General features: G+C 35.6%; 198 protein-coding genes, 3 tRNA genes and 1 pseudogene (2 of these 202 running past the window's edge). 110 read left to right on the top strand and 92 right to left on the bottom strand.

From position 1 onward, the window contains the following. The 3 genes in view from HCN53_RS01805 to HCN53_RS01795 are tightly spaced (at most 55 nt apart) and all read left to right on the top strand, a layout consistent with a single transcriptional unit that may run on beyond the window. Positions 1-537, top strand: the 3' portion of a protein-coding gene (locus HCN53_RS01805) for a nucleoside phosphorylase (RefSeq protein ID WP_167341812.1). Its footprint begins 324 nt before the window's first position; the window shows 537 of its 861 coding nt (coding positions 325-861); the start codon falls outside the window, past its left edge; it ends in the stop codon at positions 535-537. A gap of 55 nt (positions 538-592) precedes the next feature. Continuing rightward, positions 593-2,629, top strand: coding sequence for a polyphosphate kinase 1 (gene ppk1, locus HCN53_RS01800; RefSeq protein WP_167341811.1), 2,037 nt, complete (start codon positions 593-595; stop codon positions 2,627-2,629). A 27-nt stretch (positions 2,630-2,656) separates the two neighbouring features. Continuing rightward, positions 2,657-3,541, top strand: a complete 885-nt coding sequence (locus tag HCN53_RS01795; RefSeq protein ID WP_167341810.1) for a substrate-binding domain-containing protein — start codon at positions 2,657-2,659, stop codon at positions 3,539-3,541. Between the two features lie 5 nt (positions 3,542-3,546). On the opposite strand, the gene HCN53_RS01790 is transcribed toward HCN53_RS01795, so the two are convergent. Further along, on the bottom strand, positions 3,547-4,581 hold the full coding sequence (locus HCN53_RS01790) for a WD40/YVTN/BNR-like repeat-containing protein (protein ID WP_206063930.1): 1,035 nt from the start codon (positions 4,579-4,581) through the stop codon (positions 3,547-3,549). 146 nt (positions 4,582-4,727) lie between these two features. Here HCN53_RS01790 and HCN53_RS01785 point away from each other — a divergent pair, with 146 nt between their 5' ends. Continuing rightward, complete coding sequence (locus HCN53_RS01785; RefSeq protein WP_060522754.1) at positions 4,728-5,939, top strand: RsmB/NOP family class I SAM-dependent RNA methyltransferase; 1,212 nt, start codon at positions 4,728-4,730, stop codon at positions 5,937-5,939. A gap of 1 nt (position 5,940) precedes the next feature. Continuing rightward, on the top strand, positions 5,941-7,962 hold the full coding sequence (locus HCN53_RS13135) for an endonuclease (protein ID WP_167341808.1): 2,022 nt from the start codon (positions 5,941-5,943) through the stop codon (positions 7,960-7,962). A 68-nt stretch (positions 7,963-8,030) separates the two neighbouring features. Here the strand turns inward: HCN53_RS13135 and HCN53_RS01775 are convergent, their stop codons facing one another. Next, the gene (locus HCN53_RS01775; protein ID WP_105018779.1) at positions 8,031-8,546 is read right to left on the bottom strand and encodes a hypothetical protein; all 516 of its coding nucleotides are present in this window, start codon (positions 8,544-8,546) and stop codon (positions 8,031-8,033) included. Between the two features lie 64 nt (positions 8,547-8,610). Continuing rightward, on the bottom strand, positions 8,611-9,150 hold the full coding sequence (locus HCN53_RS01770) for a hypothetical protein (RefSeq protein ID WP_167341807.1): 540 nt from the start codon (positions 9,148-9,150) through the stop codon (positions 8,611-8,613). A 228-nt stretch (positions 9,151-9,378) separates the two neighbouring features. Here HCN53_RS01770 and rpsA point away from each other — a divergent pair, with 228 nt between their 5' ends. The 4 genes from rpsA (at position 9,379) to HCN53_RS01750 (ending at position 13,228) form a co-directional block, all read left to right on the top strand. Further along, a complete protein-coding gene (gene rpsA / locus HCN53_RS01765; protein ID WP_042278534.1) occupies positions 9,379-11,226 on the top strand; it encodes a 30S ribosomal protein S1 in 1,848 nt (615 codons plus the stop codon). Positions 11,227-11,414: 188 nt separating this feature from the next. After that, positions 11,415-11,963, top strand: coding sequence for a bifunctional pyr operon transcriptional regulator/uracil phosphoribosyltransferase PyrR (gene pyrR / locus HCN53_RS01760; protein WP_105018778.1), 549 nt, complete (start codon positions 11,415-11,417; stop codon positions 11,961-11,963). Next, a complete protein-coding gene (locus HCN53_RS01755) occupies positions 11,963-12,895 on the top strand; it encodes an aspartate carbamoyltransferase catalytic subunit (protein ID WP_167341806.1) in 933 nt (310 codons plus the stop codon). Before pyrR ends, HCN53_RS01755 begins: the two co-directional genes overlap by 1 nt. Beyond that, positions 12,896-13,228 (top strand): ribonuclease Z, encoded by a 333-nt coding sequence (locus HCN53_RS01750; RefSeq protein WP_105018776.1) that lies wholly within the window; start codon positions 12,896-12,898, stop codon positions 13,226-13,228. A gap of 12 nt (positions 13,229-13,240) precedes the next feature. On the opposite strand, the gene HCN53_RS01745 is transcribed toward HCN53_RS01750, so the two are convergent. From HCN53_RS01745 to HCN53_RS01725, 5 genes are all read right to left on the bottom strand, one after another. Then, positions 13,241-13,603, bottom strand: coding sequence for a nuclear transport factor 2 family protein (locus HCN53_RS01745; RefSeq protein WP_042278530.1), 363 nt, complete (start codon positions 13,601-13,603; stop codon positions 13,241-13,243). A 299-nt stretch (positions 13,604-13,902) separates the two neighbouring features. Beyond that, positions 13,903-14,793 carry a T9SS type A sorting domain-containing protein gene (locus HCN53_RS01740; RefSeq protein WP_167341805.1) on the bottom strand — a complete coding sequence of 297 codons (891 nt, stop codon included), beginning with the start codon at positions 14,791-14,793 and terminating at the stop codon, positions 13,903-13,905. A gap of 262 nt (positions 14,794-15,055) precedes the next feature. Continuing rightward, positions 15,056-15,907, bottom strand: a complete 852-nt coding sequence (locus tag HCN53_RS01735; protein WP_167341804.1) for a hypothetical protein — start codon at positions 15,905-15,907, stop codon at positions 15,056-15,058. 92 nt (positions 15,908-15,999) lie between these two features. Then, entirely contained in the window at positions 16,000-16,737 is a 738-nt protein-coding gene (locus tag HCN53_RS01730) for a LytR/AlgR family response regulator transcription factor (protein ID WP_167341803.1), read from the bottom strand. A 1-nt stretch (position 16,738) separates the two neighbouring features. Beyond that, positions 16,739-18,562, bottom strand: coding sequence for a histidine kinase (locus tag HCN53_RS01725; RefSeq protein ID WP_167341802.1), 1,824 nt, complete (start codon positions 18,560-18,562; stop codon positions 16,739-16,741). Positions 18,563-18,751: 189 nt separating this feature from the next. Between HCN53_RS01725 and HCN53_RS01720 the strand changes: the two genes are divergently transcribed. Then, complete coding sequence (locus tag HCN53_RS01720; RefSeq protein ID WP_042278529.1) at positions 18,752-19,357, top strand: tRNA-(ms[2]io[6]A)-hydroxylase; 606 nt, start codon at positions 18,752-18,754, stop codon at positions 19,355-19,357. Here HCN53_RS01720 and HCN53_RS01715 read toward each other — a convergent pair. After that, on the bottom strand, positions 19,354-20,193 hold the full coding sequence (locus tag HCN53_RS01715; protein ID WP_167341801.1) for a DUF4157 domain-containing protein: 840 nt from the start codon (positions 20,191-20,193) through the stop codon (positions 19,354-19,356). The genes HCN53_RS01720 and HCN53_RS01715 overlap by 4 nt on opposite strands. Before the next feature lie 129 nt (positions 20,194-20,322). On the opposite strand from HCN53_RS01715, the pseudogene HCN53_RS01710 reads away from it, so the two are divergent. Together HCN53_RS01710 and HCN53_RS01705 are read left to right on the top strand one after the other, a co-directional pair. Continuing rightward, positions 20,323-21,860, top strand: a pseudogene (locus HCN53_RS01710) (YifB family Mg chelatase-like AAA ATPase). 62 nt (positions 21,861-21,922) lie between these two features. Beyond that, complete coding sequence (locus HCN53_RS01705) at positions 21,923-22,285, top strand: Hpt domain-containing protein (RefSeq protein WP_042278527.1); 363 nt, start codon at positions 21,923-21,925, stop codon at positions 22,283-22,285. Here the strand turns inward: HCN53_RS01705 and HCN53_RS01700 are convergent. Continuing rightward, positions 22,275-22,703, bottom strand: coding sequence for a DUF4268 domain-containing protein (locus HCN53_RS01700; RefSeq protein WP_167341800.1), 429 nt, complete (start codon positions 22,701-22,703; stop codon positions 22,275-22,277). The two genes, HCN53_RS01705 and HCN53_RS01700, sit on opposite strands and share 11 nt — an antisense overlap. Positions 22,704-22,808: 105 nt before the next feature. Beyond that, positions 22,809-25,238, bottom strand: a complete 2,430-nt coding sequence (locus tag HCN53_RS01695; protein WP_167341799.1) for an alpha/beta hydrolase family protein — start codon at positions 25,236-25,238, stop codon at positions 22,809-22,811. Between the two features lie 123 nt (positions 25,239-25,361). Here HCN53_RS01695 and mnmE point away from each other — a divergent pair, with 123 nt between their 5' ends. Next, entirely contained in the window at positions 25,362-26,798 is a 1,437-nt protein-coding gene (mnmE, locus tag HCN53_RS01690) for a tRNA uridine-5-carboxymethylaminomethyl(34) synthesis GTPase MnmE (protein WP_167341798.1), read from the top strand. 96 nt (positions 26,799-26,894) lie between these two features. Here the strand turns inward: mnmE and HCN53_RS01685 are convergent, their stop codons facing one another. Next, the gene (locus HCN53_RS01685) at positions 26,895-27,395 is read right to left on the bottom strand and encodes a DUF2306 domain-containing protein (protein ID WP_167341797.1); all 501 of its coding nucleotides are present in this window, start codon (positions 27,393-27,395) and stop codon (positions 26,895-26,897) included. A gap of 287 nt (positions 27,396-27,682) precedes the next feature. Further along, on the bottom strand, positions 27,683-28,897 hold the full coding sequence (locus HCN53_RS01680; protein WP_167341796.1) for a hypothetical protein: 1,215 nt from the start codon (positions 28,895-28,897) through the stop codon (positions 27,683-27,685). Between the two features lie 291 nt (positions 28,898-29,188). Here HCN53_RS01680 and HCN53_RS01675 point away from each other — a divergent pair, with 291 nt between their 5' ends. Next, positions 29,189-30,424 (top strand): hypothetical protein, encoded by a 1,236-nt coding sequence (locus HCN53_RS01675; RefSeq protein WP_167341795.1) that lies wholly within the window; start codon positions 29,189-29,191, stop codon positions 30,422-30,424. Between the two features lie 326 nt (positions 30,425-30,750). Here the strand turns inward: HCN53_RS01675 and HCN53_RS01670 are convergent, their stop codons facing one another. Further along, on the bottom strand, positions 30,751-32,556 hold the full coding sequence (locus tag HCN53_RS01670) for a GDSL-type esterase/lipase family protein (protein ID WP_167341794.1): 1,806 nt from the start codon (positions 32,554-32,556) through the stop codon (positions 30,751-30,753). A 109-nt stretch (positions 32,557-32,665) separates the two neighbouring features. On the opposite strand from HCN53_RS01670, the gene HCN53_RS01665 reads away from it, so the two are divergent. After that, positions 32,666-33,160 (top strand): hypothetical protein, encoded by a 495-nt coding sequence (locus HCN53_RS01665; RefSeq protein WP_167341793.1) that lies wholly within the window; start codon positions 32,666-32,668, stop codon positions 33,158-33,160. Positions 33,161-33,266: 106 nt separating this feature from the next. Here HCN53_RS01665 and HCN53_RS01660 read toward each other — a convergent pair whose 3' ends face one another. Continuing rightward, entirely contained in the window at positions 33,267-33,605 is a 339-nt protein-coding gene (locus HCN53_RS01660) for a DUF779 domain-containing protein (RefSeq protein ID WP_167341792.1), read from the bottom strand. Next, a complete protein-coding gene (locus HCN53_RS01655) occupies positions 33,586-35,109 on the bottom strand; it encodes an aldehyde dehydrogenase family protein (RefSeq protein WP_042278514.1) in 1,524 nt (507 codons plus the stop codon). Before HCN53_RS01655 ends, HCN53_RS01660 begins: the two co-directional genes overlap by 20 nt. Positions 35,110-35,329: 220 nt before the next feature. Here HCN53_RS01655 and HCN53_RS01650 point away from each other — a divergent pair, with 220 nt between their 5' ends. Further along, positions 35,330-36,235 carry an AraC family transcriptional regulator gene (locus tag HCN53_RS01650; RefSeq protein WP_167341791.1) on the top strand — a complete coding sequence of 302 codons (906 nt, stop codon included), beginning with the start codon at positions 35,330-35,332 and terminating at the stop codon, positions 36,233-36,235. A gap of 60 nt (positions 36,236-36,295) precedes the next feature. Here the strand turns inward: HCN53_RS01650 and HCN53_RS01645 are convergent, their stop codons facing one another. The 10 genes from HCN53_RS01645 to HCN53_RS01600 form a co-directional block, all read right to left on the bottom strand. Next, positions 36,296-36,883, bottom strand: a complete 588-nt coding sequence (locus HCN53_RS01645) for a DUF6642 family protein (RefSeq protein WP_167341790.1) — start codon at positions 36,881-36,883, stop codon at positions 36,296-36,298. A gap of 42 nt (positions 36,884-36,925) precedes the next feature. Continuing rightward, on the bottom strand, positions 36,926-37,591 hold the full coding sequence (locus HCN53_RS01640) for a HupE/UreJ family protein (protein ID WP_167341789.1): 666 nt from the start codon (positions 37,589-37,591) through the stop codon (positions 36,926-36,928). A 4-nt stretch (positions 37,592-37,595) separates the two neighbouring features. After that, positions 37,596-38,822: a DUF4198 domain-containing protein gene (locus HCN53_RS01635; protein WP_167341788.1), complete on the bottom strand. Its 1,227-nt coding sequence runs from the start codon at positions 38,820-38,822 to the stop codon at positions 37,596-37,598. Positions 38,823-38,919: 97 nt separating this feature from the next. Next, positions 38,920-39,930 (bottom strand): phospholipase D family protein, encoded by a 1,011-nt coding sequence (locus HCN53_RS01630; protein WP_167341787.1) that lies wholly within the window; start codon positions 39,928-39,930, stop codon positions 38,920-38,922. Between the two features lie 161 nt (positions 39,931-40,091). After that, entirely contained in the window at positions 40,092-42,965 is a 2,874-nt protein-coding gene (locus tag HCN53_RS01625) for a type I restriction endonuclease subunit R (protein WP_167341786.1), read from the bottom strand. Beyond that, positions 42,962-43,249, bottom strand: coding sequence for a GIY-YIG nuclease family protein (locus tag HCN53_RS01620; protein WP_167341785.1), 288 nt, complete (start codon positions 43,247-43,249; stop codon positions 42,962-42,964). Before HCN53_RS01620 ends, HCN53_RS01625 begins: the two co-directional genes overlap by 4 nt. Before the next feature lie 201 nt (positions 43,250-43,450). Then, entirely contained in the window at positions 43,451-44,638 is a 1,188-nt protein-coding gene (locus tag HCN53_RS01615; protein ID WP_167341784.1) for a restriction endonuclease subunit S, read from the bottom strand. Positions 44,639-44,854: 216 nt separating this feature from the next. Next, a complete protein-coding gene (locus HCN53_RS01610; protein WP_167341783.1) occupies positions 44,855-46,468 on the bottom strand; it encodes a type I restriction-modification system subunit M in 1,614 nt (537 codons plus the stop codon). A 116-nt stretch (positions 46,469-46,584) separates the two neighbouring features. Further along, positions 46,585-46,962, bottom strand: coding sequence for a PH domain-containing protein (locus HCN53_RS01605; protein ID WP_105018749.1), 378 nt, complete (start codon positions 46,960-46,962; stop codon positions 46,585-46,587). Positions 46,963-47,374: 412 nt separating this feature from the next. After that, a complete protein-coding gene (locus tag HCN53_RS01600; RefSeq protein ID WP_167341782.1) occupies positions 47,375-48,763 on the bottom strand; it encodes an RtcB family protein in 1,389 nt (462 codons plus the stop codon). Between the two features lie 229 nt (positions 48,764-48,992). On the opposite strand from HCN53_RS01600, the gene HCN53_RS01595 reads away from it, so the two are divergent. Then, on the top strand, positions 48,993-50,018 hold the full coding sequence (locus HCN53_RS01595; protein WP_167341781.1) for a helix-turn-helix transcriptional regulator: 1,026 nt from the start codon (positions 48,993-48,995) through the stop codon (positions 50,016-50,018). 61 nt (positions 50,019-50,079) lie between these two features. Then, positions 50,080-51,360, top strand: a complete 1,281-nt coding sequence (locus HCN53_RS01590; RefSeq protein WP_167341780.1) for a M20 family metallopeptidase — start codon at positions 50,080-50,082, stop codon at positions 51,358-51,360. Positions 51,361-51,370: 10 nt separating this feature from the next. On the opposite strand, the gene HCN53_RS01585 is transcribed toward HCN53_RS01590, so the two are convergent. Together HCN53_RS01585 and HCN53_RS01580 are read right to left on the bottom strand one after the other, a co-directional pair. Then, the gene (locus HCN53_RS01585; protein ID WP_167341779.1) at positions 51,371-52,066 is read right to left on the bottom strand and encodes a hypothetical protein; all 696 of its coding nucleotides are present in this window, start codon (positions 52,064-52,066) and stop codon (positions 51,371-51,373) included. 167 nt (positions 52,067-52,233) lie between these two features. Continuing rightward, positions 52,234-53,589, bottom strand: coding sequence for a TrkH family potassium uptake protein (locus HCN53_RS01580; protein ID WP_167341778.1), 1,356 nt, complete (start codon positions 53,587-53,589; stop codon positions 52,234-52,236). Between the two features lie 105 nt (positions 53,590-53,694). Here HCN53_RS01580 and HCN53_RS01575 point away from each other — a divergent pair, with 105 nt between their 5' ends. Further along, entirely contained in the window at positions 53,695-54,798 is a 1,104-nt protein-coding gene (locus HCN53_RS01575; protein WP_167341777.1) for an outer membrane beta-barrel protein, read from the top strand. On the opposite strand, the gene HCN53_RS01570 is transcribed toward HCN53_RS01575, so the two are convergent. The 11 genes from HCN53_RS01570 to htpG all read right to left on the bottom strand — a co-directional run bounded on the left by HCN53_RS01570 (position 54,795) and on the right by htpG (position 69,093). Beyond that, entirely contained in the window at positions 54,795-56,093 is a 1,299-nt protein-coding gene (locus HCN53_RS01570) for an NAD(P)/FAD-dependent oxidoreductase (RefSeq protein WP_167341776.1), read from the bottom strand. The genes HCN53_RS01575 and HCN53_RS01570 overlap by 4 nt on opposite strands. A 461-nt stretch (positions 56,094-56,554) precedes the next feature. Continuing rightward, a complete protein-coding gene (locus tag HCN53_RS01565) occupies positions 56,555-58,021 on the bottom strand; it encodes a hypothetical protein (protein WP_146104995.1) in 1,467 nt (488 codons plus the stop codon). Between the two features lie 6 nt (positions 58,022-58,027). Beyond that, positions 58,028-59,554 carry a CsgG/HfaB family protein gene (locus HCN53_RS01560; protein ID WP_167341775.1) on the bottom strand — a complete coding sequence of 509 codons (1,527 nt, stop codon included), beginning with the start codon at positions 59,552-59,554 and terminating at the stop codon, positions 58,028-58,030. Positions 59,555-59,567: 13 nt separating this feature from the next. Continuing rightward, positions 59,568-59,996, bottom strand: a complete 429-nt coding sequence (locus tag HCN53_RS01555) for a curli assembly protein CsgF (RefSeq protein ID WP_235783964.1) — start codon at positions 59,994-59,996, stop codon at positions 59,568-59,570. Positions 59,997-60,014: 18 nt separating this feature from the next. Then, positions 60,015-60,749, bottom strand: a complete 735-nt coding sequence (locus HCN53_RS01550; protein WP_167341774.1) for a CsgE family curli-type amyloid fiber assembly protein — start codon at positions 60,747-60,749, stop codon at positions 60,015-60,017. A gap of 3 nt (positions 60,750-60,752) precedes the next feature. Beyond that, positions 60,753-61,256, bottom strand: a complete 504-nt coding sequence (locus tag HCN53_RS01545) for a hypothetical protein (RefSeq protein ID WP_105018738.1) — start codon at positions 61,254-61,256, stop codon at positions 60,753-60,755. A 56-nt stretch (positions 61,257-61,312) separates the two neighbouring features. Further along, a complete protein-coding gene (locus HCN53_RS01540) occupies positions 61,313-62,581 on the bottom strand; it encodes a hypothetical protein (RefSeq protein ID WP_167341773.1) in 1,269 nt (422 codons plus the stop codon). Positions 62,582-62,645: 64 nt separating this feature from the next. After that, a complete protein-coding gene (locus HCN53_RS01535; RefSeq protein WP_167341772.1) occupies positions 62,646-63,923 on the bottom strand; it encodes a hypothetical protein in 1,278 nt (425 codons plus the stop codon). Positions 63,924-63,996: 73 nt separating this feature from the next. Next, positions 63,997-65,301, bottom strand: a complete 1,305-nt coding sequence (locus HCN53_RS01530; RefSeq protein WP_167341771.1) for a hypothetical protein — start codon at positions 65,299-65,301, stop codon at positions 63,997-63,999. Between the two features lie 96 nt (positions 65,302-65,397). Beyond that, complete coding sequence (locus HCN53_RS01525; protein WP_085774472.1) at positions 65,398-66,702, bottom strand: hypothetical protein; 1,305 nt, start codon at positions 66,700-66,702, stop codon at positions 65,398-65,400. Between the two features lie 507 nt (positions 66,703-67,209). After that, complete coding sequence (htpG, locus tag HCN53_RS01520) at positions 67,210-69,093, bottom strand: molecular chaperone HtpG (protein ID WP_167341770.1); 1,884 nt, start codon at positions 69,091-69,093, stop codon at positions 67,210-67,212. A 160-nt stretch (positions 69,094-69,253) separates the two neighbouring features. Between htpG and HCN53_RS01515 the strand changes: the two genes are divergently transcribed. Together HCN53_RS01515 and HCN53_RS01510 are read left to right on the top strand one after the other, a co-directional pair. Beyond that, positions 69,254-69,970, top strand: a complete 717-nt coding sequence (locus tag HCN53_RS01515) for a class I SAM-dependent methyltransferase (RefSeq protein ID WP_167341769.1) — start codon at positions 69,254-69,256, stop codon at positions 69,968-69,970. A gap of 74 nt (positions 69,971-70,044) precedes the next feature. Then, positions 70,045-70,848 carry a lysophospholipid acyltransferase family protein gene (locus HCN53_RS01510; RefSeq protein WP_042278430.1) on the top strand — a complete coding sequence of 268 codons (804 nt, stop codon included), beginning with the start codon at positions 70,045-70,047 and terminating at the stop codon, positions 70,846-70,848. Here HCN53_RS01510 and HCN53_RS01505 read toward each other — a convergent pair. From HCN53_RS01505 to HCN53_RS01495, 3 genes are read right to left on the bottom strand one after another with little or no spacing between them, the layout of a single operon-like run. Next, on the bottom strand, positions 70,845-72,017 hold the full coding sequence (locus HCN53_RS01505) for a THUMP-like domain-containing protein (protein ID WP_167341768.1): 1,173 nt from the start codon (positions 72,015-72,017) through the stop codon (positions 70,845-70,847). The two genes, HCN53_RS01510 and HCN53_RS01505, sit on opposite strands and share 4 nt — an antisense overlap. Then, entirely contained in the window at positions 72,017-73,117 is a 1,101-nt protein-coding gene (locus tag HCN53_RS01500; RefSeq protein ID WP_060522800.1) for an AI-2E family transporter, read from the bottom strand. Before HCN53_RS01500 ends, HCN53_RS01505 begins: the two co-directional genes overlap by 1 nt. Continuing rightward, entirely contained in the window at positions 73,117-73,758 is a 642-nt protein-coding gene (locus tag HCN53_RS01495) for a DUF4159 domain-containing protein (RefSeq protein WP_105018730.1), read from the bottom strand. The genes HCN53_RS01500 and HCN53_RS01495 overlap by 1 nt, the downstream gene beginning before the upstream one ends. A 109-nt stretch (positions 73,759-73,867) precedes the next feature. On the opposite strand from HCN53_RS01495, the gene HCN53_RS01490 reads away from it, so the two are divergent. Then, the gene (locus HCN53_RS01490) at positions 73,868-74,626 is read left to right on the top strand and encodes a DUF1223 domain-containing protein (RefSeq protein ID WP_167341767.1); all 759 of its coding nucleotides are present in this window, start codon (positions 73,868-73,870) and stop codon (positions 74,624-74,626) included. Here the strand turns inward: HCN53_RS01490 and HCN53_RS01485 are convergent. Then, positions 74,613-75,314 (bottom strand): 16S rRNA (uracil(1498)-N(3))-methyltransferase, encoded by a 702-nt coding sequence (locus tag HCN53_RS01485; protein ID WP_105018728.1) that lies wholly within the window; start codon positions 75,312-75,314, stop codon positions 74,613-74,615. The two genes, HCN53_RS01490 and HCN53_RS01485, sit on opposite strands and share 14 nt — an antisense overlap. Then, entirely contained in the window at positions 75,314-76,330 is a 1,017-nt protein-coding gene (gene tsaD / locus HCN53_RS01480) for a tRNA (adenosine(37)-N6)-threonylcarbamoyltransferase complex transferase subunit TsaD (protein ID WP_105018727.1), read from the bottom strand. Before tsaD ends, HCN53_RS01485 begins: the two co-directional genes overlap by 1 nt. 110 nt (positions 76,331-76,440) lie before the next feature. Between tsaD and HCN53_RS01475 the strand changes: the two genes are divergently transcribed. Continuing rightward, positions 76,441-80,832 (top strand): translocation/assembly module TamB domain-containing protein, encoded by a 4,392-nt coding sequence (locus tag HCN53_RS01475; protein ID WP_240919376.1) that lies wholly within the window; start codon positions 76,441-76,443, stop codon positions 80,830-80,832. On the opposite strand, the gene HCN53_RS01470 is transcribed toward HCN53_RS01475, so the two are convergent. From HCN53_RS01470 to recF, 3 genes are read right to left on the bottom strand one after another with little or no spacing between them, the layout of a single operon-like run. Continuing rightward, a complete protein-coding gene (locus tag HCN53_RS01470) occupies positions 80,833-81,132 on the bottom strand; it encodes a DUF721 domain-containing protein (protein ID WP_042278422.1) in 300 nt (99 codons plus the stop codon). Beyond that, positions 81,122-81,535: a lipocalin family protein gene (locus tag HCN53_RS01465; RefSeq protein WP_085774462.1), complete on the bottom strand. Its 414-nt coding sequence runs from the start codon at positions 81,533-81,535 to the stop codon at positions 81,122-81,124. The genes HCN53_RS01470 and HCN53_RS01465 overlap by 11 nt, the downstream gene beginning before the upstream one ends. Continuing rightward, on the bottom strand, positions 81,532-82,611 hold the full coding sequence (gene recF, locus HCN53_RS01460) for a DNA replication/repair protein RecF (RefSeq protein WP_105018948.1): 1,080 nt from the start codon (positions 82,609-82,611) through the stop codon (positions 81,532-81,534). The genes HCN53_RS01465 and recF overlap by 4 nt, the downstream gene beginning before the upstream one ends. A 255-nt stretch (positions 82,612-82,866) precedes the next feature. Here recF and HCN53_RS01455 point away from each other — a divergent pair, with 255 nt between their 5' ends. From HCN53_RS01455 to HCN53_RS01445, 3 genes are all read left to right on the top strand, one after another. Beyond that, positions 82,867-83,667 (top strand): tetratricopeptide repeat protein, encoded by an 801-nt coding sequence (locus HCN53_RS01455; RefSeq protein WP_042278420.1) that lies wholly within the window; start codon positions 82,867-82,869, stop codon positions 83,665-83,667. A 117-nt stretch (positions 83,668-83,784) separates the two neighbouring features. Further along, positions 83,785-84,306 carry a 6,7-dimethyl-8-ribityllumazine synthase gene (gene ribH / locus HCN53_RS01450; RefSeq protein ID WP_105018725.1) on the top strand — a complete coding sequence of 174 codons (522 nt, stop codon included), beginning with the start codon at positions 83,785-83,787 and terminating at the stop codon, positions 84,304-84,306. Positions 84,307-84,312: 6 nt separating this feature from the next. Next, a complete protein-coding gene (locus tag HCN53_RS01445) occupies positions 84,313-84,864 on the top strand; it encodes a GRAM domain-containing protein (RefSeq protein ID WP_105018724.1) in 552 nt (183 codons plus the stop codon). 19 nt (positions 84,865-84,883) lie between these two features. Here the strand turns inward: HCN53_RS01445 and HCN53_RS01440 are convergent, their stop codons facing one another. Continuing rightward, positions 84,884-85,072, bottom strand: coding sequence for a hypothetical protein (locus HCN53_RS01440; protein WP_105018723.1), 189 nt, complete (start codon positions 85,070-85,072; stop codon positions 84,884-84,886). Continuing rightward, a complete protein-coding gene (locus HCN53_RS01435; RefSeq protein WP_042278414.1) occupies positions 85,065-85,256 on the bottom strand; it encodes a hypothetical protein in 192 nt (63 codons plus the stop codon). The genes HCN53_RS01440 and HCN53_RS01435 overlap by 8 nt, the downstream gene beginning before the upstream one ends. A 70-nt stretch (positions 85,257-85,326) precedes the next feature. Here HCN53_RS01435 and HCN53_RS01430 point away from each other — a divergent pair, with 70 nt between their 5' ends. The 8 genes from HCN53_RS01430 (at position 85,327) to HCN53_RS01395 (ending at position 95,377) form a co-directional block, all read left to right on the top strand. Further along, a complete protein-coding gene (locus tag HCN53_RS01430) occupies positions 85,327-86,430 on the top strand; it encodes a DUF3810 domain-containing protein (protein WP_206063929.1) in 1,104 nt (367 codons plus the stop codon). 82 nt (positions 86,431-86,512) lie between these two features. Beyond that, positions 86,513-89,470 carry an amidohydrolase family protein gene (locus tag HCN53_RS01425; RefSeq protein ID WP_167341765.1) on the top strand — a complete coding sequence of 986 codons (2,958 nt, stop codon included), beginning with the start codon at positions 86,513-86,515 and terminating at the stop codon, positions 89,468-89,470. Positions 89,471-89,480: 10 nt separating this feature from the next. Further along, a complete protein-coding gene (locus HCN53_RS01420) occupies positions 89,481-90,788 on the top strand; it encodes an amidohydrolase family protein (protein ID WP_240919375.1) in 1,308 nt (435 codons plus the stop codon). Between the two features lie 71 nt (positions 90,789-90,859). Next, complete coding sequence (locus HCN53_RS01415; protein WP_167341763.1) at positions 90,860-92,194, top strand: M28 family metallopeptidase; 1,335 nt, start codon at positions 90,860-90,862, stop codon at positions 92,192-92,194. A gap of 297 nt (positions 92,195-92,491) precedes the next feature. Next, positions 92,492-93,538, top strand: coding sequence for a COX15/CtaA family protein (locus HCN53_RS01410; RefSeq protein ID WP_167341762.1), 1,047 nt, complete (start codon positions 92,492-92,494; stop codon positions 93,536-93,538). 68 nt (positions 93,539-93,606) lie between these two features. After that, positions 93,607-94,125, top strand: coding sequence for a plasmid pRiA4b ORF-3 family protein (locus tag HCN53_RS01405; protein ID WP_167341761.1), 519 nt, complete (start codon positions 93,607-93,609; stop codon positions 94,123-94,125). A gap of 3 nt (positions 94,126-94,128) precedes the next feature. Further along, positions 94,129-95,187 (top strand): nucleoid-associated protein, encoded by a 1,059-nt coding sequence (locus HCN53_RS01400; RefSeq protein ID WP_042278402.1) that lies wholly within the window; start codon positions 94,129-94,131, stop codon positions 95,185-95,187. Between the two features lie 4 nt (positions 95,188-95,191). Beyond that, positions 95,192-95,377: a hypothetical protein gene (locus tag HCN53_RS01395; RefSeq protein WP_060522813.1), complete on the top strand. Its 186-nt coding sequence runs from the start codon at positions 95,192-95,194 to the stop codon at positions 95,375-95,377. Here the strand turns inward: HCN53_RS01395 and HCN53_RS01390 are convergent. Next, positions 95,374-96,429, bottom strand: coding sequence for a hypothetical protein (locus HCN53_RS01390; RefSeq protein WP_042278399.1), 1,056 nt, complete (start codon positions 96,427-96,429; stop codon positions 95,374-95,376). The genes HCN53_RS01395 and HCN53_RS01390 overlap by 4 nt on opposite strands. Before the next feature lie 57 nt (positions 96,430-96,486). Here HCN53_RS01390 and HCN53_RS01385 point away from each other — a divergent pair, with 57 nt between their 5' ends. From HCN53_RS01385 to HCN53_RS01340, 10 genes are all read left to right on the top strand, one after another. Continuing rightward, entirely contained in the window at positions 96,487-97,380 is an 894-nt protein-coding gene (locus HCN53_RS01385) for an ABC transporter ATP-binding protein (protein ID WP_167341760.1), read from the top strand. Between the two features lie 10 nt (positions 97,381-97,390). Continuing rightward, positions 97,391-98,236, top strand: coding sequence for an ABC transporter permease (locus HCN53_RS01380; protein ID WP_042278397.1), 846 nt, complete (start codon positions 97,391-97,393; stop codon positions 98,234-98,236). Between the two features lie 32 nt (positions 98,237-98,268). Next, entirely contained in the window at positions 98,269-101,538 is a 3,270-nt protein-coding gene (locus HCN53_RS01375; RefSeq protein WP_167341759.1) for a T9SS type B sorting domain-containing protein, read from the top strand. A 21-nt stretch (positions 101,539-101,559) separates the two neighbouring features. After that, complete coding sequence (locus HCN53_RS01370; protein ID WP_167341758.1) at positions 101,560-103,611, top strand: gliding motility-associated C-terminal domain-containing protein; 2,052 nt, start codon at positions 101,560-101,562, stop codon at positions 103,609-103,611. Between the two features lie 13 nt (positions 103,612-103,624). Further along, a complete protein-coding gene (locus HCN53_RS01365) occupies positions 103,625-106,534 on the top strand; it encodes a gliding motility-associated C-terminal domain-containing protein (protein ID WP_167341757.1) in 2,910 nt (969 codons plus the stop codon). Between the two features lie 242 nt (positions 106,535-106,776). Next, positions 106,777-107,244, top strand: a complete 468-nt coding sequence (locus HCN53_RS01360) for a MarR family winged helix-turn-helix transcriptional regulator (RefSeq protein ID WP_082586886.1) — start codon at positions 106,777-106,779, stop codon at positions 107,242-107,244. Position 107,245: 1 nt separating this feature from the next. Next, positions 107,246-109,654 carry a 3-hydroxyacyl-CoA dehydrogenase/enoyl-CoA hydratase family protein gene (locus HCN53_RS01355; RefSeq protein ID WP_167341756.1) on the top strand — a complete coding sequence of 803 codons (2,409 nt, stop codon included), beginning with the start codon at positions 107,246-107,248 and terminating at the stop codon, positions 109,652-109,654. Positions 109,655-109,762: 108 nt separating this feature from the next. Next, positions 109,763-110,956, top strand: a complete 1,194-nt coding sequence (locus HCN53_RS01350; protein WP_085774448.1) for an acetyl-CoA C-acyltransferase — start codon at positions 109,763-109,765, stop codon at positions 110,954-110,956. 129 nt (positions 110,957-111,085) lie between these two features. Next, positions 111,086-112,897, top strand: coding sequence for an acyl-CoA dehydrogenase family protein (locus HCN53_RS01345; RefSeq protein WP_167341755.1), 1,812 nt, complete (start codon positions 111,086-111,088; stop codon positions 112,895-112,897). A 378-nt stretch (positions 112,898-113,275) separates the two neighbouring features. Next, complete coding sequence (locus HCN53_RS01340) at positions 113,276-114,130, top strand: UDP-2,3-diacylglucosamine diphosphatase (RefSeq protein WP_167341754.1); 855 nt, start codon at positions 113,276-113,278, stop codon at positions 114,128-114,130. A gap of 88 nt (positions 114,131-114,218) precedes the next feature. Here the strand turns inward: HCN53_RS01340 and HCN53_RS13105 are convergent, their stop codons facing one another. After that, positions 114,219-114,344: a hypothetical protein gene (locus HCN53_RS13105; protein WP_258150502.1), complete on the bottom strand. Its 126-nt coding sequence runs from the start codon at positions 114,342-114,344 to the stop codon at positions 114,219-114,221. 36 nt (positions 114,345-114,380) lie between these two features. Between HCN53_RS13105 and HCN53_RS01335 the strand changes: the two genes are divergently transcribed. From HCN53_RS01335 to crcB, 5 genes are all read left to right on the top strand, one after another. Beyond that, positions 114,381-114,911 carry a hypothetical protein gene (locus tag HCN53_RS01335; protein ID WP_167341753.1) on the top strand — a complete coding sequence of 177 codons (531 nt, stop codon included), beginning with the start codon at positions 114,381-114,383 and terminating at the stop codon, positions 114,909-114,911. A 7-nt stretch (positions 114,912-114,918) separates the two neighbouring features. Continuing rightward, positions 114,919-116,676 carry a sensor histidine kinase gene (locus HCN53_RS01330; protein WP_167341752.1) on the top strand — a complete coding sequence of 586 codons (1,758 nt, stop codon included), beginning with the start codon at positions 114,919-114,921 and terminating at the stop codon, positions 116,674-116,676. Then, the gene (locus HCN53_RS01325; RefSeq protein WP_042278380.1) at positions 116,673-117,293 is read left to right on the top strand and encodes a response regulator transcription factor; all 621 of its coding nucleotides are present in this window, start codon (positions 116,673-116,675) and stop codon (positions 117,291-117,293) included. The genes HCN53_RS01330 and HCN53_RS01325 overlap by 4 nt, the downstream gene beginning before the upstream one ends. Positions 117,294-117,553: 260 nt before the next feature. Continuing rightward, positions 117,554-118,579, top strand: coding sequence for an SRPBCC family protein (locus HCN53_RS01320; protein WP_167341751.1), 1,026 nt, complete (start codon positions 117,554-117,556; stop codon positions 118,577-118,579). Further along, positions 118,576-118,947 carry a fluoride efflux transporter CrcB gene (crcB, locus tag HCN53_RS01315; protein WP_167341750.1) on the top strand — a complete coding sequence of 124 codons (372 nt, stop codon included), beginning with the start codon at positions 118,576-118,578 and terminating at the stop codon, positions 118,945-118,947. The genes HCN53_RS01320 and crcB overlap by 4 nt, the downstream gene beginning before the upstream one ends. Before the next feature lie 83 nt (positions 118,948-119,030). Here the strand turns inward: crcB and HCN53_RS01310 are convergent. Then, a tRNA-Arg gene (locus HCN53_RS01310) sits at positions 119,031-119,104 on the bottom strand. Positions 119,105-119,283: 179 nt separating this feature from the next. Here HCN53_RS01310 and HCN53_RS01305 point away from each other — a divergent pair. After that, positions 119,284-120,159, top strand: a complete 876-nt coding sequence (locus HCN53_RS01305) for a phosphatase PAP2 family protein (protein ID WP_167341749.1) — start codon at positions 119,284-119,286, stop codon at positions 120,157-120,159. 104 nt (positions 120,160-120,263) lie between these two features. Next, positions 120,264-120,563 (top strand): hypothetical protein, encoded by a 300-nt coding sequence (locus HCN53_RS01300; RefSeq protein ID WP_042278290.1) that lies wholly within the window; start codon positions 120,264-120,266, stop codon positions 120,561-120,563. Between the two features lie 36 nt (positions 120,564-120,599). Here the strand turns inward: HCN53_RS01300 and HCN53_RS01295 are convergent, their stop codons facing one another. The 4 genes from HCN53_RS01295 to HCN53_RS01280 are packed head-to-tail and all read right to left on the bottom strand — an operon-like array spanning position 120,600 to position 126,312. Continuing rightward, complete coding sequence (locus tag HCN53_RS01295; RefSeq protein ID WP_167341748.1) at positions 120,600-123,284, bottom strand: DNA gyrase/topoisomerase IV subunit A; 2,685 nt, start codon at positions 123,282-123,284, stop codon at positions 120,600-120,602. 25 nt (positions 123,285-123,309) lie between these two features. Further along, a complete protein-coding gene (locus HCN53_RS01290; RefSeq protein WP_167341747.1) occupies positions 123,310-124,236 on the bottom strand; it encodes a DUF1963 domain-containing protein in 927 nt (308 codons plus the stop codon). Further along, positions 124,233-124,457, bottom strand: a complete 225-nt coding sequence (locus HCN53_RS01285) for a hypothetical protein (protein WP_167341746.1) — start codon at positions 124,455-124,457, stop codon at positions 124,233-124,235. Before HCN53_RS01285 ends, HCN53_RS01290 begins: the two co-directional genes overlap by 4 nt. Before the next feature lies 1 nt (position 124,458). Continuing rightward, positions 124,459-126,312, bottom strand: a complete 1,854-nt coding sequence (locus HCN53_RS01280) for a DNA topoisomerase IV subunit B (protein ID WP_105018707.1) — start codon at positions 126,310-126,312, stop codon at positions 124,459-124,461. A gap of 383 nt (positions 126,313-126,695) precedes the next feature. Between HCN53_RS01280 and HCN53_RS01275 the strand changes: the two genes are divergently transcribed. Further along, positions 126,696-129,101, top strand: a complete 2,406-nt coding sequence (locus HCN53_RS01275; RefSeq protein WP_105018706.1) for a M43 family zinc metalloprotease — start codon at positions 126,696-126,698, stop codon at positions 129,099-129,101. A 136-nt stretch (positions 129,102-129,237) separates the two neighbouring features. Here HCN53_RS01275 and HCN53_RS01270 read toward each other — a convergent pair whose 3' ends face one another. From HCN53_RS01270 to HCN53_RS01255, 4 genes are all read right to left on the bottom strand, one after another. Then, entirely contained in the window at positions 129,238-129,471 is a 234-nt protein-coding gene (locus HCN53_RS01270) for a hypothetical protein (RefSeq protein ID WP_105018705.1), read from the bottom strand. Next, on the bottom strand, positions 129,464-132,595 hold the full coding sequence (locus tag HCN53_RS01265) for a VPS10 domain-containing protein (RefSeq protein ID WP_167341745.1): 3,132 nt from the start codon (positions 132,593-132,595) through the stop codon (positions 129,464-129,466). The genes HCN53_RS01270 and HCN53_RS01265 overlap by 8 nt, the downstream gene beginning before the upstream one ends. Positions 132,596-132,665: 70 nt before the next feature. After that, the gene (locus HCN53_RS01260; protein ID WP_167341744.1) at positions 132,666-133,964 is read right to left on the bottom strand and encodes a hypothetical protein; all 1,299 of its coding nucleotides are present in this window, start codon (positions 133,962-133,964) and stop codon (positions 132,666-132,668) included. Between the two features lie 13 nt (positions 133,965-133,977). Further along, positions 133,978-135,387, bottom strand: coding sequence for a S41 family peptidase (locus HCN53_RS01255; protein WP_240919374.1), 1,410 nt, complete (start codon positions 135,385-135,387; stop codon positions 133,978-133,980). 207 nt (positions 135,388-135,594) lie between these two features. Between HCN53_RS01255 and HCN53_RS01250 the strand changes: the two genes are divergently transcribed. The 5 genes from HCN53_RS01250 (at position 135,595) to ychF (ending at position 139,102) form a co-directional block, all read left to right on the top strand. Continuing rightward, positions 135,595-136,104 carry an RNA polymerase sigma factor gene (locus HCN53_RS01250; protein WP_167341742.1) on the top strand — a complete coding sequence of 170 codons (510 nt, stop codon included), beginning with the start codon at positions 135,595-135,597 and terminating at the stop codon, positions 136,102-136,104. Beyond that, positions 136,101-136,562, top strand: a complete 462-nt coding sequence (locus tag HCN53_RS01245) for a hypothetical protein (protein WP_167341741.1) — start codon at positions 136,101-136,103, stop codon at positions 136,560-136,562. The genes HCN53_RS01250 and HCN53_RS01245 overlap by 4 nt, the downstream gene beginning before the upstream one ends. A 32-nt stretch (positions 136,563-136,594) precedes the next feature. Further along, positions 136,595-137,119, top strand: a complete 525-nt coding sequence (locus tag HCN53_RS01240) for a DUF4252 domain-containing protein (protein WP_167341740.1) — start codon at positions 136,595-136,597, stop codon at positions 137,117-137,119. A 68-nt stretch (positions 137,120-137,187) separates the two neighbouring features. Next, positions 137,188-137,805: a DUF4252 domain-containing protein gene (locus tag HCN53_RS01235; RefSeq protein ID WP_167341739.1), complete on the top strand. Its 618-nt coding sequence runs from the start codon at positions 137,188-137,190 to the stop codon at positions 137,803-137,805. 202 nt (positions 137,806-138,007) lie between these two features. Further along, a complete protein-coding gene (gene ychF / locus HCN53_RS01230; protein WP_167341738.1) occupies positions 138,008-139,102 on the top strand; it encodes a redox-regulated ATPase YchF in 1,095 nt (364 codons plus the stop codon). 57 nt (positions 139,103-139,159) lie between these two features. Here ychF and gldG read toward each other — a convergent pair whose 3' ends face one another. The 4 genes from gldG to HCN53_RS01210 are packed head-to-tail and all read right to left on the bottom strand — an operon-like array spanning position 139,160 to position 142,713. Continuing rightward, positions 139,160-140,860: a gliding motility-associated ABC transporter substrate-binding protein GldG gene (gene gldG / locus HCN53_RS01225; RefSeq protein WP_167341737.1), complete on the bottom strand. Its 1,701-nt coding sequence runs from the start codon at positions 140,858-140,860 to the stop codon at positions 139,160-139,162. A gap of 1 nt (position 140,861) precedes the next feature. Next, positions 140,862-141,590 (bottom strand): gliding motility-associated ABC transporter permease subunit GldF, encoded by a 729-nt coding sequence (gldF, locus tag HCN53_RS01220; RefSeq protein WP_085774422.1) that lies wholly within the window; start codon positions 141,588-141,590, stop codon positions 140,862-140,864. After that, complete coding sequence (locus tag HCN53_RS01215) at positions 141,587-141,883, bottom strand: putative quinol monooxygenase (protein WP_105018697.1); 297 nt, start codon at positions 141,881-141,883, stop codon at positions 141,587-141,589. Before HCN53_RS01215 ends, gldF begins: the two co-directional genes overlap by 4 nt. Then, positions 141,880-142,713 (bottom strand): S-adenosyl-l-methionine hydroxide adenosyltransferase family protein, encoded by an 834-nt coding sequence (locus tag HCN53_RS01210; protein ID WP_167341736.1) that lies wholly within the window; start codon positions 142,711-142,713, stop codon positions 141,880-141,882. Before HCN53_RS01210 ends, HCN53_RS01215 begins: the two co-directional genes overlap by 4 nt. Positions 142,714-142,862: 149 nt before the next feature. On the opposite strand from HCN53_RS01210, the gene HCN53_RS01205 reads away from it, so the two are divergent. Beyond that, the gene (locus tag HCN53_RS01205; protein WP_042278270.1) at positions 142,863-143,813 is read left to right on the top strand and encodes a PhoH family protein; all 951 of its coding nucleotides are present in this window, start codon (positions 142,863-142,865) and stop codon (positions 143,811-143,813) included. Here the strand turns inward: HCN53_RS01205 and HCN53_RS01200 are convergent. Continuing rightward, positions 143,810-144,457 carry a peptidoglycan-binding protein LysM gene (locus tag HCN53_RS01200; protein WP_167341735.1) on the bottom strand — a complete coding sequence of 216 codons (648 nt, stop codon included), beginning with the start codon at positions 144,455-144,457 and terminating at the stop codon, positions 143,810-143,812. The two genes, HCN53_RS01205 and HCN53_RS01200, sit on opposite strands and share 4 nt — an antisense overlap. Positions 144,458-144,782: 325 nt before the next feature. Between HCN53_RS01200 and HCN53_RS01195 the strand changes: the two genes are divergently transcribed. After that, complete coding sequence (locus tag HCN53_RS01195; protein ID WP_167341734.1) at positions 144,783-146,231, top strand: glyceraldehyde-3-phosphate dehydrogenase; 1,449 nt, start codon at positions 144,783-144,785, stop codon at positions 146,229-146,231. A 35-nt stretch (positions 146,232-146,266) separates the two neighbouring features. Here HCN53_RS01195 and HCN53_RS01190 read toward each other — a convergent pair whose 3' ends face one another. Beyond that, positions 146,267-147,412 carry a DUF3095 family protein gene (locus tag HCN53_RS01190; RefSeq protein ID WP_167341733.1) on the bottom strand — a complete coding sequence of 382 codons (1,146 nt, stop codon included), beginning with the start codon at positions 147,410-147,412 and terminating at the stop codon, positions 146,267-146,269. 155 nt (positions 147,413-147,567) lie between these two features. Here HCN53_RS01190 and HCN53_RS01185 point away from each other — a divergent pair, with 155 nt between their 5' ends. Further along, positions 147,568-149,535: an endonuclease gene (locus tag HCN53_RS01185; protein WP_167341732.1), complete on the top strand. Its 1,968-nt coding sequence runs from the start codon at positions 147,568-147,570 to the stop codon at positions 149,533-149,535. 75 nt (positions 149,536-149,610) lie between these two features. Here the strand turns inward: HCN53_RS01185 and HCN53_RS01180 are convergent, their stop codons facing one another. Beyond that, positions 149,611-151,482 carry a DEAD/DEAH box helicase gene (locus HCN53_RS01180; protein ID WP_167341731.1) on the bottom strand — a complete coding sequence of 624 codons (1,872 nt, stop codon included), beginning with the start codon at positions 151,480-151,482 and terminating at the stop codon, positions 149,611-149,613. Between the two features lie 134 nt (positions 151,483-151,616). Between HCN53_RS01180 and HCN53_RS01175 the strand changes: the two genes are divergently transcribed. Continuing rightward, positions 151,617-152,522 carry a ribonuclease Z gene (locus HCN53_RS01175; RefSeq protein WP_105018691.1) on the top strand — a complete coding sequence of 302 codons (906 nt, stop codon included), beginning with the start codon at positions 151,617-151,619 and terminating at the stop codon, positions 152,520-152,522. On the opposite strand, the gene HCN53_RS01170 is transcribed toward HCN53_RS01175, so the two are convergent. From HCN53_RS01170 to aceB, 4 genes are all read right to left on the bottom strand, one after another. Then, the gene (locus tag HCN53_RS01170) at positions 152,519-153,118 is read right to left on the bottom strand and encodes a hypothetical protein (RefSeq protein WP_167341730.1); all 600 of its coding nucleotides are present in this window, start codon (positions 153,116-153,118) and stop codon (positions 152,519-152,521) included. The genes HCN53_RS01175 and HCN53_RS01170 overlap by 4 nt on opposite strands. A gap of 45 nt (positions 153,119-153,163) precedes the next feature. Next, a complete protein-coding gene (locus HCN53_RS01165) occupies positions 153,164-155,494 on the bottom strand; it encodes an ATP-dependent helicase (protein WP_167341729.1) in 2,331 nt (776 codons plus the stop codon). 238 nt (positions 155,495-155,732) lie between these two features. Next, the gene (locus tag HCN53_RS01160; RefSeq protein WP_167341728.1) at positions 155,733-157,358 is read right to left on the bottom strand and encodes an isocitrate lyase; all 1,626 of its coding nucleotides are present in this window, start codon (positions 157,356-157,358) and stop codon (positions 155,733-155,735) included. A gap of 67 nt (positions 157,359-157,425) precedes the next feature. Further along, entirely contained in the window at positions 157,426-159,018 is a 1,593-nt protein-coding gene (gene aceB, locus HCN53_RS01155; protein WP_167341727.1) for a malate synthase A, read from the bottom strand. A gap of 116 nt (positions 159,019-159,134) precedes the next feature. Between aceB and HCN53_RS01150 the strand changes: the two genes are divergently transcribed. Beyond that, positions 159,135-160,610: a helix-turn-helix domain-containing protein gene (locus HCN53_RS01150; RefSeq protein WP_167341726.1), complete on the top strand. Its 1,476-nt coding sequence runs from the start codon at positions 159,135-159,137 to the stop codon at positions 160,608-160,610. A gap of 72 nt (positions 160,611-160,682) precedes the next feature. After that, positions 160,683-161,282 carry an MCP four helix bundle domain-containing protein gene (locus HCN53_RS01145; RefSeq protein ID WP_167341725.1) on the top strand — a complete coding sequence of 200 codons (600 nt, stop codon included), beginning with the start codon at positions 160,683-160,685 and terminating at the stop codon, positions 161,280-161,282. 52 nt (positions 161,283-161,334) lie between these two features. Here the strand turns inward: HCN53_RS01145 and HCN53_RS01140 are convergent, their stop codons facing one another. From HCN53_RS01140 to HCN53_RS01130, 3 genes are all read right to left on the bottom strand, one after another. Then, positions 161,335-162,093, bottom strand: coding sequence for a haloacid dehalogenase type II (locus tag HCN53_RS01140; RefSeq protein WP_240919373.1), 759 nt, complete (start codon positions 162,091-162,093; stop codon positions 161,335-161,337). 91 nt (positions 162,094-162,184) lie between these two features. After that, positions 162,185-162,757 (bottom strand): carboxymuconolactone decarboxylase family protein, encoded by a 573-nt coding sequence (locus HCN53_RS01135; RefSeq protein WP_167341723.1) that lies wholly within the window; start codon positions 162,755-162,757, stop codon positions 162,185-162,187. Between the two features lie 51 nt (positions 162,758-162,808). Further along, positions 162,809-163,372 carry a TetR/AcrR family transcriptional regulator gene (locus HCN53_RS01130; protein ID WP_042278250.1) on the bottom strand — a complete coding sequence of 188 codons (564 nt, stop codon included), beginning with the start codon at positions 163,370-163,372 and terminating at the stop codon, positions 162,809-162,811. A gap of 166 nt (positions 163,373-163,538) precedes the next feature. Between HCN53_RS01130 and HCN53_RS01125 the strand changes: the two genes are divergently transcribed. From HCN53_RS01125 to HCN53_RS01095, 7 genes are all read left to right on the top strand, one after another. Further along, positions 163,539-165,089 (top strand): FMN-binding glutamate synthase family protein, encoded by a 1,551-nt coding sequence (locus HCN53_RS01125; RefSeq protein WP_167341722.1) that lies wholly within the window; start codon positions 163,539-163,541, stop codon positions 165,087-165,089. A gap of 132 nt (positions 165,090-165,221) precedes the next feature. Then, the gene (locus HCN53_RS01120; RefSeq protein ID WP_042278246.1) at positions 165,222-165,740 is read left to right on the top strand and encodes a hypothetical protein; all 519 of its coding nucleotides are present in this window, start codon (positions 165,222-165,224) and stop codon (positions 165,738-165,740) included. An 81-nt stretch (positions 165,741-165,821) separates the two neighbouring features. Then, on the top strand, positions 165,822-166,334 hold the full coding sequence (locus tag HCN53_RS01115; RefSeq protein ID WP_085774408.1) for an SRPBCC family protein: 513 nt from the start codon (positions 165,822-165,824) through the stop codon (positions 166,332-166,334). A 1-nt stretch (position 166,335) separates the two neighbouring features. Next, a complete protein-coding gene (locus HCN53_RS01110) occupies positions 166,336-167,034 on the top strand; it encodes an SDR family NAD(P)-dependent oxidoreductase (RefSeq protein WP_167341721.1) in 699 nt (232 codons plus the stop codon). After that, complete coding sequence (locus HCN53_RS01105) at positions 167,034-168,356, top strand: cryptochrome/photolyase family protein (protein WP_167341720.1); 1,323 nt, start codon at positions 167,034-167,036, stop codon at positions 168,354-168,356. The genes HCN53_RS01110 and HCN53_RS01105 overlap by 1 nt, the downstream gene beginning before the upstream one ends. A 27-nt stretch (positions 168,357-168,383) precedes the next feature. Then, the gene (locus HCN53_RS01100; protein ID WP_240919372.1) at positions 168,384-169,865 is read left to right on the top strand and encodes a cryptochrome/deoxyribodipyrimidine photo-lyase family protein; all 1,482 of its coding nucleotides are present in this window, start codon (positions 168,384-168,386) and stop codon (positions 169,863-169,865) included. Positions 169,866-169,985: 120 nt separating this feature from the next. After that, a complete protein-coding gene (locus HCN53_RS01095; protein ID WP_167341719.1) occupies positions 169,986-171,212 on the top strand; it encodes a hypothetical protein in 1,227 nt (408 codons plus the stop codon). 34 nt (positions 171,213-171,246) lie between these two features. Here the strand turns inward: HCN53_RS01095 and HCN53_RS01090 are convergent, their stop codons facing one another. From HCN53_RS01090 to HCN53_RS01075, 4 genes are read right to left on the bottom strand one after another with little or no spacing between them, the layout of a single operon-like run. Beyond that, on the bottom strand, positions 171,247-172,710 hold the full coding sequence (locus HCN53_RS01090) for a lipopolysaccharide biosynthesis protein (RefSeq protein ID WP_167341718.1): 1,464 nt from the start codon (positions 172,708-172,710) through the stop codon (positions 171,247-171,249). After that, entirely contained in the window at positions 172,701-173,990 is a 1,290-nt protein-coding gene (locus HCN53_RS01085; protein WP_167341717.1) for a glycosyltransferase family 4 protein, read from the bottom strand. Before HCN53_RS01085 ends, HCN53_RS01090 begins: the two co-directional genes overlap by 10 nt. Continuing rightward, positions 173,990-176,449, bottom strand: a complete 2,460-nt coding sequence (locus tag HCN53_RS01080; protein WP_167341716.1) for a YfhO family protein — start codon at positions 176,447-176,449, stop codon at positions 173,990-173,992. Before HCN53_RS01080 ends, HCN53_RS01085 begins: the two co-directional genes overlap by 1 nt. A 30-nt stretch (positions 176,450-176,479) precedes the next feature. Continuing rightward, positions 176,480-176,749 carry a DUF4834 family protein gene (locus HCN53_RS01075; protein WP_105018677.1) on the bottom strand — a complete coding sequence of 90 codons (270 nt, stop codon included), beginning with the start codon at positions 176,747-176,749 and terminating at the stop codon, positions 176,480-176,482. 93 nt (positions 176,750-176,842) lie between these two features. On the opposite strand from HCN53_RS01075, the gene HCN53_RS01070 reads away from it, so the two are divergent. From HCN53_RS01070 to HCN53_RS01035, 8 genes are all read left to right on the top strand, one after another. Then, on the top strand, positions 176,843-177,826 hold the full coding sequence (locus HCN53_RS01070) for a transporter (RefSeq protein WP_167341715.1): 984 nt from the start codon (positions 176,843-176,845) through the stop codon (positions 177,824-177,826). Between the two features lie 4 nt (positions 177,827-177,830). Further along, on the top strand, positions 177,831-178,955 hold the full coding sequence (locus HCN53_RS01065; RefSeq protein ID WP_167341714.1) for a GNAT family N-acetyltransferase: 1,125 nt from the start codon (positions 177,831-177,833) through the stop codon (positions 178,953-178,955). Between the two features lie 50 nt (positions 178,956-179,005). Next, a complete protein-coding gene (locus HCN53_RS01060) occupies positions 179,006-179,389 on the top strand; it encodes an alkyl hydroperoxide reductase (RefSeq protein ID WP_167341713.1) in 384 nt (127 codons plus the stop codon). Next, positions 179,389-179,766 carry a hypothetical protein gene (locus HCN53_RS01055; RefSeq protein WP_240919371.1) on the top strand — a complete coding sequence of 126 codons (378 nt, stop codon included), beginning with the start codon at positions 179,389-179,391 and terminating at the stop codon, positions 179,764-179,766. Before HCN53_RS01060 ends, HCN53_RS01055 begins: the two co-directional genes overlap by 1 nt. Beyond that, on the top strand, positions 179,763-180,167 hold the full coding sequence (locus HCN53_RS01050) for a hypothetical protein (protein ID WP_167341711.1): 405 nt from the start codon (positions 179,763-179,765) through the stop codon (positions 180,165-180,167). Before HCN53_RS01055 ends, HCN53_RS01050 begins: the two co-directional genes overlap by 4 nt. 244 nt (positions 180,168-180,411) lie before the next feature. Beyond that, positions 180,412-181,275: an RNA polymerase sigma factor RpoD/SigA gene (locus HCN53_RS01045; protein WP_042278208.1), complete on the top strand. Its 864-nt coding sequence runs from the start codon at positions 180,412-180,414 to the stop codon at positions 181,273-181,275. Between the two features lie 117 nt (positions 181,276-181,392). Further along, entirely contained in the window at positions 181,393-181,608 is a 216-nt protein-coding gene (locus HCN53_RS01040; RefSeq protein WP_167341589.1) for a hypothetical protein, read from the top strand. A gap of 72 nt (positions 181,609-181,680) precedes the next feature. Next, positions 181,681-182,205 (top strand): DUF421 domain-containing protein, encoded by a 525-nt coding sequence (locus HCN53_RS01035; RefSeq protein WP_167341710.1) that lies wholly within the window; start codon positions 181,681-181,683, stop codon positions 182,203-182,205. A gap of 98 nt (positions 182,206-182,303) precedes the next feature. Here the strand turns inward: HCN53_RS01035 and HCN53_RS01030 are convergent, their stop codons facing one another. Next, complete coding sequence (locus HCN53_RS01030) at positions 182,304-182,558, bottom strand: type B 50S ribosomal protein L31 (protein ID WP_042278201.1); 255 nt, start codon at positions 182,556-182,558, stop codon at positions 182,304-182,306. A gap of 218 nt (positions 182,559-182,776) precedes the next feature. On the opposite strand from HCN53_RS01030, the gene HCN53_RS01025 reads away from it, so the two are divergent. The 10 genes from HCN53_RS01025 (at position 182,777) to HCN53_RS00980 (ending at position 193,463) form a co-directional block, all read left to right on the top strand. Further along, positions 182,777-183,280 carry a DUF4199 domain-containing protein gene (locus tag HCN53_RS01025; RefSeq protein ID WP_042278198.1) on the top strand — a complete coding sequence of 168 codons (504 nt, stop codon included), beginning with the start codon at positions 182,777-182,779 and terminating at the stop codon, positions 183,278-183,280. Between the two features lie 3 nt (positions 183,281-183,283). Beyond that, a complete protein-coding gene (locus HCN53_RS01020; RefSeq protein ID WP_167341709.1) occupies positions 183,284-184,246 on the top strand; it encodes a glycosyltransferase family 2 protein in 963 nt (320 codons plus the stop codon). Between the two features lie 95 nt (positions 184,247-184,341). After that, positions 184,342-186,057: a phospho-sugar mutase gene (locus tag HCN53_RS01015; RefSeq protein ID WP_167341708.1), complete on the top strand. Its 1,716-nt coding sequence runs from the start codon at positions 184,342-184,344 to the stop codon at positions 186,055-186,057. Beyond that, complete coding sequence (locus HCN53_RS01010) at positions 186,058-187,878, top strand: ABC transporter ATP-binding protein (RefSeq protein WP_167341707.1); 1,821 nt, start codon at positions 186,058-186,060, stop codon at positions 187,876-187,878. Continuing rightward, positions 187,879-189,546 carry an RluA family pseudouridine synthase gene (locus HCN53_RS01005; protein ID WP_167341706.1) on the top strand — a complete coding sequence of 556 codons (1,668 nt, stop codon included), beginning with the start codon at positions 187,879-187,881 and terminating at the stop codon, positions 189,544-189,546. Positions 189,547-189,621: 75 nt separating this feature from the next. Then, complete coding sequence (gene rmuC / locus HCN53_RS01000; RefSeq protein WP_167341705.1) at positions 189,622-191,067, top strand: DNA recombination protein RmuC; 1,446 nt, start codon at positions 189,622-189,624, stop codon at positions 191,065-191,067. 103 nt (positions 191,068-191,170) lie between these two features. Further along, on the top strand, positions 191,171-191,794 hold the full coding sequence (locus HCN53_RS00995) for a SatD family protein (RefSeq protein WP_167341704.1): 624 nt from the start codon (positions 191,171-191,173) through the stop codon (positions 191,792-191,794). Then, the gene (locus HCN53_RS00990; protein WP_167341703.1) at positions 191,778-192,485 is read left to right on the top strand and encodes a DUF3307 domain-containing protein; all 708 of its coding nucleotides are present in this window, start codon (positions 191,778-191,780) and stop codon (positions 192,483-192,485) included. The genes HCN53_RS00995 and HCN53_RS00990 overlap by 17 nt, the downstream gene beginning before the upstream one ends. After that, entirely contained in the window at positions 192,482-192,850 is a 369-nt protein-coding gene (locus tag HCN53_RS00985; protein WP_105018662.1) for a 6-phosphogluconate dehydrogenase, read from the top strand. Before HCN53_RS00990 ends, HCN53_RS00985 begins: the two co-directional genes overlap by 4 nt. A 64-nt stretch (positions 192,851-192,914) precedes the next feature. Beyond that, positions 192,915-193,463, top strand: a complete 549-nt coding sequence (locus HCN53_RS00980) for an acyl-CoA thioesterase (RefSeq protein WP_060522872.1) — start codon at positions 192,915-192,917, stop codon at positions 193,461-193,463. 4 nt (positions 193,464-193,467) lie between these two features. Here HCN53_RS00980 and HCN53_RS00975 read toward each other — a convergent pair whose 3' ends face one another. Next, positions 193,468-194,802, bottom strand: a complete 1,335-nt coding sequence (locus HCN53_RS00975) for an aspartate kinase (protein ID WP_167341702.1) — start codon at positions 194,800-194,802, stop codon at positions 193,468-193,470. A 99-nt stretch (positions 194,803-194,901) separates the two neighbouring features. Here HCN53_RS00975 and HCN53_RS00970 point away from each other — a divergent pair, with 99 nt between their 5' ends. After that, entirely contained in the window at positions 194,902-195,558 is a 657-nt protein-coding gene (locus HCN53_RS00970) for a hypothetical protein (protein WP_167341701.1), read from the top strand. 115 nt (positions 195,559-195,673) lie between these two features. On the opposite strand, the gene HCN53_RS00965 is transcribed toward HCN53_RS00970, so the two are convergent. Genes HCN53_RS00965 through HCN53_RS00955 form a run of 3 tightly spaced genes read right to left on the bottom strand, consistent with a single transcriptional unit; the run spans position 195,674 to position 197,724 of the window. Next, the gene (locus HCN53_RS00965) at positions 195,674-196,513 is read right to left on the bottom strand and encodes a DUF5777 family beta-barrel protein (RefSeq protein WP_167341700.1); all 840 of its coding nucleotides are present in this window, start codon (positions 196,511-196,513) and stop codon (positions 195,674-195,676) included. A 46-nt stretch (positions 196,514-196,559) separates the two neighbouring features. Next, a complete protein-coding gene (locus tag HCN53_RS00960; RefSeq protein WP_167341699.1) occupies positions 196,560-197,327 on the bottom strand; it encodes a choice-of-anchor V domain-containing protein in 768 nt (255 codons plus the stop codon). Continuing rightward, positions 197,317-197,724: an OB-fold protein gene (locus tag HCN53_RS00955; protein WP_105018660.1), complete on the bottom strand. Its 408-nt coding sequence runs from the start codon at positions 197,722-197,724 to the stop codon at positions 197,317-197,319. The genes HCN53_RS00960 and HCN53_RS00955 overlap by 11 nt, the downstream gene beginning before the upstream one ends. Positions 197,725-197,829: 105 nt before the next feature. On the opposite strand from HCN53_RS00955, the gene HCN53_RS00950 reads away from it, so the two are divergent. After that, a complete protein-coding gene (locus tag HCN53_RS00950) occupies positions 197,830-198,195 on the top strand; it encodes a c-type cytochrome domain-containing protein (protein ID WP_167341698.1) in 366 nt (121 codons plus the stop codon). A gap of 6 nt (positions 198,196-198,201) precedes the next feature. Continuing rightward, entirely contained in the window at positions 198,202-198,753 is a 552-nt protein-coding gene (locus HCN53_RS00945) for a YceI family protein (RefSeq protein WP_167341697.1), read from the top strand. Between the two features lie 3 nt (positions 198,754-198,756). On the opposite strand, the gene HCN53_RS00940 is transcribed toward HCN53_RS00945, so the two are convergent. Further along, a complete protein-coding gene (locus HCN53_RS00940; RefSeq protein WP_167341696.1) occupies positions 198,757-200,271 on the bottom strand; it encodes a serine hydrolase in 1,515 nt (504 codons plus the stop codon). Positions 200,272-200,465: 194 nt separating this feature from the next. On the opposite strand from HCN53_RS00940, the gene HCN53_RS00935 reads away from it, so the two are divergent. Together HCN53_RS00935 and HCN53_RS00930 are read left to right on the top strand one after the other, a co-directional pair. Beyond that, positions 200,466-202,814 carry a DUF2339 domain-containing protein gene (locus HCN53_RS00935; RefSeq protein ID WP_167341695.1) on the top strand — a complete coding sequence of 783 codons (2,349 nt, stop codon included), beginning with the start codon at positions 200,466-200,468 and terminating at the stop codon, positions 202,812-202,814. Continuing rightward, positions 202,798-204,027 carry a hypothetical protein gene (locus HCN53_RS00930; RefSeq protein WP_167341694.1) on the top strand — a complete coding sequence of 410 codons (1,230 nt, stop codon included), beginning with the start codon at positions 202,798-202,800 and terminating at the stop codon, positions 204,025-204,027. Before HCN53_RS00935 ends, HCN53_RS00930 begins: the two co-directional genes overlap by 17 nt. Before the next feature lies 1 nt (position 204,028). Here HCN53_RS00930 and HCN53_RS00925 read toward each other — a convergent pair whose 3' ends face one another. The 5 genes from HCN53_RS00925 to HCN53_RS00905 form a co-directional block, all read right to left on the bottom strand. Beyond that, complete coding sequence (locus HCN53_RS00925) at positions 204,029-204,391, bottom strand: hypothetical protein (RefSeq protein WP_060522885.1); 363 nt, start codon at positions 204,389-204,391, stop codon at positions 204,029-204,031. Then, positions 204,388-204,693 carry a hypothetical protein gene (locus tag HCN53_RS00920; RefSeq protein ID WP_167341693.1) on the bottom strand — a complete coding sequence of 102 codons (306 nt, stop codon included), beginning with the start codon at positions 204,691-204,693 and terminating at the stop codon, positions 204,388-204,390. The genes HCN53_RS00925 and HCN53_RS00920 overlap by 4 nt, the downstream gene beginning before the upstream one ends. Positions 204,694-204,757: 64 nt before the next feature. Further along, positions 204,758-207,610, bottom strand: a complete 2,853-nt coding sequence (gene carB / locus HCN53_RS00915; RefSeq protein ID WP_060522887.1) for a carbamoyl-phosphate synthase large subunit — start codon at positions 207,608-207,610, stop codon at positions 204,758-204,760. A gap of 99 nt (positions 207,611-207,709) precedes the next feature. Continuing rightward, entirely contained in the window at positions 207,710-207,874 is a 165-nt protein-coding gene (gene rpmH / locus HCN53_RS00910; RefSeq protein WP_042278158.1) for a 50S ribosomal protein L34, read from the bottom strand. A 176-nt stretch (positions 207,875-208,050) separates the two neighbouring features. Further along, complete coding sequence (locus HCN53_RS00905) at positions 208,051-208,833, bottom strand: MBL fold metallo-hydrolase (RefSeq protein ID WP_167341692.1); 783 nt, start codon at positions 208,831-208,833, stop codon at positions 208,051-208,053. A 162-nt stretch (positions 208,834-208,995) separates the two neighbouring features. On the opposite strand from HCN53_RS00905, the gene HCN53_RS00900 reads away from it, so the two are divergent. Next, the gene (locus HCN53_RS00900) at positions 208,996-210,462 is read left to right on the top strand and encodes an alkaline phosphatase PhoX (protein WP_167341691.1); all 1,467 of its coding nucleotides are present in this window, start codon (positions 208,996-208,998) and stop codon (positions 210,460-210,462) included. A gap of 41 nt (positions 210,463-210,503) precedes the next feature. Beyond that, positions 210,504-212,297, top strand: a complete 1,794-nt coding sequence (locus HCN53_RS00895; protein ID WP_206063928.1) for a cytochrome-c peroxidase — start codon at positions 210,504-210,506, stop codon at positions 212,295-212,297. Here HCN53_RS00895 and HCN53_RS00890 read toward each other — a convergent pair. Both HCN53_RS00890 and hutI read right to left on the bottom strand, forming a co-directional pair. Then, positions 212,271-213,278 (bottom strand): formimidoylglutamase, encoded by a 1,008-nt coding sequence (locus tag HCN53_RS00890; RefSeq protein ID WP_167341689.1) that lies wholly within the window; start codon positions 213,276-213,278, stop codon positions 212,271-212,273. The genes HCN53_RS00895 and HCN53_RS00890 overlap by 27 nt on opposite strands. A 2-nt stretch (positions 213,279-213,280) precedes the next feature. Next, positions 213,281-214,534: an imidazolonepropionase gene (hutI, locus tag HCN53_RS00885; RefSeq protein WP_167341688.1), complete on the bottom strand. Its 1,254-nt coding sequence runs from the start codon at positions 214,532-214,534 to the stop codon at positions 213,281-213,283. 86 nt (positions 214,535-214,620) lie between these two features. Here hutI and HCN53_RS00880 point away from each other — a divergent pair, with 86 nt between their 5' ends. From HCN53_RS00880 to HCN53_RS00865, 4 genes are all read left to right on the top strand, one after another. After that, positions 214,621-215,766: a trans-sulfuration enzyme family protein gene (locus HCN53_RS00880; RefSeq protein WP_167341687.1), complete on the top strand. Its 1,146-nt coding sequence runs from the start codon at positions 214,621-214,623 to the stop codon at positions 215,764-215,766. An 8-nt stretch (positions 215,767-215,774) separates the two neighbouring features. Then, positions 215,775-216,491, top strand: coding sequence for a bacillithiol biosynthesis deacetylase BshB1 (bshB1, locus tag HCN53_RS00875; protein ID WP_167343227.1), 717 nt, complete (start codon positions 215,775-215,777; stop codon positions 216,489-216,491). 106 nt (positions 216,492-216,597) lie between these two features. Then, positions 216,598-216,673, top strand: a tRNA-His gene (locus HCN53_RS00870). A 363-nt stretch (positions 216,674-217,036) separates the two neighbouring features. Further along, positions 217,037-217,876: a M57 family metalloprotease gene (locus HCN53_RS00865; RefSeq protein WP_167341686.1), complete on the top strand. Its 840-nt coding sequence runs from the start codon at positions 217,037-217,039 to the stop codon at positions 217,874-217,876. A gap of 53 nt (positions 217,877-217,929) precedes the next feature. On the opposite strand, the gene HCN53_RS00860 is transcribed toward HCN53_RS00865, so the two are convergent. Continuing rightward, positions 217,930-218,448, bottom strand: coding sequence for an adenine phosphoribosyltransferase (locus HCN53_RS00860; protein WP_167341685.1), 519 nt, complete (start codon positions 218,446-218,448; stop codon positions 217,930-217,932). A 117-nt stretch (positions 218,449-218,565) separates the two neighbouring features. Here HCN53_RS00860 and HCN53_RS00855 point away from each other — a divergent pair. The 11 genes from HCN53_RS00855 to HCN53_RS00805 form a co-directional block, all read left to right on the top strand. Next, positions 218,566-218,639: transfer RNA gene (locus tag HCN53_RS00855), tRNA-Arg, on the top strand. Between the two features lie 232 nt (positions 218,640-218,871). Further along, entirely contained in the window at positions 218,872-220,125 is a 1,254-nt protein-coding gene (locus tag HCN53_RS00850) for a site-specific integrase (protein WP_105018638.1), read from the top strand. A gap of 81 nt (positions 220,126-220,206) precedes the next feature. Continuing rightward, positions 220,207-220,626, top strand: a complete 420-nt coding sequence (locus tag HCN53_RS00845) for an HYC_CC_PP family protein (RefSeq protein WP_105018637.1) — start codon at positions 220,207-220,209, stop codon at positions 220,624-220,626. A 109-nt stretch (positions 220,627-220,735) separates the two neighbouring features. After that, positions 220,736-224,533: an efflux RND transporter permease subunit gene (locus HCN53_RS00840; RefSeq protein ID WP_167341684.1), complete on the top strand. Its 3,798-nt coding sequence runs from the start codon at positions 220,736-220,738 to the stop codon at positions 224,531-224,533. Then, the gene (locus HCN53_RS00835; protein WP_167341683.1) at positions 224,530-225,747 is read left to right on the top strand and encodes a TolC family protein; all 1,218 of its coding nucleotides are present in this window, start codon (positions 224,530-224,532) and stop codon (positions 225,745-225,747) included. The genes HCN53_RS00840 and HCN53_RS00835 overlap by 4 nt, the downstream gene beginning before the upstream one ends. A gap of 2 nt (positions 225,748-225,749) precedes the next feature. Then, on the top strand, positions 225,750-226,316 hold the full coding sequence (locus HCN53_RS00830) for a helix-turn-helix domain-containing protein (protein WP_105018634.1): 567 nt from the start codon (positions 225,750-225,752) through the stop codon (positions 226,314-226,316). Positions 226,317-226,385: 69 nt separating this feature from the next. Continuing rightward, positions 226,386-228,770 carry a multicopper oxidase domain-containing protein gene (locus HCN53_RS00825; protein WP_167341682.1) on the top strand — a complete coding sequence of 795 codons (2,385 nt, stop codon included), beginning with the start codon at positions 226,386-226,388 and terminating at the stop codon, positions 228,768-228,770. Positions 228,771-228,800: 30 nt separating this feature from the next. Then, positions 228,801-229,397 carry a DUF3347 domain-containing protein gene (locus HCN53_RS00820; RefSeq protein ID WP_105018633.1) on the top strand — a complete coding sequence of 199 codons (597 nt, stop codon included), beginning with the start codon at positions 228,801-228,803 and terminating at the stop codon, positions 229,395-229,397. Further along, positions 229,398-229,853 (top strand): heme-binding domain-containing protein, encoded by a 456-nt coding sequence (locus HCN53_RS00815; RefSeq protein WP_105018632.1) that lies wholly within the window; start codon positions 229,398-229,400, stop codon positions 229,851-229,853. Between the two features lie 239 nt (positions 229,854-230,092). After that, positions 230,093-230,464 carry a nuclear transport factor 2 family protein gene (locus HCN53_RS00810; RefSeq protein ID WP_240919370.1) on the top strand — a complete coding sequence of 124 codons (372 nt, stop codon included), beginning with the start codon at positions 230,093-230,095 and terminating at the stop codon, positions 230,462-230,464. An 18-nt stretch (positions 230,465-230,482) separates the two neighbouring features. Then, positions 230,483-230,686, top strand: the 5' end (the start) of a protein-coding gene (locus HCN53_RS00805) for a heavy metal translocating P-type ATPase (RefSeq protein WP_105018630.1). The gene runs 2,298 nt beyond the window's last position; the window shows 204 of its 2,502 coding nt (coding positions 1-204); its start codon is at positions 230,483-230,485; its stop codon lies off the right edge, out of view.

The following is a 230,686-nucleotide window of genomic DNA, read 5'->3' as shown; positions in this document are numbered from 1 at the left end:
GACATTATTCGTGTGGGAACTTCGGGTGCCATACAACCTGATATTCCTGTTGACTCATTTGTACTATCTCAACGAGGAATCGGTTTTGACAGTCTGTATCACTGGTATCAAAATGATGGTGGTGATTCCGCTTTCGCGAAAGCGATTTCTCAAAAAATACCGCGCAACGACAATCACAGTAATCCTTATGTAATACATTGTAATCCAGATCTAGCGAGAAAATTTCAAACTGTAGAAATGATCAATGGTAATACGGTAACCAATGTAGGGTTTTATGGTCCACAAAGTAGAACTATAAGATTGAAACCAGCTTTTGACGAACTCAACGATCAATTAGCAGGATTTAACCATGACAACCAGCGCATTACAAATCTAGAAATGGAGACCGCTGGAATATATGCCATGGCAAATCTGCTAGGTCATAGAGCAGTTTCATTAAATGCTATACTTGCTAATCGAGCTACAGGTTCTTTTTCTGAACAACCAGCTGCGACCGTTGAAAAACTTATCAGCTTTACACTTAATTGTTTAAGTTAAGTTAACCTAACAATAACAGAATTAAACACAGCTCGTTTTTAAATTTACGAGCTGTATGAAATACGATTTTCCTTACCGACATAGAGATCTTAATTGGTTAAGTTTTAATCACAGAGTGCTCCAAGAAGCAGCCAATGATCACTTACCTGTCTATGAGCGTATTAAATTCATGGCCATTTTCTCATCAAATCTGGATGAGTTCTTTAGAGTACGTATTTCACAATTACGACAACTTAAAAAGGTAAGAAAAAAGTACCGAAAAAAATTAGAGACCAAACCAACCAAACTGGTAAAAGAAATATTGGCCAAAGTCCAAGAGCAACAGCATTTTTTAGGTACTATATTCCACGAAAGTATTAAGCCAGAATTAGAGGATTATGGTATTTATCTACACGATGAAATTAGTTTAAAAAACGATCACAAGTTACTGGCAGACAAGTGGTTTAAAGAACATTACGAGGATAATCTAGATATCAGTTACATCAACGCAGGAACACAAAGTAACATTTTTCTAGAAAATCAAAGATTATACTTATTAGTTACATTTAATGATAAAGATAAGTATGGCCTTGTGAAAATACCTAAGGATTCTGGTCGATTTATAACCCTAGTTAAAGATAATCATCACGCACACATTGCGTTTATAGACGATATTATTAAACTTCAATTAGATCGTTTTTTTTCAAACGAAATAACTGGTTATTACAGTATTAAACTAAGTCGTGATGCCGAGCTTTATGTGGAAGATTTTGCCGAAGGAACTCTAGCAGAAAAAATCTACAAGAGTCTAGAACAACGTAATATTGGAGAACCTACTCGCCTACTTTATGATGATAGCATTCCTGACAAAGTAATTAAGAATGTGCGCAAAAGTCTTGATTTGAGTAAAATTGATCTAGTTAAAGGTGGTATTTATCATAACTTTGATGACTTCTTTAGTTTCCCAAAACCATTCGATAATCCAGATCTTTATCTCGAACCTAAAAAGGAAATAGAACACAAAGAATTTGAAAGCAACGAGGACTATTTTGCTTTAATAGATAAACAGGACCAACTCATTCACACTCCATTCATGAGTTTTGATTATGTCTCTAACCTAGTCAATCAAGCTGCAAATGATAATACAACAGAGTTTATTAAAATATCTCTATATCGAGTTGCCGACGATTCAAAATTAGTGCAAGCTCTTTTAGAAGCTGTTGAGAACGAAATAGAGGTCGTAGTTTTTGTTGAAGCAAAGGCTAGGTTTGATGAAAAAAACAATATTAAATGGGGCCAAATATTAGAAGAAAAAGGAGCTCGTGTCATATGGAGTTTTCCTAATATTAAAGTTCATAGTAAAGCTTTACTTATTCAAAAACGCATTGATGGTGAAAAGAAGAGATATGCTTACATAGGAACCGGTAATTTTAATTCTAAAACAGCTAAGGTTTACTGCGATCACGGACTTTTTACTTCTCATAAACCTATAACAAAAGATTTATATCAAGTATTTAAAGTATTGGAAGGTGATTTAATTATTCCCAAACCTAAACACCTATTAGTAAGTCCTTACAATACTCGGCAAACATTTGAAGATCTTATAAGAGCTGAAATTGATGAAGCGCAATTAGGTAAACCAGCTGCTATTTGGGCAAAGATGAATCAATTAGAAGATCCTAGAATCATAGAATTACTGTATAAAGCAAGTCAAGCAGGAGTTACTATTACTTTGTTAGTTAGAGGTTTTAGTTGTTTAATCCCAGGTCTCAAAAACTTAAGTGAAAATATTTCTTGTTATTCCATTGTAGACACCTATTTGGAACACGGTCGTATTTATAAATTTAATAATGCTGGAAATCCTAAAATATTTATTGGTAGCGCCGATTGGATGACGCGTAATTTAGATCGTAGAATAGAAGTTCTTGTTCCTATTTATGACGAGAGAATTTATGAAGAATTAAACACAATTTTAACCCTTCAATTAAATGACACAGATAAGGCTAGAATTCACGACCAAAGTGAATCTAACAATTTCAGAAAGTCTGAAAAACAAGATGTTGTAAATTCTCAAACAGAAATAAGAGAATACTTAAAAAAACTTCATTCCTAATTTTTCTAAAGTATATTTGTTTCTTCTATGAAGAAGACTACTATACGAATAGGCGGAGTACCAGAACATTTTAATTTACCTTGGCACTTAGCAATAGAGGACAAAGCCTTTGAAAAAGTAGGCTTGGATTTACAATGGCAAGATATTCCTGAAGGAACGGGAAGAATGAGTAAAATGTTGCGAGACGATGAACTAGACGTGGCATGTATACTCACCGATGGTATTGTAAAGGACATAATCGCTGGAAACCCTTCAAAAATTCTTCAAGTTTATGTCCAAACTCCATTACTATGGGGTGTTCATGCTCCTGGTACCATAGAAGCGAATAACACTAGACAGTTGGAGGATGGTAAAATAGCGATAAGTCGTTACGGCAGTGGCTCACACCTTATGAGCTATCTCATGGCCAAAAAACACGGATGGGATACTACCGAGTTAGACTTTGAACTTGTTCATACCTTGGACGGCGCTGTTGAAGCTCTATCTAACAATAAAGCTCAATTATTTTTATGGGAGCGATATATGACTCAACCATTAGTAGATAAAGGCGTTTTTAAAAGATTGGAAACCATAGCAACTCCATGGCCTAGTTTTGTTATTGCAGCAAGAGAAGAAAGTATCAAAGAAAAAGAGGAAGCGTTAAGCAAAATGCTTTATGTGATAAACACATACACTGCCGACTTTAAATTGATTCCAAGTATAGATAGAACTATTGCTGCTCATTACGATTTACAAGTAGGAGATGTTCAACAATGGATGCTACGTACCAAATATAGTGACGATCAACTATGGGATACTACTGTAGATACTATATTAGAAGAATTTACAGCTGTAGGAATTATTGATAAAGAAGTAAAATTGGAAGAGCTTATCAAAGACCTTCCAAAGTATGAACAAGAGATGGAAGATTAATCCAACTATTCTCTTTTAAGCTTAAAACTAGATATTTTCCCATTACCAGCTATCATTCCTTCATTTTGATTAATCATGCTTGCCGTGTAATAACCATCATCAGTAAGTTTTCTCCAAGTAGTGCCTTGATCTCCACTCCACCAAATACCTTGTGAGCCCGTGGCTAGTAATTCATTTCCTTGCGTATTTGGAACAAACTGTATGTCACTACAATATCCTGGTCCATCACCAGAGGAAAGAAGTTTCCAGCTGCGACCACCGTTTTTAGTTATAGCCTTATTGTATTTGTTATCTTCAGGGTTTTCCCAATCTCCACCTATAATCACACCGGTTTTTTCATCATAAAAATCCATTGCAAATATTCCGGTCATCTGACTTCCGGCAATAATTGGTGTTTGATATTCTTCCCAATTAACTCCTCTGTCATAACTGTACAACACTCTTGCTGCTTTGCCACCAGTAGCAATCCAAACATGGTCATTTAAAATTTTCATATTTGAATTACTCGCTGCAAAACCTGCCTCACCATCTATATAATCTGGTAATTTAAAGCAATCCAACTGTCCAAACTCTTTACCACCATTTTCCGTTTTAAGAATGGCTATACAACGATCAAACTCATCCTCACCTTGAGGATCACCCATTATTATACCTTCTTCATCATCCCAAAACTTCATACTATCATAAAAAACATCGTCACCAGATTGTGATAGAAGAAGTTCAATATTATCATTTGCATGTGTTATTCTATATAACAACGCTGGACTACCAGCACTTAAAATGTAGGTATATTGATTAGTAACAGCTATAGATCTGAATTGAACATCTAACGAATCATTGACCTTGATAATACCTTTATCGATGCTTAAGTCTTTAGGGTCGATGGAACCGTAGTTACCTTTACTTCCACCATACCAGTACTTACCATCACCGTATTCTAGTGCCCTTATGCTAATAGAATCTGTTACCAAGTTATTAATTTCGATTGTTGTGACAGCTCCAATCGAATTCTCGCTTGTCATAGAGTTCTCATCTTTCATATTCTGTTTGCAGCCTAACAGCGACACAATAAATATTAAGGCGAAGATGGTTGAAAAATATTTCATTTTATAGATATAATAGGTTGTGTGAGTAAAAATAAGTTAAGACAAGCTAATTTGAATAAGGATAATAGTAATTTTGCAAAATGAGATTTCACCACAACCTAGTAGTTGCAACTACTCAAGCGTTACATAATATTTTTAATGATGGCAAGTATGCAGATCAAGCCATACAAAAGATTTTAAAGAAAGATACTCGATGGGGTTCCAGGGATCGTGCATTCATCGCAGAAACTACTTATGACATTGTACGATACAAACGATTATATAGTGCTATAGCAGACGTTCAAGAACCTTTTAAGCCTCAAGATTTGTGGAGACTTACAAGTGTTTGGATTATTTTAAAGGGACATGATTTACCTGCTTGGGAAGAATACTATAATACACCCGTAAGAAGAATTAAAGGTCGTTTTGACGAATTAAGAAAAAAAAGAGTGATGCGTGAATCTATTCCCAACTGGATGGATGAGCTTGCTCTTAATCAATTAGAAGAGTCCTTTTGGGAAAAAGAACTGCACGCGCTTAATGAACAAGCAAACGTAGTATTAAGAGTCAATGAATTAAAAACTGATATCAACACCTTAAAAGAAAAATTGGTTGCTCACGACATCGCTACTGATATTTCACCAGAATTCCCTAATGCTTTAGTTTTAAGGGAAAGAGCTAATGTTTTTAGTCTTCCAGAATTTCAAGATGGCCTATTTGAAGTCCAAGATGCAGGTAGTCAAAAAATAGCACCATTTTTACAGGTAGAACCAGGCATGAGAATTCTAGATGCTTGCGCTGGTGCTGGTGGAAAAACATTACATCTTGCTGCGCTCACACAAAATAAAGGTCAAATAATTGCGACGGATATTTATTCTAGTAAGTTAAAAGAATTGAAACGCAGAGCACGTAGAGCTGGAGCACATAACATAGAGACCCGATTAATCGATACGACTAAAGTGATCAAAAAACTTCATGGAAAAATGGATCGTATACTTATTGATGCTCCATGTAGTGGATTAGGTGTTTTACGTCGTAATCCGGATGCAAAATGGAAACTTGAACCTCAATTTTTAGAAACGATTCAAAATACTCAACAAGAAATTTTACAATCTTACTCTAAAGTACTTAAATCAGGTGGAAAGCTAGTTTACGCAACTTGCTCCATTTTACCTTCAGAAAATCAGGATCAAGTAAAAACATTTCTAGAATCAGAAATTGGTAAAGAATTTGAACTTGAAGAAGAAAAAAGCCTATTCGCACACCTGGATGGTTTTGACGGATTTTACATGGCAAGACTTAGTAAAAAATAATATGAGAACAATTTTATTCTATATAGTTATTGGATGTTTCGCTTTCGCGAAAGCGCAACCACCAGCAAACTACTACAACAGTGCCAATGGGCTCACAGGATATGCGTTAAAAACCGAATTGAGCAACATTATTTCTAATGGTTATAATAACCAAGGATATGGCGCATTACATACTTTATATCTTACATCTGACAATGATGAATACTACGATAATGGGACGCAAACTGGTACCATATTAGATATGTATTCTGAAAACCCTACCGGTGCAGATCCATATAATTTTAATGGAAATACAAATGAGCAATGTGGTAATTATAGTCAGGAAGGAGACTGTTACAATCGCGAGCACCTGTTTCCTCAAGGATTTTTCAATCAAAGAGAGCCCATGCGCAGTGATGCTCACCATGTAATACCGACTGACGGTTTTGTAAATGGAGGTCGTGGTAGCTTACCCTTTGGAGAAGTTGACAGCTCTGGTGGCGGCGTTACTACCTACAGAAATGGTTCTCGTAGAGGCCCTAGTGCGACATCAGGATTCACTGGGACTGTGTTTGAACCGATTGATGAATTCAAAGGCGATATCGCTCGCTCTTTATTCTATTTTGCCACTCGTTATGAAGCTCAATACAACGATACGAGTTGGGATAGTCCAAATGCCACAAATGACCCTAGAGATGGTTCTCAAAATCAATATTTTGAACAGTGGTTTGTAGATTTACTTTTAGACTGGCATAATGCCGATCCAGTAAGTCAAAAGGAAATAGATCGTAATAACGATGTTTATTTACATCAAAATAATCGAAATCCCTATATCGACAATCCATCGTGGATAACTGATATTTGGACATCAAGCAATGCTCCATCGGGAAGGTTATTTGTTACTCTTGAAGATACTTATGTAGACACGAATAACAACGCTACAATCGATGCTGGTGATCGCATAGAATATGACTACACCTATAACAATATAGGCCAATCGATTTTATATAACCTAAGCTCTACCCCTATTGTTGGGACTTTTGAAAACACAGTTACGCCAGTATCTAGTTTGAATCCTGGGCAATCGATTACTAACCCGTTTGGAAAACTCGTGGTAGTTTTAACGAACAATCTAATCAATTCTTCTCCCAATTGCGAACTTGAAAATTATCTTACAACCACTGCAGATTTCAATTCGACTGGGACAAATGGAGGATTATCCAAATTAAGTGATGACCCAGATAATTTTGCTAATATTGATACTGATGGAGATAATTTACCCGATGATCGTAATAGAACGACAGTATGTACTTCAACAGGAGTGGTATTTAATACATTATTTATCAGTGAATACATTGAAGGATCTGGGAACAATAAGGCAATTGAATTATCTAATTGGACTGGTGCTCCTGTTGATTTAAACGGGTATACACTTGCTCGTGATGCGAATGGCGGTGGTAACTGGTCTGGTACGGTAACACTATCAGGAACTGTTGCTGATCAAGATGTTTGGGTAATTGCTCGTGGAAATGCGTCCAGTACGATTGTCAATGCTGCAGATCAACTGGTTAGTAGCGGTAGTGCTCTAGACTTTAATGGTAACGATCCTGTAGGACTGTTTTTAAATGGCAATCTTATTGATATTGTAGGAACATTTGGATCTGGAAGTAATGATTTTGCCAAAGATGAAACTCTGGTTCGTAAATCTAATGTTCAAGCACCTTTGATTCCTTTTAATAAAAATCGTGATTGGGATGTCTTTCCTACAGATGATACTAATGATTTAGGAATGCATGATGCAGTAACATTGTCAATAATTACTTCAGAAATAGGCGATGTAATACTATATCCTAATCCTTCAACAAATGGTACATTTACTATTGATAACTTTAAGTCGGATATGAACTATGTTGTTTTTGACATGACTGGTCGCATCGTTTTGAATGGAACAGAAAACAATTTCACAATTGAAAATCAAGGACTGTATTTAATACAGATTAAACAAAACGATAAATCTGTGACTAAGAAAATTATCGTTCGATAATAACGCATAAAAGTATTTCATAAAAAAGCCTGCTATTTATAGCAGGCTTTTTTAATTTAAGTATCAAGTTAGATACGTTTCATTTGTTGCTTCATCATTCTTATTTGATCAGTCAACATATTATGTTTGTCTAATTTTTTAGCTTCAGTCAATAGCATTTGAGCTTCTCTTTTGCGTCTCTTACTCATTGCTATACCAGCAAGGTTAAGTTTTGCCATGGCAAGATCTTGATCCATGCTCAACCCAAGTTTAATGGCTTTTTTGAAATACTTCTCTGCCTTAGTCATATTGGTTTGAGAAATCATTAATCCATTCAAATAGTTATAATAACCTTGTTGTTTAGTGACTAGTGCTGCTTCTGGGTTTTTAATTTTATCCAACCATTTTTTTGCCCCTTCAAAGTCTTGTTTTCTTAATCTAAGAAAAGCAAGTACAATTATTTCATTTTTGAAATAAAGTAAAACAAACATTCCGGCAAGTAATAGAAGACTAATACCAGAAAGAATTTCATTTCTTGTAAAGAGATAAACCGCCCATGCTACAACAGCAGCAGCTAGAACAAGCTTTATATTTTTATTGAACATACTTCTTTTTTTACACGGGCAAAGATACTGGTAATTTGAAGTAACTTACAACTTGTAGAAGGACTTAAAACTTCTCTGGCTCAATTGCGGTTATATTAATAAGGTAGCGTACAACTTTCCCTTTATCATACACTTTACCAAATTTAAGAACGGCGGTCCCTAAATCACATTTGTAAGTATAATAATATGGTAAGGCGACAATTTTTTCTTTGGTATTAGGAAAACTTACTGTACTATCAACCACCTTTTTTAATCTATCACCTCCAAAAAGATTAAATTTTTCAACGTATTTAGAAAAATTATTATCATCAGTAGTTATGTAGTTTAAATAACGTTGTGGTTGTATAATAAAAACATCAGTTTTATAAAAATTATCTGAATTTGCTTCTAGATGATAATTATTAAAATTAAAAGTGGTTTCAGTTTGAGTCAAACAAAACATGTGCGCCTGAATTTCTGACACATGGTAATTCTTAATATCTAAGAAATCAAGAAATTGTTTACTAGTAAACAATTCGACGGGACGATCAATTTTGCATTCTTCTTGTGATACTACCGAATTCATCCCTAGTAGTAGTGCCACAAGGCATACAATAAATTTCATTTTCAATTGGTTTAGCAGTCAAATATAGCATTAGTTAAATATAACTACTAATTTTATTTTTGTATTTCCTTGAATAGTAGGTATATTAATAAAAAAGAAGTATTTTTGCACTCCCAAAGCGAGAATATGGAAACCGCTTGGAAATCAATAATTTAAAAACAACCCTTCTAGAAATTGTTTCTATAAAGTTTCCAGCAAGTCTAGAATACAAATTTTTAATCAGCAAATATGGCTGAAGAAACAACAAAACAAGAGCTTGAAGCTGCAAAAGACGGTGTAACGGATACACAGGTTCAAGAACGTGTGGAAAAAGTAACTACTTCTCCACAACAAGAAAACCCACAAGATTTCCTAGATAACTTTGACTGGGAACGTTACAGTGAAGGAATTGAAAAAGTTGATGAAGAGCAACTTAAAAAATTCGAAAAGCTTGTAGCTGAAAACTTTGTGGATACTATTGATAATGATGTTATCGAAGGAACTGTAATCAAAATTACTGATCGTGACGCTATCATCGATATCAATGCAAAGTCTGAAGGTGCTATCTCTCTAAACGAATTTCGTTATAATCCACACCTAAAAGAAGGTGATAAAGTAGAAGTACTTGTAGACGTAAGAGAAGATGCTACTGGACAGTTAGTATTATCTCACCGTAAAGCAAGATTAATCAAGGCATGGGAACGTGTAAATGCAGCTCATGATACTGGTGAAATCGTAAATGGTTATGTTAAGTGTCGTACTAAAGGTGGTATGATTGTAGACGTATTCGGTATTGAGGCTTTCCTTCCTGGATCTCAAATCGATGTTAAACCTATCCGTGATTATGATCAGTATGTAGATAAAACTATGGAATTCAAAGTGGTTAAAATCAACCATGAATTCAAAAACGTAGTTGTTTCTCACAAAGCTCTTATCGAAGCTGATATCGAAGAGCAGAAGAAAGAAATCATTTCTCGCCTAGAAAAAGGTCAAGTATTAGAAGGTGTTGTGAAAAACATTACTTCTTACGGTGTATTTGTTGACCTAGGTGGTGTTGATGGATTAATTCACATTACTGACCTTTCTTGGTCAAGAATTAATCACCCACAAGAGGTTGTTGAATTAGATCAAACTTTAAATGTTGTAATCTTAGACTTTGATGAAGATAAGTCAAGAATCCAATTAGGTCTTAAGCAACTTGAAGCTCATCCATGGGATGCTCTTTCTGAGAAAATCAAGCCAGGTGATAAAGTAAAAGGTAAAGTTGTAGTAATCGCTGATTACGGTGCTTTTGTAGAGATTGAAGAAGGTGTTGAAGGTCTTGTACACGTATCAGAAATGTCATGGTCTACTCACTTAAGAAGTGCTAACGACTTTGTTAAAGTAGGTGATGAAATCGAAGCTGAAGTTCTTACAATTGATAGAGAAGATCGTAAGATGTCTCTAGGAATGAAGCAACTTTCTCAAGATCCATGGACTGATATTACTTCTAAATACCCAGTAGGTTCACGTCACACTGGAACTGTAAGAAACTTTACAAACTTTGGTGTATTTGTAGAACTTGAAGAAGGTGTTGATGGATTAATTTACATCTCTGACCTTTCTTGGACTAAGAAAATCAAACACCCAAGTGAATTCTGTTCAGTTGGTGATAAACTAGATGTTGTAGTATTAGAACTTGATGTTGATGGTCGTAAACTTTCACTAGGACACAAGCAAACTAAAGATAATCCATGGGATAAATATGCTACTGAATTTGCAGTAGGAACTACTCATGAATTAACTATTGACGAAGTATTAGATAAAGGAGCTGTTGTAAATGTAAATGATGACATCAGCGTATTTATTCCTTCTCGTCACCTAGAAAAAGAAGATGGAAGTCGTCTTAAGAAAGGGGAAACTGCTGATATCCAAATCATAGAATTCAACAAAGAATTCAAGCGTGTAGTTGGATCTCACATGGTAATCCATAAAGAAGAAGAAGCTAAAATAGTTAAGCAAGCTGCTGCTAAATCTCAAGAGGAAAACAAACCTACTTTAGGTGATGCAAATGCTAAACTACAAGCTCTTAAAGACAGAATGGAAGGTAAATCTTAAGCCTACTCTATTCTAAATAGTTTAGAAAACCCTTACTTAAATTAAGTAAGGGTTTTTTATTTATTTAAAAATCACATTATACTAGTGATCACATCATACGTTCTACTACTAAACAAGCGCTTTTAAGTTTCATTCTTACGTTTCTACATTATTAAAATACTTATCTTTGTCACTAGCAAGTAACCTCAATGAGTCAAAAATTACTTCTAGACGCGACGGCATTAAACATCACCTTACATAGGTTAGCCTGTCAATTAATTGAAAATCACGGAGATTTTAAACAAACTGTTCTTATTGGCATTCAACCTCGAGGAACATTTTTATTAAATCGATTGACACAATTACTTCAAGATCATTATGAAATATCCGATTTATTATCGGGTAAATTAGACATCACATTCTATAGAGATGATTTTAGAAGAAGTAATGAACCACTTAAAGCAAACTCCACCGAAATAAATTTTCTAATAGAAGATAAAAAGGTGGTGCTTATTGATGACGTACTTTATACAGGACGCAGTATACGATCAGCACTTACCGCTCTTCAATCCTTTGGAAGACCCGAACATATTGAATTATTAACATTGATAGATCGTAGGTTCTCTAGACATCTACCTATACAACCTGACTATAAAGGCAGACAAGTTGATGCTATTGACAATCAAAAAGTAAAAGTACATTGGAAGGAAAATGCTGGTGAAGACGCCGTTTACTTACTTAAAAACAAAGAAAATTAATGAGTGAATTAAGTGTAGATCACGTTTTGGGTATCAAATATCTTACACCACAAGATATTCAATTAATTCATCAAACTGCCGATCAGTTTAAAGAAGTAATAAATAGACCTATTAAGAAGGTTCCATCACTTAGAGATATTACAGTTGCCAATCTTTTCTTTGAAAATTCAACCAGAACAAAACTTTCTTTTGAACTTGCCGAAAAACGATTAAGCGCCGATGTAATTAACTTCAGTGCTGCCCAAAGTTCTGTAAAAAAAGGGGAAACTTTAATAGACACCGTCAACAACATTCTCGCTATGAAGGTGGACGTTGTAGTAATGCGTCATCCGAATCCAGGCGCCGGTGTGTTCCTATCAAATCATATAAATGCCAGAATAGTAAATGCTGGAGATGGTGCGCATGAGCATCCTACGCAAGCATTGTTAGATAGTTATTCTATTAGAGAAAAATTAGGTGATATATCAGGAAAAAAAGTAGTCATTGTTGGTGATATTTTACACAGTCGTGTAGCCTTATCTAACATCTTTTGCCTACAAAAATTAGGTGCCGAAGTCATGGTTTGTGGCCCTGCAACGCTTATACCCAAGCATATAGAAAAACTAGGAGTTCAGGTAGAGCTAGATTTACGTAAAGCACTTCAATGGTGCGATGTAGCAAACATGTTGAGAGTTCAAAATGAGCGCATGGATATTTCCTACTTCCCTAGCGTGAGAGAATACACGCAACAATACGGTGTAAATATGGAATTGCTTCAATCGTTAGACAAAGAAATAACAATCATGCATCCTGGACCGATTAATCGAGGTGTTGAAATTACTAGTGAAGTAGCAGATAGTGATCAAGCTATTATTCTAAATCAAGTAGAAAATGGTGTTGCAGTAAGAATGGCCGTTTTATATTTAGTAGCAAGCAAAATAAAGAGAAATTAAATGAAAAGCTCATCGCACGACAACTTTATCCTTCTAAAGGATGAACATAATGATATTGTTGAATTTGCAGAATTTTTACCTACAATCTGGCAACAATTTTCAAATAAAAATGTCATAGTTGATTTATCCGAATATGATCAAGCTACATTAAACCAGCTTCTACATTTTCTAGAATTAAGTAATAAACACCGTGCTACAAAACAGTCTTTTGTTATCATCAACAAAGCACTTTCTACAGATCAAATTCCTGAAGAACTTATGGTTGTCCCTACCCTTCAAGAAGCGCAGGACATCATAGAAATGGAAGAAATAGAAAGAGACCTAGGATTCTAGATCTCTTTTTTATTACTCTTCTGTGTTGTAAAAAAACTGCTCTCGCCATATTTTTCCATCCTTCACTTGATAAACTCCAATCTCGGTCATTTGAGATCTTTGTCCGCTAGGCTTGTGTGTAGTATCCATCCAAAAGGTAACCGCAAAATGATTGTCGGCAACAATAGGATCACTTACCTTATTCCCATGGACTTCAAAATTTTCACGCCACCACTCTCCTTTCTTAGATAATCCTTCAAAACCATGAACTTCTTTCATAGGTTCTGCCATTTCGACGCTTGTAATTTCAGGACTATACAAATTTTCATAGCATTTTGTTTCCTCACCATTTCGGCACCATTCGACTAATTGATCAGCCACTTGTTTAGTTGTCATAATGTTATTGGTTTTTGTTTAGGTTTAAAGATAATTAAAACCAATAGGTAAAACAATGATCCTTAGTTATCAAATAGTTATGATTTAATTATGATTTTTTAGTAAGTTATTATGTTTTGATGATTTAATACAAAGAGCTCCGTAAACGGAGCTCTTTGTATAATTTAACAAAATAAAGAGAGCTAATACTTTTATATCTCTTTAGTAAAATTCACTTGTATTATATAACGTTTTTATTTTAATTAACTTTAGTTTTTAGTAATACAGCGATGGCATTAGATTTTGTACTAGAAGAGAAACTATTTATTAATAATAAACTTTTTAGATAAAGTTTTGTCTTTAGTTTGTACCTGTAAAATATAAAGGCCTGATTTCATCGACCCTAATTGCAAGCTGTTCAAGTCCTTGAATTTCTCTACAATAGTACCAGAAAGATCAAATACAACAACCGCAACAATGTCTTGTTTTTCAAGGTTTGTACTTATTATCGGTTGTTTATTTTCATAATATATATCCAAGTCATTTTCTTTCTTTAAAATATCTTTTTGCAATGTAAAGAAGTTACCAGCATAAACGCTATTTGGACAATTAGAGTCTGTTGCAATAATTCTATAGTTGGGACATCCTAATTTATAACTTGTCACTCTGACAGATTTTATCGGATTAGATTGAATAGCATAGAATTGAGCACTGAAATAATTTATATTTACATTAGTCCCAGGTGGTGGATTAGCACTATCATACGTTGCTGTAGTATTATCCAGATAGGTTGCTTGCCATACATATCTTACTGGTTGACTTTCGTATTGAGAAAGTTGTAGAATTAATTCTCCATTTTGATTAACGGATGTAATTTGATTACAAATATTTAGCGTCGGAGGTCTACAGCCTCCAGGTATAACAATATTACATTCTATACAATCACCATTGATAAACTTCGTGAGAGTAATTGTAAATGAACCTGTACCTGATCTCAAAACTTGAATACTACTAGTTGTATTATCTCCAATAATAGTCGCAGAGCCATTTGATATCTCCCAATAATAACAATTATCACACTGAGCACTTAAGATTGAACCATAAGTTTGAATTGTATCTACAGGATGGTCTAATGAAGTGGAAATACAATTTTCTTGAGCACTAACAATAGTGGAGCTTAATAGTAATAATAATAAATAAAAATTTTTCATGTTAATAGGATATAATTAGCTTACTCTTGACGATTTTCAGCTTACTCGTTGAAGGTTTGAAGATAGTTTCAACATTAAAGCGGTTTGTTGATATTTCATATTTACCATGAATACTTTCACATTCACACTTAAGAAAGACTATAATTGAAATATAAAAGGAGTGCAAGTTGCGATTAATCAAAAGTGCTTTTATGAAAGAAGCCTTATTCGCTTGAATAAGGCTTAAACAGAGATAAAAAATACTAGTAGGGAGTAATATTATTTAATCTGTTGTATTATCATTTAAACCAGGTCCATTACCATTTTCTCCTCCAGGCGGAATATATAGTGAATGGTCAAGAAAATTTGTAAAATCAGATACGTTGATATGGGAGTATGAGCAGTTAGAAATTGTAGTACTTCTCAGAGGTCTAACAATTAACAAATAAGCTCCATTTGTTAAACTCGTATAATCAGCATATGAGTCATAATAATCCAAATTTTCAAAAGTTGAAAGGTATGTATTATACGTAATGACATGTTGAGTGGCTTCATTACTTTGATTATTATTTAATGGATGTGTTGTAGAGTAAATAGCGTCAGCATTCGTGAAATCGATCAGATTGGGTAAATATATCTCAGTACAATGCTCTGTATTTAAAAAGTAATTTATATCAGAATATTGAACGTACCTATCCCCAATGGGTATAATATAACTGTCAGATTCAGGAGTAGAATTATTTTTACAGGTTATACAATTTATTGGAAACTTATCCCAATTATCTGGTTTAGCTATCTGTCTGTCATATAAAAGTTGAGAAAATTTAGCTCTTAATGGCCCACTTTGTTCTCCATTCAACAAATCATCTAAATTCACTGTCCTTTTTGTATGATCTACTTTATTCAAAACATATTGTCTTAAAGCGAGGTCGTTAATTATACAATCTGTCACTAGCCATGAGACCCACTTTAAAGCACCTTCATAATCAAATACATACAAGTTAGGATCTCCAACTCGCCACTTCATTTGAATGTCTTTTTCAGTATTTGAATTTGTAAATACCTCTTCATTTACAGTATCTTCACTACAACCTATTATAGTAAAAAATAGAAATAAAATAATGAATTTATTCATGATGAAATTTTCTTTGAATTTAGAGTTTTTAAGAAATTTTCAATACTAAATTCATTTTTGATTTACTATGATTCATATGTTGTAGATGTGAGTTAATATCCTTTCATTAATCGATCTTGAGTTTCTTTTTTATACCGGGATGAAACGGGAAGCTCTTTTCCTGATTTTAAAATTACTCCGCCAATTTTTAAATATTTACTTATAGCTTGTAACTGAACTACGTAAGATTGATGAATTTTCACAAAATAAGATGGAAGTAATTTAATAACGTACTTGAGTGGTTTAGACATGACTAATCTATCTTCATTTTTCATGTAAAACGTTGTATAATTACCATCGGATTTACAATAAAGTACATCTTCTAATTCTACAATATGAATAGCTGAGTTAGTGGGTATAGCGATAAATTTATTCGGTTTTTTGTCTAATATGTCTTTAGCGACTTTAAATTGAGATGCAAAATCCCCTACCTTATTGTGATTAAGTATTTTGAATATTGCCTCTTTGAATTCATTCAAATCTATTGGCTTTAATATATAATCTAAAGCCCCAATTTTCAATGCTCTAATTGCAAGGTGATCATATGCTGTAATAAATATAAACGGACAATCTTTTAGGTTAACCTCATGTAAAACATCAAAGGTTGTTCCTCCATTAATTTGAATATCTAATAAAAGAAAATCAAATTTTGTTTTGAACAGATGATTCTTAGCATTTTCTACAGAATTTGAAAAAGTTATATGAAAATTTATTTCATGAAAATTATTAATTAATAACTCAGAAATAAACTTTGCTGTGTTTTTATCGTCCTCTACAATTAAAACCTTCATACTAAACGATTGGTAGTTTAAATTCGACTCTAGTTCCAGAATTAAAATTCTTACTACAATTTAAAATTAATTGGGATTTATATTTGTTTTTAAGCAACTGCTCTATCATTGAGATAGACAATGATGTTTTATTTTCCTTACTTAGATTAATATTATTTCTAATACCTATACCATTGTCTTCAATAATGCATTTTAATTCATTATCATCATTACACTTAAGCAAACTAATCAGAATTTTAGCTTCAAAGTTTTCTGTAGGAAATGCATGTTGAATTGAATTTTCAACAAAAGGCTGTAATAGCATTGGTGGTATTTTAAATTCAGTATCTCCCAGTGATTTATCAATGTTAACGGTAAAACTAACGTTCTGCTCTGATCGTAAATTAAAAACATCAATATAATTCTGCAGTAACCTTAATTCTTCTTCTATGGGTATATATTCATGAGTAGAATGCTCTAGAACCTGTCTTAGCAACCGTGAAAACTTTACTAATAAATTACTTGCTAACTCAGGTTCATTATAAATATAACCTTGAATAGAGGTAAGGACATTATATAGAAAATGTGGTTTGATTTGAGCAGCAAAAACCTTTTGTTCTAAGTTACTTACTCTTTTTATATATTTGGCTTTATGCCTATTATACACCAAAGCAAACACAAGAGCAATAATAATAAGTAGTAATAAAACACATACAAATGCGAACCATGCAGATTTTCTTTGTTGCTCCAAATGCACTCTTTGTTTATTCATTTTCAAAGCATAATCATTAGCTAATTGCATTGCAACTAACTCATCACGTGTTTTTTCCTCATACTTTGAATATTGCCAATCGGCTATTTTATCCAATGACTTTAGCACATCTCGGCTATCCCCATTAGTTTCTTCGATTAATAGATAATTATATTTCAATACACTTTTTTGAAGATTGTATTTGACTTGAGTCATATCAAGCTGATAAAAACTATCAATATATTTCTTCGTTTTATCTAAATTTTTAAGATAAATATGAACTTCCGCCAGATTTGCATAAGCTGTGGCTATATCATTGATATTATTAGATGTTTCTTTTTTACTCAATTTCAAAGCTTCTTTATAATAAAAAGATGCTTTTTCATAATCCTCTTCATAAAATTGAAAAACACCATAACTTCCGTAGAGCTGTATCAAGTCACTATCTTTGACTATTGAGTTATTTTGAATCAAACTATCCATTAAACTTAAGCTTTTTTCTCTTTCGCCCAACATAAATAAATAATCTGCTTTATGAATGAAACTAGTTATTAGACTATCGTCAACAAAGCTTTTTTTTATAAGTTTAATTCGATCTTCATTTTTTCTCAAAGCATTTACATATTCTTGTTTTTGATAATAGAAATACTCTTCTAAATGAGTTTTAAGTATCGAGTCTCTTAGAGTCATTTTATCAGTGATAAATTCAGTTTTTATAAGGTTCTCTGCTTCCACATATCTTCTTAACCAACTATATTGACGTATTAGATAGAGTAAATCACTTCTCGTCAAGTCTTTTTCAACAATTTTTGATAAGTAACGAGCTTTTTCAAAATGATAAATTGCCTCATCTGCTCTATTCTCTTTTGATAAAAGCCTTGCATACAAAGTATGGAACCTAAATTGCGACTCCTTATTAATGTTATTGGAATTTATTTCTAACAGTCTAAGGTTTTCCAGTAAGAAGTATTTGTCAGATTTTTTTTGGTAATAATTGAGATTACTTAAAAACTGTTTGTTTAATTGTTTATCATTTTCATTACTGCACGAAGACATTAATAAAACTAACATTACTAGCAAACTTATTGTACGCATAGGTAGGATATAAAAACCAAAAAGTACGAATGAATCTTAAATAAATCTATATTTTATTTATTATGATTTTTTAGTAGGTTATTATGCTTTCGCGAAAGCGTACTATCAACAATCAATAGGTGCAAAACTTATATTCTAAATATGTAAGATCTTCTTGAATAAATCGAGTAAAACTAGCAACTTTGTATTATGCATGTTTCTAAAGATAAAACAACCTTAGGTTTACAGTTACCTACTGATCCTAGATGGGCCAATTTGGCTAAATTTAGTTTACAAGATATTCTTACTGATCACGCTTTTTGTGAGCAAAAGGCTGCCAGCACCATTATTTCTATCATACAAATGCACAGTGATAAAGAGGAAATTGTTGAAGCCTTATCACCTGTGGTAAGTGAGGAATGGGGACATTTTAGGATGGTTCTTAGTAAATTAAAAGAACGTGGTTTAAAATTAGGAATCCAGCGACCTGACGAGTATGTAAAAAAACTAATGAAAGGCAAGCCCAAAGGACAAGGTCGTGATCAACTGTTTTTAGATCAATTATTAATATGCGCATTGATAGAAGCTCGCAGCTGTGAACGTTTTAAACAATTGTGGCAAAATTTAAACGATGCCGATTTACAAGATTTCTATTATACCTTTATGGTTGCCGAAGCGCAACACTACAAGCTGTTCCTTAAACTTGCGCGAACTTATTTTAAAGAAGAAATAGTGAAAGAAAGATGGCAGTACTGGTTAGATTATGAAGCTAGTTTTATTCCTCATCTAGAAGTAAGAGGTGATAGAATGCATTAATTGTTTCTTGAAATTTCTCCTGAAAAGTAGTAAGCCTCTCTTTCTAAAAAATTAAATGATCTTCCTTGAATCAATTCGTCTGTGAAATAAAACAAATAGAACATAATTGCATGAGCGTCTAAATAAAATATAGAAGAATCAATTTTATTTAACCATCTTTTTTCTTGTTTAAATTTAGTAATGATTGAGTTAAATCCCACATATTCATCATACTGAAATACATGCACCATTTCGTGGTTAGCTAATCTAAAGTTATCGATTAAGCTCTCTCTAAAAACTATCGAGTTTCCATGAGTGATTGCACTAGCGTTTGGTAGATTTTGGTCTTGCGTAGTATATATTGGTGTCCCGTAAACTAATGATTTATTTAAATCAAAACGATTACCTATCATAGAATAGGCATTTAATGTGAATGAAATTGGTTTTATTCTAGAATTAAATTTAAATCCATTTTTAAAAATAAATTCAGCACGATAGAAACCAATATTAAAAACATATTGTTCAAAAATTGGACGGTTATTACTACCATTTTCTATAAATGAAGTTCCCAAGTTGTGAATGATTTTCGAGGCCCAAGAAATTTGCCAATCATTATCATCATCAACTTCCATAAGTAATGTTTTACCGCTGTAAGTGAGAGAACCTCCTAAAGCTCCTTTCCACGCACCGTCAAAAAAGGCTTCATTCCATTTCTGTTCAGGGGTTTTATTGATTGTAGAACCTACTCCCGAAGTAAAAGAACCTAACAACACGTTATAAGCCAACATTTCAAAATCTGATTGCGCTTTTAGATAAGTGAATGAGAAAATTAAGAAAACAGCAAAAAGGTACTTCATCTAAATATATCAATAAGTATTTGCCTTAAACTTAAAAGATTATAATGATTTATAAGTAACTTATTCTGTAAACCTTATCATTGAGTTCGTATATATATTCTTACTATATTTAAAGCCTAATCAAACCACATGCTCACAAAAGTTTATGGAAGTGCCGTCTTTGGAGTCGAGGCACAAACTATAACTGTTGAAGTAAATGCTGCAACAGGAATAGGATATCACCTAGTAGGTTTGCCTGACAAGGCTATAAGTGAAAGTAGTTTTAGAATCACAGCTGCTTTATCAAACGTAGGTTATAAAATGCCTGGTAAGAAGATGATAATCAATCTTTCACCAGCCGATTTGCGTAAAGAAGGTAGTGCTTATGACCTACCCATTGCTCTAGGTATTCTCAATTCTAGTAAGCAAATAGATAGCGATCAATTGGGAGATTATATCATTATGGGTGAAGTATCACTCGATGGTCAACTACAACCCATTAAAGGAGCCTTACCAATAGCCATAAAAGCAAGACAAGAAGGATTTAAAGGTTTTATTCTACCCAAACAAAATGCCGCCGAAGCTGCTATAGTAGATAATCTAGATGTATACGGAGTTGATAACATATTGGATGTTATTCAATTTTTCAAAGGAGAAAAAGAATTAGAGCCTACGATTATAGATACTCGTGAAACCTTTTATCAAGCTCTTGAACATCCAGAATTTGATTTTGCCGATGTAAAAGGTCAAGAAAGTATTAAACGCTGTATGGAAATTGCGGCAGCAGGTGGCCATAATATTATTCTCATCGGTCCACCAGGAGCAGGAAAAACGATGCTCGCCAAAAGACTACCATCTATATTGCCACCTATGACTTTACATGAAGCTCTTGAAACGACTAAAATTCACAGTGTAGCTGGAAGAACGAGTAATCAAAATGGACTCATGGCACAACGACCGTTTAGGAGTCCACACCACACTATTTCAAATGTAGCGCTGGTAGGTGGTGGTAGCTATCCACAACCTGGTGAAATATCATTAAGTCATAATGGGATACTATTTCTAGATGAGTTACCAGAATTTAAACGAGAAGTTCTAGAGGTGATGAGACAACCTCTTGAAGATCGTGAAGTTACCATTTCAAGAGCAAAGTTTACCGTTACCTATCCATCAAGTTTTATGCTTGTAGCAAGTATGAATCCTAGTCCAGGTGGCTACTTTAACGATCCAAATGCTCCAGTACAATCAAGCCCGGCAGAGATGCAGCGCTACTTAAGTAAGATTTCTGGTCCGCTACTAGATCGTATTGACATTCATATTGAAGTGACTCCTGTTCCTTTTGAAAAACTTACTGAAGAAAGGCAAGCAGAAAAGTCAGCTGAGATAAGAAAACGAGTTACAGCCGCAAGAGATATTCAAACTGAACGCTTTCGCGAAAGCGAAAAAACCCACTATAACGCTCAATGAATACCAAAGATATACGACAACATTGTGTTCTTGATGAGGCAAGTAAGGAACTACTTAAAAATGCTATGGAACGTTTAAACTTGAGTGCTCGAGCTTATGACCGTATTCTTAAAGTTTCTCGAACTATTGCCGATCTTGAAGGAAGTAAATCTATCAACGGTACGCATATTGCTGAAGCTATACAGTATAGAAGCCTAGATCGTGATGGGTGGCTAGGTTAAAACCTTTGAATTTTACTGTAAGAGTATTTTGAATAAATGAATAATTGTTTAGTTTTGAAAGCATGGGGCAAAGCACAATTCTAGAATTACAAGGATTAAAAGAAAATTTTGGCGATGATAATGAAATTATCGTATCCATATTAGATATGTTTTTACAAGAGGTACCTACCGATTATGATAATTTAAAGCAAGCCGTAGAAAATAAAAATTATGAAGCTGCTGGACTACTAGCTCATAAAGTTAAAAGTAGCTATCGTACATTGGATATGGAAACGGAAACATTCTTGCTACAAGAAATTGAGAATAAGGCTAAAAACAACGAAGACCTAGAAGATGTGCACCAACTATTTGATCAATTTAATCAGAATTATCAAGAAGGATTAAATCAGGTCAAACTTACTCTAGATCATCACGCTAGTCTTTAATAAAATCTTTATAGTCTAAAAAGAAACGCTCTAACTTATCCATATTCTCATAGAAGAATTCATAGACTGCAGGCCAATCTGTTTGTTTCTGTATTTTTACTTTATCCAATTGAACATAAACTCTTGATATCTCCTTTCCAGAATCTAGGTAGTAATTTTCCTCAAATATGAGGTTTTGACTTACCTCATCTTTAAGTATGCTTTTAAGACTGAGGAGCTTGTCGTAATAATACGCTCTTAACAATTCATCGTCATGGGTTATATCTATACTGACTAATGCTTTTTTATGCTCAAATGAAAATTTTAAAGCAAAGTCCTTAATCTTTGTATTGTACAACAACCATTTACGATCGTATCGTTTACCAAACATGGTCCAAAATTGTTGTCGTATTTGTTTAGCCTCTTCTCGCGAATACATATGGCAAAGGTACGTTTAAAGGTATTGAGTTAATTAAAAAAGCTGCTTAATAAACATCTAGTTTTATTAAACAGCTTTATGTTTTATGAGTAGTTCAAATACCTACTACTCCGCCGTATTTTTATTTTTTACATGCTTTTCTAACCATTGATCTTGTTCCCATAATACATGTAGAATAGATTCCTTGGCAACATAACCGTGACTTTCTTTAGGTAACATTACTAGCCTAGCTTGAGCTCCTAATCCTTTAAGAGCATTGAAATAACGCTCGCTTTGTAATGGATAAGTTCCACTATTATTATCAGCTTGTCCATGTATTAAAAGAATTGGTTCATCAACTTTTTCAGCATTCATAAAAGGTGACATCGTGTTGTAAATTTCGGGTGCTTCCCAGTAACTGCGTTCTTCACTTTGAAAACCAAATGGTGTCAAGGTTCTGTTATAGGCACCAGATCGTGCTATTCCTGCAGCAAATAAATCAGAATGCGCCAGTAAGTTTGCAGTCATAAAGGCTCCATAACTATGACCACCGACTCCTACTCTATTACGATCGACATATCCTAATTTATCAACAGCATCTATTGCAGCTTTACCATTTGCTACTAATTGTTTGATAAAGGTATCATTAGGTTCCTCATCACCTTCTCCTACAATAGGAAATGCTGCATCGTCCAAAACGATATATCCTTTCATTACCCAATAAACAAAACTTCCATAATAAGGATAGGTAAATTCATTTGGGTTTTGAGTGTTACGGCTTGCACTTGCTTTATCCTTGTATTCTCTAGGATAAGCCCAAACTAGCATAGGCAGTTTTTCTTTCTTTGATTTATCATAGCCTGGTGGTAAGTACATGGTTGCACTAAGCTCCAGACCATCATCGCGTTTATAGGTAATCACTTCTTTTTCCACGTTTTGAAGACCTTCAAACGGGTTTTCAAAGTAAGTAAGCTGTGTTACATCATTTCCTTTTGTAATATCTCGCATATAGTAATTAGGGAAATCTGTCGCAGATTCAATACGCACTAGCACCTTACCTGCTTTCATATCGACCACATCAAGAAGACTTTCTTTTTTATCAGTATACTTTGACTGGTAAAGACGTTGTTTTTTGCTACTGTTCAAATTAATCTTATCGATAAAAGGAAACTGCCCTTCTGGAGTGTATCCAGCTCCCATAAGGTAAGCTTGATTCTTATCTAAAAGTAGCACACTGCGATTGTATTGATTGCGAGTAGTTACAAACCTTCCAGGATCGGCATAAACGTCTTGATAATTTAAGTCAAATAATACCTGAGCATCTTGATTTTTATCACTCGGATTAAATTTATACACCTTACGATTACGCGTGTTCCACCATCGGTCATAGGCTATAGCAGTGTTCTTATCACCGTATTGAACACCTGCAAATCTATTAATGGTTCTCATCATCTCACTAGCCGTTCCTTCTTTAAATGGCGCTTCCCAAGAGTAAAGGACATCCCTATGACTAACCTCAACAGCTGGATCACCACCATCAAGTGCCGTCACGTAATGAAGAGTATGTGGGCGATCTGCACGCCAGCCCAAACTACGTTTACCTGTTCTTGTAGCCATAAAACCTTTAGGCATTTCTTCTATTAGAGGAACGTCATTCACCTTGGCAACCATTTTTCCATTATTGGTGTAAACGTGACTTACTTGTGGAAACCTTCCATAAGTAACAATGTAGCTAAATGGTTTTTGAAGTTTTGTTACCATAACGTGTGATCCATCTGGTGAGAATGAAATACCACGATACATAGCATCTGGTAAAAAATCTTTTTGAGTTCCATCAAGATTCACTTGTACAATTTTACTCAAAGCCAATTGTTCAAAATTGTGTTCGTCGTTTGGGTTTTTAAGAAGATCTTGATAAGTACGGTTTTGAGCTTTGGAACCATCACTAGTAGATATGGTAGGACCAGTAGGAACTTTTTCACTGGTATCAATTAAGGGTTTACGGTTGTTACCTAACATCTTTACGAGTAAGGATTTTCCATCTTTAAACCAGCTTATAGGATTACCCATATTCGCGTTTACTGTAGCATCAGTTATTTTACGAGCAGCAGCTTTTTTAATATCCAGTACCCATACTTCGGTCCCATTTTCAACAGTATTTGTCATTGCGATCATCGATTGATCAGGCGACCAGGCGATGTTTGCAAGTTTCGGTTTTGCTGGCAACCCAGTAACAGTCTTTGGTTCATTACCACCTACTTTTTGAACCATAACTTTATTATAAAAGGTAGTTCTACTTCCTATATTGGTTTTAGGGTTGATACGTAAACCTGCAAGGCGCATTTCCTTTTCAGATAAATCTTCAATGGATTTGTAGGTATCACGATTAATAAGCACCATGTATTTTGCTTCATCGTCCATAAGTACAGTAGGTGGACGATCATAATCCACCAATTTCATAATTTCCTCAGGTGGTTGCTGGTAAGTTAATTTTTCTTGTGAATACCCTTTAATTAAGGTTAATAGGGCAATCACACCTATCCAGATGTGTTTCATCGTAAGTATTTTTTAAAGTTAGTGGCTTAAAGATAGTACGTGACTTTTAAGGATTGTATCTTTTTAACGCATCGTTCACGTATTTGAAAAGGGCAGCTACTATTTGTTATATATCTTTGCAACATGCATGTAAATGATACTATAGTTGCTTTAGCCACACCATCTGGAACTGGTGCCATAGCAGTGGTACGTCTTTCTGGACCAGATTCACATTCAATAATACGCTCTATTTTTAAGCCCGCTTTCGCGAAAGCGGAATCCAAAATAAATCCTGATAATTACGATCAAATAAAGGCTAACACCATCACTCTAGGTCATATTTACGATGGTGATAGAATGATTGATGAAGTACTACTATCGAAATTTGTAGCACCAAGATCTTATACCGGTGAACACGTAGTAGAAATTTCATGTCACGGATCTATATATATCCAACAAGAAATAATCAATGTGTGTCTAAAAAATGGTGCACGCATTGCCGAGGCTGGAGAGTTCACTCTACAAGCTTTTCTTAATGGAAAAATGGATCTTTCACAAGCAGAAGCTGTCGCAGACTTAATCTCTAGTGAAAGTGCTACTGCTCATCAAATTGCTATACAGCAAATGAGAGGTGGTTTTTCCAATGAACTACAAGTCTTGCGTAAAAAACTACTGAACTTTGCTAGCCTAATTGAACTAGAATTAGATTTTAGTGAAGAAGACGTAGCTTTTGCAAATAGAGACGAGTTAAAATCACTTTTACAAGAAAGCCAACTGAAATTACGTAAACTCATAGATTCTTTTGCTTTAGGAAATGTAATTAAAACCGGAATTCCTATTGCAATTGTAGGTGAACCTAATGTAGGTAAGTCAACCCTATTAAATGCTTTACTTAATGAGGAAAAAGCCATTGTAAGCGATATTGCAGGTACTACCAGAGATGCTATTGAAGATGAAATCAATATTGACGGAATCAGATTTAGACTAATCGACACTGCAGGAATTAGAGAAACTAAGGACAAAGTTGAAAGTATAGGAATTGAACGTTCTTATTCAAAAGCAGAACAATCAAAACTTGTATTGTATTTGCTAGATGCTACTCAATTAAATACCCAACCGCGCATATTACATTGTTTAATGCGTATTCACATCATGCGAGAAAAGTTTCCTGACAAACCCTTGATCGTAATCTTGAATAAACTAGATCAAATTACTGGTCTAGAGCACGCTGAAATAAGCAAGCAAATAAAATCAAAACAACCCGATGTTCATTTAATTAGTTTGAGTGCTCAATCAGGTTCTGGTGTTGACGATCTTAAGAAAGCACTGGTGGACAGTTTTAATAGTGGTGCGTTGTCCCAAGACAGTACCGTGGTAAGTAATGCACGCCATTATGATGCTTTACAACGAGCCTATGCCTCATTACTTGAAGTGCAACAAGGTATGGTACAAGAAGTAAGCAGTGAGTTTCTAGCAATAGATATACGAGCGACTGCCGAGGCTTTAGGCAGCATTACCGGTGAGATTACCAATGATGAACTATTAGGTAATATTTTTAGTCAGTTTTGTATCGGGAAATAACAGTTTTCTTAGAGGTTCTTTAGACCCATAATTGACAGCCATACATAAATACTTTGTTTGAAATCAAAGCTTACTAGACAGGAAGTTGCCTAGACTTTATTTTGATTGAGAAAAAGCATCGATCCAGTTATTCAGTTTCTTTTTGAAAACTTTACTACCTGCATAGCCTACAGCTCCTGCCGATATACCTACTAAAGCATAAAATATTCCATAAGTATTTTTGATACTTAACAGCATTGGTAGTCTAGTAAAAACCTCGGCAGTAAAGGCACAGTACAATCCTATAACCGACCAATACATCCATGATAGATGCATGATAATGGGCTGATTAAATCTAGACTTAAAATAAAGAGGTAACATTCCTAGCAATAATGTTACAGTGCTTACTACTGCAAAAAAGTGTAGCACCCCAAAGCTTCCATGAACTCGATAAATCATAAAAGAAGTAATACATACCAAAATCATAGCAACTCCATAAATGCGACCAATTTGTTTATGTAAAACAGTTCCCTTTGTTTTAATTAAAATAATTGTTCCAGTAACAAGGGCTAGAATAGCAGCGATTGTGTGAAACCAACCTATAAAATCATGTGGCATGGCAGTAGTTTTATGGTAAATGTAAAAGTCAAGCAAAACAGGATCAAGGAAATAGTACCGAATTGTAATAATGAACGACTCAATTGTAAACACCTTTTTTTCTAGTGACTAAATTTTGTTCTGATCTGGTAATGACAGAATCAAATCACCCTAGTAGAATTGGTAATCAACAGCTTCATAAACTTGATTATTATATGTTTTACTTCGCTTTCGCGAAAGCGAAGTAACTTACCTTAAACAAAAAAAGCCTGCTATGCAGGCTTTTAATTTAAGTTTTAAATGACTATTTATTGAGCATTATCACAGTTCATAATTTGTCCATAAGGCATTTGTCCATGAATAACACCACCAAATTGAGAACTACCATATCCAGAACCTGTATAAGGTTGCTTGATTAGAAAACCTTGTAAGTAGCAGTCGTTATTTTTATTTTTTTCAGTAAAAGCTCCCTTAATCCAACGATACATAATGTGCCCTGTATATTTATTCCTTACGATATTCCAGTCGTTGGATTCAATATGGATTTTTAATAATTGTGCACCGTCTTTTTGAATGGTTTCTTTAACCTTTTTAGTAGCAAAACTTAGTAGATCGGCATTTGAATTCATACTTCCAGAACTAGGCATTTTAATACTACCCTGTTTTGCCATTTGAGCTTTTTTATAGTTTTCTTGTAAAGAGGCTTCAAATTCTTTGACGATATCTTTTGATTTCACCAGCCATTCTTGATGTAATTGTGGGTCACCAGCTCCTACGATATTTAATACAGTAATATCTTCTTGATTCATATAAGAAGGTACGTTAAAAGCATGACCACCAACATGAGATCCAGCATAGACTACAAATAAATCCTTATCAATCAGCATACCTCTTACTAGAACAGGTCTACCCGTACCGAACTCCATAACCTGAGAGCGGTCTGGTCCTACTTTAGTAGTGAACATACCACTTACCATCTCATAACCTACTGTACCTTCCGGTGACATAGTTTCTAAATCGGGAGTTGTTAAAAATCGTAACCAGGCGTACTCTGGATCTTGATAGGGTAAAATATCTACGTTATCACCTTTATCAGTCATTTGACGTCGTAACATAACTCTATCTACTCCGTAAGCACTTGTCCCTGAAGAATAAGCAAACGGATAGGATAAATACAGGAACTCATCACCTATTGCAGAAGAGCCTGTTTCTTGAACTGCGCTAGCTTGTTCTTTTTTCTTTTCTTGATATTTTTTGTAATATAAATCTTGTTTGGCTTTATCGTTAGGATATTTTTTAGCTAATTCCTGCCTCACCTCTTCATCAGAGTATTCTTGTTGATTCGAGTTGCTTTTTACCAGTCCAGTAGCTTCTTGATCTTGTTTGTTCTCTTTGGTGCTAGATTTAGAATCTATTTCTTTTTCAATCGCTGCTTTGGCTTTTTTCTTGAGAATTTTTCCAAATTGAGCTTGAGCAGTAAAGGAACTTATAACTGCTAAAGAAATAAACAGTATGTTTTTCATGAGAATTGGATTTAAGATTGTTAGGATTCAAAAGTCCCAATCTATGGTTGATTAATTGATTGCTTTTTTCTGTGCGCAGTTAGTTTTTTTCTAAATAGCTTTAAAATCAGTTTTTAGGTAGTAAAACACTTAAACATTCTGACTGTAAACTGGTTATTAATAATCGATTAACTTAAAAATAACCTGGTACAGTCTCGATTAAAAAACAAAAAATTACGGTAAACAAACAACTGAAAAATTTTAAGGAAGATTTTTAAGGTAAATTATTCTATACGAATACATTTGCCCGTTATGAAGCAAAAAATTACAGTCATTTTATTAATGTTGTCAACTTATCTAGTTACAGCACAGGTAGGGATAAATACCAATTTGCCTCAAACGACTTTGGACGTACGAGCAACGAATCATATGGGTGCAAATACTGCAACCGACGGCGTTTTAGTTCCTCGTGTGACAACTCTTTCTACAGACGGTGTTGAAAATGGACAATTAATCTTTCTGGATAGTGACTGGACTGACGATCTGGGAACTACTTCTACCAGCGATGATATCGACTATACCGCCGGATTTTATTTTTGGAGTACAGCAACTAGTTTATGGACACCTATTAATACTAATATTGAACCATGGAACGAAGCTAACACTACTAATCCTGCCACTCAAAACACTCAAAACATCTACACGATGGGACAAGTAGGTATAGGAACCACTAATCCACAAGGAGCATTACAAATAACCACAGAAAACTCAAGAGATGTAATATTAGTTAGGTTCATTGAAGAATTAAATGATGATTTAGATATCGATTTATTTAGATCTCGTGGTACTGTTGCTGCACCAAACGTGGTAATAGACGAAACACGATTGGGTGGAGTGAGAGCTCAATCCTTGATTAACGCCACTACGTATAAATTTAGACCTGCTGCTGAAATCTATTTTGAAAGCGATGGAAATACATCGAATACAAGTAGTCCTGGTAAGATTCAATTTGCCACAACACCTACTGGTGCAACAAGCACACTAGAACGTATGACCATTAAGGAAAATGGTAATATTGGGATTAATAAAACTGATCCTGAGACTACTCTAGATGTTAATGGTTCAGTAAAAATCACGGATGGTACACAAGGTCCTGAAAGTGTGCTTACTGGTGATAATCAAGGAAATGCAAGTTGGGATAGACGTGCCATCACAAAACACACTCATACGTATATGCCTGGAACCACAACAGACAAGTTAGTTGACATTGAATGGATAGAAATAGAAAATAACGGTACTAATGGTGAACTTACCATTAGAAACACCAGTACCTTTACTTTACGTTATGCTTGGCATAGCAATTTTATGAGCAACACTGGATCGGGAAACCTCAGTGCCGGAAGTACTACAACCATTGCAATCGGAACATCAAATGATGTAGAAATAAGAGCTACTAGATACTCTAGTAATGAAGAGAATAGCTTAATTTTTCAGGGAACGATAATCAGTGGAAACGTCAAAGGATTTGCAACTTTTGATCAGTATTAAATCATAAAAAAAGCCACCATGCGGTGGCTACTTATTGTTACTAATTTGTTGTAAGAACATCCAGTTCTTGTAACAAGGCTCAAGATTACTTCTTGCCTGCCTTGCGAGAAGTTTTAGCTTGTGGTTTGCTAGCTGCAGGAGCTTGTTTACCAAAGTTTTTAGCTTCTTTCTTAGGTTTGTTTGCCATGGTATTATGACTTTAATTATGATGTAAAAGTGCATCTGTTTTCATCGTCACACATTATTTTTTAGTTAAATTTTTACCCGTTTTAGTTAAATTTTCATGACTGTTCAGAACGTAAATAATACATTTAAAAAACTCATTATCAACCTCTTATTACCCGGTATTGTTTCCCTGAAATAACTAGTATGTAGCAACCTGTATTTAGCCACTGTACATCAATGAATCCAGAGGTCGTTCCTGTTGACACTACTCTACCTTGTAAATCTATAATTTCAAACGTTTCTAGTCCTGATAATCCATTTATTTGTAGCGTGTGGTATACTGGATTAGGATGAATACTCAATTCAGTAATTTCTGAATGGTCGGTAATAAGAAGATTGTCAACTCGATTTTTAATATCCGTATGTATTCCAGACTGTACCATTCTCTCAAAAAATAGTTGATGTGCGGCGTTATTTACATGAACTCCATCACCACTATCAAACTCGTCGAGCAAACCATTATCTCCAGGTACAGGTAGTCCTGACCAAAAGTCGACAGTAGTGCTAGGATACTGTTGCCAGGTAGCTGCAAGCATACCTTGTTGTATGGATAGTTTTGAGGCATTATTACCGAAATCTCTAGGTTGAGGTGTGGTTTGCCACAATGGGATCCAATAAGAACTAGCCTCTGCCATGATAATGGCATAATTGGCAAGTTGATCGTTTACCGAATAAGATCTTGCCGCATCGTTGCTGGGTAAATTAATGATAACACCATCAGCGGTGGAATTGATCGCAGCAGAAATATTACCATTATTATTGATAGTCTCATTCACACCTGTAGGAATGGTACTTCCAGATGGTAATAAGTTATAGGTAACCTGACCACCTACAGCTAGATTTTCTACTCGATACCTTGTATCTAATTCATACAAATACCTCTCGTATTTATTCACCCAAGTGTTGATTTCATGTGATGGACCTGTTCCTGCCGCCGTGCTACTACCCAAAATGAATATATCGTAGAATACGCCATCATCAGGAATTATTCTTATGTCATTGCTTTGCTCACTTAATCCATTACCAGAAATTCTAAATTGATAAATCCCTGTGCTTGGCGGCACGGTATAAGTAAACCTACCTGTTACTGCTGGAACTGTAGATACAGTGAACCAACTGGCACCATTATCCTGAGTAGCTTCAATATCTACAGTAGCAATACCTGAACTACGCCATTTAAATTCTATTGTTTTGCCAGATTCCCATGTTGCTAATTGTTTAGGATAAAGTAACTCCAATCGATTAGTGATAAATACTGACGATAAAGTAGTATCGTGTTCAATGAGTTCCATCGCATTGATATAAAAGAATCCACTTGAACTTGTATTATTAGGTCCGGCAGTTAATTGAATGTTTATTTCGCCCTGTGCGTCTGGTTGAACGTTTAATAATTCTATGGTTTGATCAGTGTTATTGGATGGATTTAAGTAAACGGTTTGGGAAGATTGTCCAGATATAAGGTAACTCGTTTCACGATTATCTGTAACACCCATTCTAGAAGCAAAAATCTCAAAGGAATAATGCTTGGACGGTGATAATCCCTTAAGTACAAAAGCTGCTGTAGGATTAGTACTGTTTAAAAAGGGTTGTGTATTTCCAAAAAAGCTATCGCTAGATTGACTACTTTGATAACTCAACGAACTATCGGGATTTGAAGTTCCTGAGGTATTAACACTCCTAAAATCGTCTGTCACCTTAAGAATGATATCAGTTTGTACACCATCAGAGTTTAATAACCTGACTTCATCAATAGTACCGGCATTAAATGATCTAGCAACGTTGTTAACGGCGCCATAAGTTCCGCGAGACAAACTAGAACTACCAAAATCAAAAGAAAAACGTTGTTGCGCACACAAAAATGTGCTACAGAACAAGGATAAGGTTAGAATAATTGGTAGTCTTAACATGCTATAAGATAGGATTGATTGAAATATACAAAATTCTAAAATTCACCTTACTACAAAAACCTAACTAACAAAATCGTATCTTAGATAAATTTATATAAATAACTGAACCATGAAATTAATTCAATCCCTAGCTGTTCTATTTGTAGTTATGATAAGTTTATCATCTTGCAAACAAAATCCAGCTGAAAGCGCCGAACACCTTGCTCTAGTAGAGGCCCATGAAGAAATGGAAAAATCTCACATGATGATGAAAGAAGCACATAATGCCATGTCTGACGATCATTCTGAAATGATGCTTGAACACGAGCAAATTGAAAATGATAGTTTGCACATGATAACAGAACAAAAACACAGCATGCTTCTTTCTAAACACAATGAACTACTAGCCAAACACAGTAATTTGTTAGAACGTCATGCTACTCTAGAAAAAGATCATAAATCAGGAAATGTAAGCATGGAAGACATGAAAAAAGACCATGAGAACATGATGGAAGAGCATCAAATGATGAAGAAAGAACATGAAATGTTAGAAAAAGAACACGAACAAATAAAAGCCGAGGATTCCAAAATGATGGAAGAACATCAAAAAGAGGACGAGGCATAATCGCACCATCATAGATAAAAATGTCCTGAAACTTCAAAAAGTTTCAGGACATTTTTTGATTCTAAACTATTCATTATAAATCCGGTTTTAAAACAAAGGCACTACCCTATTCGCTCCTTATATAAAATCGTTTGTCTAGAGCCACTTCAAGAGAAAAGCCAGCAACATTTTTATCATGCACATCGATTACAAGATTATTCTTGAATCTATCAATCGTAGCTTTAGGAATAAGCACCTTTACAGGTGGCTCATTGTATACAACCACATCATTACTGTCGCTATAAAACTCATCCTGTAAGTAGCAATTAGGAACAGTGCCATCACAACATCCATCACTTATGTGGACTACTAAAGACCCCTGAACCTTCAAACGATTCAGGAGTTCTATAGCATCAGGAGTAAAGGTTACTTGAAGAGATTGTTTACTAGAAAAATCCGAGTGCATTTTTATCATGGCTTATAAGCATGTTTTTTGTCTGTCTGTAATGATCTAGCATCATTTTGTGGTTCTCGCGTCCTATACCTGACTTTTTATAGCCACCAAAGGGCGCATGAGCTGGATATAAATGATAACAATTTACCCAAACACGACCTGCTTGAACAGCTCTAGAAATTTGATAGGCTTGGTGTGTGTCTCTAGTCCATACTCCAGCTCCTAAACCGTACAAGGTATCATTTGCAATTTCTATAGCTTCGGCCTCGTCTTTAAATTTGGTAATACAAGCTACAGGACCAAAAATTTCTTCCTGAAAAACACGCATTTTGTTATTCCCTTCTAATAAAGTAGGCTGTATGTAATAACCACCTTCTAATCCTTCATTATAGGCAGCTTTACCACCTGTGAGAACCTTACAACCTTCTTCCCTACCTATATCTATGTAATTTAAAATTTTGTTGTATTGTTCCTCGCTTGCTTGTGCGCCCATCATGGTATTAGGATCTAAAGGATGACCTAGTTTTATGGCGTTTACACGTTCAACCAGTCGTTCTACAAATTCGTCATAAATACTTTCCTGTACCAAAATTCGAGATGGACAAGTACACACTTCGCCTTGATTAAGAGCAAACATAGCTGCTCCTTCTAAGCATTTATCAAAAAAAGCATCGTCCTCATTCATAACATTAGCAAAGAATATGTTAGGCGATTTTCCTCCCAATTCAAGAGTAACAGGTATTATATTTTTAGAGGCATACTGCATGATTAACTGACCTGTAGATGTTTCTCCCGTAAATGCTACTTTGTTAATACGTGGACTAGAAGCTAGAGGTTTTCCTGTCTCTACCCCAAAACCGTTAACCACGTTTAAAACACCATTAGGTAATATACCATCGATTAATTCCATTAGAATCATGATCCCAACAGGTGTTTGTTCGGCTGGTTTTAACACCACACAATTTCCTGCTGCTAGCGCTGGTGCAAGTTTCCATGTTGCCATAAGTAAAGGGAAATTCCATGGAATAATTTGTCCTACTACACCTAGAGGTTCCTTTACATTCATGGAAATTGTAGTTGCATCTAGCTCACTTACTGAGCCTTCCTCTGCGCGTATTACTCCTGCAAAGTATCTAAAGTGATCTACCGCAAGCGGTAAATCTGCTGCACGAGTTTCTCTTAAGGCTTTACCATTGTCCCAAGTTTCTGCTCTTGCTAGCGCTTCTAGATTTTCCTCTATCACATCGGCGATTTTAAGAAGCATGTTACTACGCTCGGTAGCCGATGATTTGTTCCAGGATGGAGCAGCTTCCCAGGCTGCATCCAGCGCAAGATCCACATCTTCTTGCGTAGATCGTGCTACTTTGGTAAAACTAGAACCATCAACAGGAGAAATGCTGTCAAAATATTTTCCTTGAACAGGTGCTACCCATTTTCCTCCTATATAATTATCATATTGACTTTTAAAGGTTGGTTTTTGCAGTTGCGTTGCCGCTGTAGTTTGTACGGTACTCATAATAGTTGTTTTTTAGTTAATAGAAAGATTACTAGCGGACTAGAAAATCATTGACTAAAACTATTAAGTAAGATTGATGAAGTATTGAACAATACTATCATGCTTGTGAACTATTCCATCAACCTGTGTTAAATCGGTAATTTTAATCCTTATTTTTTCGTTACTTGACAATAAATAACAACTACTATTAGTAAATTAGTAGACTATTAGCCAAAACAGTATGCATTTATCGTCTTCCTATTTTAAGAATCGCAAGGTGGAAACCTTAATTGAAAATCAAACCTCATTTACCACGGCTAGATCTAGCATGCATATTTTTGAAACACAAAAAGTAACCGAGCAAGTACATCTTACCTTTGATAATACAGTACTAGCAACTATGATTGCCGGTAAAAAACATATGTATTTAAAAGGTATGCCTTCGTTTGATTTTTTACCTGGCGAGAGTGTGGTATTGCCACCGCAAGAATTGATGTGTATTGATTTTCCTATCGCTTCTCGAGAACGTCCTACACGTTGCCTAGCGCTTGAGCTAGAAACGGCTCAAATTCACAAAGTGGTTCAATATCTAAATGAATACCAACCTAAAGTAGATCACGGCGACTGGAGCTCACTCACAGCCAATCTTCATTTTGCCCATGATGAGGAAGTTACTAATATCATACAACGACTCATGTTCTTGTTTACCGAGGATCACAGTTCCAAAGATTTCTTTATCAACAACATGTTACAGGAGCTTATAATAAGACTGTTGCAACACGCCTCATTCAAACAATACGAGTCACCACATACTGCGTTACAAAACAGCTCACAGCGTTTTGCCTATGTCATGGAATACATCAAATCTCATTTGGATGGCGATCTAAGTATTGAAAACCTTAGCAAAAAGGCTTGTATGAGCACATCACACTTTTACAAAGCCTTTAAAAATGAATTAGGACTTACTCCTACTCAGTATATAAATAAAGTACGTATTCAAGCAGCGCGTCGCATGATTGACCAAACCAATTTATCACTCAAGGAAATTTTTATGGCTTGCGGTTTCAACAACCGTTCTTACTTCAACCGTCAGTTTAAAAAATTCTACAACATCAGTCCTGGAGACTTACAAACAGGCCTCGTTTAACTCAGGTTTACTACTGGATTTGTTCTAGCTTGTAAACTTTATTTATGACCACAAATGATCCTAGTAATATAATCTAAAATCTAGGAGTTTACACAGTGCATATTGTTTTCTAAACATGTGTTCTACTACCTCTTTAATATCATCGTCCTCATAAAACAAATTAAAAAACAACCTATCTATAGTATAGGCACTTGTGGTGTTAGGTGAAGAAACCCCATAGCCCGATACAGCTCGTGCACCCGTTACATCTAGAAAATACTGTGATTCTTCATCGGTGAGATCCAGTAATTTCTTATTGGCAAAATGAATCACTTTTCCATCCATTTTTCCTTCAAAAAGTTCGGCTATTTCTTCAATACTGTAGTAATAACCATTGATTAAAATAGAATTGGCCTCGCCAGGTAATACGAGGTATATAATTTCATAATTTTTAAAATTATGATCGTCGTATAACAAATGATTCAGGCTTTCCTCTAGACCTTCAATCGTATCGCATGCCTTGTAAATACTCGTGATATGCTGTTGTTTAGCCAGGTGCTCTAGGATTAAAACCACCTCCGTACTTTGCTCCAAATCGGCATCGGGTACTACCTCTAGGCAGTAAATAAAATTCTCTACATCTGTATAGGCGATTTCCAGGTTGTTCATAATGGTAGGCTCTATTTCTATGGATTAATGACCCGATGTGGATTAATGACCCGATATATACCCGTAAATTTGATACACAAACAAACCTATCCCAGCAAGTACTAGATACCAATTTGTTGCTTTATAAAAGGCTTGAAAATGGGTACGCTTTCGCGAAAGCGTAATCACAAAAACTATTGGAATCAATGCGAGAACCTGTCCTATTTCAACACCTAGATTGAAGCACAGAATTTTGGCAAGGAAATCACCAGGTCCCATTTCAAAGGATTGTAATCTGGTAGATAGACCAAAACCGTGTATTAGGCCAAAAAGTCCTACCATGAGCAGCAAATTAGGCGATTTGACTCCGATTTTTTTGAATCCACCTAAGTTTTCAAATCCTTTATAAAGTACGCTGAGTGCGATTACGGCATCAACAAGATGCTCATTGGCCGTGATACCGGCATACGTAGCACCGATTAAGGTAATACAATGGCCGATGGTAAATACCGTGATGAATTTAAAAATGTCCTTAAAACTGTTGAGGTAAAACACCACACCTGCCAAAAACAGCAAGTGATCGTACCCAGTTAACATGTGTGTAGCACCTACTTGAATGTAGGCCCATAATCCACCACCGCGCAGCAATTCCTGATCGGCGCTAGTGACGTCGTGGGCAAAACCTAAAAACGGTACCAAACACAACCCTACCACAAGTAGGTACTTCATAAATTTAGGCATTGTTATTCTTGTTTTTGAACAGAAAGAATAAAAGACCTATAACTAGAATACTACCCAAAATAAAAATCCAGGTAGGAATGCCGTCCTCATCATTATGCACGTGATCGTGATCGTGTGTGTGTGTGGCTGCACCGTGTTCATGCGTAACTTCAAAGGTAAGTGTTGCCCATTTAGACTGATGAGTAAGTGAATCGTTATCCTGTACTTCGTTCATGTGAATGGTACGCAGGTAGTAGATACCGTCTTTTGGTAAGTCTACTGTTACCATTCCCATATCATCGGTTCTTATTTGTTGACCGCTGGTATGTGTGTGTGATTCCTGTTTGGCTTTTTGATCGTGGCTATGCTCTTTTTCATGTTTATGACTGTGCGTACTACCATCGTGCGTGTGCTCGTGCTCTTGTTCAGCTTTATCATGATCGTGGCTGTGTTCTTTTTCATGATTGTGGCTGTGCGTGCTACCATCGTGCGTGTGCTCGTGCTCGTGATTTTGCGCAGCTTTGTCATGATCGTGGTTGTGCTCTTTTTCATGATTGTGGCTGTGCGTGCTACCATCGTGCGTGTGCTCTTGTTCAGCTTCGTCGTGAGAATGACCTGATGCAACATAATTAGCATACACTAATTGATTGGTAAGCGGTCTACCATCTAATAATAATTGTACTTCCAAAGTACCACCAGAATAGATGTCGTAAGGATTTTGCATAGGAACAAATTCGATAGGATAACCTAAAACGGTTTGCCAGTCGTTGGTACGCGTATCACCTACTTGATAAATCGCTTTTACGTGTTTTTGATAGCTTTCAACAGCATCTTGATCTAGTTTTTGTTCTGTTTTGCGTTTTTCTAGCATGTCTAGCACACCATCGTGCTCTAGGTAGCTGTTAAACTTTTCAGCGCTTAATTCTATATTGCGAGCCTTAGTCGATACACCAGCTACATAAGTTCCAGGTTGTGTTGCTTCAAATGAAACCTGAGTTATGGTGGTATCTATATCGGTCCATTGATCTTCTGTAATGCTGGTTCTCGTACCGTTAACGGTATAGGACGCATCGAGCATGCGGTCGCGAGTTATGGTGTTTTCGCTTTTATCAAAAGTCCCGTTGTACAGCTGTAAGGTAGCTGTATCACCAGTAGATAAAAAGTAAGTTTCCATTTTAAGATACAAGTCGTGACTGCATAGTAACAGCACCGCAAGAATCAAGTAGTAAGGTTTGCGCATGGTAATTTTTAATTTGGTTTCAAATATATACGAGCCACCTACCAAAATGGTTTTAATTTTTGTTAAGGTTGGTGGTGGTGATTCGGTAAAAACTTATTTACCAAGCTGGTTTTTGTGGAGCATTCCAAACATCTTTATTCTCATAATTGGAATTAAGAATTGGGTGTCGCATTGAAACTTTGTATTTTACTAGTTGACCCGTTTTATGGCAATAGTTTTCCTTATAGTCCATGTTCTTCCACTCTAACCATTCGTAGTAGGCATCTCTTGATAATGGCTGCTCTGGATTAAAGGGAATACGTTCACCAGTTCTTATGCAATAACCTGTGTTGGAATCATCGTCCTGATAGGACTTAGATCTGCGTTCTTCTCTTTGTCTTTGTTTTTCTAATCGTTCTTGCTCTTTAAGTGCTTTTATTCTTTCTTCCTCTTTTAGTTTTTCTTCTTGTTCAATCCTTTTGGCACTTCTAGATTTCAATTCTGGGATTCTATCTTTATCGGTTAGGCTTTCTATATCAATATCAAAGAAAGCAACGCGTTCATATTTTCTACTGTTGGGTCTAAACCTCTCACTTTTATCTAACAGAATTTCCGAACGCAGGTAATTCTTAGTAAATCCTAAGTTTCGCATTTTAAAAACGGGTCGTTTTATAAATACACAATGTGCGCTATCTTCCAGCAAGTCATCATGTTGTATGGCGTGGTCCTTATAGATAGTTTCAGTAAGTGCGGATTTATTGAAGCTTATACCATATTCCACATTATTTTCTGCAGAGTAATCGTACAAGTTCATTGAGGTAATAATACCTTGATTTTCGTTGACGTAACTTTTTGCATGCAGTTTGGGTTCAAAAAGAATAGAAACATTAGGAAACTCCTTAAAATATTCTAAATCCTTACTTTTTACACTACGATTGAAATCCTTTTCATTTTTCCCGAACAAAATCATTAAATGGATGTTTGGGTCGTTTTTAATCAGATCAAAACGTTCTTTAAAATGATCATCCAGTTTGATGTATGGTGATGTAATGTGTAAAAATCTCTTAGCGTTCTGAATGATGTCATCAATAGCATCATTAAGGGCATCTCCTGTTAAAAAGGTACTCATTTAATATTTTAAATTTTGGTTGTTTTTTATAAGTGTATATCGATTAATCAATAAGAAACTGATTTTCTAATTTGGTTTTATATTCTTAAATTTCATTTTCAAGAATCCTATAAGTCAATTGTAAATTAATTATGTTAAGTATAATATTTCATTCGCATTCATTATCCTACCATTCCATTTACAAAAATATTTACAAAATCCTTCATACGTGTAATAATCCGTTCACCTATTTCTCTTGCTTTTAAGATGCTTGGTCTGTTATCTAAACATTTAAAAACCTCATCTCGTATAGGTTCTTGTCCGCTATACACATAACTTTCTATCAAAGCATTAAACTGTTGTTGATCTAATCCTTCGTCTTCGCATAATTTTGATAATGCTATAACTTTTTCTTGTTGCCAGAACTTTTCAAACTCATCGGGTATATCATCAGGATCTTCAATATGTGGTAAGTTTTCTTCAATAAACTTCTCTATAAGTTCTCGCTTACTTCGTAACTCTACTTCACCTCCTAACAAGTCAATAATAGCTTTTTTCTGTGCTTTTGCTTCTGATGGTTTTGACTCTTTTAATTTAGCTAATAGCTGTAAAATATAAGCAACATTAATTTCATCACGATGTATTAACTCCAACTCAAAGTCAATATCATCAAGAATAGACGTTTTTTGCTTTTGCTTGTCGGTTTTTACTTTATCGTATAAGTCCAGATATTTACTTTTATAATCCTCAAAAGTTTGTTCGTCAATACCCAAATCATCCCAATCAAAATCTACATACGACTCTAACACGTTTTTAGCTCGTAACAAACGCCTAAAGGCTGTAACAAATTCTAGTTCTTGGTTTTCATCACGTAAATCGTCAACACTTTGGTAGGTTGGTGTAATTTGAAGCAGGTTTTTTAAGGCTTCATCAAATTTTGAAGCGATAGATTCATAAGGTGGTAAAATGATTTCTTCTTTGGCTTCTTTATTAGAAAACAACGTGATGGCTTCATCTGTTGCGCCTTTTAAATTCCTGAAGCAAATAATATTTCCTTGCGATTTTTGTTCACCTAAAATTCTGTTGGTTCTAGAAAAAGCTTGTATCAACCCATGATATTTTAAGTTTTTATCGACATAAAGTGTATTGACTTTTTTGGCATCAAAACCAGTCAACATCATGTTTACCACAATCACAATATCTAATCGATCCTTGTCTTTAAAAGTGATTTTCTCTCGTTCTTTTAAGCGCTTACTAATGTCTTTAAAATAGTTCTCAAACTGTTTACTGTCTTTAGTTGAAAAACTAGTATTATACATACTGTTATAAGCAGCAATGTATTCGTCTAACTTTTCTCTAGTATGCTTACCATAAACTGCACTTGGTTCTGCAGCTGCATCATAGTCATCTTCTGTATCTGGTAAATAATCTTGTGCTGTTTTACTATCTTCATTAGCACCATAAGAAAATATGGTTGCTATGCGCAAATTGTGATCTCCTGCTTCTTTTTTGCGTTTAAAAATATCATAGTATTTTATCAAAACATCAATACTACTTACTGCAAATAATGCTGAATACGCTTTATTAAAGGTTTTAGAACTATGATAGTTAATGATGTAATCGGCTATCTTTTCTAAGCGTTTCTCATCTTGAAACACTTCCGCTTTATCAATATCTTCTACTTCAATATCTACAAACGTGTTTCCTTTCTGTTTGTATTTACCAATGTATTCTATACCAAACTTCAGTACGTTACCATCTTTAATAGCATCTGTTATCACGTATTTATGCAAACATTTGCCAAACAAATCTTTTGTGGTGCGTTTACCCAGATCGTTTTTTGATGCATTATCTGCAAAAATTGGTGTTCCTGTAAACCCAAATAACTGGCTGTTTGTAAAATAGTTGGTGATTAGCTCGTGAGTTTTACCAAATTGACTACGATGACACTCATCAAAAATGATAACAATACGCTGGTTTTTTAATATAGATAATTGGTTTTCGTAATGTGTTTTTGATATGGCGTTGTTTAACTTTTGTATGGTGGTTAATACCAATTTAGAATCGTCTGTAAGTTGTTTTACTAGACTACTGGTATTATTAGTAACATCTACACTATCCTTTTTAAAGCTGTTAAACTCTTTCATAGTCTGGTAGTCTAGATCTTTACGATCTACCACAAACAACACTTTATCTACCTGTGGCAAATCCATTAAAATCTGACTCGCTTTAAACGAGGTTAATGTTTTACCACTACCTGTTGTATGCCATACATAACCGTTATCATTACTTGTTTTTACTTGCTCTACCAATCGTTCTACTGCAAAGAATTGATACGGACGCAACACCATAAGTATTTTATGGGTTTCGTTACGTACTATGTACTTGGCAATCATTTTACCCAAATGATCGGGATTTAAAAACGCTTTCGCGAAAACGGTCAACTCACTTACCCTATTGTTGTTTACATCGCTCCAAAAGAAGGTTTGTTTTACCGATTGCAACTCGTTATTGGCTAAATATTTAGTATTTACACCATTACTAATTACAAATAATTGCACGTATTGAAACAATCCATTATTACTCCAAAACGTATATTTTTGATATCGGTTTATTTGATTAAATGCTTCTTTAATTTCTAAACCACGACGTTTTAACTCTATTTGTACCAGCGGTAGACCGTTTACTAAAAGCGTAACATCGTAACGGTTTTTATATACACCGTCTTGGGTGATTTGGTGAGTGACTTGAAATCGATTTTTAGACCAATCTTCGCTATTAAAAAACTGAATATAAGTAGGCTCACCAGCATCGTTAGTGAACTGAAAACGACCACGTAAAGTTTTGGCTTTGTCAAACACATTACCTTTTGCTAAGTGGTTTAATACGGTTTCAAACTCTTTATCGCTAATTACTAGATTATTAAAACGTTGTAACTGTTGTTTTAAGTTAGCTAGCAACGCATTACTATCTGTTATTTTTACAGATGTGTAACCTAAACCTACCAATTGGGTTATTAAGTTTTGTTCTAATATAGCTTCTGATTGTGTACTCATAATTCATTACATAAATCTAACCATTCAGGATTTATACTTTCTATTAATGCTATCTTTTTTGCTCTACTTCCTGCTTTCAATTGCTTTTCTCTGCCTATGGCGTCACCTATCATTTGGTGTGCTTCATAATACACTAATTTACCTAAATTATATCGTGCCGTGAACGACTTAGGGTGTTTTTTACACTTATGTTCCTTAACACGTTGCTCTAGGTTTGATGTTACACCTACATAAAGCGTTGTGTTATTTCTATTGGTCATTATGTAAACGTATCCTGGTTTCATAGAGTCATTACGAGGCTTTGCAAAAGCCGAAGCAATCTGTTTTTTATTAATTCTATTTTTTATTATGTCATTGCAAGTCGCTCCTTACCGTCATTGCGAGGAGCGCTGCGACGTTGCAATCTGCTATAAACTACCTCTATGCGATACACAACAGATTGCCACGCTGCGCTCGCAATGACAATTGAAAAACGCTCACTATGACTACACAAACATCTGTTGCAACAAGCCTTTTTTAAACTGTTGTGAGGCTTCTATTTGTTGGGTAACGGTTTCTATTTTGGTATCTATAGCGCTTAAATAATTGGCTATTTTTTGTTGTTCTTCTATTGATGGAAAATTAATCTTCATCTTCTTGAACATTGGAAGCCTTAAAGACTTGACGGTTGAACCAACTGATTGAGACAATAAGTAATTAGGATGTTGAGCCAAATGGTAATAAATGAATTTTCCTAGACAATTTTCAAATTTCATAATTGCATATGTTCTCTGATGTAAGTCAAACTTTCCAATAAAATATTTTGGAATGAAATTCTGTCCTTCTCCTGGAACAATTACAGCCTCATCATCAAATAAATAAATATTGCTTGTTCTAATATCTTCTGACCTGTCAAAAAATGTGTATTCACCATCCAATGATGAATCAACTCTATTCGAACTTCCAGTAGTAATATAACTTACCTCTCCCAACGGCTTCTCTTCCCAATCTGGGTAATCACTACCGTCATCTGGTTTAAAGCGTAGTTGTTGGCTAAACAGTTGTTGCATGACGCCTTTTTTGTACTGCGCCAGCAGCTCCTTTTTATGGTTGAGTTGCTGTAGTTTGCTATCAACTGCGGTTAAAAATTGGGCTATTTTTTGTTGTTCTTTATCTTGAGGCAAATTCAAGTTTAAAGTTTTTAATTGACTACTATAAAGATGAACAACAGATATACCTTGTGATAATCTTGCTATGTCAATTTTCTTTTTGCTGTTTAAATAATAAGAAAGAAAAACTCCATTAGTTTCCGATTTAATAATATTTAAATCTCCTCCAAGAGCTATTCCATCTTTCATAACGCAAGAAGCTGTAGCTATATCCAATTGACTTTCACCTGATGCAGGTATAATTACGTCATTTTTCTCACTGATTACCAAGCTATTCAAATCCAAATTTGTTTTAGATATGACATCGCTAATTACCTCATTGTAATACGTATACAATTCGCCATATCGGATACATTTCGAAGCTCCATTTTCGACTATGTCAGATTTTGAAATACCTTTCCCTTTAGCAAAAGTAGAAATACTACCCAATTTCTTCTTTTCCCATTCCCCTTCAAATTCCTTAAAGCGTAGTTGTGGTACGCGTCTTTTTGTTGTAGTTATATGATTGTTATTTACTGCTGCCATTTATAGGTTTGTTTGGTTTGCGTGAGGGATAGCAATGGAAATCCTTTTTGTGAGGTACGAGCAAAAAGATTGTAATGTATAGCCCGACCCTTGGGGCACGCCCAAAAAGGTTAGCATCTCGATACAATTTGCTCGTACCTCACAAATCACTCGATGTGACGGTTTATAATGACTTCTTGTTTTATTCATAAGATTGCTTCACTTGGTTCGCAATGACTAAAACGGTGTGTTTATTCCTAATTCTTTACAAAAGCCTGCTATTACCTCATCTGTGCTTTCCATATCTTGTTCTAGCTGTTGTAATTGCTGCGATACGGCTTGTAGGTCTACAGGTTCTTCTTCTTCAAAAGTATCTACATAGCGTGGTATGTTTAGGTTGTAATCGTTCTCTTTTATCTCGTCTAGACCGGCTACATAGCTATATTTGTCTATGGTTGCCGGATGAGTATCATGAGATCCTGAAACAAGTTCAGGATGACAATAAGTTCTGTATGTGTTTACGATTTTGTCTATATGTTCTGGCAGTAGTACATTCTGGGTTTTTACTTTTTCAAAATGGTTACTGGCATCTATAAACAAAATGTTGTTACTACGTGCGCTGGTGTTGCGGTCTTTTTTTAGTACTAAAATACAAGTTGGTATACTGGTACCGTAAAAAATGTTTGCTGGCAGACCTATTACGGCATCTAGCTGGTTGGTGTCTGCAATAAGGTACTTGCGTATGTGACCTTCGGCAGCACCACGAAACAAAACACCATGTGGTAATACGCATGCCATAGTCCCATTGGTATCTAACTGGTATATCATGTGCTGTACAAAAGCAAAGTCGGCTTTACTTTTGGGTGCCATTTTTCCGTATGGTGAAAAACGCTCGTCGCTTATAATAGCATCTGGATTCCATTTTGCAGAAAATGGTGGATTTGCCACTATGGCTTCAAATTTAAGCTCGCTGTGTACTGGCGATGGGTTGACTAGCGTATCTTCGTTATAAATATCGAAACGTTTGTAATGCACATCGTGCATGATCATGTTCATACGTGCCAAGTTGTACGTGGTTGGGTTGCTTTCTTGCCCGTAAAAGGCGCCAACTTCGTTCACTTCTTTTGCCACACGTAGTAGTAAGGAACCAGATCCACAGGTTGGGTCGTACACGCTTTTAAGTCGGTCTTTGTCTGTAGTGACTAACTGCGCTAGTATTTTAGACACTTGTTGCGGTGTATAAAACTCGCCTGCCTTTTTACCTGCGCCACTTGCAAATTGCCCAATAAGATACTCGTAAGCATCGCCTAGAATGTCGCTTTCGGCATTGTCTACATCAAAGTTAATGGCTTCTAAACGGTTTAGTATTTTTACTATGAGTTCGTTTTTGGCTTCTTCGGTCTTCCCTAGTTTGCTACTGGTAAGGTCTAAATCTTCAAAGAGGTTACCAAAATCGTCTTCGCTCTCGCTACCCATAGTGCTTTGCTCTATGCTTGTGAGTACTTTTTGTAAATCTTCTAGTATAAATTTATTGACACCACCAGAGTTACCTCGTTTTGCCAACTCGCTAAACAGTTCGGTTGGTTTTAAAAAATAGCCTAAAGCGTCTAAGGCATCGGTACGCAAGGCATCTATAAGTGCTTCTTCTTGCTCATGACCCATTACTTGGTCATAAGTTAAGCCATCTGGTGCTAGTGCTTTGTTAGCGTGCAGCGTCATTTTACGGCTTAGGTATTTATAAAAAATGAAGCCTAGTATGTAGTCTCTAAAATCGTCGGCATCCATATTACCACGTAGGTCGTTGGCGATATTCCAGAGTGTTTGATGTAATTGTTGTTGGTTTTCTGACATAGAAAGATATTAGTTTAAACTAATAAAGCGGCTCGTGGTTGAGTCGCTATATTTTAATAGCTTTAAAGGTATAAAATTTGCTATAGATTCACAGTTTGCATACTCACAAGAAAACTTTACATAACCTTGCTGGCGAGGTATTTTTGAACCTCGTATACATTGATACTTTTATTGAATTTTTTGCTTACTGATGGTATGTTTTCACTAGAAATCCAAATTTTTAGCTCGGCATCCAGATCAAAAGTACCTGCGGTTTCTAGTGAGAATCTTGAAATACTTTTATAGGGCAATGATTTGTATTCTACCTTACTTCCTGTAAGTCCTTGCACATCAATAAGTACTAGTCGTTTATTAGTAAACATAAACACGTCTCTAAATAATTTAAAGCCCAATTCAATTTGCTCATTATCAGTAAGTAGTCTACCGTATTTTTCACTTAGCTGTTCTGAGGAAACTTGACTAGCGTTACCCAAAATCTTATTAAACAATCCCATAAATTTTTATTTGTTGGTTTAATTATTATTCTTTTTTAATTCTATTTTTTCCCATAAACCCGTGTTCTACCGCTTGTTTTTACTTCTGTAAAGCAACCAATTGCTGTATTCAAAAATGAGTTTATCAACACGATTATAGGATTTTATTTAGGTCACAACGAGTGATTACTCTTTGTAATCTCGTTATGATCAAACATAAAAACACCCTAAACCACTCATTTTCTTTTGAGTAAGAAAATGCAGCGATTTAGGGGACTGTGAAGATAGAAAAAAACTAGTTTTTTAACTAATGTGTAATGTTTGGTTTTTAATGAATTTAATGTGGATGTTGTTTGACATGTTATGTGAGGATACACAAAAAAAAGAGCAAAAAACTTTTAACGTTCTTTACTCTTTAATGACATATTAGGAATTATTTCCTGCGCTTTTTACGTTTTCTCTTGCGCCAAGGTGCATTTTTTTGCCAGTCACCTGCCATGATACAACCGTATGGCATGACCTCATCTATGACCGTTCCCAAATTATACTCTTGCATTTGATCGCGCACCGTAGCCGCGTTTTTATAAGCACTAGGTAATTCTGAAATATCAATCTCTTTACTGAAAAAACGAACATCTAGTCCTGCTGTTTCTTCTTTAAAAATATCCAAATCACTACGTTCTGCCAGGTTACGCTTGTGCTGCGATCGACTCATATTACGACCTGCGCCATGCGGTGCAAATCCTAAATTACCACTGGTAGTCGCTCCTTCAACAATCAAAACAGGTTCTGACATGTTTAAAGGTATTAACCTAGGACCAGTAATATCGGGCATGAATTTTTGATCCAGCGGTGTAGCACCTTTGGCGTGGTAAAAAATGTCTTCATCCTTAAAAACAAAATTGTGTTCGTTCCAAAACCTGTTTTCTACTTGATAATTGGCTTCTAGAGCGGTTTGCTCGTGAATAATCTCATGGTTAAGCTTAGTCCAGGCGCGTATAGCTTGTAGCGCTTTCCAGTATTCTTGTCCTTCATCGGTATCAAAAGGAATCCAGGCATTTTGCTTTAGGGTTTGTGGCGACAATAATTGTCTAAAACGTTCGGCTACATTCATCCCTTTCTTATACAAGCGCGCACCTGGACCACGTGAACCGTGGTGCGTGATCATCATCGTATTACCAGTCGCTGCCGATTTTCCTACAAATAGAAAGTGATTACCGTCACCTTGAGTTCCTAAATGTTCTTGAGCAATGGACATGGTGACATCATCGTTTAAGAACCAATTGTTTTTAAACAACTCTTCCACTTCTTGTGTAAGAGAAAATTGTTTTCCTCTAGGTCTTCCGCCTGGACCAAAATGCGTGATCTGGTGTGCTGCATCTAGAACCGTTTTAGGATTGGCATTTCCAAAATCAGTTAGCATGACCGAGCAACATATATCGGCACTATGCATACCAGGATGTATGGCATTTCTAGTAGCTACCACGCCACCTACAGGAATAGTACCTACTGGTCCTGCTGGACAAGCATCGGGCATTACCGCACCATTTACAACGGTAGGTGTGCGCATGACTTGTTCCATAGTAGCCTTTACTTGATCCACATTTTCCTGCTCTAGCTCGTTTTGCGCTGCAATATTTAGTTTAAATGAAACTGGAGTCTCATGTAAATCCTGAGCCTCGGGCAATCTAAACTGCTCTAGGTATTCTAACATTTGTTCCTGTGATAGTTGGTGTTTATTAATATGTTCCATCGCTTCTTTATACCATCTTCCCGGTGGGAATCCTAGATCGCGTATGTCTTTTCCAGTAATTGTTTTCATTTTCTTTATTTTTGATATTAAACTGCGCCACGTCCCATGGTGGCGCAGTTACCACAAGAAAGGATCTAACCACAATACCCTTTCCCTTTTGACAATACAAATATTTAATTCCTACTGCGCAATGTTTTTGCGTAGTTAGAATTTTATTGTATTTATGTATGAATTTATGGTGATTACGCTTTCGCGAAAGCGTAATTAAAACCTACTATTTCAAAATAAACTAGGGAAAATGGCTGTTAATAAAAATGCGTTAATTCGCTACAAAACAATAGATAAGTGCTTGCAGAATAGCATGCGCAACTGGACTTTACAAGATTTGATAGCTGCCTGTAGCGATGCGTTGTATGAATTTGAAGGTAGGGATATTAATGTGAGCAAACGTACCATACAATTGGATATACAAATGATGCGTAGCGAAAAACTGGGATACCAAGCTCCCATCGAGGTGTATGATCGCAAGTATTACCGGTATACCGATCCTAATTATTCTATTACAAAAATACCGCTGTCACAAAATGATATGGGTATTTTATCTGAAACCATGGATATGCTGCGACAGTTTAAAGATTTTAGTTTATTTCAAGAACTTAGTGGTTTGTTCAATAAGCTTGAAGATCGTATCCATACTGAGCGGCATCATAAAAATGCCATTATTCATCTAGAACAGAATACCAAATTAAAAGGTCTGGAATTACTGGACGAACTGTACCATGCTATTCAAAAACAAGTGGTGATCGAGGTGTTTTATCAAAGTTTTACAGCAATCGCACCATCCATAATAACTTGTCATCCTTATTTTTTAAAAGAATATAACAACCGCTGGTTTCTTATTGTGAAGTCTAATAAAAGCAATAAATTGATCACGCTAGCGCTGGATAGAATACTGGGAATTGATTATGATTTTAGTATTGAATACTCACCTAGTGATATAAATATTGAGGAGTATTACAAAGACACAATAGGAGTTACTGTACTGGATAATCGCAATTTAAAAACCATTATTTTTAAAGTAGATTCAAAAAATGCTCCTTATGTAGAAACGAAACCCTTTCACAGTTCGCAACGTTTTATAGAAAAGGATAAGAATGGTTGGTCTACCTATAGCATCAAGGTTCATACAAATTTTGAGCTGGATAGATTGTTATTAGGTTTTGGTGATAGTCTCGAGGTTCTTTCTCCTAAAAGATTAAGACGTAGAATTGCATTCAAATTTCAAAATGCAGCTAGTAGGTATAACGACATATTATCCAATTAGCAATATTCTTAAGGTCCCAGCTATTTTACTACCTTTGAGTAACTACCTGAAATACCAGACCATGAAATACGTACTAACCTTATTGACAATAAATGTGCTGTTGTCTTGCAAACCGACTGAAAACGATACAGAATTGTTGTTTGAGGATATGACTACCTCTTCACAAGAAATGTACAGTGAATTAGTAGAAATACGTAGAGATCTACATCAATATCCTGAGTTGGCTGGTAATGAAAAACGAACTGCAACTCTTGTTGCTAATTATCTCAAGGAATTACAACTAGAAGTTCATGAGAATATAGGTGGTTATGGCGTGGTTGGTATTTTAGATACAGGCAAACCTGGTAAGAAAATAGCCTGGCGCGCCGACATTGACGCACTTGCGACAGAGTTTGAAGATGATCCAGTAGCTTTTGCGTCTAAAAATCCAGGTTTAAGACATATTTGTGGACACGATGTGCATACTACCATTGCTTTGGGAATTGCTAAAAATCTGAGTTTGCACAAAGAGCAATTAGTTGGAACGTATTATTTCGTTTTTCAACCTGCCGAAGAAACGATTACTGGAGCAAAGGCCATGCTAGAAGATGGCTTGCTAGAAGTAATTCAACCTGATGAGTTCTATGCCTTGCATATGACTCCGTTTCCTGTAGGTACAGTGGCCGTTAAACCCAATGAGATTTATGCCCATTACAAGAAAATCGTTTTGGGTTTACATACCCAAGATACTAGCAAAATTAATGCGGCTACTTCCTACTTTAAGCAATTACAAAATGTGACTGATGAACGTTTTGGTACTGATAGTTCTTTTGAAGATGCTACTATTGGTATTGTGGGTAGTTCTAGTATTTATAAGAATTATACCTATTTAGAAAGTCCGATGAAAGTGCAAAAGCTCCAAGATAGCACCACTTTGAGCGCTTATATAAGCTTTAGTAACGCTGAAGAGCTGGAACAAGGTCGTCAAAAGATGGATTCTTTGTTTAAGAATGGGGCTTTGCAAGATGTATATAAGTACCACCACATCGAACCCGTTTCTTACGTGATTAAAAACCATCCCGAAACCACTAAAGAGGCTATGCAATTCCTGTCTAATCATTATGAGGATGCACTCACAGAGCTTTCTGGAAGTTTTCCTGGTGGACGTAGCGATGATTTTGCTTTGTTTCAAGAAGAAATTCCAGGAACCTATTTTTTTATGGGTGCTTCTAATTTTGAACAAAACATTATTGCCATGCCACATACACCCATTTTTCAAGTTGACGAATCGGTTATTGAATATGGCGTGCGTTATTTTAGCACCTTACTAGCTGCTCGTGCCAAATATGAGAATGTAAATTGATACTAGGCTACTAGCCTATCTTTTTAATGAGAACGTGAGTTTGACCGTTTAAGATCGTAGCACCCGAACCATTAGTTACTATAAAATCAATTTCACCAGTCGCTGCGGTAATATGAACAATGCTTATTTGTTTGATCGTACTGGCATTGGTATTGAATCCAGCTGGATTTGCAGATCCAGATGCTCCTGTAGTAACCTGTGTGCCGTTTAATTGTACATTCCAATCAATAGTATTGTTGGAGTTTAATCGCAAATCAGATTCTATGATGTACAATCCGGTAGGTAAGGTTATTTGATTTCCATTAAAGCTGGCACCTGTAATAGTATTAAAGAGCTGGTTAGGAAAATTGAAAACGCTACCTGTGCCGCCTATTCCCGTTGCGGTAAAATTACGCATCATCACTCCAGTTTGTACTGGTGCCGAAGTTTGGAACCTTAACCAAGCAGTACCATTCCAGTAATAAAAACCTGGTGTTACATCACTTACCGTAGCGGTATTGTAGACTATTAATCCTTCAACATTTCCGTGCGAAATGGTGGTTGTATCACCGCTACCAGTTAAGGCTACTCTAGGTAATAGCACACCGGCATCAGTTCCTTGAATATCTAGGTAAGTTGAAGGACTGGGAGCATTGGTGTTAATTCCTACCTGAGCTAAAGAAATGGAACTTATAAATAAATAAGTGATTAAAAATAAACGGTACATAATAGAATGAGATAGTAGAATGAAATAAGGCTGCAAGAATAATTATCGCAGCCTATACCGCCACAGAAGGAGTCTTAAAACATTGTTAAAAATCAACACCTAATACACTGATTTACAGTTTATAGAGAATTATTAACCAGTTGTCGAACAGGTTTGAAAGTAACTACTTACACTGCCAAATCATCCTCTAAAACTGCGACCTGTTTTTGATGCTTTTGTTTGGACCAAATAGCCAATCCAAAAGTGAGTACTCCTAGTCTTCCGATAAACATTAATACAATAAGGATGGCTTTTCCCCAAGCTGTTAAATCACCAGTAATTCCCATACTAAGTCCGACAGTTCCCAATGCAGAGCTTACCTCAAACAGTATTTTTTCAAAAGAGAAGTCTTCTGTAAAAGAAAGCAATAAAGTAAATAGAAAGATGAGTGATGTATAAAATATAAAGGAAGAGGTAGCGATATACAATCGTTCAAAAGGTATTTTACGTCCCAAAAAGGTTATTTCTCTCGCTCCTTGTAACCTGCTTTTCATAATAGCAAAAACAGCTGTAAGTGTGGTAATTTTCATTCCACCAGCAGTTCCTGATGGAGATGCTCCTACATACATCAAGAAGATAGTGACCAAAACAATAGGAAGAGAAAATATACCGTAGTCAACTGTGTTGAATCCTACTGTAGTCATGGCAGACATGGTTTGAAAGAAAGCCGCATAAATACGTTCCGATCCCATTAAAGCAGTAACACTAGGTTCTAAAAAGTACATAAACATAAATCCTGTACTTAATAGGAAAGCAAAACCTATAAAAATGATTTTGGTAGTAAAGCTCAGTTTGTGAGTCTTGTCTTTCAGGTATAACACTAAATCAGTCACCACAATAAATCCTAATGATCCAGCGATCGCTAAAAACGAAATAATGAAGTTTATAAATCCGTCGTCAACGTATTCGGTAAAACCACTATTGAACAAACTAAATCCTGCTGTACAAAAAGCACTTATACTGTGAAATATAGCGTTCCAAACTGCTTCCCAGAATGGCATCCCATCATGATAAAAGGCAATAAAAAACAAGATTGCTCCTATCAATTCCATAATCAAAGTGAATAAAACTACCGATTTTAAGAAATCCTTGATGCGTATCGTAGTCGGTAATGTAAACTCACAGCTAAGTAATCTTTTGTGCCAGTGTGTTATTTTTCTCGTCGTAGAAAGTAACATAAAAGTGGTGAATGTCAAATAACCTATACCACCTAATTGGAATAAGGACATTACCACAAATTGACCGAAAAAGTTATAAGAGTCAAATACACTTACAGTAACCAGACCTGTAGTAGAAACCGCACTGGTGGCTATAAATAGATTATCCAAAAAAGATACGTCCTGTTTTTGAAACCAAGGCAAACATAATAACAAACAACCTGCGAGAATGTAGGTGAAAAAACCGTAAAATAAATTGCGCTGTGGACTTAGTCCTAACTTAAATCTTTGATATTTCTGATTTAAGGTTTTAAAAAAGTGGCCCATGATGGATTTTAATACTTGGCAAATTTCCAATTATATGCAGTAACTTTTAGTTAAATTCTTCCTATTTACCAAAATTATAAGTCCAAGGCTGTTGACTTTTGTATTATGAATTTATCGAATACACTATTCGTTCTTTTTTGTGTTTTTACTGGAATCTTTACCGGTAGAAGCCAAGAAGAAATCACTGAAAAGAAACTTACTGTAGACTTTTACTTGGATACCTACTATGCCAATGTCCCAAACGGCAGTCATGATGGTTTTAGATCCTTTACGACCACGTCCAACAGGAATAATCAAATAGGCTTAAATATAGCGCAATTAGGAGCTCAGTATGAATCAAAGGACGTACGAGCTAGCCTTACCCTGCATTATGGTGATATCGCAAAAGCAACCTGGTCCGATGACTTTAATGAAGTACAAACTGCAACAGTTGGCTTAAGGTTGTTCAAAACACTATGGCTGGATGCAGGTTTTTTTACTACCCATATAGGAACAGAAAGTTTTCTCCCAAAAAACAATTGGACGGCTTCTACAGCTGTAGCTACGTTTAATGAACCCTTTTATCAAGCAGGAGCTAAACTTTCAAATCAATTCAATGAAAATTGGTATGCCGAATTATGGGTTTTGAATGGGTATAACCAATTTGTTGACGAGAATGACGAGCTCAGCGTTGGAGCATTACTTACCTATGCGTTTAATGACCGTACAAGCATCACTTATACCAATATTTTTGGACAAGAAGCTACCCTTGATGATCCTGTTTCTCGATATAGAACCTACCACAACGCCTATTTAAACACCCAATTTTCTGAAAGATGGTGGTTGACAGCTGGATTTGATATAGGATCTCAAACCAATAGTGAATTAGAAACGGGAAAAACCGCCTGGATGTACAATGCTTTACTTACTGCAAAATTTCAACAAAATAACAAATGGAGTTATACAAGCCGAATAGAATTATTTAAAGATCAAAACGGATTCATATCGGGAATCGTTCCTTCTCAACTAACAGTGGATGAAGGATTATCAGTTTATGGAATAACTCTATCGACCGAGTACAAGCCTACCAACTATTCGTTTTTAAGATTTGAAGCACGTAGATTGGCTAGCACCAACGATGCTCAAATATTTGAACAAAATACCTCAACTAGTAGGTATGAATTTATTATCAATCTAGGAATAGTTTGGGACCGCAGCTGGTTGTTTTAATTCTTAGGAGCCGCTTTGGATCGCTCTGGTTGTAAGATAAGACGTGCAGCACGATCAAAGTTGAAATAGTTATAAATCCAATTAAGAAAAACCACCACTCGATTTCTAACACCTACCAAAAAATAAAGGTGAACTGCCAACCATGTGAACCAGGCAGCAAAACCGCCAATCGTAAAAGATCCCACATCGGCAACTGCTTTATTACGCCCTATGGTAGCCATGCTTCCTTTATCAAAATATGAAAAAGGTTTAAGAGGTTTTTCCCTGAGTAGCCTTTTAAAATTTTTGGCGAGATTTTTCCCTTGTTGTATAGCTGGCTGCGCAACTTGTGGATGACCTTTGGGATAGTCATCAGTTTCCATTAATGCGATATCACCAACAGCATAAATAGATTCGTAACCCATGATACGGTTATATTCATCTACTCGATAACGCTGTGTTTTCTCATGAAAGGAATCTTCTTTAATGCCAGGAACGTGATTTCCAATAACACCAGCACTCCAGATAAAGGTGGATGCTTCTAAATTAAGATCCGTATTTGTAGTGATGACATCATCTTCATAATTCTTAACCAAGGTATTCAAATGAATATTGACACCTAATTTTTCGAGATATTTTAAAGATTTCTTACTAGAAGCCTCACTCATACTAGACAATACCCTATCTGACCCATCGATGAGGTGAATTTCCATATTTTCAGGATTAATATCGGGATAATCCTTGGGAACTACTCCTTTTTTAAATTCGGCAAAAGCACCAGCAAGTTCTACTCCAGTAGGTCCAGCGCCAGATATTACAATACGCATTAATTTTTTACGCTCCTTTTCACTAGCTGTAATAGTAGCCTTTTCAAAATTTTTGAGCATAGTACTACGTATGTTAAGCGATTCGACCACGCTTTTCATTCCCATACTAGCATTTTCTATTTGTTGATTATTGAAGTAATTGGTTTTGGTGCCTGTGGCAAGTATCAAGTAATCAAATTGTAATTTCCCAATATTAGTTTCAATTTCATTCTTTTCGGGAACAACCTGAGTCACCTGTGCCATTCTAAAAAAGAAATTCTCTTGATTGTCCGTAATTCCTCTTAATGGGAATGCAATACTATCAGGTTCTAAACCGCTAGTTGCGACCTGATACAATAAGGGTTGAAAGGTGTGGTAATTATTTTGATCTATAAGTACCACTTGAAGTTGGAGCTTTGTTAGCTTTCGCGAAAGCGTAACACCACCAAAACCACCACCTACTATAATGACTCTAGGGTGATTGCTTTGAGGAATATTAAATGCATTCATAGCATAAAGATACTCGCAGCCGAAATTATAAATGATGACATTAACATGTAATTAAGGTTGATTGAAAATTAAAAATTACTAAATAATTTAACCTTAACACATTTTTTTAATTCGAATTACTAACCACATCGATGAAATACACTATTTATTGAACAAATGCTAAATATTATGTAATTAATCTAACAAATAAACCTTTCATCTGTATATTTGTGTCGTCTAAAACATAACGGTTTATAGATATTTAGAATGAAAGATGCCTGATGAAGAGTTTCCCTATACTCTTCTCAGGCATTATTTTTTTTATATATTATCCCTAGGGAATAGCCGTTTAAAAATAGTGAAGTTGCGTAAGTATCCTATTCAGATATCCTATAAACTATCTTGCTCAGGGACAGTTTAAACGACATTGTTACGCACAATGTACAGGATAAACGACAGCTATTCCCATTTTTGAGATAATGTTATTTCCAGTCTGGCATCATTGCGTTTGTAAATTCATCTTCACGTGTATCAGGTACTAATATGGCTAGTGTTTGTACTTTACCTGGCGTGATTCCATCATTGTCTTGATTATACACAATTATGGAAGCCTCAGTCGGTGAAAAACGAACGTCCAGATCATTAGTCCCTGGATCCTTATTAAAGCTCACATTAACCTCATTCATGGTATTGAAATTGTAGACGTAAGCATTAACATCTAGCCTGCGATACTGCTGGTTTTCAAATCCACTAGCATCACGTGTGTATAAAATTTGAGAATTATCGGCACTTAGATCAATACCACCTACAGCTCCAGTCACTCCAGTTAAAACCACATCGAGCACATTACCTACAGTATCAATAGTATAAATCTCGCAGTTATAGCCGGATAAATTATTAGTCTTTACCGCTAGAATACCGTTATTAAAATCAACTTCGGTAATTAGATTACCCGTCGTTTGATGTACTTGTGTTAATCCTGTTCCATCTAATTGAATGCTGTACAATCGGTCTTGTACAGGATAATAAATCAAGGAACCATCATCTGACCAAGTGATGTCTATTTCATCAGGATTAAATCCTGAAACTGGTATTTGACTTGTTATTTGTTGCTGGTTATTGCCGTCTGGATCCATTGTAAATACGTGGATTTGAGCACCCACATTTCGTAAAAAAGCTATCTTATTTGCGGTACGATTGATTCGTGGTCTCCAAGAATTAGTCGTGGCATCAGTAAGTGCTATTTCTACTCCATCGCCATCGGCACTAAAAATTTGATTGTTAGAACCTGATTTTCTTACGAAATGGAATCTATTTAATGGAAAGTCTGCTGTTGAAAAAGTAAATACCGGACTGTTTACAGGTGTGTTGATTTCATCATTTGCAATTACTTGCCAAAAATAGGTAGTATTAAAAGCCACTTGCACATCTAGTGTTTCTTCGGTAATATCTTCAAAAGTTTCTACCGTATTATCCCTGCTGTTTCTAAGTAAAACTGTAAATTTTAATTCGTCCTCATCAGGATCGACAGAACTCCATTCTAGGGTAAGTTCAAAGGGTTGATCAACGGCATTATCCACTGGAGCAACCAATGACGGTGTAGCTGGTGGTTGATTGTTTGCTGTTGATGGTTTAAGTTCATAAACAAGTTCTACGGTTTCTCCTGTAAAGACATCGGCGCTTTCAAATGATGCTAAGAAATCATCCTTTTGGGCTTGTACAGCATATTGTCCTTCTTCAACCTCTATTTCAAAATTCCCATCTACGTCGGTAAATACGACATTGGTTTGTGGATTAGTTGATATTTTTACATTTTCAAGAGGTAAAAAAGTGATATCCTCTACTACCCTACCTTTAATAATCCCTTTACCATTAATCTCGATAGTATCTTCACTACAACCCGTCAACATGAGTAGCAGTCCTAGCAGAATGTATGTTGTGTATTTCATGATTGTTTAGTTTGAGTTAGTAGAATCGTTTGAATTATCATCTTGTTGAGCAGGACGAGAAAGCGCATCTAATTCTTTGGCTTTTTTCAAACTTTCTCTCAATTGCTTGCGCTCACTACGTTTTTGACGGCGTCTTGCTTTACGTTGTTGTTTAGTAAGATTGTTTTGTTTCGCTTGATTATCTCCTAGATAAAAATTGAGACCTACTCCTACTCTGTAATAGTTATCATCCCGTTTACCTGCCACGGTTCCGTCCAGCTCGTCGGTAAATGTCATGTTATATTCACCAAAAGCTTGAATTCCAAAACTAGGAGTTAAGGCATATTCAAAGCCTGCTCCTACTTGTAGTTTAGGTTCAAAATTTGAAATACCATTTACAGCCAAAACTCCTGCTCCACCATAAACATGTGGAGTAAAAGATTCAAAAGGTAGTAAGGTAACTTCGGCATTTAAATCGGCCGTGCGAAATTGTTCATTAAACAAGCCCTCGTTGTTTAATCGCAACTGACTAAGATTTCCACGCACACCTAGGTATGGGTTAAAGTTGTATTTAAGACCTACATTAAAATGGTGTTCATAATCGGCATTGGGCAAATCACCTTGCATGTAAGTTCCACCAGCGCCCAAATCAATTCTTAATTTACTACGGCGTTGTAGTAGATCACGTTGATACACATCAGTACGCTCTGCCACTTCTTTCTCTTTATTGTACTTACGAACCATGGCTGTAGCAACTTCTTGACCACCAGCAGGCGACCATAGGTTTACAGTTATACCTTCTATAATCAAAGATTCTACTGCCTTTTCAATGGCTTCTTTAATAGCAAGCTGTCCTGGTTCATTTCTAGTAAAACCAGTTTCTGCCTCTAGCAACCTTTGAAAACTCACATATCTAAAAAGACTAGCATCAACTGCTTGTGAGAAAATAGTTTTTGAAACATATACGGTTTTTAATATTTCACCACTTTTAGTAGAAACTGCTCTCAAATAAACAGTTACTCGATCTTGGCGGTATTTTGTTGAACCACCTGCACCAAAGTATCTAGCTCCTGCGCCACCGGTGAGAACATTTGTGTCATACGATACAATACCACCTTCAATTAAGATACCTGCATATAATAAAGGATCCAAATCCTTCATTTGAGTGTTGCTTTGCTTGGCATAAGAGCGACGAGTATCTAGTATCAAATTACGTTCTGTAATTAGATTGGTAAGATTTTCTCTCTCGATAGGTCTAAACCATCCAGAATCTTCAAGAGCTTTAATTAGGATAGTTGTTCCTCCTTGAGTAACAGCGTTACTAAAGGTACTTCCTACCTCACTCAATTTAAATTGTCCTGTTTGGTCTTCAAATTTATATACTCCTACAACTGCTGGTATGATAGGTGGTGGAAGATTACGCAAGCGATCAGTAACTTTTGTAGTCTCACCTATTCTAGCGTCTTGAGTATCTAAAGGCTGGTTAAAGTAGGCACCACATCCCTGCAAAATCATACAGGCCAGTAGTATCACTACTAGTTTAAAAAGTCTCATAATAAAGGTTGGTTTATTGAGGAACGACTACCTGAGTCTGATCACCTGTAGTTGTATCTAAAATATTTATTACCAATCCTTCTAAGGATTCCAAGACTTCCACTTCAAGATTTCCAAAACTGAAGGTACCTGGTTCTAGATCCTGACTGCTATCAAATTGTAAGTTTAATAAACTACGAGACAACGAACTTAAAAGTTGTCTATTCAAACCTTGAGCAAAAGCATCTAATGCAGACTCATCTTCTGCAAGAGCTGCTTCATTGGGATCAGTAAATTTATTTTGTAATTCGGCACTTTGAACCAACCATTGATAGTTAAAAGTATCGCCACCAAAGGCTGGATTAATAGGTCGGTACACTAATTGTTGAGCTTGGGAATCTGTTGTTGAGCTTAACAGAATAACCATAAACAACGTGAGCATTGTTGTAATCGATTTGAGCATGATTTTGGTTTTTAGTTATTAATATTCTCGAGTTTCTTTTTCTTTCATTTTTTGTAGCTCGATATATACTTGTTGTAGCATACGTGAGGCCATATATTCAATGTATTTTTTTTGTGGGCTGAGTACAAAGGGCTCTAACTTGGTAAAGCCTACTTGTATTTGAATTTGTGAAGTACGTCCCTGACCAAACACTTCCCTGACAACGACGATTTTATCACTATTGACATTGTATTTTTTATATAATCGGAAGAATTCAATATAAAAATCCTTACCTGGTTTTGTTCTTGTTTTATTAGTTACTATTCCCCTAAACCCTAGATATTCATCGTCATTTCGAAATTGGTTTGCTGTTACCAATTGTGTAGTATAGGGCGCTATAGTTTCTATTTTTTTACCTATTAATTGATCCAGTTGATCATAAATAAGTACCATTATTTTTATTTCTTCTGGAATGTTAATTCCTACCTGTGTAGTACCTAAAAGGGCTTTAATACCAGCCTTGACCACACCATTACCTTTTTGTTCATTTTTACTAGAATTATTTAAACTGTCTTTAGTAAAAACAGTAAACTTATAGCTGATACCTGTATCAACTTGAGTTTTGTTTACAGCAAGTGCTTTAATCACAATATTTTCAGCTTGTTGCTCCAGCACAATTTCTGCTGCCATTGTTCTATTGTAAAGAGATTCTTGTGCGCTAGTAAAAGCAGCTATTAAACAAACGAATGCTATTAAATATTTAAATCTCTTCATTGATTAATAATGAAGTACATATACGGTACTTCCTATTCCTTGCTGGTTTACTCTCACTCTCTCAGTCACACTATTGTTACCTACACTAATTGTAGTATTGTAATTTCCTTCTTGATTTACATTGGCAACATTGAGTAAATTACCTTGAGTACTGTAGTTATAGTATTGATTTCCTACTCCATTTTGATTTACATTTTGTCTAACAACAAGAGAATTAATTCTCAAATCAGTTAAATTGTAAGATCCTGATTGAGTAATATTAACCTCAGCATTATTCGATGCTACATTGGTAAGTGCCAAGTTGTTTACACCTACTTGCGCGATAAATACCGAATTATTTTGAGTTGTATTACCTCTTGCAGCGTTTTGTTGTGTTGTAGTGGTAGCTACATTAAGCTGCGCATTTTCTGTCTGTAAATTTCCTCCATTAACTAGATTTTGATCATCCACGTATGTTTGCGCTTTCGCGAAAGCGGAAAACAGAAGAACTATTAGTAAATATTTCATATCTCTTATTTTATTAAAAGAAGCCGGAGTTGTGATTTCTCCAGCTTCTTGGATTTTTAAAATTGGTGTGCTCTTGTAGCAGCTGCTCTTCTTGAGTATCCTGCTAGAGAAACATTTGCATTACGTTGTATAACAACAGCACTGTTTGAACCAGCATTTGGTGTTACACTTCCTTGATTTTGTTGAATCACACTTGTATGACCATTACCTACTTGATCTACAGAGGCAAAATTGTTACTTGCTTGTTGTTGTATCAAGGAGTTGTTATGTAAACCACGCTGTAAACTTATCGCCTCGTTCATACCATTTTGACCACCGTTTTGAGTAATAATTGAGGTATTGTGAGAAAGATATTGTTCCTGATAAGCATGATTATTTGATCCATTTTGTGTTGCACTAGCAAGATTATGAGTTCCTGCTTGATATTGTTCTATGTAATTAGAATCACCTGTCAAAGAACTTGCATTCTGTGAGGCTATTGCTGTATTTGATTTGCCCCATTGCTCTTGTAATACTGTGTTGTCATTACCATATTGAGTAATATACGCCTCGTTGTCATCACCAGCTTGTAACTGTTGAGCGACATTTCCTTGAGCTGCAGTTGTTGAATCACCTTGATCGATTTGAGCGTAATTCCCATTGTTATTTGGAAAGAAGATAAATCCTCTTTGTTTTTGAATCGACTCGTTATCGTCGCCATATTGTGATACAATAGCAGTATGACCTGCACTTTGATTAGGATTTGCAATTTGTTCTGTATAAGAACGATTACCTATTCCGGCACTTCCTACATTATGCTGTGTTATTTGCGCACGACTGTTGTCAAAACGCTGTTGAACCTGTGCATAATTCTGTGAACCATTTTGGTTTACCAGAGTTAGGTTATTTTGTGCTTGTTGAGGAATAGTTGCGCCTTGTTGTACAAGAACTTTATTGTTATCTCCTACTTGAGTACCAAAGTTTTCATTCATATCGCCTTGCTGAATTAGCGTGTACTGGTTACCAGCTCCATTTTGTTTTATGTCAGAATAATTCTGCTCACCACTGGTTCCTGGTTGTACATTTCCCCATTGTAAAACAGAAACTGTGTTGCGATTTGTCACACTAGTTCCCGTTTGTTCAATAAAAGAAGCATTTGCTGTACCTTGCTGGGCTACAACGGCATCACTACCTACTTGCTTTTGATCAATGGAAGAATAATTTCCTCCTTGCGAAGCATTGTTTGTAGGATAACCTTGCTGCCCAGGAGAAACAACCTGTTGTGGATTTTGAGCCACAAGAATGCTTACCTGAAGGAAAAACGCTATACCTATTAAGAGTTTCATTGGGTTATAATTGAATGAAAATGATCTCGTTCTAGTGTTACTAGAACGAGATCATTAATAATTATTAGAATCTAGCTCTAGTTGCACCAGCTCTTTGTACTTGAGGAGCTAGTGATACATTAGCATTTCTTTGGATAACAGTAGCACTGTTGTATCCATGTCCATTAGGAGATGAGTTAGAAGTAAGATTTTGATTAATTACACTCATTTGTCCGTCTCCAGTTTGATCTGCAAAAGCTGTGTTACCACGAGCTTGTTGCTTAATTCTACTGTCGTTTAATGTACCGTCTTGAATAGATAATGCTACATTACCGTCATTTGGGTTTACTCCACCTCTTTGTTCAATCGTAGAGTAGTTCATAAGACCATATTGCTCTTGGTACGCTTCATTGTTACGTCCATTCTGCTTTGATCTTGCTTCATTATCGGTACCGTCTTGGTACTGCTCAGCATATAGGTTACTTCCATTTACAGGGTTATCTGCTTGAGATGCAACCGCTTTATTTCCAGATCCTAATTGTTCCTGGAATAATGTATTATTTGCTCCTAATTGAGATGCATATGCCTGGTTAAGATCTCCTGACTGTTTTTGTTGAGCAAATGCATTTGTAGCTGAGTTTGCAGCACTACCTTGCATAGACTCTGCATAGTTACCACCACCAGACGCAGGGCTACCGCTATCTTGCATTTGAACTAACTTATTATCATCACCCCATTGCTCACCAATAGCTGTGTGACCAGCGCTAGCATTAGGATTTGCAGTTTGAAGTTGGTAAGATTGGTTACCTATTCCAGCAGTTTGATCATTACGTTGCTTAATTGTCGCCACGTTATTGTCATAATATTGCTCAATTTCTGCGCTGTTTTCATTACCATCTTGATCAGAAATAGCAATGTTGTGCTCTGCATGCTGTGCACTGTTTGCACCTTGCTTAACCATTACGGTGTTATCAAAACCAGCCTGAGTACCAAAGTTTTGGTTTTCATCACCTTGTTGTAAAGCAGTAAAATCATTACCTGCACCATTTTGAGTTATATCAGAATAATTCAAATGACCAGAAATGGATGGTTGTACATTACCCCATTGCTTTACATAAACTTCATTTTTATTACTCTGGTCAGATCCAGTTTGATCAATAAAAGAAGCATTTGCAGTTCCTTGTTGCTCTACCAATGCATTACTACCTACGGCTTTTTGATTGATATTTGAGTAGTTTCCACCTACTGTGGCTGTCGCGGTAGGCGAACCCTGCTGAGTAGGAACTTGTACCATAGAAGGTGTTTGAGCAAAAGCTGCACCTGCTATTAACATTGCCCCAGCAGTTAAGAATAAATTTTTCATAGTTTATAGATTTAGAATATTGAAAACATCTAGCCTATTTTAATTATAGACTAGATGTTTGTTTATGATTTTATTAGAATCTAGCTCTAGTTGCGTTAGCTCTCTGAATTTGTGGAGTTAATGCTACGTTTGCATCTCTTTGAATAACCGTTGCACTGTTGTAACCAGCACCTGCCTGAGCAGTAGTACCGTTACCAGCTGGGAAGTTTTGATTAACAATACTCATTTGTCCGTGACCAGTTTGATCTACAGTAGCCATGTTACCAGAAGTCTTTTGGTTGATTTCAGACTGGTGGTTCATACCTTCTTGAATAGATAAGGCAACGTTACCAGCTATTTGACCTTGACGTTGAGTTAATACAGCACTGTTATTTGTACCGTACTGTTCTTGGAAAGACTGGTTGTTACTACCATTTTGATCTGCACTAGCTCTGTTACCAGTACCTTCTTGATATTGCTCTAATAAATTGTCACCTCCGCTAGTTGGAAGAGTGTTTTGCCTAGCTACAGCTACGTTTCCAGAACCATTTTGCTCTTGGAAAGACTCGTCATTTACACCAAATTGGTTAGAGTATGCCTCATTATTATCTCCAGACTGTAATTGTTGAGCAAAAGCATTCACTGCTCCAGCAGTTGCGTCACCTTGATAAGCCTCAGCATGGTTAGCTCCACCACTCGCAGGACTACCACTATCTTGCATTTGAACTAATTTGTTATCATCACCCCATTGCTCACCAATAGCTGTGTGTCCAGCAGTTTGGTTAGGGTTAGCTGTTTGTAATTGATAAGATTGGTTTCCTACACCAGCTACTTGATCATTGCGTTGTGTAATAGAAGCCATATTGTTATCATAATATTGCTCGATTTCTGCACTGTTGTCTTTACCATCTTGATCAGAAAGAGCAACATTATCTTGTGCTTGTTGAGCAGCATTAGCTCCTTGTTTTACCATCACGGTATTATCTAGACCTACTTGCGATCCAAAGTTCATATTGGTATCACCTTGTTGTAAAGCTGTGAAGTCATTTCCTGCACCATCCTGGGTAATTTCAGAGTGGTTTTGATAACCTGAAATAGATGGTTGAACATTACCCCATTGTTTAACGTAAACGTTATTTTTATTACCAACATCAGATCCTGTTTGGTCTATGTATGAAGCATTAGCAGTACCTTGCTGTTCTACTAAAGCGTTACTACCTACAGCTTTTTGATTGATATTAGAATAGTTTCCTCCTACTGTTGCTCCAAGAGTTGGAGACACTTGTGGAGTAGGCACTGCAATCGCAGAAGGAGTTGTTGCTGGTACCGTCGCTGGTGTTTGTGCAAATGCAACGCTAGCGATAAGCATAGCTCCTGCACTTAATAATATATTTTTCATGGTTTTGATATTTAGAATTTAGAATTTAGAATTTAGAATTAAAATCCAGCACCAGACAGGGAATGAAGATTCTCGGTAGGTGCTGGATTAGTTATACTATCTACGACGATCTGCTCTTGTTTGAGCCGCTTTAAGCGTAGATGGAGTTAATGCCACGTTAGCGTTTCTTTGAATAACAGTTGCACTGTTAGATCCAGAAGTAGCTGCTGGAGAACCGTTAAGTGGGTTGTTTTGGTTGATTACAGACATTTGACCATCACCTGTTTGATCTACAAGCGCCATGTTTGCATTAGCTTGTTGATTAATAACAGAGTTGTTCAATGTACCATTTTGATAAGAAATAGCTTCATTACCAGTTACTTGCCCGTAACGTTGCTTAATCTTAGAGTAGTTGTCATCACCATATTGCTCTTGTAAAGCTATGTTGTTATTACCATTCTGATCGATTCTAGCTTCGTTCAAGTTACCGTCTTGGTATTGCTCAGCATGGTTATCACCACCTGCATTTGAGCCACTTAAGTTCTGCTTAACCTCAGCAAGGTTAAGATCACCTATTTGCTCTTGGAAAGAAGTATCGTTAGTCAATTTTTGACCTGCATAAGCTTCGTTACCGTCACCTAATTGTACTTGTTGAGCAAATGCACCTGTTGCGCTGTCTGGAGCTGCAAGAGCGTCTCCTTGATTTGCTTGAGCGTAGTTACCTAAAGAGTTAGGTCCTGATGCAGATCCTTCTTGCAATTGGATTAACGTATTATCGTCACCCCATTGCTCACCTACTGCAGTGTGACCTGCACTTTGGTTAGGATTTGCAATTTGTTCTTGATAGGACCAGTTACCAGCACCAGATGACACATCATTACGTTGCGTGATAGTTGCTTTGTTGTTGTCATATCTTTGCTGGATTTCAGCATAGTTTTCAAGACCGTCTTGGTCTGATAAAGCAAGATTTTCTTCAGCTTGCTGTGGAGTATTAGCACCTTGTTGCACAACTACACTATTGTCTACACCATTTTGTAGACCAAAGTTTTCGTTTTTATCTCCTTGTTGCATAAGGTCAAAGTTGTTTCCTTCACCAGTCTGTTTAATATCAGAATAGTTCAGGTAACCACTAATACCTGGTTGTACGTTACCCCATTGTAGTACATCTACATTATTTTTGTTTGATGCATTTGATCCTGTTTGATCAATAAATGAGATGTTTGAGGTACCTTGTTGTTGTACCATGGCATCACTACCTACTGCTTTCTGGTCAATATTGGAATAGTTACCTCCAGCAGAAGCAGCTGGTAATACAGCTACAGGTGCCGTTTGCTGACCTGGGCTTGCTACAGTTTGTGGAGATTGCGCAAAGGCAAATCCAGCCACAAGAAGTGCTGCTACACTTAAATTTACTCGGTTCATAATTAGAATATTTAGAATTAATAAAAACACATTCATTTTGAGCACTCTAAATAATCTTACGCATTATTTACAGTTGGAATAATGTTAATTATTCTAAAGGGGACTATTTAAAACCGTAGTAGGGTACGATAAAACGACATAAGGGATTTTGTCGTTATCTTCTAGTGCAATTAGGGTTGGCCGTTGAAGACATTCCAAATGTACACATAAAAAAAAGTGTTAAGCAAGTACATTATGGCTCGCGCTATTCCCATTAATGGGTACAAATCGATGAAAACACTAGTAAATTCAATAGTTAAAAATTTATGTTAATTTTAAGTTAAATAGATAAAAAACACTTAAATACGATGAGTAGAGCTTAAAACCCTAGTATTATTCTAGAGTATTTTACTTAAAAACCTCTTTTTAAGTATTTTATCGGATGAAAAATCAACGACTATTCTAGCTTCAACAAAAAAACCGCCAGATTTTAAAAAATCTGGCGGTTTTACAATTAGATTTCTAAGATTAATTTACTAAATCGTAACTACGTTTAATGAAGTCTGTTAAATCTTTACCTTTTAAAAGACCTTGGCTCAGCTTGGCAAGATCTACAGATTGTTTAATCAATTCCTGTTTTTTACCATCTGGTGCAGCAACAATCTTTGATATTAATTCATGATTACTGTTCACGACAAGATTATACATATCAGGCATATTTCCCATACCCATCATTCCACCACCAGTAGCTTGCATTTCTTTCATTCGTCGCATGAATTCTGGCTGAGTAATCATGAAAGGAGCTGCATCACTACTCATCGCCTCTACCTGAACGTTGTAATTAGTACTTGCGATTACGTCACTTACAGCAGTTTTCAATTGCTCTTGTTCTTCTTCATTAAGTTTGGATACTGTGTTCTCTTCCTTTTTAATGAGGTTATCAATATGGTCAGCATCAACTCTAGCAAATGATATGTTCTCCTTACTAGTTTCTAATTTCTGCATAAGATGAGAAACTATTGGACTATCTAGCAACAATATCTCATAGCCTTTTTCATGAGCAGCGGTAATATAACTGTCTTGCTCTTCTTTATTTGAAGCATATAACAGAACGGTCTTACCATCTTTATCCTTTTGTGATTCACCTACTTTTTCAATAAGTTCGTTCCAAGTGAAGAAAGTATCGTTCACGGTTGGGTAAAGTGCAAAAGCATCAGCTTTTTCAAAAAACTTCTCCTCACTCAACATTCCATACTCAATCACCAGTTTAATGTCGTTCCACTTTTTCTCAAATCCTTCTCTATCATTATTAAATAATGATTTCAACTTATCTGCTACCTTTCTTGTAATGTAGCTAGAGATTTTCTTAACAGCACCATCAGCCTGTAAGTATGAGCGAGATACATTCAATGGAATATCAGGACTGTCTATCACACCACGCAACATGGTCAAAAACTCTGGAACAATACCTTCTACATTATCTGTAACAAATACCTGATTTTGATACAGTTGTATGCGGTCTTTTTGAATATTTAAATCTCCCGTCATTTTTGGGAAAAACAAAATACCCGTTAAGTTAAATGGATAATCTACATTTAGATGGATATGGAATAATGGTTCCTCAAACTGCATAGGATACAGTTCACGATAGAAATTTTTATAATCTTGATCCTCAAGATCAGCAGGTTGTTTAGTCCAAGCTGGATCTGGATTGTTTATAATATTGTCTACTTCTTGAGTAGGTGCAGGATCTTCCTCTTTAGCATCTTCTGGTTTTGGTAAAGTCTCTGTTCGTGTACCAAATTTAATAGGCACCGGCATAAACTTATTATACTTGTTTAATAGCTCGGTAATTCTATGATCCTCTAAAAATTCGGTCTCGTCTTCAGATATATGTAAAACGATCTCAGTTCCAAACTCTGTTTTATCAGCTTGCTCTAGCGTATATTGTGGTGATCCATCACAGGTCCAGTGTACAGCAGGTGCGTCTTTAAAGGATTTTGTAATGATCTCTACTTTATCGGCAACCATAAAGGCACTATAAAACCCTAGACCAAAGTGACCAATTATTCCACTATCTTGGGCTGTGTCTTTATACTTTTCAAGAAACTCCTCGGCACCAGAAAAAGCGACTTCATTAATATACTTTTGCACCTCATCTTCCGTCATCCCGATACCTCGATCGATAATACTTAATGTTTTTGCCTCTTTATCAATCTTGATTTCAATTTGTTGATCTCCTAATTCAACATTGGCCTCTCCTATCCTAGCAAGATGTTTTAATTTAAGAGTTGCGTCTGTAGCATTAGAAACAAGTTCTCTAAGAAAGATTTCGTGATCGCTGTATAAAAACTTCTTAATCAGTGGGAAAATATTCTCCACAGCTACATTAATAGTTCCTTTTTGTGACATAGTTATAGTTTTATTAGTGTTTGTGTTTGTTACGCTTTCGCGAAAGCGTAATTATTTACATCACTAGCCCACTATTCAAACCTAGTACCAATTATAAAATGGGTGTCAAGCTGGCAGTAATTATGTCACAATTGAAAAGTTTAAAGAGTAACTTTGCACTATGGATCAAGATGTATTAGGAACTGCTATTCGCAATTATTATTTTCAAGACGACCCTACCGATATCGAGGTATTAAGTCCAACTATGGAGGATGATGTTTTACCGGTGTCCTATTTATTTAGATCTATTGATGACATGCCAAAGATAGAACGCAAGGCATTGTCTTTAAGTTCTGGTAGCGTGCTCGAGGTAGGCTGTGCTGCCGGATGCCATACTGCCGTTCTTTTATCTCGTTCCTTGCCTGTGACTGCAATTGACATAAGTGCCGGAGCTATTGATGTGGTTAAAAATAGATTTAATTTTGATCACTTGATGGTAATGCAACAATCTGTGTGGGATCATAAAGGAACCTATGATACTATTTTAATGTTGATGAATGGTACAGGAATCATGCAATCTCTGAATAAACTTACCGATTATTTAAGGCGATTAAAAGCGTTGCTTTCAGAAAACGGGCAGATTTTAATAGACAGCTCTGACCTAAAATTCCTTTATGAAGATGATGAAGATGGTGGTTTATGGATTCCTGCCGGCATTGATTACTATGGCGAAGTGAGTTTTCAATTTAAGTATAAGAACTTAATAAGTGATCCGTTTCCCTGGTTGTACTGCGATTTTAAAACTCTTAAAGAGCATGCCCAAAAAGCAGGTTTTTCTTGCATTAAAGTAATGGATGGCGATCATTACGACTACCTCGCCCAACTGAGCATAAGCTAACTAATTGCTAGTCAATAAGTTTTTATTTATTTATCTATACCTATCTTAGCAGACTCTAAAATTCTAGGATTTATATGGGATTATTAAAGAAAAATCCTTTCGGACATATTCTTTTTTTGAAAAAGTGGTTGATTAGAATTGCAGGTCTACTTTCTCATAGACGCTATCAAGGGTTTAATGAATTACATATAGAAGGTAGTGAGATCATAAGAGATCTTCCAGATCGTCATGTTTTATTTATATCTAATCATCAAACTTATTTTGCCGATGTAGTTTGCATGTTTCATGTATTCAATGCTGCATTAAAAGGAAGAGAAAACACGATTAAAAATATAGGCTACTTATGGAAGCCTAAACTTAACATCTATTACGTAGCAGCAAAAGAAACCATGCGCAGTGGACTACTGCCTAAAATTCTTGCTTATGCTGGTGCCATATCAGTAGAAAGAACCTGGCGAGCAAAGGGTAAGGAGATTCAACGATCTGTAAATCCTGATGACACAAAAAATATAGGTGTAGCTTTAGAGGATGGTTGGGTAATTACTTTTCCGCAAGGAACAACTAAACCGTTTAAACCTATTAGAAAAGGAACCGCTCACATAATCAAACAATACAAGCCTATAGTGGTTCCTATTGTTATTGATGGTTTTAGAAGAAGCTTTGATAAAAAAGGGCTTCGAATTAAAAAGAGAAATATTCTACAATCCTTTATTATTAAAGAACCTCTAGACATTGATTATGATACTATTAGTGTAGATGATCTTGTGGAGAAAATTGAATATGCTATTGAACAACACCCGAGTTTTTTAAAAGTAATTCCACAAGAAGAATTGAACGCACAAGAGGAATTGAATAAAAAACGTATGTGGGAATATTAAATTTTTTGTGCTTGTATGACCGAAAGACTTCCTTTTACAGTAGTAAAAAATAAATAGTCTGTCTCATGCTCTCCTAGTTTAAATTTTTGCCTGAGTTGTTGTACACTCAATTTAAAGTTACGAGTTACTACACCAAATCTTTGATTTCCATACTTCTTTTTTACAGATTTAGGTTGATAAGGAGCAATCTCTTTTATTTTAAAAACTCTACCAGGGATACCAGGCTCAATTGTCGTAGCTGTGAATAAATGGCTGTTTGCGTCTATCTTATCTAAACCATACTTCTTTGAAAACTCGCTGAACCCTTGAGACTTCATTATAGCCGCATTAGGTTCAATTAAGTAAGTTTGTGGCGATTCATAATTCGAGGTAGGAGCAATACTATCCCATGGGAATTGAAATACGTTTTGATTTGTTTCCAAGTTTACACAATGAATAACAGGAGAGTAATTAATTGATTTATCTAATTTCCATAAAACCTCTTTCACTTCATTTTTAACGGCGACAATATGTATTTCTCGAACATTTTGCAATTGTTGAATGCCTTTTGACAAATCTAGCATGGGTGACGTTTTAATCCAGACTTGATTTGCTTTAGCTAACATCAATTCCTTAAATTCTAACACATTGGGCTCGTAATCTTCAATAAATAATGCTTTGCTTTTTGAACTTGTTTTACGACTAGGATCTAAATAAATCGACTCAAAGTGCCTATCGGTTTCCTTTAAATACGTGAGTCCATTTGCATTAACCGAATGAATGCTATAATCCAAAGTTTTAAATAGATGCTCAGAGTACATTTGTAAATCACGATTTAATTCAACGTGAGTGACATCTTTACTCGAGTGTTGGTAAAACGCACAACAATCAATCCCAAAGCCACCTGTGAGGTCGATAATAGACCCTTTAATTAGTGATGCTTTGTAAGAAGCGGCCGTTTGCGAACTCGTTTGTTCAAGATTTACTTTAGGTGGATAGATAATTTCTCTATTCTCATAGAGATCTGGAAATTTTTTACGAGCGATTTGCATACCAGCTAGCTGTTGTGCTAGTTGGTTAGATGATACATAGGGAAACGGAGATTTATTAAGAGCTATATCAAGCGGATTGCTATGAATTATCTTTTTTAAATAGGATACTACTTCCTTATCAATAAGATGCTCATTCATTACAAATTACGAGTTAACTTCTTAACAATTTTATACTCACTTAAAAACTCTTGAGCGATTACTTTAATAGCTGTGTATGTCGGTACTGCTAGAACTAGTCCTACCACTCCAAATACTATTCCTGCTATTAAGATAATGATGAAAATTTCTAATGGATGTGATTTTACACTCTTACCAAATATTAAAGGTTGATTAAGAAAGTTATCGATAGTTTGAACTATTCCATATCCTACCGCAATAATGATCAATTTAGGGAAGATGACTTCACTAAAGTTTGCTCCTAAATTATCCGTAATTACAAATGCACTCATAAGAACGTATCCTACTGCCGGACCTAGATAGGGTACAAGATTTAATAGCGCACAGAAAAATGCTATTAATATGGCATTTTCTGTACCGGTGATAATCAGAATAATGGTGTAAAGGACAAATAAAATTAGTACTTGAAAAACAAGACCTATGAAATATCGGGATAAAAGCTGTTTAATTTTTGTAAAGGCTCTCAAAAACCTACCTTCATTACCTTCCTTTGAAAAAACCAATATTCCTTCTAATAACAGTCGACTGTCTTTTAGTAAGAAAAAAGTAATGAACATTATAGAAAATAATCCTATTGCAAAATCTCCTAAGGCACTAAAAAGTTGAATAATCAGGTCTGAGAAAAATCCAAGATTAAATTTTTGATAATACTCCGTTTCTTTAACTAGCTCATAGATGTTTACTCGCTGTATACCAAAAAACTCACTTACTTGATTGGCAAAAATTTCTAAATTTCGAGACACCTCATCATTATCTAACAACTTCAGATTGTCACTTTGCTCAATGGCTAGTGGAATTAATAATGAAACTGCACTTAATATGAGTATAAGTAAAAAAACCAAAGTAAGTAAAACAGCAAACGTGTTTCCAAACTTTAACCGGTCTCTTAAAAACATGACAATAGGCCTACCTATAAGAGATAATACCGCTGCAATTCCAATATATGCTAGAACAGCAGTAATAGACCATAGAAACCAAGCTAGAACAAATAATCCCAGTAAAAAAGCTAATGCTCTTAAAATACCAAAGGATATAGTTTTTGATGACACAGACGAACTCATTAATTAGAAAAAACGTATTTGATAATATTTGCACCCATATCAAGTGCCTTTTTGCGAACTTCTGGTGGATCATTATGAACCTCTGGGCTTTCCCAACCATCGCCTAGATCACTTTCTACTGTAAACAATAATACCAATCTACCTTCATAAAATAATCCTTTAGCTTGTGGCCTTTTACCATCGTGTTCATGGATTTTAGGCAAACCAGATGGAAAACTGGCATAATTGTTAAATATAGGATGAGTTGCTGGCAATTCGATTAATTCCTGTTGTGGAAATAGTTTTATTAACTCCTTGTTTAAATACTGTTCCATTCCGTAATTATCGTCTATATGCAAAAAACCGCCACTCATTAAGTAATTACGTAAATTTTCAACCTCATCATTATTCCAAATTACATTACCATGACCTGTCATGTGCACGTATGGAAATTGAAAAATATCCACCGAACCAGGTTCTACAGTAGCTACCTCTCGATCAATGGTAGTGCCTATATTTTCATTACAATATGTAATAAGATTGGGAACAGCAGTTGGGTTTGAATACCAATCACCACCGCCATTATACTTCAAAACAGCCAGCTGTTGCGCGTTTAACACAGATACTGTAAGAAATAACAATAAGATTAAAATCTTTCTCATAGTTTTGCAAAATACAACATTCCATTTTCAAAAGGAACAAATATTTACCTGTAGATGAATATAGATAAGAGAGTAGATTACTGACTTTGTTATATTTGAAAATAATAAAATGAAATTTAACCAACTCCAATACATAGTTCCCTTGCTAAGTTTTTTTGGTATAGTAGGAATTATAACATACAGCCATTACAATAATAAGCAACTACCCATTCCAGCGGTAGAGCGCGATTATCCTGTGGTGCTAGAATTATTTACCTCACAAGGATGTGCAGATTGTCCTAGTGCAGAGGCTACCATTAGCCAAATAAAACATTACCCTAACGTTGTAACACTGTGCTATCCGGTAACATACTGGAATAAACTAGGTTGGGTAGATCGTTTTTCAAGAAGAGACTTTGACGAATACCAAACCGCTTACAATTCAAAATTTGAACTCAATAACTACACACCACAAGTGGTAGTCAATGGAATGGAAGAGTTTTCTGGTAATAACATTAAAAAACTGAACACCTATCTTAATGACAGCCATCAGATAAAAAAAATAACCACTCCTATAGTAAAGCGTAAAAAAAATCATCTAGATATAACCTATGATTTATCTAATGTGGAAGATTATGAAGATGCTCACCTAGCCTTATTATTAGAGGAACAAACCACCCTTATTGATTCCGGAGAAAATGAAGGTAATGAATTACATCAAACTCACATTGTTTTATACAAAGAACGCATAGGAACAATAGACAAAAAAGGGCAATCCAGTATAGACATCCCTAATCGCTTTCCCTTAACCAACAGCTATAAAATTGCTCTTATCGTAAAAAACACAAACAACGAAATTATAGCCGCAACTATAACTAATTCAATTTAGTAGCATTAAATATTGCTGCAGCGTAGACTCCAGCAGTCTCTGTACGCAGTCGAGTAGGTCCTAAAGACACCGGTTTAAAACCTGAAGATTTTGCGAGTTCTATTTCTTCATTTGAAAAATCACCTTCTGGACCTATTAATAAACATGTGTGAGGTTGTAATTCATTGATAAGTTCACTTTTTTCTCCGTCCTCTTCACAGTGCGCAATTAATCTACTTCCGTGAGTTGATAAAAGAAATTCTCTAAAATCCGTGAGTTCATCAAGGACAGGTAAAAACAATCTGTTACTTTGCTTCATCGCACTTACCACTATTTTTTCAAAACGTTCAAGATTGATTTTTTTACGCTCACTATGGTCGCATAGTATAGGAGTTATCCTAGCTATTCCCATTTCTGTGGCCTTTTCTAAAAACCACTCCATACGGTCGTTCATTTTGGTAGGTGCAATGGCAATGTGTAAACTAGATGTTGGTTGTGATTCCGCTTTCGCGAAAGCGAGATTAACCACACATTTTGTACTAGTAATTGACATAATTGTCCCTAGAAAAAGTCTACCATTACCATCGGTAATATGAATTTGATCGCCTTGTTTCTTACGTAAAACTCGTGAAATGTGCCGTGTCTCATCTTTAGGTAATTCTATAGAAGATTGGTTTGGTTCTATTTTTCCGAAATAAAATAATTGCATTACATGGATAATCTAGGTGCGGCACTCACGTCCAAACCGCAGAATTCTTTATTCAAATATTTAAAATAGGCACTTATTCCTATCATGGCAGCGTTGTCTGTTGTGTATTCAAATGGAGGAATAAAGATGTCCCAACCTTGCTGCTGTTTTGCTTGTAAAGCAGTCCTTATTCCTGAATTTGCACTTACTCCACCGCCGATTGCCACTCTTTTAATCCCAGTTTCTTTGACAGCCTTTTCTAGCTTTTTAAATAGAATTTTAATGAGCGTGTGTTGAATACTAGCGCACAAATCGGCTAGATTTTCTTCTACAAAATTTGGGTTTTTACTTTTCTCCTTTTGTAAAAAGTACAATACTGCAGTTTTAAATCCACTGAAACTAAAGTTGAGCCCAGGAGCTTTGGGAATAGGGAATTCAAAGGCAGACGGATTACCTAATTGAGCTAGTTTGTCGATTTGAGGTCCAGCAGGATATCCTAGTCCCATCAACTTTCCAGACTTGTCAAAGGCCTCACCTATTGCATCGTCTTGAGTGGTTCCTATAACCTCCATTTTGTGATAATCGGTCACCTTTACGATTTGTGTGTGTCCACCGCTTATAGTAACTCCTAAAAAAGGAAACTCAGGAACTCGTTGACCATGATCAATAAAATGAGCTAGTATATGAGCTTGCATGTGGTGAACATCGATTAACGGAATATTTAATGAAAGAGCAAGAGATTTTGCAAAACTTGTTCCTACTAACAAACTTCCCATAAGACCTGGACCTTTTGTAAAGGCTATAGCTGTAAGTTCGTTTTTATCAATACCGGCATTTTTGATAGCGACATCAACTGTGGGAACAATATTGGATTGATGAGCTCTTGAAGCTAATTCTGGCACTACTCCACCATATTGTTCATGAATAGCTTGTGCCGCAGTTACGTTGCTAAGCACCTGATTATTTTTTAAAATTGCGCAAGACGTATCGTCACAAGATGATTCTATGGCAAGTATGTAAGAATTTTGTAGTTTCATTATGTCTTTTAGGCACAAAATTTGGTCATCTTTGCAAAAATAACTGTTCTACCATAAAAAGACTCTTTAAAATACTAATACGCACGGTGCTTATTTTACTCCTACTATTTTTGGTAGTAGTTATAGTATTTAGTATTCCTAGTGTTCAAACCTCAACCGCGCAGTACTTAACTAACTCTTTAAATGAGGATTATGATATTAATCTAGATGTCAAAAGAGTTCAAATCACGTATGACGGCAATGTGGCTCTTAAAGAAGTTTTGAGTCTAGATCATCGTGGTGACACCTTATTTTTTATCAACAGATTGGAGAGTTCTATTTTGAGTTTAGGGAATTTACTTGATGGGCAACCTAACCTTGGTTCCACCTCTTTAGATGGTGTGGTTTTCAATTTGAAAAGGTATAAGGGTGAAGAGGACGATAACCTGCAAATATTTATTGAAAAGCTTTCTGACAGTACATCTACAGCAAGCAGTAAATTCGTACTAACTACAGGTGATCTTGAAATTACAAATTCAGATATTAAAATAATAGATGAAAATTTAAGGTATCCAGAATCATTTATAGCTACCAATTTTAATGCTACTGCTGCTTCTTTAACCATTGATGGATCCGACATTATTGTGCCTATTGAGTCGTCTAATTTTGACATGTATAATGGTGCAATGACTGAAATAAACGGTACAAAATATTTAAAAATAACTGACCTCATTGCCGACTTAACGTATACTCCACAGAATATATCGGTCCCTAACCTTTCTATAAAAACTGAAAACTCTACTCTTAAAGGTGATCTACAACTTACCTATGACAGAAAAGACTTTGTTGATTTTGTCAATAAAGTAAATTGGGATTTTAGGATAAGTGAAGGTGATTTTGACACTAACGATTTAAGAAGGTTCTATAACGAGATAACACCAAATGAAAGGGTAACCATATCTGGCAATTTGACTGGTGTTTTAAATGATTTTAAAGTTGATAATTTAAAAGTACAAACCCTTGATGAAATAGTTATAGAAGGTGATATGCATTTTAAAAACCTCATTGAAAATGAGGAAAACTTTTTTATTGAAGGTGATTTTGAAAATCTGCAAGTTTCAAAAAGTAGCCTAGAGAAGTTTTTGCCTAATATTCTTAACGGAAAAATGCCTAAAGAGCTTAATAGTCTAGGTATCGTAAAGGCTAAAGGGTATGCTAGTGTAAATGCAAACACTGTTGTTTCTAACCTAACAGGAACTACTCGTAAAGGTAATTTTGATACTCAATTAACCTTGACTGAAATACAATCAGATCAAATAGGTTATAATGGTAATATAATTTTAAAATCTGTTAATCTAGGCGAATTATTAGGTGTAGCTTCCTTAGGTAAAACTACACTTAACCTCGATGTGAATGGACGTGGTTTTAATCCTAATAATGCAAACAGTCAACTTAAAGGAAGTATTAGTAGGTTTGAATTCAATGGTTACACTTACAGAAATATTAGAGTTAACGGTAGCTTAAAGAAACCTTTGTTCAATGGTGAGCTCGTTGTCAACGACCCTAATTTGAAACTTACATTTGATGGACTGGCAGACTTTTCTGACGACATAAATACTTATGACTTCACTGCCAATATTGAAAAAGCAGATTTGAATGCCATTAATTTATTCACTCGTGATTCAATAGCCATTCTACAGGGAAATGTTGCTATGAAAATGAAGGGTACTAACCTTGACGACGCAGCAGGAACTATTGAATTTAAAAATACTTCGTATACAAATCCTAATAAAAAATTCTTCTTTGAAGACTTTTTAATCACCTCTTATTTTAAGGAAGAAGAACGATTTATTACCATTAATAGTACAGATATTATTGAAGGTGAACTATCGGGTAAATTTATAATTGAGGAAATTCCTGAGTTATTTAAGAATAGTATAGGTAATGTATACACAAATTATAAATCAGAAAGTATAACTCAAGATCAATATTTGAAATATGAATTCAAAATATATGATAAAATCGTTGATCTTGTTTTTCCGTTTTTAGATTTTGGTGAAAACACGATTCTAAAGGGCGAGGTGGCTAGTAATGAAGCTGAGTTCCGAATGAACTTTAGAACTCCAGAAGTACAAGTTTATGACATGAAATTGGACGATGTGAACGTTCAAGTTAATAATCAAAACCCTCTTTTTAATACATATATTAAAGTTGAAAACTTTAAAAATGGTATTTATGATATAGACGATTTCCAGCTCATTAATGTTACTAGACAAGACACTTTGCTATTTAGAACAGAGTTTGTAGGGTCCGACGATAATAGTGAAAAATTCAACTTAAGTTTCTATCATACAGTTAACAGTGACAATAATTCGGTAATAGGAGTTCGTAAAAGCGACATCAATTTTAGAGGAAAGGAATGGTTGCTCAACAAAAAGCAGGAGAATGTTCAATTAGTTTTTGATCATGACTTTAAGGACTTCAAATTGGATACGATAGTAGCTCAACATAAAAAAGAGAAAGTTGTTGTTTCTGGAAACATGAATGGAACTCAAGATAAAGATCTCTTTTTAGATTTTGAAAACGTAAGACTTTCTAGTTTACTTAAACCTATTGATAGCTTAAGTATGAAAGGTAAATTAGACGGCTATCTATCGGTTTCACAAAAAGATGGAAATTATGCACCAGTATCTGATTTTACGGTGACTGATTTAAACGTAAATGAAACACCATTAGGAGATTTTGCATTAGAAGTTAAAGGAAACGATGCCCTTACCGCCTATAACGTCAATGCTCAACTTAAAAATAAAAACGACAAATCTTTTCAGGCTAAAGGAACCATAGACACAAGTGGAAAATACAGCACCATAAACGTAGACACTTATTTTAATGATTTCAACTTAATAGCGCTCAGTCCACTAGGTGGTATTGTATTAGATAACATGAGAGGTTTTGCAAGTGGCGAAGTTGCCATTACAGGTAGATTAGTCGAACCTGATCTTGACGGTGAATTATTATTAAAAAATGCAGGTTTAAGAGTTCCTTATCTAAATACAGACTTTGATTTTGGTGAAGAGGAAGAAATTACTATAACAACTGGCAGTTTTGATTTTAACACAGTAGAACTTACAGATACTAAATACGGAACAACAGGTGAGTTAACTGGCGAAATACGACATAAAAACTTTGGTTTCTGGGAATTGGATTTAGCTCTTGCTTCTGATAGGTTATTAGTTCTAAATACGGAACTCACACCTGACGCTCTGTATTACGGTACAGCATTTATCAATGGTGATGCAACCATTAAAGGCCCTGCAGAATCTCTAGTAATCGATGTTGTAGCTACTACTGGTGCTGGCACTGTATTTAAAATACCTATAGATGATGGTGAATCTTTAGGAGATACAAGCGCGATTTATTTTTTAAGCCCAGAAGAAAAAGAAGCTAGACTTAATGGAGAAGATGTGGCTATAAACGATGTAGACGGTCTAGAACTCAATTTTGATTTAAATATTACTCCTGAAGCTGAGGTTGAAATTACCGTAGATCCTACTAACGGTAGTTATCTTAAAGGTAGCGGTGCAGGAAATTTATTATTAGAGATCAATACAAATGGTAAATTTATTATGAATGGTGACTTTATTGTTACCGATGGTATTTACAATTTCAAATATGCAGGTATCGTAAATAAGAACTTTATCATTCAACCTGGTGGTACAATCGACTGGAATGGTGATCCATTCAATGCAAATATTGATGTTAAAGCCACCTATTATACCAATGCAAACCCATCAATCCTATTAGATAATCCTAACCTTAATGCCCAAATCCCAGTAGAAGTTGTTACAGAATTACAAGGTGATTTAACTTATTTTGATCCAGAATTTGACATACAATTTCCTAGCGCCGGCAGTGTAGTAAGTTCCGAGCTTCAATATCGTTTACAAGATAAAGCACAACGTCAATTACAGGCACTATCCCTAGTTGCAACTGGTTCCTTTTACAATCCAAATAGTATTGGGCAAAATGCTGTAACAGGAAACGTAGTAGAAAGTGTTACGGGAATTGTAAATGATTTGGTGAATAGAGAAGACAGTAAGCTACAATTTGGTGTGAATTACGAGGCGTCAGAACGTAATCCAAATTCTGATTTACAAAGATCCGATCGATTCGGTATAACCTTAAGTACACAGATCAATGACCGTGTACTTATAAACGGGAAATTAGGGGTTCCAGTTGGTAACACATCATCTACAGAACGTACGGTGATAGGAAATGTACAAATTGAATTTTTACTTAATGACGACGGCTCATTAAGATTAAAACTATTTAATAGAGAAAACACTTTACAGCAATTAGGTCAACAAGAGGACTTTACCCAAGGAATTGGATTACAATATTCGGTGGATTTTGATAGCTTAAAAGAACTCTATAATAAGATTTTCAAAAAACAACTTGCACTAGAGAACAAAAAGAAAGCACGTCGCGAAGAAGAGGAAGAAACAGTAGTTAATTTTAAATAATTACCTCAATATAATTTTCTGGATGAGCTCCTTTCCTAAATGCTCATTTAGATTTTCTACAATTTTTGATCTTCCGTAAAGCAATTCCTGTCTAAGTACAGAAGAAGATAGAGAAACTAATAAAGTTCCGTTATCAAACTTTACATGAGTGGTATAGTTTGAAATTCCAGGACCCATTACTTGTTCCCAGGCTTTATTAACGTCAACTTTATCAAAACCTTTTTGTAGGTTATTTTCAGTCTTAAAATTTTTTAAGACCTCTTTCATATCTACAAAATCTTCTTTTTTATTATTCCTCATTAGACGTATATCGTTTGTATGAATAAATAGTACCGTTTTCGTGCTTCAGTTCTAGATCGGTAGTTGTCACTTCTTCAACACTTTGCTGGTAAGAATTATCTCCTTCCTTAAAAATAAGAATTAGTTCATCTTCGTTTTCTTGCCATTTAAAGTACACCGGACTGCCATAATTTACAAAACCACCATCGTAAGTAGGGCTCACTCTGTGTTTTACACCGTTAAGACCTTCTACTTCAAAATGATCCATATGGTTAGAAAAAGGGAATTCCTTCTCACTACCATCGGGTAAAGTAACCGTATCGATATTCCAATAACCATCTAGTAATTCAAGTTTTTTATCACTATCACTACTACATGAAATAAATAATAAGCTAGCTATTAACAGTACTATTCTTAGTTTCATAATTCAAAGATCTTATAAGATTGATCAGTAGTTTTAATAACAGCTTCAGTCCTATCTGTGTGCGTATCACTTATAAAAATTTGACCAAATCTATCGTCATTTACCATATTGATGAGCTGACTCACGCGGTTTTCATCTAATTTATCAAAAATATCATCCAATAACAAAATAGGAGTTACACCACTACGTTCTTTGATGAATTGAAATTGGGCCAACTTTAAAGCTGTCAAAAAGCTTTTTTGTTGTCCTTGACTACCATATTTTTTTATAGGATAATCTTGCAAAGTAAAAATTAAATCATCCTTATGCACACCTACACTAGTGTATTGTAAATGCATGTCCTTTTGCTGTGCTTGTGTAAAGAGCTGTGCCGCATCAGTATTATGAAGGTCCGATTTATAATGAATCGTAACATCTTCACTACTACTCGAAATTTGAGCATAAAAATCTTTAAATATTGGTAAGAACTGCTCTAAAAAATCAACCCTTGTTAAGTGAATTTCTTTGACTAAAGGAATCAATTGCTCGTCATAAACTTGTAAAGCTGCACTGTCAAATTTTCTATTGGCTGCAAAATACTTGAGCAACGCATTACGTTGTTGAATAAGCTTGTTGTACTTTATTAAACTATTGAAATAGACCGAGTTTTCTAGGGATATCACACTATCCAGAAATTTACGTCTAGTATCACTGCCTTCGGTAATCAAATCCCTATCAGCAGGTGATATAATCACCACAGGGATTAAACCTATGTGCTCACTTAATTTGTCGTAAATCTTACCATTGCGTTTAACTACCTTTTTGTTTCCTCGTTTGGCGCTTACAGTAATTTTTTCTACTTGTTCATTTTTGAGAAATTCACCGCTTATAACAAAAAACTCTTCGCCATGCTTAATGTTTTGAACCGTTATTGGATTGAAATAACTTTTTGTAAGTGCTAGGTGATATATAGCATCAAGCACATTAGTCTTACCTATTCCATTATTACCAACAAAACAATTGATGCGTTCATCCAGATCAAAATCTGCCGCTTCAAAACTTTTATAGTTTATAAGATGTAAGTTAGTTAAATGCATGATTTTTAGACTCATTAGAGATATTAACACCTGTTATAAACAAGAATAACAATAACTTATTATTGGATATTCTTATTAGATTAAGTTCGCTTTCGCGAAAGCGAAAACACCACAAACAAAGCATTAATTATATCATAGATCTTAACAGAAATCTATTTCCTGCAAATGTAATTGATGCAGGTGTTAACAATAAAGCTTTCACACGTTTTTATAATTGCAGAATTGTTATATTTTTGCGCGTTTAACAATCAAATTATGGCAACGTATAATAAGCGCGGATATAAACCTAAAACGAAGAAAGAAAAGATTGATAATGAAGTTGAAGAAATCTTTGACGAGAGTGAATCTACTACTGCCGAAGTTTTTAGTACCCTAGATGAAGGTGCGAGTAAAACTGAAGAATGGGTAAGTAAAAATCAAAATATCATTTTTGCTATTGTTGGTGTAGCTGCTCTTGTAGCATTAGGATACTGGGCTTACAACAATTTTGTTATGGCGCCTAAAGCCGATGAAGCTATCGTTGAAAGTAAAGAGGCTGACAAGTACTTTGACCTAGCAATGAACTCAACTAGCACTCAAGAAAAAGACTCGCTATTCATGCTTTCTATAGAAGGTGTAAATGGTAAATACGGATATGCCAAAATAGCTGAAGAATACGCTGGTACTGATGCTGCAAACATAGCTAACTATAAAGCGGGAATGGCTTACCTGAACATAGGTGGTGACAAATATCAAAAAGCTATCGATTATTTATCTGAATACGATGGTAACGGTTCCGTACTTGCATCTCTTGCTAAGGCTGGTATAGCAGATGCTCTAGTACAAGCTAATCAAGCAGAACAAGCTATTCCTTACTACCTAGAGGCTGCAGAAATAGAATCAAATGAATTTACATCACCTAAGTACTTATTAAAAGCTGCACAGGCTGCTCTACAAGCAGGAGATAATAGTACAGCAGTTGATGCATTAGAAAAAATTGAATCAGAATTCCCAGAGTCTGATGAAAAAACTACAGCACAAGTTTTATTAGCTCAAGCTAGAGCTTCAAAAAACTAGTGTATTTTAAACTACCTAAAGGCCGTCGCAGAACACTTTTCTACGACGGCTTTTTTAGTTAATTTAACTAAGTAACTATCAAACCGACTGTATTTTTACCGTCACAAAATTGTAACCATGGCAACAGCAGGAAAAAACCTTTCAGAATACAATAAAAATGAACTACCAGATTCTAGTGAACTGCGAGTAGGGATTGTAGTAAGTGAATGGAACGATGATATTACCGAAAATCTATTTAAAGGTGCGTATGAAACACTCCTAGATTGCGGCGTGGATGAAGAGCGTATTTTCAGAATGAATGTCCCTGGTTCATTTGAACTTATTTACGGTTGTTCTCAAATGCAAAAGAGCACCTATCCTATGAAAGAACGCAATCTAAAAAAGCAATTGGATGTTATTATTGCTATAGGTAGTGTAATTCGTGGTGAAACAGCTCATTTTGATTTTGTATGTCAAGGAGTGACGCAAGGAATAAAAGATTTAAATTTAAATAGCACTAATATCCCTGTAGTTTTTTGTGTGCTTACAGATGATACTCACGAGCAATCTGTTGCTCGCAGCGGTGGCGTTCACGGCAATAAAGGGTCTGAAGCGGCAGTGGTAGCGATTAAAATGGGTAACCTGAAAATGAGTATATAACTCTATATGGCGATTAAGGAGATAGGAATAAAATACAAAGCAAACTGGAAAGTTAGACTAGTTACCTTTTTATTCACCTCGATTACTTACGGTGGTATTATGGCGCTCATGACATATTACATGGATAAAGATTTATTCACGTGGCAATACGTTTTATTTAACGCCTTTTTTTTTGCTCTGTTCTTCACTTTTGTATTTCCTACAATCATGATAAAAATGGGAAAAGGCTGGAACAAAAAGTCTCAACCTACTCTTGAACATGAAGAAGAAATTATAGCCCAAGGTCCAGCAAACTTTAAGAAAAAATATGAGATGGTTGGTGGAAAGCTTTTGATAACCAACCTAGGTTTGATTTTTAAAAGTCATAAATTAAATTTTCAAGCTGGTCAACATAATATTCGGTTTTCTAACATTCTTAATATAGAACCAACTCACAAGTTTAGATGGATTAAAAATCAATTTATAGTTCATACCCAGGATAAACAATATCTATTTACTGTAAATGATCGCGAGGAATGGATAAAAGAAATTGAATATCACTTACGCAAATCTAAATAATCTGAATAAGTACCATTAATTATTCTGGTTTTTTAAAATTTCTATTGAGCATTATTAATTGATAAATACCCATAAGAACTAGAAATCCGGCTAGCACTATTTGATAAGTAGGTAGTTCAACGCCGTCAATAAAATGCTGGTATAGCTTATAACCACCTATACCAATGAAGGCTAGGTTAAGAAACAAGGTGTAGTTCTTTTTATTCATTTTTTGTAAAAGCTGAATAGGCCAAGAATAGACCGTAGATGATAAAAATAGCAGAAAATGCTAAACGCCATGTTGGAATATTTTGATCATAGAAAAAATAATCTACCAAGCGCCATGAACCAAATCCCACGAATAGTATCGCTAATAATATTCCAATTTTGGGGTTTCTTTTACGCTGTGTCATAACTTGAATTTAATGCTAAAATAAACAATTAAAAGCCAGCTTACCTAGGAATAGTTTACTTTAGTACCAGATGAAAGTCAAAGCAAAAATTCTATTATATAGCGTCATACTCGTTGGCCAGTTTATGGTATTTTTCGGGTTAAAATATGCAAATGATTTTATCGAGGTTTATTACAGCAACGGTATCTATCCCTTTATAGCAGATGCTATGCGCATAGGACTAGGCTGGATTCCCTTTTCCTTTGGTGATTTTATTTATTCATTACTTATCCTTTTGCTTATAAAATGGATCATTAAGTTGATAACCAAAAGTCTTTATTTAATTAAGAATAAGAATTCAGTAAACAATCCGATTCTTAAAAGAAAAATAGGAAAACAAGTTGCAAAGATCTTAATAACGCTCAATGTTATTATTTTTTATTTTCATATGGCTTGGGGTTTTAATTACTATCGATTACCCATGCACGAAATACTGGAAATTGAAGAAGATTATTCTACAGAGCAGTTACTCGAGGTGACTAAAGATTTCATTGAGCTTAGCAATAATTTACACGAATCAATCCAAGACAACGATTCTCTAAAAGTAGATTTTGGAAACGACCAAATGGTTTGGATGAATATGGCTCCTATGGCTTTTGAGAATTACCACCTCAATAATACTAGGATAAAGTATTCAAACGTAAGTTTGAAAAAATCATTGCTCACAGTACCACTTACTTATATGGGTTACAGTGGTTATTTAAATCCATTAACAGGAGAAGCTCAAATTAATGGCTGGATAAACGCATACAAAACTCCAGTACTATGCTTGCATGAAATGGCTCATCAACTAGGGTTTGCCAAAGAAAACGAAGCAAATTTTATAGCTATTGATGCTGGATTAAAACATCCTGATCGTCATTTTCAATATAGTGCTAGTTTATACGCCCTTAAATTTTGTTTGAATGATTTGTACTTACGAGACCCTGAAAAGTATGCTGTGATAGCTAAAGAAATTAAACCAGGTATTTTCAAAAACTATCAAGAATTAAGAGATTTTTGGAAACCATATCAAGATGGATTGGTGGAAAAGGTTTCACATTCTGTCTATGATTCCTATTTAAAAGTTAATAATCAACCTAAAGGAATTGACACCTACAATTATGTAGTTGCATTACTAGTGAATTACTACTAGTAGTTTTAACTTTTATTTAGCAACGGCTCAACTATCTTTAAGCCTTAACAAAAATTTATATCATAATAATCAGTCTTAAAAGATGAAAAAAATTCTTTTCCTTTTCTTCTTGTGGTGTTTTATCGGGCATTCACAGGAATATTTCCCTAACAACGATGATATAAGCGCTGTAAATAATGTTTCAAGAGCAATTACAAACGCTACTGTTCACACAGGAACAGGTGATGTCATCAAAAATGCAACTATTCTTATTAAAGATGGTAAAATTCAAAGCATAGGTAAAAATGTATCCATACCTAAGGATGCCGTTATAGAAGATGCAAATGGGAATCATATTTATCCTTCATTTGTCGAAGCATATGGTGATTTTTCTATGAAAAAACCAAGCCGAGCGGAACGCAGTCGCTCACAACAATATGATGAAGGTCGTAAAGGATACTATTGGAATGATCACATAAGAGCAGAACAAAATGCTATTGATTATTTCAAGTACGATGAAAAGGCTGCCAAAAAGCTTTTAGAAGCTGGTTATGGAACAGTACAAACCCACTTACATGATGGTATTGCTCGTGGTACTGGAATGTTAGTTGCCTTAAATAATAATGGTGATGATGGTAATCGAATTTTGCGTGGAGAAAATGCAGAGCATTTTTCTCTAGATCGTAGTGTTCAAACTAATCAAGCCTACCCTACTTCACTTATGGGAACCCTTGCCTTACTTAGACAGGCTCATTTTGATGCAAATTGGTATGAAAAAGGAAACTCAAACACTCGAGATCTCTCTTTAGAGGCACTCATAAAAAACAAGAACCTTATTCAAATAATTGAAGCTGGTGATAAAAAAAATATTTTAAGAGTTGATAAAGTAGGTGATTTAGTTGGAAAACAATTTGTAATTGTAGGTGGTGAAGATGCTTATGAAATGATAGGTGAGATTAAAAACACAAACGCATCTCTTATCGTTCCTATAAATTTTCCTGACGCTTATGACGTTTCAAATCCTTATCAAGAGTGGTACGTAAGCCTGGGAGATATGAGAGAATGGAAACAGTCGCCTGCAAATCTTAAAGTGCTTAAAGAAAACAACATCACATTCTCAGTAACAGCACATGGTCTTAAGGATGTTAAAAAACTTCATGAGAATATACGTCAAGCAATGGAGTATGGTTTAAGTGAAGAGGATATCCTACAAGCCCTTACTTTAACACCAGCCCGTATACTAAAAGCTGATGATCTTGTAGGTTCTCTAGAAAAAGGAAAACTTGCAAATTTCATCATGACCTCTGGTCCCTTGTTTGATAAGGAAACTAAAATATTTGAAAATTGGGTGCAAGGATCAAAACACATCATTAAAAATCGTCATACGCCAGACGTAGATGGAACCTACACGACCACCTTGAATGGTGATGAATACAAGATTGTTGTTTCAGGAGATGGTAAAAAGGCCACTATTAAAATCGATACCTTAAAATTAGGTAGTAAATCAAGTTTTGATGGACAATGGCTTAATTTGATGATGACTCAAAAAGAGAGTGATGATAAAAGCTATTCACGTATAGTGGTACAACCCGATGGTAAAGATCTTACGGGAACTGTACATTTACCTAGTGGTGATACCTTGCCTGTTACTCTTGTAGCATCTTCTACTGAAGAAAAAGAAGAAGACCAAGAAAAAGAAGAAGACAATAAGGATAAAGAAGTTAAAAGTTTAGGTGCACTCACCTACCCTAACCTAGCATATGGAGCTTCTCAAAGACCACAGCAAGAAACAATTCTATATCGTAATGCTACAGTTTGGACAAACGAGGATGATGGTATATTAAAAAATACCGATGTACTTGTAAAAGATGGTAAAATTGCAAAAATTGGAACAAATTTAAATGCAGGAAGAGCACGTGTAATTGATGCAACAGGTAAACACCTTACTAGTGGTATTATCGATGAACACAGTCATATTGCTATAGACAATGGAGTTAATGAAGCTGGTCACAATAGCACTGCCGAGGTTACTATTGAGGATGTAGTAGATCATGAAGATATAAATCTATATAGAGACCTAGCTGGTGGAGTTACCACCATGCAACTATTACATGGTAGTGCAAATCCTATAGGTGGTCGTAGCGCTATTATTAAACCTAAATGGGGTTATCCTGCCGATGAAATGATCTTAGAAAACTCACCAAAGTTCATCAAATTTGCATTAGGTGAAAACGTTAAACAATCTCGTTATCAAAACGGTACAAGATTTCCACAAAGTCGTATGGGTGTTGAACAAGTCTTTGAAGATTACTTCACAAGAGCAAGAGAATACGAAAAAACTAAAGGAACAGATTCATTTAGATACGACGAGGAAATGGAAGTAATGCTAGAAATTTTGAATAAAGAGCGATTTATTTCATGTCATTCCTACGTACAAAGCGAGATTAATATGCTTATGAAATTAGCCGAACGTCACGGATTTAGAGTAAATACTTTTACCCATATTCTAGAAGGTTATAAAGTAGCAGATAAAATGGCCGAGCACGGTGTAGGTGGTTCAACCTTTAGTGACTGGTGGGCTTACAAATATGAAGTAAACGACGCTATACCGTACAACGGTGCGATCATGCATTCTCAAGGAGTTGTTACAGCTTTTAATTCAGACGATGCAGAAATGTCACGTAGATTAAATCAAGAAGCAGCCAAAGCCGTTAAATATGGGAATGTAAATGAGGAAGATGCTTGGAAGTTTGTTACCCTAAACCCTGCAAAACTTTTACATATTGACGACCGTACAGGAAGTATCAAAGTAGGTAAAGATGCCGACTTGGTACTTTGGAACGATCATCCTATGAGTGTAACAGCGAGTGCAGATTATACTATGATTGATGGTATTATTTTCTTTAGCAAGGAAAATGATTTACGCTTTCGCGAAAGCATAAAAAAAGAAAGACAACAACTCGTAAACGAGATGATAGAAGCAAAAAATAAGGGAATGAAAACGCAAACCCCTAAAAAGCGAGAAAAAGAATTGTATGAATGTGAAACCATTAACTGGTAAATTGAATAAAATGAAAAACTTAGTGATAGCTTTTTGTGCTCTTTTTACCGTAGCGGTGAGTGCACAACAAACTCCGGCAAGCATAAAAAAATCCTTTACTATTATGAACGCAACTGCTCATATAGGTAATGGTGATGTAATTGAAAATTCTGTTATTATCGTTGATAAAGGTGTGATAACAGCCGTAGCAGATGCACGTGTAGTGCGTATCGATCCTGTAGGTGAGGTAATCGAGGCTAGCGGTATGCACGTCTATCCAGGAATTATAGCCATGAATAGTACTCTAGGACTTGTTGAAGTAGATGCAGTAAAAGCCAGTGTCGATCAACGTGAAATAGGTGTGTACAATCCACACATACGCAGTATAATAGCTTACAATGCGGAAAGTCGAGTAGTCGAATCAATGAGACCTAATGGAGTTTTAATAGCTCAAGTAGTGCCTCGTGGTGGAAGAATTTCTGGTCAATCCAGTGTAGTACAATTAGACGCTTGGAATTGGGAAGATGCGGTCATATCAATGGACGAAGGTATCCATGTAAACTGGCCTAGTAGTTTTAGTAGATCAGGTAGCTGGTACAACCCTGGTCCAATTGAACCTAATAAGAAATATGACGAAAACATCATTGAATTACAAGACTTTTTTAACGATGCTGTGGCACACAATATGACTCAAGACAATGAATCAAACTTAAAGTTTGAAGCCATGAGAGAAGAGTTAAATGGAAATGGAAGGTTCTATTTTCACGTGAACGGTGAAAAATCAATACGAGATGTCGTTACTTTTATAAAAAAGAACAACATTAAGAAACCAGTTTTAGTTGGAGCTCAAGGAGCGCAAAATGTGACAGATCTTCTTAAACAGAATAACATTCCTGTGCTTGCAGGTAGAGTTCACGATTTACCAGCACGTGAAGATTCAGACTATGATATGCCTTATAAATTCCCATATTTACTTGCTAAAGCTGGTGTAACCGTTGCACTTGAAAATTCTGGTGACATGGAACGTCATCAAACGCGTAATTTTCCATTCTACGCAGGAACTGTTGCTGGTTATGGTATGGATAAAGAACAAGCCCTTAAAATGATCACACTTACTCCTGCTCAAATTCTAGGAATTGATAAAGAGTACGGTAGTCTAGAAGAAGGTAAAAGTGCAACGCTATTTATTTCAAAAGGCGACGCTCTAGACATGAGAGGAAATCAACTTACAAGAGCCTTTATTGATGGAAGAGATATCTCTTTGAATTCTCATCAAACCGAATTATACGAGCGTTACATGAAAAAATTTGGTGAAAAACCACAACGTACCAATCAGTAACTATTAATCTAACTCAAAACCCTTATTCTCAATTAAACATTTAGGAATAAGGGTTTTTAATTTTTAACCATATGCGATACATAATAATAGCTTTATTAGGACTTTATGCCACTGCGCAAGTACCTAGTGACCACCAACAAGATTTATATTCAATCATTGATGAAGTAAGTGAAAAACGTATTGAGAACGATGTTAAAAAATTAGCAGGTTTTGGAACTAGAAACACGTTTTCTGATACATTGAGTAATACACGTGGTATAGGTGCTGCAAGAAGATGGATAAAAGCCGAATTTGATAAGATATCTGCAGAATGCGGTGGATGTCTAGAAGTATTTTATCAAAGAGATTATGTTACTAAAGAAATGGGTAGTCGCGTACCAAAAGACGCTTGGGTTGTAAACGTTGTTGCTATTCAAAGAGGTACATCACAGCCTAATAATTTTGTGATTATGAGCGGTGATATTGATTCAAGAACAAGTGATACTATGGACTTCACAACCGACGCTCCAGGTGCTAATGACAATGCGAGCGGAATGGCAGGAACAATTGAGGCTGCACGAGTACTAAGCAAACGAAAGTTTGCAAACAGCATCGTTTATGTTGGCCTTAGCGGAGAAGAACAAGGGTTATTTGGTGGTGCAGGGCTTGCACGATATGCCAAGGATAATGATTGGAATGTTTTAGGAATTCTTAATAATGACATGATAGGCAATATTAAAGGTGTAGATGGTGTCATAGATAATAGAAGTTTCAGGATTTTTAGTGAACCTACCAACGTTACAGATGATGAGAGAACTAAACGTTTAAGAAGATTTTATGGAGGTGAAGTCGACGGACATTCTAGACAGCTTGCTAGGTATATTCATAATTCCGTTAAAAGTTATATGCCCGAAATGAATCCTATGATGATCTATAGACTGGATAGGTTTGGACGTGGTGGACACCATAGACCCTTTAATGACTTAGGTTTTCCAGGAATTAGGATTATGGAAGCTCATGAGAACTACACACAGCAACATCAAGATATTAGAACTGAGAATGGAATTGAATATGGCGATGTTGTAAAACATGTGAACTTTCCATATGCCAAAAAATTAACCGCAGTAAACGCTATCAACCTTGCGCAACTAGCTTGGGCTCCTGCTCCACCAAAAACCGTGAAAATTGGTGGAATGGTTGAAGCTAGTGCTAGATTAGAATGGAGTAAAGTCCCTAATGCGGTTGGTTATAAAATATATTGGAGAGACACCACAAGTCCTACATGGGACCACAGTCGATTTGTAGGAAACACCAATAACCATACTTTGGAAGGTATTGTTATTGATAATTATTACTTTGGTGTTGCAGCTGTTGCTGCCGATGGAACAGAAAGTATAGTTGTCTTTCCTAATGAAGTAAGTAGATAATTGTTAATCAAATGAGTAATAAACACACTCAATTAATCGTAAAAACAAGTATTTTAACAAAAATCCGCTAGAAATCTACAAAAATCCTAGAGGAAAAATTATTTTAGAAGGCAAAATATTTTTTTGATTTTGTAGGGGAAATCATTTTTTTTGCATTAATATCCATGATGGGGAATGGATATGAAAAATGGAGCTCGTGCTCCATTTTTTTTGTAAGAACTTCCAAGTAAATAGACTTCTTAAATAAAATACTTCAGCTTAATTCTTGTGAAGTATTTTTGTGCTAGGAATTTCTTTATGAAAAATATCTTCACCGAAAAAACATATCGCAAGTGGTTACGATTAAGTATTGTCGTAATATACCTCATAATCGTGGCTGGCGCAGTAGTTAGAATGACTGGATCTGGAATGGGATGTCCAGATTGGCCTAAATGCTTCGGATATTTAATACCACCTACTGAGCGAGCTCAACTAGATTTTCAACCGTTGACCTCATACGAAGAAGGAATGGTCATTATCGTTGATGAAAGTTTAAGGGTTGCAAAGAAAGATTTTACTTCATCAAATTCTTACAATGCCAATAATTGGGAACCTTACACAAAACACGATTATAGTATATTTAATAAGTATCATACTTGGACAGAATATATCAATAGGTTAATAGGCGCATTAGGTGGACTAGTAGTATTGATAGCAACTATTATTTCTTTTCAGTTTTTCAGAAAAAAGAAATACATCACCATCCTAACAGCCGTTGCCTTATTAGCTATGCTTGTACAAGCCGTTATCGGAAAAATAGTAGTGGACACCAACCTATCACCACTACTCATAACCATACATATGATAGTGGCATTACTTATTGTAGGATTGCTTATATATTTATTGCACGAAGTGCAGCCAGTAGATAACAGATATGCGCATAAGGGTAAATGGCATCAATTCGCTTTGGTGCTTATCGTTCTCACATTAATTCAAGTAGCACTAGGAACACAAGTAAGGCAGTACATCGATCATCAAATAGATATTTTTGGTTATCCTGTAAAAAGTACCTGGCTAGAAAATAATGCACCGTTAGTATTTTTAATACACAGGAGTTATTCCATTTTATTAGTACTACTACATGGATATTTTATTTATAAAGCAGTACGTTTTTACAAACATCCTCGTAATTATTACTACTGGCTAGCTGTCCTTTTTATTTTAACTATTATTGGTGGAGTATTAATGAATTACGTTGACTTCCCATTTGGCTCACAGGCATCACATTTAGTGCTAGCATCTATTATTTTAGGAGTGCAATTTTATCTTTGGATGCGTCTAAGAACCGTTCATTATCGTTCATAATTTATGACGTTAAAATCTTAAGGATACATGTAAATAATTTTATCTTTGAAGCCCTTTAAAAGTTACACATGATTTATAAAATTAGAGTGATACTAGACAGCGCCGATGATGTTTTGAGAGATCTTGAAATACCAGCAACTAGTACACTAGAAGACTTTCACAATATCATTCACCAGTCATTTCAACTTCAAGGTGATGAGATGGCTAGCTTTTATGAAACCGACGATGAGTGGAATCAAGGGCAAGAATATTGCCTATTTGATATGAGCGGTGGTATGGAACCTGTCAAGAAAATGGAAGACACCACTATAGATCAGGCATTGAGTAAACAAAAACCCAACCTTATCTATATCTACGATTTTTTGAGCATGTGGACCTTTATGATAACTCTTGTTGATATAGATCAGGCCGAGGATGGTGAACAATACCCTAGAGTACTTTTTGCAATGGGAGAATTACCAGATGAAGCACCAGATAGAAATTTTGAAGCTGATCCTAGATTTGATAACGATCTAGACGATGATGACCTCAATGATGATGAGGACTATTATGATGAGGAATCTTTTGATGACTATGAACTTTACTAGTATATGATTAATCTTTACAATACACGTATAGAGGACCTAGCGATTCATCGTATAGGTAACAAAAATAAAGGCGAACTGCTTTATACTTCTTCAAAATCTACTCTTTTAGATGATGAGATGCACTCATTATTAAAAGAATATTTCTTAAAGCCATTTCGTAGTAAAGAAGAAGCTTATTATAGCTTTTATCATGATACTGATCTCGATTTTCATGATATGTACGCTTTCGCGAAAGCGATATTCTCAACACCTGCAATCCTGCTAGATAAAAGTAAGGAAATTGCAAAGCACCTTTATGAGCAGTCGGTTCATCCACATATACGTAGCGGTGAGTTGTACGTGTGTTACTTTGACAATGTAATGGTAGATAATCAGAAAACGGATGCCATCGGTATATTCAAAAGTGAACTTAAACAAGACTTTTTACAGTTTGAAGAAGGCGACATTGAACTGGAAATGATCCTACAACAAGGTGTTAATCTTAACAAACTGGATAAAGGAGCTATCATTTTTAATGTTGCAGAAGAAAACGGATACAAAATTTTAAGTGTAGACAGCAATCGATATGATGCAAAATATTGGCTAGAGAGCTTTCTAGGTGTGGACGTTTTTGAAGATGAAAACTTCTTTACTAAAAAGTACTTGAAGTTTTGTCAAGACTTTGCCAAAGAGGTCGTACTTCCTGCAGAGGATAAAAAGGAAGAGGTGATGTTTTTGAATAGAGCTGTTAACCACTTTGCAAAAAATGATAATTTTGAAGAAACAGCCTTTTTAAATGATACCCTTGAAAATCCAGAATTAATACCTGAGTTTAAGAATTTTAAGGTAGAAAAGGGACCAAAGTATAGTATTGAAGATGTATCAGAGTTTCCTATATCAAATACCGCTGTTACACAAGCGCGTAAAGGAATCAAAAACGTGATTAATCTTGACACTCATGTGCAAATAAAAATGGATTTTACTAATCCTGATAGCGCTGAGAAATTTATAGAAAAAGGCTGGGACGAAGAAAGACAAATGTATTACTACCTAGTGTACTTTAATAGAGAGGAAAAGAAATAATCACATGAGAGCAAAGGCACCACTTTTAATTCTCTTGATTGCGGCACTTGCTTTTGCAATCCTCAATGTTACCAAAATCAACTATGCAGATCTAAGCTGGTCTACTAATCAAAATCCTTTTTTAGGTATTGGATTATCTGTGGCGGTAATTTTGCTTACTTTAATAAGATTGAGAACCTCTACACGCTAGGTTTTGTAGTTTCTAACTACAAAGTCTAGCGCAGTATTTAACACACCACCCATTGTTCTTGATTTTTTAAACTTTATATCACCAGTAAAGTTGTGCAAATCAGCTTTTAATGATTTAAGCTTCGCCTTGGTCGTAATTTCATCCTGCTTCATGCATTTCATGAGTTGCCTAAAACGTGTTTGAGTATTTGTCAATCGTTTGGCAATTAAGGATCTTTCTTCTTTCCTATACTGTTCTACACTTTCTAATTTAAGATGCTTGCTCACATTATCCACCATAGGAAAATTCTCTTTGAAGAATTGAGGTCTATAAACTTTTAAATTTCCTTCATAGGACTGTTGATCAAAATCTATAGCTCTTATGGTAAAACTTACTCTATCAAAATCATGGGTAGGAATGACCACGTAGTTGTAAGCACGCATGTCTCCTAACAATCTAATAGTACATCGTTCATTGAATTTCACAAACTCTTTAGCTATTTGAGTTTTTTCTAAACGATCACAACGTTCCAGATAATCCTTAATAAATTCATCACCTGGAATACCAGCAATATGCTCTTCAATCAAAGTGTCGTCGTGCACCAAAAAGCTTATACGGTGTGGTGATAACAAGTGTTCAATTTCTAGCCCGTATACCCTACTTGCATCGGCCTTTTTTACATAGAAATAAGTGAAACTGTCGTTTAATACATTACGTACTTTGATTCTAAAGGGTTTTGTATTACCAAAGGTGCAAAAGTCAATGGCATCTATGTTTAAATAGTCCAAAGTTTTGTCTTTCCCATCACTGTATAAAATATCATAAACTCTTTTAAGGTAATTATCTATCATATCACGCTCATGATCTGGATAATAACATCGTACCCATAATGTATCTTCATCATCTTTATTATAAACACTTATTGAACCTTGAAATCTGAGTAAATCGTCATAGGAAACTGGAATATTAGTATACCTATGATATTTTTTCACATACCCAAATAGAGCGTCGTCTATGGGATAAGTAGGCTTTTTACGTGATAATAATTTTTCTGTAGCTATATTTTCGCTCATTGTTTGTTACAAATCAATTTTTTTTCAGTCAGATAAAATAACCAAAATAACTTCTATATGAAAAACATTCTTGAAGTAAATCACCTTCATAAAAATTACGGAGCGCTTACAGCAGTAAATAAAGTCTCCTTTAAAATAGAGAAAGGTAACGTTTATGGTATACTAGGCCCAAATGGTAGCGGTAAAAGTACTACCTTGGGAATGGTCCTTAATGTTGTAAATCCAACAAGTGGCTCATACAAATGGTTTGACGGTAGCATGTCTACCCATGATGCATTAAAAAAAATAGGCGCTATTATAGAAAGACCTAATTTTTATCCATCAATGAATGCTGTGCAAAATTTAAAGTTGGTTTGTAAAATTAAAGGTGTTGCTTATGATAGAATAGATGAAACACTTGAGTTGGTAGGTTTGCTTTCGCGAAAGCATAGTCCCTTCAAAACCTATTCTTTAGGTATGAAACAAAGACTTGCAATAGCGAGTGCTTTATTGAATAATCCAGAAATTTTAATTCTAGACGAACCTACTAATGGTCTGGATCCTCAAGGAATAAGACAGATTAGAGACCTTATAAAACATATTGCAAAATCTGGCACTACCATTTTGCTCGCCTCTCATTTATTAGACGAGGTTGAAAAGGTTTGTTCTCACGTTATTGTATTACGACAAGGCAACATGCTGTATCAAGGCAGAGTTGATCAGATGGTTCAAAATCACGGTTCTATATTCTTAAGTTCTGAAAATATTGCTCAATTACGTAGTTTTCTAAATGAAAAATCCTTTGTCGCAGAATTGATTGAACAGGATAGTCTACTAGAAGTAAAACTATCCAGTCCGGTAACGACAGCCCAAATCAATAAAGAGGCTTTTGAAAAGGGTATTGTTTTAACTGAACTTGCCTTTAAGAAACAAAGCCTAGAAGATCAATTCCTAGAATTAACCAAAAACTAACCAATAGAATATGTTACGATTACTCGATATAGAATTTCACAAATTCAAACACAGTAAAAGCAGTAAGGTTTTAACCATTATTTACCTAACGATTATTGTGGTTTTAATGCTTACCGGTATTATTCCCATTACTATAAATGGTGAAAAATATGCTCTTAGCGATTTAGGTCTTTTTAATTTTCCCCTAGTATGGCATTTAAGTACATATTTTGCTAGTTTTCTAAAAGTCTTTATTGCGATTGTGATAGTTTCACTTACTGCAAGTGAGTACAGCAATAGAACACTCAAACAAAATCTTATCGATGGATTGAGTAAAAAAGAATTGTTGTTATCCAAGGTGTATTTCACTATTGTACTAGCTATTACCGCCACAGTTATCGTCTTTTTGGCATCATTAATACTTGGATTAATTTACTCTGATTTTGATGAACCATCAATAATATTTTCTCAAATGGGTTATCTAGGTGGATTTTTTCTAGCTCACTTAGTCTTTTTCACCTTCTGCCTATTCGCGGGAATTTTGGTGAAACGTGGTGCCTTTGCACTAGGGCTGGTATTTGTTTACTACATATTTGAAAGTATTATTAATGCAGTTGCAAAAGGACTGGATACCTACTATGATTGGAACATCTACGATGGTTACCTTGTTCACATACTTCCTTTAAATGCCATGAGTAATTTAATCAAACAACCTTTTACTAAGATTGACTTGGTCAAATCTACCACTAGTCAAATTCCTATAGAAGGTCTAGAATTTACTTACGATATTGAATGGTTAGACATAATCTCAGTACTTATATGGTCTGGACTGTTTGTCTATTGGAGTTTTGCCTTATTAAAGCGCAGGGATTTGTAAAATATTAACGTTTTGGATGTTATTTTAGCGGGATGAAATTGAAAAATATTTATTCCGCTTTTTTTATTGTGCTATTTTTATTTATAAACACCAGTGTTTATGCACAATTAGAAGCTTCAAATTGGTATTTTGGATTTAATGCAGGTTTACGATTTGATCCTGTTTCAAATACAGTTACTCCTTTAGTTAATGGACAGCTCAGTACAAATGAAGGTTGCGCGAGTATAAGCGACGCACAAGGAAACCTCTTATTTTATACGGATGGTATCACTGTATATGATAGAAATCATGGAGTAATGCAAAATGGTAATGGACTTTTAGGAGATCCGTCAAGTACTCAAAGTGCGATTATCATACCCAAGCCTCAAGATTCTGACATTTACTACATATTCACAGTTGATACTCAAGTAGGTGGTGATGCTAATACTGGATTTCACTGGTATGAAGTGGACATGTCTTTAAATCTAGGACAAGGTGCTGTTACCACCAATTTAAATACTCCAAACAATCTTTTACGTAGAACCTCTGAAAAACTTACCGCTATTAATCATGCGACCAATGATGAGATTTTTATTATCGTTTATGCAAATCAAAACGGTGCAAGTGGAAACTTTAATACCTTTTACACTTATAAAGTGACTCCAACTGGTGTTGATCCAGTTCCCGTAAGGTCTACCTTTACAACCTCAGTGACAGACCCTAGAGGTAACATCAAAGTATCACCAGACGGACAATATTTAGTATCCTGCAACATGGTAGGTGGAACTTACATCTATGATTTTGATCAGACCACTGGTGCCTTGAGTAATGAGAGACGATTCAATTTTGCTTCAAGCGACAACCTTGGTTATGGTGTTGAATTTTCTCCAGATAGTAGTTTACTGTATATCTCAACCTTAAATAATGCTTCAGGAAATAATCCTACCGCTTATTCAACGTCATTGTTTCAATACGACCTTAATGCACCTAATATTCCAGGATCAGAAATATTATTAGACACAAGGCAAGGTTACCGTAACTCTATGCAATTAGGGATTGACGGGAAAATATATAGAACCACTTCAGACACCTATGATAACGGGAGACCTTTTTTAAGCGTCATTAATAATCCCAATGTAAGAGGTACTGGTTGTAATTTTGTGGCCGACGCAATTCCACTTTCTGGGCGACTGTCTACACAAGGTCTTCCTCCGTTCATTCAAAGCTTTTTTGCACTAATTGATGTTGAAAATACTTGTCTAGGAGACACGACAGAATTTACATTTGAAACCGATAATTTACCTGATAGTGTTCTTTGGGATTTTGGAGATGGTAACATGTCGTCCCAAACCATAGGGACCAATGTTTATACTACACCTGGCGTATATCAAGTTACGCTTACTCTAACTACTGGTGGTGCATCTAGAACATATAGAAAAACAGTAGAGATTTTTGATTCTCCAACTGCAAATAATGTTGTAGATCAAGATATTTGTGATCTAGACAATAATGGGAACGAAACTTTAGACCTAGATACAGATGTGACTCCTATTATTTTAGGAACTCAAGATGCCACGACTTTCAACGTAAGGTATTTTACGAGTCAACAAAATGCGATTGACAATGTAAATGAATTATCAAGTCCATATACCGTTAATGCTCCTTCAGAAACTATATATGTTCGTATCTATAACCGTAATAATACAGAATGTTTTGACACGACCTCATTCGATGTTAATATTTTTCAACAACCTGTAATTCAAGCTGTTCAAGATATTGAAGTTTGTGATGACGATTTTGACGGAATTCAACAATTTGATCTCACCTCTATTAACGCTTTAATACTCGGAAATCAAAGTAGTACCGATTTTGAAATTACTTTTCATACTTCACAAGGTGATGCAGACTCAGGATCCAATCCAATAAGCAGTCCATACACCAATAACACTCCGTTTTTAGAAACAGTTTATGTGAGGTTAGAAAATAGAAACAACACTACCTGTGCAGATACTTCTCAATCTTTCAATCTTATAGTGCAAGACAAACCAGAAGCTATTGATTTTGACGCATTTCAATGTGATGAAGATGGTATTCCTGATGGAAGAACTACCTTTAGTTTTGATAGTTTTAGCGATGCTATATCAAACAATGCAAGTGATGTTACAGTTTCCTACCACAGTACACAGTCCAATGCAGAATCAAATACCAATCCATTAAACACAACAAGTTACACTAACACTACTCCTGCCGAGATAGTTTACGCACGTGTAACTAATGATGTGACAGGTTGTTATTCAACATCTCAAGTTACATTAAGAGTAAGTGCAAGCGATGCGCAAGACACCACTTTACAAGCATGTGATGACCTATCTAATGATGGAATAGCAGATTTTACACTAACCCTAGCCGATAGCGATGTTTTAACCAACGCTCCAGCTGATGTTACAGTGAATTATTACGAAACTAGAGATGATGCACTTACAGAGCAGAATCCGTTAACCAGTCCGTTTACCAATACGACACCCTTTTCACAAACCATTTTTGCCAGAGCCGAATCTCCTGATGGAAACTGTTACGGAATTAGTGAAGTAGAACTTACAGTAAATGCACTTCCTAATATTGAACCACAGGCATTATTTGAATATTGTGGTAATGATCCACAACCGCTCTCAATAGATGCAGGTCTCATCTCTGGAAATCCTGATGATTTTACTTATTCATGGAGTAACGGTGAGACTACAAATGAAATACTCGTTTCAACTGGTGGAGATTATACGGTAACCGTTACTAATGCCGAAGGCTGCTCATCGCAACGTATAGTTACAGTAGTAATAAGTGAACCAGCAACAATTGATAATTTAATTATCAATCATGCCGGTACTAATAGTTCAGGATCTATGGAGGTAGTAGCTAGCGGATTAGGTGATTACGAGTACAGTATTGATATTTTAACTCCTTATCAGGATAGTCCGATCTTTACAGACATTGAACCAGGCTTTTATACCTTATATGTACGAGATAAAAACGGCTGTGGTGTAACTAGAAAAGATTTCAGTATTGTGGGATATCCTAGATTTTTCACACCAAATGGTGATAGTTTTAATGATTACTGGCAATTAATAGGTGTTAATACTGTGTTTGAACCTAATTCCACAATATTTATCTACGATCGATTTGGAAAATTATTAAAACAAATCTCACCAGAAAGTGTAGGCTGGGATGGAACATTTAACGGTAATCCTCTACCGTCTAGTGATTATTGGTTCACTGCGACACTTATGGATGGTACGCAATTTTCTAGCCACTTCTCCTTGAAAAGGTAAAAAAGGCTATCTTTAAATGCTATGAAACAGCATTTATCCTTTCTACTTATTTGTTGTTGTTTCGCTTTCGCGAAAGCGCAATTACAATCTAACAATTGGTATTTTGGTATTAACGCTGGTATTAATTTTAGTAACAACACCGTTACCGCTCTCAATGATGGTCAACTAGTTACAGGAGAAGGTTGTGCCACAATATCTGACAATCAAGGAAACCTTCTATTCTATACTGATGGAAGTGTAATCTATGACCGTAATCATAATTTAATGCCTAATGGTACAGGACTCAAAGGTAATTCCAGCAGCACCAGTAGCGCGATAATTGTACCACAACCAGGAAGTTCAACTAGGTTTTATGTTTTTACGGTAGACACGGATGACATCTTATATCGCAATAATGAAGGATTCTTTTATTCCGTAGTAGATCTAAGTTTGAATAATGGTGATGGTGATGTTATCACCACTGAAAAAAATATAAATTTACTAGCTCTTACGTCAGAGAAACTTACTGCAATTTCTAATTCAAGCGGTACAGGTTTTTGGGTAATTACTCAATTCGAAGACAAATTCTTTAGTTATGAATTAACATCTAGCGGATTAACCACAACACCTGTAGTATCTATAGTTTCACCGTTTATAGAGCTTGTAAATACAAATCTTACGAATATTGACGTTGCTGCAATGCGAGGCTATATTAAGGTAAACCCTAGAGGTGACAAATTAGTAGCTGCTCATTTTTCAAATAATACTTTATCAGATTTTTCAAATACCACTACCCTATTAGAAGCACGCAGTATCGCCTACACGAACGGCGGAGAATTATACCTGTATGATTTTGACAATTCCACTGGTATAGTATCCAATCCACAACCGTTAATGACCAAAGCCGATGGAGGTTCCTTTTACGGTGTAGAGTTTTCAAGCAATGGTCAATTTTTATATGCCGAAGTCGATTTTATGAATCCATCAACTACTCAAACTTTTGAATTTGTTAATGGTCAAATACTACAATTTGATTTAACATCAAATAATATAGCAAATTCAAGGACAGTTGTTTATGAAGATAATTTAGTGACCTTTAGAGGAGCTTTACAGCTAGGTCCAGATAACAAAATTTATCACAGTCGGATTAATCAAAATGCGCTTAGTGTAATCAATACTCCTAATTTTTCTGGTATCTCGGCCGATTATAGATTTAATGATTTTCAGTTATCGCAAAACTCGTTTGCGATATACGGATTACCGATATTTGTCCAAAGTTTTTTAATTTCAGGAGAAATAGTAGCTGAGGATCATTGTTTTGGTGAAAATCATTTATTTACCGTTCAAACTTCAGCTCAAATTGATAGTATTACATGGGATTTTGGCGATCCTGCAAGTGGAATAAACAACTCATCTATCAATCTTAGCCCTACACACACTTTTTCTCAAGTAGGTACTTTTATAGTACGAGTAACCATTCAAACGCCTACTCAAACAATTGATTTAGAAAAAGAAATACAAGTATATCCAAACGTAGTTATTAATAGCATTCCTGATCAAATAACTAAATGTGATGAAGGTTTTGATACAGCTTCATTTGATCTAAGCGAAATCGCTGATCTAATTTCGACTAGAAGCGATCAAATCGTTTCCTTTCATACCTCAAGGGAAGATGCGACAAATGGAAGTAACATTATAAATAGTAATATGATTTATAGAAATGTTTCCAATCCTGAAAGTATTTTTATTAGAGTCGAAAACGACAATTGTTTTAACATTTCTCAACTGAATTTACAAGTAGAAAACTGTCCAATAGAGGTGTTTAACGTGGTAACGCCTAATAACGACGGATTAAATGATACGTTCATCGTTTCTGGGTTAAAAAATGTTTATGAAAATCATAAAATTTCTATTTTTACTAGATACGGTCAAAAAGTATGGGAAGGAGAAAATAACTCTGCATCTTGGGATGGAACAAGTAATGTTGGACTTACCTCGACCACAGGTTTGCTACCTACAGGGACATACTTTTACGTGATTGAATTAAACGAACCAAACACAAAGCCACAAGCCGGCTATGTATACTTAAGATAACTTGAAAAACAACATGAAAACAATTTACTCTTTATTACTCTTAATTTTTGTAAGTACAACCATGCTTGCCCAAGAAGAATCCTCATGGTGGATCTTTGGAGATCAAGCTGGTGTAGAATTCACTCCAAACCCTCAAAATCGTTCACTAGATCCAGCAGTAGCTACATCTGGATATGATACGGATGAAGGTGTTGCATCGATTTCAGATGATTCAGGAAACCTTTTATTTTTTACAGACGGAATCACAGTATGGAATAGAAATGGTAACATTATGCCTAACGGTACAGGTTTAGATGGTAACTTCTCTAGTACCCAAAGTGCCATAATCGTAAAAGCTCCAGAATCACCTGGAGTTTATTTTATTTTTACGGTAGGTGCTGGTGGTAATGGCCCTTTATCATACTCTAGAGTTGAAATGTCTCTTAACGGTGGATTAGGAGATGTTGTTGCCGGTGTTAAAAACGTAGTACTTATCCAATCCTGTGCAGAGAAAGTAGCTGCTACTATTCAAACAGGTAGTAATAATGCCTATGTAATGACCTTTGCTGAAAGTAATGCCACTTCAACTGTAAATGGTACTGGTAACTTTAACGCACTATTTACATGGGAAGTAAGAGGTATTCCAGGTCCTAATGTTTCATTTGTATTCCCAAATCCTGTTTTACAACAAGGAAATGGAAACCTTCCATACTATTCAGTTCCAACTGCATCTTCTAGTGCAGACAGAGGACAACTTAGAGTAAGTCCTGATGGTACAAAGCTAGTAATCTGTAACCAGAATAGCTTTAATGGTTTTGAAGGTACTGTTTTGTACGACTTTAACCCAGGAAATGGTCAATTTGGTGGAAATGGTTTAGTCCTTCATAACGGTCCTGTTTATGGAGCAGAATTCTCTCCTTCTTCTCAGTATTTGTATCATGATGAAAGTAGCACCTACGGATTTAATGGAAATAAAAAGATCTTTCAATACGAGTTGTGTGATGCTAATAATATTCTAGCAACCAAAAGAGAAATAGCTGATGTTTCAGAAGGGAGATCTACGTTACAATTAGCTCGGGATGGAAATATTTATGTTGGTCGTTTTGATCAAACAGAATTAGGAATGATAGTAGGGCCTGAAACTCCTACCGCAACCTATAATGCAAACGGATTTGACATCAGCCCTGGTGTATCAAAACAAGGGTTACCTGTATTTGTTCAATCTAGTTTCTCCAGTTCTTTCACTCTTAACGATCAGTGTCAAGGTGATGCAACTGAATTTCTTTTAGCTTGTTTACCACAGGTAGCAGCAAGTACATGGGATTTCGGTGATGGTAATACAGCGAGTGTTACAGGACCTGTTGCTGTATACAATACCTATGCTTCTGCAGGAACTTATGTAGTGAGTGTAAACGTGACTAACGTTTCAGGAGATACAAGAAACTTTACTCAAGAAATTACCATTTATGAAAATGGAATCGTTGATCCTATTGATACTACATTACTTAACTATTGTGATGATGACGCTTCAGGTAGTGAGATTGTTGACTTAAGTCAGTTCACAGCAGATGTTTTAGGTAGCCAAGATGCTACTACATTTGATATCACTTACCACGCAAATCAAACCGATGCAGATGCAGGTGTAAATGAATTACCATTGAATTTTGATGCTCCTTTAGGAACTACAACAATTTGGGTAAGGATAGCAAACAATACCTCACCTATTGACGATGGATGTAGTGCTATTGATTCATTTGATTTAATGGTAAGTCCTACTCCAGCAATCAATCCGATACCAGATTTTGAAACTTGTGATGATATTTCACAAGACGGAATTGAAGATTTTGATCTTGCTTCATATTTACCTACCATACAATCAGCTGTAAGTACTTCATTCAATGTTACCATTACCTTACACCCTACTCAAATGGATGCAGATACTGGCATGAATGCTATTGACACATCTGTCGCTTACACCAACACAACTAGTACTGAAACCATTTATGTAAGAGTTGAGAACGACGTTGATCAAGACTGCTACAGTACTGCTCAATTTAATCTGGTAGTTTTAAGCGAGCCTACAATCGGAACTCCTATGAATATAGAAGTGTGTGACGATGCTCCTTTAGACGGTAGTTCAGACTTTGATCTAACAGAACAAGATATTGAAGTAGATCCAAATGGTCTAGGTTCAGTAAGCTATCATGCTTCACAAGGAGATGCTGAAACTGGAGCTAATCCATTATCCTCGCCATATATTGTAACTGGAACTCAAACAATTTATGTAAGATTGACTGACTCAAATGGTTGTTCAAATACTACACAGTTTGATATCTCAGTTTTAGATGCTCCAAGTATTGGTCAACCTCAAGATCTTGCAAATATCTGTGATGAAAATAGCTCTTTAGATCAAAATACATTTGATTTATCAGTACAAGATGATGCTGTGCTTAATGGTAATGATCCAGCTAATCACATCGTTAACTACTATGAATCTCAAGCAGATGCTGAAGCTGATTCTAATGCATTAGGAACAAATTACTCAACGCCTTTTCAGGCCGGTGTTACTACAGGAACTCTTTTTGCACGCTTAGAGAATATACAAACAGGTTGTTTCAATGTAGTTGCATTTACAATAATTTTCGAAAGATGTGAAATCATTTTTCCAGAAGGATTCTCACCAAATGATGATGGAGTAAACGACACATTCTCTATTCCAGGACTAGCAGAACAGTTCCCTAATTTTGTATTGAAGATTTTTAATCGTAATGGAAGTATGATTTATGAAACGTCAGCAAATAATTATGAAGAATTTGCAGGAATACCAAATAAAGGTTTACTTGCTGGCGATGGCCTAGTACCTGTAGGAGTATATTTCTATACTATTGAGTATAATGATCCTGATGAAGAAGATACAGCTAGTTGGGTTTATATCAATTACTAACAAAGAATTTTAAGTAAACGACTCTTTAAAGCCTCTGATTATAAAAAATCAGAGGCTTTTTTATTTATCGAACTTTTATAAACTTAAAGTCAGATATTTAACTCTAAAATTGAGCTAATCAACTTGAGTATTATTAAAATATAATTAGTAATTTTATGTTTATTCAAACTACTATAACGATTGAAGTTTTTTGTTAATTTATTATGCGTGCATAGTAAAATGTTTTATCTTGCGGTCTATTAATGAGTATGAGACATAATAAAACAATAGATTATATTTTAAGAGCTACCTGGATGTCAGTGTCTAAAATGTACAACGAACAAGCCGCAGTAAAAGGCAGTACAATGGCTACAGGTTTTGCTTTAATAAGTATAGATCCCGAGAATGGAACTCCTAGTACAGCCTTAGGTCCAAAGATGGGAATGGAAGCGACATCATTATCTCGAACACTTAAAATGATGGAAAACAAAGGACTTATTGAAAGGAAAAAAAATCCAGAAGATGGTCGTAGCGTTTTAATTCATTTAACACCATTCGGTAGGGAAATGAGAGAATTTTCTAAATCCGTTGTAAAAACCTTTGACAACCACATACGTGAGGAAATTGAAGAAGATAAACTAGAAACATTTCTAGAAGTAGCTTACCGAATAAATGAAATAGTTAATTCAAAAAAGATATTTAAAAATCAACCCTTTTTAGTTAGAAAGTAATATGGGAAAAAGAAGAATCAAACATGTAACCGTAATCGGTTCTGGAATCATGGGTAGTGGAATTGCCTGTCACTTTGCCAATATTGGCTGTGAGGTATTATTATTAGATATTGTTCCACGAGAGCTTACAGATAAAGAAAAAGCTAAAGGTTTAACCCTTGAAGACAAAGCTGTACGTAATCGTATGGTAAATGATAATCTTGCTGCTGCAATAAAAAGTAAGCCAGCTCCTCTGTATAATAAAGCTTTTGCAAATCGTATTTCGACAGGAAACCTAGAAGATGATTTGAAAAAAATCTCAAATACAGATTGGGTAATAGAAGTTGTTGTTGAGCGATTGGATATTAAAAAATCTGTTTTTGAACAAATTGAAAAGTACCGTAAACCTGGTACCTTAATAACCTCAAACACTTCTGGAATTCCAATTGGATTTATGAATGAAGGTCGTAGTGAGGATTTTCAAAAGCATTTTGCAGTAACCCACTTCTTTAATCCTCCTAGATATTTAAAATTATTCGAAGTAGTTCCAGGACCTAACTGTGATCCATCAGTTACGGATTTTCTTATGGAGTACGGTGAAAAATATTTAGGAAAAACGTCAGTATTAGCTAAAGATACACCAGCATTTATTGGAAATAGAATCGGAATTTTTTCTATACAAAGTCTATTTCATACAGTAAAAGAAATGGGCCTTACAGTTACAGAAGTAGACAAACTTACCGGTCCTGTTATTGGACGTGCTAAGTCTGCTACTTTTAGAACAGTAGACGTAGTAGGATTGGATACGTTGGTACACGTAGCAAACGGAGTCTATGAAAACTGTCCACAAGACGAGCACCGTGACACGTTTAAATTACCAGGTTTCATCAGCACTATGATGGAAAACAAATGGTTAGGTTCAAAAACAGGACAAGGCTTCTATAAGAAAAGTGTTTCAAACGAGGGTAAAAAGGAAATTTTAGCTCTAGATCTAGATACACTAGAATATGTTAAACAGCCTAGAGCAAAATTTGCAACATTAGAGTTAACTAAGACTATTGATAATGTTGCAGATCGTTTTCCTGTTCTGATAAAAGGAAAAGATAAAGCAGGAGAGTTTTATAGAAAATCATTTGCATCACTATTTGCTTACGTACAACATAGGATTCCTGAAATCTCAGACGAGTTATACCGTATTGACGATGCGATGAGTGCTGGATTCGGATGGGAACATGGTCCATACCAAGTTTGGGACGCTGTAGGCGTTGCAAAAGGTGTAGAACTTATGAAAGCCATAGGTAAGGAACCAGCTGCTTGGGTGACAGAAATGCTAGAAAAAGGTTATGACTCTTTTTACACTGTACGCGATGGAGCTACTTACTACTACTCTATTCCTGATAAGGATTACGTTAAGAAACCAGGACAAGATGGTTTTATTATTCTAGACAACCTTAGAGCACAAGCACCAGTATTTAAAAACAGTGGTGTTACTGTTCATGATATAGGTGATGGTATTTTAAATGTAGAGTTCACTTCAAAAATGAATTCGATTGGTGGCGATGTATTAGCTGGACTTAATAAAGCTATAGATATTGCCGAAGACCGCTTTGATGGACTTGTAGTTGCAAACAATGGAGCAAATTTCTCCGTTGGAGCAAATATCGGTATGATATTCATGATGGCTGTAGAGCAAGAATATGATGAGCTTAATATGGCTATTAAGCAATTCCAAAATACCGTAATGAGATTACGTTACAGCAGTATTCCAACAGTTGTTGCACCTCACCAAATGACATTAGGTGGTGGTTGTGAAATTACGATGCACAGTGATATGGCAGTAGCCAGTGCCGAAACCTACATAGGTCTAGTAGAATTTGGAGTAGGAGTTATTCCAGGTGGTGGTGGATCAAAGGAAATGGCTCTACGTGCAAGTGATACTTTCGAAAAGAACGATGTAGAACTTAACCGTTTACAAGAATATTTCTTAACTGTAGGTATGGCCAAGGTAGCAACTAGTGCTTACGAAGCCTACGACCTAGGAATCTTAAGAAGAGGAATTGATCAAGTTGTTGTTAATGACAATCGTCGTATCGCTTTCGCGAAAGCGCAGGCACGCCTAATGGCAGATAAAGGATACACGCAACCTGCACCACGTAAAGACATTAAGGTACTTGGTAAACAAGCATTAGGAATGTTCTTAGTAGGTACAGACAGTATGGAAGCTGGAAAATACATAAGCGAGCATGATAAGAAAATCGCTAATAAATTAGCTTACGTAATGGCTGGTGGTGATTTAAGTGCTCCTACTCTGGTATCCGAGCAATATTTATTAGATCTTGAAAGAGAAGCCTTTTTAAGTTTAACTGGTGAACGTAAAACTTTAGAACGTTTACAGCACATGTTGCAAAAAGGTAAACCGTTAAGAAACTAATTCAATAAACCAGTTTCACAGCAAATTAAAAAATAACAAATGATAGGATTTCAATTAGATAACTTGTTCTCAAACATAAATCTATAATCCTGTTATAATATTAAAGAAATGAACAAGACTGCATATATAGTTGCTGCTAAAAGAACAGCAGTGGGAAAAGCTCCTAAAGGAGTATTCAGATTTAAAAGACCAGATGAACTGGCAGCAGAAACAATTGAAGCTATGCTTAAAGATGTTCCTGCCTTGGATAAAACAAGAATTGATGATGTTATCATAGGTAACGCTATGCCCGAGGCTGAACAAGGACTTAATATGGCGCGTTTAATTTCATTAATGGGATTAAAAATTGATGATGTTCCTGGTGTAACTGTAAATAGATATTGTGCTAGTGGTGTAGAAACTATTGCCATGGCAACCGCAAAAATCCAATCGGGAATGGCAGATTGTATTATTGCCGGTGGTGCAGAGTCGATGTCCTATATTCCAATGGGTGGTTATAAACCTACTCCAGATTACCGAGTAGCAAAAGCCGGTAACGAAGACTATTACTGGGGAATGGGGTTAACTGCAGAGGCTGTTGCAAACGAATTCAAAGTTTCTAGAGAAGACCAAGATGAGTTTGCCTTTAATTCTCATCAAAAAGCTTTGAAAGCACTTGCTGAAGATAGATTTCAAGACCAAATCGTTCCCATAGAAGTAGAGGAAACTTTTATTAACGCTGCTGGTAAAAAGGAAACACGCTCCTACACTGTAAACAAGGATGAAGGACCACGTGCTGATACTAAACTGGAGGTTCTAGGAAAATTAAGACCTGTATTTGCTGCTGGTGGTTCGGTAACCGCTGGTAACTCATCACAAATGAGTGATGGAGCAGCTATGGTTCTAGTGATGAGTGAAGAAATGGTAAAAGAATTAAATCTTGAACCTATCGCACGTATGGTAAACTTTGCAGCTGCAGGTGTTCCTCCTAGAATTATGGGTATTGGTCCAGTAAAGGCTATTCCAAAGGCACTTAAACAAGCAGGAATTACTTTAAATGATGTAAGTATGATTGAATTAAATGAAGCATTTGCTTCTCAATCACTTGCAGTAATCAGAGAATTGGGCCTTAACCAAGATATAGTGAACCCAAATGGAGGAGCTATTGCACTAGGACATCCACTAGGATGTACAGGAGCAAAATTAAGTGTACAATTATTTGATGAAATGCGACGTCAAAATTTAGAGAATAAATATGGTCTTGTAACTATGTGTGTAGGGACAGGTCAAGGAGCTTGTGGTGTTTACGAATTCCTTAAATAAAACAATCATTAAAAAAGTTAGAAGACTGATCTGCTAGGCACAAATTAATATGCTGGGACTAGGTAATCAATTTCAAAATAGATTTGAGTACCATTCATTCTTCTAAGTATCGTAATAAAAAGTAAAAAAATGGCAACAGAAACAACAAATGAAAGCGGTATAATCCGTGGTGGTCAATTTATCGTGAAAGAAACAAATCCACAGGACGTATTTACTCCTGAAGATTTTTCTGAGGAACAAATCATGATGAAAGAGTCGGTAACAGAATTTGTAGACAAAGAAGTTGTACCGCATAAAGAAAGATTTGAAAAGAAAGATTACGCTCTTACTGAAGAAGTAATGCGTAAAGCAGGTGAAATGGGATTCTTAGGTGTAGCTGTACCTGAAGAATATGATGGTCTAGGAATGGGATTCGTCTCAACCATGTTAGTATGTGATTACATATCAGGAGCAACTGGTTCTATTGCTACAGCTTTTGGTGCTCATACAGGAATAGGTACTATGCCTATTACACTTTATGGAACTGAAGAGCAGAAGAAAAAATATGTTCCAAAACTTGCTACAGGTGAGTGGTTTGGAGCTTACTGTTTGACAGAGCCTGGTGCTGGATCAGATGCAAATTCGGGTAAGACTAAAGCTGAACTTACTGAAGACGGTAAACACTACAAAATCAACGGTCAGAAAATGTGGATCTCAAATGCAGGTTTTTGTAACGTATTTGTAGTATTTGCCCGTTTAGAAGATGATAAAAATATCACAGGTTTCATTGTAGAAAATGACCCGTCAAATGGTATTACATTAGGTGAGGAAGAACACAAGTTAGGAATTCACTCCTCTTCTACCCGTCAAGTATTTTTTAATGATTGCCTTGTTCCTGTTGAAAATATGCTGGCTGGACGTGGTGAAGGATTTAAAATTGCTATGAACGCTCTTAACGTAGGTCGTATCAAACTTGCTGCAGCTTGTTTAGATGCACAGCGTCGTGTAATTTCTTTAGCTACTCAATATGCAAATGAACGTGAGCAGTTTAAAACTCCAATCGCAAAATTTGGTGCTATTCGTAAGAAATTAGCCGACATGGCTACAAGTGCTTACGTAGGCGAAAGTGCTTCATATCGTGCAGCAAAAGACATAGAAAATCGTATCCATATTAGACAAGAACAAGGAGATGAATTTGCAACTGCAGAACTGAAAGGAGTTGAAGAGTTTGCCATTGAATGTTCTATTCTTAAGGTAGCTGTATCTGAAGATATTCAAAACTGTAGCGACGAAGGTATTCAAATATACGGTGGTATGGGATTCAGTGCCGATGCACCTATGGAAGCAGCGTGGCGTGATGCTCGTATCTCAAGAATATATGAAGGTACAAATGAAATAAATAGAATGCTTGCCGTTGGTATGCTTGTTAAAAAGGCGATGAAAGGTCATGTAAATTTACTGGAACCAGCAATGGCTGTGGCAAATGAACTTACCTCTATTCCTTCTTTTGAGGTGCCAGATTTTTCTGAGCCATTAAGTGAAGAAATGGATATGATTAAGAAACTTAAAAAAGTATTCTTAATGGTAGCTGGTAGTGCAGTTCAAAAATTTGGAACTGAACTTGAACAACACCAACAGTTACTTATGGCCGCATCAGACATTCTTATTGAGATTTATATGGCTGAAAGTGCTATCCTTAGAACTCAGAAAAATATCGCTAGGTCAAGTGAAGAAGCGCAAAAAGAGCAAATTGCTATGTCTCAGCTATACTTATACAATGCAGTGAAAATCATCCAAAACAGAGCTGAAGAAGGTATCGCAAGCTTTGCAGAAGGTGACGAACAACGCATGATGCTTATGGGACTTAAACGATTTACTAAATATACAAATCTGCCTAATATCGTAGCGTTAAGAAATACGATCGCAGATAAGGTAACTGATAGTAATGCTTATCCTTTCTAATTAGAAAGTTAATTTTAAATGTTGGAAACCGCTATTCTTTAATTAGAAATAGCGGTTTTTTTATCGATGAAATTTTCGTTTCAACTAATTCAATATTTGTTGATTAGTCAAAAAGTTAAGTAAGCTTAAGCGAGATTAGGTTTGGTTAAAGATTATATAATAATTCTAACATAAATAAAAGGTTAACTATTGATTCTCAGTTTGAAATAAGATAATTAAACTAAATTCAATGTTACGCTAGGCCGTCATTTTAATGACGGCTTTTTTTACAATTATTTCATTAAGTGATAGCCTTTAAATAAAGAACACATAAAATTCTTATAACCTAGTAATCAACCCTTTCAATTAGTTTTATAAACATCATTATCAAAAGGTTATATGAAACGAAAAGTGGATCTTGTAGTAATAAGCGATGTACATTTGGGGACCTATGGTTGTCAATCAAAAGAAATCTATAGCTATTTAAAAAGTATAAAACCAGACACTTTAGTTCTTAACGGCGATATTATTGATATGTGGCAGTTCTCAAAACGCTACTGGCCCAAAAGTCACATGAAAGTAGTAAAACAACTATTTCAACTAGCATCCAAAGGAACTCAAATTTATTATATCACTGGTAATCACGATGAAATGCTCAGAAAATTCAATGGCCTTGAACTGGGTAATATCAAAATTGTAAATAAGCTAGAATGGAATTGTAACGGAAAAACTGCCCTGTTTTTTCACGGTGATATTTTTGATGTTTCCATTCAAAATAGTAAATGGTTGGCAAAAATAGGTGCGATGAGCTATGATAGCTTGATTTTAGTAAACACCGCTATTAATTATTTGTCTAGAAAACTAGGTAAAGGTAAAGTTTCACTATCTCGTAAAATAAAAACCAGTGTAAAAGGTGCAGTAAAATTTATCAGCAACTTTGAGCAAACTGCTATAGAAATGGCTCGTCAACAAGGTTATGACTATGTGATTTGCGGTCACATTCACCAACCTACCGACAAAACGATAGATTTTAAAAATGGCTCGTCAATACGATATTTAAATAGTGGTGACTGGGTTGAAAATTGCACAGCCTTGGAATATCATGATGACAAGTGGAAACTTCATAAACATGATTTGAATAATAATAATCTTGTAAATGTTATAGAGAGTGAACTTCTCGATGATTCAATGAGCTTAGTAGACATGAATCAAAAACAACTTTATCAATATATTCTTCAGGAATTCCTTAAATAAATCTTACTTACTTTTATTTAATGATTTTCGCTTTCGCGAAAGCGAAAACACCATCTCACCTTCAAATAATTAATTATCAATCATTTAATTAAGTTGAATAATCTGTAATCCATTTAAGACGACTGCTAGTTGTAGGAATATTCATATTGTAAAGAATTTTTACATTTACATAGCTAGACGTACCCCATAAAGGGTATTGAATAATGCTAGCCATTTAACTTAATTTACTCATTCTATAAACCAATTAATTATGAAAAGAATTTCACTTGCGTTAATCGCCGTTGCAACTTTAATGACCGCCTGTAAAGAAGAAAAAAAGCCAGAAAAGATGCAGGAAATGGAAACCACAATTGAGAAGAAAGCAGCATCAATGGAATGCAATTACACTATCGATCCTGCTATAACGGTAGACTTTTATTACGAAGATGAAAATGTAATTCTTGCCTCAAAAGAAAATGCTCCTATCGTAAAAGCAGATTTTACCTGGGAACCTAGTGGGACCAACGATGAAACTGTAACTTTAGTAAGTGGTACGTTTCATACCATTGCTAATGATATAGGATACGTTACCGATGCTCAAATTATAAACGAAGATGATAAGTATAAAATGGTAATCGTTTTTGAACAAGGCGCTCCCGACAATAAAACGATTGAATTTAACCAAAGTTTTAGTGGTGATTTTATCATGGATACTTCTTTAGATATTGATTACTGTGAGGACACTGAAGAAGTTTCTAAACCTATCCTAATTGGTAATATGATGAAAAGAAAAATAAAATAAGATCTTCTTGAGAACAGTAGCCAGCCTCTTATTTTTATTTATTTCTCAATGGATTGTAGCTCAGGAATTTTCATATGTAGACTTACTTATGAATAATTATGATAATGAATATGAAACTACTCTAGCTATTGTAGATACATTAAACCTTGATGACTATTCTATATATGAGCAGTACCGCATTAAAATTGCAGAAAGTGCTGCTCAATATGGAATAGATCACGATGCTCCTGCTCATTATAATAGGCTTCTTGAATTTAAAAAATCATGTGATCCACAAGATTTAAAAAGTCTATTCTATATTAATGATGAATTAATCTATGCCTATTTTTATGTAAGCGAGGTGCCTGATGGTTTTATGGATCTTATAGAGGTCAATAAAAAAATTGCTAAAAAATTAGAGGATCCCGATCTTGAGATTACTAGCTACCTATATTCAACAGGGTACTTAATCCACAATAATCAATATAACCAAGCAAAAAATGAATTGTGGAAGGCTAGAGAAATAGCAAAGGAATACAACAAAACTGAAGATATTTTTACTGTTGAAAGTAATCTTTCAGTAGTTTATCAGCGTCAAGGATTGTTAGATTCTGCTTTAATTTTTCAAAAAAAAATAGAAAAGTACTATTCTAAAATTAAGGATACTACTGGACTATATGGTAACTACAACAATACTGGACAGGTCTATAAAAGAATGGAGAATTATGAGAAGTTTCTTGAGTATACGTTGAAAGCTCAAGAACTCGCTCCTGATAACCTAGACCTACTTAACCTTATTAATAATAAGAGAAATCTTGCTGAAGCCTACCACTATAACAACAAATACAAGCTGAGCAGCGAATTATTTGTTGATGTACTTGATAACATTGACACCATTAATGCTAGACAAAGTGAGAATAAAATACAAGAGCTTGAGGCAAAATATGAAACTGCTGAGAAAGAGAAAAAAATAGCAGAACAAGAAGCTAAAAACGAACAAAATCAAAAGGTTATTATCGCGCTTATAGCAACAGCAGTCCTTATAAGCGTTATTGGTTTGTGGTTTTTTAACAACCAGCGTAAGAAAAAGCTTTTAGTAGAAAAAGAGAAGAAACTCATCATGGCCCAAAAAGATAAAATACTGAAAGAGCAAGAGTTATCTACTATCGATGCTATGATTGCTGGTCAAGAAAAAGAACGAAAGGAAATAGCCACCGAATTACATGATGACCTAGGCAGTTCTCTTACCACTATGAAACTGCATTTTGAAAATTTAAAACGGCAAGCAGCCCAACAAGACAATAAGATTTATTTTGATAGAACAGAACAACTGCTTAACGATACTTATGAAAAAATTCGTCAAATGTCGCATAAACGCTTTACAGGTGTTCTAGCTAGTAAAGGTTTAATACCTAGTGTAGAGAGTCTAGCTCAAAAAATCAGTCAAAGTAAAGAGTTAGATGTCGAAGTGATCCACTATGGGCTAGACACGACATTAGAAAACAGTCTAGAACTATTGATTTTTAGAATAATACAAGAATTATTAAATAATATTATAAAACACGCACAAGCCAGCGAGGCCTTTATTAATCTAACTGCTTATGAAGACCATTTAAACATCATGATTGAAGACAACGGTATAGGGATGAATGTTGTATCAATTAAACCAACTGATGGAATGGGACTATATAGTATAGAGAAAAAGGTAGAAAATACAGGAGGAACATTTGAAATAGACTCGCAACCTGGTTTTGGAACCACAATAACCATCGATATACCGTTATGATCAACCTACTAATTGCAGACGACCATGTATCCATTGTAGATGCAACTAAATTATTACTTGAAAATGATCCAGAAATTACCGTGATAGGAACTGCCCACGACGGTAAAGAATTGTTAGAAAACATCAAGCACCGTAATCCCGATATTATTCTATCAGATATAAGTATGCCTCGTATGAATGGTATTGAAATGTGTAAAACAATCAAGAAAACGCATCCAAAAATTAAGGTGATTTTTTTCTCTATGTTTGAGCATGATGATGCTATAAACGATGCTATAAAAGCCGGTGCATCTGGGTACCTATTGAAACGTAGGCCACTAGAAGAAATCAGAAAAGCTATTATTGAAGTTTCAAGAGGTAAAAGTTATTTTGATAAAAATATTGCTGTTGAAGAAATTTACACAAAAGCGGATATTAAACCTAAATTGTCTCCTACTGAAAGAGTTATACTTAAATTAATAGCGCAAGGGAAACAAAGTTCAGAAATTGCAGAGATCAGACATACCGCAGTAGGTACTATTATAAAGCATCGTAAAAATATGATTCAGAAGTTAGGGCTCAAAGGAAAAGGAGAACTCATGAGATACGCTTTATCGGTACACAAACACTATAATTAACATTTGTTAATTAAAATCGTGTTTTTATATATAAATATTTTTAAAAATACCCATTTAGGGGTACTTCTTCCCGCTTAGATGCTAATATATTTGGATAAGTAATAAGAGGATTTTCACAATCGACCAATACTTCTTTTATTAACTGAATTTTAGGGGGAAGAAAGTCTCTAGACTTTCATCAGACTGCCGGCTTATACAGCTGGCAGTTTTATTTTATATAGATTTGTCATACCTTTTTGGCCATTAATTCTATCAACCCTATGAAAGCATTAAAGTACTTTATCATCTTATTAGTAATTGGTATTATTGCCAGTGTAGTGTATTTCTCCCTTCAAGACGGAACATATAGTATTACTGAAGAATATACTATCGAAGCACCTACACAAGTTATCTATGAGCAAATAGATGATTTTGAAAGTTGGAATAATTGGAATCCATGGACCATGCAAGATGGTATAAACTCAACAATGGGAGAACAAACAAGCGGTGTAGGTGGCTATTACACCTTTACAGATGAATATGGTAATGGTAAAATGACTATCACAAACGTAGACCCAAATAAGAAAATAGTCTTTGATATGCAGTACGATAGCGGATTTGCTGTTTCCAATAGTGAGGTAAGTATGATGATAATGCCTGAGGAAAAAGCAAATAAAGTTATTTGGAATATTAAAGGTGAGAATAGCCTGAAAGAAAAAATGCTCAACGCGATTTTTGGAATTGATTTAGAAAAGGAAATAAGACCTATGTATGAACAAGGCCTTAAGAACTTGGACAGTGTTGTACAACAGGAATTGAATAAATATACAGTATCAGTTGATGGAGTTCTTGATACAGGCGGCAGTTACTACTTATACATGTCGACAAGTGCAACAACAAAAACCATGGAAACCTTGCAAGAAAGTATGTTTCAAAACATAAAAAAGTACATGAATATTCATGATATAAAGCCATTTGGAAATCCTATGATCATTTTTGAAAAAAACAATCCTACTTTAGGTCAGTTAATATTTTCTGCTGCCATTCCTGTTAAAGATAGAATAGAAACTGAAACAGGCAGCAATGTTTTATGTGGTTTTACACCTGCAACTCAGGCCATAAAAACAACCTTAAAAGGAAAACATGAATTTTTAAATAAAGCCTGGGAAGAGGCAACAGCTTATAGAGTCTCGAATAATTTAGATGCCTCTGATATTTCTCCTTATATCGTTTATAGAGTCTCTAAAGATGAAACGGTAAATCCAGCAGCATATCTAACAGAAATTTATTTACCTATTCAAGAATGAAAAGCTTCTTTTTAGTTTTTATTGGTGGTGGCATAGGTAGTTACCTAAGGTATGCCGTTTCCATATACATGAATTCTGGTACAATAAAATGGTTACCTACCTTGATCGTAAATGTTCTAGGTTGTTTCTTATTGGGAATCTTATGGCAGTTGACTGAGCGTACAGATGGTATATCGCATCCTAGATATTTATTATTCGGAATAGGATTTTGTGGTGGCCTTACCACCTTCTCAACATTTTCATTAGAATTAGTAAAATTTATTAAAAATGGAGATTTTTTAAATGCAGGCCTTTATTTTTTCGGAAGTATGATACTAGGAATGATTATGCTGTACCTTGGATATAGCATTTTTAAATCATTTATCTAATCCAATCCATTAATCAAGATATTAAAAAAAGATATCTCCTTAAATAAAAAAACCACGCTTATCAGCGTGGTTTTTTTATTTCGTGATCGCGACAGGATTCGAACCTGTGACCGTCTGCTTAGAAGGCAGATGCTCTATCCAGCTGAGCTACGCGACCATGCTTGTACAATAATCAAGCGCTATTGTGAAAAGCGGTTGCAAATATACTATTATTTTGTTTTGTTAAAAATTAAAATTCGATTTTTGAGTAGAAATATTACACTTATTTCATAGACTATTGTTAATCAGCGTATCAAAACAACTTCTAAGTGTATCTTTGCAAATTATCATTTACCTATGAGGCGACTAGTAATCATTCTTATTCTACTTTTAACCAACAGTTTATCTTTTAGTCAAAACTTCAAATCAGATAAATTCACATCTTTACAAGTTGAAGAAATGAATACCTGGCAACTACTAGCTTATGATGGAAAAAATGCGTTTAATGGTGTAGCCTACACCTATTCAAGGCCTTTTCACTGGCAACAAAGAGATTGGTTGCGTGCAGGTGCTACTGCTGGTCTTGTTGGTGGTTTGTATTTAGTTGATGAACAAACAAGCGATTGGGCACGCAGACAACAAGACGATATTCCAACTGTAATTAGTGATTTTGGATGGTACTTTGGAAGTCCTCAAAACAATTATGGTGTAACTGGTGGTATCTATTTGTACGGACTATTTACCAAAAGCCCTGAATGGAGGCGAACAGGTGTATTGATGATAAGTAGCGCAACCGCTGGTGGTCTTCTACAACAGTTTTTAAAATCTGTTACTGGACGTGGTAGACCAGAAACTGGTGTAGGAAAATCTGAATTTAGACCGTTTTCTGGCGAGTCTGGTTATAGATCATTCCCATCTGGTCATACCATTTTGTCATTCACCACAGCCTATGCGCTCGCAAAACATTTTGATAATCCTTGGGTAAAAGCAGGTATTTATACTCTAGGTTTAGTTTCACCTGCTTCACGTGTTTGGAAAGGAGCTCACTACTTAACCGATGTAGTTCTAAGTCTTGCTATTACGATTGCAACCGTAGAAGCCGTAGATAGATATTTAGATACTAGAAATGGATATGGCGAGCAGCGTTATGGAACTAAAAAACCTAAACAACGTTTCTACTCTCTCAGTTTTAGTGCGACTCCAAATACGGTAGGCCTAACATTAAACTTTTAAACCTACCTTTCTAAAACATTAAAATACAAAGCATTAATCCTTTTTGAGATACTAAAAAATAAGTTTGGAACGTTATTTGAACTAAACAGTTCAAAAAACTGAATATGTTTCAATCTAAAAAATCAAAACTTTTTGCCAGTATAGCCTTAGATTTAGTAGGTATGTCATCTTACATCCTTCCATTTTTAGGAGAGACGACAGATTTATTTTGGGCACCCATAGCAGGTTACCTCATGACCCTACTCTACCCAGGAAAAACAGGTGTTGCAGCTGGTATCATTACTACAATAGAAGAACTGGTTCCTGGTATGGATATCATTCCTACCTTTACACTTACGTGGTTATTTACTTACGTATTTAACAAATCAGATCAAAAACCAACTATAGACGTTCCTAGTAAATAAATAATATTTTTTGTTACGCTTTCGCGAAAGCGTAATTTAAAACAGACTACTTTGTCCCGTATCATCCACCGGTGGTTCTGGAAGATTACTATCTTCAGACTTATTGGTCGTAGGTTCATCTTTAGCATCAGTTTGTTGTGACGTTTCAAGATGTTCTTTTGAGGTGGTTATTTCATCATTTTCACTTTCATTTTCCTCCTGTACCTCATATGGTAACGCATCTAATAAGTTAATTTGTTTCACTTTGGATTTAGTAAGCATATTACCCTGAGCACCTATGCCTTTTACAGCGATAAATTCCTCAATATTAACCTCTTCATTAGGTGGCTGTTCTTTACCTCTAGGTTTATTAAAAACCAGCTCTGCCATAGGGCGATAATCAGTAGATATAACTTCCAGATAGGATCCTTGTACATCTGGAATAAAACCTTCTTCTCGTTCTGGGTTTTCTATAAAAAACCTTTTGATATAAAATAATTCCTTCTCACCGTGATAATAGATAACACTGATAGGTTTTTTAGGCTCCCATTTTTCAAGGACTACCATATCATCATCAAATCTAGCAGTTACCTCAGGAATAATAGTCTTTGCGATACCCTTTTGATTGATAATAAGTAAACGATCTTCTCCCTTAAATTCACCTAGTAATTCACCACGACCGTCTACATTAAGACGCTGTACTGTATCATCAAACCAAATTTTTCTAGGTTTAAGTGTACTTACACCTTCTTCTTTAAGCTCGACCTTCTTAATGTTATACTTCGTTACGAGATTTCCTTTAGATGCTCTTCCTTTAATGAGGATTTCACTAAAATCTATATCCCATTTAAGCTTTTTAATACTGCCTTGCTGTCTTAAGTTTACTGTAACAACTTCAGCTTCACCATTAGGATTTGCACTGAAATAATGAACTACAGATCCTTTATCTGATTTACCCATAGGGTAAGCCCTATCTCGTGTCACACTAGTCACAGCAAATCTTTTTATATAACTAGGTCCCGACTTACCATCCTTATAGATAACATTGTAAATGGTACGTTTGTCTTTTTTCTTAAATACAGCGACATGGATTATGTTTTTTCCTATAAAGGTTTTGGAATCCACCTTTGTCACCATCATCGTACCATCTTTTGTAAATACTATGATGTCATCAATATCTGCACAATCACATACATACTCATCTCGTTTAAGAGCTGTACCTATAAAACCTTCTTCTCTATTAACATATAGTTTTGTGTTTCTAATAACTACTTTACTTGCTACTATATCCTCAAAGTTTTTCAGCTCAGTCTTGCGTTCTCTACCTTGACCATAATCCTTCTTGAGTTTAGTAAAATAATCTATAGCAAATTCAATCAAATGTTCTAGATGATGTTTAAGTTCTGCAATGCGATCTTCTAGAGCTTGAATCTTTTGTTGTGCTTTATCAATATCAAATTTTGAAATTCTCTTGATTCTAATTTCAGTTAACCTAACAATATCCTCTTCGGTTATTGCACGCTTCAGGTGCTTAATATGTGGTTTAAGTCCTTTATCGATTGCACTAATTACTCCTTCCCAAGTTTCTTCCTCTTCTATATCTCTATAAATTCTATTTTCAATAAATATTCTTTCTAGAGAAGCAAAGTGCCATTGTTCTTCAACCTCATGCAATAATATCTCAAGTTCTGACTTAAGTAATTGAACAGTATGATCTGCACTACGACGCAACATCTCAGAAACACCAATAAATAGTGGTTTATTATCCTCAATTACACAGCCTAATGGTGAAATACTTACCTCACAATTTGTAAAGGCATAAAGAGCATCCATGGTTTTATCTGGTGATAAACCACTAGGCAAATGAACGACGATTTCTACTTGTGCAGCAGTGTTGTCTTCTATACGTTTAATTTTAATTTTCCCCTTTTCATTTGCCTTTAAAATAGAATCAATAAGGGAACTTGTAGTTGTTGAGTATGGTATCTCTGTAATTACGATGGTGTTTTTTTCAGGCGAGTGCATCTTGGCACGCACTCTCACTTTACCGCCTCTTAAACCATCGTTATAATTTGAAATATCTGCCTCGCCGCCTGTTGGAAAGTCAGGATAAATTTTAAATCTTTTTCCTTGTAAATGCTTGATACTAGCATCAATGAGCTCATTAAAATTGTGAGGTAATACTTTGGTGCTCAAACCTACCGCAATACCTTCAGCACCTTGTGCAAGTAATAATGGAAATTTTACTGGTAAATTTATAGGTTCTTTTCTCCTACCATCATAGCTAGATTGCCATTCCGTAATTTTAGGATTATACAATACCTCAAGAGCAAATTTTGAGAGTCTAGCTTCAATATAACGAGAAGCTGCTGCAGGATCACCAGTTAAAATATTACCCCAGTTACCTTGCATATCTATAAGAAGGTCCTTTTGACCAATTTGCACCATAGCATCACCTATACTGGCATCACCATGAGGATGGTACTGCATACAATGTCCCACAATATTGGCTACTTTGTTGTACCTACCATCGTCTAAATCCTTCATCGATTGCATGATACGTCGCTGTACTGGTTTAAAACCATCCTCTATCGCTGGTACAGCGCGTTCCAATATCACGTAGCTTGCATAATCAAGAAACCACTCCTTGTACATTCCTGTAACTCTGGTTATAGTTTCAGTAGAATGCTGTTCTTGATCGCTACTGTTTAAATGCTCTAGTTCTTCGTGTTCTTCGCTCATTTACTCGTTTCAGTTATCGCAATATCTAATGTTGTAAAATACACCAAACATCTTCAAAATTATTATTTATTAAATCAGTTTCTTTAATAAAATAATAACCTGCTCCTCCATTTCCTATTTCTATATCTAGTTTTTCATCATCACTAAAAAATTGAAAAAGAAGTTTCCACTCCAGGGATTTCTTTTTAATAATTTCTCGATCCAATTCACTGAGGGAATTGTAAATATCATAATCAGCACCATTGCTATATAATTCACAGTCTAATTGCATAGTCCCTTGAATTGAATCCGGATAACCTAATAATCCAAATAAAATAGAGTCTCTAGATACTTCAGAATACTCATCAATAACATCATCATTAACTAGCCCTTCGATTAAAAGATCCGATTCTTCTGGTATTGATAAATATTGTTCAAAATTGACGTAATATCCTCTTGGTTTACAAAAATTCTCATATTTGGTGATTTTACTTGAATTACACAAATCCTCTTGAAAAATTACTTTAAATAATTTTTTATCATCCTGCGAGTAACCCCAATTTTCATCATTTAAAGAGTGGAAAAAGAATAAATAGCCTGATTTTTTAAATTCACCATTTATGTCATAAGGTATTATTTCTTCTAAACAAATTTTTAATAAAAAGGTCAATTTTTCCCCACTACGATCTACTGGCCATTTAACCACATCAAACCCAAAGGGTAAACCACCAATCTGCGAATTATGAGCTGAAAAATTTTGTTGCGTTATTAATTCACCTATTTTGATCTGTATCCCACTTCTAACAAACGGAATGATATCATTAAATAAATCTTTAATATTAAAAGCGGCAAATAATTTCTCATAATCACTCTTAGTTTTTGGATGACCTTCAAGTATATAACCGATTTTGTAGGTTTTATTACTGTCAATTCGTAATTGAATCCATTTAAAAAAGTCCTTTATAATCCTCATCTATTTAAAAAATGATCACCTTTTGCTTTTACTGCTTTGATAATTAATAAAATTCCTGCCATCACCCATAAACTGGTAGAAATCATTATTAACTCTGCACCACCAAAATACCTTCCTTCACCAAAGGGAAATGCCCAGTGCAAAATTTTAAACGTGCTACCTATCAAAAAAAGTAGAACGGCTATCACAGCTGCAATTATCACATGTTTGAATTTAATCATACTACTCTTCTATCACATCCATTTCTACCTTAAGATTGTCAATAATAAATTCTTGACGATCTGGAGTGTTTTTACCCATATAGAACTTCAATAAATCATCGATACTCATACCATCGTCTAGCATCACTGGATCCAATCGCATGTCCTCGCCTATGAAATGAACAAACTCATCTGGACTGATTTCACCTAATCCTTTAAATCGAGTAATTTCTGGATTTTTACCTAATTCCATAAGTGCGGCAGCTCGTTCTTCTGGTGTGTAACAATACCTTGTTTCTTTTTTATTACGAACTCTAAATAAGGGTGTTTGTAAAATATACAAGTGCCCCTTTTTAATTAATTCAGGAAAAAATTGCAGGAAAAAAGTAATCAATAACAAACGTATATGCATACCATCCACATCGGCATCAGTTGCAATGACAATCTTGTTATAACGCAAATCCTCCATACTATCTTCAATATTGAGAGCAGCTTGTAGCAAGTTGAACTCTTCGTTTTCATAAACAATCTTTTTGCTCATGTTATAGGAATTCAATGGTTTCCCGCGTAATGAGAATACCGCTTGTGTGTTTACGTTACGTGATTTTGTTATAGATCCACTTGCAGAATCTCCTTCCGTTATAAATAAAGTACTATCTAGATTATTCTCTTTTTTAGTATCTCCTAGATGTACTCTACAATCCCTTAGTTTTTTATTGTGCAAACTAGCTTTTTTGGCTCTATCCCTAGCTAGCTTACGAATACCAGAAAGCTCCTTGCGTTCTCTTTCTGCTTGTATAATTTTCTTTTGAAGAGCGTCAGCAGTTTCTGGATGCTTGTGTAGGTAATTATCTAGATATGTTTTAATAAAATCGTTAATGAAAGTTCTTACAGTTGGTAAGTCTCCACCCATTTCTGTAGAACCCAATTTAGTTTTAGTTTGAGATTCAAAAACAGGATCCATCACCTTAATAGCCACAGCGCTTACAATGGATTTTCTAACATCGCTCGCATCATAGTTTTTTCCATAAAACTCACGCACCGTTTTTACTACACTCTCTCTAAAAGCAGCTTGATGCGTTCCACCTTGGGTGGTATTTTGACCGTTTGCAAAGGAATGATACTCTTCACTATACTGTGTTTTACTGTGAGTAATAGCTACTTCAATATCATCACCTCGCAAGTGTATTATTGGATACAGCCTATCGGATTCGGTAATTTTTTCACTTAATAAATCCTTTAGACCATGTTCAGAAAAATATTTTTCTCCGTTATAGATAATGGTTAAACCTGGATTTAAGTACACGTAGTTCTTAAGCATGCGAGAGACATACTCAGGCCTAAATTTAAAATTTTTAAAGATTTCACCATCGGGAACAAAGGTCATTTTGGTACCTCGACGTCTTGATGTCTCTTCAAGAAAATCCTTGTCGGTAAGTTCACCTCTTTCAAACTCGGCACTTGCACTTTTCCCATCACGTGTAGATTCTACTCTAAAATAAGTGGAAAGAGCGTTCACGGCCTTAGTACCTACACCGTTTAATCCTACAGATTTTTTAAAGGCTTTACTATCGTATTTTCCACCAGTGTTCATTTTTGAGACAACATCAACCACTTTTCCTAGTGGGATCCCACGTCCATAATCACGTACGATAACACGTTCACCTTGAATGGACACCTCGATAGTTTTTCCTGCACCCATCACATACTCATCAATCGAGTTGTCAATAACTTCTTTCAGTAGGATGTAGATTCCATCGTCGGCACTAGATCCATCACCCAGTTTACCGATATACATCCCAGGACGCATTCTTATGTGTTCCTTCCAGTCTAATGACCTGATATTATCCTCAGTATATTGTACGTTTTCTGCCATATCCCATCTATCTGTAGTAGCTTGAAATATACTAATTGTAATGCTTATTACGCTTTCGCGAAAGCGTAATTAATTAACAGAGTTTTATCTTTTATTGTGAATAAAAATCTTTTAGTGTAATAAAACCCATTATTATCTGTAGAAGGAGACTAAATGTAACCGAAGTTAAAATTACTTTGTTAACACCACTAATCTTATCGAGCTGTTATTAAGTCTATTAAGTTTTTCATATACAGTTTATCGACATACTAACCCATATTTATCATATTCTTAGGTTTACATAGAAAAAAATATATATTATGCTATGAATAGTTAATTTTTTGATAAAATAATTAGTTTATCCCTATATTCAGAGCTCAAATGTTAACCCTAAATATTTATACATGAAGAAAATGTACTCAATTGGAGTATTAGCTCTGTTTATGCTAATCTCTACTTTAGCCATGGCCCAACAACGTGACTGTTCTACACATGATGATATGGAATACGCCATGGCACAAGACCCTAGCCTTGCCCAAAAAATCGCAAAAGAAGAACGATACATTCAACAAAAAGCCAATGATTTAATTCAACAAAAAGCCGTGAATGGTGCTGTTATAACCATTCCTGTTGTTGTTCATGTGATTTATAGCAATGCTACTCAAAATATAAGTCAAGCTCAAATTCAATCTCAAATTGATGTGCTCAACGAGGATTTTAGAAGAACTAATAGCGATCGAGATAACACATGGTCACAAGCAGCAGACATGCAAATAGAATTCTGTCTAGCTCAAGTTGATCCTAATGGTAACCCTACCAATGGTATCACCCGTAAAGCTTCTAGTGTTACATCTTGGAATACCACGCAAAATAGAATGAAAAGTAGTGCAACCGGTGGTACCGACCCTTGGGATACCACTCAATATTTAAATATGTGGACTGTTTCTGCTCTTAACAGCAATGGTAGACCAGGTATTTTAGGATATGCTCAATTTCCTGGTGGAAACCGTGCAACTGATGGCGTTGTTATGGGATACAATTATTTTGGGCGTGTAGGCGCTGTTTCGGCACCATTTGATGGTGGAAGAACAACTACTCACGAGGTAGGTCACTTTTTAGGTTTGCGCCACATTTGGGGTGATGGACCTTGTGGTGCCGATGATTTTGTTGCAGACACACCAGAGTCTGACGCCTCTAATGGTGGTTGTCAAATAGGTAGTGTTTCTTGTGGATCTGTAGATATGGTCCAAAATTACATGGATTATTCTGATGATGCTTGTATGAACTTGTTTACCGCTGGACAAAAAGCACGTATGAGAGCCAATTTATTAAATGGAGGTTTTCATGCTGCGCTAGCGCAGTCTACAAAATGTACGCCGCCATCTGGTGGTGGTGATACAGGATGTAGCAGTACAATTGATAGTTTCCCTTATTCAAATGGATTTGAGAATTCACTTGGTGGATGGACTCAAGATACTGGTGATTCTCTTGATTGGACTCGTAGATCTGGCACAACTCCATCAAGTAGCACAGGACCTAACGGTGCTGATGAAGGATCTTTCTACGTATACGTAGAGGCATCAGACCCTAATTTTAATAAAACTGCAATTTTAAATTCACCTTGTTTAGATTTTGCTGCTGGTTCTTCACCAGATGTTAGCTTTAGATATCAAATGACTGGTAATGCAGTAGGTACTCTTGAATTACAATCTAGGAATACAAGTAGTTCATCCTGGTCTACTCTTTTTACACAATCTGGAGATCAAGGAGCTTCATGGAAAACGGCTAATGTAACACTAAGTTCTAATGTAGAACAGTTAAGGCTTGTAGTTAATACAACAAATTCATGGCAAGGAGACATTGCTGTCGATGCTATATCTATTTCTGAAGGTGGTTCATCTGGTGGTGGTTCTGGATGTGCAAATGGTGTTTCAAATTTCCCATATTCAGAAGGGTTTGAAAATACTCTAGGACAATGGTCTCAAAATAATACAGATTCTTTAGATTGGACTTTACGATCTGGTGGAACTCCTTCAAGTAGTACAGGACCTAGCGGTGCTGCTCAAGGATCTTTCTATATTTATGTAGAAGCATCTAATCCTAATTTTAATAAAGTAGCAGCTTTAGACTCTCCATGTTTTGATCTTACTTCAACATCAAATGCCACACTTTCTTTCCAATATCAAATGACTGGTAATGCTGTAGGTTCATTAAGAGTGGATGCTAGTAATGGTGGTGCTTACTCCACTATATTCAGCGTTCAAGGAGATCAAGGAGCAGCATGGAGACAAGCAAATATTGATCTAGCTAGTTATGCAGGACAGGATGTACAATTGCGACTTGTGGTTAATACAACTTCATCTTGGCAAGGTGACATTGCTGTTGATGACTTAAGAATAACAACTGCCACAGCGTCAACAGACAAATGTGATGGAGTTCCTGCTTACAACAGTAATAATTCCTACTCAGTAGGCGATCAGGTTGTTTATCAAAACTTCCTATTTGAATTACAACCTGGACAATGGGTAAATCTAGGTGAATGTGGTACAGCAAGAGATTCTAATAATTCACAAGTATCTATTCCTGTAAATGCTATCAGTGTTTACCCTAATCCTGTAAGAGATATTCTATTCACTACCGGTATAGAACAACAATCTACGTTTGTAATATACGATTTGACAGGACGCAAGGTAGCAAGCGGTGCTGTGATGAAGGAAGGAATAATCGTAGGTGATTTAAATCCTAATGTTTATATCATACAACTTCAAGCAAATGGAACAACAGTTTCGCGTAAGTTTGTTAAAAAGTAATTGATTTAATTAATTAAGAAAAGGCTGCCTTTTGAAGGCAGCCTTTTTTATTATACCCTAAATAAGGGTTGTGGTTTTTATCACCTACCAAATAAAAAAGCCGGTTTACAAATTGTAAACCGGCTTTTTTATTTCTCTAGTCTCTCCTTCTTATAGGTAACAATTTAATTGTCATAAACAATAACAAAATGAAAGGTAAGCTGTGTAAAAATAGATCGAAATAATCCATAAACTTCATACCCTTTGCTCCTCCTAAAAGCCAGCGCCATTTCCCAACCACATGAGGTTCTGGTATAAAAGGAGCTAATCCTAAGGTGAGGCTACCTATTAAAGCTACGAGAAAGTAGGTAACATTTTTTCTACTACTCATTTTTAAAGGTATCGATAGACACTTGCTTCATTTTTTGAACGTAAGGTTGCCAATGAGTATTAAGTAGAGATTTAGTCTCCTTAACTGCTTTATCAACTGCATTTTCTGCATGTTCATACAGTTGAGCTTCTGTAGCTGTTTGAGAACTTTGACGACTACCTATATAACTTTGAGCTGCATACAGTCTATTAAGAACAGTAATTTCGGGATTCCTAGTAATTCCTTGGCGTTTATCTACCTTACCAAAGTATTTTTCTTGCTCCTTCTTCAATGTATCTACCATTTTCTCAGTTGCCTCAATTTCGTTCTTATAAGACTCCTTATCTAATTTTGATAAATAGGATTTAAAGTTGCTGGCTTTCTCAATATTCTCTGCCAATTTATCGGTAACCTCAGAAATTTTAACCGTTAATTGTTCGAGTTTTTTTAGAGCATCATACTTTTCCTTGGCATGAACATCTGTATATTCAGTAATTCTAGGATCGTCTTGGACTTTTATCATGGTTGTACTTATAACGTCATTATAGACTAGTTGCGCCTTGTAGTCTCCTGGCAAAACTCTTAATCCTGATGGTTCTCTCGTACTCTTTCTTACTGATTTTGAAGGTCTATTAACTCCTTTTTCTGTAAGATTCCATCTCCATGAATAAATACCTTCTTCTTTTGGAGCTTTTCTTTTCAAGGTGCGTATAAGTTCTTCACCTCTGTAAATTTTAAGCATTAAGGAGTCTGTTTTTGTGGAATCCTTTGCTACGGTTGGATCCTTTTTAAAGTAGTATTTAAACCTACCGCCAGTATCTCTATTCTCTCCATGGAACATCGCATCTGCACCAAATCTACTACCAGTAGGCTGTTGAAATCTTGCCATATAAGCAACTGGTGGTTCAAATAGAGCTATGTTTGATTGTGAGTTCGCTTTCGCGAAAGCGATAAATGGAGCTAAATCATCTAAAACCCAAGCTGCTCTACCAAAGGTTCCTATTACCAAATCATTTTCTCGAGGATGGATTACCATATCCTTAACCGAAACTGTTGGGAAACCATGTGTGTATTTTTGCCAGTTTTCACCAGCATCAAAACTCACATAAAGACCATCGTCTGTACCAAGGAACATCAAATTATTTTCTTCAGGATGCTCTATGATGCTTAAAGTATAGCTTACTACATCGTCTTTATCAACAATACGTTCCCAGCTTTTACCATAATTTGTAGTACGGTATGCGTATGGCTCGTAATTAAAACGACGGTAATCGTTTGCAATAAGTAAGGCGTGTCCTTTTTTAGATTTACTTGCTTTGATTTGTGCAATCCAGCTACCTTGTGGTAAACCTTTTAGTCCTTTTGAAATATCAGTCCAACTATCTCCTCCATTTTTAGTAACGTGTACTCGACCATCATCTGTTCCTACATAAAGGACATCCTTTTCAACATCACTAGGTTCGATTACTAAAATGGTTGTGTGATTTTCGGCACCTGTTGCATCCATTGTTAAACCACCTGATTCAGATTGTTTTTGTTTCTCTGGATCGTTTGTGGTAAGATCGGGAGATATTACCTTCCAGGTCAAGCCTTTATCGGTTGATTTGTGTACAAATTGGCTTCCGAAATATAAAGTTCTGCTATCAAATGGATCAATATTAATGGCTGCATTCCAATTGAATCTCAATTGAACGTCTGGATCAGGATGAGTAGGTCTTACACTGTAATTATTTCCAGTTTTCCAGTCGTAACGACTTACAAAACCTTGTTGACTCATACTATAACCGAATTGATTGTTATCAGGATCTGGAACAACGTCAAATCCATCACCAAAACTAATTTCCTGCCAATAACTATTACGAATTCCCTGAGCTCTCCAAACATATGCTGGACCACGCCAGCTACCGTTATCTTGCATTCCTCCATATACGTTATAAGGAAATTCATTATCTACGTTAATATGGTAAAATTGCGCTACTGGTAAATTACCAATAAATCTCCATGTTTTACCTCTATCATAAGTGATATTAAGTCCACCATCATTCCCATCAAGCATAAATTTTCCATTTTTAGGATGAATATACCAAGCGTGATGATCGGGATGAACGCCATTGTTTGCACCGTAAGCTGGCATTAATTGGGTAAAGTTTTTTCCACCATCTTCAGATACGTTTACGTAAGTAAAAATAGAATATACTCTATTCTCATTTTGTGGATCTACATAAATCTCAGAATAGTAAAAAGGTCTATTCCCTATATCGCTTTTATCATTAATTTTTTTCCAGTTAAATCCTCCATCAGTAGACTTATACAAAGCATTCTTTTTAGATTCAACTAGTGCATATACTATATTAGGTTCACTAGGAGCTATAGCGACACCGATTCTACCTAGGTCGCCATTAGGCAAACCATCTTTTTCGGTTATCTTTTTCCAATTTTTTCCAGCATCATGTGTGATGTACAAGCCTGAACCAGATCCACCAGATTTAAAAAACCACGGATCTCTTTTGTGTTCCCACATAGCAGCTATTAGTTTATTAGGATTAGTAGGATCCATTACTAAATCTGCAGCACCAGATGACTCATTGGTAAATAAAACTTTTTCCCAATTTTTACCACCATCGGTAGTTTTATAAACTCCTCGCTCCTTATGAACACCCCAAGGTGAACCTATCGCAGCTGCATATACAACATCTGGATTTGTGGGATCAATGATTACACGGTGGATGTGGCGAGTTTTTTCAAGTCCCATACAAGTCCAGCTTTTACCACCATCTAATGATTTGTAAATACCATAACCACCGTTCAAACTATTACGAGGATTACCTTCACCAGTACCTACCCATATTACACTAGGATTGCTTTGTTGTACAGCAACAGCTCCTATGGAGGCTGTTTTTTCATTATCGAATATAGAATTCCAGGCTACACCACCGTTTTCACTTTTCCATAAGCCACCGCTAGCGGTACCTGCATAAATTATTTCGGGTTGATTTTCAACAACATCAATAGATGTTACACGACCAGACATTCCACCTGGGCCAATATTTCTAGGTTTTAAATCTTTGAATAAATCAAGGTTTACTTCTTGTGCATTGGTAATCATAACCGCTGCCAAAAAGCAAAATAAAAGAATACGTTTCATGAGTTATTTTAGTTAAGAGCACTAAAATACAAACGAATGACAAAAAGAAATCATTAAAAACTTGTTAACGCTACTGATTTAATAAAGCAGGATTGAATTGTTTTCGAGGTTCTTGCACACTAGGAGTAACGATTCCCATTGACGTATTGGATTTATACCATCTTTCTCTAGTTCGTTTAAATTTCTCGTAATCTAAAAGATCATAGATGTCAAACTCAAATTCCTCACTATTACTTAAGGTCATTTTACCATCTGGGAAAATGACTATTAAACTACCTAAATGATTAGAATATTCTGGTAAAAAAGTTTTTCTAATGTTATCCTCAAAATCATAATATCCTTCTTCTGGTATGTATAGAGAACCTGGTTCAACCACATGAAAATATTTTTGATTATCCTCTCGTTCTACCGTTCTTTTTAATCGGCGTTTTATCTCATAAATTAAACTGTAATCTTGGTACGTATAGTATTTATTAAAATCAATTACTATAGTATCATTACGCTCTACTACTTGGCCTGAGATATCAAATAAATAATCTGCCAGATTATTACGCAATACCGTATCAATGGTTCTTACTTCATCCATTTCATGTATCACTTTAAATACTTTAGTTTGATTAAGTGTAAAGTATTCAATCTTTTTTACCAATTGATTAGTTTTAGGAACTTTTGTAGGCTGTAACAAGTTATTTACTGTTACAATCTCCTCGGTCACAGAATCATTTTTTACTGGTTCATAATCTTTAATACTTATCCATTTCCTTTGATTAAGAGAAGCATAAGTAATCATAAAATCTACAGGTTCAATAAACGAGTTTTCTTCTGATAGATAAAAAAATGACGCAGTACTTATTTTAGAATTGAAGTAAGTGTACTTAAAGTAATTTAAATCATCATTATATATTCCTGGTAGTTTTATATTAAATGGATTAGGCCCAGCAACAATTAGAATATTACCCAAGGATTTATTTATCTCTCTGAGTATAATAGCATATTCTCGTGTGTACCAATGTTTAGAAATTAGTAATTCATCCCTTACTAAAGTTGCCTCTTCAATAGTTGGATAATAAAGAATTAGTAAAGGCTGCTCAGTATCAAAACTATTTCCTGTGATTTGATTTATAGTATTAATTTCTTCATTAGAATTTGAGACCTCTACAATTTTTCGTCTCAGGCGTAATTCATTCACTTGATTATCCATACTGGTTATTTCAAGTAAGCTATCACTACCCTTACGCTTTAATTTCCTAAACTCTTTTTTTGTCAACGCCTCACCAAACTGATCGAAGTATTGCTTTTGAGCATTAATCTGAGAAGAGAAAAGTGTAACGATTATAATTACGTATGCTGGAAATTTGGTAAAATTCACAATGCTATTCATTTTATTTCCACATATCATTACCTAGTAGCTTAAAGTCCTTACTATCACTTATAAGTTGGAATTCAGGTTGACTAGTTCTATTTTGTAATCTTCCATTTAAAGCTATATCATCTAAACATGCTTTTAATAAAGGCTCGTTTTCATCACCTAACTCACCTAAATTTTCAAAATCCTCAAGTAATCTGATATCAGGAGCAAGACCATCAAAATAATCTGTAACTCCTGCACTATTAACACTTTTTAAAACTAAAGGTTGCATAGCATACCTGTGAGAAGGGTTAACATTATTAAATGAAAAATCTGGGCTGTCGTATAGAGTAATACTGGCTTGAAATTTACCTGCTGTATCGTCACCTACTTGAACTACATCTATATAAGGGTCTAATCCATTTATGACAAGTTCACTCGCACTAGCACTGCTACCTGTGGTAATAATATGTACCTTGTCTAGATTAAGTGTATTTAATGCATTGTTGTTAATAGTTGTACGTCTAAAGAAATTAGTAAGTCTTTCTGGATTATTATCTAGAAAAAATTGTTGTACATCTGGATTCCATTCTTCGGTTGAGAAAACATCACTAGTTGGGTTACCAGATATCATACTGGCAAGAGTGATCGCACTATTGACCGATCCGCCACCATTATATCGCAAGTCCAATACTAAATGTGTAACACCTTGAGCTTGGAAATTAGCAAATACATTATTTAAATCTTCATCAAATTGGGATAGAAAACTAGTATACATCAAGTAGCCTATTTTTTGGGATCCTTGATCTATGACCTTAGATAATAAAATAGGATTCTCTTGAAGCACCTGTTTATTCAATGCGATTGAATTTCCAGTTGATGTTGTCGTTCTACCCGATAATGTAGCCAGATCAATACTGTAAGAATCTTGCGACAATAAGGTTTGAAAGTTATTTCGTGTAAGTCGTATGCCATTAATCCCGTTAAAAACCATTCCTCTGGTCACACCTTGCAAATCGGCATCAGAATTAGGCTGAACGTATCTTACATAACCAAAGATGTCGGATGCACTTCCATCCTCGGCCACGAGACCAAATTCCATTCCATTGCTTAAATTTTGGCCGGATAACACATTTTGTAGGACTACGTAATCTTCAAAAATGACACTAAATTTATCTACATTTTCTGGTTCAAAAATCAAGGAACTAAAAAAGGATTCTGGTGATGGAAATTGTGCATGATATTCTTCTAGGTCTGCTACCGTCGCAAATCGATCGTTATCTAAAACAGGTACATCGGCTTTGTATAAATAGAAAGCGTTCATACCTCGATAAATAAAATTTTTAACCGTATTGCCACTGGCAAAAACATCATCGTTGTCATCAAAACACGCTGTTACCGATACTGCCAATACCAGTATTATCAAAAGCTTTTTAATATTCATTCTCATCAATTTGTAGTAAATGTAAGTAAAAGTAATAACAAAAACATTGCCATAAATTTCCCCTTGAACCTGTATATTTCACCTAATTTTACTTGAAACCACCTATCATTACAAAAGCAACAATCTATCTTACAATAATTTACGATTTTTTATTTTCATTTTGTAACAATGTTTGAAGGTCCTCGTCATGATAATAGAACCACAACAATGAACCAAACAACTTTTGTAAATACTTTTAAAGAAGTACAAAACAAAATGTACTTTCTCGCTAAAAGACTTTTAAGCTCTTCTGATGAGGCAGCAGATGCCGTACAAGAAGTAATGGTAAAGCTTTGGGAGAAAAAAGACAACTTGAGTTCTATCAATAATAAAGAGGCTTATGCCATGCAAATGACTCGTAATTATTCATTAGATAGACTTAAAAGTAAACAGGCCAGTCATCTTAAAATTGTTCATAACAATTATGAGTATGATGAACGTAATGCTCAAGAAGAATTAGAACGACGGGCACAAGTTAAACTGGTACAGAAAATGATTAAAGAACTACCAGAACAGTATAAAACGATTCTGGAATTAAGAGATATTAAACAGTATGATTTTGAATCCATCGAACAAATAATGGGAATGAAATCAACAGCTGTTCGAGTAAGTTTGAGTAGAGCTCGTAAAATGCTCAAAGAAAAATTAGAGTCTCATTTTAAAGCAGACATAGCATGAATGAATTATTACAAAAATATTGGGAAGGCAATACCTCTTTAACCGAGGAGCAGCAATTGAGAGACTATTTCAATTCAAATGATATAGCTCCAGAACACAAAATGTATTCTGCCATGTTCAAAACTTTTGAAGATGATGCTGTAGAAGAGGATATTGAATTTGACGCTTTCGCGAAAGCGATACCAGCACATTCCACTAGTAATGAAACAGGCTTTTCTAATTGGAAAGGTCTAGCAATTGCCGCAGGATTCTCATTTCTAATAGCAGTTGGCGCTGGGTTTTATTCTTATAATCAAAAAGCAGATTTAGGAACTTACGAATCTCCAGAAGAAGCCTATGCTGCAACAATGGATGCACTGAAATTAGTCAGTGAGAAATTTAATAAAGGAAAAAGTAAACTGGCACCTGTTAAACATGTTAATCAAAAAACAGAACCCATTATACGATTAGTAAAATAGAAAACAATCACAATCACAAAAAAAGTACAACAATGAAAAAGTTATTATACCTAGCAGTATTCATTCTAAGTGTAACCTACACAACTGCTCAAAACCTAGATGCCATGGGCAATCTTAAAAACACATCAGAAACAGTGGTAACGAGTGAAATGTTTGGCCTTATTGCAAACATTGACTTTAATTCCCAAGATGAAGAGGTTAAGGAGATGAAAAAGATGATAGATAAGCTTACTGAATTACGTGTGTATGCTACCGATAATCCAGAAAGTGCTACTCGTATGGCCGCAATGGCAAATAAATACATCGAATCAAAAAAGCTAGTTAAGTTGATGCATGTTAAAGAGGATGGTCAATTATTTACATTCCACATGCGCAAGGGTAGCTCTGATAAAAAAATACGCGAATTGGTAATGCTTATCAATAACGTAAATGGCGATGAACCTAATGCCGTATTTCTTGTTATCACCGGTGACCTAGATCTAGATCAAGTTTCAAAAATCACTGAAAAGCTTAATGTTCCTGGACAAAAACAGATTGAACAAGCCACTCAGGAGTAAAACACAATTAACACCTCTTGTAGAAAATTACAAGAGGTGTAATTTATAAACCATTAAATCAAACTACTATGAAAAATTTAATCAAACTTATAGGAACTAGTTTATTCCTTGCTCTTGCCTTGGTTTCCTGTGAAAAAGAGGATAGCTTACAAAAATTTCTTGTTGATACTCAGGAAAAGGATGGATATCTGTCCACCAGTGTACCTAAGGGTATCGTAGGTTTTAAAATGGATAACATGAGTGAAGATTCACAAAAAGCCTATGAATCCATTAACAAAATTAATCTGGTAGCACTACCTAAGGATGCTAAAAAAGTAAATTTTGAAGAAGAAAGAGAACGCTTAGATAAAATTCTTAAAAGTGATTCTTATAAAACATTGATGAGACATAGTTCTGATAATATGAAAGTTCATCTAGTGTATGAAGGAGAAAAGGATGCTATCGATGAGGTTCTAGTGTATGCAAATATGCCAAAAGTAGGAATGGGACTTGCCCGAATCACAGGTGACAATATGAATCTTAATGATATCATGAAAATGATGAAAGAGCTAGAAAACAGTGATCTTGATGAACAAAAGGTAAAGAATATGCTTGAAGGGTTTGGGATTAAAACCGATAGCGATAACAACATTGATGAAGATAGTATTAAAGAAGCCCTAGAAAACAGCGGTATTAATATTCAGTAGATTAGAAATAATTCACTTATAAAATCCTCTTCGATAAAAGAGGATTTTTTTTTACGCTCTACTTTTTGAAACTAACTAATTAAAGATGCTTTACTTGTATATTTGCAGCCTTTAAAAACAAACAACATATCTTTTCATAATTGATCAGGACGATGCAATAGGAAATTTGGAAGATATGTGAATCTCATAAAATTGTTTAGTAATGAAAGCAGGAATTGTAGGATTACCTAATGTTGGAAAATCAACCTTATTCAATTGTTTATCAAATGCCAAGGCACAAAGTGCCAACTTCCCATTTTGTACAATAGAACCTAATGTAGGTGTTGTTAATGTACCAGATCCTAGATTATCAAAACTTGAAGAACTTGTACAACCAGAAAAGGTAATTCCTGCTACTGTAGAAATAGTTGACATTGCAGGTTTAGTAAAAGGAGCCAGTAAAGGTGAAGGTTTAGGTAATCAATTTTTAGGGAATATTAGAGAGACCGATGCTATTATTCATGTTTTAAGATGTTTTGAAAACGATAACATTGTTCATGTAGATGGTAGTGTAGACCCTATAAGAGATAAGGAAACGATTGATATTGAACTTCAATTAAAAGACCTAGAAACTGTAGAAAAAAAGCTAGAAAAAGTTAAAAGGGCTGCAAAGACTGGTAATAAAGAAGCTCAAAAAGAACTTGCAATACTAGAACAGCTTAAAGAAGCTTTAGAAAGCGGTACAAGCGTAAGAGCTGTTGAAATTGATCAAGACGATCGTGATGAATTTGTTAAACCGTTGCAACTTATCACTGATAAGCCTGTACTCTATTTATGCAATGTAAATGACGATGCTGCTGTTTCGGGTAACGACTATGTAGAACAAGTTAAAGAAGCCGTGAAAAATGAAAATGCCGAAGTACTTGTACTTGCTGTTGGAACCGAGGCTGATATAAACGAGTTGGATGATTATGAAGAACGTCAAATGTTCTTAGCTGATATTGGTCTTGAAGAGCCAGGAAGTGCAAAATTGATAAGATCTGCTTATAAATTACTCAATCAACAAACTTATTTTACAGCTGGTGTAAAAGAAGTAAGAGCATGGACCGTCAATATAGGAGCTACTGCGCCACAAGCTGCTGGAGTTATCCATACCGATTTTGAAAAAGGATTCATTAGAGCCGAAGTAATCAAATATGACACTTACATAGAATACGGCTCAGAACAAAAAGTGAAAGAAGCTGGTAAACTTAAAGTTGAAGGTAAGGAATACATCGTTCAAGACGGTGATGTAATGCATTTCTTATTCAACGTATAAATCTTTACTAATAATATATTGAAAGGTAATTACTGATGCTCATTCAGTAATTACCTTTTATTTTTTAGAATATTTACGTTTTCGTAATAACAAGAAGATAGCTGCTAGTAGAGCAACAAAAACTAATGGTATTATTACATTGATTAATTGCCATTGTAATCGATCATTATACGTTTTTTGGACATCTAAAAATGGAATAATGATATCCTTATTCCTTAAGGAAATCAAACCTGAATCATCCAACAAGTAATTAATAGTATTCAATAAAAACTCCTTATTACCAAAACTCATTCCCGTTTTTATATCATATCCTAATTCTTGAACCTGTCCAGTAATTATTTGATTTTTCATTATATCACCGTCAGAGATAAGAACTAATGCACCAGATCTCCCATAGTCCAAATGTTCTTTCAACATAATAGGTTTCACTCTATTTTTATAAGCACTTTTGAAATTTCCTTGAGCTAGAACTGCTAGCGGTTGTTGAGTTGAATTGAATGCCTGGGAATTAATAGGCTTTTCTATTTCATTTAAACTCACAGCAGCAGGTAGCGTGACTAGTTGAGTAGCTTTTGAAGTGGTTAATAAAACCGTTTTCTCGATATCATTTTTTAGGGTATCAATAGTTCCAGCATATTCAAACTTTACATCCTCAAGATTTTTTATAATTGATTGAGCTGTTTGAGTCGTATCTGTAGTAGAATTTGAAACAGGATAATAAGGCCATGGGAACGCTTCATACTGAGTGTTTCTACCTTGACCTACTGCTAGCGCTATAGGTGCAAACTTTTCATCACGAACTAACCCAGTTTTTAATCGCAATCCATAACTAAATAGCATTTCGTCAATATTGAGAGACCTAGGAAGAGCATACGCCTTAGCTTGTGAATTGCTTAGGCTGTCATCCTCCATAATGATCGGGTCTACAGCCATAAGCATTTTTCCGCCATCTATTAAATATTGATCTAGTATATATTTTTTTATTTCACTGTAAGGTTTAGTAGGTTTAGGAGCAACCACCAGATCGAATTTTTTAAGACTATTTAATACCTTTTGTGGTTGGACACTATCATTGTCATTTAAAAATTCAATAGCATAAGGTGCTGCCTTGTAGTACGATTGAATAGACTGTAAAAAATCTTGTAGTTGCCTGTCAGTTAGATTACCACTATCACGTAAAACGGCTATCGTTTTTGACTTTTTGGTTGAAACTCTTTTAAGGGCATCTATCAATTGATATTCTAACTGTTGAATACTGGAGTTTACACGATCTTCTGCACTTGCACCAGCTACCGATTTTAATAATGGAGTTACCACTTGTTTTTCATTATAATAAAACTTGGCATAAGGAAATAAAAGTACTTTGGTATTTTTACCAGCTTCCTGCACACTTGCAACTGCTGGTTTCATACCTTCTTGTGCTAGTTGGGCCGCAACTCTATCTGTTTCATTTTGATTCAAGTCGGCTATCGGATTAATAAACTCGAATTTTACATTTGAATTGATGTTAGACAATTCTTCTAGTAATTGCCTGGTTTCTAATTTCAATTTTCTAAATTCAGCCGGTAGATCACCATCTAAAAGAACTTGAACATACATAGCTTGGTCAATTCTTGTAAGCAGCTCTTTGGATTGCTTTGATAAAGTAAATCTTTTATCTTTAGTAAGGTCTAACCTTTCATGATATAAAGAATTTAGTATTATTAATCCTACTATTATCAAACTAGGCCACAGTATATGTTTTAATCTGGATTTCATATTACTTCCTCTTACGTTTTAGGGTTAATATGTTTTCGCTTAAAGCGAAAAAGAACACACAAATTACTATGAAGTAAGTTACATCTCGAGTGTCTAGAACGCCTCTGGAAAGGCTAGAATAATGATATTTCATACCTAATGACTCTACAAAATCATTACTAGATAACTGACTAGCTAATCCTTCAAATCCGAAATACATAACAAAACTTAATACTGCAGCTAGAAGAAATGCTATTATTTGATTACTGGTTAAACTACTTGCAAATAATCCTATCGAAACATAGCTAGCTGCTAATAGTAAAGCTCCTAGATAGCTACCTAAAACACTTCCTAAATCAATATTAAATTGCGGATTACCTAACCATCCTAAACTTAGGATATACAAAATGGTAGGAACAAGCGCTACTAAAATCATTAGAAAGGAAGCCATAAACTTACCACCGATTATTGCTCGCATGCTTAATGGACTAGTATATAGCATTTCCATTGTTCCTAATTGAAGCTCAGTTGTAAAACTGCGCATAGTTATGGCTGGAATTAAAAACAAAAACAACCAAGGTAATAAACTAAAAAATGGTGAAGCATCAGCAAATCCGTAGTCCAACAAATTAAACTCTCCTCGAAATACGAATAATACCAATCCTAAGATCAATAAAAACAACCCTATTATCAAGTAACCAGTGATGGACGAAAAGTATCCATTCCATTCCTTTATAAAGATAGCTCTCATGACAAACTTACTTTTTTAAGCACTGAATATGCAGTTGGAGGCTGGGCAAACATTTCTTTTGTTTTAGGCCAAACTTCCTTAAATAACGTAGATTTCCTGTATTTATTTAAACACTCTTCTGAATCCCAATAACTGTAAGTAAAAAATCTTTCAGGCTCATTTATATCCTGATATAATTCTAAAAAGGTACAACCTTCTTGATTACATATTTGTTCTTTATAATGATCAAACATGGTTTGGAAGCTAGAAATATGTTTTTCTTCAAAAACCATCTGAACGATGCGTACTATCATGATTCAAATTGTATTGTTACTGGTGCGTTAATTTCTAAACCAAAAAGACTGCTAGCACTACCTACTGTGAGCGGATTACTTTTATAGGTAGCTAGTTCTAGGTATCCTGAATTATTAAAGAGCGCTAGCCCTTTACCATCTGGTTTATTCGATTTTCCGTTCTCATCATATTTGACGATTTCAGAGTATCGATTATAAATTCTAATAAATTTTTGATCGCGTGCTTGTAGAATAAAGTTCCTACCCTTTCCATAACTTTCAAATACGTCACGAGATATGTTTGTGATGGCATTACCGTAATTATCTATAAATATCACTTTGCCCCTTATACTTGTACTATCATTAGATAGAATAGGAAGAATTCCAGGTAAGCTTTTAAGCTCAGTTATTGGTTCTCCTATTACTTCCAAAGTACCACCTCGTTTAATGTGACAGGCTACCTGAACAAAGGCATCCAAAACCGTAAAATTGGAATAAATTCTATCGTGAATATTTATTACTACCGCTTTTGTTGGTCTAAACTTCTGTAAGATGAACGATAGAACTCCATTGTCTGCACATACGAAATAATGATCATCTAATAGAGCTGCGATGTGAGGACTCTCAGGAGTATGCTCTGCATCTACTCCAATTACATGTACAGTACCTTTTGGGAACTGTGAGTAACTCGTATAAATCATAAATGCAGCCTCGTCAACACTAAATGGAGTAACATCGTGGGATATATCTACAATACGTGCATCAGGAAATTGAGAATAAATAGCCCCTTTAACAGCTCCTGCATAAGGATCTTTATATCCGAAATCTGTAGTCAAGGTTATAATGGGCATAGGTTAGTGAGATGTAGCTGCGTTTAATTGATAATATTTTAAACTTAAACTAAGGTCAGTTTCAAGAAATATGTGTAATTTTCCTAAAGCTTAATTCAATAACAAAGCTATAAAATTAATCACGCAATAGCTTATAAAACTGAATACATTTGAACGAACTTATAATTGATCTCTCCGAAACTAATCCATCTGACTTTTTTGGTGTCAAAAACAAGAATCTTTCTTTTTTAAAAAGGCATTTTCCAAAACTTAAAATAGTTGCACGTGGCGGCACTATGAAAGTTTATGGTGACGAAGAACAGTTAGAGGAGTTTGACAAGCGCATGGAGATGTTGTTAACTCATTTTTCCAGATATAATGCGATTGATGAAAATGTGATTGAAAGATTACTAATGACTGATGGCGCTAGCGATTATAAGTCAGAAAAAATTGATGATGTGTTGGTTCACGGTAATCGTGGATTACTAATTAAACCAAAAACAGATAATCAAAGAAAGCTTGTTGATCTATGTAAAAAGAACGATCTAGTTTTTGCAATTGGTCCAGCGGGAACTGGAAAAACATATATAGGTGTTGCAATGGCTGTCAAAGCTTTAAAAGAAAAACAAGTAAAGCGCATTATTATAACAAGACCAGCCGTTGAGGCTGGAGAGAATTTAGGTTTCTTACCTGGTGATCTCAAAGAGAAGTTAGATCCCTATATGCAGCCTATCTATGATGCGTTACGCGATATGATTCCTAATGAAAAATTAGGTTCACTTATTGAAAAAGGAACCATTCAAATTGCACCGTTAGCTTTCATGCGAGGTAGAACTTTGGACAATGCATATGTTATCCTAGACGAAGCTCAAAATACAACTCATGCACAAATGAAAATGTTTTTAACTAGAATGGGTAAAAACGCAAAATTCTTTGTGACTGGTGATCCTGGACAGATTGATTTACCTAGACGTGTCATATCAGGTCTTAAAGAAGCATTATTAATTCTTAAAGAAACTGAAGGAGTAGGAATGATGTATCTGGACGATAAAGATGTCGTAAGGCACCGATTAGTGAAAAAGGTGATTGAAGCTTATAAACATATTGAAAATCGCAATTAAGATTTCAATACAGTTCTTAAGTCGTAATCAGCAAATTTTTTCATGTAAGCCTTAACTGAACTTCCATAGGCGTCTTTATTGTTACGTCTACCTTTAGTTCTAAAAAAACGCTTTACTCCACCAGGTCCAGATAAATGCGCTGCGGCCAGTGCTCCACTTGTTGTAACCTTTACTCCAGCGATCTCTTTACCTTCATATTCCTCAAGAAAATCTTTCAAAACTTTATAGTTATAGTTTAGATTCTTGACAAATATTTTTTCTTGAAGAGATGGTGAGTTCAAAAAGTATAAAGTATCATTCACACCTAATTGCTCGAGTGTAGATTTTCCAAATTGATATTTACCTAAGTACCCTAAGGAATTTACCTTATGATATTTACCTTGTGACTCTTTAAATGCCAGCGCAGTTCTGAATGCATCAAATCCTCTTTCACTCTCAATTGGGAAAGAAGTCACCTTTGCTTTTTTTACAGAATGCTTAGGTCCCATGGTATGAAAACCATAAGCTATAAATTGTTGCGGCTCTCGATTGACTACAATTTTGGTTTCTTTATCCAGTAGGTTTGCTCCTACATTACTCATTGTCATGAGTGATATTCCTATTATTAAGGAATACATTAACACATTTAATAAACGTGTATTCATAAAATTTGATTTCGGTATGTTACTGTCACCCCTTACCTATTTCGCGGTGCAAATTTACGACTATATTTAGATTAAAAGTTAAATACTTCATAAACAGATTTTTAAGTGTGTTACTTATTGTTAATAATAGCAAGTATTTACATCATATTTATAGCCCTTACATTCAGTGTTATCAGTAGTTTCCCAACATTTCAATGAATTAATGTGTAGAATTTAACACTGAAAAAGATTCCTGTAAAAAACAAAATAAATTTATTCACAAACCATTATCGCAAACGTTGTAGTTGTCTTATTTTTGCAAAAATTAAAACTAAACCTTTTTTCCATGAGCCAAATGGACACCTACGAGAAAGAAATTGCTTTTCAAACAGACCGACGTCGTGCCGCTGTAGCCTTCATTAAAGCTGTTAGTGATTTATGGTATGACAAATCAATTGAGTTAGTACTTTTCCGTAATCAACTAATCGATCGTAACGTGAGCGAAATCATCAACTTACATGAGTATGCTGGTGAATTTGTTCAAAAACCTATCTCGGTATTTGATAGTGTTGAAATTGCGCAAGCAATTTTACAGCTTAATTTACCACCTGCCAAAGTAGATATAGGCAAGCTTACCTACGAGTATCATCTTGAAGATAATGAAATACAAGATGCTACTAGTTTTGTTGCAAAAAAATTAGGAGACGCTCAAAATCAAGATAACATCACACCAAAAGATGTTGTTCTTTACGGTTTTGGTAGAATAGGTAGATTACTTGCTCGTGAATTAATGACCAAAGCAGGTAAAGGAAGCCAGTTGCGCCTTAGAGCTATTGTTACTCGTGGAGAAATATCTCAAAGTGTTCTAGAAAAAAGAGCCTCTCTTCTTGCACAAGACAGTGTGCATGGTGATTTTTCTGGAACGGTAAGTTATAGTGTAGAAAATAAAGCTCTTATCATTAATGGAACAACCGTTAACATGATAAGCGCCAATGCTCCAGAAGATATTGATTATACAGAATACGGTATAAACGATGCTTTAATAATTGACAACACAGGAGCTTTCAGAGATGATGAAGCCTTAGCACGTCATCTAAAGGCAAAAGGAGCTCACAAAGTTTTACTTACTGCTCCAGGTAAAGGAATACCAAATATTGTTCATGGTGTGAATCACCTAGAAAACAATCCTGATGAAATAGACATTTTCTCTGCGGCAAGCTGTACAACAAATGCTATTACACCTGTTTTAAAAGCAGTGGAAGATAGCTTCGGAGTTGTAAAAGGACACCTTGAAACCATTCATGCTTATACTAACGATCAAAATCTTGTAGACAATATGCACAAGAAATACCGTCGTGGTAGAGCTGCTGCACTTAATATGGTAATTACTGAAACTGGTGCTGGTAAAGCAGTAAGTAAGGCATTACCTAGTTTTGAAGGTAAATTAACATCAAACGCCATTCGAGTTCCTGTTCCTAATGGTTCTCTTGCTATCCTTAATTTACAACTAGAGAATTCTACAAGCAAAGAAGCCTTAAACGCAACCATGAAGAAATATGCATTAGAAGGTGATCTTGTTGAACAAATAAAATACAGTATTGACAACGAATTAGTATCTAGTGATATAATTGGTTCAAATGCTCCTTCTATTTATGACTCAAACGCAACAATAGTTGATGATTCTGGGAAGAATGCTGTTCTATACGTATGGTATGACAATGAATATGGATATAGTCACCAAGTTATCAGACTGGCTAAATACATTGCAAAAGTTAGAAGATTTACTTACTATTAGTAGATTAGAAGCTATTATGAATAAAGCCCAACTTATTAGTTGGGCTTTTTGCTTTTAAATATCTGAGCTGCTCTGGTATAACCACCTTGATCGCCATCGACAAAATGCACATGATAATCATCAAGCGCAGTTACAAAACAAGAAAGTACACTTGTATTACTTACATGATAACCAAAAGTAATTTGTCCACTTTCTTTTAGTTGTTCCAGTTTTTTTAATAGTTTCTCACGCTGGATAGAGCTTCCAGTAATAACAGTATTAATTGAACCATCAATCATCAATGATTCGGTATGTAGGGATAGTTCATTTAAATACCGTTGTCCTTCTTTACTATTTTTTAAATAAAATTTGCCTATCAAAATTCTCATGATAGACTTTGTCATTTCTAACCAACTCATCGAAGAAAACTTCATCAAAACTTCATCTTTCAATTGTTTAAGATTGTCTACCATATTAAGTCTTTCTGGAATAATAGGATGCCTCATACCATATTCACCATAAATTTCGTCTAGTAATCGTAATACGTTACTGTATATGTCACTTTGCCACTCAGTTTTGGTAGCATTAATGATTAAAGTTAAAATCTCATTATTGGTTTGTGGTGGCTCGATTTTATCCCATTTACATTCCATCCCGTTAAGATTAAGATTAAAGGGAAATGAAGATAATTGGATTTCACGGTTATCCTTCTTAATACTTTTCTCTGCGATTTGAAGAGCATCTCCTAGGACAATTGGAGAAACATGTAACTCATTCAATCTTACTTTAGTAATCTTAAGAACTGCTCCTTGATTATATAATTCTTTAAGCGGCCTAGAATCAACTCTTAGAAAGAAATCAAAATTGTCCTTACAATTCTGTTGGTGTAAAACAAGCGCATGCAAACATTCATCTAGTAATGGCTCGGGAACCAAAATAGTAGCACCATCGCCGCCAAAGAAAAAGGGAATTGAAATTTCACGCTCTCTAGAAATATTAAGGCATGCCACAATGCAACCAGTGGCGGCTAGGTTAACCAATTGATGTTTTCCGGCTGCTACGGCTGCCGATGAGTTTTGGACATCAGTCACTATAATATGCCAGCTTTCTGGCACAATCTCAAATAAAGATTCATCTGCCAGCACATCATGAACAGCGTCATAATAAACATATAGATTTTTATAAAAATCAACATCAGCCATAATCAAACCTAACTCTTTTTCTCTAAAATGAAATTAAAAAACATGATAAAAGCGACTGGATACATACCGTTGTTGATAAAAGAACTACTCACAAAGCTATTCTTAACAATAACTTCATACTAAGGATTTTACCTTTGCAGCATAATTCCCTCTTTATGAAATATATATACACACTGTTTGTGTTTTGTTTCGCTTTCGCGAAAGCGTACTCACAAGTAGTTATCAATGAACTTGATACAGATACTCCAGGCACAGATGACATGGAGTTTGTCGAGCTTAAAACAGACAATCCATTTCAATCATTAAATGGTTATGTATTGGTGTTTTTTAACGGAAGTACTAGCACCTCTAGCGGTCAAGGAAGAAGTTATTATACCGTTGATCTAGATGGATTAACTACCGACAACAATGGATTAATAGTTCTAGGTAGTTCTCAAGTATCACCAGTTCCAGATAGATTACTAGCAGAATCAAACATACAAAATGGAGCTGATGCAGTGGCTATTTATCTGGGTGATGACACGGATTGGCCAGATCGTACTTTTGCCAATCAGACCAATTTGATAGACGCATTAGTTTATGAAACAGATGATGCTCTTAATCAGAATTTACTTAATTTACTGGGTGAAACCGTGCAGTATAATGAAAATGAGAATGGTAATAAGCTGTCAGAATCTATTCAACGTAAAGCCGATGGAACCTTTGAAGTAAAAACTAGCACACCTCATTCTCTTAACGATACGACCACACCTAGTTATACTGGTATAAGTTATACCACTAGTAGTGCATCTGTCGATGAAGGATCGTCAGTTGATATCACTTTTACTCTTACTCAAGCATCGAGTACCTCATTTACTCTTAATTATAGTTTAAATAACGCAGGTTTTGATACCAGCGATTATACAGGAGTTACACAAGTAACCTTTACGCCTGGTGTAACTTCTATAACAGAAAGTTTTACCATAATAGATGATGTTGTTGATGAAGGTGATGAATTCATGCGTATTAATATTCAAAATAGTCTGCCTGTAGGTTTCAAAAGGTTGAAGGATAATGAAACTGTATTGATAGTTGACAATGATTTTCAAATAGCAAATTACGGTACACCACTTCAACCTACATATGGTATAGTTAATAGCACCGCACCTTCAAATTATTATGATAGTTTAAATAATTTATCAGGAAACACTCTTGAAACAGCTATTACTAATTTAATTGCAGATGAGAATACCGTACGTATTCATACTTACGATGACACCATAGAAATTTTAAAACAAGCGGATGTTTCTCCACTTAATTCTAATAAAGTGTGGTTACTATATTCTGAAGAGGATCGCAGTGATATTTTGTTTCAAACAGGAAGTAGTAATGTAGGTAGGTGGAATAGAGAACATATTTACCCAAGATCTAGAGGCGGCTTTTTTGAAATTGAGTATGATGAGACCATCGACGGTATGTCTGCCTGGACTCCTACAAATGCCGATAGTTTAAGACATGGTCAAAGCGATGCTCACCATTTAAGAGCTACCGACGGACCAGAGAATAGTCAACGTGGTAATAAAGACTATCCTGAATATAATGGTCCTAGTGGTTCACAAGGCAGTTGGCATGGTGATGTAGCTAGAGCCATTTTCTACATGACGCTACGCTATAACGGGTTAGACGTAGTAAATGGAAATCCTAGTAATTCTACCAGTGGTCAAATAGGCGATCTTGCAACTTTACTGCAGTGGCATCGTAATGATCCACCAGATGATTTTGAAATGAACAGAAATAATGTAGTCTACAACTGGCAATTCAATCGTAATCCGTTTATAGATTTACCCGATCTAGTGGAATACATATGGGGTAATCAATCTGGTCAAACGTATTTATTGAGCGAGGATGAGGTCAGTTTTAATGAGTACATCATTTATCCTAATCCTTCACAAAATAGTTTCCTAATTCAAACTACTACACCTATTAAGGAAGTTGCTATTTATGATGGTACTGGAAGATGGGTACAAAATAAAACTGTAGACAACAATTCTACTATTAATCATAACTTACAAGCTGGAGTTTATTATTTAAAAATCACATCTACCCAAGGAAACACCAGCACTATTAAACACATAGTAAAATAGACTAATCTTAGGTTATAAGATAAAAAGGCTCTTGAATGATCAAGAGCCTTTTTAATATCAGTTTAAATGGAATTATTAATCCCACTTAGATCCAAAGAAATTTGATCTCCCCTTTTTCTTTAATTTTCCTTTACTACCATTTCCTTTTCTTTTACTTGGGAATTCAACTACCTTATCATCTTTATTGGGTCTAGATCCTGACTTATCAAAGTCTGATCTCTTTGAGCGTCCTTTAAAAGAACCATTATCGTTTTCACGCTTCTTCCCACCGCGACCGCGATTTCTATCACGACCACCGCTACGACCTCTATCTCTAGATCTTCTTACCTCACCTTTGTGTTCATTGCATCGTAATTCACGTCCATCGCGTTGTGCTCCATCTAGAACTTTCATAAGTGGAGCAACTTCTTCACTTACGTCAATAAATGAATGTGCACCTTCAACTAGAATTCTTCCAACCTCTTTTCCTTTTATTCCAGTAACATCACAAATAAAACCAAGAATAGCACCTTTATTAACGTCGTCTTTACGACCTAGGTTTAAGAAGAATGTTTTCATCCCTTCTTCCTTCCCATTAGTTTTATAACCTCTATCCTTACCAGAATCTCTATCACGTCCCTTGCTGCGATCATTTACATCAGTAATAGAAGAGCGCTTATATATACTTTCAAATTCACGGCTCAAGAATTTCATTACCAATTGTTCTTTGGTAATACCTTCAAGGGCTGCCATAACGCCATCTACTGTTTCAACATTCAGTTTCTTGTGTAGATCTTGAACAATAAGCTGTTCTGTCCAACGATTAATACGCTTATCGGCTATGTCTTCAATCTTAGGAATTTCACCCTTCTCAAAGTTTATTCCCAATTTACGTTCTAGAAATTTAAGTTTACGAGTATCTCCTTTGGTAACAAAGGCCATGGAAACACCCTTTTTACCAGCACGTGCAGTACGACCAGATCGGTGTGTGTAAAATTCTGGATCGTCTGGTAGAGCAAGGTGAATTACATGAGTAATATCATCAACATCAATACCTCTTGCTGCAACATCGGTAGCAATAAGAAGGTTTATATTTTTATCTCTAAAGCGTTTCATCGCTGCATCTCTTTGATGTTGCGACATATCACCGTGTAAAGCTTCGGTTGAGTAACCGTTATTATTTAATTGATCGGCTACATTTTGGGTATCGCGTTTTGTTCTACAAAACACTACACCAAACATATCCTGATCATAATCTAACATACGACGCAATCCTTCAATCTTGTCACTTGCTTTAAGTTGTACGTATTCATGAGAAATATTTGTATTTACAATATTCTCACGATTAACCTTTACTTCTTGTGGATTGTTCATGTAGGTATTAACGATTTGCTTGATCTCACGTGCCATAGTAGCACTGAACAACCAAATATTTCTACCCATATCACTCTTAGAAAGGATGTAATCGATATCTTCCTTGAACCCCATGTTAAGCATTTCATCGGCTTCATCAAGTACCATGAATCTTAAGGAATCTAGGCGTACTTCCTTACGTTTCATTAAGTCCATCAAACGACCTGGTGTAGCAACAATTACTTGTGCTCCTCTTCTCAAATCCTTGATTTGCCCCATGATATTAGCTCCTCCAAACACGGGTACAATTTTCAACTTACCCAATTTGGAAGACATTAAGTCTAACTGCTTACAAATTTGTTGTGCTAGTTCACGAGTAGGTGCTAGAATAAGCGCCTGTGTATCGTCTGACGATGTGTCCATGAGCTCTAGTAATGGAATACCAAAAGCTGCTGTTTTCCCTGTACCGGTCTGCGCCAGACCTATAAAATCTCCATCATGTTGTAACAAGATGGGAATCGCTTGCTGTTGAATCTCTGTTGGATTCTCAAACCCCATTTCAGCAAGGCCGTCTAGTAACGGCTGTGATAGCCCTAAGGCTTCAAAATTTTTCAAATAACTTGTTTTAAATATTTTGCAAAAGTAGTGTTTTAAATTACTATTACGCACACTTATTGATATTTAACTATTAAGAAGGATTTTATATTTAACTTATTGTGCTTTCATACCTTTGCCCTACACTATAAGATATGAAACTTACCATTTTAGGATGTCACAGTGCTACACCTAGAGATAACGCACGACCTACTGCGCAAGTACTGGAACTACGAGGCCATCTTTTTTTAATCGATTGTGGAGAAGGAACTCAAATGGCCTTGCGTAAAAATCGAATAAAGTTTGCCCGTATTAAGCACATTTTTATCTCTCATTTGCATGGTGATCATGTCTACGGTCTTATAGGTTTAATTTCTACATTTTGTCTTTTAGGGCGCGAGTCTGATTTGACGATTTATGGACCTAAAGGAATTAAGGAACTTATTCTACTACAATTGCGACTTGCTAAGGTGTATACTAGTTTTGATTTACGCTTTCGCGAAAGCGTAGAAAACAAAGAAACTTTACTATACGAAGATGACCAACTAGCTATACACACCATACCACTAGATCATAGAGTTTTTACGCAAGGATTCTTATTTCAAGAAAAACCAGGCGATAGAAAATTAGATGTTGCAGCCTGTGAAAGCTATGGTATCGATCAAGCTTATTATCGAAAGATAAAACAAGGTTTTGATTTTGTGCTTGATAATGGTGAGGTGATACCTAATGTTGAACTTACTACTGATGGTGATGAGCCAAAGAGCTATGCTTTTTGCAGTGATACAGTTTATAAAGAAGATATTGTTCCACAAATACAAGGTGTAACAGCCTTATACCATGAGAGTACTTTTTTAAAATCTCATGCTCATTTATGTGACAAAACAAAACACTCTACCGCCGAAGAAGCTGCAACTATAGCTCTCAAAGCAAATGTAGGAACCCTTATTCTGGGACATTATTCATCAAGATATGGTGACTACAATTTGTTTAAAGAAGAGGCTCAAACTGTTTTTAAGAATAGTGAGCTTGCTCTAGATGGCAAGGTTTTCCAATTTTAACCTCTACGTCGCTCTAATAATATCATCATCATTAAACTGAGCATGACTCTTATTTTGTCATCTTGATCGATCTCTGATATTTTGTTTAAACTAAACTTGCGACCAAAAAAAGAAGGTTCTTTCACTAGCTCTACTACTGGACTTCCATTTGATACTACCGTTACATCATAAGCTGGATTAAACAAATATCCTGTAAAAAAACCAAGTACAGGAATTTCTCCTAGCAAGCCATCTAAGAAGCGTGTCATTGCACTGCGCTCTTTTATTATATACTGTGGTTGGTTATTTTGATCTACGATATGATACTCTGCCTTCCACATTGAACGCCAGCCTTTACGAGCAACCTTACCAATTACCCTACCGTTGGGATCAATCATGGAATAAGCTGTACTCCAATCCAACCATTTGTCTGCCTTTATATTATAAAGAATTTGCGTTCTACTCTCATCGGTATAAACATTGACCGATTCTTTGAGCTTAAACATTTTTTGTCTTACATAAGCGACTGTTTTGCCAGTAGCATCTGTAGCGACAAAATCATTACTTATGGTCGAGATTTTGAACTTAAAATTTACAGGGAATTGGATGTTCTGCATGATCTAGTTTTTGGTTGTGATTAAGTCTTTTGATTAATTTTCTATTTAATCTTTAACCACTTCTAATTTAGCAAATCTTAGGAGTAACTTTTTAATACCACCTATTTTAAAATTAATTTCAGCTTTTTTCTCGCCACCAGCTCCTTCAATGTTTAAAATCTCACCACGACCAAATCGGGCGTGCTCCACTAAAACTCCTGGTTGTAGAGCGCCTAGATCATTAATAGGCGCTGCTTTATTAGATGCGCTAGCAACTGGACGCAGTTTTCTCAACTTTCTTAATTGTTCTGGACTAGGATTGTTAACACTAGGTGGCGTACCGTTTTTGGGTTTTGATTGACGTAATTTTGACTTATCTGGTTCATCCCACAGATGATCGCTAAGTGCACTTTTAAAACGATAATCATCAGGTGGTGTGGTGTATTCTAAATATTTATCATCAATGTCGGTAAGAAAACGACTAGGTTCTGCATCAACTAATTTTCCCCATCTATATCTACTTAATGTGTATGTGAGGTAAGCTTGATGTTCGGCACGAGTTAAAGCTACATAGAATAAGCGTCGTTCTTCTTCTAGTTCTTCTCTGGTATTCATGCTCATAGCACTAGGGAATAGATCTTCTTCCATACCAACTATGTATAAATAGGGAAACTCTAAACCTTTTGATAAGTGAATGGTCATAAGAGATACTCTATTTGTATCACCTTTATCATTATCCAGGTCTGTTGCCAGCGCCACATCTTCTAGAAATTCTGCAAGAGATCCACGCGCTTCATCGACTTCCTTTTGTCCTTCGACAAAATCACGCATACCATTAAGCAATTCTTCTATATTTTCTATCCTAGAAATACCTTCTTGAGTACCGTCTTTCTTAAGCTCGGTCAGATAGGCACTTTTTTTAATAACATGTTCGGTTAATTCAAAAACATTGCTCGTCTCTTCCATTACTTGGAAACTTTTAATCATGGTAGCAAAGTTTTTTAACTTGGTTCTAGTTCCTGTATGAATACCAGCTCCTATTTGATCAATATTTTCTATAATTTCAAAGAGACTGCGACCATAATTTTTTGCAGCAACTACAATTTTATCCATTGTAGTTGCTCCTATACCTCGAGCAGGATAATTGATTATGCGTTTAAGAGCTTCTTCATCTTTTGGATTAACGATTATTCGTAAATAAGCTAGTACGTCCTTAACTTCTTTACGTTGATAGAAGCTTAAACCTCCATAGATTCTATAAGGAATATCTTTTTTGCGCAGCGCATCTTCTATTGCTCTAGATTGAGCATTTGTCCTATATAGAATTGCAAATTGATCGTTATCTAATTGATGTTGCATCTTGTTTTCAAAGATGGAACTTGCAACGTAACGACCTTCTTCGGCATCACTCATTAATCGGTGTACGATGATTTTAGGACCATCCGAATTTGCGGTCCATACCACCTTATCCAATTTCGTTTTATTGTGTTCAATTACCGAGTTTGCAGCTTCCACAATATTCTTAGTTGAACGATAATTTTGTTCAAGTCGATAAGCTTTTACATCATCATAATCACGTTGAAAATTTAGGATGTTATTAATATTTGCACCTCTAAAGGCATAGATGGATTGAGCGTCATCACCAACTACACAAATATTTTGATACTTATCAGAAAGGGCCTTTACTATCAAGTACTGTGAATGGTTGGTATCCTGATACTCGTCTACCAGAATATATTTAAATCGTTCTTGATATTTGGCTAAGACTTGTGGAAACCTATTCAATAATTCATTTGTTTTAAGTAACAGGTCATCAAAGTCCATGGCTCCTGCTTTAAAACAGCGCTCAACATATTCTTTATAAATATCTCCAAACCTAGGTCGACGTGCCATCGCATCGGCCTCTTGAAGATCGGCGTCATTAAAATAAGCTCTTACGGTTATAAGGCTGTTTTTAAGTGAAGAAATTCTATTTTGAATTTGTTTGTATTTATATACCTCTTTATCCAATCCCATCTCTTTAATGATAGCACTTACTAATCTTTGAGAGTCTTGAGAATCGTATATGGTAAAATTTGATGGGTATCCTAATTTATCTGCTTCCATTCTAAGCAGTCGAGCAAATACAGAGTGAAAAGTACCCATCCACAAGTTTTTTGCCTCACTTTGTCCAACTATATCAGCGATACGAGTTTTCATTTCTCGTGCTGCCTTATTAGTAAAGGTTAAAGCCAGAATATTAAATGCGTCAACACCTTGCTGCATAAGATAGGCTATTCGTAAAGTAAGTACACGCGTTTTTCCTGAACCTGCACCGGCAATTACGATCATAGGACCATCTTTTTGCAAAACTGGTAATCGCTGTGCATCATTGAGTTGTGATATATAATCCTCCACTTAGTATCTTTTTCTAGAACGGTTCAAGATACGAGTTGAAGGTTGATTTTAAAACCTATCTTTTAAAATTTTATACACGTTAACAACTGTAAAATCAGAGTAGCTTTTTGAATTCTTTTTTGATAATGACTTACTGCATCAAATTGAAGATACTAATTCATGAGAAAGGGTATTATAAAAAAACCGCTCTAAGAAAAGAGCGGTCTTTCAACATTACATTACTATTACTAAAACTTAATTATCCAGTTACCATTTTAATTACCTCAACATCTACTTGTGGCGACTCAAATTGATTACTGGTATTTTTTTCTCCACTAGCCTTAAGAGCCTTATCTCCAGCAAAAAATGTTTTATGATCATCTCCAAGATCAGATCCTGCCATACGTTGATGCTTCACACAACTTACTCCTTTTCTAATTTCCTGACGTTGAACATTTTCAACATAGGCAAGCATTCCTTGAGAACCAAAATAATCTTGAGCTAGATCATTCATGTGTAACGCAGTGGTATGATAGGTAGGCAAAGTTATGAGATGGTGAAAAATTCCCGCTTGTAATGCAGCATCACGTTGGAAGGTTTTAATATTTTGATCTGCTATCTCGGCCAATTCCGTATTATCATATCGTTCATCCATAAGATAATCACGATTGTAAAGTGTTATATTTTCACCATTGGCCAGCATTTGGTCATAAGCTTGTTGCCTGAAATTCAATGTCCAGTTGAAAGATGGCGAATTGTTATAAACCAATTTTGCATTTGGTACAACCTCACGCACACGCTGTACCATATGGGCTATTTGCTTCACGTTAGGTGTAGGTGTTTCAATCCATAACAAATCTGCACCGTTTTGTAAACTCGTGATACAGTCTAGTACTACTCTATCAATATTAGTCCCATCCTTGAACTTATACAGGCCATTTGCAAGTCTAATAGGACGTACTAATTTTCCATCTCTCTTAAGCAACACATCGTCGTTATTTGCTTCATCTAGGGTTACTTCTTCAGTATCTACAAATGATAAGTATTGAGAAGCAAGATCACCAGGTTGTTGAGAAACTGGTAATTTTTGAGTAAGTCCTGCTCCTTCTGAATCTGTACGAGCAACGATTACTCCTTGATCTACACCTAGTTCTAAAAACGCATAACGTATTGCTTGTAATTTTGCCACAAAGTCCTCATGAGGAACAGTTACCTTTCCATCCTGATGACCACATTGTTTTGCGTCAGACACTTGGTTTTCAATTTGAATAGCACAGGCACCAGCTTGTATCATTTTTTTTGCCAGTAAGTATGTAGCTTCCTCATTCCCAAAACCAGCATCAACATCAGCAATAATAGGAACCACGTGAGATTCAAAATTTTCTATCTTGTCTATAACATCTTCTCCATTTTCTAATCTTTTGAATAGATCATTAAGCTCAACGGCATCAGCCTGTTTGAGAAAATCATATATTTCTTCAATGAGTGCAGGAACTGCTGTTTTTTCATGCATGGATTGATCAGGCAACGGGCCAAATTCTGACCTTAATGCCGCGACCATCCAACCTGATAAATATAAATAGCGTTTTTGAGTTGTTTGATGATGCTTTTTTACTGCGATCATTTTTTGTTGCGCCACAAATCCGTGCCAGCAACCTAATGACTGGGTATACTTTTCTGGATTTTCATCATATTCTGCCATGTCTTTTCTCATAATGGTCGCAGTATATTTTGCAATATCTAATCCAGTTTTAAAACGATTTTGTACACTCATTCTTGCAGCATATTCTGGTTGAATTTGATCCCAAGAGTTACCGTATTGTTTTTTTAATTGTTGCACTTTTTCTAATACAGTTGTGTAGGTACTTTGTGCGCTAGTTTTCATAATTTTGCTATTAGTAAATTAATTTTGCTTGAATCCTGTAGATTGTTGCCGCAATCGCAGGATTTTTTTATATAAATTGATATGCTGGTAAAGTCAAGAACTCCTCAAAATCTGGATTCTCCACCAGCTGTGTATAAATTTCGATTGCTTTATCTAACCGGTTATTCGGTATTTTACTGAATATCTCTTTGAGCTTATTTACCTCATCATTAAAAAGCTCGGTATACAATGTTTTATTTAAAACACGATGATCATCTAATCGAACTTCATTTTTCAGCCATTGCCACAATTGTGTCCTTGAAATTTCGGCAGTTGCAGCATCTTCCATTAGATTATAAAGTGCTACTGCGCCGTGACCTCTCAACCATGCCTCAGTATATAGAATACCTACATTAATGTTTTTACGCACTCCTTTTTCTGTAACTGATCCTTTAGGCAACTCAACTAAGTCTGCTTCATTTACCGTAAGGTCTTTAAGTAGGCGATTTAATTGATTTTCCTTAGGCATGTGCTTATCAAACTCATCCATTGCTATTTGTACTAGCGCAGGATGTGCAACCCAGGTACCATCATGACCGTTTTTAACCTCGCGTTCCTTATCCTTACGCACCTTTTCTAGTGCAGCTGCATTTGCCTCGTCATCATTCTTAATAGGAATTTGAGCAGCCATACCACCGATAGCTAGAATACCTCGTTTATGACATCTTTGAATAACTAATTTTGAATAGGCATCCATTAATGGAGATGTCATGGTAACCTGATCGCGATCTGGAACTATAAAGTCTTTATGATTTCTAAATTTTTTGATATATGAAAAAATATAATCCCATCGACCACAATTCAATCCTACTATATGATCACGTAATTCGTAAATAATTTCATCTAATTGAAAGCTCGCCGTAATAGTCTCTACCAACACTGTAGCTTTAAAAGTTCCAAGTGGTACTTCTAGGTACGCTTCCGCGAAAGCGAACACATCATTCCACCATGTAGCCTCTTCATAATGCTCAAGTTTAGGTAAATAGAAATAAGGTGCACTACCCTTTTTCAGAAGCACTTGCGTATTGTGAAAAACGTATAGGCCAAAATCAATAAGACTACCAGATGAAATCTGATCTCCAAACATCAAATGACGCTCCTCTAGGTGCAGTCCACGCGGACGTACAAGAAGAACTGCGGGACATTCATTGAGGTTATAAGATTTACCAGTTTTAGGATGTGTGTATGAAATAGTCCTTTGATTGGCATCCCTAAGATTTTGTTGTCCTTGCATGTTGTTATCCCATGTAGGAGAATTACTGTCCTCTAGATCTGCCATAAAGGTGCGCGCTCCAGAATTAAGAGCATTTATAATCATTTTTCTATCCACAGGACCTGTAATCTCCACACGTCTATCTCTTAAATCACTGGGAATAGTTCCTGCTCTCCAGTCAGAATTTCTAATGTGGGAAGTTTCCTGAGGAAAGGATGGAAAATTACCTTTATTAAAATATTCCTGTGTGGCTTTTCTTTTATCAAGCAGTTCTATACGTCTTTCATTGAATCGGTGATGAAGCACCGATAAGAAATCTAAAGCTTCATCGGTTAAAACATCATTATAATGATTAGTAACCTGAGGATCAAAAGATACTGCCGGAGCTTGAGCTATTAAATTTGTCATGTCTTGTAGATTTGATTCCAAAACTATATCAAAGAATTTTATAAAACAAGCGAACGTTCGCTAAATATGAATATTTTCTATTAACATCTTATTCTCAAAATGATTATTTTTGAAATATGAAGGAAGATTATATCAAATTGATTTTTGGGCTTAAGCTACGTCAAATAAGGAATGATAAGGATTTATCTCTTTATGGATTATCTAAATTGAGCGGACTTTCAAAATCTTATTTAAATGAGATAGAAAACGGTAAAAAGTACCCTAAACCGGATAAAATTGTGCTGCTTGCCGAAAAATTAGAAGTTCCTTATGATCAACTAGTATCTCTTAAATTAGATAAAAAACTTGCACCTATAGGTCGATTATTAGAGTCTAATGTATTTAAGGAAATTCCTTTGGAACTTTTTGGAATTAAGGAGCGACACCTTATAGAACTCGTTTCCAACGCTCCTGATAAGGTAAGTGCTTTTATAAGCACAATCATTGAAATAGCCCAACATTATAATTTTAGCAAAGAGAGTTTTTACTTAGCTTCATTGAGATCCTACCAAGAGGCCAATTATAACTATTTTAAACATCTTGAGGATGAAGCAACAGCAATAGCAAATAGGTTTCAAATAAATTTGTCTTCGTCGATCAAATCAGAAGATTTAAAAGAAATTTTAATCGAAGAGTATCATTATAAGATTAATGCAGAGGCGTTAGGACATCAACATGGTTTAGAAAACTTAAGATCCGTTTTTGTACCAAAAAGTAAAACACTACTTGTACACCATGAAGTGGATGAATCACAACGCACTTTCATATATGCAAAGGAGTTAGCCTACCAACATCTTAAAATTGAACAGCGTGTCAATACGTTCCCATGGCTTAGTTTTGATTCTTTTGATCCTGTTTTAAATAATTTTTACGCGTCCTATGTGGCAGGTGCTCTTATTTTAAGCAAGCAAATTCTTGATATCAAGCTAAAAGCAATATTTGAAAAGGACACTTTTGATAAATCTGCCTTTTTACAACTCATAAATAGTTTTAACGCATCTCCTGAATCCTTTTACCAAAGGCTAACGAATATTTTACCAGCATCTTTCGGAATTAAAAATTTATTTTTTCTTAGACATACACATCAAGTAGGTACAGATGATTATTGGCTTAAAAAAGAACTTCACCTTGCTCATCAACATTCTCCTAGGGCCAATGAAACAGATGAACACTATTGTAGAAGGTGGGCTTCCATAAAAGTATTTAAAAAAATTACCTCATCAAATAAGGAACATGAAATGGATATTCAAATTTCAGAGTTTCCAGAACCAGATGTGAAATACTTAATTCTATCGTCGGCCACCAAAGATCCTTTTAAGGATGGTCATTACCGCAGTATCACAATAGGTATGTTTATAGATAAAAGTCTAGAAAGAAAAATCAAATTTATTAAAGACCCTTCTTTAAACTCCTATAAAGTAGGTGTAACTTGTGAACGTTGTAGTATCACAGATTGTGACGTAAGAAAGTCACCACCAAAACATCTTATTAAACAAGAAAAACACAATCAAGTGGCAAATCTAGTTAAAGAATTAATGAACGAATTTGAATGATTTTAATATCCATTTAAAGTACTCAATTTAGTATATTTACTTTAAAACTTGCTAACTAAGAATAGTGTTATTATGTCTTTATACAACAAATTAAAGTGGATTCTAGGTATACTTATTGTTTTCGTTTTAATCATCGCAACTAATCTAATTGATAAGAACAACTTTACACGTGTTCGTGATTCGGTGGTTACTATTTATGAAGATAGAATAATAGCAAGCGATTTGATTTTTGAATTGCAGCAATCCATACATGAAAAAGAGGTTGCTATCGTTTTAAGAGATAGTTTGTTTTACAAAAATCAGAATTCTAGAGTAAATCAACATATAGAGTCTTTACTTGCCAGGTACGATGAAACGAAGCTCACCAAAAAAGAATCCAAAATTTATAAAAATTTGAAAAGCAACCTGGCAGATTTAATGACTCTAGAAAACAAGAATACCTCCATGAATCTCTTAAATAAGAATGAGATTCTAGCAAAAATTGATAATCTTAAATCTAATTTGAGTGATTTGTCTAAAGTACAGTTGGACGAAGGTGGAAAACAAATGTCAATAAGCAAAAAAGCTCTAGACACTGTCGAATTTTTTACTCAATTAGAAATTTGTATTCTAGTTGTCCTTGCTATTGTGATACAACTAATTGTAATGTATAATCCTAAAAAAACGGAGTGATGAAATTTTGCCCTACCATATAAAATCGAATTATATGAAAGGACGAAATTATTTATTTATAAGTAACTAGGATATCAGCAACTTTTTGAAGATCTGTTTCATTAATTTCTGTTTTTGGTGCTAAAGGAAAAATCTGTTTCCCAGGTCTACTAATGAATGCAGCACGCCATCCAGCCCAAAGTGCACCAGCAACATCCCATCCATGAGCTGCAACCAGCATCGCCTCATTTGGCTTTATTCCCATCTTCCTCGCTCCCCATTCATACGTCTCTCTGAATGGTTTGAATTTTCCAATATCTTCTACACTTAACCTTTCGTCAAAGAAATCAGTGAGTCCAGCGCTTTCAAATTGTTTTTTAACTCCTGCGTTCGAGGAATTAGTAAATGATACTAATTTGTAACCATCATTTTTTAAATCTGCTAAAGCATTTTTTACATCAGGATGTGCAGGTAAACCTCTTAAAGCTTCAACTATTACTTCACGCGCTTGAGATTCGGTAATATCAATCCCATTATTTTTTGCTACCATTTGTAAGGCTGCAGCGCCTATGTAACCAAAATGTTCATACTGACCACTCGCTGTTGTTACTAAGGAGTATTGTAACATTGTAGTGAACCATAAGGACAAAAGATCGTCTCTTCCATTTAAAGCTTTACCAACCTGCGTTTTCATTTGTGTCAAATCCAGTAATGTTTCATTAACATCAAAAAACAACACCTTAGGTCGTTCTAAATTTTCGGTTTTCATAGGATTCCAGTTTGGGGCTGAGTTTATCGAGCTAGGTAGCATCATTGATGATGCTCCTATCATACTCAAATTTTTAATAAAGTTTCTTCTGTTAGTCATAATCTAGATAAAATTTAAGTAGGCACACAACAATGTGTACCTACTTAAAATAGGCTTACTTATTTTTTTTCCAATCAAATTTTGCAAAACCTTCATCTAGCTTGGTTTCTGCAATGTGATTAGTATAATTACTAATCACTTTTTGGGATAAACCTAAGATTATATCCAGTAAGTTCTTTTGATTATATCCTGCTGCATAAAAATCTTGTAAGGTTTTTTCATTTATAAAACCTCTGTTTCTTACAATTGCAAGAGTTGTATCGCGTAAAGTTTCCAATTTAGCAGATGGCAATTCAGATTCATTACGTAGGGCTTCAATGATTTCATCATCAACTTTCATTGCTTTTGCTATTGCTGTATGAGCTGGAACACAGTAATGACATTCATGCTCTACATTGATCGTTTGCCATACCACAGTTAACTCTTCATCATTGAATGATGATGAAGCAAAAAGTTCATGTAGATTTTGATATGCTTCTAAAAGATTAGGTGATTCAGCTAGTACGCCATGTAAATTTGGAACGTATCCATAAGCTTTTTGCGACTTTTCAAGAAGAGCCTTACTCTTCTCTGGAGCACTTTCGATTGTGTGAATTTTTAAGATTTCTGATTTTTGACTTGTATTCATAATTTGCAATTTTTATAACTAACTAATCGGTTAGTTATAGATTAAAAAAATTTATATTGAATTAAATATTTGTTCGATGTAATTTTCTAATTGATCTCTATCAAAAACTCTTGAGGCACTGGACAAACCAAACATAGCAATCAATAAATAATCTGATTGTTGATTAATTGTTTCGACTGTTCTTGAACTATCCTTACTTAACGCATTGGCAAAAATGTCTTTCACTCCTAAGGTAAAGTTTACCAAAGCATTCTTTATTTCTGGAGCAGCCTTATCTCCTAATTCGTTTTTTGTATTGGTAATCAAACAACCATTTTTGTTGTTACCTCTTTGTGAAAATGAAAGGAATTTATAGAAGTAATTTTTAATCGCTTGCTTTCCATTCTTTCCTTTTTCTATTTCAATTAACAAGCTGTTCAATTGTTCTTGATAACATTTAATACTGGCTAACAAAAGACCTTGTTTACTGCCAAAGCTTGAATAAATGGAAAATTTATTGATTCCCATTTCCTTCTCCAGCATATGCATCGAGGTAGTTTCAAAACCATTACGCCAAAAAAGATTCATCGCCTTCTCTAGCACATCACTTTCGTTATATTCTTTAATTCTTGGCATTTTAAACAAAGTTGAATACAAAACTAAACAATCGTTTAGAAACAGCATACAAATTAACGTTACTTTAATCTATGAGCACTATATAATCTTAGAATATCACAAGCTCCAAGTTTTGCATGTTTATTTTATAGTAATCATTGTACTTTTAGGCCTTTAATACTTCAATATGGAAAATGTAATTAATTTTTTATCTGAATTAGCGTGGTATTGGTACCTAGTTGTATTTATTATCCTAGTAGCGCTTTACGATTTATTCAATCGCAAGCATATTATACTACGTAATTTTCCGGTGGTAGGTCACATACGCTACTGGCTAGAAAGTATAGGTCCAGAATTAAGGCAGTACATAGTGGCAAATAATAGAGAAGAACTACCCTTTAATCGAATTGAAAGAGGTTGGATTTATGCTAGTGCAAAAAACGAAAACAACTATGAAGGATTCGGTACTGATCGAGATATACACTCTCATCAATACATATTCGTTAATAATGCAATGATGCCTTTTAAAGTTGAAGAGGATCATATTTCCAAACGCAAACCAGAATTCGTTCCTTGTGCTAAGGTCATAGGTGCTTCAAAAAATAGAAAAAGACCATATAGACCAGCAAGTGTTATAAACATCAGTGCCATGAGTTATGGATCTCTTAGCGCCAAAGCAGTTGACGCCATGAATCAAGGTGCAAAAAAAGTTAATGCATATCACAACACTGGTGAAGGTGGCCTTTCTCCCTATCATAAAAGAGGAGCCGATGTAGTCTTCCATTTTGGAACTGGATATTTCGGTGTACGTGATAAAGAAGGTAATTTTTCCATGGAACATTTGAAAAAATTAGTCGCAGACAACCCACAAATACGTGCAATCGAGGTCAAGCTATCACAAGGAGCCAAACCTGGAAAAGGCGGTGTGCTTCCTGGATCAAAGATAAGTAAGGAAATAAGTGAGATACGTAATGTACCTATGGGTAAAGATGTATTATCTCCGCCTACTCACAGTGCCTTTGACGGTATTGAAGGTTTAATTGAATTTGTTGAGGATATCGCCCGAGAAACCGGACTACCAGTTGGTATAAAAGCAGCCATCGGTAAGCTTGCTCAATGGGAACAACTTGCAGACATCATGCAAGCTACAGGAAAAGGACCCGATTTTATAACTGTAGATGGCGGTGAAGGTGGTACTGGAGCGGCGCCTCCTAGTTTTGCAGATCATGTTTCACTTCCATGGGTGCATGGGTTTGCAGATCTATATCAAGTCTTTAATAAACGAGGCATGGCAAATGACATCGTCTTTATTGCAAGTGGTAAATTAGGATTTCCGGCAAAAGCAGCTATGGCATTCTCAATGGGTGCCGATGTGATTAACGTAGCACGTGAAGCGATGATTGCAATAGGATGTATACAAGCACAGGCATGTCATAACAACACCTGTCCTACAGGAATTGCAACTCAAAACAAATGGTTACAACGTGGGATAGTGGTTCCTGAAAAGGCAGATCGACTGGCAAGTTACTTTACTAAGTTTAATAAAGAACTACTAGAAATTACCCATGCTTCAGGATATGAGCATCCTTGTCAATTTAACATGGAAGATGTTGATATTTCATTGGGTGATATGAATCTCACACAAACTTTAGAACACACCTATAGATACAGAAAGACTCCAGTAGATTATATCGGTTTATCAAAAATGGAAAATTGTCCCTATTTAGGAGGCAAATAAATACTTTCAAATAGGTTCTTGATCAAATCAATTTTGATAAAGATATCTGGTTAATAGAATACAATTACTGGACTACAAGTGCGTTATTTATTTTAAATTCGCCTGAACTATTTTGAAACTAAAACAACATCAATGGACAACATTCTTCCACAGGTCTTTTTATCTTTATTACCAGCTGCCATAGTAGGATTTGTAGCATACATATCTATCGCTTCATTTATGAAAAATGAAGAACGCCGTCGCAGGTTTTTAACCGTTAGAGAGTCGCAAGGAAAAACGTTACCTACTCGCATGAGTGCCTATGAAAGAATGACCCTTTTTCTAGAACGTATTAAACCAGCCAATATCGTTGTACGCACAAAACCTGGTAATCTATCAAAAAGTGATTACGAGCAGTTACTGGTTAATACCATTGAGCAAGAATTTGAACACAATATTGCTATGCAAATTTATGTGAGTGAAGAATGCTGGAATATCATAAGGGCTGCAAAAAACACAACCATTCAACAAATAAGACAAGTAGCTCTCAAAGAAAAAAATTCATCGGCGGCAGAGTTGCGTAGTGCGTTACTCAACGATCTTATGGACAAACGATCTCCTAGTTCTACAGCGCTAAGTTTTGTGAGAGAAGAAGTAAGCAATCTATTCTAATCAAGATCAACTTTAAAATTTAACAACCTTTTTCAAAACTATTTTTGTTTAAGTATTAATTTTATAACTTAAACAAATATTTTGAAATTATATCAGCATCACGCTACACAAAAACTACCGATAACTTTGGATCAGGCATGGGAATTCCTTACCGATGCCAATAATTTAAAGTTACTCACTCCACCAGAATTACAAATGAAAGTTCTATACGGGACTGATCGCGGTATGTATCCTGGGCAGCTTATAGAGTATTCAGTAAAACCACTTCCTTTCTATAGAACTAATTGGGTTACACACATTACTCAAGTAGAACACAAAAAATTTTTTGTTGATGAACAAATGTATGGTCCATATGCTACCTGGCACCATGTACATTTCATTAAAGAAATACCAGGTGGTACTTTGATGGAGGATCTTATACATTACCGATTACCATTGGGAATTTTAGGAAAATTAGGAGCTCCATTGGTAAAGAAAAAGCTTGAAGAGATATTCCGCTTTCGCGAAAGCGCACTCATTAACCATTTTGGTTCCTTCAAAGAAACAACCGCACCTGAGAACAAATCCGTAAGTAAACATCAAATATTAAATTAACATGTCAAAAAATATATTATTAATAGGCGGAAGCCATGGAATAGGAAATGCCATTGTACAACACATGCATCAAGACCATAATCTATTTGTAGCATCTAGAGAAAATGAGAATTTACCAGACGATGTCATACATATATCATTTGACGCTACTACAGACGAGCTTGATGTAAGTCAACTACCAGAAAGTCTAGACGGATTTGTGTATTGTCCCGGCAGTATCAACCTTAAGCCATTTAAAATGCTTAAACAAGAACATTTTGAAGATGATATGAATATAAATTTCTTTTCACTTCTTAAAGTTACTAGAACCGTTCTTCCACTATTAACTAAAGATGGTAACAGCAGTATTGTTTACTTTTCGACCGTAGCAGTAGGAACAGGAATGCCTTTTCACACAAGTGTAGCTGCCGCAAAAGGCGCTATAGAAGGATATGCTAAAGCTCTTGCTGCAGAATATGCTCCTACCGTAAGAGTTAATGTCGTAGCACCATCTCTCGTTGACACACCGCTTGCTGGCAGGTTATTAAACAACGATGCAAAAAAAGAGAAAATGGGTGATTTACATCCTTTGAAAAGAGTAGGAACTGCTGATGATATTGCCAGTATAACTAAATTTTTACTAGAACAAAATAATGGTTGGATCACAGGTCAAGTAATAGGAGTTGACGGCGGAAAATCCACTTTAAATTTAGGTAATTAATGTCTCGTAAGGTAAATGTATTTTGGTTTCGCAGGGATTTAAGACTAGATGACAACGCTGGTTTTACTGAGGCTTTGAAGGGCGATCTACCTGTTTTACCCATCTTTATTTTTGACAAAAACATTCTTGAAAAATTACCTGAAGACGATGCCAGAGTGACTTTCATTTTTGAACAATTACAAGGTATGCGTGATGAGCTTCAAGAAAAGCATGGTAGCTCGATAGCAATTTTATACGATGATCCGGAAAGTGCTTGGAATGAATTGCTGAAGGATTTTGATGTTAATGCTGTTTATACTAACCGCGATTACGAACCCTATGCCAAAGAGCGTGATGAAAAAGTTCAAAAGCTCCTGAGTAATAAAAATATTGAATTTAACACGTTCAAGGATCAAGTTATATATGAAAAGGATGAAGTGGTTAAAGCAGATGGTGATCCCTATGTGGTTTACACTCCATATAAAAACAAATGGTTAGAACAATTTAGAAAAGACGTAGGACAAGGTAAAGACATCACCACATACAACACTGGATATTATTTAAAAAACTGTATCGAGCATAGTAGATTACCTAATGTGAGCCTGGCAGATATGGGATTTAAAAAATCTAGTATCGATGTTACCGACTATAGAGTGACTAAAAAAGTATTATCTGAATATGAATCTACTCGTAATTTCCCTGCTAAGCACTACGGTACATCTAGGTTAGGTCCTTATTTAAGATTTGGAATGGTGAGTGTGAGAAAAATGGTAGCAAATGCAGATCATGTAGAGAACAAAACATTTTTATCAGAGCTTATTTGGAGAGAGTTCTTCATGCAAATTTTGTATCATTTTCCACATACTAAAGACGAAGCGTTTAAATCAAAGTACGACCGTATCGAATGGCGCAATAATGAAGATGAATTTGAAAAATGGAAAAACGGTCAAACAGGATATAAATTAGTTGACGCAGGAATGAGAGAACTTAATGCTACTGGATATATGCATAATAGAGTTCGCATGCTTGTGGCAAGTTTCTTGTGTAAACATCTATTAATAGACTGGCGCTGGGGCGAGACCTATTTTGCCGAAAAATTATTGGATTATGAAATGAGTTCAAATGTAGGTAATTGGCAATGGGCTGCTGGTAGCGGTGTAGATGCTGCTCCTTACTTTAGAATATTCAACCCAATAACACAAAAGGATAAATTTGATAAACAACGAGAGTATATCAATGAATGGGTACCTGAACACGATACTGATAAATATCCAGACATGATGGTAGATCACAAAGAAGCTAGAGAACGTTGTCTTAAAACCTATAAAGAAGCTGTATCCTAACAATTGAAGCTTGATAAGATTAATATCGTGTGGTTTAAGCGGGATCTTCGTTTACAAGATCATCTGCCTTTAAAAATTGCACTTCAAGAAGATGTCCCTACCCTACTGCTGTATATTTTGGAACCAATAATATTGAATGACGTTCATTACAGTGAACGTCATTTTACTTTTATAAAACAAAGTCTTGAAGATTTAAACCGTACCCTTTATAACTATAATACTAGGATATTATGTATTAAAGATGATGCTAGTTTAACTTTTAATAAGCTATCTAGTTTATTTAATATTACCACCGTTTACTCACATCAAGAAACTGGAATTTACAGTACATATGAGCGAGATATACAAGTAGGTAAATTATTAAAAGATAAAGGTATTCGGTGGAATGAATCTATCTCTAATGGAGTAATAAGAGGTATATCAAATAGAAAAACCTGGAAAGATCAATGGATTGAATACATGAATGATGATCTAAAACATCCTGTATTTAATAATTCTATGGTAGTACATAAAGATAGTGTTTCCCAATTGAGCAACCATTTCAATACTTTCAGTTTAACCTATAAGGAACGTGTTAATATTCAAAAAGGTGGAACGACCACCGGTTTGAAATATTTTAATTCCTTTTTAAAGGATCGTATAACAGGCTACAATAAAAACTATTCAAAACCATTGACCAGCAGATTACACAGTAGTAGGTTAAGTCCATACATAGCTTGGGGTAACCTAAGTATGCGTATGGTAGTTCAAACTGCTGCAAGTAAAAAAAATACTATTAAGGACTTACGTAATCTTAATTCATTTCTTTCAAGATTAAGATGGCAGGCTCACTTCATCCAGAAATTTGAAATGGAATTTCAAATGCAATGGCGTAGTCTTCATCCCGCTTATAGAAATTTAGGTAAGGAAACAGATGAAAGATTAGTAAGGGCATGGAAAACTGGTCAAACAGGCTATCCACTGGTAGATGCTGCCATGAGATGTCTTATAGATACGGGATTTATCAATTTTAGACTGCGAGCCATGCTTACCAGTTTTTTTGTTTTTCATCTATGGCAACCTTGGCAAAATGCGAGCCCACATCTCGCTCAACATTTTTTAGATTTTGAACCTGGAATTCATTTTCCTCAATTACAAATGCAAGCTGGAGTAACAGGCATCAATATTATTAGAATCTACAATCCTATCAAGAACAGTTTAGACCATGATCCAAATGCAACCTTTATTAAAAAATGGGTTCCAGAATTGAAAAATTTACCTATTGGATTTATCCATGAACCTTGGAAAATGACTTCCATGGATGAGGCTTTTTATGAATTTAAACTAGGTGAATCTTATCCAAAACCGATTGTTGATGATAAGCTTTCGCGAAAGCGTGCAAGTGATATCCTTTATGGCATCAAAAACTCTATCGCATCCAATTTGGATTCACAAAAAATTATAAAAAAACATACCAATCCAAATCGTAAGGTGTGGAATGGAGATGAAGGCTTAAACACAAGTGACTAGATTTCAGCGCAATACCCACTTAATCAATTGACCTAGCAAGGCTGTTAGGTTATTTTGGCACGCTGGTTGATATTACTTAATTGTAGTTGACAATGAAGTCCTACATCTAAACTTACAACTATGAACAAGCTCATTACTTTACTACTATTATTAGTAGGATCAGGTGTAAGCCAAGCCGAAAAACTAGAAGATCATCGTAGTTACAACTTTGATGATAGAATTATTTTTGTTGAAGGAGGCATTGAATTTGCTGTGTTCCCAGATGGACAATTTGACTTCAATTTTTTAGACTACGGTCCTCAATCTAGCGTCAATATAAACACGCCTAATATTAATATATCCTTTAATACGGGTTATGACTACGACCGTTATGTACAATATGATAATTACGGAGCGGTAATACAAGTAGAAAGTGTTCCTATTTATTATGATGGCTATGGTAGAATTATACAGGCAGGCGATGTATTTATAAATTACCGTAATGGATGGGTAAACCGTGTAGGAAGCTTATCTGTGTTCTATAATCGTCCAGGAGTTATTGTAAGAACAGCTGGCTTTATTAATCCTTTTAATCGCGTTTATGTTTATAGGCCATGGCACAGGTTTTATGCTATTCCAATAGTTGATAGATGTATTGTATGGAACAATCCTTACAGATTGTATTATAATCCTATTAGATTTTCTTGGAACTACCACCGTACTTACTGGAGAAGCCCTAATTATTATAACGGTTGCTTTGTACGTAATAATGTGAGACGTAACTTTTATAGACCTAACGATCGTGTACGATTAAGAAGCTTTGAAAGAGGTCGTAGAGATTCTCGTGGTCGCGCAATAGCTTCAAACAACCGAGGTCGTAACGAAAGAGCTGCAATTTCAAGAGGAAGAACAACCGTAAATCGTACTGCTACCTCATCAACACGACGCAGTAATGCTACTCGTAGTTCAAATAATAATAGAAATACTGCCATTACAGGACGTAGTTCTAGTAGGTCTAATGAAAGAGCAACACGATCAACTCGTAGCTCAAGAAATACAACCTTAGGTACAACTAATAGAAATTCCAGAGTAGAATCTAGATCAAATAGAACTGCCAGAATCACGAATAATTCAGGATCAAACAGGTCCAACGATCGAATCGCAAACTCTAGAAGTACACGAACTAATCGAGTAGCTCCTGCAAGATCTAATAGATCCACTAGAGCAACAAGTTCTAACAGATCTAGTAGACCAACTAGTGCAAGAAGCACAAGAGGAAATTCGAGAGTAAAGAGCACTAACTCCAGTAGATCAAAAAGATCAAATAATACTAGTTCTTCTAGATCTCGTAGTGGCGGCAGATCTTAAATAAAAAATAGTGAAGTTGTAACTGCCTGAGCAATCAGGCAGTTTTTTTTATTCTATACTTTTGGTATAAACCAGTAAGTTCATAGCTCACCTTACCTTTTAAAATAGCTAGTATGTAATAAGCTGTGATTAAAATGCTTTTAAGTGCTATGTTGAGATATACATTTAAACTAAAATCCCAAAACACAAATAGAAGTACCCCAACAATCACTATCAGTAGTGATTTCCAGGTTTGTGGCGTCCAGGGATGAATGTAAAGTCTGTGATAAACGTAAAGGACTTTTGCAAGAGAATAACTCAAGTAGGCAACACATGTTGCAATGGCAGCACCTACCAATCCATAAATGGGAATAAGCCAAATGTTTAAACCTACGGCGACTAGTACCAAACACAAACCCATCCAAAGTGTCACTCTATATAGATTAGTATTGTATAATATAGCATTATTACTTCCTAAAAGTGATTCAGAAAATTTAACCAAACTTATCAAGTACACTACCGGTATCGCAATGCTAAATTCAGGTTCCAGTAGTTTGTAAAACTCATTTACATTACAAACAATTATTAAAAGCAAAAAACCAGATACGATGCTTAAGTTAAGAGAACTACGTTTATATAATTTCTCTAAATCTATGGTGTTGTTAGCAGCATAATAACTAGCAACTAGTGGATGTAAAACTTGCGCCATTCCTCGAGCAGGCACTGCTATAACCGCAGCAATAAAAATCGCGACGTTATAATAGGCAATATTCTCAATTTCATTAAATTGATTGAGCATTCCTTTATCTAAATCTAGCATGGCCGTCCCTACCGATCCAGCTATAATCATAAATAAGGAATAAGTAATTAGTTCCTTAGTAGCTAGTAATTTTCCCCAACGCCATTTTGGGTAATAAATTCTATAAGCCACAATCTTCATGAGAAAAGCTCTCAAAGCATAAATAAGAACTAGACTATAGATAAATTGAACTTGCGTAATGATTTGGGTTGCTACAAGAATAAGCATTACTGTTGCAGACAACCTATAAAAAACTTCTTTAAGGAAATTGCCACCTATTGTCTTCATATGTACTTTGGACCAAGCATAAAAAATTTCGAAGTAACCTTGAAAAACAGCTATTAAAGGAATCGTCCAAAGAAAATCACCCGTTATCTGATTTTCTCTAGAAATGAAAAGCCTTGCTTGGTCTTGATTAAAGTATAGCAAAACAAAGAAAGGTATAATTATTAATAATGGCCAGAAGAGCATTTGTGTAAGAAAAGTATCTTTCTCCTTTTTAGTTTTAAAATGAGCAAAGTTTTTTACGATTGTGTTGTGAATCCCAAAAGACATAAGTGGAAATAGCAGGAATGCCATGGATAACACATAACCCCATAATCCATAATATTCGTCATCTAAATAAGTAGTGGCTAGTAATAATACATTAACAGCTCCTAGTAAAAAACCAGCTCCTGTGATGCCAAAATTCCACGCGCTATGTTTAATTACTATTCCCATACCTCATTTACCAATTGATTCAAACTATGCGTAAGATTCTTACGATGGAACTGCTCGATATCAGTTGCATCAATCCCAATATTCTTATTTTCTAAATAATCATTGAATCTGGAAAGAATATAGTTTTTAAGATCTTGTTTAGCATCATAGGTGAAAAAAGAACCAGCTTTTGCCTTCTCTACCCTAGTTTTAATTTCGGCATTAGAAGGTCCAAGGGCAATTATAGGTCTTCTACTAGCCAAGTATTCAAATAACTTACCAGGTACTATGGCTTGTGTGTCCTTAGAATCTATTTCAATAAGTAATAGTAACTGAGTTGCCTTCATTAGGCTGTATGCCACATCATGTTTAACATAACCATGGTTTTCAAGATAAGGATCCAGGTTATAATCCTTAATACTTTTTAATATTTCATCACTTACATTTCCTGCAAGTACTAGCTTGAAATGAGATTTAAACAACTCGTTTTCTTGAGTCAATTCTAATAGAACTTGCCATAACACATGTGGATTACGATCAGAAAGCAAGGTCCCTATATGAGACATTGTAAATACACCAGGCGGCTGCTTAGTCATTGAGTTTACAGCCCTATCAAATCCATTGGTAATTACTCGTATAGGTGTGTGAGTTTTCGTTACAAACTCTTGTTTAGTATGTTCACTAGTGACTAACAAATGATCACAAGCATCCAGTACCTTTTGTTCTAAGGATTCGTGTTTACGTCTTGCAATACGAGTAAGTCGTAGTGATTTGTGATAACCTATTGTGGTCCATGGGTCCCTAAAATCTGCTATCCACTTTAACTGTGACAACATCCTCTGGAGCTCTAATCCAACCAAATGAACAGAGTGCGGCGGTCCGGTTGTAATGATAATACTGGAATCATTGACTCTATCTCTTAGTTCCTTCACAACGCGATTTTTCCAACCAATTCTTGCGTCTGGTATAAAGAAATTACCTCTTATAAATAAAGCGATTTTTTCCTTCCAGGATGGTTGTTTATCAAGTATACCACGTTGTAATTTTTTAGTACGCTTTCGCGAAAGCTTACCCAACCACCTACTAGGTTCCGCTATTGGAACTTTTATAATAGATATGTTTTCTGGAACATCGCTATTCAATGAAGAATCAACTACAGGATAATCTGGATTCTCAGGTATGACAACAGTTATATCATAGTTGTAATGCGATAGATATTTTATGAATTTAAGCCAGCGCTGCACTCCTGGACCACCAGCAGGTGGCCAGTAATACGTAACCAGAATTAAGGATTTATTCATTATTTACTCTTGCGAAATTCATAAAACAATCCACCGATAAATAACAGTAATAGTAGCGCATTACTTGCCAGCATAATTTTAGTTCCTGTTGCAACAACTTCAGGTTCAAATTTCATTGTTACTTCATGTTTTCCTGCAGGAACAGCAATGGCTCTTAGAGCATAGTTAGCTCTAACTATAGGAACTGTTTTACCATCAACAGTTGCTTGCCATCCATGCGGATAATACATTTCTGAAAACAGCACTACACCATCTTCATTAGATTGAGTAGTATAGGTTAATTTCTCTGGATGATATGAAGTCAATTTAACGGTAGCGGCAGAGTCTAATTTTATAATAGGACTGCCTAACTTTTCATATTGGTCTTTAGTGATGTAGGCGTGATTATCTCCATCCAGATTTTTAAGCTGTAGTATTTCTTCATTTTGATTTTCAACTACTTTTAAATCCTTTACAAACCAAGCAGGACCTAAATTTAGTGGATTGCGCTGGGCCAATACTCCTGTACTGTCTTGATCGATCACGTACCTAGCATTTAGCATACTCAACAATTGAATGTTTTGCGCGGTTACTCCAATAGGTCTCGTATTTTCATCTTCAAAATAAAACCTGTGCAAATCATAAAATCTTCTAGGTTTAGCGCCGTGATAACCACCCAAAGCTTTATGAAATTTTGATGCGCGAGCACTAGTCAAAGGGCTCATCAGTAAATCATATACCTTAAAATGCCCTTGATCTTGTTGTATTTGAGCATCAGCTTGTGTGTAGGGTAATGCGTTATCATATTCTCTTGCAGAGACATAGTCCTCTTCATTCACATATTGTAAGTCAAAACTTACTAAATCAATTAGTATCACCAAGGCACAAACAATCAAAGCAACCTTTTCTGTAACTTTTTTCTCGAGTGCCGTGTAAATTATAGCAGCTATTATTAAAATACTAACAAGCGCTTTGATAGCATCAGCTCGCATCATATTAAGTCTATCTTTTCTAAGGGCTTCTACAAATAAGGTTCCTAGTTGTTCATTTTGAGCAAAATATCCATCTGACGGACCAGCAAAATCAAATAGTTTACCGCCAAGTAGAATTAGTATCAACAAAAAACCACCAAACCCTGCTGTAGCAAAGAGTAATGCTTTTTTACGTTTAACAGCTAGTGTCTTGTCATTGAATATATGATATAATCCAACCGCGGCGAGAACAGGCACTAAGAATTCTATAATGACCTGTATGGATGTAACTGCTCTGAATTTATCATAAAATGGTACGTACTGGATAAAGAATTTAGTCAAAAACGAGAAGTTATCTCCATAGGAAAGTAATAATGCTAAAAGGATAGACCCTAATGTCCACCATTTCAATCTTCCTTTAATTAGAAATAAAGCTATAACAGCAAGAAAAACCACGCTTACTCCTATATAGGCAGGCGCTTCAACTATAGGCTGTGCTCCCCAATAAGTACTTACATTAGTATTAAGAAACTCTTGGGCATAATTTGCTGGTATTCCTTGCCCCAAAAGATAGTTCATACTTCTTGAGTCAGCATCTGGAGTTGTTCCACTACCACCACCGGCAAAACTTGGAATGATAAGATTTAAGCTTTCACTTAAACCATAACTGTACTCTGTGATATAATCGTAAGGTAAAGCTTGTTGTGGTTCCACGCTTTCGCCTTGAGCATTAATAGAAATAGAAGATGGTCCACGTGTACTTTCCTTAGAATATTCACTGGTTGCCATGAGATTTGCACTGTTTGTACCAAATGCCAATAAAACTGCTACTACCAGTATACCTGTGCTCTTAAAGAAATGAAGCAATAAGCCTTTTCTAATTGCATCAATAAAATAAGCAATTCCTAAAATTACCATTGAAAGCCCTAGGTAATAGGTCATCTGTGGATGGTTAGCCTGTAACTCTAGTCCCATCGCCAGTGCGGTGAGCAAAAAACCCCATAAATAGCGTTTTTGAAAGACTAGTAAAATTCCTGATAGGACAAGTGGGAAATAGCCTATCGCATGGGCTTTGGCATTGTGACCAACGCCTAATATTATAATAAGATAGGTGGAGAATCCAAATGCGAGTGCTCCTATGATCCCTATTTTCCATGGTATGCGCATTACCAGCATTAAAATGTAAAAGGAAATTAAGTAGAGAAAGAGGTAATCTGCCGGACGTGGCAGGAACCTTATGGTCCTATCAATAGTATCAAAAAAATCGTAATCGTATCTTGCTCCTAACTGATAAGTAGGCATACCACCAAAAGCGGAATCGGTCCAATAAATATCCTCACCTTGTGCTCTATAATCCAGTAACTGACTGGCATTACCTTTATATTGAACAATATCGTTTTGGTATAATTTTTTACCGCTTAGAACAGGACTGAAGTAAGCTAAGGCTGCAATTAAAAAAATCGCGATAGCGATAAAGTGCGGCCAGATTTTTTTAAAATCAAGCTTCATGAAGAAGGTTATATGGTTAATGGTGGGAAATTAATCAATTTCCTCAAAGTCGACGTACTCACCGACCTTTTTCTTTTCTTTGGAGCGAGCTTTTTTAAATGATTTATCAGGTGTTTGGTATGCGTTTTCTGACTTATTGGTAGCCGAATATGGATTGTTAAAACCTGCTCTTTTTTCAAAAGATTTTTGAAAACGTTGCATCGCTTTTTTACCCAGCCAGGCTAGTATAGGTTTACGGAATATCTTAAATAAAATCCTTAAGGCTATTAAGACCATAAGGATGATTAAAAATGTCTTCATTAGAGTTAAAACGAAATGTTTCTATCAAAAATAAAATATCAGTAGATAGATAGTATTTAATAAATCTTAAATTTGGCTCATAGATATTAATCCATGAACGCAATTATTTATAGAATAAGTATAATTACGGCGCTTTTTGTTACACCTTTTCTATCACAAGCGCAATATACGGAAACAATAAACACAAATAATCCCGGTCTTTCTCAAGGTGCTTATGCTTTGGGTACTGGAGTAGCGCAAGTCGAAGCAAATGTATTTTATCGTACTGAAGAACATGTAATTCAACGTTATGAACGTGACTATTATGGTTTAAATTTTCAATTACGATACGGTGCCTTTTTTGAAGAACTAGAATTCTCGTATATAGGAAGATTTGCTAGTGTGGAACAAACTCAAATAACCGGATTTGGAAATTCTCAATTCAGTTTTAATAACTTTTCTAGAAGTACTTTGGGTGCAAAGTATATGTTTTTTGATCCTAAACGTGTATTTGGTGAAAAGAAAATCAATCTTTATAGCTATCATGCCAATAATCGTTTGAATTGGAAAGATCTAATTCCTGCACTAGCTATATATGCTGGCGCCAATATTGACTTGAGCGATAATAATTTACTTACTCCACCCAACGACCCTACCTTCTCTCCCAGAATTGAATTAATCACGCAAAACAATTGGGGCCGATGGGTTTTAGTTACCAATTTTGGAGTAGATCGTCTAGGAACTGATTTTCCTTCATGGCAATGGATCATTACCATGACACATAGTATCAACAACAAATGGGCGTTTTTTGGAGAATATCAAGGTTTTAAATCAGATTTCTATAGTGACGATCTAGCACGTGGCGGTGCTACTTACTTGATTAATAAAGACTGGCAGGTCGATAGTAGTGTGACTGTAAACTTTAAAGATACACCTACCGTGTTCCAAGTAAATTTAGGAATGTCCTATAGAATCGACTTTCACAAAGATCCTGAGATAAAACAATCCGGTTCACAAGGTGGGAACAAACGCAAAAAGAAAAAAAAAGAAAACAAGCTTAATCTAGAAGAAGACCAAAACCCAGACGGAAGAGGATAAGAATATGATAGAAGTTAAACAGATTTCTTCAAAGAAAGACATTAAAAAATTCGTTCAATTCCAATTGGAATTATACAAGAACAATCCCTACTACATACCACCAATCGTCAAAGACGAAATGGCAAACTTTGATCCAGAGAAAAATCAGGTTTTCAAGAACGCTGATTGCTGGTTATTTCTTGCTTATAAAAATGGACAAATTGTAGGTCGTATCGCTGGTATCATTAATTATATTGAGATTAATGATCAGAAAAAACCTAAAATGAGGTATGGTTGGCTGGATATGATTGATGACATTGAAGTTACAAAAGCGTTAATAAATGCAGTCGAAAAAATAGGCCACAAAAAAAATCTAGAATTTATAGAAGGGCCTGTTGGCTTCTCTAACATGGACAAGGCAGGAATGCTGGTAGAAGGGTTTGAAGAATTAGGCACCATGATAACATGGTACAATCATCCTTATTACAAGGAACACATGGAGATGTTAGGATTCAAAAAAAGTGCGGACTGGATCGAATTCAAATTCACTCCACCCAATCCAGTTCCCGAAAAATTCAACAAGTTTGCTGATATCATCATGCAACGTTACGGCCTTAAACCTCTAGAATTTAAATCGACAAAGGATATTTTACCCTATGTAGACGAGATGTTCGAATTATTGAATAAAACTTATTCGTCATTGGTAACCTATGTGCCTATCCAGCAATATCAAATAGATTTATATAAAGAAAAATACCTACCTTTTATAAATCCAGATTTTATTAAATGTGTAGTAGACAGCAATGGCAAATTAGTAGCATTTGCTATAACAATGCCTTCATTTTCTAAAGCTTTACAGAAAGCCAAAGGTAAATTATTACCATTCGGATTTATACATTTACTTAGAGCTAAACGAAAAAATAACCGTGCCGCATTTTATCTAATTGGTATTGATCCTGAATATCAAGGAAAAGGAGTAACTGCATTAATATTCAGAAATGTAGCAAAAACTTTCATGGATAATGGGATCACCTTTTGTGAAACAAATCCAGAATTAGAAGATAATATTGCTGTTCAATCTTTATGGAAGAATTACGATCCAGTTTTGCATAAAAGAAGACGTTTATATCGTAAGGACCTGGTGCGATAATTTACAAATGAGTAAGCTTGACTAAACAGATCGTACTAAGAGAATAAACAATGAAGCTTACCTTACGATTAGCAGCAATTTACAATATCCTTTGGGGTTCATGGGTAGTACTTTTTCCTAATCATTTTTTTGAGTTAGTAGGAATGCAACCACTTAATCATCCAATGGTATGGCAAGGAATGGGAATGGTGATAGGCGTTTATGGTCTAGGTTATTGGTGGGCTAGCTACAACCCAATGAAACATTGGCCCATAGTTGCCGTTGGATTTTTAGGTAAAATTTTTGGCCCGATTGGATTCGTATTTAACTATCTACAAGATACAGTACCTTTTGAATTTATTTATACCTTAATTACAAATGACTTTATTTGGTGGATACCATTTTATCTCATACTCAAAAAGGTACATACGGATTATAAATGGAAATTAATCTGATGAAAAAGTTGTCGCTATATCTATTTTCAATTTTTTATGGAATAGCTGGGGTTTTTCATTTTATATTTCCTGAAGTATACCACACAGTGATTCCTTCTTATTTACCCTACCCATCCGCAATTAATTATATATCAGGAACACTAGAAATATTGGTAGCAGTTCTCATATGGATTCCACTTCCTTTGCAGTCGCGAAAACTAGCTTCTCAAATCACCATTATAATGCTAGTAGCATTCATCCCTGCTCATATATACTTCATTCAAAATGAAGGATGTGCGGGATCATTTTGTTTACCCAATTGGATAGGTTGGTTAAGACTTGTCATTATCCATCCATTTTTAATCTACTGGGCTTATAAAATAAGAACTATAAAATGATAGAAAACTTACAACTTGCAATCGATTTTGGATTAGTAGTACTTATTTGGATGGTTCAATTATTAATTTATCCCAGCTTTGAGTACTTTACTAGTGAATCCTTATCAAAATGGCATAAGATCTACACACGCAACATAACCTTTATAGTTGCTCCTATGATGATTATTCAATTGGTTATCAGCATTTATTTAGTTTGGAACGATCTTTCTTTTGTTAATGCGATCTATTTTGCACTAGTTATCCTTACTTGGGTGACAACAATGGTCATTTACGTTCCATTACACAAGAAAATTGATTTACATCCAGATAAAAAGGATACATGTATTAAATTAACTAGAAAGAATTGGTTGAGAGTTATTTTATGGACTACAATCTTTCTTTTAATGCATTTATTAAATTAATTATAACACCTCTCAATCGTTTGAAATATAGAAGTGTAGATAATTAAGGAATAATTCTGTGAAAAAATTAAACACTAGGTGTAATAAAATCGGATGTTTTACGACTAATTAAATTGTGTAAAAGTCACACCATTACTAGGCTGAAGATTAGTCAGCAAGTAAGTGAACGGCATGATTTTTGCTATTTATCTAAGACTGACAAAAGCTGTCAGTTGTTTAACCCTTATAAATCTTTCATTACTACATGAGACAACTCAAAATCACCAAGCAGGTTACAAACCGTGAGTCTAAATCGCTGGATAAGTACCTACAAGACATCTCTAAAATTGATCTTATCACCGCAGAGGAAGAAGTAGAATTAGCTCAGCGCATTAAAAAAGGTGATCAAAGAGCCCTAGAAAGACTGACTACTGCAAACTTACGATTCGTAGTTTCTGTAGCAAAACAGTACCAGAATCAAGGGCTTAAGTTGCCAGATCTAATTAATGAAGGAAACGCCGGACTCGTAAAGGCTGCAAAAAGATTTGATGAGACTCGTGGATTTAAATTTATATCATACGCAGTATGGTGGATCCGTCAGTCTATTTTACAAGCACTAGCAGAGCAGTCACGTATCGTGCGCCTACCATTGAACAAGATCGGTTCTATTAACAAGATTAATAAGGCATTTTCACACCTTGAGCAATTGCACGAGCGTCCACCATCACCTGAAGAACTAGCAAAAGAGCTAGACATGACAGTGAGCGACGTTAAGCAATCTCTTAAAAACGCTGGTCGTCACGTATCCATGGATGCTCCGCTTAAAGAAGGAGAAACATCAAACCTTTACGATGTTGTACGCAGTGGTGAGTCACCTAATCCAGATAAGGAATTATTACACGAGTCGTTAACGTTAGAAATTAAGCGTGCACTTGAAACCTTATCTCAAAAAGAGGCAGATGTTATTTCCCTTTACTTCGGTATAGGAAATCAACAACCTATGAGTCTTGAAGAAATAGGTGAAACTTTTGACTTAACTCGTGAGCGCGTGCGCCAGATTAAAGAAAAAGGTATTAAGAGATTAAGACAAAACTCAAGAAGTAAAATCCTTAAGTCATATTTAGGGTAATCAGTCCCTACTTTTTATTATAACGCCTCGAGAAATCGAGGCGTTTTTGATTTTAGATATTTTTAAACTTGTTTTAGGAATATCTATTGATAAAATTTCTTTTCTTGAAATAAAAACATGAATACTCTGATTATACTCAACGATTCTAAAGAAACCCTTACCGCTTCTGGAGTTTCAATGGGAACCGCCATATTCACCTCACTTGCCGTGGTTTGTTCTTGGACTCGTAATAGAAGTGTGTTCTGGGCATTTGTAGCAGGAGTTTTCAATATCTTTTACGTGATTTATTGGTTAATGACTCGTACTGAAGAGGAACAGCGAAAAAAGAAATAGAAATGTTATTTCTACCTTAAGTAGTCTATCACCTTTTCAGAATTCTACTACATTTAAAGAAAAGACAGTTTTATGGATTTTATTTACTCAAGCGACGACCCTATTTGGGAAACTATAGTAAGTAGTGTGGCAATCTTCATTTTGATTATTATAATAACGCGAATTGTAGGATTAAGATCATTTGCAAAATTTACTACTTACGACTTTGCCATCACAGTAGCGATAGGTAGTATTGTTTCTTCTACTTTAACCTCATCGACATCAGTTGCTCAAGGTTTTACAGCAATAGCGGCCTTATTATTACTTACTTTAATTGTTTCAATAATCCAAAAACGTAATTCCAAAATAAAAAGCAGTATTTCAAACCAACCTATTCTGTTAATGAAAGAAAAGGAAATTCTTTATGACAATCTTAAAAAAGCCCACGTACATGAAGATCAATTAATAGCAAAATTAAGAGAGGCTAATGTTATCCACCTAGATCAAGTAGTAGCGGTAGTTTTAGAAACAACAGGAGATATCTCAGTATTACACTGTGATGATGCAAGTAATGCAAACTTGCACGATAAAATTTTACAAGGTGTCAAGGATAATTAAAGAGCGTCTAGAAAGAAGACAACCAAAAATGCTTAAAGACAAGCATAAAAAAACGCCTCGAAATCTCGAGGCGTTTGTATATTCTGAATAAGTAAACCTTATTTCTTTTTGAATTTTGCGTACTTGTTCTTGAACTTGTCGATACGACCAGCAGTATCGATAAGCTTGCTCTGACCTGTATAAAACGGGTGAGATGTACGAGAGATTTCTAATTTGATTAGTGGATACTCATTTCCATCCACTTCAATAGTTTCTTTAGTATCTGCAGTAGACTTAGTGATAAAGATCTCATCGTTAGACATATCTTTAAATGCTACTAGTCTATAATTATCTGGGTGTATTCCTTTTTGCATGACTATACTTGTTCTTTTTGCGGGTGCAAATTTAAACTTTTTTATTTGTAATACAACATCTTTTAAAAAAATATGTTGCTTGAAACGCAAATATCAGCATTTTTTAGTTTTTCTACTACTTACTAAGCGCTAAAACATGGAAACTTATTTTAAACAAGTTTCTCTTATACATAACAAAAGTACAGTAACTATCTTTGTCTGAAATAAAATGAATATACATGCTGCCTCCACAAATTAAAAAGATAGGATTATCCTACGGGATTATAGGAGCAATCGTAATGGTTACCACCTATCTTATATTCTGGAAAACAGGTAATTTTCTCAATCCCTTAATAAGTGTATTTGCACATATACTATGGCCACTGGGCTTTGGTTTTGGCGCGCAAATCCACGCAAAAATCAGTCAGAAAGGTTTTATTCAAACACGTGAAGCAGTCGCAGCTTTTTTCTTGGCAATTTTACTAATTTGCATTGCAGAATCAGCAACCATTTATTTAATTTACACACAAATAGATCCTGAATTACAAAACACGGTGCAGGACGCTGCCATGAAAGTTTATGAAGAGCGTAAGGCAGCAGGATTGACTATACCAAAGCCGCAAAAAATGGATTTAAGTTTTCAAGGGTTCTCTCTTTCTACAGTCATGAAAATATTACTACTGCTGGTTCCTGGAATAATCGTAGGTTTGATTTTAAGAAAAAAACGCCCACAACAGGTTTAAATCGTGAGTAAACAACTGTCCATAGTCATCCCTCTTTTAAATGAAGAGGAATCCTTAGAGGAACTTCATCAATGGATTCTACGCGTCTTGGAACAAACAGATCTCAACTATGACATCTGGTTTATTGACGACGGTAGCACTGATAACAGTTGGGATGTGGTTAGTACGCTTTCGCGAAAGCATAACAACACAAACGCCATTAAATTTCTCACTAACTATGGAAAATCACAAGCTCTACACGCAGGATTTGCTGCTGTAAACGGTGAAGTGGTCATTACAATGGATGCCGATTTACAGGACAGTCCTGAAGAAATCCCGGCATTGTACCAAATGATTACAGAGCAAGGTTTTGATTTAGTAAGTGGTTGGAAAAAGAAACGTTATGACAGTGTCATTGCCAAAAACTTACCTAGTAAATTATTTAATTGGGCTGCAAGAAAAACCAGTGGATTAACCTTGCATGACTTTAACTGCGGTTTAAAGGCTTATCGTCGTGAAGTGGTAAAGAATGTTGATGTTCACGGTGAAATGCACCGATACATTCCCGTTCTTGCTGCAAATGCCGGTTTTAAGAATATTACTGAAAAGGTTGTGGTTCATCAAGCTAGAAAATATGGTAGTACCAAATTTGGATATGAAAGATTCATCAATGGCTTTTTGGACCTGATTACCATTGGCTTCTTGTCTAAGTATGGAAAACGCCCCATGCACCTATTCGGTAGTTTAGGCATCGTTATGTTTTTAATTGGTTTTGTAATCGCAGGATATGTAGGCATTTCAAAACTTTACCGATTATACAATGATTTACCCTATAATCTTGTGACTGACAATCCTTGGTTCTTTATTGCGCTTACCGTTATGTTATTAGGTACGTTATTTTTTATTGCAGGTTTTCTAGGAGAGTTGATATTGCGCAGTGGTAACCAAAGCGGCCGTTACTTTATCGAGGAGAAACTAGTTCATTAGGAGAATGACCTCCATGTAGTTTAACAAACTCTATGTAAGAGTTTAAAAGCTAGCATTGCTACTAATTCCTATCTTTGCAATTCTAATCAATGATTATGAATAAACAAGAAATCTTGAATGTAGCCCAAACTTGGACTCAAGAACCATTTGATAAGGAAACACGTAGTCAAACACAACATCTAATTGATCAAGATATAGCTCAATTAGAAGAGTCATTTTACAAGGACCTTGAATTTGGTACTGGTGGTATGAGAGGAATAATGGGAGTTGGTACAAACCGAATTAATAAGTACACATTAGGAAAAAACACTCAAGGACTTTCTCAATATCTTAAAAAATCATTTCCAGGAGAACAAATAAAAGTGGCTATTGCCTATGATTGCAGGCACAATTCAAAAGAATTAGCTCAAACTGTCTCTCAAGTTTTTAGCGCAAATGGTATTCAAGTTTATTTATTTGAAGAATTGCGCCCTACTCCACTGCTCTCTTACACCGTAAAACGTAAAGATTGTCATGCAGGTATTGTACTCACCGCAAGTCACAATCCGCCAGAATACAACGGTTACAAAGTCTACTGGCAGGACGGCGGACAACTAGTTCCTCCTCAGGATAAAGAATTGCTAGAACTCATTAATTCCTTAGAATTTAAAGATATCAACTTTAACGGTGATGATAAACTCATAGAATTATTAACTCCAGAGGATGATAATGCCTTTATTGAAGATAGTATAAAAGCTGCAAAAGTTGCAGGTGATGTAGATCGTAGCCGGGTAAAAATTGTGTTTACCAGTTTACACGGTACCAGCATTACATTAATTCCTGAAACTCTTAAAAGAGCTGGTTACACCGATTTACACGTTGTTAAGGAACAAGCTATACCTAACGGTGATTTCCCTACCGTAAAGTCTCCTAATCCTGAAGAGCCTGAAGCATTACAAATGGCAGTAGAACTTGCCAATAAAATTAATGCTGATATGGTTATAGGAACTGATCCCGATAGTGACCGATTAGGAGTCGCAGTGCGTGATAATGATGGTAACATGGTATTGCTTAATGGTAATCAAACCATGATTACCATGACCGATTTCTTACTTAAAAAAGCTGATCTAAGTTCATTAATTAATCCTTTCATTGGTTCTACCATTGTAAGTACACCGATGATGCATGATTTGGCAATGGCTTATGATGTAGAATGTAAGGAAGGATTAACTGGTTTTAAGTGGATTGCCAAAATGATTAAAGATCATCCAAATCAAGATTTTATAGGTGGTGGAGAAGAAAGTTTTGGATATATGGTAGGTGATTTTGTAAGAGACAAAGATGCTGTAACCGCAGCACTACTAGCCTGTGAAATGTACGCGCAAGCTAAAGCAAATAATTCTACCGTTTACAAGGACTTGATCAAACTTTACCAGCAACATGGTCTTTATCAAGAAAAACTGGTTGCTCTAGTAAAAAAAGGTATATCTGGTGCTGCAGAAATAAAGCAAATGATGATTGACTTAAGAGAACAGCCACCACAAACTATAGCTGGTCAAGAAGTTATCATAACAGAAGACTACTCCAGTAGTATTAGGTACAATAAGCATTTGGATAAAAAAGAAACCATGGAAGTTCCAAAGTCCAATGTACTTATATTTTATCTAGCAGACGGTACTAAGATAGCAGCCAGACCTAGTGGTACAGAACCTAAGATCAAATTTTATATTTCAACTAAAACTGGATTGTCCAATCCAGAAGATTACAAAGCAACACAGCAACAATTACTTAATAAAATAGACGCTGTACTTAAAGATTTAGACATTCAATAAATGAATTATTTTAAAGAAATTCTGAGGTATGCAAAGCCCTACAAAACCTCAGGAATATTGAATATTACTTTTAATATTCTCTTTGCTCTATTTGGAGCATTGAGCTTTGTATCCTTAATCCCTATGCTAGATGTTTTGTTTGACAAAACACAAGCAATTACCGAAGAACCTGTTTGGACTGGAATTCAAAACGGTATGGACTATCTCAAAGGATACTTAGGATATTATGTAACCACTCAAACTGAAAGTAAAGAACAAGCATTAATAGTTGTTATCGCCCTAGTTCTATCACTTTTCTTCCTTAAAAATCTATTTGGTTATTTAGGAATGTACTTTATTGCCTATTTGAGAAATGGAGTCTTAAAGGATATACGTGATGATTTATACGCAAAAATCATCAATCTGCCTATTTCTTATTTTTCTGAAAAGCGTAAAGGTGATGTAATCGCACGCACAAGTGCCGATGTATTACAAATTCAACATAGTTTTTTGTCGATTCTAGAATTGATTATAAAGGAACCACTTAATATTATTTTCACTTTAATATTAATGATCATCTTAAGTCCGCAGCTTACCATTTTTATGATTTTATTCTTACCTGTCTCTGGATTTTTGATTTCTAGATTGGGTAAAAAATTAAAAAACCGTAGTAGTCAAGTACAGCGAGAGCAAGGTTACTTTTTGTCCCTTTTAGAAGAAACCTTAAGTGGTTTGAAAGTAATTAAAGGCTTCAATGCAGAAGAACGCTTACAAGAAACATTTGAGAGTAGCACGCAGCGCATGAATAGATATGCCATCAAGCTCAACCACAGAAAAGGATTGGCTAGTCCAGTGAGTGAGTTTTTAGGAATTCTCATGATTGGAGTATTGCTTTGGTTTGGTGGTAGACTGGTACTCACAGAAGAAAGTATAGATCCCACGACATTTATTGGTTTTATGGCTTTGGCTTACAACATATTAACACCAGCCAAGGCTCTTTCAAAAGCAAGTTATCAAGTAAAAGAAGGTAATGCGGCAGCACAGCGTGTACTTGAAATACTCCATACAAAGAATGAGATTGAAGATAAAGAAGGTGCTGTTGAGATGTCCGCTTTCGCGAAAGCGATACAGCTTAAAAACGTTACGTTTTCATACATTGATGAACCAGTACTTAAAGACTTCAGCCTAGATATCCCAAAGGGAAGTACCGTCGCACTGGTTGGTCAATCTGGCTCTGGTAAAAGTACGATAGCTAACTTACTCACAAGGTTTTACGACATTGAAAATGGCACCATATCTATTGATGAACACAATATTAAAGATGTTAGTCTAAAAAGTCTAAGAGACCAGATGGCATTAGTTACACAAGATTCTATCCTCTTCAATGATACCGTGGCTGCCAATGTCGCGTTGAGTGACAAAAATGCCAGTGAAGAAAGTATTATTGAGGCTTTAAAAATTGCTAATGCTTGGGAATTTGTAAAAGATCTTCCTAAAGGTATACACACAAATATTGGTGACAGCGGTGGTAAATTAAGCGGTGGTCAAAAACAGCGTCTTTCTATCGCACGAGCAGTTCTTAAAAATGCTCCTATTCTTATACTAGATGAAGCTACTAGCGCACTAGATACGGAAAGCGAACGACTAGTGCAGGATGCGCTAGAGCGTGTGATGAAAAATAGAACATCAGTAGTTATTGCACACCGACTATCTACTATTCAAAACGCAGATCACATTGTGGTGATGAAGAAAGGGCAAATTGTAGAGCAAGGAACTCATGATGAATTATTATCCAAAAACGGTCTTTATCACACTCTAGTTGAAATGCAAAGTCTGGGATAAATGTCACTAGTACATAGATTTTCAAAGGACATATCAGGTATTGAATTACCAGATAGGTTTACATTTCCTTTTTATTATAAACCTCATGAACTAGCTAGTATAGCGAGTCAGGAATTACAGGAATACCTGGAAAGTTTTGATAATTGGTTTTTTGATTTAAATCTTGGTCCAAAAAATTATAAACACCATTTGGGTAAAATGTTTGGTGTTTTAGTGGTAAGAGATTCACAAGGTGAGCTGGGCTATTTGACTGCTTTCTCTGGTGTAATAACAGGTGAACAGGAGAATAACTATTTTGTACCGCTAGTGTATAATATGTTTGAAATTACTGGCAGGTATGCCATTGAATCTAAAGAACTTGCCTTTATCAATGATCGTATTTACCAACTAGAACATGATGAGAAGTTTTTATCTCAAAAAATAAGGTATCAAAAAATTCTAGAAGAAAACGAGGAAAAGATACAGGCTCAAATAGCCAAGCATAAAAAACAAAAGCAAGCTAGAAAAGAATCTAGAAACCTAGCGCTTGGTCAACCTGAAGATCTAGAGGAATTACGCAAAAAGCACCACGATCAGAGCATGAAAGAAAAGTTTCTTTTGAGAGAGTATCGTTCTTATCTAGAGGAAAAAGCAACCAAAGCCGGCTCCATTGTTACAAATCAAGAGAAGGAAATCTCTAGACTTAAATCTTTGCGCAAGGAAAAGTCAAACGATTTACAATCTTTTATTTTTGAACAGTACAACTTTCTGAATGCAAAAGGCGAATCGAGAACGGCATTAGATATCTTTAAAAACGTTCCTCCTTTCTTCCCTCCATCAGGAACTGGTGACTGCTGCGCTCCCAAACTATTACAATACGCTTATTTAAACAAACTAGACCCCATATGCATGGCCGAATTTTGGTATGGGGAATCACCACCATCACAGGTGCGTAAACATGGTAACTTCTACCCAGCCTGTCGTTCAAAATGTGAGCCATTACTCCTGCATATGTTACAAGGTTTACAAGTCGATGAAAATCCCATGTTACAAAACCCAGCAATAGGTAAAGTAATTGACATTTTATATGAAGATAAATACATAGTCGTCATTAACAAACCAGCAGAGTTTTTATCAGTTCGAGGTAAGAATATTTCCGATAGTGTTGAAGAACGTATGAGAGCAAGATATCCTAATGCCACAGGCCCCATGATTTTGCACAGATTGGATATGTCAACATCTGGAATTATGATTATTGCTCTAGATAAAAAAGGACATAAAAGACTGCAAGAGCAGTTTATCACGAGAACTGTGAGTAAAAAATATACTGCGGTTTTAGATGGTATCGTTCAAAAACAAGATGGGTTTATTTCATTACCCTTAAGAGTAGATCTAGACAATAGACCTTACCAACTTGTAGATCCCATTCATGGTAAGAATGCTAGAACAAAATTTGAAGTCATAGAGGTTAAAAACGGATATACCAAAGTAAACTTTTATCCAATAACTGGGCGCACCCATCAATTAAGAGTTCATGCAGCTCATCACGAGGGATTGAACGCACCTATAAAAGGTGATGATCTTTATGGAACAAAACAGGACAGGTTGTACCTACATGCTCAAGAACTCACTATTGTACATCCTTACACAAAAGAAAAAATGACCTTTGAAGCACCTAGTCCTTTTTAATTGTGGAAAAGACTTTGTAAAAGTGATTTTAGTACTCAACCAACTGATGTATTTTTAAGGTTTAAATCTGTTTTTATGTTTGACGATTTTTCTTGGTTATTTATTTTTTTAATTGGTGCTGTTTTAGGTGCTGTCATCGCTTGGTTTTTTTCTAAAACTAAGTTTTCTGGTGAGATTAATTTACTACGTAACAACAAGGAGCAATTAGAAGCTCAACTCACAGAGGTGCTACAAGTAGCTAAGGAACGAGACCAACTTAAATTAGAGCAAAACACCTTACAAAGTCAGATAGCTGGTAAAGTAGAAAACTTCAATGACTTAAGTAAACGTCATGAGTCTCTAAAAGAAGAACTTAAAGAAGTAGCTCGAGAGAAGGAACATTTGAATGTGTTGCTGGCAGAGCAACGTACCGCTTTCGCGAAAGCGGAAGAAAAACATGCTGAGGCACAACTAGAAATTGAGAAACTCAATGAAAAGTTCACTAAAGAATTTGAGAATCTTGCTAACAAAATTTTAGAAGAGAAAAGCACCAAGTTTGCCAGTCAAAACAAGGAAAGTATTGAACAAATATTAAATCCGCTACAGGAGAAAATCAAGAGTTTTGAAAAGAAGGTGGAAGACACTCATAAGGACACGATCGACCGTCAAAGTGCCTTGAGACAGCAAATTATAGGTTTAAAGGAGCTCAATGAAAAAATGAGCACCGAGGCAAATAACCTAACCAAAGCGCTTAAAGGTGATGCCAAAATGCGTGGGAATTGGGGTGAACTTGTTTTAGAACGTGTACTGGAAAAGTCTGGACTAGAAAAAGGTATGGAATATGAAGTGCAGCAAAGCTTTAAAACAGAAGATGGTAAGACTGTTTTTCCTGATGTTATTGTGAGTTTACCTGGTGGCAAAAAGATGATTATAGATAGTAAAGTCTCTCTTAATGCCTATGAACGCTATGTAAATGAAGAAGACGATCAATTACAAGAACGTTATCTTAAAGAACACATTAACGCGCTTAAGAAACACGTAAGTGATTTATCGGGCAAGAACTATCACGATCTTTATAGAATAGAAAGTCCAGATTTTGTATTGTTATTTGTGCCTATAGAACCTGCCTTTGCCATGGCCCTTAATGCAGATAGTAGTTTGTACAGCGATGCTTTTGAAAAGAATATCGTAATTGTGACACCTACTACTCTACTAGCTACCTTACGTACTATTGACACAATGTGGCAAAACGAAAAGCAACAGCGCAATGCACTAGATATTGCCAATGCTGCCGGCGCACTTTATGATAAGTTTGTAGGTCTTACAGAAGATCTAATCAAAGTAGGAACTCAACTAGATACGGTTAAAAAAACATATTCTTCTAGTATGAACAAACTTACAGAAGGTTCTGGTAATCTAGTAGGTCGTGTTGAAAAACTTAGAAAATTAGGAGCCAAAGCTAATAAACACCTCAACGAGAAGCTGGTAGAAAGGGCTGTTGACAGTGATCCTGACATTTTAGGAATTGAGTCTAATGATTAGATCAATAGCTAATTCTTATATAATAATTACATAAAAACGTAATATTTCTATTTATTACATATTAATGTAATATATTTGAAGTATTACTTAAACATGTAATGGTATGAAAGCTATTATTGCAGGAGACATCATATCTTCTCAACAAATGGAAGCTAGCTTTTTTTTAAATGAGCTCGATAAAGTACTTAACCAACTTCAAGAAGTTGATTTATTTCACATTTATAGAGGAGACAGTTTTCAGCTACTTATAAAAGAAACCTCAACGGCGTTACTAGTTTGTCTAAAAATAAAAACAGCTCTTAAACGTAAAGGAATAGCTGCACGCATGGCTATAGGATTAGGTGATGTAGAATTAATACAAAACAACATTGCCATATCAACAGGTAGTGCATTTACAAGATCTGGTGCTTTACTAGATTCTCTCAAAGAATTAAAACAAAATATAATGGTAGATAGTGGAAATACTCACTACGACACCTATATGAACACGTCGTTACAACTAGCCCTTACCTTTATGGATAGTTGGACAAATAATGGCGCCGAGGTCCTTTTTGAGGTTTTAAATCATCCCGATCAAACTCAGCAACAAATAGGTGAACGACTAGGAATAAAACAATCTACTGCCAGCCGTAGATTAGATAGAGTACAATTAAAAGAGGTACAGGCACTATTGGAGTTATTTGAAAAGTATTATTTTAAGGACATCAATCATGGAACTACTATTTAAATTACTGCTCGCTCATTTATTAGGAGATTTTGTCCTGCAATCCGATAGCTTTACTAAGAAGAAGGAAAAAGACGGATTATCATCCTATCACTTATACCTACATGCTTTGATACACGGCTTACTAAGTCTTGTACTTATATGGGATCTAGAACTGTGGTACATAGCAGTAATTATAAGCATTACTCACTTACTTATAGATGCGCTCAAAATTAAATTGACAAGAAAGAAGAACAAACGCTGGATGTTTACCGCAGATCAAGTGGCACATCTTATCGTTATACTAATACTCGTCAATTTACATTTAGGAAAAAACGAGATCGTTCCAGATAGTTTTCCAGCTTATACCATACCCTTAATTACTTGTGTAGTACTACTTACATCGCCAGTAGCCATTATGCTCAAAGTGTTTTTCACACGATGGAAATTAACCGAAAAAGATACTGGTATATACGGACTCAAAAATGCAGGTCGCTGGATAGGAATTATAGAGCGATTACTCATTTTTGTTTTTGTAATCACCGATAACTTTAGCGCCGTCGGTTTATTACTCACTGCAAAATCGGTTTTTAGGTTTGGTGATTTAAGCAAGGCAAAAAATATGAAGCTCACCGAGTATGTCTTAATAGGAACATTGCTTAGTTTTGGTATCGCCATTTTAACTGGCCTATTCTTTAAAAATTATATCGCATGAAACGTATTTTAGGAGTAATTCTAGCCACCATTTTAATTATGGCCGTTCTATGGTACACCTTTTTGTACTATGCCACCTATTCCGACGGATACCGTACCGGTGAATTAATTAAATTCTCCAGTAAAGGTGTTATGGTTAAAACTTGGGAAGGTGAAATTTCTCAAGGTATAAGCGGTGCTCAAATATTTTCATTTTCAGTAATGGATCATGAAAAAGAGGTCATTGAGAAATTAAAAGAGTATCAAGGTCAATACGTAAAATTAAAATACGAAGAAAAATTTGGCACTTTCTTTTTTTGGGGTGATACAAAGTATTTCATTACTGAGGTCAGTAAAGAACAAAGCCCTCATTTTAATCGCGAGTAACTTGTGATGGATTACGCTTTCGCGAAAGCGTAATAACGATCAAACACTTTAAAATAAACATGCCATGAGTTCATCAACATTTAAATCACCAGAGCAGTCCCGAGTTATGTTATCCATTCTCATGCTGCCGTCAAATGCTAATTTTTCTGGAAAAATTCACGGTGGTTATGTGTTATCATTAATTGATCAAATTGCATTTGCCTGCGCATCAAAACACAGTGGTCATTACTGTGTTACAGCAAGTGTTGATGTAGTGGATTTTAAAGCTCCAATAGAGGTAGGTGAAATGTTGACTCTTAGAGCATCAGTCAACTACGTAGGAAGATCATCGATGGTAGTAGGTATACGAGTAGATTCTGAAAACATTCAAACTGGTGAGTCAAAACACTGTAATTCTTCATTTTTAACCATGGTTGCCAAAGATGAAAATGGAAATACCGTGACAGTACCAGGACTTAAAATTACTAACGAGACTCACGTAAGAAGGTTTGCTCGTGCTATAAAGAGAAAACAAATTAAAATCAAAAGTGCCAAAGAAATCGCCGAGGCAAATTTCTCTGACACCAAATACCTAGAAGAGTTTAAAAACTATAATGTTCAGGTAAAATTGTAACGTTTTAGGCAACCACCATCTTCTCTTCCGACTCAAAAACATAACTCTGTAATTTTTGCAGAGTGTTTCTCTTATATTCCGTATTAATCAATAAGGAAATATTGTTATTGCTACCACCATAAGCGATCATGCGCACTGTTACATCTTGAAGGATATTAAATAATTGTGGTGTATCCTGATGGTAGATTATATTATTTCCTACTAGACATACGATACTCATTCCTGCATCAACCTCTACGCTCGCTATTTGTTCAAGTTCATTTACAATAGCATCTATATGAGTGGCATCATCTATGGTTAACGATACAGCAATTTCTGAGGTAGTAACCATGTCAATAGGAGTTTGGAATTTCTCAAACACTTCAAATACCTTTTTAAGAAATCCATGGGCTTGCAACATGCGCGCCGATTTTATTTTAATAGCATAGATACCATCCTTTGCCGCTATAGCCTTGATCCCTTCACCATGTACTTGTTGAGTAATTAATGTCCCATAGGCATCTGGTACCATCGTGTTTTTTAATCTTACAGGAATATTCAAATCTCTAACCGGCATAACGGTTTGTGGATGCAGAATTTTTGCTCCAAAGTAAGCCAACTCAGCCGCCTCATCAAAAGATATCTTTTGTATAGCGGTTGTATTTTCAACGTACCGTGGATCATTATTATGAAACCCATCAATATCAGTCCAAATTTGGACCTCTTCTGCTTGGATTGCTGCTCCTATTATAGATGCGGTATAATCACTACCACCGCGTTGTAAATTAGATATTTGACCTTGAACATCTAGGCAAATAAAACCTTGAGTGATATAAATGTCAGCTTGTTGATTATCATCAATAATCCTGTTCAAATTTTGTTGAATGTAAAAAGAGTCAGGCTCATGTTGTTGATCCACACGCATAAAATCAAGTGCTGGTAATAAAACAGCATTAATACCTTCTTGAATTAAAAATCGGCTGAATATAAATGTAGAAAGTAATTCACCTTGCGCAACTATAGTATTATGAACTAGCTCGTTATACTTGCTTTTCGTTTGCTCTATGAGCGTTTCATAAACAGACAGCACATACTTGCTTACTTCTTCTTTCAATTGTTTATTTTGAAGCAAATCCTCTATCACTTGAGCATATTTGACAAGTAGTTCTTCAATTAATTCTAGCGCATTATCTCGATCACCTGCATTGAGTTGTTCCGATATTTCCACTAGGGCATTAGTCGTTCCAGACATGGCCGATAGTACTACTATCTTTTGTGTGCCATCGTTAATGATAGATCTCACATTGTTCATATTTTCAATAGAGCCTACTGATGTACCACCAAACTTTAATACCAACATTTCAATAAATTTTTGGCAAACTTACGTCTGACTTGCAATTTGAGTAAATTATTACTGATATTTGAATAAAATTATACAACTTGTTATATAATTAACAAAATGAAAACTGTATCAGAATGTGTTGAGGAGATATTACTCACACAACCCTTTTTAGAAGAAGCACTTGCCAGACGTATAATCAACTTTTCAGCACTTGCTGAAGAGCTACGAGAACCTATAAGCGATATGCTGAGGAAACCTATCAAGACAGGAGCAGTAATGATGGCATTAAGACGTTATAATCCACCCAACAATTTAAGACACTCTAATAAATTAAAAACGGTTCTAAAAAATCTAGGTGATATAACAGTGCGCTCAAATCTGGTTGACTATACGTTTCAAAACTCAAGCACATTAATGATAAGCCATAGTAAGATGATATCATCCATAGAGACTAATGTATTTTATGGCTTTTCCAGAGGTACACATGAGAGTAATCTCGTGATTTCTGCCAGTCAAAAACAAAAAATTGAAAAGCATTTTACTAGTGAACATCTTATTGGACTTCAAGAAAATTTATGCGCGATAAGTATCGGATTACCTGAAATTAATACTAAAATCCCAGGTCTATACTACCAAATATTTAAGAGGTTTGCTTGGGAAGGTATTTCGTTATACGAGGTAATCTCTACTACAAATGAGTTCAGTGTACTTGTTGAAGATCACATGGTTGACAAAGCTTTTTCTGCAATAAAAAAATTAAGCTATAAGTCATAAATTGAAATGCAAACAATTTATGCTATAGCTTTTACCATGTGAAATAGCCAGTTTTAGACTATTTCTTTCATGTGGTTGATTCGCTTTCGCGAAAGCGTGAATAGTCACTTACTTTCTAAAAAACTCGTACCAAGTTAAATCCAAAATAAAAACGACCTTCGGTCCAATCACCTGTGCCACCGCTCAAAAAGTTATTGGTCAACATAGGCTGGGCATTTGTGAAATGCATTTGAAAAACGTGTCCACCTGTTTCCAAATCAACTCCTATACTTAATGGATTAACAAAATTGTTCTCACTAGCACGGTTCAGATGATAGCCATAATCGGCATTTATACTCCATCTATTAGACAACTTATACCTAGCTCCTACTCCAAGCGCATATTGAGTGTTATCTTGTTCATCAACCGGAACAAAGCCTTGATGAAAAAGAGTCGGGCTAATTTGTGCACTAAAACGATCAGAGAATTTACGGGCTGCGATAAATTGTAACGTAGCACCGGTGCGGTCCATAAATTCAATACCTGGATAAAGTTCTTCATTTATGGCGCTGTAAAAATCTGCTGCTGTAAATAAAGAAATGGTGAAAGGAAAGCCCTGCTTTTCTTGTGATCTAAGCTTGAATTTACCAGCTAGTTGGTACGTTTTATTGAATCCGCTGCGGCTTGCTTCTAGATGCATCCAGTCGGTTACTCCATACACAAATTGAAATCTGGTCACGGCATTGTCAAGTCCAAAAAGATCGTCTATTCCGTTTTCTACACTACCAAATCTGTGAGATATTATAACCTGAAACTCATTTTTTGCAACCAATTTGGTGGTCTCAAAATTTACCACTTTAAGAGACTTCCAAGTACTGGTAACTTGGTTATCATCTTCAATGTCGAGTCCATCTAATAGATCGTCTTGACCGGTAACAAAAAAAGGTAGTAGTAAAAAAAGTAGAAATTTGTTCATTCTATAAAGAGGTGTTTGTAATACTTACAATACGGATTAGGTGCTATTAATATTTAACAAATTTTGCAACAGACACTGCATCTTCTACCATCACACGAGTGATGTATATACCACTAGACAAATGAGTTACATCTAATTCATTTTGATCCTGAATTTTTGATTCTAGAACAAGGTTACCTTGCATGTTATAAACTTGTATTTGAGCAGCACTTGCATTTTCTAGGGCTATGCTTACTTTATCCATTACTTGAGTAGGATATAAAGTAAAGTCTGATAATTTACTATCAATGGTGGTAAGAACAGCGTTTGAGGATCCTGTAATTACTTGATCACCACTGTTACCACTAGCACCGTTTGCTTGTAAGGCTGCATAATAAAAAGTTACCGCTCCTACATCGCTTGCTGGCGCTGTCCAATTGAAGCTCCAGTTGTTTTGACTAGATCCTGCTGCTGTGTGAGTCAATCCTGATCCACCTGATCTCAATTGACTACCTGTTCCTGTTGTCCAAGTTCCAATTTTGTTCCCGCTATCATCTTCTGCTGTAATGTTAAAACCAAATTTTGAAACTGATGATCCTGTTATGGCTAGATTTAAATTATAGGCCTGATTTGCGTTATATGTAGCTGGTACACCACTTAATGCTGCACTTCCACCATGATTTGCTCCTGGCGCGTGACATGCGGTACAATTTTGATTGTTATCTCCTGGCGAACCAGAAAAACTACCTGTTTGCCCACCAGTAAAACCTACTAGTACTAGCAGTGCAACCGGTATTGCTGTTAAAATCGAATAAAAAGAGTAATTATTTTTCATCATCATTTGAGTTTTGTGGGTTAAGAATGTATGCTTGATCTATTTTTACTTCACCTAAAAGATCATCGTAACCTATGCATCGACCTTTTACTGTATAAGTGTGATTAAGAGGAAACTTAGTTGGGTTTGCGAGTTGAATGAAAACATTAAAATCTAATGTCATTTCTTGCGCCGCTTTATCTGTTGCTACACCAGTAACCTCTATAACTTGATCCAGAATTAATTTATCGTTTTCTTGGTCATCATCAGTGAGCATCAAAATTAAATCTTGAGAATTTAATTTTATGGTAGCACTTTCATTCTTTATGTCCTTATGATCCTGATAAACATAATTGTAACTGAGGACTCCAAGAAGGACAAGCAGAATAAGAAATATGTATAAGTATTTTCTATTCAATTTGATGAACTATAAACAAATTAACTTTAATGATTATCAATATTATAAAAAATTCTTGTCATTTTTAATATATACTTATATTTATACTGAATTCAATATATTTTAATGAGACTTTTTCTTACTTTTTTGTTTATTTCCCTATTTATATCATCTTGTAGTGAAACAAGTCCAGATGATTTTGAAGAAATGCAAAATGATCCACAACCACAGGTTGTAACTTATGATGGCTCCATAAAGGAAATCATGCAAAACTCTTGTGTGAATTGTCATCAAAATGCTGCTCCTAGTGGTGGATTAAGACTGGAAACTTATGACCAAGTACGTAACAGTACCGAAAACGGTACTCTTATAGATAGGATAACCAGACAACCTGGCGATCCATTATTAATGCCACAAGGAACAAATGGTTTACCTCAATCTTCTATAGACCTGGTTCTAGAATGGCGAGATGGTGGATTCGTAGAAAATTAATTCATCATGAAAAATCTCACGCTTTTAATAACGGTAACTTTATTTCTACTAGTAAATCTTCAAAGAGAACGGTTTTTAACTAGAACAGGACAGGTTCAATTTAATGCCAGCGTTCCTAGCTTTGAGCCTGTCGAGGCTATAAACAATAATGCCACCATTGTACTGGATGTTAAATCTGGAGAACTAGCCGCTCTAGTACTACTTAGAGGTTTTAAATTTCCCATTGCACTTATGGAAGAGCACTTTAATGAGAATTATGTAGAAAGTGACACCTATCCTAAAGCTGTTTTAAAAGGGACTTTGGCAGAGTTCTCCTCTACTGCACTTGATGATGCGCTATTGCATGAATATACCTTTAATGGTACCATAGAATTACACGGAAAAAAAGAACTATTAGAGTTTCCAGTTAATTTAACCCAAAGCGGCGAGCAAGTAAAGCTAACAGCTAACTTCACCTTATTGCCAGAGCGATTTAATATTGAAATCCCTTCTATTGTTAGTAATAAAATCGCTGATGAAATTAATGTATCTGTAAACGCGGTTTTAGAAAAAAGATAAGCTTTATTTTACCTTCTTTGCATTAAGTTCTTCCATAAAGAAATCGTCATTTGGGACATCAAATGAAATACCGATCACGTTATTATAAGCATCGGTTTCAAAATTCACAGTTCCAAAACTGAACCAGACCTGTGGATGATTCCACTTCATTTCAAAAGCATTGTAATTGAAATGAGACAAGGTACTAGATAGTAAAGGGCTGTGTTCCCAGATCAGCTGTAGCTCACCGTTTTCCTCCTTTACGTAAAAATTACCATAAGCCGGTGTGTGATAAGTCCCCATCAACTCTTCTTTAGTAACAGTAGGCGTTGTATTTTTAACACGAGCGGCCTTTCTATCTGCAATTCTTGTATCACTAGCTTTCCATTTATTATAGCCATTAAGCATTTCTTTACTCCAATCCTTCATCGGCCTGTTTAAAAACCTATCAAAAACATAATAAGCAATAGCATTTGTGGGAGCTTTTACTCCGTTTGTTAAAACCACAACGCCCAGTTTTTCATCAGGTAACATTTGAACTGTAGATATCATACCATCGTATCCACCGCCATGGCCTATTTGAAAATGCTCTTGATAATTTGTGATAAACCAACCTAGACCGTAACCGTTAAAAGCCTGACCTCTACCATTGCGATTTACTTGATTCACCTCAAATGAGTTTTGTAAGCTCCACATTTTATTGCGATTGTTTTTATTAAATAAAGTATCGGCTTTATAAACCCCATGATTCATGTTAAATATCATCCATTTACCCATATCGTGAACACTAGAAATCAAACCACCTGTAGATCTTACGTTATCCCAAGCAACGTGATCGATTTTATAATTAGTATCACCAGATCTACCATGAGGTGTCGCTACATTGCTATTAGAACCATAATCATTTACACTTACTACAGTGTCATCCATTTCTAGAGGTTTTAAAAAACGCTCAGTAACATTATCTTTAAAAGACTTACCTGTTACTTTTTCTATCACTGCGCCTGCTGTTATAAACATCAAATTAGAGTATCCATATCCATCCCTAAATTCATATGCTTGTGGTACAAATTTGATTCTCTTTACTATTTCTTCGGTAGATAATTCGCTTTTATACCAAATAGCGTCGCCAGAAAAAGTACCTAATCCCACATTATGACTCAGTAAATCTTTAATGGTTACCATACGACTAATGGTAGGGTCATACACTTCAAAGTAAGGTAAGTAAGATTGAACTTTATCATTCCAATCTAATTTTCCTTCCTCAACTAACTGAGCAATAATAGCTGCTGTAAAGGCCTTGGTATTACTGGCAATGGCATATAAGGTGTGCTCATCGGGCTGCTGTTTCTTCCCTATTTCCATAACACCGTATCCCTTTTCAAATACAATTTCTCCATCTTTTACAATAGCTACGCTCAAACCAGGTATATCCCATTCCTTCTGAGTGCTAGTGATATACTTATCTATTTCTTTGAGATCTATATTTTGGGCTGTAAATAATTGAGCGGTGAACAAAAAGGCGATTAATATTCTCATGATCTGTATTTAAAAATGGTAAGATAATATTTGTTACGCTTTCGCGAAAGCGTAATCTCACCAACACCTTTCATTCAACCGATCTATTGACTCCTTAAGTTTTATAGGATTTTAGTAAATACTTTTCTTATACCAAGGTTGTGGATAAATGATTACCTTCACCCTAGATACTGGCATAACCAAGACTTCCTTTTATGAGCAACGACCGACTTAATGACCTTATTTACAAGCTGCAATATCTAGAGCGGAAACAAGAAGAGTATGCACGCAACATGAAGCAGTTACGTGAGGAAATTCAAGCTTTTAAGAAGGACAGCTTGGTACAGGAATCTCAGGATCAACCAGTAAAACAACAACCTAAACCTGTATCAGAATTAATTGAAACCGTTGAGAAAAAACAAACCTCAACCGAACAGCCAATAAAAAAGTTTGACAAGCTAGATCCACAGATTAAGGATAGGTTTAATGATGTGAGTAAAAAAACCTCAACAAACAGCCTAGAAAAATTTGTAGGAGAAAATCTGCTTAATAAAATCGGTATTGTAATCACAATTATAGGTGTAATAATTGGGGTAAAGTATTCAATTGAAAATAATCTGATAAGCCCACTTACTAGAATTATTCTAGGTTATATCACTGGTATTTCGTTACTGGGAATCGGAATTAAGCTAAAGAAGAAATACGAACCATACAGTGCGGTGCTAGTAAGTGGTGCGATGTGTGTGATGTATTTTGTTACCTTTTCTGGGCATAGCTTCTACCATTTATATTCCCAATCGGTCGCCTTTATTTTGATGGCCTTATTTACCCTATTTACCGTAATCACAGCACTTAAATACGACCGCTCTATTATCGCACATTTAGGACTAATAGGCGCCTATGCCGTACCTTTTTTTTTAAGTGATGGTTCTGGTAGGATGGCGATACTGTTTAGTTATATTTCTCTTATTAATTTTGGAATTCTTGCCATTGCCTTTAAAAAGGAATGGAAATCACTTTACTATGTTGCCTTTGGCGCTACGTGGTTTATTTTTATAACTTGGTCAATAACCAGCTATGACGTAAACGATCACCTAGGTAAAGCTCTGGTCTTTTCTAGTCTTATTTTTCTCACCTTTTATACGATGTTTATCGTTTACAAACTGGTACAAAAAGAAGTGTATACGGTAATCGATATTGTCATGCTACTGGCGAATTCGTTGTTGTTTTTTGCGACCGGTTATTTATTCCTAGAGTCCCATTCAAGTACAAGGGATTTTACTGGATTATTCACACTATTAAATGCTGTAATTCACTTTATAGTTGCTGTTATAATCCATAAGAAGCAATTAGCTTCAAACAATTTATTTTATTTGGTAGCTGCCCTAGTGTTAAGTTTCATTACCCTTGCGATTCCTGTTCAGCTAGATGGTGAATGGGTAACTGTATCATGGACAATTCTCGCTGCTGTTCTTTTTGCAATAGGACGAATTAAAAATATTGCTCCCTATGAAAAAATAGCTTACGCGATTATTATTCTAGCTACCTTGAGTTTGATTGAAGACTGGGATCAACTTGACCGTGAGATTTATGATTCAAATTTGGAAGCGTTGTGGCATACTACCTTTTTTACAGGCTTGTTTTATATAATAGGATTAGGTAGCATAAATTATCTCTATTTTAATAAAAAGCGAGCGATTCCAGAATTCACGATTACTGGATTCTTTCACGTAATGCATTATGTTTTACCATCACTATTAATAATGATGTCTTATGTGATTTTTAAAGTTGAAATTGATATTTACTGGGAACATGCACGTAACATATCAACCAAAACGCTCACTGCCTTGTATGGTGGTACACGCTATGATAGAAATGTAACTTTACTACATGACACTTGGCTTTTGTTTTATTCGTTTGGATTTGTGGCTTTACTAGCTGGAATTAATTTAAAATGGATTAAAAACAAAATACTTGGCCAAGTCAATTGTGGGTTTATAGGATTTTCTATTCTTGTGCTCCTGATAGCAGCATTGTGGAACTTCAGTGAGCTTAGGGATTCCTATTTAGATGGAGTTAAGGATGGTTATACCAGTATTTCTTTATGGCAGGTCAATTTGAGATATCTAGGAATCACTACAGCTGTATTACTGCATTACCTTATAAGATTACATTATAAGGAAAACTATCTAGGAAAAGCCTTTGCTAAGCCTATAGTTTTGTTTGTACACACTACTATTCTATGGGTTTTGAGCAGTGAATTATTGCACTGGATGGATTTCGCTGGAGTAGGCAATAACTACAAGTTGGGTTTAAGTATTCTGTGGGCTGTATATTCATTAGGTTTAGTAATTCTAGGAATTTGGAAACGCAAACAATACATTAGAATCACTGCCATAACCTTATTTGGACTTACACTGGTTAAATTGTTTTTCTACGACCTCACCTATTTAAACACCATTTCTAAAACTATAGTATTTATAAGCATAGGAGCTTTGATGCTGATTGCATCCTTCTTGTACAATAAATTCAATAAACAAATCGCAGATGAATCAGAAGAATAAACTGGCATTTCTCTTTCTTTTTATAGCCTCATTGACTTTTGCTCAGCTTCATACTTATGAGTATAAGCGCAATATAGAGCAACCGACAGATAGTTGGCACAAAATAAATCTAAAGCCAGAAATGTATAAGCATCTCAATCAACGATTGTCTAATATGCGTATTTATGGAGTTTCTAAAACAGATACAACGCAGGTTCCATTTTTAATGCATTCAAGCGCTAGTAAAAAAGTAAATAGAGATCTTGCTTTTGAACTTATCAATCAAACCAAAAATGAAGATGGTATCTTCTTTACTTTTAAATTGGAGGACGCACAAGTAATAAATAAAATACATCTAGATTTTATTGAGACAAACCTTGATTGGAAGATTCAACTAGATGCTAGCAATGACCAAAAAGAATGGTATACTTTACTAGACGATTATAGAATTACTAGTATTAAAAACAAACAGGTTACTTATCAATATAGTCAATTGCATTTTGAATCTAGTGAATATCAATACTATCGAGTGTTAGTTAAAAACATATATAAAGCAGAGCTAGACCGAGCGAGATTAAGACGTTTTGAAGTAGAAAAAGGAGAGAACATCTCATACCCATCAACAATTACAAAAAAGGAAACAACAAATTCAAATGAAAGTCTAGTATTTACTCAAATGGATGATACTGCGCGTATAAGTAGAGTTCTTATTAACATTAAATCAAATTTCGATTACTACCGTCCATTTAAGCTAGAATATTTAGCCGATAGTGTAAAATTAGATGATGGTTATCGCTATCAGTATGCCACCTTAATCACAGGTGTTTTAGATTCTAGTAGCGATAATACCTATACCTTTCCAGCAACCACTTGTAAAAAGTTACGATTAAACATTTATAACGGCAACAATGAACCTTTATACGTAGACTCTTTTAACGTATCAGGATTTAAAGATTATTTGTTAGCTCGATTTACAAAGGAAGCCGATTTTTTTCTCGCCTATGGTAAAGAAAACGATCAACTACCTAGCTATGATATTGAAAAATTTAAAGACAACATCCCTGAAGAACTCACCTCATTATCATTAGGAGAAGAAATTTTAATCATTCCCAATCAACCAATAGTAGAAGAAAAAGGCTTATTTGAAAACAAATTATGGTTGTGGATCCTCATGATTTTGGCAATCGTTATTATGGGAGGATTTACATTGAAAATGTTGAGGAGTCAAGATTGATCTAATCTAACTTAATCCTCTTCTCATCTCTTTTAATCTGCTTTTCTAATTTATTTTTCCAAGGAAAGCTTATCCACATACCTATAATTCCAAAAAATAGCAAGCCTAAGACTTGATTAGTTTTTGTAAGTTGTCTGTTAGGCGCAAGGTTTAAAACATACCAAACACCATAAAACGAGATAGGTAAACTCAAAAAACTTAAAAAATACCACTTAAAAGTGTATCCCGTCATAACCTGAGATAAAAGCTCTGGTTTTGCAAATTTTACAATAAGAAACGCAACAAAAACTAAGGAATAAGCAATAATTAAACCTCTAAAAATACTGGCGTGTTTGCGTATTTTATCTTTTTTGTCGTTAGTCATTTTCTACCTGATTTTTTAAGTTCTACTTCTGCCTCGTGCAACCAAAAACACAATCCTATTAATCCTAATATTAAGACCGTCAACGAGGAAAATACTTTTTTGCTCGTGCTGGTTGTAGAAAACATCCAAGTAACCACAGCTGCATAACTGCCCAACAACAAAAAGCTTATTAATATCCAGATCCAATCTACATAGATCACATCTAATCCTGGCATAGGAAAAAGCCTATGAAGTAATTGAACTAGGAACAATAGAAATAGCAAAACAGTTGCGGACTTAATAACAGTTACATGAATTCTCATATAACTTAAAAATAAAGCCTTTGTTCAAACAAACAAAGGCTTTATCAATTAATTTAATTTTATATTATTTACTCAAATACATACGTCGACGTGCATATAAATCGTAGAACTCGTCATCCTTAAGGCTGTCTACAAATAAAATACTCTCACCGGTTGATTTCATTTCTGGACCTAATCTCTTGTCTACATTTGGAAATTTATTAAATGAAAACACAGGTTGCTTTATTGCATAACCTTCTAGTTGTGGATTAAATTCAAAGTCAGTAACCTTTTTCTCTCCTAGCATTATTTTAGTAGCATAGTTTACATACGGTTCTCCATAAGCTTTAGCAATAAAAGGTACCGTACGAGATGCTCTAGGATTAGCTTCGATTATGTAAACCGTATCATCCTTAATTGCAAACTGTATATTGATCAAACCAACAGTCTTAAGTGCAAGTGCGATTTTTTTAGTGTGATCTTTAATTTGCTGCATTACAAGATCTCCTAGATTAAAAGGAGGCAATGTAGCGTTAGAATCACCAGAATGTATTCCACATGGTTCAATGTGTTCCATGATACCTATGATATAAACATTTTCACCATCACAAATAGCATCTGCTTCAGCCTCTATGGCACCATCTAGATAATGATCTAGTAAAAGAACGTTATTAGGTATTTTTCTTAAAATGTCAACAACGTGTGCTTCTAGCTCTTGTTTATTGATCACAATTTTCATCCCTTGACCACCAAGTACGTATGAAGGACGCACTAGAATCGGGAAATCTAATTCATCGGCTACTTTTAAGGCCTCATCTGGCGTTGTTGCTGTATCAAATTTAGGATAAGGTATGTTGTTCTCTTTTAACAAGGTTGAAAAACGTCCACGATCTTCAGCTAGGTCCAGCGCGTCGTAGCTTGTACCCATAATTTTAATACCGTAACGATCTAATTTCTCAGCTAGTTTAAGCGCTGTTTGTCCACCTAGTTGGACAATAACTCCTTCTGGCTTTTCATGACGAATAATATCATAAATATGTTCCCAGAATACAGGTTCAAAATACAGCTTATCAGCTGTGTCAAAATCGGTAGACACAGTCTCAGGATTACAGTTAATCATGATAGTCTCATACCCACATTCTTGAGCAGCATATACACCATGAACACAACAGTAATCAAATTCAATTCCTTGGCCTATACGGTTAGGACCTGATCCTAATACAATAATTTTCTTTTTATCCGATACAACACTTTCATTTTGAGCAAACCTCTTACCGTCTGCAGTTTGCATCTCTGCCTCAAAGGTTGAGTAGTAATAAGGCGTCATAGCAGGAAATTCTGCAGCACACGTATCTACGAGCTTATAAACACGGTTAATGTTCATCTCGTCTCTTTTGTTGTATACCTCACTTTCTAGGCAACCTAGCATGTGTGCTATTTGTCTATCGGCAAATCCTTTTTGTTTAGCCTCTAAGAGTAGCTTTCGCGAAAGCGTATTTATATCAAACTTTGAAATCTCCTTTTCTAGTTGGTGCAATTCCTCAAACTGCTGCAAGAACCACATGTCAATACGAGTGATCTCATGAATACGTGAAAGAGAAATTCCCATTTCGATAGCATCATACAGTGCAAAAACCCTATCCCAACTTGCATTGGTCAACTTATCAATCACTTGATTGTAGTCACGGTAACCCTTACCATCGGCACCTAGTCCGTTTCTTTTAATTTCAAGTGACTGTGTTGCTTTGTGCAAAGCTTCTTGGAATGATCTACCAATTCCCATCACCTCACCTACGGCTTTCATTTGTAAGCCTAGGGTGCGGTCTGAGCCTTCAAACTTATCAAAGTTCCATCGTGGAATTTTAACTATTACATAATCGATTGTAGGTTCAAACAAGGCAGATGTACTACCAGTGATCTGGTTGTTCAACTCGTCTAGGGTATAACCTAAAGCAAGTTTAGTAGCTATTTTTGCGATTGGATAACCGGTAGCTTTACTTGCAAGCGCCGATGATCTAGAAACACGAGGATTTATTTCAATGGCAATGATTTCCTCTTTTTCGTCTGGACTAACAGCAAATTGAACATTACAACCACCTTCAAATTCTCCTATACTGCGCATCATATGGATAGCCATATCACGCATTTTTTGATACGTACGATCTGATAAGGTCATAGCAGGTGCTACTGTAATAGAATCACCTGTATGAATTCCCATAGGATCCATGTTTTCAATTACACAGATGATTACTACGTTATCATTTTTATCGCGTAATAATTCTAATTCGTATTCTTTCCAACCTAGCAAGGCTTTATCGATCATTACTTCATGAATAGGAGAAGCCTCTAGTCCACGACGTAGTAATTCATCATAATCTTCTTCCTTGTGAACAATTGCTGCTCCTGCACCACCTAAAGTAAAGGATGATCTTATACAAAGAGGAAATCCGAATTCCTGCGCAATTTCTTTTCCTTTTAAGAATGATGTAGCAGTAGCTTGTGGCGCCATACCTACACCTATTTTTTCCATGAGTTCTCTAAACTTCTCACGATCCTCGGTGATATTAATAGCATCAATATTTACACCTATTAAGTCAACACCGTGCTCTTCCCAAATTCCTTTTTCTTGCGCTTCAATACACAAGTTAAGAGCTGTTTGTCCTCCCATTGTCGGTAACACTGCATCAATTTGTGGATGCTCTTTTAGAATCTTTCTAATTGAGTTTGTGTTAAGCGGTAGCAAGTATACATGATCTGCCATACTAGGGTCAGTCATAATAGTCGCAGGATTTGAATTGATAAGTATGGTTTCAATACCATCTTCACGCAGTGATCTCAACGCTTGAGAACCTGAGTAGTCAAATTCACATGCTTGCCCAATAATAATTGGACCGCTACCTATAAGTAATATGGATTTTAAGTCTGATCGTTTAGCCATCGGTGTGGAAATGTGTAATTTAGGAATTCAAAGATAAGTTATAAAAAAAGGCGTTAACCCTTAAGATTAACGCCTTTATTAAGTAATAATGAACAATCATTATTTTTTATGTCTTCTTTCAGTAGAAACAGATAATTTTTTACGTCCTTTTGCTCTACGACGAGCTAGTACTTTACGACCGTTTGCTGAAGCCATACGCTCGCGGAAACCGTGTTTGTTTCTTCTTTTTCTCTTACTAGGTTGATATGTTCTCTTCTGTGCCATAGCTCAAAAATCTGTTTCAATAAATTATAAAGAAGGTACCATACCTTCATTTTAAATCGGGTGCAAAGATAATCTTATTTTATACATGTACAATAGTTAAGAAAAGTTTTTTTGATTATTTCGCTTCCGCGAAAGCGTAACTTTTAAATTTAAAAGAAATCAAGAATCATTCTTACTTATCCATTATCTCTATTTGGATACCACTCCATCAAACTTACTTTGATGTCGGAATTAACCTCTTCAATAGATTTTTTGAATTTCTCTACATCTTGATAACCATCGGTACCGCGATAATGATAAGGAATCACCTCTTGTGGTTGAAACTGTAAAACAGCATTTGCAGCTTGCTCTATATCCATAGTATATGGTAAGTTCATACAAACAATGGCTTTATTAATATTCTCAAGATTACGCATTTCTGGAATATCCTCGGTATCACCAGAAATATAAACTCGATAACCGTTTTTTTCAATAACATAACCATTACCGCGTCCCTTTTCATGAAATTTTAATCTTTCTTCAGTAAGATTATACATAGGAATTGAAGTTATAGTAAAGTCCTGGATCGTTTTAACTTCACCGTTATTAAGAATTATAGGTTCAAAATCTTCTCCTAATTTATCAGCCACTGCCTGTGGTGTTATTAATTTAGCATTTCCTTGTGTTGCTTTAAGGGTTTCGGCATTCATGTGATCACCATGAATATCAGTCACGAGCTGAATATTCGGGTTTTTCATTCCTTCAAAAGCTTGTGCGCCTCCTACAGGATCCACGTAAAATACGGTTCCATCCCATTCCATTGAAAAAGTAGCATGAGATATAGGGTTTATCGACAACTCGGGTTCATAACTAGTCTGTTCTTCAACCATTACTTCTTCCTCAATGACTTCTTTTTTATTTTCCTCTTTACAAGAAAGAGTAACAGCAAGAACTAAAAAACTTAAAATAATTTTATTCATTTTGATATTTATTTGATTTTCAATAGATGTAACAATGAGATAAAGTTAAAGTAAAGTGTTTTCGCAAAATGTTTACGTGGAGTTAAGATTTTAATAGCGGTTTTAAAACCTGACCATGATCGATGTGTGAATAGTTTTGACAACCTAAAAATTTTAAAACACATGAAAATTAAATTACTAACCGCTAGCCTTTTAGCAACTGCTATTTTTGTCTCTTGTAACGACGATGATAATCAAGCTTCAAATCCGCAAGCTGACAGCATCGATTTTAAAGCTCACTCCGTTACCGGTAATTACCTTAAAACAACATCTGACTTCTCTTCAGTAAAAGTATACCCAATACTATCTAGTGAAGATCAATTGACTGAATCTCCAAATTTCGTATACGGATCAATGGCCGATGGAATGGGATTAATTTACAACCGCGCCGATGATAACTTCACTCTTATCAATAACATTGAAGCAGATTACTCCATAGCTAGAATCACCTTGGACAATACCTTTAAACCTGTAAAAGGTGAGTATATTTTAAGTGAGTCGGCAACAGCAAGTACCGCTCAATGTTCTGGATCACTAATTACTCCAGAGGAACATGGCTTTGGACCGCTTTATTTATCAGGTGGTGAATGGGGTGGATCATCTAAAGGTGTATTCGTAACTGAACCTACAAAACCTTCTAGCGCACGCACTACTCCAGAATTGTTAACTGCTATGGGACAATGGAGTACTGAAAATGCAGTAGCGATAGGTAAAGATGCTTATCAAGATAAAACTGTTGTTTTTATTGGTGACGATCATTCTGATAATAACATTCCTTCTGGACAATTAGGAATGTACGTAGGTGATAGAGGTGATCTTTACAGTGGTAAATTATACGGTCTTAAAGTTACTGCCAGCGGTATTAACTATGAAATGGACATGCAAGAAGGTCAAACATACACAGCTGAATTTGTAGAACTTAATCAGCGTAACATCGATCTACTAGATGCTGAGGCTAAACAAAAAGGCGTTATGGGATTCTCTAGACTTGAAGATATCGACTGGAGAAGAGGAAACGCAGCTAATCAAAGAGAAGTTTATATCGCCGTAACTGGTAGAGACAAACCAGGTTTGATAGGAAAAGGAACTAGATACGGTCGTGTGTACAAAGTAGTACTTAATGAGAATGATCCTACAGGACCTGCTACAATTACTTGTGTGTTAGATGGTGATAAGGTTAATGGAAAAGCATGGGGATTCCATAGTCCAGATAATATTCTTGTTACAGAAAACTATGCATACATTCAAGAAGATCCTAATGGATACTTTGACGATCCTGCAAGACAACACTATGCAAGAATGTATCAATACGACCTAAACAACGGTACTGTAAAAACAGTTCTTGAATGTGACCAAGTTGCTGCTGCTGCTGCAGGAGTAGGAACTGAAAATAGCATTTGGGAAATAACAGGAATGATTGATATCTCTATGCAAACAGGTATACCAGGTTCTTTCCTAGTTGCTACACAAAATCACGGATGGGAACCTGCCGATGGTAGTGCCTTCTCTGATCCTACTGCGGTTATAGATATTGCAAACAGCCGTAAAGAAGGTAGTATGTTGTATGTAATTACAGGATTAGAACAATAATCATGTTACGTATTAAAAATAATATTTTAAAGGCTTGCCTCATGGCAAGCCTTATTCTCTTAAATTACGCCTGTAAGCAACCTCAAGAATATTCCCATATAAGTACTACCAAGCACTGGGAAGAACTTGAGTCTACTTATAAAAAGGAACTTATTGAAAATCGTGATATTCTCGATTCTATTAGTGAGACCAAGGAGATCAAAGTAATGAGGGATTTGTTTAAAGTTTCTAGACAAAATTTCAAATCTCTTGAGCCCGTTCTATCATTTCATGATAAGCAAGTTTATGCTAGTTTGAACGCTCCAAATATACTGAAGGTAGAAGAGGAAGATGCTACAGATATCAAAGAACTAAATCCATTAAGTTTTCAATCTTTAGAGGAAAATATTTTCGGTGAAAATCCCGACCTCATACTTGCTCAAAAAACTGCTCATCACATGAGTAATAAAATGGATGCACTTGCTCGCAATGCCAATTTTTCTCACTATCAAACCTATCATGTATTATGGATGGTCCGTAATCAAATCCTACGTACAACAACCACAGGAATTACTGGGTATGACAGTCCAGCTTTACAAAACAGTTTAGAGGATGCTGTTTCCGCTTTCGCGAAAGCGGAATACCTCATCAATCTAGTGTTATCCAAACACCCTAATGAATCTCTAGCTAAAGAATGGGAAAACGCATTTACGGCAAATAACAACTACTTAAAAAAACATTCATTTTCTTCTTTTGATCGCTATCATTACATTAGAAATCATAGTGATCCCATGCTTAAATTATGGGCACAAACCGTTAAAGAACTGACCATTCATTTTCCACTAGAAATGGCGGTATCTAATGAAGCAGAAGCTCTATTTTCTAACGAACTACTCAATCTAGATCATTTTGCAGGATACCGAGTAGACACACTTACACAAGAAAAAATTGAGCTAGGAAAAAAACTATTCAATGAGAAAGGGTTTTCAAGTAACGGAGCAATAAGCTGTGCTACATGTCATGTAGATAAACTAGCATTTACAGACGGACTTGCAAAAAGTAAGGATCAAAAACGAAATAGCCCTAGCCTAACCTATGTAGCTTATCAAAATAATTTTTTCTACGATAAGAGATCTGGAAGTCTAGAAGGACAAATTATTAATGTAGTTGAAAATGAAACAGAATTTCACACTGATGTTTCTAAACTATTACAAGTGGTAAAGCAGAATGAGGATTACTTAAAATCAATTACAACTCTTTATCCTGATCAACCTTTAAATGAATCAACTGTAAGAAGATCCATAGCAGACTATTTACGTAGCTTGAATAGCTGGGATTCAAAATGGGATAGAAATCTACGAGGAGAAGAATCAAGCTTAACTTCGTCAGAAATTAATGGTTTTAATTTATTCATGGGTAAAGCACAATGTGCAACTTGTCATTTTGCCCCAGTTTTTAATGGAACTATTCCGCCTGATTTTACTGAAACCGAAGTTGAACATTTGGGAACTCCTGCAACAATTGAAAACACAAATGCTACAATTGACGAAGACCTAGGTGTGTATGAGGTTTATCAAACTGAATCTAGAAAACACTTTTTCAAAACTCCTAGTTTGCGCAATGTTGAAATCACATCACCGTACATGCACAACGGAGTTTACAGCACACTTGAGCAAGTAATTGATTTTTATAATCGTGGTGGTGGTTATGGTATTGGAATAACTGATCAAGAATATCAAACCTTGCCACCAGATCCATTAGACCTTACTAAACAAGAGCAAACTGATCTCATAAATTTTCTAAAAACCCTAACAGATCAACGATACGAATCAAATGTTGATCAAAGTATTTACTAAATAGGAAAGCGCCTTTCCTACTTGATTTTTATAACCATAAACAGGAGCAGCCTCGCATATATGAATATAGCGAGGCTGTCCTTTTTTGACTATTTCGGTAACTATATCTATTAATTCTTGAAATGAAAAACCTACAGGAGATTGTGCGCTACTTGGAAAGTCTTTTACTACGTCCATATCAATTTCAAGAGCAAAGTGTTCCAGTTTAATTTTATCAAACACCTGTTCTACTCTTTGAGTAAAGTCTATTCTATCTGTTATAAAATCTGCCGATATTCTCAAATCATGGTCAATGAGTTCTTGCATTTGAGTAGTAAGAGCACTAGGTTGTAATCCTATTGCATGATACCTGCCGATTGCTCCGTCTTTAAGTGCGTGAGAAAACCCGTTACCGCTGTGTCTTCCTATTACTGGTCGCAAATCAGTATGTGCGTCAATATTCACTACATCAATTGCATGGTCTACAGCTGTTGCTTTTAATAAAGGGTATGCATTATTATGACCGCCACCTATTACTATAGGGATTTTTCCTAATTGAACGATTTGACTTATGACCTGTTCTACTCGTTTATCTATTTCTTGTACACATTTACTTAAAATCAAACGATCATCTGGATGATAGGAATAAAGACCTTCACAAAAATCCATTTGATCCTCGGTCTTTATAGTTCCTAATACAGCAATATTATCTACTGAGCGATATCTATTAATTTGAGTAGAAAGAAAAATCGGTAAAAATGAATCCCAAGCTTCACTAGCTCCTACTCTACCAAAATTTGCTCTTACACCAATATCCTCTGGAATTCCTAGTAAGACATATTTTTCTTGACAACTAACTAAATCTGCATAACTATTAAGAAAGGTTATTTTTTCTGCATAAACAACAGAGGCGTCTTCCCTTTCTTTAAAATTATCAATTTGGGATCGGTGATTTACAAATTGCTTCTGAGCCGTCTTGTCAATAAATTTAACGTAATTCATACCTACATAAAAGTTCCTGAAATCATCACTTTATCAATTTGTGATGTTCCAAAATTATAAGGAATTCCAGCTAGATTATCAATATTTTTAAAGAATAATAAGTCGGCTCTTTTTCCTTTGGTTATACTTCCTACTGATTCATCAAGCTCTACAGCTGCGGCAGCGTTAATAGTTAGCGCATTAAAAGCTTGCTGCGGTGTCATTTTCATTTTAATACAAGCTAAGGAGAAAACAAAATTCAAATTTCCCGATGGTGTACTGCCTGGATTATAGTCACTAGCTAGTGCAACCGCAATATCTTTATCCATTAAATCATGAACAGGTGTATAATCTAATCCTAAGAAAAAACTGCAACTAGGTAAAGCCGTAGCAATTGTTTTTGAATTACTCAGTGATTCTAAGTCTTCATCTTCTAGAATCTCAAGGTGATCTACACTTATAGCATTATGTTCTACCGCTTTTTCAATAGCTCCCAATGCATTGAACTGATTTACATGGACCTTTGCTTTTAAACCGTATTTTGCTCCAGCTTCTAAAATTTGGACCATTTGTGAAACTGAAAAGTAATTTTTTTCACAAAAGACATCGATATAATCTGCGAGATTTTCAGAGGCTACTTTAGGTAGCATTTCTGCAATGATAAAATCTACATAGCCTTGTTTATTGTCCTTATACTTCAATGGCACCGCATGAGCTCCTAGAAAAGTAGCTTTGATAGACATAAATACTCCAGGTGATAGCTCGGTTTCTTTAAGGCGTTTAATAACTCTAAGCATTTTTAACTCGCCTTCCATGGATAATCCGTATCCACTTTTAATCTCAATAGATGTTGTTCCTGTTTTTATTACCTCTTTAAGTCTTATTAATGCTTGTTCGTACAATTCATCTTCGCTCATGTTTTGCAATCTGGCAGCACTATTTAAAATTCCTCCACCACGAGCAGCAATTTGTTCATAGGTTAATCCGTTGATTCTGTCCTCAAATTCCTTTTCTCTTGTAGCTGCAAAAACAAGGTGAGTATGACTATCAACATATCCAGGAGTTACTATAGTATTTTGTACATCGACTATTTGATCCTGGTTTTCAACAACAACTAGATCACTCATTTTTCCAAAATCCTCGATTACACCATCTTTTATCTTGATAAAAGCATTTTTAATGCTGGGACATTCTTTCATTTGACTGCCTATTACTCTTTTGATGGATGCGTCACGTATTTGAAAAAGCTCTTTAATATTAGTGTAAACAGTGGTCATTTATAATTGGATTTTGTAATCAGGTAAAGGTATGTTTTTGCAGGTAATTGTGAGAAGATGTGATAGACAGTTCTTACATTCGCTTTATGAAAAAAAATATTAATTACCTGTGCGTTCATTCTGGGCAATTAAGAGATGACAAATACGGTGGTGCTACCGCTCCATTGTACCTATCTACAGCCTACGATTACCGCAATCCTGGCACTAATTTATATCCTCGTTACATGAATACACCTAATCAAGTTGCATTGGGTGAAAAGATGGCTGCATTAGAAAATACAGAGGCCGGACTCATTTTAGCGAGTGGCATGGCTGCCATAAGTGCTGTTTTCATGAGCTTTTTGAAAACTGGTGACCACATCATTTTACAAAGGGCTATTTACGGCGGAACAGCACATTTTGCCGCTGCCGAATTTAAAAATACGGGTATTGAATTTACCATGGTTGAACGTATTAATGAAGAAAACCTTCAAAAAGCTCTTCGACCGAATACTAAAATGATTTATGTAGAAACACCTAGTAATCCTTTACTAGAGCTTGTTGATCTTGAAGTTGTTTCCGCTTTCGCGAAAGCGAACAAATTAAAATCTGTAATCGACAACACCTTTGCCTCACCTGTTAATCAAACACCAGCAGATTTTGGGATTGATATTATAATTCACAGTGCTACCAAGTATTTAGGTGGACACAGCGACATAACAGCAGGAACAGTAAGTGGCTCAAAACAGGATATTGATCGTGTGTGGAATACAGCTAAAAATTATGGAGGAAGTATAAGTGATCAAACCGCATGGATGCTAGATCGCAGTATAAAAACTCTAGGATTAAGAGTCAAAAAGCAATCGAAAAATGCAAAAAAACTGGCTAAGTTTTTAGAGTTACATCCGTTAATTAGAAAAGTGAACTATCCTGGATTGCCATCACATCCTGATTACGAAATTGCAACAAATCAAATGAAGGGCTATGGTGGTATGCTCTCTTTTGAGCTCAAAAGTTCTGTAAAAACGGATAAATTTTTAGAAGCACTAAACTTAATTCAGCCAGCATTAAGTCTTGCAGGAGTTGAAAGTACTATCCTAGCTCCTAGTTTAACATCACATAGTTTGTTGACACCAGAACAAAGAGCTGAGCAAGGAATAAGTGATGACTTGCTTAGGTTATCTGTAGGTATTGAGGAAGTAGATTTGTTAATTAACGACATCGAACAAGCGATGGAGAAAAGCACAAAATAATGGAGCCAATTAAATTAGATATACTTGCCATAGGTGCTCATCCTGATGATGTAGAATTAAGTTGTTCTGGCACATTAATTAAAGAGAAGTCATTAGGAAAAAAAATTGGTGTGCTTGATCTTACTCGTGGTGAATTAGGTTCACGAGGTAGTGCAGATATAAGAGATAAAGAAGCTGCAAATGCCGCTAAAGTTATGAATCTAGATGTAAGAGAAAATCTAGGATTTAAAGACGGCTTTTTTACTAACGATGAACATCATCAAATGGAAATCGTAAGGGTAATAAGAAAATATAGACCAGAAATCGTTTTATGTAATGCTATCGACGATCGTCATCCAGATCACGCAAAGGGTTCTAACCTTGCAAAAGTGAGCTGTTTTTTATCCGGTTTATTAAGGATTGAAACATTTTCAAATGGAAAAAAACAAGATCACTGGCGACCTAAACACGTTTATCATTATATACAATGGAAAGATATCGAACCAGATTTTGTTGTAGATATTTCAGGGTTTATAGATCAAAAATTAGAAGCAGTAATGGCTTATGAATCGCAGTTTTATAAAGCTGGTGATGAAGGTCCTAAAACCCCTATTAATTCGGAAAACTTCTTGCAAAGTATCAAGTACAGGGCAGCAAATTTAGGTCGATTAACGGGAAGCAATTATGCCGAAGGGTTTACAGTCGAACGATATCCCGCAATAAATAGTTTATTTGATTTAAAATAATTAAAAAAAATAGCGAGTATAATTTTTAAATGTTATAAATTTGCACCGCTTTAAAAGTCGTGGTTGAGATATCTTGAGCACCACGTTAAAAAACTCACATTGATATGGTGGTTGTAGCTCAGCTGGTTAGAGCGCCGGATTGTGGTTCCGGAGGTCGCCGGTTCGAAACCGGTCTTCCACCCAAAAAGCCTTAGATATTCTAAGGCTTTTTTTATTTCTATACTTGTCGTGCGTTCCTAATAATTTATCATTGGACTTCCAATATTTTAATTTCTTTATACTATCACTGTGATGTTTTATCGCTAAAACGTTAAACATTAAGATTAAAATCAATTATCATGCCGTATCGATTAACAAATGATAAATTTAATATTATGATGCATTTAATCGAAAATATAAAATGTAAAAATAGTCCTACATCAGCTTTAAGTATTTGAATATCATAATTTTATATATGAAATCATGAATTTTATGTAAAAAACGTATTTTGTTGCTAAGGATTTAATCTTCTAGTTTTAAGGCATTAACCTTTAAATTTTTTAAAAATGAAAAAATCCCTTATCAAATTATCAATGATTGGATTTGCATTAGTAGGTCTTTTAATTACTTCCTGTTCCTCGGATGAGTCACGAGAAGAAAATTTAGACAATCCTAGATTAAAAGCTATACAAGATCATGCTGTTAAACTTGGTTATAAAGTAGAAGACGTAGAATTAAAAGACTTTCTTCTACCTGATAACACTTCAATTGAACGTGTTTTTCTTCAAGATGATATTGCTTTAAGTGAAGATGAGTTCTTTGCACTTGAACGAGAAGGAGATCTTGAAAAGCAATACAGAACTTTTAATCTAGTTAGCGGTTCAAACACAACAATTGATATACTAGGTTACACTGGTAATAATCAATATGGATTATCTTCTAAGGCACAGACTGGATTAAGATGGGCAGTAGCAAATTACAATCGTTTAAGTGGAGTAAGTCTGAATTTTAGACTGACTTTTGGAACTGACACTAATAGTGCCGATATGGTAGTTTACGATACTTCCTTTTCTAATTCTGGATCTGGTGGTGTAGCTGGATTTCCTTCGAACGGGCGTCCTTACAAATGGTGTCAAATCTATAATTTAGAAAGCTTTTCGACTAATGTGAATGAACATGTAATTTGTCATGAAATGGGCCACTCTATAGGTTTCCGTCACAGTGATTGGTTTTCTAGACAATCTTGTAATCAGTCTGGAGAGTCTGCAGGTTCTGATGGGGCCGTTCATTTAGCTGGTACACCAACTGGTTGGGATCCTACTAGCCTTATGAATGCATGTTTTTCTGGAAGTACAGGTGGAGAGTTTAATAATAACGACATCACTGCCCTACAGGCAATGTATTAAGTTAGATTTTTTTTGGAAGAAAAGCCCGAAGAATAACTTCGGGCTTTTTTTGATTAGTATTTTAAAATAGAATGTGTCGATTCAGAAAACTGTTTTCTCCCATTTAAAAAGCCAAGTTCAAGTACAAAATTAGCATACACCTTACTTGCTCCTGCCTCCTTTAACAATGTTATAGCAGCCGCAGCTGTTCCTCCTGTGGCCAAAACATCATCATGAAGTAAAACTACATCATCCTCTTTAATCGATTTCTCCTGAATTTCTAATGAATCTGTTCCGTATTCTAGCTCATAGCTTGTTTTCAGTATTGGTCCAGGAAGTTTTCCAGGTTTACGTATCATAATAAATTTGGCCTTCAACTTTTGCGCAAGCAACATTCCAAATAAAAATCCTCTTGATTCTATACCAGCAACTACATCAATCCTTTTATTCTGATAAGGTTGTATTAATTTATCTACGACATCACTTCTGATCTCATTAGTACTTAATAAACCAGAGATATCTTTAAAAATGATTCCTTGTTTAGGAAAATCTGGGACATCAACTACAATTGCTTTTAATTCTTTTTCAGTCATAGTTCAAAATTAAAAAACTGAATAAACTTTTTAATTAAAGTTATTTCAATATTTAAAAAATGATAGTATATTTGCAACCGCTTTGTGAGAAACATGTTTTCATTAAGCAACGATAAAGGCCTCGTGGCGCAACTGAATAGCGCATCTGATTACGGCTCAGAAGGTTACAGGTTTGAATCCTGTCGAGGTCACTTTAGTCATTGCAAAATGACAACAAAGCCACGCAATCACTATGATTTGCGTGGCTTTCTGGTTTTTAGACCAACATTTGAAATGAAACGATTTGCTTCTATATGGTAGCTAATCGTCAGTTAATTTTCAAAGTGTCAGTTGAACTGACACTTTCAAGAAAAGCTTTGAAATACTTGCTATAGTTGATTTGACATTCGTCAAGACGATTTGTATAATCTAAAGACGACAACTATGCGGTCAACAAACACATTCTCAATTCTCTTTTGGGCAGACCAAAAGAACGCCACAGATGGCGAAGCTCTGGTTTATGCCAGAATCACGGTAAACCAAAAACGAGCTAACATCAGTTTAAAAAGACGAGTGCCGGTAAAACTTTGGGACCCTAAGAAAAACCGAAGTAAGGGTAACTCTGCAGAAGCTCGCCAACTCAATCAGTATATCGACCAGACTTACACTAAGCTCTTCCAGATATACCAAGACTTAAAATTTCAAGAAAAATTGATAACGGCCAAGCTCATAAAAGCCCACTACACAGGCGAGAACGAGCAATCCAAATCACTTCAAAACCTCATCGCCTATCACAGTAAAAAAATTGAAAATACTCTGGCAAAGGGAACGATTAGAAACTTCGGAGTGACCGAAAACTACCTCAACAGATTTCTCAACAAAGTCAAGAAAACAACCGATATCTATTTAAAAGAGCTCGATTATAAATTCCTGTGCGACTTCGAAAATTACTTAGCCAATTACTGGCCAGCTGGTCATCCAAAAGCCTTAAGCCAGAATACTATAATGAAGCATATTCAACGTTTACGTAAAATAGTAACGTTGGCTTATCATATGGAATGGATTCCACGGGACCCATTTGTAAGATGGAAACCAGTTTACGAGAAGAAGCAACGTGAGTTCCTTTCTGAAAATGAGCTTTCCAATATGGAAAACTTTCAGTTTTCTATCGAACGCCTGGACAGAGTGCGTGACTTATTTGTGTTTAGCTGCTACACCGGTATCAGCTATGTGGATATAATGAATTTGACAGAAGATAATTTGGTGCTTGGTATGGATGGCGGAAATTGGATATATACCAAACGTCAAAAAACAAAATCTTCAGTCAAAGTCCCGTTACTTGGAAAAGCAGAAGAAATCATTTCTAAATATGAAGGGCATCCTATGACAGAAGTAACAGGAACACTTTTGCCAGTAATCACTAATGAGAAATTGAACGTGTATCTAAAGGAAGTTGCTCACTATGTTGGTATAACTAAAAATCTAACGTTTCATATGGCACGCCATACCTTTGCAACTACCATAACGCTTTCCAATGGTGTTCCTATAGAAACGGTATCAAAACTCTTAGGACATAGTAAAATTGCTACTACTCAAATTTATGCTCGAGTACTCGAGCATAAGGTTAGCAATGATATGGATATCTTGAAAAACAAGTTGTTGAAGAATAAAAATGAACGCATTAAAAAAGCAGACTAATAACCAAATTTATACTTTCAAGAAGCATTCTAAATAAGAAAGTACAACAAATTATATCAAATTTTATTATTTTTGTACTTAATGAAGAAATTCCTCCACAAATCGATGGCTATCTTAATGGCAGTCGTTGTACTTTTTACCACGATGTCATTTACTGTTGATATGCATTATTGTGGGGATTCTCTTGTAGATTTTTCATTGTTCCAATCAGCAGAAACCTGTGGAATGGAAAAAGAGCAGTCAAGTATAGGTTGTGAAAATCCGATGCTTACCAAAAATTCCTGTTGCTCTGATGAGCAATTAATTATTGAAGGACAGGATGATTTAAAGCAAAACTTTACCAAGTTGACTTGCGAGCAGCAAACGTTCATCGCTGCTTTTACATATTCTTATATAAACCTATTTGAAGGAACCGAATCTGAAGAAGTTCCTTTTGAAGATTACCCGCGACCCTTTGTCAAACGGGATGTGCAAGTGATGTACCAGACTTTCTTAATTTGATTTGTTAGATTTTTTGAATGAAGCCCAATAGCTATGCTGTAGTGGGCTAAAACTCGTGTTTGCCATTTTCCGCAACACGTAATTCCAATTATCTAATACATCAAATGTTATGCTGAATAAGAGCATTAAATTTCTCATAGAAAACAAACTTGTTGCCGTTCTACTATTCGCCCTATTTGTGGGTTGGGGCGTGGTCAACGCACCCTTTAATTGGGAAACGGGCTTTTTACCTACAGACCCAGTTGCCGTTGATGCCATACCGGATATTGGCGAGAACCAGCAAATTGTTTTTACCAAGTGGCAAGGTCGCTCGCCACAGGACATTGAAGACCAAATCACATATCCTCTTACCACTTCGCTTCTCGGTATTCCAGGTGTGAAAACCATTCGTAGTTCGTCTATGTTTGGATTTTCAAGCATCTATATCATTTTTGAAGAAGACATCGAGTTCTACTGGTCACGCAGTCGCATACTTGAAAAACTGAACTCACTTCCTGCAAACCTATTACCTGATGGTGTCAATCCATCATTAGGACCAGATGCCACGGGTCTCGGACAGATTTTTTGGTACACGCTGGAAGGTCGTGATAAAGACGGCAACGTAACTGGCGGATGGGATTTACAGGAATTGCGTAGCATACAGGATTACTATGTGAAATATGGATTGTCATCGGCAAGTGGTGTTTCTGAAGTAGCTTCCATTGGTGGCTATGTTCAGGAATACCAAGTGGACATTGACCCAGAAAAAATGCGCCAGTACAACGTGAGTATGGGCGATGTGGTTAAAGCCGTCAAACAGAGCAATCAAGATATAGGGGCACAGACTCTCGAAATCAATCAAGCGGAATACCTCGTACGCGGATTGGGTTACGTCAAGTCCATAGCAGATATTGAAAATGCAGTTGTAGATTCTGAAAATTTCACTTCCATCCGCATCAAAGATGTGGCTAACGTCCATTTGGGGCCTGCTACCAGACGTGGTATTCTCGATAAGGAAGGGGCCGAAGTCGTAGGTGGTGTCGTAGTCGCTCGCTACGGTGCAAATCCGTTGGAAGTTATCAATAATGTCAAGGCGCAAATTGCCGAAATAAGCTCTGGACTTCCCACAAAAACTTTATCAGATGGTCGCATTTCGCAAGTTACCATTGTACCATTTTATGACCGGACAGAACTCATACAAGAAACGCTGGGAACGCTCAATGAAGCACTCACTTTGGAAATCCTAATTACCATTTTGGTCATTATTATAATGGTTTTCAATCTGCGTGCATCCATCCTTATTTCAGGGTTGTTACCCGTAGCCGTTTTGATGGTTTTCATCACGATGAAGCTCTTTAATGTAGATGCAAATATCGTCGCACTTTCAGGTATTGCCATTGCCATCGGTACAATGGTGGACGTGGGCGTGATACTCGCCGAAAATATGATACGGCACTTGGAAGATGAAAAGCTGCGCCTTAATGAAAACGGTAAAGAATACACCACAAACGAAATCATCTACAACGCAACTGCCGAAGTCTCTGGTGCTATTCTAACAGCAGTTTTAACAACAATAATCAGTTTCCTGCCCGTATTTACAATGATTGGTGCCGAAGGAAAACTATTCCGTCCGCTTGCCTTTACCAAAACAATGGCACTCACGGCATCACTCATCATTGCGCTATTTCTCATCCCACCCATTGCGGCATTTCTTTTCCGTAAGACGAATTTGCGTGAACGGACACAGTACGTCATCAATGGCTTACTTGTTTTATTGGGAATTCTCGCCATCGTTTACGGCTTTTGGTTGGGGCTAATTCTAATTGCCTTTGCCATAACATCACTTTTAAAGATGCGTGGTACGCTTTCGCGAAATCGAGCTGGCGAGATTCACGACCAACGAGAGAGCGTAGCGGTAAAGCGTAAAAACCTTCTGGACATCATCATTTCATCGGTTGCCATCGTATTCTTGCTCGCTACCTACTGGCGACCGTTAGGCTTTGACCGAAGTATTGTGATGAACTTGTTATTTGTTTCCATTATCTGTTTTGGACTGCTTGGTGTGTTCTCGATTTTCAGGATATACTATGAGCGTATTTTGCGATGGGCACTTCAGAACCGATATCTATTCTTAATCGTTCCGGCTACGGTGCTCACGTTGGGTATCATTATTATGCGAAATACGGGCAAAGAGTTTATGCCAGCGCTGAATGAAGGCTCTTTCCTGCTGATGCCTACATCCTTACCACACGCTGGTGTGGAAGAAAACAAGCGAGTCTTACAACAGCTCGATATGGCGGTGGCGAGCATCCCTGAAATTGAAACCGTAGTAGGAAAAGCAGGACGAACGGAAAGCGCACTCGACCCAGCACCACTCTCGATGTATGAGAATGTCATTCAGTATAAATCTGAATATATGCGGAATAGTTCAGGCGAGCGACAACGCTATAAGGTCAATGACGATGGATTGTTTGTACTGAAGAACGACAAATTTATTATTAACCCAAATAATGAGATAGACGAAGATGTCAATTATGACAAAGCATCGCTCAAGACTACCGCTACACGCGAAGAGTTGATTGAAGATGAAAACGGCGAGTATTACCGAAACTGGCGACCAGACATCGAGAGTCCAGATGATATTTGGAACGAGATAGTTCGAGTAACCAAACTACCAGGCGTGACATCTGCACCCAAGTTGCAACCCATCGAAACACGATTGGTAATGCTACAAACGGGAATGCGAGCACCTATGGGTATCAAGGTAAAAGGTCCCGATTTAAAGTCCATAGAAAATTTTGGACTGCAACTGGAAGACATCTTGAAACAAGCCGAAGGCGTTAAAGAACAAGCTGTCTTTGCAGACCGTATCGTGGGCAAACCCTACTTGCTCATCGATATTAAGCGAGACCAATTGGCTCGATATGGCATATCCATTATGGACGTGCAGGAAATCCTTCAAGTGGCCGTGGGCGGTATGCCACTAACGCAAACCGTGGAAGGTCGTGAGCGTTATGCCGTTCGGGTTCGCTATCCACGAGAATTGCGGGCAAATCCAGACGACTTGCATAATATCTATGTTCCTGTTGAAAAAGGAAGTCCCGTACCGCTGGGCGAATTGGTTGAAATTCGATACGAGCAAGGACCACAGGTCATTAAGAGTGAAGATACTTTTCTAATTGGCTATGTGCTGTTTGATAAACTCGATGGCTTTGCCGAAGTAGATGTGGTGGAAAATGCCCAAGCCTTAATTCAAGAAAATATTGATAACGGTTCGCTGGTCGTACCACAAGGCGTGAGCTATCGCTTTACGGGAACCTATGAAAATCAGTTACGAGCAGAAAAAACGCTATCGGTTGTCGTACCGCTTTGTTTGCTGGTTATTTTCTTGATTTTGTATTTCCAATTCAGGTCGGTTTCCACATCGCTTATGGTGTTTACCGCAATCGCCGTGGCCTTTGCTGGTGGCTTTATAATGATATGGCTATACGGACAAGATTGGTTTTTCAATTTCGGCTTTTTTGGCGAAAATCTGCGGGATTTGTTCAATATGAAAACCATCAATTTAAGTGTAGCCGTTTGGGTAGGTTTTATCGCCCTATTTGGTATTGCTACGGATGATGGCGTGGTAATGGCCACCTATTTAGACCAATCTTTCAAAAGCAACGAACCAGACAATAAAAAGGGCATTCGTCTCGCCACTTTGGAAGCCGCAGGTAAACGTATTCGTCCGTGTTTGATGACTACTGTAACTACGGTACTGGCACTACTTCCCGTACTTACATCCACAGGCAAGGGAAGCGATATAATGATACCGATGGCGATACCCATTTTTGGCGGAATGATAATCGATGTTACGTCCTATTTCCTACTGCCAGTCTTATATAGCTGGAAAAAGGAATACCAACTTAAAAAAGCAAACAGATGAAGAAATTAAAATATATACTGGTGTTCTTGTTTGTTTCCGCTTTCGCGAAAGCGCAACAATTACAATCCTACATTAAGGAAGCCGAAGCGAACAATCCAGAAATTCAAGCCTTTGAACTGCGCTATAATATTGCCGAAGAAAAGGTAAATGAAGCCAACTGGATTCCAAATACCGAAGTGAGTGCCGGCTATTTTGTGAGTGAGCCTGAAACCAGAGTCGGTGCGCAACGTGCACGAATAGGCGTAAAACAGATGTTGCCGTGGTTTGGTACCATTACCGCTCGTGAAAATTATGCCACCGCAATGGCAGATGCCGAATATGTGGATATCACGATTGCAAAGCGCAAGCTCGCACTTTCGGTTGCACAATCCTATTATCGTTTATATTCCATACGTGCCAAGCAAGCCGTACTGGATGAAAACATACAACTACTGGAAACCTACGAACGACTTGCACTCACATCTGTAGAAGTGGGCAAAGCGAGTGCCGTAGATGTGTTGCGACTTCAGATTAGACAAAATGAATTACACCAACAAAAGGAAGTGCTGGAAGAAGAATTTACAGCAGAACAAACGGCTTTTAACAATCTGCTCAACCGTGATTCGATGATGACGGTTATCGTCGTTCCAGAAATGGAAATTCCGCAGGAAGACCCATTTTACAACAATGAAGCGCTATCGCTCAATCCCGAACTGCTCAAATATGACAAACTCTATGAATCGGTAGCACAATCCGAACTGCTCAACCAACGTGAGAGTTTGCCTATGATTGGTTTTGGTGTGGATTACTTGCCCGTAACGGAACGTAGCGATGTGAACTTTAGCGATAATGGGAAAGATGTATTGATGCCAATGGTTTCGGTATCCATCCCCATTTTCAACAACCGTTATAAATCCATTTCAAGGCAAAACGAGTTGCGTCAGCAAGAAATAGAAACCCAACGGGAACAGCGATTGAATGTGCTGGAATCCGCTTTCGCGAAAGCGCAATCACAACGCAACCAAGCCCGCATCGCTTATAACACCCAAGACAGCAACCTGAAGCAAGCGCAAGATGCCGAAGAAATTCTGGTAAAAAATTATGAAACAGGCACCATCGATTTTAATGATGTGCTGGACATTCAGGAACTGCAATTAAAATTTCAAATGAATCAAATCGAGTCGGTGCAAATGTACTATGTACAATCGGCCATTATTAACTATTTAATCAATTAATTATGGTCAAGGATTTTTACATAAAAAATATGGTTTGTGATAGATGTATCAAGGTGCTCAAATCTGAAATTGAATTGCAGGGCATTGAACTAAAAGAAATTGAATTGGGACGTGTAAAACTTGACATCAAGAACGACGATGAGCGATATGCTTTTAAGGAAATTCTGAGTAATAACGGCTTCGCAATTATCGATTCTGCTGAGGATACACTAACTGAGCAGGTGAAAATAATTCTTATAAAAATGATGGAAAATCTACCCATCCAACTAAGCGACAAATTATCTAAGCACCTATCAGAAAAATTACATCAAGACTATTCAAAAATCAGTAAGGTATTCTCATTCACACAAGGAAATACCATTGAAAAATACTTCATTAAACTGAAAATCGAAAAGGTCAAGGAACTCATACAAACACAGGAAAAGAATTTTACCGAGATAAGTCAACTATTGGATTATAGCCATATCAATCATTTGAGTAGACAATTTAAGACCGAAACAGGAATGAGCTTAACGACCTATAAAAAGCAACAGCAAAATTTTAGGAATTCATTAGACCAAATTTTATAGATAAGAACCAAGATTATGACACAACTCGCTGAAAAACAGCTTTAATTTTGGTAAAAATTAAAAATAAATATGAAAAAACTACTAATATTCTTCTTAATACTATTTGGATTTGCAATGCAAGCACAAAAACCAGACAATCCTTTTGTGGCCAACAAATCCGAAGAAAATGTTGATAATTGGCCAGAACGTGTCTATGATTTAACTATTGATTATGAGACTGTAAACTACACGGGTAAAGGTGTAAAAGCGATGACCTTTAATGGTAGTATTCCTGGTCCAACTTTAGAATTTAATGAAGGGGAATTTGCTATTATTAACGTAACCAATAAAATGGATGTAGAAACATCTGTGCACTGGCACGGTTTAATACTTCCACATTTTTACGATGGTGTACCTTATCTAAATACACCACCTATTAAGCCAGGCGAAACTCAACAGTACAAATTTGCGCTCAAACAATCTGGAACTTATTGGTATCACTCACATACGGGATTGCAAGAGCAACGTGGTGTTTATGGCTCAATTCAAATCAATCCTAAAGAGACCACATTAGAGTATGATAAAGATTTGGTACTCGTACTTTCGGACTGGATGGATGAAAATCCTAAAACACAACTCCGTAACTTAAAACGAGGTAATGAATGGTACCTCATTAAGAAAAATCAAGTACAAAGTTGGGATAAAGTAATCGCCAGAGGTGCTGTTGGAGCTAAGTTGAAAATGATGTGGCAACGTATGCCAGATATGGCTATACTTGACAATTACTACGATTATTTTTTTATAAATGGAAAACCTGAACAGAACTATCCTGATTTTAAACCTGGTGAAAAGGTAAGGGTACGTTTTGTAAATGCAGCTGCTGCCACTTATTTCTGGCTTACATTCGGTGGCGAAGACCCTACGCTAGTAGCAGCGGATGGGTTAGATGTTGTTCCTGTACCACACAATAAAACATTAATCGGAGTTGCCGAAACATATGACTTTATAGTAACTATTCCAGAAAGCGGAAAGCTGGAAATCCTTGCAACTTCACAAGACGGTTCTGGTAAAGCATCTACCTTTTTAGGAACAGGCAATACATTGAAAGCTCCAGAAGTTCCTAGACCTGATTTGATTAAACAGATGCAAGAGATGATGTCAATGGATATGAAAATGGGAGCCCCAGCAGTTAAGTTCAACCCTTCAAAAAATGATAGTATTGAAAAAATGAAGAAATACGCAATGAAGATGGATGGAATGCAAATGGATGGAATGAATATGAAAGATGACAAAATGCAGATGGATGGGATGCAGAAAGATAAAGATTCCATCAAAATGAAAGACAACGGTATGGCTCATCAGGATATGAAAATGAAAGACGATAAGATGCAAATGGATGGTGGAATGAAAATGGGCTATATGGTTCCAAAAGACAAAGTGATAGGTGATAATATGAAAACAGGTGGTAATCCTGAATTTAATTATCACTATTTAAAAGCGCCAGAAAGTACCGAATTTGAGGAAGACAGACCTACACGTGAGATGCTATTTAACCTAACTGGTAATATGAACCGATATGTATGGTCAATAAACGGAGTACCACTTTCAGAAACCGATAAAATAAAAATCAATCAGGGAGAAGTTGTACGAATAACGCTTAACAATATGACAATGATGCACCACCCAATGCATCTACACGGACACTTTTTTAGGGTACTTAATGAAAATGGTGAGCGCAGTCCATTAAAACACACGGTTAATGTTGCACCGATGCAAAAGGTAGTCATTGAGTTTGCTGCGGATGAAAAGGGTGATTGGTATTTTCATTGTCACGTTCTATATCACGTAAACAGTGGTATGGCTAGAATTTTTAGCTACGATACACCACGAGATGAACGATTAGAAGGATATCCTTTGACCAATCTTACCAATGAGGCAAATCATATGTTCACTTGGGGAGAAGTCACTGGGGCAAGCCATATGACAGAATTATATTATACGGCAACGAACATTCGTAATCAGTTTACCTTAAGAGGAGAATATGGCTGGAATGAAAATTTAGAAGCAGAGTTTACATACGAGCGTTGGCTCAATAGTTATTTCAGGGTTTTTGGAGGTGTAAATGTTGAAAACGAAGGCGTGGATAGCCTTGAAGAAATATCTACCACAGGTGTCGTAGGTGTTCGTTATTTGCTTCCACTTCTAATCGATTCCGATTTACGGATTGATAACAAGTTACGTCCTACTATCTCTTTTGCGACAGCGACTATGATATTTAGAAATGTTGCCCTTTATGGTGAGTATGAATACCAAATGGATTTTGGTTGGGTAAATGACTTTGAAGAAGGGACTGATTTTGAAGAAGAAACGACTTGGCAAGTAGGACTTGAATATGTACTGAGTAGAGATTTCTCTTTAATGGGAAGCTATGACAACCGTTTTGGATGGGGTGGCGGACTTTCATTAAGATTTTAAAACAATAATTAACTTAAATAAACAACAAAGATGAAAAAAGTAAAAAGAACACTAGGTATGATGGCACTTGCTGCTACAACGGTACTAACGGTTTCCTGCAAAGATGTAAACAAGAACGAACCGGCTGCACCTATGAGTAATGAGATGCATCAAGAGTCTATCGATGACAAAGACGATATGGCGATGAATGACAACCAAGATGCAAAAGCAGAAGCAATCTTGAATGACTATTTCAACTTAAAAGATGCTCTTGTAGGCGATGACAATGACAAAGCAAAACAACTGGGCGCCACGCTGGCAAGCACTTTAGGCAGTTTTGATGCATCGAGCTATTCAGATAGTGAGCAACAAGAACTCAAGGATATTATGGAAGACGCAATTGAACACGCAGAACACATTTCAGAAAGTGATATGGCACACCAACGTGAGCACTTTAAGATATTAAGCAAGGATGTTACCGATATGGTTGCCATTACTGGAACAGAGATGAAGATATACGAGCAATTCTGCCCTATGTATAATAATAATGAGGGTGGTGCTTGGCTTAGTATGAACGAAGAAATTAGAAACCCCTATTTCGGTGACAAAATGTTGAAATGCGGTAAAGTACAGCGAGAAATCAACTAATTGAAGTTTTTAAAAATCATAGCGTGGCTTGCCCTTGTGGCATTGATAGTGATTCAGTTCTTTCCAATAATTCTGAACGAGAGCGATTATGTACCGCAAAGTGATTTTATGGTCGAAAATCAAGTGCCTGCAACGATAAAAAATCGGTTGCAGGTTTCTTGCTACGATTGCCACAGTAATAATACAGATTATCCGTGGTATAGTAAGATACAGCCTGCGGCTTGGTTTCTGGAAGATCACATACAAGAAGGTAAGGACGAACTTAATTTTAATGAATGGGCAACATATTCAGACCGGCGAAAGAATAGTAAACTTCGGTCTATCATAAGCCAAATTGAAGAAGATAAAATGCCCTTGGATTCTTATACACTCATTCATAAAGATGCAATTCTTTCAGATGAATATAAGAGGATGATAATAGATTATATGACAGCGTTAAAAGACAGTTTGGAATAAAGTCCTGATATGGGAAGGGAAAGTTGATGGTTGGTTAGTTAGTAGCCCTTCCCTTGTCAGGCACAATAAAAAATATTAGAAAAATGAATAATGATATAAATGAATTTGAGTAAAAATTCTTAAAAATAAACAGGATGAATGCACTTAGAAAAACTACAATATTCGCATTAATTATAATAGCAACAAGCCAAGTGTTCGGACAAGATACAAACACAGAAAAGCAAGCGGTGCTTAAAGTAATGAAAACCTACAAAGATGCGCTACAAAACTTGACAACCGAAGGTACTTTTGACTTATTTACAGAAGATTCCGAGGTTTTTGAATCTGGTGGTGTTGAAGGCACCTATGCCCACTATATAGAACATCATTTGGGTCCAGAATTGGGGCATTTCAAGAAGTTTGAATTTTCAGATTATGAAATTGATGCAGAAGTAGATTTGCCCTATGCGTTTACTACCGAAACTTATGTCTACACCATAGTTCTCAATCCCGATGATAAAGGCAATACTCGAACCATAAAGAAAAAAGGGGTGGCGACTTCTATCCTTAAGAAGATAGAGGAAAAATGGCAGATAGTAAAAACACATTCATCATCCAGAAATGTTAAATAATTTTTAGCCAATCATAAAATGACACACACCTATCACATACACGGAATGACCTGCAATGGTTGCCGAAACCACGTCGAACAGACGCTTTCCAAAATAGAAGGTGTTACTAATGCATCTGTCAATTTAGAAAAAGCCGAAGCGATCATCGAAATGCAAGCACATATTCCCATCGAAAAATTTCAAGAGGCTCTAAAAGCGGACGGTGGGCAATACAGCATCCAT

Origin of the sequence: Nonlabens sp. SY33080 (assembly GCF_011784885.1) — a bacterium.
GTDB lineage: Bacteria > Bacteroidota > Bacteroidia > Flavobacteriales > Flavobacteriaceae > Nonlabens > Nonlabens tegetincola.
The sequence above is the reverse complement of the archived record's forward strand: the minus strand, read 5'-3'. Positions and strand labels throughout refer to the sequence as shown.

Coding starts and splice junctions, on each gene's coding strand:
- HCN53_RS01735 (WP_167341804.1), bottom strand. CDS start 15,907: ATGAATAAATTCATTATTTTATTTCTATTTTTTACTATAATAGGTTGT.
- HCN53_RS01370 (WP_167341758.1), top strand. CDS start 101,560: ATGAAACAGCATTTATCCTTTCTACTTATTTGTTGTTGTTTCGCTTTC.
- HCN53_RS00970 (WP_167341701.1), top strand. CDS start 194,902: ATGAAAACTGTATCAGAATGTGTTGAGGAGATATTACTCACACAACCC.
- HCN53_RS01270 (WP_105018705.1), bottom strand. CDS start 129,471: ATGAGTAGTAGAAAAAATGTTACCTACTTTCTCGTAGCTTTAATAGGT.
- gldF (WP_085774422.1), bottom strand. CDS start 141,590: ATGAGAGCTATCTTTATAAAGGAATGGAATGGATACTTTTCGTCCATC.
- HCN53_RS01555 (WP_235783964.1), bottom strand. CDS start 59,996: ATGCTCAAATCGATTACAACAATGCTCACGTTGTTTATGGTTATTCTG.
- HCN53_RS01655 (WP_042278514.1), bottom strand. CDS start 35,109: ATGAGTACCGTACAAACTACAGCGGCAACGCAACTGCAAAAACCAACC.
- HCN53_RS01400 (WP_042278402.1), top strand. CDS start 94,129: ATGATTAATCTTTACAATACACGTATAGAGGACCTAGCGATTCATCGT.
- HCN53_RS01265 (WP_167341745.1), bottom strand. CDS start 132,595: ATGAAACGTATTCTTTTATTTTGCTTTTTGGCAGCGGTTATGATTACC.
- HCN53_RS01040 (WP_167341589.1), top strand. CDS start 181,393: ATGAATACTCTGATTATACTCAACGATTCTAAAGAAACCCTTACCGCT.
- HCN53_RS01240 (WP_167341740.1), top strand. CDS start 136,595: ATGAAAAAGTTATTATACCTAGCAGTATTCATTCTAAGTGTAACCTAC.
- HCN53_RS01380 (WP_042278397.1), top strand. CDS start 97,391: ATGTTACGATTACTCGATATAGAATTTCACAAATTCAAACACAGTAAA.
- HCN53_RS01280 (WP_105018707.1), bottom strand. CDS start 126,312: ATGGCAGAAAACGTACAATATACTGAGGATAATATCAGGTCATTAGAC.
- hutI (WP_167341688.1), bottom strand. CDS start 214,534: ATGACCACTGTTTACACTAATATTAAAGAGCTTTTTCAAATACGTGAC.
- HCN53_RS01785 (WP_060522754.1), top strand. CDS start 4,728: ATGAGATTTCACCACAACCTAGTAGTTGCAACTACTCAAGCGTTACAT.
- HCN53_RS01540 (WP_167341773.1), bottom strand. CDS start 62,581: ATGAAACTCTTAATAGGTATAGCGTTTTTCCTTCAGGTAAGCATTCTT.
- HCN53_RS01445 (WP_105018724.1), top strand. CDS start 84,313: ATGGCGATTAAGGAGATAGGAATAAAATACAAAGCAAACTGGAAAGTT.
- HCN53_RS01305 (WP_167341749.1), top strand. CDS start 119,284: ATGAGGCGACTAGTAATCATTCTTATTCTACTTTTAACCAACAGTTTA.
- carB (WP_060522887.1), bottom strand. CDS start 207,610: ATGGCTAAACGATCAGACTTAAAATCCATATTACTTATAGGTAGCGGT.
- aceB (WP_167341727.1), bottom strand. CDS start 159,018: ATGACAAATTTAATAGCTCAAGCTCCGGCAGTATCTTTTGATCCTCAG.
- HCN53_RS01770 (WP_167341807.1), bottom strand. CDS start 9,150: ATGAAATTTATTGTATGCCTTGTGGCACTACTACTAGGGATGAATTCG.
- HCN53_RS01795 (WP_167341810.1), top strand. CDS start 2,657: ATGAAGAAGACTACTATACGAATAGGCGGAGTACCAGAACATTTTAAT.
- HCN53_RS00895 (WP_206063928.1), top strand. CDS start 210,504: ATGGCAAGCCTTATTCTCTTAAATTACGCCTGTAAGCAACCTCAAGAA.
- HCN53_RS01130 (WP_042278250.1), bottom strand. CDS start 163,372: ATGCCAAGAATTAAAGAATATAACGAAAGTGATGTGCTAGAGAAGGCG.
- HCN53_RS01580 (WP_167341778.1), bottom strand. CDS start 53,589: ATGGGCCACTTTTTTAAAACCTTAAATCAGAAATATCAAAGATTTAAG.
- HCN53_RS00990 (WP_167341703.1), top strand. CDS start 191,778: ATGGAACTACTATTTAAATTACTGCTCGCTCATTTATTAGGAGATTTT.
- HCN53_RS00825 (WP_167341682.1), top strand. CDS start 226,386: ATGAAAAAACTACTAATATTCTTCTTAATACTATTTGGATTTGCAATG.
- HCN53_RS01190 (WP_167341733.1), bottom strand. CDS start 147,412: ATGGCTGATGTTGATTTTTATAAAAATCTATATGTTTATTATGACGCT.
- HCN53_RS00975 (WP_167341702.1), bottom strand. CDS start 194,802: ATGTTGGTATTAAAGTTTGGTGGTACATCAGTAGGCTCTATTGAAAAT.
- HCN53_RS01320 (WP_167341751.1), top strand. CDS start 117,554: ATGAAAGCATTAAAGTACTTTATCATCTTATTAGTAATTGGTATTATT.
- HCN53_RS01435 (WP_042278414.1), bottom strand. CDS start 85,256: ATGACACAGCGTAAAAGAAACCCCAAAATTGGAATATTATTAGCGATA.
- HCN53_RS01215 (WP_105018697.1), bottom strand. CDS start 141,883: ATGATAGTACGCATCGTTCAGATGGTTTTTGAAGAAAAACATATTTCT.
- HCN53_RS01350 (WP_085774448.1), top strand. CDS start 109,763: ATGAACAAGACTGCATATATAGTTGCTGCTAAAAGAACAGCAGTGGGA.
- HCN53_RS01695 (WP_167341799.1), bottom strand. CDS start 25,238: ATGAAACACATCTGGATAGGTGTGATTGCCCTATTAACCTTAATTAAA.
- HCN53_RS01705 (WP_042278527.1), top strand. CDS start 21,923: ATGGGGCAAAGCACAATTCTAGAATTACAAGGATTAAAAGAAAATTTT.
- HCN53_RS00900 (WP_167341691.1), top strand. CDS start 208,996: ATGAAAATTAAATTACTAACCGCTAGCCTTTTAGCAACTGCTATTTTT.
- HCN53_RS01355 (WP_167341756.1), top strand. CDS start 107,246: ATGGGAAAAAGAAGAATCAAACATGTAACCGTAATCGGTTCTGGAATC.
- HCN53_RS01790 (WP_206063930.1), bottom strand. CDS start 4,581: ATGAAAGATGAGAACTCTATGACAAGCGAGAATTCGATTGGAGCTGTC.
- HCN53_RS01755 (WP_167341806.1), top strand. CDS start 11,963: ATGAGTGAATTAAGTGTAGATCACGTTTTGGGTATCAAATATCTTACA.
- HCN53_RS01340 (WP_167341754.1), top strand. CDS start 113,276: ATGAAACGAAAAGTGGATCTTGTAGTAATAAGCGATGTACATTTGGGG.
- HCN53_RS01160 (WP_167341728.1), bottom strand. CDS start 157,358: ATGAAAACTAGCGCACAAAGTACCTACACAACTGTATTAGAAAAAGTG.
- HCN53_RS01070 (WP_167341715.1), top strand. CDS start 176,843: ATGAACGCAATTATTTATAGAATAAGTATAATTACGGCGCTTTTTGTT.
- HCN53_RS01565 (WP_146104995.1), bottom strand. CDS start 58,021: ATGAAATACACAACATACATTCTGCTAGGACTGCTACTCATGTTGACG.
- HCN53_RS01325 (WP_042278380.1), top strand. CDS start 116,673: ATGATCAACCTACTAATTGCAGACGACCATGTATCCATTGTAGATGCA.
- HCN53_RS01285 (WP_167341746.1), bottom strand. CDS start 124,457: ATGATTAAATTCAAACATGTGATAATTGCAGCTGTGATAGCCGTTCTA.
- HCN53_RS01090 (WP_167341718.1), bottom strand. CDS start 172,710: ATGGGAATAGTAATTAAACATAGCGCGTGGAATTTTGGCATCACAGGA.
- HCN53_RS01715 (WP_167341801.1), bottom strand. CDS start 20,193: ATGAAGTACCTTTTTGCTGTTTTCTTAATTTTCTCATTCACTTATCTA.
- HCN53_RS01255 (WP_240919374.1), bottom strand. CDS start 135,387: ATGAATATTAAAAAGCTTTTGATAATACTGGTATTGGCAGTATCGGTA.
- HCN53_RS01635 (WP_167341788.1), bottom strand. CDS start 38,822: ATGCGCAAACCTTACTACTTGATTCTTGCGGTGCTGTTACTATGCAGT.
- HCN53_RS00930 (WP_167341694.1), top strand. CDS start 202,798: ATGAATCAGAAGAATAAACTGGCATTTCTCTTTCTTTTTATAGCCTCA.
- HCN53_RS01365 (WP_167341757.1), top strand. CDS start 103,625: ATGAAAACAATTTACTCTTTATTACTCTTAATTTTTGTAAGTACAACC.
- recF (WP_105018948.1), bottom strand. CDS start 82,611: ATGCATTTAACTAACTTACATCTTATAAACTATAAAAGTTTTGAAGCG.
- HCN53_RS01015 (WP_167341708.1), top strand. CDS start 184,342: ATGAATAAACAAGAAATCTTGAATGTAGCCCAAACTTGGACTCAAGAA.
- HCN53_RS01720 (WP_042278529.1), top strand. CDS start 18,752: ATGCATGTTTCTAAAGATAAAACAACCTTAGGTTTACAGTTACCTACT.
- HCN53_RS01035 (WP_167341710.1), top strand. CDS start 181,681: ATGGATTTTATTTACTCAAGCGACGACCCTATTTGGGAAACTATAGTA.
- ribH (WP_105018725.1), top strand. CDS start 83,785: ATGGCAACAGCAGGAAAAAACCTTTCAGAATACAATAAAAATGAACTA.
- HCN53_RS01440 (WP_105018723.1), bottom strand. CDS start 85,072: ATGAATAAAAAGAACTACACCTTGTTTCTTAACCTAGCCTTCATTGGT.
- HCN53_RS01665 (WP_167341793.1), top strand. CDS start 32,666: ATGAAATTAATTCAATCCCTAGCTGTTCTATTTGTAGTTATGATAAGT.
- HCN53_RS00980 (WP_060522872.1), top strand. CDS start 192,915: ATGAGTTCATCAACATTTAAATCACCAGAGCAGTCCCGAGTTATGTTA.
- HCN53_RS01005 (WP_167341706.1), top strand. CDS start 187,879: ATGTCACTAGTACATAGATTTTCAAAGGACATATCAGGTATTGAATTA.
- htpG (WP_167341770.1), bottom strand. CDS start 69,093: ATGTCACAAAAAGGAACTATTAATGTAGCTGTGGAGAATATTTTCCCA.
- tsaD (WP_105018727.1), bottom strand. CDS start 76,330: ATGAAACTACAAAATTCTTACATACTTGCCATAGAATCATCTTGTGAC.
- HCN53_RS01510 (WP_042278430.1), top strand. CDS start 70,045: ATGGGATTATTAAAGAAAAATCCTTTCGGACATATTCTTTTTTTGAAA.
- HCN53_RS00835 (WP_167341683.1), top strand. CDS start 224,530: ATGAAGAAATTAAAATATATACTGGTGTTCTTGTTTGTTTCCGCTTTC.
- HCN53_RS01560 (WP_167341775.1), bottom strand. CDS start 59,554: ATGAGACTTTTTAAACTAGTAGTGATACTACTGGCCTGTATGATTTTG.
- HCN53_RS00830 (WP_105018634.1), top strand. CDS start 225,750: ATGGTCAAGGATTTTTACATAAAAAATATGGTTTGTGATAGATGTATC.
- HCN53_RS01415 (WP_167341763.1), top strand. CDS start 90,860: ATGCGATACATAATAATAGCTTTATTAGGACTTTATGCCACTGCGCAA.
- HCN53_RS00940 (WP_167341696.1), bottom strand. CDS start 200,271: ATGAGAATATTAATCGCCTTTTTGTTCACCGCTCAATTATTTACAGCC.
- HCN53_RS01335 (WP_167341753.1), top strand. CDS start 114,381: ATGAAAAGAATTTCACTTGCGTTAATCGCCGTTGCAACTTTAATGACC.
- HCN53_RS01670 (WP_167341794.1), bottom strand. CDS start 32,556: ATGTTAAGACTACCAATTATTCTAACCTTATCCTTGTTCTGTAGCACA.
- HCN53_RS01375 (WP_167341759.1), top strand. CDS start 98,269: ATGAAATTGAAAAATATTTATTCCGCTTTTTTTATTGTGCTATTTTTA.
- HCN53_RS01470 (WP_042278422.1), bottom strand. CDS start 81,132: ATGAGGAATAATAAAAAAGAAGATTTTGTAGATATGAAAGAGGTCTTA.
- HCN53_RS01135 (WP_167341723.1), bottom strand. CDS start 162,757: ATGAATACAAGTCAAAAATCAGAAATCTTAAAAATTCACACAATCGAA.
- HCN53_RS01045 (WP_042278208.1), top strand. CDS start 180,412: ATGAGACAACTCAAAATCACCAAGCAGGTTACAAACCGTGAGTCTAAA.
- HCN53_RS01620 (WP_167341785.1), bottom strand. CDS start 43,249: ATGAAACCAGGATACGTTTACATAATGACCAATAGAAATAACACAACG.
- HCN53_RS00845 (WP_105018637.1), top strand. CDS start 220,207: ATGAAGAAATTCCTCCACAAATCGATGGCTATCTTAATGGCAGTCGTT.
- HCN53_RS01200 (WP_167341735.1), bottom strand. CDS start 144,457: ATGAATACACGTTTATTAAATGTGTTAATGTATTCCTTAATAATAGGA.
- HCN53_RS01495 (WP_105018730.1), bottom strand. CDS start 73,758: ATGAGAAAGATTTTAATCTTATTGTTATTTCTTACAGTATCTGTGTTA.
- HCN53_RS01075 (WP_105018677.1), bottom strand. CDS start 176,749: ATGAAGACATTTTTAATCATCCTTATGGTCTTAATAGCCTTAAGGATT.
- HCN53_RS01525 (WP_085774472.1), bottom strand. CDS start 66,702: ATGAACCGAGTAAATTTAAGTGTAGCAGCACTTCTTGTGGCTGGATTT.
- rpsA (WP_042278534.1), top strand. CDS start 9,379: ATGGCTGAAGAAACAACAAAACAAGAGCTTGAAGCTGCAAAAGACGGT.
- HCN53_RS01730 (WP_167341803.1), bottom strand. CDS start 16,737: ATGAAGGTTTTAATTGTAGAGGACGATAAAAACACAGCAAAGTTTATT.
- HCN53_RS01575 (WP_167341777.1), top strand. CDS start 53,695: ATGAATTTATCGAATACACTATTCGTTCTTTTTTGTGTTTTTACTGGA.
- HCN53_RS00960 (WP_167341699.1), bottom strand. CDS start 197,327: ATGAAAAATAATTACTCTTTTTATTCGATTTTAACAGCAATACCGGTT.
- HCN53_RS00935 (WP_167341695.1), top strand. CDS start 200,466: ATGAGCAACGACCGACTTAATGACCTTATTTACAAGCTGCAATATCTA.
- HCN53_RS01630 (WP_167341787.1), bottom strand. CDS start 39,930: ATGAGTACCTTTTTAACAGGAGATGCCCTTAATGATGCTATTGATGAC.
- pyrR (WP_105018778.1), top strand. CDS start 11,415: ATGAGTCAAAAATTACTTCTAGACGCGACGGCATTAAACATCACCTTA.
- HCN53_RS01750 (WP_105018776.1), top strand. CDS start 12,896: ATGAAAAGCTCATCGCACGACAACTTTATCCTTCTAAAGGATGAACAT.
- HCN53_RS01645 (WP_167341790.1), bottom strand. CDS start 36,883: ATGAACAACCTGGAAATCGCCTATACAGATGTAGAGAATTTTATTTAC.
- HCN53_RS01570 (WP_167341776.1), bottom strand. CDS start 56,093: ATGAATGCATTTAATATTCCTCAAAGCAATCACCCTAGAGTCATTATA.
- HCN53_RS01185 (WP_167341732.1), top strand. CDS start 147,568: ATGAAATATATATACACACTGTTTGTGTTTTGTTTCGCTTTCGCGAAA.
- HCN53_RS01050 (WP_167341711.1), top strand. CDS start 179,763: ATGATAGAAAACTTACAACTTGCAATCGATTTTGGATTAGTAGTACTT.
- HCN53_RS00985 (WP_105018662.1), top strand. CDS start 192,482: ATGAAACGTATTTTAGGAGTAATTCTAGCCACCATTTTAATTATGGCC.
- HCN53_RS01455 (WP_042278420.1), top strand. CDS start 82,867: ATGGCAACGTATAATAAGCGCGGATATAAACCTAAAACGAAGAAAGAA.
- crcB (WP_167341750.1), top strand. CDS start 118,576: ATGAAAAGCTTCTTTTTAGTTTTTATTGGTGGTGGCATAGGTAGTTAC.
- HCN53_RS01500 (WP_060522800.1), bottom strand. CDS start 73,117: ATGAGTTCGTCTGTGTCATCAAAAACTATATCCTTTGGTATTTTAAGA.
- HCN53_RS01030 (WP_042278201.1), bottom strand. CDS start 182,558: ATGCAAAAAGGAATACACCCAGATAATTATAGACTAGTAGCATTTAAA.
- HCN53_RS13135 (WP_167341808.1), top strand. CDS start 5,941: ATGAGAACAATTTTATTCTATATAGTTATTGGATGTTTCGCTTTCGCG.
- HCN53_RS01360 (WP_082586886.1), top strand. CDS start 106,777: ATGAGTATGAGACATAATAAAACAATAGATTATATTTTAAGAGCTACC.
- HCN53_RS00950 (WP_167341698.1), top strand. CDS start 197,830: ATGAGACTTTTTCTTACTTTTTTGTTTATTTCCCTATTTATATCATCT.
- HCN53_RS01170 (WP_167341730.1), bottom strand. CDS start 153,118: ATGCAGAACATCCAATTCCCTGTAAATTTTAAGTTCAAAATCTCGACC.
- HCN53_RS01345 (WP_167341755.1), top strand. CDS start 111,086: ATGGCAACAGAAACAACAAATGAAAGCGGTATAATCCGTGGTGGTCAA.
- HCN53_RS01290 (WP_167341747.1), bottom strand. CDS start 124,236: ATGAGGATTATAAAGGACTTTTTTAAATGGATTCAATTACGAATTGAC.
- HCN53_RS01535 (WP_167341772.1), bottom strand. CDS start 63,923: ATGAAAAATTTATTCTTAACTGCTGGGGCAATGTTAATAGCAGGTGCA.
- HCN53_RS01675 (WP_167341795.1), top strand. CDS start 29,189: ATGAAGCAAAAAATTACAGTCATTTTATTAATGTTGTCAACTTATCTA.
- HCN53_RS01485 (WP_105018728.1), bottom strand. CDS start 75,314: ATGCAATTATTTTATTTCGGAAAAATAGAACCAAACCAATCTTCTATA.
- HCN53_RS13105 (WP_258150502.1), bottom strand. CDS start 114,344: ATGGCTAGCATTATTCAATACCCTTTATGGGGTACGTCTAGCTATGTA.
- HCN53_RS01105 (WP_167341720.1), top strand. CDS start 167,034: ATGTCTCGTAAGGTAAATGTATTTTGGTTTCGCAGGGATTTAAGACTA.
- HCN53_RS01660 (WP_167341792.1), bottom strand. CDS start 33,605: ATGCACTCGGATTTTTCTAGTAAACAATCTCTTCAAGTAACCTTTACT.
- HCN53_RS00810 (WP_240919370.1), top strand. CDS start 230,093: ATGAAAACCTACAAAGATGCGCTACAAAACTTGACAACCGAAGGTACT.
- HCN53_RS01250 (WP_167341742.1), top strand. CDS start 135,595: ATGAACCAAACAACTTTTGTAAATACTTTTAAAGAAGTACAAAACAAA.
- HCN53_RS01300 (WP_042278290.1), top strand. CDS start 120,264: ATGTTTCAATCTAAAAAATCAAAACTTTTTGCCAGTATAGCCTTAGAT.
- HCN53_RS01430 (WP_206063929.1), top strand. CDS start 85,327: ATGAAAGTCAAAGCAAAAATTCTATTATATAGCGTCATACTCGTTGGC.
- HCN53_RS01385 (WP_167341760.1), top strand. CDS start 96,487: ATGAAAAACATTCTTGAAGTAAATCACCTTCATAAAAATTACGGAGCG.
- HCN53_RS01420 (WP_240919375.1), top strand. CDS start 89,481: ATGAAAAACTTAGTGATAGCTTTTTGTGCTCTTTTTACCGTAGCGGTG.
- HCN53_RS00995 (WP_167341704.1), top strand. CDS start 191,171: ATGAAAGCTATTATTGCAGGAGACATCATATCTTCTCAACAAATGGAA.
- HCN53_RS01125 (WP_167341722.1), top strand. CDS start 163,539: ATGGAAAATGTAATTAATTTTTTATCTGAATTAGCGTGGTATTGGTAC.
- HCN53_RS01080 (WP_167341716.1), bottom strand. CDS start 176,449: ATGAAGCTTGATTTTAAAAAAATCTGGCCGCACTTTATCGCTATCGCG.
- HCN53_RS01140 (WP_240919373.1), bottom strand. CDS start 162,093: ATGATAGGAGCATCATCAATGATGCTACCTAGCTCGATAAACTCAGCC.
- HCN53_RS01585 (WP_167341779.1), bottom strand. CDS start 52,066: ATGTACCGTTTATTTTTAATCACTTATTTATTTATAAGTTCCATTTCT.
- HCN53_RS01615 (WP_167341784.1), bottom strand. CDS start 44,638: ATGGCAGCAGTAAATAACAATCATATAACTACAACAAAAAGACGCGTA.
- HCN53_RS01065 (WP_167341714.1), top strand. CDS start 177,831: ATGATAGAAGTTAAACAGATTTCTTCAAAGAAAGACATTAAAAAATTC.
- HCN53_RS01395 (WP_060522813.1), top strand. CDS start 95,192: ATGAGAGCAAAGGCACCACTTTTAATTCTCTTGATTGCGGCACTTGCT.
- HCN53_RS01025 (WP_042278198.1), top strand. CDS start 182,777: ATGCTGCCTCCACAAATTAAAAAGATAGGATTATCCTACGGGATTATA.
- HCN53_RS01545 (WP_105018738.1), bottom strand. CDS start 61,256: ATGAAATATTTACTAATAGTTCTTCTGTTTTCCGCTTTCGCGAAAGCG.
- HCN53_RS01505 (WP_167341768.1), bottom strand. CDS start 72,017: ATGAATGAGCATCTTATTGATAAGGAAGTAGTATCCTATTTAAAAAAG.
- HCN53_RS01680 (WP_167341796.1), bottom strand. CDS start 28,897: ATGAAAAACATACTGTTTATTTCTTTAGCAGTTATAAGTTCCTTTACT.
- HCN53_RS00840 (WP_167341684.1), top strand. CDS start 220,736: ATGCTGAATAAGAGCATTAAATTTCTCATAGAAAACAAACTTGTTGCC.
- HCN53_RS01490 (WP_167341767.1), top strand. CDS start 73,868: ATGAAATTTAACCAACTCCAATACATAGTTCCCTTGCTAAGTTTTTTT.
- HCN53_RS01055 (WP_240919371.1), top strand. CDS start 179,389: ATGAAAAAGTTGTCGCTATATCTATTTTCAATTTTTTATGGAATAGCT.
- HCN53_RS00920 (WP_167341693.1), bottom strand. CDS start 204,693: ATGAGAATTCATGTAACTGTTATTAAGTCCGCAACTGTTTTGCTATTT.
- HCN53_RS01700 (WP_167341800.1), bottom strand. CDS start 22,703: ATGTATTCGCGAGAAGAGGCTAAACAAATACGACAACAATTTTGGACC.
- ppk1 (WP_167341811.1), top strand. CDS start 593: ATGAAATACGATTTTCCTTACCGACATAGAGATCTTAATTGGTTAAGT.
- HCN53_RS01095 (WP_167341719.1), top strand. CDS start 169,986: ATGAACAAGCTCATTACTTTACTACTATTATTAGTAGGATCAGGTGTA.
- HCN53_RS01640 (WP_167341789.1), bottom strand. CDS start 37,591: ATGAAGTACCTACTTGTGGTAGGGTTGTGTTTGGTACCGTTTTTAGGT.
- HCN53_RS01745 (WP_042278530.1), bottom strand. CDS start 13,603: ATGACAACTAAACAAGTGGCTGATCAATTAGTCGAATGGTGCCGAAAT.
- mnmE (WP_167341798.1), top strand. CDS start 25,362: ATGCATGTAAATGATACTATAGTTGCTTTAGCCACACCATCTGGAACT.
- HCN53_RS00925 (WP_060522885.1), bottom strand. CDS start 204,391: ATGACTAACGACAAAAAAGATAAAATACGCAAACACGCCAGTATTTTT.
- HCN53_RS01740 (WP_167341805.1), bottom strand. CDS start 14,793: ATGAAAAATTTTTATTTATTATTATTACTATTAAGCTCCACTATTGTT.
- HCN53_RS01060 (WP_167341713.1), top strand. CDS start 179,006: ATGAAGCTTACCTTACGATTAGCAGCAATTTACAATATCCTTTGGGGT.
- HCN53_RS01210 (WP_167341736.1), bottom strand. CDS start 142,713: ATGCCCATTATAACCTTGACTACAGATTTCGGATATAAAGATCCTTAT.
- HCN53_RS01595 (WP_167341781.1), top strand. CDS start 48,993: ATGGCTGTTAATAAAAATGCGTTAATTCGCTACAAAACAATAGATAAG.
- HCN53_RS01175 (WP_105018691.1), top strand. CDS start 151,617: ATGAAACTTACCATTTTAGGATGTCACAGTGCTACACCTAGAGATAAC.
- HCN53_RS01600 (WP_167341782.1), bottom strand. CDS start 48,763: ATGAAAACAATTACTGGAAAAGACATACGCGATCTAGGATTCCCACCG.
- HCN53_RS01425 (WP_167341765.1), top strand. CDS start 86,513: ATGAAAAAAATTCTTTTCCTTTTCTTCTTGTGGTGTTTTATCGGGCAT.
- HCN53_RS01295 (WP_167341748.1), bottom strand. CDS start 123,284: ATGAGCGAAGAACACGAAGAACTAGAGCATTTAAACAGTAGCGATCAA.
- HCN53_RS01245 (WP_167341741.1), top strand. CDS start 136,101: ATGAATGAATTATTACAAAAATATTGGGAAGGCAATACCTCTTTAACC.
- HCN53_RS01515 (WP_167341769.1), top strand. CDS start 69,254: ATGGATCAAGATGTATTAGGAACTGCTATTCGCAATTATTATTTTCAA.
- rmuC (WP_167341705.1), top strand. CDS start 189,622: ATGTTTGACGATTTTTCTTGGTTATTTATTTTTTTAATTGGTGCTGTT.
- HCN53_RS01605 (WP_105018749.1), bottom strand. CDS start 46,962: ATGGGATTGTTTAATAAGATTTTGGGTAACGCTAGTCAAGTTTCCTCA.
- HCN53_RS01120 (WP_042278246.1), top strand. CDS start 165,222: ATGGACAACATTCTTCCACAGGTCTTTTTATCTTTATTACCAGCTGCC.
- HCN53_RS01685 (WP_167341797.1), bottom strand. CDS start 27,395: ATGCCACATGATTTTATAGGTTGGTTTCACACAATCGCTGCTATTCTA.
- HCN53_RS01150 (WP_167341726.1), top strand. CDS start 159,135: ATGAAGGAAGATTATATCAAATTGATTTTTGGGCTTAAGCTACGTCAA.
- ychF (WP_167341738.1), top strand. CDS start 138,008: ATGAAAGCAGGAATTGTAGGATTACCTAATGTTGGAAAATCAACCTTA.
- HCN53_RS00850 (WP_105018638.1), top strand. CDS start 218,872: ATGCGGTCAACAAACACATTCTCAATTCTCTTTTGGGCAGACCAAAAG.
- HCN53_RS00820 (WP_105018633.1), top strand. CDS start 228,801: ATGAAAAAAGTAAAAAGAACACTAGGTATGATGGCACTTGCTGCTACA.
- rpmH (WP_042278158.1), bottom strand. CDS start 207,874: ATGGCACAGAAGAGAACATATCAACCTAGTAAGAGAAAAAGAAGAAAC.
- HCN53_RS01390 (WP_042278399.1), bottom strand. CDS start 96,429: ATGAGCGAAAATATAGCTACAGAAAAATTATTATCACGTAAAAAGCCT.
- HCN53_RS01405 (WP_167341761.1), top strand. CDS start 93,607: ATGATTTATAAAATTAGAGTGATACTAGACAGCGCCGATGATGTTTTG.
- HCN53_RS00965 (WP_167341700.1), bottom strand. CDS start 196,513: ATGAACAAATTTCTACTTTTTTTACTACTACCTTTTTTTGTTACCGGT.
- HCN53_RS01195 (WP_167341734.1), top strand. CDS start 144,783: ATGAGCCAAATGGACACCTACGAGAAAGAAATTGCTTTTCAAACAGAC.
- HCN53_RS01085 (WP_167341717.1), bottom strand. CDS start 173,990: ATGAATAAATCCTTAATTCTGGTTACGTATTACTGGCCACCTGCTGGT.
- HCN53_RS01235 (WP_167341739.1), top strand. CDS start 137,188: ATGAAAAATTTAATCAAACTTATAGGAACTAGTTTATTCCTTGCTCTT.
- HCN53_RS01650 (WP_167341791.1), top strand. CDS start 35,330: ATGCATTTATCGTCTTCCTATTTTAAGAATCGCAAGGTGGAAACCTTA.
- HCN53_RS01530 (WP_167341771.1), bottom strand. CDS start 65,301: ATGAAAAATATATTATTAAGTGCAGGAGCTATGCTTATCGCTAGCGTT.
- HCN53_RS01590 (WP_167341780.1), top strand. CDS start 50,080: ATGAAATACGTACTAACCTTATTGACAATAAATGTGCTGTTGTCTTGC.
- HCN53_RS00865 (WP_167341686.1), top strand. CDS start 217,037: ATGAAAAAATCCCTTATCAAATTATCAATGATTGGATTTGCATTAGTA.
- HCN53_RS01110 (WP_167341721.1), top strand. CDS start 166,336: ATGTCAAAAAATATATTATTAATAGGCGGAAGCCATGGAATAGGAAAT.
- HCN53_RS00945 (WP_167341697.1), top strand. CDS start 198,202: ATGAAAAATCTCACGCTTTTAATAACGGTAACTTTATTTCTACTAGTA.
- HCN53_RS01145 (WP_167341725.1), top strand. CDS start 160,683: ATGTCTTTATACAACAAATTAAAGTGGATTCTAGGTATACTTATTGTT.
- HCN53_RS01725 (WP_167341802.1), bottom strand. CDS start 18,562: ATGCGTACAATAAGTTTGCTAGTAATGTTAGTTTTATTAATGTCTTCG.
- HCN53_RS01010 (WP_167341707.1), top strand. CDS start 186,058: ATGAATTATTTTAAAGAAATTCTGAGGTATGCAAAGCCCTACAAAACC.
- HCN53_RS01610 (WP_167341783.1), bottom strand. CDS start 46,468: ATGTCAGAAAACCAACAACAATTACATCAAACACTCTGGAATATCGCC.
- HCN53_RS01275 (WP_105018706.1), top strand. CDS start 126,696: ATGAAGAAAATGTACTCAATTGGAGTATTAGCTCTGTTTATGCTAATC.
- HCN53_RS01410 (WP_167341762.1), top strand. CDS start 92,492: ATGAAAAATATCTTCACCGAAAAAACATATCGCAAGTGGTTACGATTA.
- HCN53_RS01465 (WP_085774462.1), bottom strand. CDS start 81,535: ATGAAACTAAGAATAGTACTGTTAATAGCTAGCTTATTATTTATTTCA.
- gldG (WP_167341737.1), bottom strand. CDS start 140,860: ATGAAATCCAGATTAAAACATATACTGTGGCCTAGTTTGATAATAGTA.
- HCN53_RS00860 (WP_167341685.1), bottom strand. CDS start 218,448: ATGACTGAAAAAGAATTAAAAGCAATTGTAGTTGATGTCCCAGATTTT.
- HCN53_RS00890 (WP_167341689.1), bottom strand. CDS start 213,278: ATGAATTACGTTAAATTTATTGACAAGACGGCTCAGAAGCAATTTGTA.
- HCN53_RS01625 (WP_167341786.1), bottom strand. CDS start 42,965: ATGAGTACACAATCAGAAGCTATATTAGAACAAAACTTAATAACCCAA.
- HCN53_RS00880 (WP_167341687.1), top strand. CDS start 214,621: ATGAAAAAAAATATTAATTACCTGTGCGTTCATTCTGGGCAATTAAGA.
- HCN53_RS01775 (WP_105018779.1), bottom strand. CDS start 8,546: ATGTTCAATAAAAATATAAAGCTTGTTCTAGCTGCTGCTGTTGTAGCA.
- HCN53_RS00905 (WP_167341692.1), bottom strand. CDS start 208,833: ATGAATAAAATTATTTTAAGTTTTTTAGTTCTTGCTGTTACTCTTTCT.
- HCN53_RS01550 (WP_167341774.1), bottom strand. CDS start 60,749: ATGAAGAGATTTAAATATTTAATAGCATTCGTTTGTTTAATAGCTGCT.